The following is a 228,943-nucleotide window of genomic DNA, read 5'->3' on the forward strand; positions in this document are numbered from 1 at the left end:
TCGTCTTCGACCGGACCGTCGCGTTCATCCCGGCGAGCAAGGACCGCAGCATCGCCCTGGAGGTGCGCCACCCGGCCCTCGTGGAGTACTTCACCACCACCTTCCGGCGGCTGTGGCGGCTGGCCACGCCCATGTGGCCGCAGGCCGCCCCGCAGGTCTCCGAGGGCGGCGTGACACCTCGTCAGCGGGCCATCGCGGGCCTGCTCGTCGAAGGCCTCACCGACGCCGAGATCGCCGACCGCCTCGGCATGAACATCCGTACGGCCCGCGTCCACATCGCCAAGCTCGCCGCCACCCTCGGCAGCGGCAGCCGCGCCCAGCTCGGCTACCTCATCGGCCGCTCGGGGCTCCTGGAGCGGGACCAGTAGCGTCCGCCACCGCCAGCCACTCGCGCAGCAGCGCCTCCCGCGCGGCCGCCCGCGGCGAGCCCCCCTCGTGCCGGCGGCCCCACTCGGCCATCGCCGACAGCGTCGTCAGGAGGGTGGCCGCGCCCTGGGTGAGGCGGCCGAGCAGCGCGCGGGAGAGGTCGTACTCCGTCGCGGAGTAGCCCACCGCCGCGGCGGTGTACGCGGTCAGTTCCGTCTCCCCCGTGGCGCCGCCGATCCGCACCGTCATCGTCGGGGCCTCGTCCTGGCCGCCGAGGCCGACCGTCAGCACGAGGTCGACGGCCACGCCCACATGCCGTCTGAACGACTTCACCGGTACGTCGTCGATGCTCAGCGTGTGGACGTCCGCCCAGGGCCAGAACGCCGACTGCCGGTCCCCGAGGGCCGCCACACCCTCCGGCGTCAGCCGCACCCCGGGAGCGAGCCCGGACGGCTTCGCGCCCACGTACACATCGCCCTCGGCGATCCAGAACAGCCCCACCATGGCCATGGCCGGCTCAACTCCCCGTTCGACAGCGGAAAACCAACAGCGGAAAACAGCGAACGGGGGCCGGGAGGTTGCCACCTCCCGGCCCCCGCGTCAGCCTACTCAGGCCCTGCGAACCGCCGCCGGTCCCCTATGCCCTCGGTTATGCCTCGGTGCCCCTACTGCTCGTGCGTCCTCTTGGGCCGCCACACCACGAGCGCGCTCGTCTGCTGCACGTCCTGGTACGGGACGAGGTCACGGCGGTAGGAGGCGTGCACCGCCGCCTCGCGCTGCTGCATGGCCGCGGCGGCGCCCTCCACGGCCGCGGACAGCTCCGCGACGCGCGACTGGAGCGCCGCGACCTGGTTCTCCAGCTCGATGATGCGCTTGATGCCGGCGAGGTTGATGCCCTCCTCCTGCGACAACTGCTGCACCGTGCGCAGCAGTTCGATGTCACGGGCGGAGTAGCGCCGGCCGCGGCCCGCGGTGCGGTCCGGGGAGACCAGGCCCAGGCGGTCGTACTGGCGCAGGGTCTGCGGGTGCAGGCCGCTGAGCTGGGCGGCCACCGAGATGACGTACACCGGCGTCTCGTCGGTGAGTTGGTACGCCCTACTGAATCCGGACTGTCGACGGCGGCCGTCCATCTCATGCTCCCTTCGCGGCCTGGAACAGTTCTGCCCGCGGGTCGTCCCCCGCGGTCGCCTCGCGGTAGGACTCCAGGGCCTCCTTGGCGGCGTCCGACAGAGATGTCGGGACCGACACCTCCACCGTCACCAGGAGATCGCCCCGGGTGCCGTCCTTGCGGACCGCGCCCTTGCCGCGGGCCCGCATCGTACGGCCGTTGGGCGTGCCCGGGGGCAGCTTCAGCGTGACGGCGGGTCCGCCCAGGGTCGGGACCTTGACCTCGCCGCCCAGCGTCGCCTCGGGGTAGGTCACCGGCACGGTGACCGTGAGGTTGTCGCCCTTGCGGCCGAACACGGGGTGGGCGTCGACGTGCACGACCACGTACAGGTCGCCGGCCGGGCCGCCCCGCTCGCCGGGCGCGCCCTTGCCGCGGAGCCTGATCCGCTGGCCGTCGCTCACCCCGGCCGGGACGCGCACCTGCATGGTGCGGGAGGACTTCGCGCGCCCCGAGCCGTGGCAGGCCTCGCAGGGGTCCTGGGCGATCAGGCCCCGGCCCTTGCAGTCCACGCACGGGTCGGTCAGCGAGAAGCCGCCGCCACCGCCCCGCGAGACCTGGCCCGTGCCGACGCAGGTCGGGCACACGCGCGGCGTGCCGTTCTTGTCGCCGGTGCCGGAACAGGCCTTGCAGGCGGCCTGGGAGGACATGCGCAGCGGCACCGTGGCGCCGTCCACCGCCTCCGTGAAACTCAGCGTGACCTCGGACTCGATGTCCTGGCCGCGCCTGGGCTGCGTACGCGTGCCGGTACCGGCACCCGCGCCGCCGCGGTTGAACAGGCCCCCGAAGACGTCACCGAGACCGCCCCCGAAGCCGCCGCCGGCCGCCCCACCGCCACCCGGGGCGCCGCCTCCGAAGAGGTCGCCCAGGTCGAAGTTGAACGTGCCGCCGGCGCCTGCGGGGCCCTGACGGAATCCGCCGTTGCCGAAGAGGGCACGCGCCTCGTCGTACTCCTTGCGCTTCTTGGGGTCACCGAGGACGTCGTTCGCCTCGGAGATCTCCTTGAAGCGCTCCTCCGCCTTGACGTTGCCCTTGTTGGCGTCCGGGTGGTTCTCGCGGGCGAGCTTCCGGTACGCCTTCTTGATCTCGGCCTCGGTGGCGTCCTTGGGGACGCCGAGGACCTTGTAGTAGTCCTTCTCGATGAAGTCCTTGGTGCTCATCCCCGACGTCCCTCCTCACTCATGTCGTCGCCGTCAGCCCTCGTCCGGGCCACCGGTCTCCTTCTCGTCCGATCCCTCGGCGGCCGCGGACCCCTCGGGGGCCTTCTCGGCGGCCTCCTCGCCCTTGGCCGGCTGCGCGCCGGGCTGGGGCTCGGCGACGGCCACCCGCGCGGGGCGGATGGTGCGCTCGCCGATGCGATACCCCGGCTGCAGGATCGCGACGCACGTCGTCTCGGTGACGTCGGGTGCGTAGCTGTGCATCAGGGCCTCGTGGATCGTCGGGTCGAAGGGCTCGCCCTCCTTGCCGAACTGCTGCAGGCCCATCTTGGCGACGACGGTCTCCAGCGCCTCGGCGACCGACTTGAAGCCACCGACCAGCTCCCCGTGCTCACGGGCGCGGCCGATGTCGTCGAGGGTCGGCAGGAGCTCGGAGAGGAGGTTCGCCGAGGCGATCTCCTTCACCGTCACCTTGTCCCGCTCCACGCGGCGGCGGTAATTCTGGTACTCGGCCTGCAGCCGCTGGAGGTCCGCCGTGCGCTCGCTGAGCGCGGTGCGCACCTGGTCCAGCTGGGCGGTCAGGCCCACGTCCTGGGCGGACGTCTTGCTGTCCTTGTCCCCGGCCGGGGCCGCCGGGCCCTCCTCGGTGGAGGGCTCGGCGGCCTTGGGCGCCGCGTCGTCAGGGGTGGCGCCGGAGGGGACGTCAGGCTTGTCGGCGCTCTCGCCGAAACCCGGGGTCTCCTCGGTCATCAGGCGGCGCCGCCCTTCTGGTCCTTCTCGTCGTCGACGATCTCGGCGTCGACGACTCCGTCGTCCTCCTTGGCCTGCTCGCCGCCGGGGGCCGCGCCCTCGGCGCCGCCCGCGGCCTGCGCGCCCTGGGCGTCGGCGTACATGGCCTGGCCCAGCTTCTGCGAGACGGCGGCGACCTTCTCGGTGGCGGTGCGGATCTCGGCGGTGTCCTCGCCCTTGAGCTTCTCCTTCAGCTCACCGACGGCTTCCTCGACCTCGGTCTTGACCTCGGCCGGGACCTTGTCCTCGTTGTCCTTGAGGAACTTCTCCGTCTGGTAGACGAGCTGCTCGCCCTGGTTGCGGGACTCGGCGGCCTCGCGGCGCTTGTGGTCCTCGTCCGCGTACTGCTCGGCCTCCTGGCGCATGCGGTCGACCTCGTCCTTCGGCAGCGAGGAGCCGCCGGTGACGGTCATCTTCTGCTCCTTGCCCGTGCCGAGGTCCTTCGCGGTCACGTGCATGATGCCGTTGGCGTCGATGTCGAAGGAGACCTCGATCTGCGGGACGCCGCGCGGGGCCGGCGGCAGGCCCGTCAGCTCGAACATGCCGAGCTTCTTGTTGTACGCCGCGATCTCGCGCTCGCCCTGGTAGACCTGGATCTGGACCGACGGCTGGTTGTCCTCGGCCGTCGTGAAGATCTCGGAGCGCTTCGTCGGAATCGTGGTGTTCCGCTCGATGAGCTTGGTCATGATGCCGCCCTTGGTCTCGATGCCGAGGGACAGCGGGGTGACGTCGAGGAGCAGGACGTCCTTGACCTCGCCCTTGAGGACACCGGCCTGGAGCGAGGCGCCGATGGCGACGACCTCGTCCGGGTTGACGCCCTTGTTGGCGTCCTTGCCGCCGGTCAGCTCCTTGACGAGCTCGGCGACGGCCGGCATGCGGGTCGAGCCGCCGACGAGGACGACGTGGTCGATCTCGCTGAGCTGGATGCCCGCGTCCTTGATGACGTTGTGGAACGGCGTCTTGCAGCGCTCCAGGAGGTCGGACGTGAGCTGCTGGAACTGGGCGCGCGTGAGCTTCTCGTCCAGGTGCAGCGGGCCCTCGGCGGAGGCCGTGATGTACGGGAGGTTGATCGTGGTCTCCGTGGAGGAGGACAGCTCGATCTTGGCCTTCTCGGCCGCCTCGCGCAGGCGCTGGAGCGCCATCTTGTCCTTGGAGAGGTCCACGCCGTGGCCGTTGTTGAACTGCTTGACCAGGTAGTCGACGACGCGCTGGTCCCAGTCGTCACCACCGAGGTGGTTGTCGCCGTTCGTGGCCTTCACCTCGACGACGCCGTCACCGATCTCGAGGAGCGAGACGTCGAAGGTGCCGCCACCGAGGTCGAAGACCAGAATGGTCTGGTCGTCCTTGTCCAGGCCGTAGGCCAGGGCGGCGGCGGTGGGCTCGTTGACGATGCGCAGGACGTTCAGACCCGCGATCTCACCGGCCTCCTTGGTGGCCTGGCGCTCCGAGTCGTTGAAGTACGCCGGGACGGTGATGACCGCGTCCGCGACCTTCTCGCCCAGGTACGCCTCGGCGTCGCGCTTCAGCTTCTGGAGGATGAACGCGGAGATCTGCTGGGGGTTGAACCCCTTGTCGTCGATGTCCACCTTCCAGTCGGTGCCCATGTGGCGCTTGACCGACCGGATGGTCCTGTCGACGTTGGTGACCGCCTGGCGCTTGGCCACCTCGCCGACCAGCACCTCGCCGTTCTTCGCGAAGGCGACGACGGACGGCGTGGTCCTGGCGCCCTCGGCGTTGGTGATGACGGTGGGCTCGCCGCCTTCCAGAACGCTGACGACGGAGTTAGTCGTGCCCAGGTCGATGCCGACCGCACGTGCCATTTCGATTCCTCCAGAGGTACTTCTTGAGTGGATCTGGCTCAAGGATGCATGAGCGCTGCGCTTGCGTCAACAGATGTGAGTCGAGGGGGCTCAACTCTTATCCCGTGCTTACGCGCAAGTCGGTTGCCTCCCGGGGGTCCGGAGCCCCGGCTGCGGGTCATATGCGGCTGGGCGCGCAGTTCCCCGCGCCCCTTCGGGGCGCACCCCCCGGTACCGCGGCGCGCCGGGGAAGGGTTGCCTGAGCGACGCAGATCACCGCCTTGCTGGCTACAGTGCGACCGGGTAAGTGGGTAGTCTCAGACGGACTGCATAAGTTACCGCTTAGTAATCAGCCCTAGTCCGCTACGACGAGTCCCGCCTCGCAGGCCCGAGGAGCCCCCCAATGCAACTCGCCGCGATCATCGTGTCGCTGGTCCTAATCGCGGTCGGCGTCGCGCTGTTCGGCCGTGCCATCGTGCAGATCTACCGGTTCATGCGGCTCGGCCAGCCCGTCCCCGCCGGCACCCGGACCGACGACCCCGTCCAGCGCACGCTCACCGTGGTCAAGGAGTTCCTCGGCCACACGCGCATGAACCGGTGGGGCATCGTCGGCGTCGCGCACTGGTTCGTGGCGGTGGGCTTCTTCTCGCTGCTGCTGACGATCGTCAACGCCATCGGCCAGCTCTTCCAGGCCGACTGGATGCTGCCGGTCATCGGCGACTGGGCGCCGTACAACGTCTTCGTCGAGTTCCTCGGCACGATGACCGTGCTCGGCATCGCCACGCTGATCGTCATCCGGCAGCTGAACCGGCCGGACAAGCCGGGCCGCAAGTCCCGCTTCGCCGGCTCGAACACCGGCCAGGCGTACTTCGTCGAGACCGTCATCCTCATCGTCGGCATCTGCATCTTCACGCTGCACGCCCTGGAGGGCGCCCAGCACCACGTGGACGGCTACGAGGCCTCGTTCTTCATCTCGTACCCCCTGGTCTCCGCGTTCGAGGGCCTGGACGTCTCCACGCTGCAGAACCTCACGTACTTCTTCGCCGGCGTGAAGATCGCGACCTCGTTCATCTGGATGATCACGGTCGCCCTGAAGACCGACATGGGCGTCGCCTGGCACCGCTTCCTGGCCTTCCCGAACATCTGGTTCAAGCGGGACGCGGACGGCTCCACCACCCTCGGCGAGCTCCAGCCCATGACCAGCGGCGGCAAGCCCATCGACTGGGAGGACCCGGGCGAGGACGACACCTTCGGCGTCTCCCAGGTCGAGCAGTTCTCCTGGAAGGGCCTGCTGGACTTCTCCACCTGCACCGAGTGCGGCCGCTGCCAGTCGCAGTGCCCCGCCTGGAACACCGGCAAGCCGCTCTCCCCGAAGCTGCTCATCATGTCGCTGCGCGACCACGCGCACGCCAAGGCGCCCTACCTGCTCGCGGGCGGCGGCAAGACCATGGAGGGCGAGGAGAAGGCGTCGGCCGAGCAGCTCGCCGACGTCCCCGCCGCCGCCCTCGCGGAGGCCGAGCGTCCGCTCGTCGGCACCCTCGAGGAGAACGGCGTCATCGACCCGGACGTCCTGTGGTCCTGCACCACCTGCGGCGCCTGCGTCGAGCAGTGCCCGGTGGACATCGAGCACATCGACCACATCGTCGACATGCGCCGCTACCAGGTGATGATCGAGAGCGCGTTCCCGTCCGAGGCGGGCACGATGCTCAAGAACCTGGAGAAGAAGGGCAACCCCTGGGGGCTCGCCAAGAAGCAGCGCGTGGAGTGGACCAAGGAGGTCGACTTCGAGGTCCCGATCGTCGGCAAGGACGTGGAGGACCTCACCGAGGTCGACTACCTCTACTGGGTCGGCTGCGCGGGCGCCCTGGAGGACCGCGCCAAGAAGACCACCAAGGCCTTCGCGGAGCTGCTGCACATCGCGGGCGTCAAGTTCGCGATCATGGGCGGCGACGAGAAGTGCACCGGTGACTCCGCCCGCCGCCTGGGCAACGAGCCGCTGTTCCAGCAGCTCGGCCAGGAGAACGTCGCGATGCTGAACATGGCGTACGGCGAGGACGACGAGGACGAGTCGACCAAGAAGCCGAAGTCGGCCAAGAAGATCGTCGCGACCTGCCCGCACTGCTTCAACACCATCGCGAACGAGTACCCGCAGCTCGGCGGCGACTTCGAGGTCATCCACCACACCCAGCTGCTCCAGCACCTCATCGACGAGGGCAAGCTGATCCCGGTGACCCCGGTCGAGGGCCTGATCACCTACCACGACCCCTGCTACCTGGGCCGGCACAACAAGGTCTACACGCCCCCGCGCGAGATCATGTCCGCCGTCCCGGGCCTGCGCCAGCAGGAGATGCACCGCCACAAGGAGCGCGGCTTCTGCTGCGGCGCCGGCGGCGCGCGCATGTGGATGGAAGAGCGCATCGGCAAGCGCATCAACACGGAGCGGGTCGACGAGGCACTCAGCCTCAACCCCGACATCGTCTCCACCGCCTGCCCGTTCTGCCTGGTCATGCTCACCGACTCGGTCAACGGCAAGAAGAACGACGGGAAGGCGAAGGATTCCCTCCAGGTCGTCGACGTCGCGCAGTTGCTGCTCGACTCCGTGAAGACGCCGGCCGACCCGGCGGACGACGAGGAGTCCACGGACGCGCCGGAGCCCGAGCCGGTCAAGTAGCGCCTACGGATACGACGGTCCGCGTCCCGGAACGACGCCCAGGCCGGTTCCGCCCTTCGGGGCGGGGCCGGCCTGACGCGTTCGTGCCGCGAACGGCACCGTGGCGCCCCGTTCACCCGGCGCTCACTCCGCCGCCCCCGGCGCACAACCCTTCGTACGCCTCACGAGTCACACCCCACGGAAACGATCTTTCCCAGCGGCTCACGTCGAGCCCGCAGACGCCCTGCCCCGTACTTCTGGCTTCGGCGTCCATGTCATCACCCGGTTGGAGACTTCCTCAGTGACTCAGCACGTGCGCACGATCGCGCGCAGGACCGCGCGCAACAAGTTCCTCGCCGCGGGCGCGGTCTGCGCCGCCACGGCCCTCGGCCTCACCGGCCTGACCGCGGGCAGCGCGTCCGCCACCCCCGCCCCCTCCAAGCTGCGCGCCGACTACAACGGCGACGGCTACGTGGACCTGGCCGTCGGCGTGCCGGGCGCCACCGTCGCGGGCAAGGCCAAGGCCGGTTACGTCAACGTCGTCTGGGGCGGCGCGTCCGGCCTCGGCAAGCACGGCTCGACGACGGTCAGCCAGTCCACCGCGGGTGTGCCCGGCACCGTCGAGGCGGGCGACAGGTTCGGCAAGGCCGTCGACTCCAACGACATGAACGGCGACGGCTACAGCGACCTGGTCGTCGGCACCCCCGGCGAGGACATGGGCACCACCCTGGACGCGGGCAGCGTCACCGTCGTCTGGGGCTCCGCGAGCGGCTTCAAGGGCGGCTTCACCGCCACCACCGGAGAGGGCGAGTCCCGCGATTACGGAGCGCTGCTCACCACGGGCGACTTCGACAAGGACGGCGACAAGGACATCGCCCTCAACACCCACTTCGACGAATCCAGCGCCCTGCGCATGCGGCCGGGCCCCTTCACCGCGGGCTCTTCCGCCACGCTCTCCACCATCCGGAGCTGGCACTTCGCCGGCCCGAGCGTCGTCACCAGCGGCGACTTCGACGGCGACGGCGGCGACGACATCGCCCTGGCCTACTCCGGCACGGAGATCAGCGGCACCGAGGTGGTCAGCCGGAAGTCGGGCGAGTGGAAGGGCCTGTGGTCCACCGGTGACTCCACCAACACCGCCCTGGCCGCCGGCGACTTCGACGGCGACGGCACGACGGACCTCGCCGTCGGCAACGTCCGGCCCAACCCCGAGGCCGACGACACCGCCTGCGCGGACCGCTTCGGCGGCGCCGTCCTGACCGTCTACAACAAGAAGGGCGGCAAGCTCGGCGACGGAGGCGACTCCTGCACCACGCAGAACAGCCCGTCGGTCGCCGACGACGCGGAGGCCGAGGACAACTTCGGCGCGCACCTGGCGGTCGCCAACGTCGACAAGGACGGCATCGACGAGCTGATCGTCGGCGCCGACACGGAGGCGGTCGGCACCGCGAAGAGCGCCGGCGCCTACTGGGTCCTCGCCTCGCTCGGCACCGGTGAGGCCCTCGCGGGCCCCTCCTTCAACCAGGACTCCCCGGACGTCGCGGGCACCGCGGAGGCCGGCGACCGCCTCGGCGCGGCCGTCGCCACCGGTGACTACAACGGCGACACCTACCCGGACGTCGCCGTCGGCGCGCCCGGCGAGGACGGCAAGGGCGGCGTCTGGTACGACCCGACCCAGAAGGACGGCCCGAACCTGCCGGTCACCTCGGTGACGCCGGGCAAGCTGGGGCTGACCGGAGCGGTGGAGTACGGGGCGATCCTGGGGCGGTGAGCCACCGGCTCCACCGCGTCCGTCCGCAAACGCCGGACGGGCTTGTCGAGTTCCCCGGCCGGGCCGGCTGAGTTCCCCCCAGGGGCTTGTCGCGTTCCGCCGGCCGGGTCCGCCATCAGCGGGCCCGGCCGGCGTTCCCCCCGGGGCCCCGCCAAACGTGCCGAAACCCGTCAAGCCGCCCCAACTCCCCTGTCCCGTACAACCCTTGGGCCTCACCGGTGGTCTCCTCTTCGCCGACCACGGCGTGACGCCAGGGCCAATGCCCGGTGAACGCGTCTGCTCCGCACCCCATCGAAGGCGGATGCCCGCAGGCATCCCCGCATGCCGCAGGAGAACCGCATGGCCCAGCACAAGCGCACCACCGCCGGCAGACCCGGCCGCATCCGCCTCGCCGCGGCGACGGCCGTCGCTGCCGCGCTCTCCGGTGGGCTGCTCACCGCCACCGCGGTCACCGCGTCGGCCGCGCCGTCCCCCGCCACGCAGCCCGACGCCGACTTCGACGGCGACGGCGCCGCGGACCTCGCCACCTCCGCCTCCGGCGCCAACGTCGCCGGCAAGGACGGCGCCGGCCAGGTCACCGTGACGTACGGCGGCGGCGACCGGCACCACACCACGTACAGCCAGAACAGCGCCGGCGTGCCCGGCGCCGCCGAGAAGAATGACCGCTTCGGCAGCGACACCGCCTACGGCGACTTCAACCGCGACGGCTACGACGACCTCGCGGTGGCCGCGATCGGCGAGGACGTCGGCACGGACGTCGACGGCGGCACCGTACAGATCCTGTGGGGCTCCAAGAACGGCCTGTCCGGCGGCACCACGCTGGAGGACCCGCGCCCCACCAAGCACGACTTCTTCGGCGGCCCCATCCAGGCCGGCGACTTCGACGGCGACGGCAAGGACGACCTCGCCATCGGCTCCAGCTCGGGCGCGGCCACCCTCGACGTCTACGAGGGCGGCTTCACCCGTGCCGGCGGCACCGGCCGCCACTACACCGTCACCCCGCCCATCCTCAGCGGCGACAGCGCGGGCCCGTTCAACCTGCACTCCGGTGACGTCAACGGCGACGGCAAGGACGACCTGATCGTCGACGGCTTCTCCTCCGGCGACCACTACAACGCCAACCTGTGGCTGCCCGGCAGCTCGAACGGCATCACGACGACCGGCGTGCAGCGCCTGCCCGGCGGCTACATCACGGACGTCGGCGACACGGACAGCGACGGCTACGGCGACATCATCATCGGCCTCACCTGGGACGACGGCATCGCCGGCGCCCACAAGGGCGGCAGCGTGTACGTCGTGAAGGGCAAGTCCACCGGCCCCTACGGCGACAGCCAGGTCATCACCCAGGACACCGCGGGCGTACCCGGCAGCGCCGAGAAGGGCGACGAGTTCGGCTCCGAGCTCGACCTCGGCGACATCAACGGCGACGGCCACCTCGACCTGGTCGTGGGCACCGTCGGCGAGGACCTGGACGGGGTCACCGACGCCGGTTCCGTCACCGTCATCTACGGCGCCGCGGACGGCTCCGGCCTCACCACGGCGGGCTCCGTCCTGCTCACCCAGAACACGCCGGGCGTGCCCAACACCAACGAGAAGAACGACTTCTTCGGCTCGGACGTCCACGTCGACGACCTGAACGACGACGGCCGCGGCGACGTCGTGATCGGCGCGGCCGGCGAGAACGCCTCCAACGGCGCCTTCTACATCCTGGACTCCAAGGCGGACGGCACGCTTTCGGGCACCTCCGGTGTCTACACCTCCACCGTGGGCATCTCGGGCGCGGGCACGCCACGCCTCGGCAACAACTTCGCGGACTGACCCGCCTTCGCCCCTCCCCCGGCCGGCCTGACCGCCGGGCCCGCACCACACGTGCGGGCCCGGCCCCCTTCCCCGTACGAGCGGCGCGGCCGGCCGGTCCCGCCGCCGCTGTCCCCGGAACCGACGTACCGACCCCGCAGAGTTGGAGCCCCTATGCGCCCCCGCGTACCCACCCGCCCGAGCCCCCGCGCCCTGGCCCTGGCCGCCGCCACCGCCCTCGCCGCCACCGGCCTCGCCCTGCCCCTCGCGGCCCCGGCCACCGCGTCCGAACGCGCGCCGCTCACCAGCGACTTCAACGGTGACGGCTACGCGGACCTCGCCGTGGGCGTGCCCTCGGGCACCGTCGACGGCAAGGCCAGGGCCGGTTACGTGAGCGTCGTCTTCGGCGGCGCGGACGGCCCCGGCACGAACGGCGTGCGCCGCATCACGCAGGCCACCGTCGAGGTGCCCGGCACCCCCGAGGCCGGCGACCGCTTCGGCGCCGCCGTCACCACCGCGCACGTGGACGACGACAAGTACGCCGACCTCGTCATCGGCGCCCCCGGCGAGGACATCGCCGGCAAGGCCGACGCCGGTTCCGTCACCGTCCTGTACGGCACCGGCGACGGCTTCGCACTCGCCAACACCGCCGCCCGGGGCGAGAAGGCGTCCGACGCGTACGGGATGTCCCTGACCGCCGCCGACTTCACCGGCGACACGGACGTCGACCTGGCGATCGGCGCCAAGGACAAGGTCGTCGCCAACCTCAACCCGTACGCCGCCCGGACCGAGCCCGTCATGGCCCGCCCCATGGGCGGCCGCGCCCCCGTCATGGCGACCGGCGACTTCGACTCCGACGGCCGCCCCGAGCTGACCGTCGCCTACTACACGCAGAACCAGCCCCACACCCAGTCCCACATCCAGCTCTACCGCTACCTCAAGGACGAGACCCGCTTCGACATGACCTGGAGCAGCGACAACAGCGCCGCCAACGCGCTGGCCGTCGGCGACTTCAACGGCGACGGCCTGGACGACCTGGCCCTCGGCAACTGCCGCGAGATCGCCGACGAGAACATCGACGACCCGTGCGGCCCCGAGGAGCGCGCCAAGGGCGGCGGCATCCACATCCACTACGGGGGCGGCGAGCAGCCGATCTGGGAGGGCCAGACCCTCAACCAGGACACCCCGGGCGTTCCCGGCGTCGCCGAGACGGGGGACGACTTCGGCAACGCCCTCGCCGTCGCGGACATCGACGGCGACGGCAAGGACGACCTGATCGCGGGCGCCCCCGGCGAGGCGATCGGCGACGTGGCGGGCGCGGGCGCCGTCACCGTCCTGAAGGGCGGCCCGAAGGGCATCCTCGACGCGTCGGGGGCGGCGCGCGCGGTGGCGTACCAGCAGAACTCCCCCGGCATCCCGGGCGGCGCCGAGAAGGGCGACGCCTTCGGTGCGGCGCTCCTCACCGCCGACCACGACGGCGACGGCCGCCTCGACCTGTCCGTCGCCGCGCCGGGCGAGAACGCCTCGGCGGGCGGCGTCTGGGAGCTGCCCGCCGTCCAGCCGTCCGGCGTGCGGGTCATCACCCCCAAGTCCATCGGCCTGCCCGCCTCTTCACACCCGTACGCGTACGGGGCGGTGCTGGGCCGCTGATCGGGCGGCCACCGGGGTCACAGGGGGCACGGGGGGCGTAGGAGGCGCGGAGGGTGCGGGGGGTGTCGGCCCCCTCAGGGTTCCCTTAGGGGTTGTCACAGGTCGGCCGCAAAGCGGCTCTCCTCCCAAGGAGGGACGACCCCGCCCCGTAAGACCAGGTACGTTCGATTCGTGGCTGGATTCAGGAACGGACGCGGCCGGGACAACCGCGCCCCGCAATCGCGACCGCAACAACAACCGCGGCAGCAGCCGTACGGACAGCAGGCCCCCCAGGGTCAGCAGCAGCCGTACGGCTACCCACCCGTGTCGCCGAACCCGCGCCAACAGCAGTACGGCGGGGCCGGCCCTCAGGGTGGCGGCCCCCAGTACGGCGGGGGCGGCCCTCACGGTGGCGGCCCGCAGTACGGCGGGGGTGCCCCGTACGGGGGCGGGCGCCCGCAGCCCGGCAGCGGCGGCCCGCAGTGGCCGCAGGCCGACGGCGGTCACGGCGAGCCGGAGTACTTCGGCGGGCCGGGCGACCACGGCCACGGCCCCCAGGCCGGCCCCGACCCGTACGCGGCCAACAACCCGGGGCACACCCAGGCCTTCTCCATCGGGGACGACCACTACACCCAGGGCGACACCTACTGCGCGGGCCAGGCGGCCGCGGCGCCGATCGGTCCGCGCCTGCACTGGAAGGACCTGCTGCGCGGCATCGTGCTGCGCCCGGGCCCGACCTTCCTGCAGATGCGGGACTACGCGATGTGGGCCCCGGCCGTCGTCGTCACGTTCGTCTACGGCCTGCTCGCGATCTTCGGCTTCGACGGCGCCCGCTCGGACGCGCTCAAGGCGCCGCTGTCGTCCGTGGTGCCCTACGTCCTGACCACCGGCGTCGCGATCACCATCAGCGCCTTCGTCCTCGGCGTGGTCACGCACACCCTCGCCCGCCAGCTCGGCGGCGACGGCGCCTGGCAGCCGACGGTCGGCCTGTCCATGCTGATCATGTCGATGACGGACGCGCCGCGTGTCGTCGTGGCGATGTTCCTGGGCGGCGGCCAGAGCTTCGTACAGCTCCTCGGCTGGGCGACCTGGATCGCGGCGGGCGCGCTGCTGACGACGATGGTGGCCAAGTCGCACGACCTGCCGTGGCCGAAGGCGCTGGGAGCGGCGTCGATCCAGCTCCTGGCGATCCTGTCGATCATCAAACTGGGCACGTTCTAGCGCTCGCCCAGCGCCCGCCCGCGCACGAGGAAGGGCCCGCCCGACGAAGCGTCGGACGGGCCCTTCCCCCACTTCGGGGGACGTGGCTCATCGGGGGACGTGGCTCAGGCGTCGAGAACCTGCCCCGCGCGCTTGACGACGGGCGGCTCGACGCTCCACGGGAAGTTGATCCACTCGTCGGTGCGCTTCCACACGTACTCGCACTTCACGAGCGAGTGGGACTTCTCGTAGATGACGGCGGAGCGCACCTCGGCGACGTGGTCGAGGCAGAAGTCGTGCACGAGCTTCAGCGTCTTGCCGGTGTCGGCCACGTCATCGGCGATGAGCACCTTCTTGTCGGTGAAGTCGATGGCGTTGGGGACGGGCGCGAGCATGACCGGCATGTCGAGCGTGGTCCCCACCCCCGTGTAGAACTCGACGTTCACCAGGTGGATGTTCTTGCAGTCGAGGGCGTAGGCGAGCCCGCCGGCCACGAAGACGCCACCGCGGGCGATGGAGATGATGATGTCGGGCCGGTACCCGTCGTCGGCGACGGCCTGCGCCAGCTCGCGCACGGCGCCGCCGAACTTCTCGTACGTAAGGTTCTCGCGCACGTCACTCATACCGCTGCTCACACCTGTGTCCGATGGAAATTGAGGAAGGACCGGGAGGCGGTCGGCCCCCGCTGCCCCTGATAACGCGACCCGTACCGCTCCGAGCCGTAGGGCTCCTCGGCGGGCGAGGTCAGCCGGAACAGGCACAGCTGCCCGATCTTCATGCCCGGCCAGAGTTTGATCGGCAGGGTCGCGAGGTTCGACAGCTCCAGGGTCACGTGCCCGCTGAACCCCGGGTCGATGAACCCGGCGGTGGAGTGCGTGACGAGCCCGAGCCGCCCGAGACTGGACTTGCCCTCAAGCCGGCTGGCGAGGTCGTCGGGCAGGCTGACGACCTCGTACGTCGAGGCGAGGACGAACTCCCCGGGATGCAGGATGAAGGGCTCGTCGCCCTCCGGCTCCACGAGCCGCGTCAGATCGGCCTGCTCCACGGAGGGGTCGATGTGGGGGTAGCGGTGATTCTCGAACACCCGGAAGTAGCGGTCCAGCCGCACATCGATGCTCGAGGGCTGCACCATGGATTCGTCGTACGGTTCGATCCGCACTCGTCCGGAGTCGATCTCGGCCCGGATGTCCTTGTCTGAGAGAAGCACGCACCGAGGATACGCAGAGCGCGCGGGCCCGCCCCAATCGGACGGACCCGCGCGCTGCGCCACCCCTCACCGCTTCTGCAGGACCACCGGCACGGCGTGCCGGAGCCGGGCGCAGCGCGGACAGCGGATGAGCCGCCCGGGGCCGAGCCGGCCGGCCTGCTGCATCGGGAACGAAGCGGTACTGAACACGTGCCCCTCGGCACATCGGACGACGGTGCGCTCCATCAAGTCCTCGAGTCCCTTCCCCAAAGCCGTGTGTGAACTCGTCCTGCCGGCCGGGCCCGCGAGGCTGCTGTCCCGCCCCTGAAGCCGACGACGAAGGCACACATTACGGCACGAAAGGGACGCCGCTCCAGGCGGCACGACCCCACTCGGCGACCCATCGGCGGTGCGCCCACGGTACGCCCCAACTCCCTCCCCCCGCACGGCCGGACCCCACCCCGAACGCCACACGGGCCCCGCGGCGACAGCGCCGGGGGCCCGCGATGAGGTACAGTGTGCGACGTTACGACACCGCTTCTGGCGGCGCGTTACGCGGGTGTAGTTTAGTGGTAGAACATCAGCTTCCCAAGCTGAGAGTGCGAGTTCGATTCTCGTCACCCGCTCCACAGTTGAGGCCCAGGTCGGAGACCTGGGCCTTTTTGCTGTGCGGGGCCGGGGCGGTGTGCGTGCCAGCACTCACGCGGGGGTGCTCGGCGGTGAGCAGTTCGATGTCTTCCACGTCCGAAGTCAGGATCGTCACCCGGCCGGGATGTTGCAGGGCGGTCGCGCACAGTATGGCGTCGATGGCGGACTTGCGGCCGTGCAGTCCCGCTGCGCGCAGCAAGGCGGCAGCGGCCTGCGCGACGGCCTGGGTCACCGGCTCGACGGTCAAGCGGGAGAGGGTCCACTTCAGTGCGGCGTCGTCGATCTTCGGGTGGATCACCTCGACCAGCACGGCGGCCGAGGTGATCACCGGCAGGTCCGCGTCGCGAGCCGCCGTCAGCCACTCGTGGATCTCCCGGTCACGCTGTACGGCCTTTGCCAGGCCCTCGCTGTCCAGGACCAGGGCACCGCTCACGCGGCCGTCCCAGCGTCCGAGGCGCCTCCGGCCAGCCGGGCGCGCTTGGCCGCCACGGCCTCGGGGCCGGCCGGGCCGTGCACCTTGTCGAAGTCCGCGATCAGCTCGTCCAGGTTCTCCCGCTCGATCTGTCGCTGGGCGGCCTTCTCCAGGCAGGCCGAGACACCTCGCTTGCCGACCCGCTCACGGATCGCATGCAGAGTTCCGGCGGTCAGGGTGACAGAGATGCCACTGGTGGGGCCCTCACCGGGTGGGAAGTCCCCTTCGTCGTCAGTCACACATCGACTATGCCATTGGGTATGGCATAGCACGTGGTGGATGCACAGGGTGCGGTGCGGACGCCTCCGGCGCCCTCGCGGCGGCCAGCCGCGGCGCGGAATATCTCATCGGCGAGCGCACAGAAATCTGTCGTCATGGGAGTAGACATTGGGTCGTCTCCTCGTTATGGTTTCTCTTGTAGTCGAGATCGAGCAAGGGCCCGGCAGACACGAACTGCCGGGCAGAAGTACCCGCATGACGGTGCGGTGGTGGAGTCTCGGAGCCAGGGTTGTCGCATGACGGTGACGAGGCTGACCGCCGGACCGGGTGGCCCGCAGTGATCAGGGGCCGCCGCCAGCAGTAGGTAGTACACAGCAGTACGAGCAGTACCCCGCAGAAGGGCAGGGACAGGACGTCCTGCCTGGCAGTACGTAGTTTCGTCAGAGGGAAGAACGGAGGAAGCGCGCGCCATCAGGATCGCCCGGGTCGACGTCTGATCCCGGGTACCGCAACCGCAGGACATCGATAGGCAGGTGGTCTCCGGTCACGCATATCCGATCCCCGCACCCCCGTCAGCGTTTCGGGCGGCCGTGCGGACACAGAGGGCCGACGCAGTTCTAGGTCGGCAGATGGTGTTGTAGTTCCTTCGGGGCCCTGGTGCTTACCGCACCAGGGCCCCTCAACATTCCTCGCCGCTTTCCCGCGCGCCTCCCTCGCGCCGAGAAGCGCTGCTCAATGCGCCAGCTGCGCCGCCACCAACGCGTGGAACCGGTGCACCGCGTCGTCCACGCTGCGGATGAAGCCCGTCTCCGCGTTGCCGCGGCCGCTTCCCATCCCCTTGAAGAGGGACAAGCGGAAGCCGGTGATCCGAGCGCCGTTCTTCGGCAGCATGTCCGCCGGCTCGGGGCGGAGCCGTTCGAGTGTTCCTCGTGGGCCTCCCGCCTCGCCCTCCACCAGAGTCTCGATGTGGAGGTCGGCGGGTGCGTCGGACAGGCGGCGGACGAGCCGTTTGACCCAGGTCAGCGGGGATCCCTGAGCGGGCGCCGGGATGTCGATCGACGTGCGCAGCTTGCCGGTGCGCAGATCCGCCGTGATCGCCAGCACGCCCGGCGTGTCCTCGATCCGCATCTCCGCGTGCAGTCTCCCTTCGAGGCAGAGCTGGTCCGCCAGCCGCGAGCGGCGCTCCGCGGGGCCCGACCCCCGCCTGGCCCGCTGCACGGGCAGGACCTTCTGCCCGAGTTCACCGCCCAGCCCGAGACAGACCTGGCGGATGAGCCGCTCCCAGCTCTCCACCACCTCAAGCGTGCGCGAGTCTCCCTGGCACAGCGTCTCGTCGTCGATGCCCTTGCGTACGGGGACCCAGGCCGCGCCCATGTTCTGGAAGCCGTGGCAGCCGGAGTTCTCGTGCTGGAGGTAGTGCAGCAGCTCCTGGAGCAGCCAGGCGTGCGCCGCGTTGCCCACGCCCTCATGGCGGATCAGCATCTGCGCCTGGTGGGCCACCTCGGCCCAGGACAGGTGCCACAGGGCCACCTTGTGCTTGCGCCGCCCGTCGACCTTGACGTCGACCAGGGGGCTGCCCTCCAGGGCGACGTCGTTGGACAGCGTGATCACGGCCTCGTAGCCGCGGCGGGCGGCGATGTCCATGTACGCCTGCACCTGATCGGCCTTCAGCGCGTTGCCGTTGGTCTTCGTCTCGACCAAGGCCGTCCACAGCTTGCCGGCCCGCTCGACGCGGATCACGCCGTCCGGGCGCCGGGGGGTCTCGCCGTGCGGCAGCTGGACCTCCGCGAACGTCTCCATGCGGCCCGCCGGCGCCCCGAACGCGGCGGTGAGCCGGCGGCCGAACTCGGGGATCTGCGCCATCACCGACAACAGCACCGAGGTGGCCCGCGTCTCACGGTCCCGGTCGCTCTTGAGCACGGAGACGGGGAAGAGCCTGGCCCCCTTCCACGAGTCGTTCTCCGCCAAGGACTTCTTGGCCACCTTCGGCAGAGTGACCTTCTTCTTGGCCGTACGAGGCCGGGGGGCCGCCTTCTTCGGCCCTCCATCGGCGTCCGGCCGACGGGGCGTCGGAATGGCCTGCGGCGACACCGTTGGCCGCCCGTCGGCAACCAGGGCCTCGGCGTCCGGTGCGGCCGCCGCCTGCCCCGTCGCCGCACGGACCGGCAGTTCCGCCGTCACCGTGTCGGACGGCAACTCTTCCGACGGCCCGCCCTCGGGCACCTCTTCCGTCGCGGCGTCGTCGTCGATGTCGACGCCGAAGTCCGTCGCCAGGCCCGCCAGCCCGGTGGCGTACCCCTGTCCGACGGCCCGCAGCTTCCACTCCGGGCCCCGGCGGTAGATCTCCCCGAAGATGAACGCGCTGACCGATCCGGTGTCGCCGATGGTGAAACGGACCAGCTCCTCGCCGGAACCGTCCGCCAGCGTGAGCCGCAGATCGTCCAGCTCCCCGAAGTGGGCGCCGCCGTATCGGCTCGCCGCCACGACGATGCGGTCGATGTCCGGCGGAACGGCGGTCAGATCGAAGCTGATCCGGTCCTTGTCGCCGCCGCCGGTCGGCGTCTTGCCGAGGAGTTGCACGCTGCCGTCGGCGGCCACCGGGTTGTTGTAGAAGTAGAAGTCGCCGTCGTCGCGGACCTTGCCGTCCGCCGTGAGCAGCAGCACGGAGACGTCCGCGTCGCCCTCGCCCGACGGGCTCGTCCAGTCCAGGGCGACGATCACCGCGTCGGTGCTCTCGCTCAGGGCCGCCAGGCCCACGTTGGCGCCCTTGGTCAACTCGTACATGTTCCGCCCCCATAGCGCCCGTCAGGCGCGCGCCGGCCGCCCCTGGTCGCGCGCCGCCCCTTGTGTGGTGCGTCACACACTGATCGCACAGCGGCACCCTAGCCGCCCGTACGGGCCGTCCGTGGCCTCTCCCGCAATCACGTGAGAACTCCGTTGTACGGGCCCGCGAAGCGCGGCAGCGGGACGTGAGCCGGGTGGCAGCGAGGCGTGAGCGGGGGGCGGCAGACTCGGGGGTGTCAGCAGGTCAGGCGGGGTTTCCCGGTCGGGTCGGCTCGCTCCTACGGTCGTCATCCTTAGCTCTCGGGGGAATCCCATGCCCACGTTCCACAGCCGCACCCGCACCGGTGCCCGTGCCCGTTCCGCCGTCGTCGTCGCCGCCGGGGCGGCCGCGCTCGCGCTGTCCCTCAGTGCGTGTGGCGGGGGCGGCACCGGGGTGAAGTCCTCGGGGGCGGGCGAGGCCGGCGAGACCGTTTCCGTCTCGGTGTCCAAGGCCGGGAAGTCGGGGGCGACCCCCAGCGCTTCCGGCACCTCCGGTGCTTCCGGTGCTTCCGGTGCTTCCGGTGCTTCCGGTGCTTCCGGCGCTTCCGGCGCTTCCGGGGCCCGTGCGAAGGCCGGCGGGGCCCCCTCCTCCTCCTCGCGCGCCACCGCCCCCGTCTGCACCACCAACGACGTCTCCCTCAGCGCCGCCCGCCACGGCGGCCCGCCCTACACCCACCTCGTGCTGACCGCCAAGAACACCTCCGGGCACGCCTGCGAGCTGACCGGGCACCCGGAGATCCAGTTCCTGGAGAGCCACCGCGAGATCGTGCCGCCGGTCGCCAAGAGCAAGCCCGCCGCGCCCGTCGTGCTCAAGGCGGGAGCCCCGGCGTACGCCCTGGTCAGGCTGTCGGACGGCGGGCGGGACGAGAGCACCGAGGTCGTCACCGACTTCTCCGTGACGTTGCAGGGCGGCGGCGGCATGAGCGCCGTCAGGGCGCCCGGCGCGGGCGGGGTCGCCGTGGACCCGGCGAAGTGGGCCACCGGCTACTGGACGTACGAGCTGCGCAACGGCGCCGACGACTTCTGAGCGGTCGGCGGGGCCGGCGCCTCCCGGGCGTCGAGCGTCGCGGCGAGGCGGGCGAGTGCGGCCGCCTCCCGGCTCCCCTCCGCCGCGCCGAACACGTGGACCACCAGGCCCGTCTCCCCGGGCGCCGCCGGTACGTGCAGGGACTCGAAGTCCAGGGTGAGGGCGCCGGTCACGGGGTGGCGCAGCCGCTTGCGGCCGGCCGCGCACATCACCACCTCGCCGCTGTCCCAGATACGGCGGAACTCCGCGCTGTGAGCGGTCAGTTCGGCGATGAGCGCCGACAGTCGGGCGTCGTGCGGGTGGCGTCCGGCGGCCACCCGCAGCTGGCCCACGGCTTCCGCCGCGCGGTCGGTCCACTCCGGGTGTACGTCCCTCGCGGCGGGGTCCAGGAAGAGGAACCGGGCGTTGTTGCGGTCGCGCCGGGCGGGGTCGGCCAGGCCGCCGAGCAGCTCGGCGCCGAGCGCGTTCCAGGCGACGACGTCCAGGCGGTGGTCGGTCGCGAAGGCCGGGAACCCGGTGCCGACGGCGTCCAGGACGCGGCGCAGCAGCGGGCTGACGCGGGGGCGTGGCGCGGGTCGGCCGCGCTCGGCCGCGGGGAGGGCGGTGCGGGCGGCGAGGGTGGTGAGGTGCGTGCGCTCCGCCGTGTCCAGGGCGAGCGCCTGGGCGAGGGCGTCGAGCACTTCGGGGGAGGGCTGGGTGGCGCGGCCCTGTTCGAGACGTACGTAGTAGTCGGCGCTGATGCCGGCCAGCAGGGCCAACTCCTCGCGCCGCAGCCCGCGCACCCGGCGGCGGGGCCCCGCGGGCAGCCCGACGTGCTCGGGCGCGACCCGGGCACGGCGGGCCCGCAGGAAATCCCCGAGGGCCCGGTCACCGGGGGTGGCGCCGGTAGCGCCGGTGCCGGCACTCGTTCCGGAGTCAACCGTGACGCCGGTCCCGGCACTCGTACCGGAGCCAACCGTGACGCCGGTGGCGGTCCGGCCGGGGCCCGCACCCCGGTCGTCATCGTCGTCGCTCATGTCCCCAAGTATGGGCAGCCCGGCGGGAGACGGGACCCGAGCGGGGCGATGGGGGGTCCGGCAGTACCAGGAACGGGGTTCCCGCCACGGACAGAGGGCTGGTTGGCCGGGCGCGTGCGGGAGAGCGTGGCGGCATGAACGCCAAGAAGGTTCTCGTCGTCAGCGCCCACCCCGACCCCCGCTCCCTCACCTCCGCCCTGGCCGCCTTCGCGGTCGGGCATCTGCGGGCCGCCGGGCACGAGGTGCGGGTGTCCGATCTGTACGCGATGAAGTGGAAGGCCACGGTCGACGCCGACGACTTCCCGGACGGCGGCCCCGCAGAGGACGCCGACGGCGCGCGGCTGCGGGTGATGGCCGCCTCGCAGGAGGCGACCCTGGCGGGGCGGCTGACGCCCGACGTCGTGGCCGAGCAGGAGAAGGTGCGCTGGGCGGACGCGGTGGTGTTGCAGCTCCCGCTGTGGTGGTTCGGCGCGCCCGCGATCCTGAAGGGCTGGATCGACCGGGTGTTCACGGCCGGCTTCGCCTACGGTCCCACCCTGCCGCCGCCCTACGGCGAAGGAGTGCTCGGGGGGCGGCGGGCGCTGGTCTCGGTGACGGCGGGGGCCCGGGAGACGGCGTTCTCGGACCGGGGCATCCACGGGGAACTGGCGGACGTGCTCTTCCCGCTCCAGCACGGGCTGTTCTGGTTCACCGGCATGGCCCCGCTCCCGCCGTTCGCGCTCTACGACGCCAACGTCCTGTCCGAGGAGCGGTTCGCGGCGGCGCGGCGGGCGTACGCGGAGCGCCTCGACGCCCTCTTCACGGACGCCCCGGTCCCCTTCCGCTCGCTGACCGGCGGCGACTACGACCACGCCATGCGGCTGCTGCCGGGGGTGGAGGCGCCGGGTGCGGCCGGTGGCCTCGCCCTCCACCGCCGGGAGGACGGCCGCAACGACGAAACGGGTGACCGCGTCAGCGCCGGTGACGGCGCCGGTGACGGTGACGGTGACGGTATGCGTGTCGGCGGCGCGTCCACGGGGTCGTAGGGCTCGGGCGATCAACTCACCGGAGCCGGCTACTCCCCGGAGTGGTAACTGCCGCCCCGGTGGCTCCTCTTCCGGGCCGTGGCGGCCAGTTCCGCCGCCACGGTCGTGGCCCGGGCCACCCCGTGGACCCAGCGCGGGCCGCCCCGCGCCGCCCACACGACGGCGCCGAGCCCCGCAGCCGCGATCAGCACCCCCGCGCCGAGCAGCAACATCATCATCGCCATCCCACCCACCTGGCCGGGACCTTCGCAGGCCCGTTCGTACGGGCCCTGATCATCGCAGACCCACCGCCAAGCCGTGGGCAGAGCTTCACCGAGGCGTTCGAACGGGGGTACGGGACTTCCGCCGGGCCGCGGCCGGGCCCCGGTTAGGGTTTGGGCAAGGAAGACCCACCGGCTGGTGGGTCCACACAGTGGGGGGCCACACATGGCACTTTTCGGCAACGCGCACACCGTCGATCCGTCCAAGGCGCAGGGCGAGTACGCGCGGCTGCTCGGTCACGGTGAGCAGGTGCATGCCGCGTACCTGCTGATCCGCGACACGATGCTGTTCACCGACCGTCGGCTGATCATGGTCGACAAGCAGGGGATAACGGGCAAGAAGGTCGAGTACCACTCGGTGCCGTACCGCAGCATCACGCACTTCTCCGTGGAGACGGCCGGGCACTTCGACCTCGACGCGGAGCTGAAGATCTGGATCTCCGGCAGCCCGACGGCGCTCCAGAAGACGTTCACCAAGGGCGTCGACATCTACGAGGTCCAGGCGATCCTGACGCAGTTCGTGGCGCGCTAGTACGGCCCTTCCGCGACGGTCCCGCGACGCATGGACCGTCGCGGGCAGCCCTTCGGCGACGGGGGATAAACCTTCGGCCGTAGGGCGGCGTGGGGGCGGGCCGCCAGGCTGGTGGCCCGACACCACGGGAGGCACAGTGCGGAACGAAGCGATCAGCAGGGCCCGGTTCATGACGGCGGCGGGGGCGGTGGCGGCCGGCGGCGCGCTGGCCGCCACGGTCACCACCCGCCCGGCCCGCGCGGCCACCGGAACGGCCCCACCGGCATCACCCGCTACCCCGGCGACACCCGCCGCCCCCGCCACGAAGCCGCGCGGTCTCACCTACCGGGGCGTCTGCTACGAGGTCGGCGACGGCGAGTCCCGCGCCACCCGCTGGACGGCCCCCCGCATGCGCGCCGACCTGCGGGCGATCCGCGAGGACCTGCACGCCAACACCGTCTCCGTCTTCGGCAACGGCGTCGAGCGCCTCGCCGCCACCGCCACCGAGGCCGCCGAACGCGGTCTGCACGTCTGGCTCCAGCCGCGCCTCGGCGACGTACCGGAGCGGGACATCCTCGACCACCTCGCGGAGACCGGCCGCCACGCGGAACGCCTGCGCCGGCAGGGCGCGCGCGTGTACCTCAGCGTGGGCTGCGAGTTCCTGCTGTACGTGCCCGGGATCGTGCCCGGCGCCAACGCCCTGGAGCGCGTCGACAACATCCTGAAGGGCAACTACGACCCCGCGCACATGGTCCGCAAGCTGCGTGAGTTCATCGCGCGGGCCGCCCGGGCCGGCCGCTCCGTCTTCCACGGGCCGCTCACCTACGGCGCCGCGCAGGACGACGACGTCGACTGGTCCCTCTTCGACATCGTCAGCGTCAACTACTACGCCTACCACCGCGACCGCGCCGCCTACGTCAAGGAACTCACCCCGTACGGGCGTTGGGGCAAGCCCGTGGCGATCACCGAGTGCGGCACGTGCACGTACGAGGGCGCGCCCGAGCGCGGCGGCATGGGCTGGCACGACGTCGTGGACTACACCAAGGAGCCCCCGGAGATCATCGGGGACCTGAAGCGCAGCGAGGGCACGCAGGCCGCGTATCTCCTGGACGTCTTCGGCGCCTTCGAGTCCATGGCGCTGCACGCCGCCCTCGTCTACACCTTCGTCGCCCCCGACTCCCCGCACCACCCCGACCGGCTCCACGACCTCGACATGGCGGGCTACAGCATCACCAAATCCGTACGGGATCACCCCGACGACCCCGCCTCGCGCTGGCACTGGGAGCCGAAGGAGTCCTTCCACGCGCTGGCACGCCACTTCGCGCGCGCCGAACGCGCCGAACGCGCCCAGCGGACGGAACCGGCCGCGCGCAGCTGACCGTACTTGGCGGGCCGACGCCTTCCACCGGCGTCACCCGTGTGCTTGCCTGGGGGCCGTTTCGGCTGTCTGGGGCGGGAGTCGCGGGTGCGAAGGCTGTGGGGCACGGGTGTGGGCGCGGGGGTGCTGGCGGGCGCGCTGCTGCTGGCCGGGTGCGGGGATCCCGGGTCCGGCGGCGAGACGCGGGCCGCCGCGCCCCTCCCCGGGAACCCCGGGCACTCCGGGCGCTCCGCCCATGCCGGGCCCTCCGACGCCGGTGACCCGGCCCCCGCTCCCCGTCGGGGCGCCGCCGCGAAACCCCGGCGCGAGGCCCCGAAGGTGCTCTACCTCGGCGACTCCCTCGCCATGGAGAACCAGGACGTCCTCGGCGCCCTGCTCAAGGACCGCCTCGGCGCCCGCTACCGCAGCGCCCCCTACTCGGGCACCACCCTCTGCGACTACCTCGAAGGCACCGGCAAGGACTCCCTCGTCCCCGACCGGGACAAGGCCGCCGTCCTGGTCCGCGCCGAGCGGCCCGACTACGTGGTGCTCCAGTTCTGGGGCAACGCGTGGGGCTACACGCCGTGCATGGACGGCATCACGTACGCCGAGGCCCGCGAGAAGTACTTCGACCGGTACGCGGCGGACGCGCGTGCGCTGGCCGCGCAGATCGCCTCCGCCGGCGGTGGGAGCGGGCGCCCGCGCGTCGTGTGGGTCCTCCAGGGCCCCGACCCGATCACGCCCGACCGCGTGCGCCGCGTCAACGGCCTCTACGAGGCGCAGGTCCACGCGGGCGGCGGGCTCCTCGCCGACGCGGGCAAGGCGGTCGCCCCGGCGTCCTCGCGGTACACGTGGGCCGAGACGCTGCCGTGCACCTCGTACGAGGTGAAGCACCCCGCGTACTGCACGGACCCCGCGCGTGGCCGCACCGCGCTCCACCGGGGCGACGACTACCTGCACTTCTGTCTGGCGCCGACCACGCCCAAGTCCCGGCCCTGCCCGACGCGGTCGCCGGGCGTCCGCCGCATGGCCTCCGCGATTACCTCGCGGGTCGCGGCAGATCTCCGTTAGCGGCGGCGCCCACGAATCGCGTGAACGCGGGGGTCGCGATGGTGAGGGCGGGGCCCCCGGGGTTCTTGCTGTCCCGTATGGCAACGGTGCCGTTGCACTGGGCGGCAGCGAATTCGAGGCAGTCGCCGCCTGTGTTGCCGCTATATGTCGACTTACGCCAGGCCTCGTTGCCGAAGGGGGCACATTCGACGCACTCACCGCCGCTGCTGCCGCTGTACGAGGACTTGCGCCAGGTGACTCCGTCGAGGGGGGCGCACTCAATGCAGTCGCCACCTCCGGAGCCGCTGTAGGTCGACTTACGCCACTCCACCTGCGAGTGCTCCCGGGTGATCTCCATAGCGCTCCTCCATTACGCGGGCGATCAGCGCCGCTGAGTCCTCTACGGAGAGCGCAGCGGCCTGCAGGCGAGCGTAACTGACCGAACGCTCCCTGATCACTTGCGGATTGGCGGTCATGTGCGCCACGTCGTAACTCTCGGCGTAGAACAGGTCCGGGTCGTCGTCGAAACGCAGGAGGTTGAACGAACCGCGCGTGGCGCAATGTTGGCCTGTGGAGAAGGGCAGCACCTGGACCTGCGCCCACTGGTGCTCACGGAAACTCAACAGGTGGGCGAGCTGTGCCCGCATGATGTCCCGGCTGCCCACTTCCCGGTACAGCGCCCCCTCGTCCAGGATTACCCAGACCGCAGGCGGATGCTCCCGCGTCAGGATGCGCTGGCGATCAAGTCGCGCCGCTACGAGGTCATTGAGGTTCTCCGGGCGGTCGGTACCGAGGACCGCCCGCGCGTAGGCCTCCGTCTGCAAGAGGCCGTACACCACCTGGGCCTGATACGTGGAGATGAACGCGGCCCGCGCCTCCATCTCCGCATAGGCCTGGAACCAGTGCGGCAACTGGCTCCTCAGCACAAGGCCCACGAGCCTGGAAAAGTGGCCGTCCGTGTCCAGCACGGCGTCTGCCCGTTCTGAGAAGTCCCTGGTGGGGACCCTCCTCGCCGTCTCGATCTGGCCGACCAGCGAGCCCGTGCAGAAGAGGCACCCGCCCAGCTCCGCCTGTGTGAGGTCTGCGGACTGGCGCAGGCGGCGCAGTTCCGCGCCGTAGTAGTCCAGCGGCGACGCGCTGGGGTCGAGTTCGGTGTTGTGGACCATGGGACGGACTCCCCCAGGCTCGGACGCACGGACACGGCGTACTGACGCTGTCGCCCAGCGTAACCACGCCGCTCCGGCCCGGTGGCGGGAATCCGCAAACCCCCGGGTCACTCGTTCGGAGTACGTCCGGTCGCCGCGCCCGGGGGCCCGGCACACGCTGTGGGTTCCGAGAGCGAAAGGTGGGGTGGCCATGAGCAGCGTGACCGACCACGGGAAGCCGGACCATCGCGGCGGCGGCCAGAAAGCGGTGTGGACGACCGGCGGCACGGTGTTCGCCGGTGTGCTGATGCTGGTGAACGGCCTGCTCGGCGTGTTCGCCGGGATCGCGGGCATCGCCAAGGACGACGTGTACGAACGCATCGGCGACTACGTGTACAAGTTCAACCTGTCCACGTGGGGCTGGATCCACCTGGTCCTCGGCATCATCATCGCCGTCGTCGGATGGGGCATCCTGACCGGCGCGAGCTGGGCGAAGGCGGCGGGCGTGGCGCTGGCGGCGCTCGGCATCGTCGCGCAGTTCCTCTGGCTGCCGTACACCCCGCTGTGGGCGCTGATCTCGATCGCGCTCGGCGTCTTCGTGATCTGGGCGCTGTGCACGGACCGCCCTGACAGCGCCGGCCCCTAGAACCGCGCGGGCCCTCCGTTCCCGGCGACGACATCCGCGACGGTCCGGACGAACGCGTCCACGCGGGCACTCGTCGTGCCGGTCCGGTGGATCAGGGCCACCTCCGCCGGCGGGACATCCCGTAGGGGCACGAAGGTGATGTCGGGGCGGGCGTAGTAGCGCTCCACCGAGGCGACCACCGGCGAGATGCCCTGCCCGGTGGCGACCAGCGTCATCAGTTCCTGGAACGAGGCGACCGCCTGCCCCCGGCGGATCTCCCGGCCGCTCGGCGTGCGCGGCGGCACGTGGAAGTCCCACCAGTACGCGGGCGCGCCGTTGACGACGCCGAAGAACGTCTCGCCCGCCATCTCCTCCAGGGAGACCGACGTCCGCCCGGCCAGCGGATGGCCCAGCGGCATGGCGAGGAGCCGGGGTTCCTCGATGACGACGGGGCCGACCGCGAGGTCCGGTTCCCGCACGGGCAGGCAGGTGAAGAGCAGGTCGACGTCGACGCCGCGCAGCGCGCCCAGCGGGTCCTTGAACTGCGTCTCCCGCATGGTCACCGCGCACCCCGGGCAGCGCGCGCGGAACGCCGCGAGGATCGGCGCGGTCAGCGAACCCGCGCCCGAGCCGAGGAACCCGACGTTCAGCTCGCCCTCGACGCCCCGCGCGGCGTCCTTCGCGCGCGCCAGGGCCGCCTCCAGCTGGGCGTGCAGCGGCGCCACATCCTCGTACAACTGCCGTCCCAGCGGTGACATCCGCACGACTCGACTGGTGCGTTCGAAGAGGGGGGCGCCGATCTTGCGCTCCAGTTTCTTCAGCGTCTGGCTGACACGGGCCTGGGAAAGCAGCAGGCGTTCGGCGGTGCGGCCGAAGTGCAGCTCCTCGGCCAGCGTCAGGAAAGTCTCCAGCTCCTGCCGTTCCATCATGTCGCCCCTGCCCCCATGTGCGCGGTACCCCCTGTGACCTGCGTCGATAAGCGCAGGCGCGTTGATCGTTCCATGGATCGCCCTTGATGGGCGATCACGGTCGGCGGATCTTTGGGGTGTCGGTCCGGCGCGGTGCCGGACCGGGTCCCCTCCTCCCAACACCCCGGAGATCGCCATGATTTCGCGTGCCCGTATGACCGCCGTCGCCACCACCGCCGCCCTCGCGCTGACCGCCGGGGCCGTCCTGACCGGCGCCCACGCCACCACCCACACCACCGCCTACGCCACCGCGCCCGCCACGAGCGGCCAGGCCGCCGGGTGGAGCGCCGCCTGGGCGGCCTCCCCGCAGCGGCCCAGCGCCGGGTTCAAGGGCAACTGGTCGGAGGCCGGATTCGACGGCCAGACCGTGCGCCAGGTCGTCCGCGTCACCGAGGGCGGTACCAGGGCCCGCATCCGGCTCTCCAACGCCTACGGCGCCTCGCCGCTGCGCATAGCGAGCGCCACCGTCGCCCGTACGACGAAGGGAGCGGCCGTCGACAAGGGCTCGGTCCGACGGCTCACCTTCGACGGGAAACGCTCGGCATCCGTGCCCGCCGGGGGCCAACTGGCCAGTGACGCGGCTGGGTTGCGGCTCGACCCCTTCGAGTCCGTCACCGTCACCCTCCACCTCGCGGGCACGACCGGGCCCGCCACCTTCCACGCGCAGTCCTTCGCCACCAGCTACCGCGCGGACGGCGACCACGCCGCCGACGCGGGCGGCGAGGCCTTCGGCGAGTCGACCGAGTCCTGGTACTACCTCGCCGGCGTGGACGTCAGCGGTCCCGGGCCCGCCCGGCGCGACGGCGTCGTCCTCTTCGGCGACTCCATCACCGACGGCTTCGCCTCCACCACCGACCGGAACCGCCGCTGGTCCGACGCCCTCGCCGAACGCCTCACCGAGGCGGGCGACCAGCGGCCCGTCCTCAACTCCGGCATCGGCGGCAACATGGTCCTCAACGACTCCGCCTGGTACGGCGACAAGGGCCTCGGCCGGTTCCAGCGGGACGCCCTCGACCTGCCCGGCGTCGGCACCGTCCTCGTCCTCGAAGGCGTCAACGACATCGGCTTCAGCGAGACCGACGAGCCCACCTACAAGCCCGCCCCGACCGTCTCCGCCCGGCAGCTCATCGACGGCCACCGCGAGCTGATCCGCGCCGCCCACGCCAAGGGCGTGAAGGCCGTCGGCGCGACCCTGCTGCCGCTCGGCGGCTCCGACCACTACGGGCCGCACGCCGCCGCCGTGAGCGACGCGTTCAACACGTGGGTGCGTACGTCCGGCGAGTACGACGCGTACGTCGACCTCGACAAGGCGCTCGCCGACCCGGGCGACCCCGAGCGGATCGCCCCGAAGTACGACAGCGGCGACCACCTGCACCCGAACGACGCCGGTTACCGGGCCATGGCGCGTGCGGTCGAGCTGGGGGAGCTGTGAGCGCCGGTACGGGTGCCGGTGCCGGTGTCGGTGAGGGGGTGCTGTCCGGGGGCGGGGGCGGAGGCGGACGGGGGGACGGGGGCATGACCCGGCGGCAGCGGCTCGTGCTCGTCCTGCTGCTCGGCTCGCAGTTCATGGTCGCCGTGGACTTCTCCATCCTGAACGTCGCCCTCCCCGCCGTCGGGGCGGGGCTCGGCTTCTCCCTCACCCACCTCCAGTGGATCGCCACCTCCTTCGCCCTCGCGGCGGCCGGCTTCACCCTGCTGTTCGGGCGGGTGGCCGACCTCTTCGGGCGCAAGCGGCTCTTCATCGGCGGCATGGCGCTCCTCGGCCTCTCCTCGGCGCTCGGCGGCCTCGCCGGCACCCCCGAAGTCCTGCTCGCCGCCCGGGTGTTGCAGGGCCTCGCCACGGCGGCCGTCACCCCCGCCGGACTCGCGCTGCTCACCACGGCGTTCCGGGAGGGGCCCCAGCGGGACCGGGCGCTCGGGCTCAACGGCGCGCTGATGTCCGCCGGTTTCACCACCGGCGCGCTCCTCGGGGGGCTCCTGACCGACCTGCTCTCCTGGCGCTGGGCGTTCCTCGTCAACGTGCCGGTGGCGGCGGCCGTCGTCGCCCTCGCGCCCGCCCTCCTCACCGACTCGCGCATCGTGTGCCGGCACCGGCTCGACGTGCCCGGCGCGGTGACCGTCACCGGCGGACTGCTCGCCCTCGTGTACGGGCTGACGAGGGCCGGCGAGAGCGGCTGGGGCGACCCCGTGGCCCTCGCCGCGCTGGGCGCGGGGGCGGTGCTGCTCGTCGCCTTCTGGCGCGTGGAGCGGCGCTCGGCGGCGCCCCTGGTGCCCGTACGCATCATGCGGCGCCCCACGGTCGTCTGGGGCAACGCGGCGGGCCTCGTCGCCTTCGCCACGGAGACCTCGCTGGTGTTCCTCCTGACGCTCTACCTCCAGCGGGTCCTCGGCCACTCCGCCCTCGCCACCGGACTCGCCTTCGGCGTGCTCGGCCTCGGCACGGTGGCCGGCGGGCTGCTCGGCGGGCGGGTGGTGAGCCGGTTCGGGGGCCGGGCCACGATCCTCGGCGGCGGCGCGGTCCAGGCCGCCGCCACCGTCTCCCTCGTCGCGCTCGGCACCTCCGGCGGCTGGATCTGGCTGCTGCTGGCGGCGACCTTCGTCGGCGGTGTCGGCAACATGCTGCTGATCGTCGCCTTCATGGTCACCGCCACGTCCGGGCTGCCGGACTCCCAGCAGGGGCTCGCGACCGGGCTCGCCACGATGACCCAGCAGGTCGGCATCACCCTCGGCATCCCGGTGATGAGCGCGATCGTCGCCACCCGGACGGGGAGCGGCTCCGGTGCGGGTGCCTCGCCGGGGGCGGTGCTCTCCGGGGTGGGCGCGGCGGTCGCGGTCAACGCGGCGCTGGTCCTCGCGGCGGCGCTGGTGGCCGCGTACCGGTTGGGGCGGGCGGAGCGGTCGGGCGGCGCCGGTCACTCGGTCGTGTAGTAGCGGTAGAACGTCACCGCGAAGACCCCTCCGGCGATCAGCAGCGCCAGCACCGTGCACCGCAGCACGCCCACTCCGCCCAGGCTGCACAGGAAGCCGAACGTGACCCCCGCGAACACCGCCCAGGACAGGGAGCGCAGTTCGCGGGGCAGCGCGTGTGCCATCCGGTGCACGGCGAACATCAGCGCGGCGAAGACAAGGCCCGTGACCACGCCGAGCAGGACGTTCCCCGTCGTGATCGGTCCTCCGTCGCGGTCGATCGCACAGGCCCACAGGCCGTAGACGACGCCCATGAGCAGGGCGAGGCCCGCCCAGCGGGCGGTGGGGGTCGTGGCCGCCCTGGAGCGGCCCGAACGGCCCGAGTGGCCCGGTCGGCGCGTCGGGCGGAGGGGAGCGGCGTGTGCCATGACGGTTCCCTTCTACGTGCTGGGTGTCTGCGGGGCTGCGTGTGCGTACGTACGTGCGTACGGGCGCGTCAGTGGTCGCGGTTCACGCACGGGTCGTGGTGGCAGTCCCGGTCGCGCCACTGCGGGCACGGGTCCTCGGGGGCGGAGCAGCTCGGTACGTGGCGGCCACCGGTGTCGACGTACGCCGCGCTCACCCAGCCACGGGCGCCGGTCAGCCAGTACCAGTCGGGGTTCCCGTGCACGACCGTGCCGTGCGTGGCGCACTCGACGCGGTCCTGACTGCCGGGCGGCAGCTTCTCCACGATCCGGCCGCCGGTGTTCGGCTCGTCGCGGACCTTCAGGTCGGGTCCGGAGACGACGGTGCCCCAGATGACTCCGCCGTGGTGGTGCGCGGGGCTCGTGGCGGGTGCCGTCGTGACGGTGACGGGTGCTCCCGGGGTGGCGGCGGTCGCGGTGGTGGTGGCGGTCGCGGCGGTTCCGGCGGTCAGTACGGCTGCCGCGCAGGCCGCCCCCAGGGTCAGAGCGATTCGCATGATCGGCCTCCTCGTCCCCTCATCCAGGAAACACCCGTTCGGCCGAGTGCTCCACCGGAACGGTCGGCCCCGGGGGCTGACGCCGTTGCCCCATATGCAGTCGCACCGCTCGCGCCCCTCAGGGGTGGGGCCTTGCCTGGAAGGCGTGCCCCGCAGCGTCCGCAGTCCCCTGTCCGCCGTCCTCCTCGTCCTCGCCTGCCTCCTCGTCCCCCTCGGCGCGCTCTCCACCTGGACGCGGTACGAGATCGGGGACGAGGACAACTACGTCGCCACCATGGCGCCGCTCGCCTCCGACCCCGCGGTGCGGGCCGCGGTCGCGGACGCGGTCACCGGCGCGGTCATGGCGGAGGTCGACGTGGGGCCGCTCCAGGGCACGGTCACGACGTTCGTACGGGACGCGGCGGGGTCCTTCACCGGGACCGCGGCCTACCGGACCGCCTGGGAGGCGGCGAACCGGGCCGCGTACGACGCCGTGCGGCGGGCCCGGGGCGACGCCGACGGGGCCGTCACCATCGACCTCGCGCCCATCACGCAGCGGATCAAGCGGCAGCTCTCGGACGACGGGGTGCCGTTCGCCTCGCGGATTCCCGTGCGGCACGCCGAGGTCACGGTGCTGCGGTCCTCCGACGACCTCGGGTGGCTGCGGCAGGTCTTCACGGTGCTGCGGGGGGCGGGGCCGTGGGTGCCGGCCGGCGCGGTCGTCCTCGCGGTCGCCGGTGTCCTGCTCGCCCGGTCGCGGCGGCGGGCGGTCGTCGCCGTGGCGGGGGGTGTGGCGCTTGCGGCGGGGCTGTTGCTGGGGGGTGTGGGGGTGGGGCGGGGGTTGATGCTGGGTGATCTTCCGTCGGATGTCTCGCGGGGGGCGGCGGGGGCGGTGTACGACGCGCTGACGGCGTCCCTGCGGAGGTCTTCCTGGGCGGTGGTGGGAGTGGGGGTGCTGGTGGGGGTCGGGGGGTGGCTGTCCCCCCGGTTCCCCCGCCTTCCGTCAGCGACGCGCAGGCGGGTGAGTGTCGCGCAGGCCCCCTGACAGGGCCCCGCCCCGCCTTCTACCTGCGGCACCACTGTGGTCGTTCGCGCAGTTCCCCGCGCCCCTGGAGGGTGGCCCGACCCGTCTCTTGCCTGCGGCATCGCTGTGGTTCTCGCGCAGTTCCCCGCGCCCCTGGAGGGTGGCCCGACCCGTCTCTTGCCTGCGGCTGCGCTGTGGTTCTCGCGCAGTTCCCCGCGCCCCTGGAGGGTGGCCCGACCCGTCTATTACCTGCGGCTCCGCTGTGGTTCTCGCGCAGTTCCCCGCGCCCCTGGAGGGTGGCCCGACCCGTCTCTTGCCTGCGGCATCGCTGTGGTTCTCGCGCAGTTCCCCGCGCCCCTGGAGGGTGGCCCGACCCGTCTTTCACCTGCGGCATCGCTGTGGTTCTCGCGCAGTTCCCCGCGCCCCTGGTGGGGGCTCGGCCCGTCCCTTGTCTGCGGCTTCGATGGGGTGGAGGTGTCGTTCCCCGCGTTACTGGTGGGGCGTCACCCCCGTAGGGGGCGCGGGGAACTGCGCGAGCAACCAGGAACGAGCCGCACACGACAGACAGCCTTTTAAGGGGCGCGGGGAACTGCGCGAACAGCCACCGACGAGCCGCACACGACAGACGGCCCTTTAAGGGGCGCGGGGAACTGCGCGAACGGCCACCCATGAACCCGCGCGCGGCAGACGGAGCCTCCAGGGGCGCGGGGAACTGTGCGGGCGGTCACCCACGCATCCGCACGCGCGTGATCGGCTCCAGCGCTCATGAGGGAAGATGCCCAGGGTGAACCGCCGGGGGTGAGGAGAGGGTGAGCTTGCGCAGCGTGGTCGTCAGTCGTGACGCCGATCCGGACGCGGGGGAAGCAGACGCCCCCCGGCGAGGAAGAGGCGCCGCATGGCTCGGCGGCGCGCTGCTGCTCGGCGTGACCGCCATCCTCGGCTTCCGCGTCGCCGACTCCGACGGCCTCACCCCCGTACCCCAGATCCTCGCCTTCCTGCCCTGGCTGCTCGCCCCCGCCGCCGCCGGCCTCCTCCTCGCCGCCCTCGCCCGCTGGCGCACCGGCATGGTGTGGGGCGTCGCCGTACTCGCCCTGCTCGCCTGGTACATGGAGCCCTACGGCACCTCCGACCCCCCGGAGGGGAAGGCCGTCGCCGAGCTGCGCGTCATGGCCGCCAACATCGAGTACGGCCGCGAGACGGCGGGGCTCCTCCGCGCCGTCCGCGCGGAGCAGCCCGACCTGCTCTTCGTCGAGGAGTGCGACCACGCCTGCTCCGCGACCCTCCGCGAGAAGCTGCCCCGCGCCGACTACCCCTACCGCGAGTCGGTCGACGCGTACGGCCCGGAGGGTTCCGTACTCCTCGCCAAGGTCCCCCTGAAGCCCGCGCCCGGCATCGACGCCACCCTCGGCATGCCCGGCGCCGTGGCCGACGTACAGGGCCACCCCGTACGCGTACAGCTCGCGCACCCCATGCCCCCGATGCCCCGCCACGTGGACCTGTGGCGCAAGGAGCTGAAGGCCATCGAGAAGTACGCCGCCGCCGGCAAGGGCCGCTCCACCATCGTCGCCGGCGACTTCAACGCCACCCAGGACCACGCCGCCTTCCGCTCGCTCCTGCACGGCGGCGGCCTGCGCGACGCCGCCCGGCTCGACGGCGCCTCACGCACCCCCAGCTGGCCCACCACCCTGCCCGCACCGCTCGGCGCGCAGATCGACCACGTCCTGGTCACCCCGGACTTCGCCGCCCGCGACACCCGCTTCCTGGAGCTCGGCGCCACCGACCACCGCGCGCTCGTCGTCACTCTCACGCTCCACCGATAATGGGCTCATGCCTCGTGAGACCCCCAGCGCACGTCCGGTTCCACGCGGCCCCCGGCCCCCGCGCCCGCTGACCCCGCCCGACTGGCTGGTCCGCTCCCTCAGACCGCAGTCCGCGCCCATCCCCTGGGCGGCCGTCGCCCGCGCCTGTGTCGCCATGGCACTGCCCCTCGCCGCCGGCATCCTCGCCGGGCGGCCGGCGTACGGCGCGCTCGCGTCGATGGGCGCGCTCTCCGGCGTCATCGGCGACACCGCCGACGCCTACCGCATGCGCGTCCTCAACATCGCCGTGCCGCAGCTCTTCGGCGCCCTCGGCGTCACCCTCGGCTCGCTCGTCTTCGGCCACGGCTGGGTGGCGGTCGGCGCGGTCACGTTCGTGGCGCTCGTCTCCGGGATGATGTCGACGATCGGGGCCGTCGCCTCCGTCGGCGGGCTGCTCCTGCTGCTGAACTGCGTCGTCGGCGCCGGGCTGCCCATGCCCGGCCCGTGGTGGCTGGCCCCGGCCCTGATGACCGGCGGCGGCCTGCTGGTCCTCGCGCTCGGCCTGCTCGCCTGGCCGCTACGCTCCGGCATCCCCGAACGCGCCGCCGTCGCCGCCTCCTACCGCGCGGTGGCCGCCCTCCTCGACGCGGCGGGCACCGACGCCTACGACGACGCCCGCGCCACCGTCACGGCCTCGCTCAACCAGAGCTACGACCTCGTCCTCGCCCGGCGCGCCCGCGACCACGGCCGCAACCCCGACCTCGTCCGGCTCGTCGCCCAGCTGAACGCCCTCACCCCGATCATCGAGGCCGCCCCCGCCACCCACCTCGGCGCCCGCCACACCTGCGGACGCCTCCCCTGCGCCGTCCCCGGCGCGGTGCGCGCCCTGGCGGAGGCGGTGGAGCACGGCGGCCACGCCGAACCGCCCGCCCCGGCCCCGGAGGTGATCCGGCTGCCCGAGCCCGGCGACCACGCCGCCCGCGCCCTCGACCACGCCGTGCGGCACGCGGCGGAGACCCTGAGCGACCCCGACCCGCTCGCCGTCATCGACAGCGACGACCGGCTCGGCAAGCCCGCCGCCCTGCGCGTACGCGCCCGGCGCGCCGCCCGCAACGTCGTCCTGTCCGGCGCCTCCTGGCGCTACGGCCTGCGCCTGGCCCTGTGCATCGGCATCGCGCAGGCCCTGGTCTCCCTGATCGACGTCCCCCGGTCGTACTGGGTGGCCCTCACCGTCACCTTCGTCCTCAAGCCCGACTTCGGCTCGGTCTTCTCGCGCGCCGTCCTGCGCGCCCTCGGCACGGCCGCGGGCCTGGTCGTCGCCGCGGCCGTCCTCACGCAGGTGCCGCACGGCTGGTGGGACGTGCCCGTGATGATGCTCCTCGCCCCGCTCATCCCGGCCCTGACCACCCGGGGCTACGGCTACCAGACGGCGGCCATCACCCCGGTCATCCTGCTGCTCTCCGACATCCTCAACCACCAGGGCCTCGGGCTGGTCGTGCCCCGCCTGGTCGACAGCCTGCTCGGGTGCGCCATCGCCCTCGTCGCCGGCTATCTGCTCTGGCCGGAGAGCTGGGGCACGCGCATCGGGGACCGGCTCGCCGACGCCGTCGCGGACAGCGCCGGGTACGTGGAGTGCGCCTTCGGCGACACCGCGGGCGCCGCCGAACGGGCCCGCCAGCGCCGGCGCCTGTACCGCGACCTGTCGGTCATCCGCTCCGAGTTCCAGCGGGCGCTGACCGAGCCCCCGCCGACCGGCACCCGGGCCGCCGCCTGGTGGCCGCTGGTCGTCGCCGTCGAACGGATCCTGGACGCCACGACCGCGGCCCGCGTGCGCATCCGGCACGGCGCCCCGCCGGCGGCCGCCGACGAGATCACCGAGATCGCCCGTGAGCTGCGGGAGTTGGCGGCGGGCCTGCGCGCCTCGGACGTACTGGAGGAAGTGCGCCCCGACTTCACCGTGGGGCCCAAGGACAGCGTCCTGGAGCCCCTGCGCCAGGAGGTGGCGGCGGCCAGGGCCATCGCCACCCCCAAGGCGTAGCAGCCCTGTTGGGGGCGCGGGGGCTCTTTCGGGCTGTGGCAGGATCGCGGGATGCTACGACTGACGGACTTCATCATCGACTGCCCGGACACGATGGAGCTGGCGGCCTTCTACTCCGAGATGGTGGGGCGCCCGGTCAAGGAGGGCAGCGACGGGAACTGGGCCGGCATCACGTTCGGCGAGATCGAGCTGGCCTTCTGGCCGGTGGCCGACTACCGCGCCCCGCAGTGGCCCGACAGCGACCACCCCAAGCAGTTCCACCTCGACTTCGAGGTGGACGACATCGAGGCCGAGCAGCGCCGCGTCCTGGCCCTCGGCGCGACCCTGATGCGGGACTGCGTCGGGCCCAACGGCTACGGCTTTCGCGTCTACGCCGACCCCGTCGGCCACCCCTTCTGCCTCTGCCGCAACAAGGGGGTCATCTGGACCGATCAGGGCCTCGTCTGGCCCACGAGCGGCCAGCAGGCCCCGTAGGGCCGCCGCGGACCGCGGGCCGAGCCGCCGCTCAGCCCGCTCCGTGGCCCCGCGCTAGCGGACCTTCTGCAGCGCCTTCGCCAGGCCGTTGGCCCACAGCCGCTCGACCTTCGCGCGCTCCGTGGCGTCCGGCCGCGCGTTCGTGCAGGACGGGCCGGGGCCGCCGCCGGACATCAGCTGGCTGCACGGACCCGAGTACGTGTCCGGCAGGCCCAGCACGTGCCCCGTCTCATGGGCGGTCACGCGCGTCGAGTTGTACTGCTGGTTCTGCGCGTAGTCCAGGAAGATGTACCCCCGGCCGTGCCCGTCGGTGCTCGCGTACGAGCCGCGCGAGTCATTGCCCTCGCGGTAGCTGAAGCTCGCGCCCGAGCTGCCCTGCTGGAGCTTGACGTTGGACACCGACGAGTTCCAGATGGACGTCGAACTGGCTATCTGACGGGCGAAGCTGGGGGCCCTGGAGGCGTCGTAGACGACCGTCACGGACGTCGCGCCCGGGTTCGCCGCGCGCTTCTCGGCGACCGCCTTCACGACGGCCTCGAAGAACGCCTTGTTGGCCTTGGCCTCCTGCGCCGACCCCGCGTACCGGTCGTACGACGGAGCGGCGGAGTGCCCGGCGGGCGCCACCGGGGCGGCCGACGCGGTGACGGAGGTGGCGCCGAGTCCGGCGACGGTGAGACCGAGGACAGCCGCGACGGACAGGTAACGCTTGCTCATGGGTGGGGGGCTCCCTACTCGTTCGACCGACCGTGGGGGTCGATGAAGGGTGAACTTTTCGGTGGCAGTGAGTCTCGGGGAGCCCGGGGCGCCTGGGAATGATGGCAACTCGCGATAGCACGGAGCTATCACCCACTCCCGGCCTGCCCAGAACGGCTGGTTCTCATGGGGTTTGGGTGTCTGGTGCGCCGGCCGTAGCGGCTCTACGCTCAACGACCATGGAGCTCGAGGTCAGGCACCTCCGCGCGCTGTGCGCCATCGCCGACACCGGCAGCCTGCACAAGGCGGCGCGCCAGCTCGGCATGAGCCAGCCCTCGCTCACCACCCAGCTGCGCCGCATCGAGAACGCCCTCGGCGGCCAGCTCTTCGCCCGCGAGCGCACCGGCTGCCGCCCCACCCCGCTCGGCCGGATCGTCCTGAGCCGGGCCCGGCCCCTCGTCACGGAGATGCGGTCCCTGGTCAGCGAGACCAGGGCGGCCGCCGCCCGCACCGCCGACGGCCCCCGGCTGCGCATCGGCTCCACCGCGAGCCGGGCCATACCGGGCTGGCTGCGCCGGCTGCGGATACGCCTGCCGGGCACCGAGATCTCGCTCCAGATGGACGTCTCCGCCAACGCGCTGCTGCGCATGGTCGACGCGGCGCAGCTCGACGTGGCGTTCGTGCACGAGGTGGAGGGCAGCCCGCTGCGGATGCCCGAGAACCTGCGAAGACGGGTGCTCCTCGACCGCGAGCCGCAGTTCGTCTCCCTCGCCGCGGACCATCCGGCGGCCGGACGGCCCGTCGTACGGCTCGGCGACCTCGCGGATGACCGCTGGATGGTCGACCCCACGGTCGACGGCGAGTGGGACGGCCTGCGCCGCGTCCTGACGGCGGCCGGCCTGAACCCGCCCGTCCTGCACGGCGACTACCTCACCGCCGCGTCCCTCGTCGCCACCGGCGAGGTCGTCGCCCTCTGCCAGCCCACCTCGCGGGGCCGTGCCGAGATGGCCGTACGGCCCCTCCACGGCGATCCCCTCGGCGTACGCCTGCTCGTGGCGGCCCGCGCCGAGGAGGAGCTGGACGCGGTCTACGGCGAGCTGGAGGCCGCCTACTGGGAGGCGGCCCGGCAGTCCCCCGCCTACGCGCAGTGGCTGCTGCGTGCCGGTGACCCGCGAGGGGCGGGCGGCGGGACGCTGGTCCCGGCCGGCCGGTGACCCCCCACCTCTCTCCCGTCTCCCGGACCGCCGCCCCCCTTGGACGTCACACGCCGATGTCGCGGCCGTCCTCGCGCCACACCGACACGACCGACGGGCGGACGATCTTGCCCGGGCCGTCGGGCCAGGTGCTCGCCGGCTTCTCGACGGACGCCCCGTCGACCTCGCCCGGGTGCTGGACGGAGACCAGGACCCGCCGGTCCTGCACGAGCGGCCCACAGGTCTCGGCGCCGGTCGGCATGGTCAGGAACTGCTTCAGCTCACCGCGCCGGTCGCCGCGCGTGGCGACCCCGAACAGGCCGTCGTGCGAGCCCAGTTGGTTGCCGTCCGTGGAGATCCACAGGTTGCCGTGCGGGTCGAAGGCGACGTTGTCCGGGCAGGAGATCGGCGAGACCCGCTCCTTGGGGAAGCCCGCGAAGTACGTCGCCGGGTCGTTCGGGTCGCCGGCGACCAGGAACAGCGACCAGCCGAAGGTCGTGGCGTCGGCGCGGTCGCGGTGCTCGGTCAGCTCCAGGATCTGGCCGTGCTTGTTCAGGTTGCGCGGGTTGGCCTCGTCCGCGCCCGCCTTGCCCGGCTTGCCCCGCTCGGAGTTGTTGGTCAGCGCCACGTACACCTTGCCGGTGTGCGGGGACGGCTCGATGTCCTCGGGCCGGTCCATCTTGGTGGCGCCGACCTTGTCGCCCGCGAGGCGCGTGAAGACGTACACCTCCTCGGCCGTCATGCCCTCGACGTGGCTGACCGCCTTCCCGCCGGGTCCGGCGGTGGCCAGCGGGATCCACCGGCCGCCGCCGTCGAACTCGCCGTCCCGCGGCAGCGTGCCCTTGCCGTCGATCTCCTCGGCCGGTGAGTCACCGGTCAGCTTGGACACGTACAGGGTGCCCTCGTCCAGCAGCGTGAGGTTGTGCTCGTGCGCGGCGCGGGAGCCGCCCTTGGCCATGCGCTTGCTGCTGACGAACTTGTAGAAGTAGTCGAACTTCTCGTCGTCGCCCATGTAGACCACCGGACGCCCGTCGCGCGTCAGGCGCGGCTGCGCGGCCTCGTGCTTGAAGCGGCCGAGCGCGGTGCGCTTGCGGGGAGTCGAGTGCGGGTCGTACGGGTCCAGCTCCACCACCCAGCCGAAGCGGTTCGCCTCGTTGGGCTCCTTGGCCAGGTCGAAACGGTCGTCGAACCGCTCCCACTTGCGCTCCGAGGCCTCGCCCGTGACGCCGTACCGCTTCAGGCGGGCGGCGGCCGTCGCGTCCGTCACCTTCGCGGCGTTGGCGAAGTACTGGTTGAAGTTCTCCTCGCCGTGCAGCGTGGTGCCCCACGGCGTGGTGCCGCCCGAGCAGTTGTTGAGCGTGCCGAGGACGGTCGTGCCCCGCGGGTCGGCCTTCGTACGGAGCAGCTCGCTGCCGGCGGCGGGCCCGGACAGCCGGAAGCGGCTGGTCGCGGTGAGCCGGCGGTTGAGGTGGTGGCGGCCGACGGCACGCAGCTTGCCGCTCCTGCGCTCGCCCTCCACCACGACGACGGACAGGCCGTGCGCCGCCCACGCGATCTCCACCTGCTCGCGGGTGGGGTTCTGGGGGTCGTACCCCTTGAACATCAGGATCTCGTCCGTGTACTCGTGGTTGGCGACCAGGACCTGGCGGCCGTGCTCGGACCGGAGCGGCAGCAGCGACAGGAAGTCGTTGTTGTACCCGAACTGGCCGGCCTGCGCCGCGGCGCTCTGCCGGTCCGCGTCGAAGGCGGGGGCGCCGCGCAGGATGGGCTCGCCCCAGCGGATGACGACGTTCTGCTCGTAGCCGGCGGGGACGGTGACGGCGTCCGTGGTGTTCGGGGCGACGGGCGCGAACCTCAGTCCGCGCGCTCCCTTTTCCTTGGCGCCCTTCCCGGTGCCGGGGGCGGCGGGGGCGGCCGCGGCGGCCTCGCTCGCGCCGGGGCCCGCCATGACCGCGCCGCCCGCGGCGGTGGCGACCGTCACGACGGCGGCGGCGCGCATCAGCGAACGGCGGCTGAGCGCACCGGCGATGACGTCACCCACGTACTCGTTCGCGCTGGTGTTGGGCACCTCGCCGAAGCAGGCGTCGCCGCAGCGGAAGCGGCAGGTCAGGGCGGAACGGCCGCCGCTCCCCTGATGCGAGGTGATGATCGGCAGCAGCTTGGGCACGGATCCTCCGTCGTCGTGGCGTGGCTTGTTTCCGCCGTGAGGCTAGGCGGGGGTTCCGGCACGGCGGCGGCCTGCGGGTGAACGGCCGGTGAATCCGCGACGCCCGGGAGGAAGTTGACGTGCGGGCCGCCGCGCGGTGGCGCGGGCGGGTGACGAGTGGCGACCCTGCCCAAGATCGTCCGTGGCGGCGGCTAACCTTACGTGTCCGCCCTGGCCAGGGATTTCGGGAATCAACTCACGCGAAGGGTTGCGCACATGGGCATTCTGGATCGCCTGCGGAACGCGTTCGGACGGTCACGCAAGGGGAACGTTCCTGAGGCGCGTGAGTCTGCGGCAGCGCTTGAACCGGGGGCGGAGGGATCGGATTCCTCACAGGGTGTCTCGCTTCCCGGCCCGTCACCGGAGCCGACGCCGCCCACCCGGGCGACGATCCCGTCCCCGAGTCCGGAACCGTCGGCCTCGACGGTGAGTGACCTGGTCGCGGCGGCGTTCGACAAGGTCAAGCGCCGCGCTCCGGACCCCGAACCGGACCCCGCGCCCCCCGCCGAGGCCCCCACGACCGAGCCGAAGCCCGAGGCCACCCCGGAGCGCGCGCCCGAGGCGGAGACCGCCCCGGAGCACGCGGTCGAGGCGGAGGCCGAGCCGAAGACCACGGCCGACGCGCGGCCTGCGGCTGAAACTGGCCCCAAGGCGAAGTCGGACGCCGCTACGAAGCCTGCGGCTGACGGTTCGCCGAAGACTGCCGCCGCCGAGGCGCCTGCGACCGAGCCGAGGCCCGGGGATGCCCCGGAGCGGGCGGCCGAGGCAAAGGCCGACGCCGAGCCCAAGGCAGAGTCGGAGGCCGACGCGCAGCCGACGGCTGAGACCGAGCCCAAGACCGAGCCCAAGGGCGAGCCCACGGCCGAGGCCAAGGTGGAGGCGCAGCCAGAGGTCCAGCCCGAGGCCACGACCGAGGGCAAGCCCGAAGCGAAGGCCGAGCCCGCCTCGAAGGCGGCCACTGCCCAGGACACTGCGGCTGCCCCGAAGGCCGAGGACGGCCCGGAGCGCGCGGCCAAGGCGAAGGCCGACGCCGAGCCGAAGACCACGGCCGACGCGCAGCCTGCGGGTGAAACTGCCCCCAAGGCGGAGGCGAAGCCCGAAGCCAAGGCCGAGCCCGCCCCGAAGGCAGCCACCGCCCAGGACACTGCGGCCGAGGACGGCCCGGAGCGCGCAGCCAAGGCGAAGGCCGACGCGCAGCCTGCGGCTGAGACCGAGCCCAAGGGCAAGGCGGAGGCGGACCCAGAGGCCCAGCCCGAGGGCAAGCCCGAAGCCAAGGCCGGGACCGAGACGAAGGCCAAGGACAAGCCTGAGGACAAGACGGAGGGCAAGGCCGACACCGAGGCCAAGGCCGAAGTCGAACCCGAGGCGAAGCCCAAGGCCGAGGCGAAGCGCGAGGCCAAGGTGCAGGCGACGCCTGAGGACAAGGCGAAGGCCGAGGCCAAGCCCAAGACCAAGGCGAAGCCGGCAGCCGAGCCCAAGGACAAGGCGAAGCCCGAAGCGAAGCCCGCAGCCAAGGCGGAGGCCACGTCCGAAGCGAAGCCCGAAGCCAAGGCCGAAGCCAAGGGGCAGGCCGAACCCGAAGCCACGGCCAAGGCCAAGCCCAAGAGCGAGGCCAAGCCCGCAGCCGAGCCCGAGGCCAAGGGGCAGGCCAAGCCCGAAGCCAGCGCGGAGACGAAGCCCGCAACCGCGCCCGGCGCCAAGGCAAAGCCCGAAGCGAAGTCTGAGGCCAAGGCGGAAGCCACGTCCGAAGCGAAGCCCGCAGCCGAAGCCGAGACCGAAGCCAAGGGGCAGGCCGAACCCGAAGCCGACGCGGAGACGAAGCCCGCAACCGCGTCCGGCGCCAAGGCCGACAAGGCCGACAAGGCCGACAAGGCGAAGCCCGAGGCCAAGGGGCAGGACGAGGCGAAGGCCGGAGCCGAGAAGGCCGGGGGCGAGAAGGCCGGGGGCGGTGTTGTCGGCAAGGGGGTGGCCGGGGTTCGGGCGGTGGCTCCTGGGTTGGTGGCCGCTTACAAGGCCGCCGGGGGCGTGTTGAAGAAGCGGGGGCTGGACGAGGTGCGCGCGGCCGTGTACCTCGTGCTGGACCGCTCCGGATCCATGCGCCCGTACTACAAGGACGGCTCCGCGCAGAGCCTCGCCGAGCAGGTCCTCGCGCTGGCCGCCCACACGGACCCCGAGGCCACCGTCCACGTCGTCTTCTTCTCCACCGACATCGACGGCACCGGCACCCTCACGCTCCCCGAGCACGAGGGCCGCATCGACGAGCTGCACGCCGCCGCCGGCCACATGGGCCGCACCAGTTACCACCGCGCGATCGAAGAGGTCGTCGCGCACTACGAGTCGCACCACGAGAAGTCGGACCGCGCCGGCGAACCCGCCCTGGTGATCTTCCAGACGGACGGCGCCCCCGACGCGAAGGGCCCGGCGACCCAGGCCCTGGCGGAGGCCGCCGCGCACCCCCTCTTCTTCCAGTTCGTCGCCTTCGGCGAGCACGACGCGAAGGCCTTCGACTACCTCCGCAGGATGAAGGCGGACAACGCCGCGTTCTTCCACGCGGGCCCCACCCCCCGCGAGCTCACGGACAAGGAGCTGTACGAGGGCCTGCTGGCGTCCTGGCGCCCTGGTCCGGCCGGTGAAACCGAGGTGAGTGGATCTTCACGGGGCCGTTAGGATTTCGACCATGGCGGCCACTGGATCCGAGAAGCAGGGAGCGGACGAGAACGCGAAGGCGTTCTACGTCTCGACCCCCATCTACTACGTAAACGACGCTCCTCACCTGGGCCACGCCTACACGACCGTTGCAGGGGACGTGCTCACGCGCTGGCACCGTCAGCGCGGCGAGAAGGTGTGGTACCTCACCGGCACGGACGAGCACGGTCAGAAGATCATGCGCACGGCCGAGGCGAACGACGTCACCCCCCAGGAGTGGTGCGACAAGCTCGTCACCGAGGCCTGGAAGCCCCTCTGGGAGCACCTGAACATCGCCAACGACGACTTCATCCGCACCACGGAGAAGCGTCACACGGACCGGGTCCAGGAGTTCGTCCAGGATCTCTACGACAAGGGCGAGATCTACAAGGGCGGCTACGAGGGCCCGTACTGCGTGGGCTGCGAGGAGTACAAGCTCCCCGGCGACCTGATCGACGGCGAAGCGGGCGGCGAGTTCGCGGGGCAGAAGCTCTGTCCCATCCACAAGAAGCCGGTGGAGCTGGTCAAGGAGGAGAACTACTTCTTCAAGCTCAGCGAGTACGGCGACAAGCTCCTCGCCCTCTACGAGGCGAACCCCGGCTTCATCCAGCCGGAGTCCGCGCGCAACGAGGTCGTGAACTTCGTCCGGCAGGGCCTGCAGGACCTGTCCATCTCGCGCTCGACGTTCGACTGGGGCGTCAAGGTCCCGTGGGACGACAAGCACGTCATCTACGTGTGGGTCGACGCGCTCCTGAACTACGCCACGGCCGTCGGCTACGGCGCCAACCAGGAGAAGTTCGACGCCACCTTCCCGGCCGACGTCCACCTGGTCGGCAAGGACATCCTGCGCTTCCACGCGGTGATCTGGCCCGCCATGCTGATGGCGCAGGGCCTGCCGGTGCCGGGCAGGATCGCCGCCAACGGCTGGCTGATGGTCGGCGGCGAGAAGATGTCGAAGTCGAACCTGACGGGCATCAAGCCACAGGACCTGACCTCGCACTTCGGCGTGGACGCTTACCGCTGGTACTTCCTGCGCGCCATCGCCTTCGGCAGCGACGGCTCCTTCTCCTGGGAGGACTTCTCCGCCCGCTACACCAGCGAGCTGGCGAACGACTACGGCAACCTCGCCTCCCGCCTCGCGGCCATGGTCGGCAAGTACTTCGGCGGCGAGCTGCCCGAGGCCACGGCGGCGGGCGACGCCGAGAAGGCGGTCGAGGACGGCCTGGCGAAGGCCGTCGCCGACGCCGACCGCGCGATCGGTGAGGAGCTGGACTTCCAGGCCGGCATCCTCGCCATCTTCGCCTTCGTCAAGCAGGTCAACGGCTACATCACGGAGCAGGAGCCGTGGAAGGTGGCCAAGGACGAGTCGGCGGAGGGCCGCGCCCGCCTGGCGACCATCCTCTACACGGCCGCCGAGGCGCTGCGCGCCGTCGCGGTCCTGCTGAACCCCGTCATGCCGGAGACGTCCCAGAAGCTGTGGGAGTCCCTCGGCGCGGAGGCCTCGCTGGGCGCGCTGGCCGAGCAGCGGGTCCAGGACGCGGGCACGTGGGGCCGGCTGCCCGCGGGCTCGACGGTGACGAAGGGCGCGGTGCTGTTCCCCCGCCTGGAGGAGCCGAAGAAGGCCTGACGTACCTACGCCCGAGGGCCGGGACCGCGCTGTGCGGTCCCGGCCCTTTCGCGTGCGCCCTCAGGCGTACGTCCGCAGCAGCCGGGCCAGTTGCCGGCCCGCCGCCCGCAGGGGCTCCTCGCTGCGCGTGACCTGGGCGGTCACCTCCGCCCCCTCCAGCGTGCTGATGACGGTCGTGGCGACCTCGGCCGCGTCCTCGGCGGTGAAGCCGGACGCGAGCAGCTTCCCGGCGACGACGCGCTCCCAGTTGCGCAGGGCCTGCGCGCACACCCGCTGGATCTGCGAGTCGGTGCCGAGGGTCTCCAGGGCGGCGGCCGTGACGGGGCAGCCGTCGGTCCAGCCCGATTCCCGCAGCGCGACCGCCAGGTCGGCGGCGCACGCCTCGACGGCCGGGGCCGGATCGTCCTCGCGGGGGCCCGCTGGGTGACGGAGCGGGGCGGGACACACCTGACCGGCGGCGTCCTGTGCCCGCCGCCCCTGATCGGCACCCCGGACGCGTCGACGTTCTACAGCGGCCCGCGCCAGGCGTACGAGGCACACCGCGAGGCCCTCGAAGTGATCACCGGCAGGACGGACCACCGGGGCGAGGACCCGGGCCTGGCCGCGCTCATGTACCAACTGAACATGGCCATCTTCTGGCCGTCGATGATCGCCTACTGGCAGGCCGTGGCCGTGGCCGCCGCCCACGGCCTCACGGCCACGGACATCGCGCCCTACGCCGCGAAGAACTTCGCCGGCATGGGCCACTTCATCGACTTCTACGCCCCCCGCATCGACGCGGGCAACCACGCCGGCGACGTGGACCGCACCGCGATGGGCCTGGCCAGCATCGACCACGTCGTCCACACGGCCCGCGACGCGGGCGTGGACACGGCCTTCCCGGAGGCGGTCCAGGACCTGTTCCGCCGCGTCGTGGCCGCGGGCCACGGCTCGGACAGCTTCAGCTCGGCGGTGGAACTCCTGAAGTCCCCGAAAGAGTGATCACCAACCGTTCATCGGATTTCCCCACCCCGAATCCGCTTGGCTCTGTCCCATGGTCACCTCCCGCCACGAGGCCTCCCACCGGATCTTCCAGGAACGCCCGGAGATCCTCGGCCCCGTCTTCGGACTGCTCGGCGTCCCTCCACCGTCCAAAGCCGTCGTAGAAGTCCTCACCCCTGACGCCACGGAGATCCGCCCCATCGAACGCCGCGTCGACAGCGTGCTCCGCGTCGAGCCGTCCGACGGCTGTGACAGCTTCCTCCTCGCCATCGAAGCCCAGGGGCGACGCGACGCGGACAAGGAGACGAGCTGGGCCTACTACATCGCGTATTTGCAGGCGAAGTACCGGTTGCCGGTACTGCTGCTCGTGGTCTGCCAGGACAAGGCGACCGCGAGCTGGGCGGTGGGGCCGTTCGCGTGCGGCGCACTGGGGTGGACGGCACTCAGCACACATCCGCTCGTCCTGGGCCCCGAGAACGTACCCGTCGTCACCGACCCGTCCGTGGCGGCGCAAGACCTCGCGATGGCGGCGTTCTCGGCCCTGACACATGGCCGGAGCAAGGACATCGGCGCCATACTGGACGCCCTGGCTCGTGCCCTGCGAGTGACCGACAAAAAGTCCGCCGACTACTACAGCGACCTTTTGGACGTCGGCCTGGGTAACACCCCGGCCGGAGCGGAATGGAGAGAACTCATGACGTTCGTCAGCTACTTCCCGGGCCGGGGCACACTTCGCGAGCAGGCCTACCTGGAAGGGAAAGCGGAAGGGAAAGCGGAAGGGAAAGCCGAGGGTGCGGCCGAGGCTGTGGCCATGGCCGCCCATGCCGTGGTCCGCCTTCTCGAACAGCGTCTCGCACCCCTCCCCGACGACGCCCGCGAACGCGTCGCGTCCTGCACCGACCTCGACACCCTCGGCCGCTGGCTGGACCTGGCCTTCACCGTCGGGAGCGTCGAGGAGCTCTTCGCCGAGGACACGGGGCCCGAGCACACGCCGCACGGGTGACGGCGCGCTGTGCTCAGCTCACGGTGAGCTAAGTCATGCGGGGTGATGGCTTAATCTGACGGCGCCTTCACACGCGACTACGTAAGCTTCACGACATGGCCACGACTCACTCCCCCGACCGGCGCCGTACCGCCGACGAGGTCAACGAGGAGATCCGTGCGCTGTGGCTGGGCGCCGGCGGCCGGTTGCGGCCCGACGAGCGACGGGTGTACGAGCAGCTCGTCACCGAATGGGCCGAGGCCGAGGCCAACTCCTCGTCCACGCACGCCGCCTGACAGCACACACGGACTCCACGACCCGACGACGAAGAAGAAACAGAAGAAACAGAAGAAGTAGAAGAAGTAGAAGAACAGGTACAGGAAAAGGCCCCCGGAACCGATGGTTCCGGGGGCCTTTTCGGGCCGCTACTGCGCCGCCGGCTTGCGCAGCGAGATGTTCAGCTCCCGCAGCCGCGACTCGTCCAGCTCGGTGGGCGCGCCCATCATCAGGTCCTGCGCGTTGCCGTTGAGCGGGAAGGCGATCGTCTCGCGGATGTTCGGCTCGTCCGCGAGGAGCATGACGATGCGGTCGACGCCGGGCGCGATGCCGCCGTGCGGCGGGGCGCCGAGGCGGAAGGCGCGCAGCATGCCCGCGAACTCCTGCTCGACGGTCTCCGCGTCGTAGCCCGCGATCTCGAAGGCCTTCAGCATGACCTCGGGCTCGTGGTTGCGGATGGCGCCGGAGGACAGCTCGATGCCGTTGCAGACGATGTCGTACTGCCAGGCGAGGATGTCCAGCGGGTCCTTCTCCTCCAGGTCCTTCATGCCGCCCTGGGGCATGGAGAACGGGTTGTGGGAGAAGTCGATCTTGCCGGTCTCCTCGTCCTTCTCGTACATCGGGAAGTCGACGATCCAGCAGAAGCGGAAGACGCCCTCCTCGAAGTGCCCGGCCCGCTTGGCGGCCTCGACCCGCACCGCCGACATGATCTTGGAGACCTCGTCGAACTCGCCCGCGCCGAAGAAGACGGCGTGCCCGGCGGCGAGGCCGAGCCGCTTGGTCAGCTCCTCCACGTTCGCCTCGGTCAGGAACTTGGCGATCGGGCCGCTCAGCGAGCCGTCCTCGGCGACGCGCACCCAGGCGAGGCCCTTGGCGCCCTGCTCGACGGCGTAGTCACCGAGGCCGTCGAAGAACTTGCGGGACTGCCCGGCGGTGTCCGGCACCGGCAGCGCGCGCACGTGCTTGCCCGCGAAGGCCTTGAAGTCGGAGCCCGCGAAGATGTCCGTGATGTCGTGCAGTTCGAGCTTGGCGCGCAGGTCCGGCTTGTCGTTGCCGTACTTCAGCATCGACTCGCGGAAGGGGATGCGCGGGAAGGGCGAGGTGACCTCGCGGCCGCCGCCGAACTCCGTGAACAGCTCCGTCATCAGCTTCTCGATGGGCTGGAAGACGTCCTCCTGCTCCACGAAGCTCATCTCGACGTCGAGCTGGTAGAACTCGCCCGGCGAGCGGTCCGCGCGCGCGTCCTCGTCGCGGAAGCAGGGCGCGATCTGGAAGTAGCGGTCGAAGCCCGAGATCATCAGCAGCTGCTTGAACTGCTGCGGGGCCTGCGGCAGGGCGTAGAACTTGCCGGGGTTCAGGCGGGAGGGGACGACGAAGTCGCGGGCGCCCTCGGGGGAGGTCGCGGTGAGGATCGGCGTCGCCATCTCGTTGAAGCCGAGGGCCACCATCTTCGAGCGGATCGCGGCGATCACGGCGCTGCGCAACATGATGTTGCGGTGCATGCGCTCGCGACGCAGGTCCAGGAAGCGGTACTCCAAACGCCGCTCCTCGTTCACGCCGTCCTCGGCGTTGATCGTGAAGGGCAGCGGGCCGGCGGCGCCGAGCACCTCGACCTCGGTGGCCTCGATCTCGATCTCGCCGGTGGGCAGCTCGGGGTTGACGTTGTCGGCGCCGCGCGAGACGACCTTGCCGTCGACGCGGACCACCGTCTCCTTGGACAGCTTGTCCAGGACCTCGGCCGCCGCGGTGCCCGGACGGGCCACCAGCTGCGTGATGCCGTAGTGGTCGCGGACATCGATGAACAGAATGCCGCCCAGGTCTCGGCGATTGTGCAGCCAGCCGCTGAGCCGGACGTCGGTGCCGACGTCAGAGGCGCGGAGCTCGCCGCAGGTGTGGGACCTGTACCGATGCATCGTCGTTCATCCAGTCTTCGCGAATAGGGGAGAGAGCAGACGCTCCCCAGGCTACCGTCCGGGCGAAGATCGGTTTCCGGATATCCGCCGGTGGCCGCCCCTCCGTGCTCCCCCCGGACCTCTTGCGGGCCGGGAAAGGGCCCGTTCCGGGAACCGGGCTCGGTGGCGGCTTTCCCCTCCATCTTCATAAAGTGGGTCAATGCGCACCGACGATCCCCTCTCGCAGGCGGGGAGCGACTCCCTGCCTCCCATACGGGACGTCCTTGCCGCCATCGCGACCGGCCTGTGGCGCTGGGACAACGCGTCCGGGACCGTCACGCTCGACGCCGAGGCCGCCCGGCTGCTCGGCCTGCCCGCCCGCCCGCAGACCCTGACGGAGGCGGCGGTTCGCTCCCGCTTCCACCCGGTCGACTGGAACGAGATCTACGGAACGGTCCAGCTCGCCGTCGCCGAGGGCACCCTCGCCGAGGCCCGGTTGCGGATCATGGACGACACGGGACGGCGCGTCCTGCGCACCGTACGCAGCCGCTCCAAGCCCGTCCTGCACGACGCGACCGAGGCGTACGAGCTGATCGGCACCCTCCAGGAGGTCAGCGAGCCCGCGCCCGGCACCGCCGCCCGCACACCCGTCACCGGCGACTGGCGCCGCTCCCGGGAGGCGTTCCTGCTCGACGCGGGTCGCGCGCTGGCCGAGGCGCGCTCCACGGAGGAGGTGCTGCGGGTCGCGGCGGGCCTGTCCATGCCGGGGTTCTCGCCCGACGGGCTCGCGGTCTTCGGGGTGGCGGGCGACCGGCTCTCGATCATCGGGCACCACGGCCACCAGCCCGGCGACGACGGGCCCTTCTCGGCGATGCCGCTGGACACCGACTACCCGGCCGCCGAGGTGGTGCGCACCGGCCGTGCCGTCTACCTCTCCTCGCCCGAGGACTACCGCCGCCGCTATCCGGCGGCCTGGCCGCTGGCCCGGCGCTTCGAGCGGCAGTCGTGGGCGTTCTTGCCGCTGACGGTGGCGGGCCGCACGATGGGCGCGTGGATGGCGGCCTTCGCGTATCCGGTGTCGTTCACGCCCGACGAGCGTTCCGTCCTGACGACGGTCGCCCGGATGCTGGCGCAGGCGCTGTCGCGGGCCGGGGTCGCCGAGTCCGAGCGGGAGCTGACGGAGGGCCTGCAGCGCTCCATGCTGCCGATGCTCGGGCCGCGGATCCCGGGGATGAGCGTGGCGGCCCGCTATGTGCCGACCGGCGGCGGGCTCCAGGTCGGCGGCGACTGGTACGACATGATCCAGCTGCCCAGCGGCCGGATCGCCTTCGTCATCGGCGACGTACAGGGGCACGACGTGCGCGCGGCGGGCCTGATGGGGCAGCTGCGGATCGCCCTGCGCGCCTACGCCTCCGAGGGGCACCGCCCGGACGCGGTGCTGTCGCGGGCCACCCGGTTCCTGTCGGGGATCACCGAGTCGATCACGTACGGTTCCAGCGGCCACGGCGCCGACGAGTCCACGGTGTACGACCCGCGCTTCGCGACCTGCCTGTACGTGGAGGCCGACCCGGCGACCGGCGTCCTGGAGATCGCCCGCGCCGGCCATCCCGAACCCGCGATACGCATGAGTGACGGAACGGTTCTGCTGAGGCCCACGGCGGGCGGTCTGCCGCTGGGCATCGACCCGGACGCGGACTATCCGACGACACGCCTGGTCCTGGAACCCGGCGAGACCATGCTGATCTGCACGGACGGTCTCATCGAGACCGGCGGCCACGACCTGGACAGCGGCTGGTCCCGGATCCGGTCGATCCTGGAGGGGTACCTGGGCGAGGACGAGCAGGACGGCCTGGAACTCCTCGCCGACCGCCTCGTACAGGCCGTGCACGGGCCCGCCTCGCACTACACCACGGGACCGCTCGCCGACCGCCGCGAGGACGACGTGGCCGTCCTGCTGCTGAGCCGCACCGGGCGCCCCGAGCAGCGCACGGACGCCCGCCGCACCGTCCTCACCGTCGCGCAGGCCGAACCGGAGCGCGTCGCGGGCGCCCGCAGGCATCTGCGGGACCTGCTGCACGACTGGGCGGACGACGAGCAGGTCGACTCGGCGGTCCTGATGGTCTCGGAGATGCTGACGAACGTCCTGGTGCACACGGACGGCGACGCCCTGCTGGTCGCCGAGGTCACCGGCGAGCCCGGCGCGCGCCGGCTGCGGGCCGAGGTCGCGGACGGCAGCGACGACCTGCCGCACAAGCGCCGGCCGGGCGAGATGGCGTCGTCGGGGCGCGGCCTGGTCCTGATGGAGCTGCTCGCCGGGGCGTGGGGCGTGGACCCGCGCGGCGACGGCAAGAGCATCTGGTTCGAGCTGTACGAGGACGCGAATGCCGCCGGCGGTGAGGCGGGGGAGTGAGTGGCGGGGCAGCGGCGGGGGCCGATACGCGCGGGTCGTCGTGGGCTGGGCGCGCGATTCCCCGCGCCCCTTTGGGGCGCTACGCCGTACCGGAGTAGCGGGAGCGCAGTTCCGACAGGACGCCGAAGGCCGCCGCCGTCAGGGGTACGGCGAGGAGCATCCCGAGGATTCCGGCGACGGACGCGCCCGCCGTGATCGCCAGCATGACCACCGCCGGGTGCATCTGCACGGTACGGCTCTGGATCATCGGCTGGAGGAGGTGCCCCTCCAGGACCTGTACGGCCAGGACCACGCCGAGCGCCCAGAGCGCGATGGCGAAGCCCCGGTCGGCGAGGGCGACGAGGATCGCCACCGCGCCGGACAGGAACGCGCCGAGGTAGGGGATGTAGGCGCCGACGAAGACGAGCGCGCCGAGCCCGAGGGCGCCCGGGACGCGCAGGACCAGCAGGCCTACGGTGATGCACAGGGCGTCGATGAACGCGATGATCGTCGTGCCGCGCATGAAGCCCTCGATGGCCTCGAAGGCGCGCCGCGCCATGACCTCGGCGGTGTCGGCGCTGTCGCCGGGGGCGAGCGAGCGCAGCGCGTTCAGCGCGCGCCCGGAGTCGCGCAGGAAGAAGAAGACGAGCAGCAGCGCGAGGACGGCCATCGCCATCATCTCGCCGACGGTGCTGAGCCCGCTGATCACCCCGGACGCCGCCGTGCCGCCGAACTTGCCGAACAGCTCCTTGGCGTTGGACGCCATGTCGTCGAGCGAGGTGCCGGCCGCCCCGAAGTACTTCGACAGGTCGCTCGCGGCCTGCTTGAGGGAGGCGATGATCTGGTCGCCGCTGTCGATGAGCGCCTTGACCACGATGTACGTCGCCCCGCCCACGACGGCGACGACGGCCGCGCAGGTCAGCCCGGCGGCCAGGGAACGCTGCACCCGCATCTTGAGCAGACGCCGGTACAGCGGGCCCAGCAGCGCGGTGCCGAGCAGGGCGAGCAGGACCGGGGTGACGGCCGTCTTGAAGGTGACGCAGAGCCAGACCCCCACGGCGGCCACGCCGGTGACCAGGAGGACGACGACGCACCAGGCGGCGGCGCGGCGGGCGGGCTCGGGCAGGAGGGTCTCCACCTCTCCTACCCGAGCACGGGGCCGGGCGCCGCGCACGTCATGTACGGCTACATGCCGGGCTGCTCATGTACGGCTACATGCCGGGCAGGTCATGTGCCCCTACCTGCCAGGCCGGTCAAGTACGGCTACATGCCGTGCACGGCCGGGACCTTGCCGAGGAGGCCCCTCTGGAAGTCCTCGAAGGCCTGCTGGAGTTCGGCCCGGCTGTTCATCACGAACGGCCCGTAGTGCGCCATGGGCTCGCGGATCGGCTGCCCGCCGAGCAGGACGACCTCCAGGTCGGGTGCGTGCGCGTCCTGCCGCTCGTCGGCACGGACGGTCAGCGCGGAACCGGCGCCGAGGACGGCGGTCTGCCCCACGTGCACGGGGCGCCGCTCGGCCCCGACCGTGCCGCGGCCCGCGAGGACGTACGCGAGTCCGTTGAAGTCCGCGCGCCAGGGCAGCGTCACCTCGGCGCCGGGCCGCACGGTCGCGTGGATCATCGTGATCGGCGTGTGCGTGATGCCGGGGCCCTCGTGCCCGTCCAGCTCACCGGTGATGACGCGGAGCAGCGCGCCGCCGTCGGGGGAGGTGAGCAGCTGGACCTGGCCGCCGCGGATGTCCTGGTAGCGGGGGTCCATCATCTTGTCCCTGGCAGGCAGGTTCACCCACAGCTGGAGGCCGTGGAAGAGGCCGCCGGACAGGACGAGCTCCTCCGGCGGCGCCTCGATGTGCAGCAGGCCGCTGCCGGCCGTCATCCACTGGGTGTCGCCGCCGCGGATGGTGCCGCCGCCCCCGTTGGAGTCCTGGTGGACGAAGGTGCCGTCGATCAGGTAGGTGACCGTCTCGAAGCCGCGGTGCGGGTGCCAGGGGGTGCCCTTGGGCTCGCCGGCGGCGTACTCCACCTCACCCATCTGGTCCATCATGATGAACGGGTCGAGGTACTTGTAGTCGATCCCCGCGAAGGCCCGGCGCACCGGGAAGCCCTCGCCCTCGAAGCCGCTGGGCGCGGTGGTCACGGCGAGCACGGGGCGGGCCACGGCGTCGGCCGGTGCCACCACTCGGGGCAGGGTCAGCGGGTTCTCGACGGTCACTGCAGGCATGGTCGGACCTCCTTGTGCGCTCACTTTAGTTGAACATAGAACTTTCTGCCATCTGAACGAACGGGACCCGGAGGGCATTCCCTCCGGGTCCCACGGGTGGCTTGATCTGTTCCGGTTAGGGGCGCACGGTTTACGGGCGCACGGGCTACGGACGCACGGGCTCCAGCTGGAGGTAGTCCAGGTTCCAGTTCTGGAACGCGCCCGCGTCCAGGGACAGCAGGACGTGGTGGTGGCCGGCGGCCAGCTCCCGGGGATCGCGGCTGTCCTGGAGGTCGAAGGCGTGATGGGCGGTCGTGTTGGCGACCGGCACCGGCCTGCCCGGGCCGGCGCGGTCGAAGGCGAGCCGGTAGGTGCCGGCGGGGGAGTACGGGGACGAGACGCGGGCCTTGAGGGTGTAGCGGCCGGCCTTCGGCACGTCGAATCCGTAGGTCAGCCACTCCGAGCCGCGCATCCAGCACACGACCACGGCGCCGTCGTGGTCGCACACGTCGACGTTCTCGCCGCGCCGCCCCGGTCCGTCGCCCCGGTTCCCGGGGTCGATGTCGTGGTAGGCCCTGCCCTCGCCGCCGGGGGCGTAGTTCTCCGCCTGGACGCGGACCGCCCCGGCCGGCACGGGGTCGGGGGCGCCGGTGGTCAGGTAGGACTTCAGCGTCCGGACGTTGTCGGTCTGGAGGATCGTCGCCTTGTGGCGGGCGATGAGCGCGCCCCAGCCGCGCGCGGGGTCGATCAGCGAGGCCTCGTCGGTGAACCGGGCCGCGTAGCCGTTGCGCATGGTGTTGAACCACACGCGGCCGGTCGCCCGCAGTCCCTCGGCGAAGGCGGGGGCGGCCACCTTGTCGCGGACGTCGTCGAAGACGACCTCGAACGCGGGCGGCCGGTTCTGGCCGAAATCCCCCACCGAAGCGGCGTTGGCGTCGTCCACCAGGTGCATGTAGAGGGCGCCCCGATGCCGGTCGAGGAACGCCCGTACCTCCGCGGCCGGTGCCCTGGACTTGAAGAGGCCGTTGCGCACGGTGCCGGTCTGCTCCAGCACCCGCCAGACTGCCTCGCGGTCCTTCCAGGCCTGGTCGAGATTGACGAGGCCGAGGGTGCGGGCGGCGCCCATGACCTCCGCGAGCGTCGGCACCCGCTCACCGGTGACCGCCGCCTGGCGACCGCCCAGTCCCGCGCGCAGCCGCAGGCCGCGCAGCTGGGCGAGGGTGAGGTCGGCGACGCGACCGGTGCCGTCGGTCGTGCGGTCCACCCTCTCGTCGTGCATCAGGACGGGCACCCCGTCCTTGGTCAGCCGGACATCGACCTCGACGATCTCCGCACCGTCGGCGAAACCCGCCCGGACGGCGGCGAGGCTGTTTTCGGGGGCCCTGCGCCACTGCCCCCGGTGGGCGGCGATCATGACCCCGGCCCTGGGCCCGTGATCGAGGAAGGCGCGGAGGGCACGATCGGCGGGGGTCTCGCCGGGGCCGGCGGAGTCGGTACGGGGGGCGGGGGCGGCGGCGTCCGTCCGGGGCGGAGGGGCGGCGGGGGGCGGTGGCTTGGCGGGGGCTGCGGGGTCCGCCGGAGGGGGCGGCGGGTTGGCGGGGGGTGCGGGGTCCGCCGGAGGGGGCGGAGCGGCTGGAGGGGGTGGGGCTGCTGGAGGGGGCGGGTTCGCGGGGGGTGCGGGGGCCGCTGGGGGCGGGGGGCCGGGGGCGGAGACGGGGCCCCTCATGGCCGCCTCCGGCGCCCCGGCGGGCGCCGCCGCCCTGGTGCCCGGGGACGCGGCCGCTCTCGTACCCGGGGACGCGGCGCCGAGCAGCGCCGCGCACACGGCGAAGGTCACGAGGACGGCGAGCCGCCCCCTGCCCGGGTCGGCGAGGGCGCGACGCACACTCCCTGGCGAGGAGGAGCGCGGGGACGAGGGCGCGGGCGAGGGCTCGGGCGAGGCGGAGTGCGGGGACGAGCGCGGGGGCGAGGGCTCGGGCGAGGCGGAGTACGGGGCCGAGGAAGAGGGCGACGGCGAAGGCGACGACCAAGGCGAGGAGGGTGACGGCGAGGGCGAGGAGGGTGACGGCGAGGGCGACGGCGAGGAGGGTGACGAGGAGGGCATGGACGTGAGCATCCGTGCCCCCGCTCCGCGCGGTCCCCGACCCGGCCGCGCCCCGCCCGCCGTTCACCTGAAGCGACGATCTGAGCGCTACCCGTCCGGCGGCCCCCGGACGCCGGCCGACACCGGGGTCACGGCCCGGCGGCCGGAGCACGGCTCGACAGCCAGGTCACGGTCCAGCGCCCGGCCACGACCCGGCGGCCGGCATCGTGACCCGACACCGGGGTCACGGCCGACAGCCCGGGCCACAGAGCAGCGCCCGAGGCCTACGGCCCGACGCCCGGGTCACGACCCGACGAGCGGGGTCACGGTCCGGCACCCGGGGCACGACCCGAGGCCCGGGGTACGGGCGGGCCGGGAGGGTGGGTCAGCCGTACATGCGTCGCATGGCGAAGTCGACCATCTGTTCCACGGCCTTCGCGTCGAAGACCATGCGGTGCTCGCCCTCCATGTCGAGGACGAAGCCGTACCCGGTGGGGAGGAGGTCGATGACCTCGGCGCCGGTGATCACGAAGTACTTGGAGTCCTTGCCGGCGTACCGGCGCAGTTCCTTGAGGGAGGTGAACATCGGGATGACGGGCTGCTGGGTGTTGTGCAGCGCGAGGAAGCCGGGGTTGTCGCCGCGCGGGCAGTAGACCTTCGAGGTCGCGAAGATCTGCTGGAAGTCCTCGGCGGACAGCGTGCCCGTGGTGAAGGCGCGCACCGCGTCCGCGAGGGACGGCGGCGAGGGCTCGGGATAGAGCGGCGGCTGCTGGCCGTACCCACCGCCGGGCATGCCCTGCATCTGCTGCGGCGGCGGCTGCGCGCCCGGCGGGGCGTACTGCTGCTGGGCGCCAGGGTTCTGGTCGTAGCCGTACATGGGTGGAAGCCTACTGAGTCACAGATGGCCGGTTAGGGGTTGCGTCTTATTACCGACGGGTAGCATCATCGTAGCTACTTACTGGTATTCCATCCCTTTCTGCTTACGGAGCCTTCGCCATGGGCCACTACAAGTCGAATCTCCGCGACATCGAGTTCAACCTCTTCGAGGTGCTCGGCCGCGACAAGCTGTACGGCACCGGCCCGTTCGCGGAGATGGACGTCGACACCGCCAAGAGCATCCTCGAAGAGCTGCGCCGCCTCGCCGAGAACGAGCTGGCCGAGTCCTTCGCGGACGCCGACCGCAACCCCCCGGTCTTCGACCCGAAGACCAACACCGCGCCCGTCCCGGCGTCCTTCAAGAAGAGCTACCAGGCCTTCATGGACTCCGAGTACTGGCGCCTCGGCCTGCCCGAGGAGATCGGCGGCACCACCGCGCCCCGCTCCCTGATCTGGGGCTACGCGGAGCTGCTGCTCGGCTCGAACCCGGCCGTGTGGATGTACTCCTCCGGCCCGGCGTTCGCCGGCATCCTCTTCGAGGAGGGCAACGAGGCGCAGAAGAAGATCGCCTCCATCGCCGTCGAGAAGCAGTGGGGCTCCACGATGGTCCTCACCGAGCCCGACGCGGGCTCGGACGTCGGCGCCGGCCGCACCAAGGCCGTGCAGCAGGCGGACGGCTCCTGGCACATCGAGGGCGTGAAGCGCTTCATCACCTCCGGTGAGCACGACATGTCGGAGAACATCCTCCACTACGTCCTCGCCCGCCCCGAGGGCCACGGCCCCGGCACCAAGGGCCTGTCCCTCTTCCTCGTACCGAAGTACGAGTTCGACTGGGAGACCGGCGAGCTGGGCGAGCGCAACGGCGTCTACGCCACCAACGTCGAGCACAAGATGGGCCTGAAGGCCTCCAACACGTGCGAGATGACCTTCGGCGACCAGCACCCCGCCAAGGGCTGGCTGATCGGCGACAAGCACGACGGCATCCGCCAGATGTTCCGCATCATCGAGTTCGCGCGGATGATGGTCGGCACGAAGGCCATCGCGACGCTGTCCACGGGCTACCTGAACGCCCTGGAGTACGCCAAGGAGCGCGTCCAGGGTCCCGACCTCGCCCAGTTCATGGACAAGACCGCGCCCAAGGTGACGATCACCCACCACCCGGACGTGCGCCGCGCGCTGATGACGCAGAAGGCCTACGCGGAGGGCATGCGCGCGCTCGTGCTGCACACCGCGGCCGTCCAGGACGAGATCCAGGTCAAGGAGGCGGCGGGCGAGGACGCGTCGGCGCTCAACGCCCTGAACGACCTGCTCCTGCCCATCGTCAAGGGCTACGGCTCGGAGAAGTCGTACGAGCTGCTGGCGCAGTCGCTCCAGACGTTCGGCGGCTCGGGGTACCTCCAGGAGTACCCGCTGGAGCAGTACATCCGCGACGCCAAGATCGACACCCTCTACGAGGGCACGACGGCCATCCAGGGGCAGGACTACTTCTTCCGGAAGATCGTCCGCAACCAGGGCGCCGCGCTGAACGGCCTCGCCGAGGAGATCAAGAAGTTCCTCGCCGTCGGCACGGGCGGCGAGACGCTGGCCGCCGCCCGCGAGGAGCTGGCCAAGGCCGCGGTCGAGCTGGAGGCCATCGTCGGCGTCATGCTGACGGACCTCGCGGCGACCGAGCAGGACGTCAAGTCCATCTACAAGGTGGGCCTCAACACCACGCGCCTGCTGATGGTGTCCGGCGACGTCGTCGTCGGCTACCTGCTGCTGCGGGGTGCGGCGGTCGCCGCCGAGAAGCTGGAGACGGCCTCCGCCAAGGACAAGGCCTTCTACGAGGGCAAGATCGCGGCGGCGAAGTTCTTCGCGACGACGGTTCTGCCGGGGGTCGCCGCCGAGCGGAAGCTCGCCGAAGGCGTTGACCTGGGGCTGATGGAGCTGGACGAGGCGGCGTTCTAGCCCCACGCCTCTCCTGCCTCTCCCCGGCCCCCGCGCCGGGCACCACGGCCTGTCCCCGTCCCGGGGGCGGGCCGTGCGGCGTGGGCCCGGGGGCGGGCCGTGCGGCGTGGGGCCCCGGCCCAGGCCGTGCGGCGTGAGGCTCCGGCCCGCCCCGGGCCGTGCGGCGTGGGGTCCCGCCCCGCCCCGGGCCGTGCGGCGGGAGGGCGGTCCTGGCCCGCCGCTTCGCGGCGGATGGTTTCCCACCCACCCACCCGATTGCCCCGCATCGCCCCGGAACCGAACAAGCTCCCGCCGCGAAGCGGCGGGCCAGGGGATGACGCCGGGTAAACGGGCGGGTGGGTGGGAAACATCCGCCGCGGAGCGGCGGGGCAGGAGATGCCCCCCACCCCCCCCCGGCCCCCGGCCAGACCCCGTCAAACCCACCCCACCCCCGCAGGGGGGCACCACCCCCGCCCCGGGGACCCACACCACCCCACCCCCGCTCTGGCTAGGCTGGCAGCCATGCGCACATCCACCGGCCCCTTCGACCGCGGCCACACCGAAGACCTCATGTCCTTCCTGGCGGCCGGCCCCACGCCGTACCACGCCGTGGCGAGCGCCGGCGAGCGGCTGGAGAAGGCCGGTTTCCGCCGGGTCGAGGAGACCGACGCCTGGGACGGCACGACCGGCGGCAAGTACGTGCTGCGCGGCGGCGCGATCGTCGCCTGGTACGTCCCGGAGGGCGCCGACCCGCACACCCCCTTCCGCATCGTCGGCGCCCACACCGACTCCCCGAACCTGCGCGTGAAGCCGCAGCCCGACGCGGGCGCCCACGGCTGGCGCCAGATCGCGGTGGAGATCTACGGCGGCCCGCTGCTCAACTCCTGGCTGGACCGCGACCTCGGCCTCGCGGGCCGGCTCTCGCTGCGCGACGGCACGACGCGGCTCGTGAACATCGACCGGCCGCTGCTGCGCGTGCCCCAACTGGCCATCCACATGGACCGTTCGGTGCACTCCGAGGGCCTGAAGCTCGACAAGCAGAAGCACATGCAGCCCATCTGGGGGCTCGGCGACGACGTGCACGAGGGCGACCTGATCCGGTTCCTGGAGGCGGAGGCCGGTCTGGGCGAGGGCGACGTCACGGGCTGGGACCTCATGACGTACTCCGTGGAGCCCCCCGCCTTCCTGGGCCGTGACCGCGAGCTGGTCGCGGGCCCCCGGATGGACAACCTCCTGTCCGTGCACGCGGCGACGGCCGCCCTCGCCGCCGTGTCGGGCCGCGCCGACCTGTCGTACATCCCTGTCCTCGCCGCCTTCGACCACGAGGAGAACGGCTCGCAGTCCGACACCGGCGCCGACGGCCCGCTGCTCGGCAGCGTCCTGGAGCGGTCCGTGTTCGCGCGCGGCGGCTCCTACGAGGACCGGGCCCGCGCCTTCGCCGGGACCGTGTGCCTCTCCTCCGACACCGGCCACGCCGTGCACCCCAACTACGCGGAGCGGCACGACCCGACGCACCACCCCCGCGCCAACGGCGGCCCCATCCTGAAGGTCAACGTCAACAACCGCTACGCCACGGACGGCACCGGGCGGGCGGTGTTCGCCGCCGCGTGCGAGAAGGCGGGGGTGCCGTTCCAGTCGTTCGTCTCCAACAACGCGATGCCGTGCGGCACCACCATCGGCCCCATCACCGCGGCCCGGCACGGCATCAAGACGGTCGACATCGGCGTGGCGATCCTGTCGATGCACAGCGCCCGCGAGCTGTGCGGCGCGGACGACCCGCACATGCTGGCCAACGCCCTCGTGGCGTTCCTGGCGGGCTGAGGCGTCAAGTCCCGTGTGGTCGTGGCCCATCCGGGTACACGGTGCATCGCAGCCACGACCACAGGGAGGCGGTCCATATGGGCCTGGGCGGATGCATCATTCTCATCGCCGTGGGCGCCATTCTCACGTTCGCGACCGACTGGAAGATGGAAGGCCTCAACCTCACCGTCGCCGGTCTGGTCATGATGGCGGTCGGCCTCATCGGCGTCGCCGCGTTCACCAGCATCGCGCGCCGCAGGCGGGCGGTGGTGCCACCGGTCGCGCCGAACACGGTCGTCGACCCCGAGCAGGAGCGCAGGGGCTACTGACCCGCCGACGCACCACATCATCGATGCCGGATGTCCGATGTCCGATGTGCGACGGTTCGGGGTAGTCATGGGTCATGAGACTTCTCGTACGGGACCGCCTGCTCGGCATCGGTGACGACTACTGGATCGAGGACGACCAGGGCCGCAAGGTCTTCCTCGTCGACGGCAAGGCGATGCGCCTGCGCGACACCTTCGAGCTGAAGGACGCGCAGGGCAGGGTCCTCATCGACATCCACGCCAAGATGCTCGCCCTGCGCGACACGATGGTGATCGAGCGGGAGGGACACCCGCTCGCCACCGTCCGGCGCAAGCGCCTGTCGCTGCTGCGCAACCACTACCGCGTCTCGCTCGTCGACGGCACGGAGCTGGACGTCAGCGGCAAGATCCTCGACCGGGAGTTCGCCGTCGAGTACGACGGTGAGCTGCTGGCGGACATCTCGCGCCGCTGGCTCAGCGTGCGCGAGACGTACGGCCTGCACGTCGTGCGCGAGGACGCCGATCCCGCCCTGCTGGTCGCCGTCACGGTCTGCGTCATCCACCTGGCGGAGAAGGAGCGCTCGGACGACTGACGGCGTCCGGTTCCGGCGTCGTGGGCGGGGCGCGTCAGCGTCCGGGCGGCGGGTCCATCCCCAGCAGCCGGTCCTTCAGCGCCGGGAACTGCTCGCGTGTCGCCGCCACCTTCGCGGGGTCGAGATCGACGGTGAGGACCTCCTCACCGTCGCCCGCCTCGGCGAGCACCTCGCCCCACGGGTCGACGACGACACTGTGCCCGGCCTGCGGTACGCCCGCGTGCGTGCCGCCGGTGCCGCAGGCCAGGACGTACACCTGGTCCTCGACCGCCCGCGCCCTGGCCAGCAGCAGCCAGTGCTCGCGCCGCCGCTCGGGCCAGCCGGCGGACACCACGAACATCTCGGCGCCCGCGTCGACAAGACCCCGGAACATCTCGGGGAAGCGCAGGTCGTAGCAGGTGGCGAGGCCGAGGGTGGTGTCCGGCGTGCGGACCGTCACGAGCCGCGAGCCGGCGTCCATCAGCACAGCCTCGCCCTGGTCGAAGCCGAAGCGGTGGATCTTCCGGTAGGAGGCGGCGAGTTCACCGTCCGGGGAGAAGACGAGCGAGGTGTTGTAGAGGACGCTGTCCCCCGCGCCGGAGCCACCGTCCCCCGCTCCGGAGCCGTCGTCGGACTCGGACGCGGCGCGCTCGGGGATGGAACCGGCGTGCAGCCAGACGCCCGCGTCCCGCGCGGCCTCGGACATCGCGTCGTACGTGGGACCCGTCAGCGGCTCGGCCTCGCTCGCGAAGGCCTCGTAGGCGAAGGCGCCCGTCGTCCACAGCTCGGGCAGCACCACGAGATCCGGCCGCTCCCGTGCCGCCGTCTCCCGCACCAGCGAAGAGACGCGCTCCCTACGGGAATTGACCGGCTCGTCCTCGTCCACGGCGATCTGGATGAGAGAGGCGCGCACACTACCACCGTCCTGGCATTCGATCCGTCATCACCGTCAAGCACAGCCTACGATCGTCACACGAAAGCACTGCCGGGGTGCCTGCGGGCAGCGTACTGTGATTTTCCGGGGGAGCCCCCCGGACCCCCACGACGCCCCACCGACACCCACCGCCCGCGTACGACCGCCGAGGGGTCCCGTGAGTCTCCATCCCAGCCTGCAAACCTACGCCGATGCCTGGTCCCACTCCGTGGAAGCGATATCCGAGCTGGTGACACCGCTCGTCGAGGGCGAGTGGAACCGGGCCACCCCGTGCCCCGGCTGGTCGGTGCGTGACATCGTCTCCCATGTCATCGGCCTCGACTGCGAGATGCTGGGCGACCCGCGACCCATCCACTCCCTGCCCCGCGACCTGTACCACGTGCGGACCGAGGGCCAGCGGTACATGGAGATGCAGGTCGACGTGCGGCGCCACCACACGGCACCGGAGATGACCTCCGAGCTGGAGTACACGATCATCCGCCGCTCCCGGCAGCTGCGGAACGAGTCGCGCGACCCGAGCACCAAGGTCCGCGGCCCCCTCGGCTCGGAGCGGACCCTCGAACAGTCCATGCGCCTGCGGGCGTTCGACGTATGGGTGCACGAGCAGGACCTGCGCACGGCGCTGCGCAAGCCCGGCAACCTCGACTCCCCCGGGGCGTACGTGGCGCGCGACCTGCTCCTGCAAGGGCTGGCGAAGGTCGTCGCCAAGGAGGCGGGCGCGCCCGCGAACAGCGCGGTCGTCTTCGACGTCAGCGGCCCCGTGGAGTTCCTGCGCACGGTACGCGTGGACGCCGAGGGCAAGGGCACCGTGGACAACACCCCCTCGCTCGGCCCGCTGGCCACCATCGCCCTGGACTGGGAGACGTACTTCCGGCTCGCCTGCGGACGCGTGTCGTACGGGGCCGTCGCCGACCGCGTCAAGACCGAGGGCGACCACGACCTCGCGGAGGCCATCCTGCGCAACTTCGCCGTGACACCGTGACACCGTGACGTCATGACTCCGTGACGTCATGACTCCGTGACGTCGTGACTCCATGACGTCGTGACGCCGTGAAGCAGAGCCGCCCGTCCGGCGTCCCAGACGCCCCCGAAGCGGTTCACACCGGGACGTGCACGGCCTCGACCCGGGAGGCGACAAGCTGCTCCCGCTCCCGGCGAACCGCCCGCTTCCGCAGCCGCAGGATCTGGCAGAGCCCCACCGCCTCCAGGACGAACACCGCCGAGAACGCCACGCGGTAGTTCTCACCGGTCGCGTCCAGCAGCAGGCCGATCGCCAGCAGCGTCGTCATGGAGGCGACGAAGCCGCCCATGTTGGTGATGCCGGAGGCCGTGCCCTGGCGCTCGGGCGGGTTGGCGGGCCGCGCGAAGTCGAAGCCGATCATGGAGGCGGGCCCGCAGGCGCCGAGCACGGCGCACAGCACGATCAGCAGCCACAACGGCGCGTGCTCCCCCGGACAGGCGAGCGTCGCCGCCCACGCCGTGGCCGTCGCCCCGACCGTGCCGAGCGCCAGCGGGAGCCGCGCCGCGTGGTGCCGGGCGACGATCTGCCCGTAGACCAGGCCGATCACCATGTTGGACAGCACGACGAGGGTGAGCAGTTCGCCCGCCGCCGCCCGGGACAGGCCCTGCGCCTCGACGAGGAACGGCAGCCCCCACAGCAGCAGGAACACCATCGCGGGGAACTGCGTGGTGAAGTGCACCCACAGCCCGAGCCGGGTGCCGGGCTCGCGCCAGGACAGGGTGATCTGCTCGCGCACGAAGGCCGCCCCGGTGCGCTCGGCCGGCTTCGGCTCGTGGCCCTCGGGGTGGTCCTCGAGGAACAGCGTCAGCAGGACCAGGACGACGACACCGCACAGCGCGCTGCCCGCGAAGGCCGCGGTCCAGCCGACGGAGTGCAGCAGCCGCGCCAGGACGAGCGTGGAGACGAGGTTGCCCGCCATGCCGACGAGCCCCGCGAGCTGGGCGACCAGCGGGCCGCGCCGGGCCGGGAACCAGCGCGTGCCGAGCCGCAGCACGCTGATGAAGGTGAGCGCGTCGCCGCAGCCCAGCAGGGCCCGGGAGGCGAGCGCCATCGCGTACGAGGGGGAGAACGCGAAGCCGAGCTGCCCGACCGTGAACAGCACGACGCCGATGGTCAGCACCTTCTTGGTGCCGAGCCGGTCGACCAGCAGGCCGACGGGTATCTGCATCCCCGCGTACACGAGCAGCTGGAGGATCGAGAACGTCGACAGGGCCGAGGCGTTGACGTGGAACCGGTCGGCGGCGTCGAGTCCGGCGACGCCGAGGGAGGTGCGGAAGATGACGGCGACGAAGTAGACGGCGACCCCGATCGACCAGACGACCACGGCCTTCCCGCCGCCCGGCGGATCACCGGGCAGGACGGCGGGGGCGGACGGGGAACTCACCGCACCTCACCCCGGGCCAGGTGCTGGAACCACCCCACGTGCCGGGTGACGACGGCGACCGCCGCCTCCGCGTCGCCCTCGCGCAGCGCCGCGAGGATCTCCTCGTGCTCCGCCAGCGTCTTCGCGATCCGGTCCGGATGCGAGTGCATCACGGCGACCCCCATCCGCAACTGCCGGTCCCGCAGCTGGTCGTAGAGGCGCGAGAGGATCTCGTTGCCCCCGCTGCGCACGATCTCGGCGTGGAAGCAGCGGTCGGTGACGGCGGCCGCGGCGAAGTCCCCGGCGGCGGCCTGCTCGCGCTGGCGGGCCAGCAGCGCCGCGAGGCGCTCCACGAGCCCCGCCGGCGCCGGTACGGCCTTGCGCACGGCGTGCGTCTCGACGAGCAGCCGCGTCTCGACGACGTCCGCGATCTCCTGCGCGGAGACGGGCAGGACGAGCGCGCCCTTCTTGGGGTAGAGCCGCAGCAGCCCTTCGACCTCCAGCTTCAGCAGCGCCTCGCGCACCGGCGTGCGGGAGACGCCCACGGCCTCGGCCAGCTCGCCCTCGGTGAGCAGCGTGCCGCCCTCGTAGCGGCGCTCCAGGACGGCTCGCTTGACGTGCGCGTAGACGCGGTCGGCGGCGGGCGGCCGCTTGCCGGCGGGCGCGGTGGCGGTGGGGGTGGCGGAGGAGGTGGTGGGGGCCGGAGTGGTGGGGGTGGTGGGCGTGGTCGCGGCGGTGGGGGCTGGCATGCGCACAGCATAGATACAACACGTATACGCGAGAATCCCCCGTCCACATGACGGACCCCCGCGCGCTCCATGAGCCCTCACGGGTCCCCGCGAGATTTCTCGGGTCCGGGGCAGATTTCTCGGCCCGTCGGCACATCCATTGCCCCCTCTCGCTCGTCTTACGAAAGAGGCGGCCCCTCCATGTGGCCGCAATCCAGGGGCATTTGGAGCAGAGATCTTGAAAACCGGCATCAAGGACGTACGCCGCGTATCGGTCGTCACCCTCACCGCGAGCGCGATACTGGCCGGCGGCGTCCTCACCACCCCGGCCCACGCGGCCGCACCGCCCAAGCCGTCCATCGCGGCCAAGGGCGGCTATGTGATGAACAACGGCACGGGCAAGAGCCTCTTCACCAAGTCCGCCGACACCCGCCGGTCCACCGGCTCCACGACGAAGATCATGACGGCGCGCGTGGTGCTCGGCCAGCGGAACCTCAACCTCGACTCCAAGGTCACGGTCCAGAAGGCGTACAGCGACTACATCGTCGCCAACAACTACGCCTCCTCGGCCCGCCTGATCGTCGGCGACAAGGTCACCGTCCGCCAGCTGCTGTACGGGCTGATGCTGCCCTCCGGCTGCGACGCCGCGTACGCGCTCGCCGACAAGTTCGGCAAGGGCACCACCCGCGCGGCCCGCGTGAAGAACTTCATCGGCCAGATGAACACCACGGCCAGGTCGCTCGGCCTGACCAACACCCACTTCGACTCGTTCGACGGCATCGGCCACGGCCAGAACTACTCGACGCCGCGCGACCTGACGAAGCTCGCGAGCAACGCGATGAAGTACTCCACGTTCCGCACGGTCGTGAAGACCAAGGCGACCACCCAGAAGGTCACCACGAAGTCCGGTGGCTACCGCAACATGGCGTGGGAGAACACGAACAAGCTCCTCGGCTCCTACAGCGGCGCCCTCGGCGTGAAGACGGGCTCCGGCCCCGAGGCGAAGTACTGCCTCGTCTTCGCCGCGACGCGCAACGGCAAGACGGTCATCGGCACCGTCCTGACCTCGTCCTCGGCGGCGAACCGCCTCTCGGACGCCAAGAAGCTGATGGACTACGGCTTCAAGGTCGCCTGACACCAGGCGCGCCGGCAGTACGAGAAGGGGGCCCGCCGCTCACCGCGCGGCGGGCCCCCTTCTCTTGCGTGCTACGCCCAGGTCAGCAACCGCTTGGGCCGCTCCAGGATCGCCGCCACATCGGCGAGCACCTTGGAGCCCAGCTCCCCGTCCACCAGGCGGTGGTCGAAGGAGAGCGCCAGCGTGGTCACCTGACGCGGCTTCACCTTGCCCTTGTGGACCCACGGTTGGAGCTTGATCGAGCCGACCGCGAGGATCGCGGACTCGCCGGGGTTCAGGATCGGCGTGCCCGTGTCGACGCCGAAGACGCCGACGTTCGTGATCGTGACCGTGCCGTTCTGCATGGCACCGGGCGACGTCTTGCCCGAGCGCGCCGTCGCCACCAACTCGCCGAGCGCCTCGGCCAGTTCGGGCAGGGTCTTGGTGTGCGCGTCCTTGATGTTCGGCACGATCAGACCGCGCGGGGTGGCCGCGGCGATGCCGAGGTTCACGTAGTGCTTCTGTACGATCTCCTGGTTGGCCTCGTCCCAGGCGGCGTTGACCTCGGGATGGCGCCTGATCGCCACCAGCAGGGCCTTGGAGATGAGCAGCAGCGGATTGACCCGCAGCCCCTCGAACGCCTTGTCCTGCTTCAGCTCCTCCACCAGCCGCATCGTGCGCGTCACGTCGACCGTCACGAACTCCGTGACGTGCGGGGCGCTGAACGCCGAACCGACCATCGCCTGCGCGGTCGCCTTGCGGACGCCCTTGACGGGGATACGGGTCTCGCGGGCGTCGGCGCCCGCCACGGGGGCCGGTGCCTGCCCCTGGGGCTGCGCGGGGGCGGCCTGCTGCGCCGGTGCCTGTGCCTGTACCGGTGTCGGCTGCGGTGCGGCGGCCTCGGCGGGGGCCGTCACCACCGCCGCCGCGTGCACGTCCTCGCGCGTGATGATCCCGTCGGGTCCGGACGGGGTGACCGTCGCGAGGTCCACGCCGAGGTCCTTGGCGAGCTTGCGGACGGGCGGCTTGGCCAGCGGGCGGGCGCCGTGGCCGTTCACGCTGCCGTTCTGCGGAGCCACCGGGGCCGGCACCGGCGCCGGCTCCTGCTCCGTGACGGCGGCCTGCTCCACGACGGTGCCCTTGCGGGCCCGCCGCTTCGTCGAGGCCTCGGCCACGCCGTACCCCACGAGCACGGGAGTCCTGCCCTCCGCGACCGGGGCCCCGGAGACCACGGCCTCGGCGGGCACGGCCTCCGGCGCCGCGGCCGTGGCGGGCGCCGCGGCCGGGGCGGGCGCCGCCGGGGCGCCCGCTCCGCCGGACACGTCCACGGTGATGATCACCTGGCCGACGTCGACCGTCGTGCCCTCGGGGAAGCGCAGCTCGGCCACGACGCCGTTGAACGGAATGGGGAGTTCGACCGCGGCCTTGGCCGTCTCGACCTCGCACACGACCTGGCCGTCGGTGACGGTGTCACCCGGCGCCACGTACCACTTGAGGATCTCGGCCTCGGTGAGTCCCTCGCCCACGTCGGGCATCTTGAACTCGGCCAGAGCGGTGTCTGTCATCGTCGTCACGACCCTCTCCCTCAGTACGCCAGCGAGCGGTCGACGGCGTCGAGCACCCGGTCGAGACCCGGCAGGTACTCCTCCTCGAGGCGGGCCGGCGGGTACGGGGCGTGATAGCCGCCGACCCGCAGCACCGGGGCCTCCAGGTGGTAGAAGCACCGCTCGGTGACGCGCGCCGCGATCTCCGCGCCCGTGCCCAGGAAGACCGGGGCCTCATGGACGACGACGAGCCGCCGCGTCTTCTCCACCGAGGCCTGCACGGCGTCGAAGTCGATCGGCGACATGGAGCGCAGGTCCAGGACCTCCAGGGACTTGCCCTCCTCCGCGGCGGCCGCGGCCGCCTCCAGACAGACCTTCACCATCGGCCCGTACGCCACGAGGGTCAGGTCGCTGCCCTCGCGGGCGACGACGGCCTTGTGCAGCGGCCCGGGGAAGGCCTCCTTGTCGACCTCGCCCTTGTCCCAGTACCGCCGCTTGGGCTCGAAGAAGATCACCGGGTCGTCGCTCTGGATGGCCTGCTGCATCATCCAGTAGGCGTCCGCGGAATTCGACGGGGAGACCACCTTCAGGCCCGCCACGTGCGCGAACAGCGCCTCGGGGGACTCGCTGTGGTGCTCGACGGCGCCGATGCCGCCGCCGTACGGAATGCGGATGACGACCGGCATCTTGATCTTGCCGAGCGCGCGGGCGTGCATCTTCGCGAGCTGCGTGACGATCTGGTCGTACGCCGGGAAGACGAAGCCGTCGAACTGGATCTCCACCACGGGGCGGTATCCGCGCAGGGCCAGCCCGATGGCGGTGCCGACGATGCCCGACTCGGCGAGCGGGGTGTCGATGACCCGCTCCTCGCCGAAGTCCTTCTGCAGCCCGTCCGTCACCCGGAAGACACCGCCGAGCTTGCCGACGTCCTCGCCCATGACGAGGACCTTGGGGTCGTTCTCCAGCGCCGTGCGCAGCGATTCGTTGATCGCCTTGGCGATGGGCAGTTTCTGGACAGCCATGGTTACTTGACCTCCCCGGCCGCGGGGCCGTCCGCGAACGACGCCTGGTAGGCGGCGAACTGGGCGCGCTCCTCGTCCACGAGCGCGTGCCCGTCCGCGTACGCGTTCTCGAAGATCGCCATCAGATCGGGATCCGGCATCGCCCGCACCACCTCTCGCACTCGCTTGCCCAACGCTTCGCTCTCGTCGTCGAGTTCCGCGAAAAATCCCTCATCCGCGTGGCCTTCGGACTCCAGGTAGGCCCGTAGCCGCAGGATCGGGTCCTTGGCCTCCCAGGCCACCCGCTCCTGGTCGTCGCGGTACTTGCTCGGGTCGTCGGAGGTGGTGTGCGCGCCCATGCGGTACGTGAACGCCTCGATCAGCGCCGGGCCCTCGCCCGCGCGGGCCCGCTCCAGCGCCCACTTGGTGACGGCGAGCACGGCGAGCACGTCGTTGCCGTCGACCCGCACACCGGGGAAGCCGTAGCCCTGCGCGCGCTGGTAGAGCGGCACGCGCGTCTGGCGCTCGGTGGGCTCGGAGATCGCCCACTGGTTGTTCTGGCAGAAGAACACGACCGGGGCGTTGTAGACCGCGGAGAAGGTGAACGACTCGGCCACGTCGCCCTGGCTGGAGGCGCCGTCACCGAAGTACGCGATCACGGCCGAGTCGGCACCGTCCTTGGCCACGCCCATGGCGTAGCCGGTGGCGTGCAGCGTCTGCGAGCCGATGACGATCGTGTACAGGTGGAAGTTGTTGCTGTTGGGGTCCCAACCGCCGTTGTTCACGCCGCGGAACATGCCGAGCAGGTTCGTCGGGTCGACCCCCCGACACCAGGCGACGCCGTGCTCGCGGTACGTGGGGAACACGTAGTCGTCGTCACGGGTGGCCCGGCCCGAGCCGATCTGGGCGGCCTCCTGGCCGAGCAGCGAGGCCCACAGGCCCAGCTCGCCCTGGCGCTGCAGATTGGTGGCCTCGGCGTCGAAGCGACGGGTGAGGACCATGTCGCGGTACAGGCCGCGCAGCTCCTCGCCGGTGATGTCGGCGACGTACGCGTCGTACACGGCGTTCTCGGCGCTCCTGACGCGCTTGCCCTCGGGCGTCAGCAGCTGTACGAGCTCGGGCTCCGTGCTTTTCTGCGGCGCGGCCTTCTTGGCGCTCGCGCGCTTGGCGGCGCCGGTACTGCTGCGGCGCGGTTTGCGCGCGGCGGTGCTCTCCACGGTCACGTGTGCTCCTCCGTCGGTCCGGCTCCCGGGATTACCGGGTGAGCCAGTACGGCTCGCCTGGTCCGCCCGCGCACGGGGTGGGTGCGGCTCGGCCGGGAACAGGCGTGACAGGTGCCCCGGCGAGCGCCCTGCACAATGCACGTTACCCAGTGCTTCCCAATTCTGTGAAACCCCATCTGACCTGCGAATTTGCTTGGATTTCCAAGTAAACGACCATGCGTCGACTGCTGGGAAATCCGAGTAGTTCGAGAAAAGCGGGAACACATCCTGGTCACAGCACTGATCACAGCCTGGCAGGGGGCCGGAACACGGGCACGTTATCCCGGCCACCCCGGGCTCGGGAAGGGCCGCACGAGAAGGGTTCCTCCCGGGCGGCAAAAGTGATCGTGTGTGAGACTGGCTCCGTGCGCGAAGACGGAAAAATTACGGTTTTCCTCCTCGACGACCATGAGGTGGTCCGGCGTGGAGTCCATGAGCTGCTCTCCGTGGAGTCCGACATCGAGGTGGTCGGCGAGGCCGGCACCGCGGCGGACGCCCTGGTCAGGATCCCCGCGACCCGGCCCGACGTGGCCGTGCTCGACGTACGCCTGCCCGACGGCAGCGGGGTCGAGGTGTGCCGCGAGATCCGCTCGCAGAACGAGGACATCAAGTGCCTGATGCTCACCTCCTTCGCCGATGACGAGGCCCTCTTCGACGCGATCATGGCCGGTGCGTCCGGTTACGTCCTCAAGGCCATCCGCGGCAACGAACTGCTCACCGCCGTGCGCGACGTCGCCGCCGGCCGGTCCCTGCTCGACCCGGTCGCCACGGCCCGGGTCCTCGAGCGGCTGCGCGACGGCAACAACGCCAAGGGTGACGACCGGCTCGCCGGCCTCACCGACCAGGAGCGCAAGATCCTCGACCTGATCGGCGAGGGCCTGACCAACCGCGTCATCGGCGAGCGGCTCCACCTGGCCGAGAAGACGATCAAGAACTACGTCTCCAGCCTGCTCTCCAAGCTGGGCATGGAGCGCCGCTCGCAGGCCGCCGCGTATGTGGCGCGCATGCAGGCGGAGAAGCAGCACTGACGGGACTGGAGCAGCACCGACGGGACTTACGTCCCGTTTCAAGGGGGCGGGGGCCTCTTTTATGAGCCCTGGCCCCTGGACGAAGGTGAGGCCATGTCCTCCGACGTCCCCGCTGCCACTGATGCCGCCGACTCCGCCGACGACCGGCTCGCGTTCGAGCTGCTCCGCCGTACGGACCACGGCCGGGTGGCGACCAGCATGCGCGCGCTGCCCTTCCTCGCGGTGGCCCGGCACATCGTCGTCGGCGGCGGCATCCTGCTGCGCATGCACCAGGGATACGGCTACCACCAGGCCTGCGCCGGCAGCGTCGTCGCCTACGGCGCGGACAACGCCGACACGGCGGGCGCCCACGAGGACCGGTGGAGCGTGCAGTGCGTCGGCGTCTGCGAGGCGGTCGAGCCGACCAACGCCGAGCTGGAGCTGTTCGGGCCGGCCCCGCACTTCGCGGACGGCGAGCTGTTCGACCCGGTCTACCTGCGGATACAGCCGCAGGTGACCCAGGTCCACACCCTCAGCACGGGCCGGGTCCGCGGCACGGGCCGCGCCCCCGGCCCGCAGCGCGTCCGCTGAGCCGCCGGATCAGACGCGGGGAGCCCCCGGATCAGACGCCCGGGTCCTCGCCGGTGCCGCCCTGGTCACCCTCGCCCTCGGTCGGGTCCGTGGTGACCGGCGGATCGTCGGTCGGGTCCGTCGTGGGGTCGGTCGTCGGGTCCGTCGTCGGATCCGTCGTGGGGTCGGTCGTCGGGTCCGTGGTGGGCCGCGTCGGGTTGCCGGTCGGCCGGGTGGGGCCGGTCGGCTGGTTCGTCTGCGGGGGGTAGTCCGTCTGGCCCCCGGTGCCCCCGCCGGGCTCCGTCGCCCCGCTCGTCTCGTCCTTGTCCGGGCTCTTGCTGGGCTTCTTCTCCTGCGACTGCTTCGTCGTCGGAGTCGTCGGGGGCTTTTCCTTGTGCTTCGTGTCGCCGTTGAAGTTCAGCGCGACGGCGACGCCCACCGCGATCGCGATGACCGCGAGGACGGCGACGATCCACATCCTGCCCCGGCCGCCCTTGCCGCCGCGCTGCCCGCCCTCGAAGCCGCCGTCGTCGCCGCCCGGCGGACGCAGCATCGGGCCCGGGATCTGCGCGGTCCCGGAGTCGGGGTGCCCCATGGCGCCCGAACCGGCGACGCCCATCGCCGGGGTGCCGCCGCCCTCGTGCGTCTCGACGGGCCCGGTGTTCCACGTGCCCGTGTGGCTGCCCTGCTCGTGCAGCATCTGGAGCCCGTACTGGACCAGGCCGCGCATCTCCTCGGCGGTCTGGAACCGGTCGTCCGGGTCCTTGGCGAGGGAGCGCATGACGAGCCCGTCCAGCTCCGGCGGCGCGTCCGAGACCTGGGAGGGCGGCACGGCCGTGTCCTGGACGTGCTGGTAGACCACCGACAGCGGTGTCTCGCCGGTGAACGGGGGCCGCAGCGCGAGGAGTTCGTAGAGCAGACAGCCGGTCGCGTACAGGTCGGAGCGGTGGTCGACGGCCTTGCCGAGCGCCTGCTCGGGCGACAGGTACTGGGGTGTGCCCATGACCATGCCGGTCTGCGTCATCGTCGACTGCGCGCCGTGCAGGGCGCGCGCGATGCCGAAGTCCATCACCTTCACCGCGCCGGTGTTGGTGATGATCACGTTCGCGGGCTTGATGTCACGGTGCACGATGCCGTGCTGGTGCGAGTACGCGAGCGCTTCCAGCACCCCGGAGACGATGATGAGCGCCTGCTCGGGACCCGGCGCCTCCGCGTTGAGCAGCAGATCGCGGATCGTGTGGCCCTCGACGATCTCCATGACGATGTACGGGACGACGCTCGGCCCGACGACGTCTTCACCGGAGTCGTACACGGCCACCACGGCGTGGTGGTTGAGGCCCGCCACCGACTGGGCCTCACGCGTGAAGCGGGCCTTGGAGACGGGGTCCTCGGCGAGGTCGGAGCGGAGCAGCTTGACCGCCACCGTGCGGCCCAGACGTACGTCCTCGGCGGCGAACACCTCGGCCATGCCGCCCCGGCCGAGCCGATGCGTGAGCCGATAGCGGCCGTCTCCGACGAGCCCGCCATTGCCCCACAACTCAGGCGCGTCTGACATTCCGCCGCCAGTCGCGTCGGGGTCGGACGGGCCCTGAGCGCGCTGCGTCTGTGCCATCAGTCCTCGCCGTCGTTTCTGGTCGTGGTACTTGGTGCTGAGCACGCCGTCGCACGGGTACTCCGACGGGCCACGCTACAGCCTTCACGCCACCTGCCGGTTCGACGTGGACCGGACATAAAAGCGTTCACGGGTCCTCACGCGCAAACTTGTAACGCTTCCGAGACGCTTCTTGCGCGTACGGTCACGGAACGGGCACCGAGCTTGACGCGTCATCGTCCTCGGGCAGACTTGGCCAGGAATAGCGGGTAATCGATCACCAGCCGCGGAGCCGTCCGGCCACCGCGCCGATGGGGGACGCACGAGATGAGCAGCCAGGACGGCGCACAGGGGCGGTACGCGGGGCGTTCGCTGGCCGGTGGCCGCTACCAACTGCGCGATCTGCTCGGCGAAGGCGGCATGGCGTCGGTCCACCTCGCGTACGACGCCGTTCTCGATCGCCAAGTCGCGATCAAGACGCTCCACACCGAGCTGGGGCGCGAGCAGTCCTTCCGCGAGCGCTTCCGCCGCGAGGCCCAGTCGGTGGCGAAGCTCACGCACACCAACATCGTGTCGGTCTTCGACACCGGCGAGGACGAGCTCGACGGCACGACGATGCCGTACATCGTCATGGAGTACGTCGAGGGCAAGCCGCTCGGTTCCGTGCTCGACGCGTCCGTCACGCAGTACGGCGCGATGCCGACCGGTCAGGCGCTGAAGATCACCGCCGATGTGCTCGCGGCGCTGGAGATCAGCCACGAGATGGGCCTGGTGCACCGCGACATCAAGCCGGGCAACGTCATGATGACCAAGCGCGACGTCGTCAAGGTCATGGACTTCGGCATCGCCCGCGCCATGCAGTCCGGCGTCACCTCGATGACCCAGACCGGCATGGTCGTCGGCACCCCGCAGTACCTCTCGCCCGAGCAGGCCCTCGGCCGCGGCGTCGACGCGCGCTCCGACCTGTACTCGGTCGGCATCATGCTCTTCCAACTGGTCACCGGGCGCCTGCCGTTCGAGGCGGACTCGCCGCTGGCGATCGCGTACGCGCACGTCCAGGAGGAGCCCGTCGCTCCGTCCTCGATCAACCGTTCGCTGCCGCCGGCGGTCGACGCGATCGTCGCCCGCGCGCTGAAGAAGAACCCGAACGAGCGCTTCCCGACCGCCGACGCGATGCGCGACGAGTGCCTGCGTGTGGCCCAGTCCCTCCAGGCGGCGGCCCCCAGCATCGTGCCGGGCGCGCCGACGGCGAGCGGCGCGGGCGTCAGCTCGGCGGTCTTCCCGCCGGTCGACTCCTCGCTCCCGCAGCAGAGCAGCGGCGTGCAGACGCCGTACCAGCCGGGCCCCTACGCCCCCTCGACCCCCGCGCCGACCCCGGGCTACGGCTACCCGCCGCAGCAGCAGGGCTACGGCTACCCCCAGCAGCAGGGCGCGCACACCCCGCCCCCCTACAACCTCTCCCCGCAGCCGGTCACGGCGGCCACCGGGGGCCCCGGCGGCGGCAAGCGGCGGAACATCCCGCTGATCGTCGGCTCGATCGTCGTGGCGCTCCTCGCGATCGGCGGCCTGATCACCGCACTCACCCTGGGCGGCGACGGCGACAAGGAAGCGTCGGACGACAAGTCGAAGCAGCCGGTGGCGGGGCACAAGGGGCCCGAGCGCAGCAACACCATCGAGGTCGAGAAGTGCAAGGAGCCGGAGACCTCGTACAACGACGAGAACAAGATCAAGGTCCCTGACTTCACCTTCAAGGACTGGAAGTCGGTGCTGTCCTGTCTGCAGGCGGCCGGGTGGAGCTACGACAAGCGCTCGATCGACGAGAACGCCTACGGCGAGGACACCGTGATGCGGCAGACCCCGAAGGAGGGCTCGGACGTGGACCCGAAGAACGTGGACATCCAGTTCGACGTCTCCACGGGCAACCCGGCCTGAGCCGATCCTCTGAGCCGATCCTCTGAGCCGATCCTCTGGTTCGACACGACGAGGGCCCGGTACGCGTGTCGCGTACCGGGCCCTCGTCACGTACTGGCCGCGATCCTAGAGGCCCCTAGAGATACGGGCCCCCCGTGCGGCCCGCGATGCCGCCCTCTTCCTCGTCGTCGCCGCCCATGCCCGGCGGCAGCGCCCGGCGCATGGATTCCAGCTGGGCCCGCGCCGCCATCTGCTGCGCGAACAGCGTCGTCTGGATCCCGTGGAAGAGGCCTTCGAGCCAGCCGACCAGCTGGGCCTGGGCGATGCGCAGTTCGGCGTCGCTCGGCGTCGCCTCCTCCGTGAAGGGCAGGGAGAGCCGCTCCAACTCCTCGACCAGCTCGGGCGCCAGACCGTCCTCCAGCTCCTTGACCGAGCTGGCGTGGATCTCCTTCAGCCGCACTCGGCTCGCCTCGTCGAGAGGAGCCGCCCGCACCTCCTCAAGCAGCTGCTTGATCATGCTGCCGATGCGCATGACCTTGGCCGGCTGTTCGACCATCTCCGTCACCGGAACCTCGCGGGATTCGTCGTCTCCGCCACCACCGAGAGCCATTCCGTCCTGGCCAACGACCAGGACCTGGGGGCTTTCCGGCGACCGTTCGTTCCTCGGCATCTCCATGCCGCCATTGTCTCGCACCCGTACATCACACGTCGGTGGTGCCCCCATACGGCGGTGATCCACCCTCGCGAACACCTCGGGCACCACCCCTCGGCCACCATCCCTTCGGCCACCCCCTCCGCCGCCGCTCAGTCACGCCGCAGCCGCAGGCCGAGGAAACCAAGGCCGAGGCCGATCAGGACCAGGCCGCCGCCGAGCGGCAGCACCCGGGGCCCGGGCAGCACGGACTCCGTGGAGGTCGGCTCCTTCGGGTCGCTCATGCCGTCCCGGAGGGTCACCGACACCCGTTCGGGTCGCGGCGGGGATACGTCCGGCGGCGGCGAGGGCGGTGCCGGCGGATCGGGGATGGGCGCATCGGCGCGCCCCGGCCGCGCGCGGCCCTCACCCGGACGGCTGCCGGCCCGGGGCGTCTCGTCGACGCTGGTGACGGGGCCCCGGGGCCCGGCTTCGGCCACGTACGACACGAGCCCGGACGGAACCGACCCGAGGGACGCGACCGTCCCGAGGACGGTGAGCAGCGTCGTCACGAGGACCCCACGCAGAGCCAGCCACGAAACAGTCACCGCGCCGGTCGCCTCCCGCAGTCGGGACACCCAAGGTCAAGAGGAACATCACGCCAGGCACAACACTCACATGGCATGACCATCCCGGCACCTCGATCGCGCCCAAGAGGGTGTGACGGCTACCGCGTGAGCAGCACCTTCCCGATGTGCCCGCTCTCCTCCAGCACCCGATGCGCCTCGGCCGCGTCACTCATCGGCACCGTCCGGTCGACGATCGGCCGCACATGCCCCGCGCCGATGAGCGGCCAGACGTGCTCCCGCACCGCCGCGACGATCGACGCCTTCTCGGCCGCGGGCCGCCCCCGCAGCGAGGTGGCGGTGACGGCGGCGCGCTTGTTGAGCAGCGTGGCGATGTTCAGCTCGCCCTTGACGCCGCCCTGCATGCCGATGATCGCGAGCCGCCCGTTCACCGCGAGGGCGCGCACGTTCCGGTCCAGGTACTTCGCGCCCATGTTGTCGAGGATGACGTCGGCACCGGCCCCGTCCGTGGCGCGTGCCAGCTCCTCCACGAAGTCCTGCTCGCGGTAGTTGATGAGGATGTCGGCGCCCAGCTCCTGGCAGTACGCCAGCTTCTCCTTGCTGCCCGCCGTGACGGCGACCTTCGCGCCGACCGCCTTGCCCAGCTGGATCGCCATGGTGCCGATGCCGCTGGAACCGCCGTGCGCGAGCAGCGTCTCACCGGGCCGCAGGTGGGAAATCATGAACACGTTGGACCAGACGGTCGCGGTCACCTCGGGCAGCGCGGCCGCCGTCACGAGGTCGACGCCCTCGGGCACGGGGAGCAGCTGCCCGGCCGGGACGACGACCTGCTCGGCGTAGCCGCCGCCGGAGAGCAGGGCGCACACCTCGTCGCCGACCGCCCAGCCGGAGACGCCGGGTCCAAGGGCGGTGATCCGGCCCGCGCACTCCAGACCGGGGTAGGGGGACGCGCCGGGCGGCGGGTTGTAGAAGCCCTGGCGCTGGAGCAGGTCGGCGCGGTTGACGGCGCTCGCCACCACCTCGACCAGCACCTCGCCCTCGCCGGGCACGGGATCGGGCACCTCGGCCCACACGAGCGCTTCGGGGCCGCCGGGTTCGGGGATCGTGATCGCATACATGCGGCCGAGGCTACTCCCGCCGCCCCCCACACCAAGGAAACCCCACGGGCGTGCACCTCTCGACGGACAGCCACGGGCGCCCCACCAGGGGCGCGGGGAACTGCGCGACAAGCCACAACACACCGCCACGAGAACAGCGACCTCACCCCCCCCGGCGGCACCCCGACCCCCGGCACACGGCCCGGAGCCGGCCCCGCCCCCGCCCCGGGGGCGAACCCCCAAGGCCCCCGGGCCAGATCAATCCGCCGGCAACGGCCTCGCGTCGGGCGCGACCACCGACGCGGGCGACGCCCGGACAATCGTGATCAGCCGGTCCGTCAACTCCAGCTTCCCGACGGCCGGATCGTCGTACCCCAGCACCCGATGCCCGCGTACGACACTCACCACGAGGTCATCCGTCTCCCGCACCCCCCGCCCCACCTCGGCCTTTATCACCGGCCGCTCGACGAGATCGAGCCCCGTGCCCTGCTGGATCAGGTCCTCCATGACCATGCCCGCGCTAGGGCTCAGCACGGAGAGGCCGAGCAGCCGTCCCGCCGCGCTCGCACTGGTGATCACCGCATCGGCACCGGACTGCCGCAGCAGCGGCGCGTTCTCCTCCTCGCGCACCGCCGCCACGATCTTCGCCCCGCGGTTCAACTGCCGCGCGGTGAGCGCGACCAGCACCGCCGTGTCGTCGCGCTGCGTCGCGATGATGATCTGCCGGGCCCGCTGGACCTCCGCCCGCAACAGCACATCACTGCGCGTCGCGTCACCGATGACACCCGCGTACCCCTCGGCCGTCGCCGCCTCGATGGCCTTCGCGCTGGGATCGACCACCACGATCTGCTCCGGTTTCAGACCGGTGGCGCAGACGGTCTGGATCGCCGAACGGCCCTTGGTGCCGAAGCCGACGACGACAGTGTGTTCACGCAAGTTGGACCTCCAGCGGGACAGACGCCATTCCTCGCGCGTACGTTCCGTGAGCACTTCGAGGGTCGTACCGACCAGGATGATCAGAAAGAGCACGCGCAACGGCGTGATCAGGAGGATGTTGGTGAGCCGCGCGCTGTCGCTGTACGGGACGATGTCGCCGTACCCGGTGGTGGAGAGCGTCACGGTGGCGTAGTACGCGGCGTCGAGGAAGTCGACGCGCTCATCCGAGTTGTCGTGGTAGCCGCTCCGGTCGATCCACACCAGGAACGTCGTCAGGGCAAGCACCAGCAACGCCATCGCCAGCCGCCGGGTGACCTGGCGCAACGGCCGTTCGACCACCCGCTGGGGCAGCTTGATCCGGTGGGTCACATGGTGTTCGTCGGGTTGGCGGGCGATCACGTCGTGGCCGGGAAGTTTCACGTGAAACACACCCCGCCGTCGGTCGAACGCCAGGGCAGGTCCAGGATCTCCAACACCTGGCCCCCGCGTGCCCCGCCGGGCGGCACCACCGCGAGCCCGTCGGCCCCCGCGATGCCCCGCAGCATCGCCGGGCCGTTGAACCGCAGCGGCACGGCGTGCTCGGCGCGCAGGGTGACGGGGACGAGGCGGGTGTCGTGCGGGTGCCCTTGCACGTCCTCGCGTACGGGCGCGGTGTACGCGGCGGGCGAGGCGGCGGGCGAGGCGTGTGGGGCGTACGTGGTGGCGGCCCCGGACCCGCGTCCGGTGAGCGTACGCAGCAGGGGTTCGGCCAGCGTGAGCAGGCCGGAGATGGCGGCGAGCGGATTGCCCGGCAGCCCGACGAGATGCCGGCCGGGCCGGATCCGGGCCAGCAGCATCGGGTGCCCGGGCCGCACGGCGACACCGTCCACGAGCAGTTCGGCGCCGATGCGGCGCAGCGTGGGGTGGACGTGGTCGACGGGGCCCGCCGCCGTGCCGCCGGTGGTGACGATCAGGTCGGCGGCGGAGTCGGTGAGCGCGGCGTGCAGCGCGTCGGCGTCGTCGCCCAGCCGCCGCACGCCGGTGACCTCGGCGCCGAGCGCGCGCAGCCAGGACGGCAGCATCGGGCCGAGCGCGTCCCGGATGAGGCCCTCGCGGGGCAGGCCCTCGGTCAACAGCTCATCACCGAGTACGAGGATGTCGACCCGGGGCCGACGCAGCGCGGCGAGTGTGTCGTACCCCGCCGCCGCGGCCAGACCGAGCACGGCGGGCGTGACCAGGGAGCCGGCCGGCAGCAGCTGGTCGCCGGAACGGCACTCCTGGCCGCGCGGCCGGATGTCCTGGCCCTGCACCACCTCGCGCAGGGCGTGCAGCCTGCCCCTGGCGTCCAGTCGGCCGTGTTCCGAGCGCAGCACGGCGGTGGCCTCCCGCGGGATGCGGGCACCCGTCGCGATCCGGACCGCCTCACCGTCCCCGAGGGTCTCGGGCCCCTCGTGCCCGGCGAGGACCTTGTCCTCCCGTACGCCCCAGGGGCCCGGCCCCGCGACGGCCCAGCCGTCCATGGCGGAGGTGTCGAAGGACGGCAGGTCGGTGAGGGCGGTGAGCGGGGCGGCCAGGGTCAGTCCGAGCGCCTGGTCCAGGGGGACGGCCACGGGCTCGCCTCCCGCCCGGGGCACGGCCTGCGCGGCACGTGCGCGGGCGGCGGGCCATGAGGTGACGCCGACGTGCGCGGCCCCGCCCTCTGGGGCCTGCTCCCACGTGCCGGGCCGCGTGTGGGACGGGGCGGACGGAGGCGTCGGCGGGGAGACGGGGGAGGCCGAGGACGGCGTAGAGGCCGGGGCCGCCGGGGACGCCGGGGACGCCGAGTGGGGCACGGCTCTGCGGCCGTCCCGGCACTCGTTCACCAGGGCAAGCGCCTCGTCGAGTTCGGCGTCCGGAGCGGGTTGCCCGGTCATCCGGCATCGGACGCGGCGTCGGGGGCGGGCGTGCCGTCGTCCTTCGTGTCCTGGCGAGCCTCCTGCGCCCAGCGTGCCGCGAGCGCCGCGGCCTTGCGCGCCGCCTCGGCCACCGCCTCGGCGCCGCCACCCGTCCCGCCCGACGCGGCGGCCTGAGCCGCCGCGTAGCCGACGAGGAACGTGGTCAGCGGTGCCGCGGGCCTGGCCACGCCGTGCGCGGCGTCGCGGGCGAGGTCGAGGAGGGTGCCGGTATCGACGTCGAGTTCGATGCCGAGCTCGTCCTTGACTGCGGAAATCCATTCATCCAACACGTGCCCATGCTCCCTGATCCGCGCCCGTGCGGCGGCGATGTCGTCCCAGGTGTCGCAGTCGAAGGCGGCGACGGGGTCCGCGACCCGGGTCAGATCGAGCCGCGCGGTGAGCAGGCGCAGCGGAAGCCCGTCGAGCCCGCCACCCTCGCCCGTGTCCGCGCCGGTACCCGCGCGCGTCTGCGCGACCTCCGCGAGCCTCCGCCGCAGCGACGCGCTGCGATAGGCCGCCACGAGCGGCTGGTCACGCCCCCCGGGATCGGTGAGGAGCGCCCCGTCCGCACCACTGTCCCGCAGCGCGTCGAGCAACCGGCGCACCGTCCGCCCGTCCAGGAACGGCAGGTCGGCGGAGAGCACCAGCACCCGCTCCGCCGTCGTGCGCCGCAGCCCGGCGGCGAGCGCGGCCAGCGGCCCGCCGCCCGGCGGGTCCTCGCGCGCCCACACCACGGGCCGGGCCGTCGGTCTCGGCGCGGCCACGACGACGGTGGTCCCGGCGCCGGAACAGGCGGCCAGGACCCGGTCGATCAGCGTCCGGCCGCCCACGCGCACCCCGGGTTTGTCGGCGCCGCCGAGCCGCGCGGCACCGCCGCCGGCGAGCACCACGGCGTCGTGGACGCCACCTTCGTTCGCGGTCACCCCCCGAGTATGTCCCTACGCGGGATCATCGCCACCCCGCGAACAACCCCGGGCGCAAGGGACTTCCGCTACTTGGACGCCGCCCCCGGCATGCCATCCGGCGCGCCCGCCCGGCTCCCCCCGGCAGGTTCACACCGAGCGCAGCAGCACCGCCGGCTGTTCGACGCAGTCCGCCACGTACCGCAGGAAGCCGCCCGCCGTGCCGCCGTCGCACACCCGGTGGTCGAAGGTGAGCGACAGCTGGACCACGTGCCGCACCGCCAGCTCCCCCTCGTGCACCCACGGCTTCGGCACGATCCGGCCGACGCCGAGCATGGCCGCCTCGGGGTGGTTGATGATCGGCGTGGAACCGTCCACCCCGAACACCCCGTAGTTGTTCAGCGTGAACGTCCCCCCGGTCAGCTCCCCGGGGGTCAGCCTCCCGGCCCGCCCCGCCTGCGTGAGCCGCACCAGCTCGGCGTTGATCGACTCGGTGGTGCGCGCCTGCGCGTGCCGTACGACGGGCACGACCAGGCCACGCTCCGTCTGCGCGGCGAATCCGAGGTGGATGTCGGCGAACTGCCGCACCTCCCGCGCCTCCATGTCCACGCTGGAGTTCAGCATCGGGAAGCGCGTGAGCGCGGCCACCGTGATGCGGGCGAACAGCGCGAGCAGCGACACCTTGTGGCCGTCGCCCTCCGTCGTCGCGGCGTTCATGGCGGTGCGGGCGGCGAGCAGTTCCGTCGCGTCGGCGTCGACCCAGCAGGTGGCCTCGGGTATCTCGCGCCTGCTGCGGGCCATCTTGTCCGCGACGAGGCCCCGGATGCCGGTCAGCGCGTGCCGGGACTCCCGTCCCGCGTCCGTGGGCTCCTGCCCCGCCTCGACCTGGCGCCGCGCCTGCGCGGACCCGGCGCGGACCAGCTCGTCGTCCGCGCGGACCGCCGCCGTGGCCTCCGCGCCCCGACGCGCCTCTTGCGCCCCGACGGCGGCGTGCTCGGTCGTGGTGGCGGCACGCTCCGTCGTAGCGGAGGCGCGCCCGGCCGTCCCGCCCCCGCCGATGGCCGCCTCGACGTCACCCCGTGTGATCAACCCCTCCGGGCCCGAGCCCGCGAGCGCCCGCAGGTCCACCCCGTGCTCCCGCGCCAGCCTGCGCACGAGGGGGGAGATCACCGGAACCGGACCGGCCACGCGCGTGCGTCCCTGTTCCGGGCGCGGCTCCTCGGACGGCGCCGCCACGGCGTGCCGGGTGGGCCGCACCCTTCTGCGGCGGGCCGGGGCGGCCGCAGTGCCGTAACCGACCAGGACGTTTCCCGAAGCCTCTTCCGCGGCGGTCTGCAGGGCCCGCTCGGCGGGCTCCTCGGGTGCGGAAGCCCCGGGTGCGGAGGCCTCGGGTACGGGGACCCCGGGTGCGGAGGCCTCGGGTACGGGGACCCCGGGTGCGGAGGCCTCGGCCGGCGCTCCCACCGCGACCGTCAGCAGCGGTGCCCCGACGGGCAGTTCCGCGCCCTCCGCGCCGAAGCGGGCGGTGACCACGCCTCCGTAGGGGCACGGCACCTCGACCATCGCCTTGGCCGTCTCGACCTCGACGACCGGCTGGTCCACGGCGACGACGTCCCCGACCTCGACCAGCCAGCGGACGATCTCGGCCTCTGTCAGCCCCTCGCCCAGGTCCGGCAGCTTGAACTCCAGCACCTGCGCCATCAGCTCTGCGCCTCCCACTGCAACCGCGCGACCGCGTCCAGGATCCGGTCGACGCCCGGCAGATGGTGCTTCTCCAGCATGGGCGGCGGATAGGGGACGTCGAACCCCGCGACCCGCAGCACCGGCGCCTCCAGATGGTGGAAGCACCGCTCGGTGACCCGCGCGGCGATCTCCGCGCCGGGGCCCGCGAAACCGGTCGACTCGTGCACGACGACCGCCCGGCCCGTGCGCCGCACGGACGCGGCGACCGTCTCGTCGTCGAAGGGCACCAACGACCGCAGGTCGAGCACTTCGAGGTCCCAGCCCTCGGCGCGCGCCGCCTCGGCCGCCTCCAGGCAGACGGGCACCGACGGGCCGTACGTGATGAGCGTGGCGCTGCGGCCGGGGCGCCGCACCACCGCGCGTCCTATCGGTTCAACGGTCTGCGGCGCGTCCGGGTTCCAGTCGGCCTTGGACCAGTACAGCCGCTTCGGCTCCAGGAAGACGACCGGGTCGTCGGAGGCGATGGCGGCCCGCAGCAGGCCGTAGGCGTCGGCGACCGTGGCGGGGGTGACGACATGGAGCCCCGGGGTCGCCATGTAGTACGCCTCGGAGGAGTCGCTGTGGTGCTCGACGCCGCCGATCCCGCCGCCGTAGGGCACGCGCACGGTGAGGGGCAGCGGCATCGCGCCCCTGGTGCGGTTGCGCATCTTCGCCACATGCGACAGGAGCTGTTCGAACGCGGGGTAGGCGAAGGCGTCGAACTGCATCTCGACGACGGGCCGCAGTCCGTACATCGCCATGCCGACGGCCGTCCCGAGGATGCCCGCCTCGGCCAGCGGCGTGTCCGTACAGCGGTCCTCGCCGAACTCCTTCGTGAGCCCGTCCGTGACCCGGAAGACGCCGCCGAGCGCCCCCACGTCCTCTCCGAGGACGTGCACGGAGGAGTCCTCGGCCATGGAGTCGCGCAGCGCCCGCCCGAGCGCCTGCGCCATGGTGGCCGGTTTGGTGGCCGGCCTCGCCGCGACCGTGGTCATCGCGTCCCACCCTCCGATGCGTGCGCCTCTTCCGAGGCGGCGTCCAGCTCGGCCCGCAACTGCGCCGCCTGCTCCCGCAGTTGCGAGGTCTGCTCGGCGTACACGTGCGTGAAGAGGTCCATGGGGTCGAGCAGGGAGTCCTGGTTCATGCGCTCGCGCAGGTCGGCGGCCATGGCCTCGGCCTCCTCGCCCGTCCGCCGCTTGAAGTCGTCGTCGAGAAGGCCCCGCCCTGCCAGCTCCCGCTCCAGGAGCAGGATCGGGTCGTGGCCGCGCCAGGCCTCGACCTCGGCGTCCCCGCGGTAGCGCGTGGCGTCGTCGGCGTTCGTGTGGGCCTCCATCCGGTAGGTGACCGCCTCCACGAGCGTCGGGCCGCCGCCCTCACGCGCGCGGGTGACCGCTTCACCGAGGACCTCGGTCATCGCGACCGCGTCGTTGCCGTCCACCAGGCGCCCCGGCATCCCGTACCCGACGGCCTTGTGGGCCAGGGAGGGGGCGGCGGTCTGCTTGGCGAGCGGCACGGAGATCGCGAAGCCGTTGTTCTGCACGAGGAAGACCACGGGCGCCCGCCACACGGCGGCGAAGTTCAGCGCCTCGTGGAAGTCGCCCTCGCTGGTGCCGCCGTCGCCGACCATGGCGAGCGCGACGACGTCGTCCCCCTTCAGGCGGGCGGCGTGCGCGAGGCCCACGGCGTGGGGGAGCTGGGTGGCCAGGGGGGTGCACAGGGGCGCCGTGCGGTGCTCGCGCGGGTCGTATCCGGTGTGCCAGTCGCCGCGCAGCAGCGTCAGGGCGCTCACCGGGTCGAGGCCCCGGGCGACCACGGCGAGCGTGTCCCGGTAGCTCGGGAAGAGCCAGTCCCGCTCCGCCAGGGCCAGCGCGGCGGCCACCTCGCACGCTTCCTGGCCGGTGCTCGAGGGGTAGACCGCGAGCCTGCCCTGCTTCGTCAGCGCCGTCGCCTGCGTGTTGTAGCGGCGCCCGCGCACCAGCTCCGCGTAGAGGCGGCGCAGCAGCCCCGGATCGGCCTTCGCGGCGGCCTCGGTGCCGAGCACCCGGTACGGCTCCGCGTCCGGCAGCAGCGGCGCGGGGTCGGTCCTGGGCTGCCAAGCGGGGGGCGGGGTCGGCCGGTAGGCGCCCCGCTGCTCCATGACCGTCATGACGGCACCTCCTGGGGGAAGCGGTCTCCTCGTGAGGAGCGGCAAAAGAGGCGCGGTGATGTGAGGCGCCTCACCTACCGATTGTTCGGTCGTCGGCACATTTTGGCTACAGGCACCTCCAGGCTGTGGACAAACGGTTCTGCACAGCCTGGGATGGACGCAGTACGTCCATGGTAGGGAGGCGGGGGGACATGGCATCTGAACGAATGGCCGACCAGCATGCCGAGGACCGTCCGGAGCCCCGATCCCTGGACGCCATCGACCGCGACATCCTCCAGATCCTGCACACGGACGGTCGCGCGTCGATACGGTCCGTCGCCGAGCGGGTCCATGTCTCGCGGGCCAACGCCTACGCGCGCATCAACCGCCTCATCGACGACGGCGTCATCCGGGGGTTCGGGGCGCGGATCAATCACGAGCGCGCCGGGCAGGGCGCGTCGGCGTACATCACGCTGAAGATCGTGCAGAACACCTGGCGCACGGTGCGCGAGCATCTGCGCGCGCTCCCCGGCGCCTCCCACATCGCACTGGTCAGCGGCGACTTCGACGTACTGCTCCTGGTGCACACGCCCGACAACCGCGCGCTGCGGGAGCTGGTGCTCACCCGGCTGCAGTCCATCCCCGAGGTCCTCAGCACGCGGACGCTGCTGGTCTTCGAGGAGGACGACCTGCAGAGCGCCGAGCCGAGCACCCACCCCTGACGTCGAGCCGGAACGCCGGCCGGCGCACCGGGCGGGAGCTCACCGGGCCGGAGCACCGGGCCGGAGCTCACCGGGCCGGAAAAGGAGGCCCGGGACGCCGGCGTCCGTGAGTCAGCGGTCGGTGCGCAGCCCGCCGAAGGCCAGCTGCACGACGGCGTCGGCGATCTGGCCGCCGTTGGCCGCTCCCCGGCTCTCCGGCCGGTACCACTCCACGATGGAATTGATCATTCCGAAGAGCAGCCGGGTCGCCAGGCGCAGCTCGACGTCGGAGCGCAGGTCGCCGTCCGCGACCGCCTCCTTGAGCAGCGCGGCCACCTGCTGGTCGAACTCCCTGCGCCGCTCCAGGGCCCACCGCTCGGTGTCGGTGTTGCCGCGCACCCGCAGCAGCAGCGTCACGTAGGGCAGCTCGGCGACGAGGACCTCGACCGTGCGCCGCGTGACGTACTCCAGGCGCTCGACGGCGCTGCCCACGCGCGCGTGCTCCTCGGCGAGGATCCCGAAGAGGCCGTCGATCGCCCGGCTGACCGCGCGGCGCAGCAGTTCCTCCTTTCCCGCCACGTGGTGGTAGATCGAGGACTTGGAGATACCGGCCGCCTTGGAGAGGTGCTCCATGGACGTGCCGTCGTAGCCGCGTTCGTTGAAGACCCGTACGGCGACGCTCAGCAGCGTCTCCGGGGTGTACGTGTCACGCCGGGCGGTGGTCATGAGTACTCCTCTCGCACGGCCTGGCGCCGCAGGGCCTGGGAGGGCGCGTAACGCCCGGTGGGGTACTCGTCGTTCATCAGGTCCAGCGCCTCGGCCACGCGGTACGCGGTGAGCCGCCGACCCCATTCGATCGGTCCGAGCGGGTAGTTGACGCCGAGCCGCATGGCGGTGTCGACGTCCTGTGCGTCCGCCACCTCGCGGCCGACGGCGTCCAGGGCGAAGTCGACGAGCATCCACACCGTGCGGGCGACGATCATCCCCGGGGCGGGGCCGATGACGCTGACCTTCTTGCCGAGCGCCTGGAAGAGGCCGACCGCCTCCTTCAGCGCCCGCTCGTCCACCCGGCCGGAGGGGGCCAGGGCGATACGGGTCGCGGTGCGGTAGTCCAGGGCGAGGTCGAAGTGGATCGTGGGTTCCGCCGCGGCGTCGGGGGACGTCCCGTCGGCCGGTTCGAGCCGCGCGCCGCCGGGCAGCTCGATGGAGCCGGGACAGCTCGGGGCGTCCTTCCCGTGCCCGACCCGGATGCCGGCTTCCCGCATGAGGTCGAGCAGGGCGTCCGCCGCGAAGAGGTCACCGTGGACGGTGACGGACTCCGGAGCCCGCTCGTGCCCCGCAGTGTGCGGCTCCGCGCGCGGGGTGTCGTCGTACGCGTACCAGCCCTGCCCCGACTTGCGGCCGAGGCGGCGGGACTCGACGAGCCGGCGCTGGGCGAGCGAGGGCGTGAACTTGGGGTCCTGGAAGAACGACTCCCACACGGAGCGCGTGACGGCTTCGTTGACGTCCTGGCCGATGAGGTCGGTCAGCTCGAAGGGGCCCATCTTGAAGCCGCCGCACTCGCGCAGGACCGCGTCGATCGTCGCCGGGTCGGCGACCCGCTCCTCGTACAGGCGCAGCGCCTCGGCGTAGAAGGGCCTGGCGACGCGGTTGACGATGAACCCGGGGGTGTCGGCGCAGCGCACCGGAGTCTTGCCCCAGGCCCGCGCGGTCTCGTACGCGCGCGTGGCCGCCGCCTCGTCGGTCGCGAAGCCGCTGACGACCTCCACGAGGGGGAGCAGCGGCGCCGGGTTGAAGAAGTGCAGGCCGAGGAAGCGGCCCGGCTTCTTCAGGGCGCCCGCGATGGCCGTCACGGAGAGCGAGGAGGTGTTGGTGGCCAGCAGACAGTCCTCGGCGACGACGTCCTCCAGGTCCTGGAACAGCCGCTGCTTGACCTCCAGTTGCTCCAGCACCGCCTCGATGACGAGGGCGCAGCCGGCCAGTTCCGCGAGGCTCTCGGCGGGCGCGAGCCGGGCGGCCGCGGTGGCGCGGTCGCCGGCCGAGAGCCTGCCCTTCTCCACGAGCCGATCCAGGCGGACGCCGATCGCGTCGGCCGCCGCCTTCGCCCGGCCGGGGGCGGCGTCGTACAGCCGCACGGGGTGGCCGGCCACCAGGGCGACCTGTGCGATGCCCTGCCCCATGGTTCCGGTGCCGACCACGGCAACGGCGCTGCTGAGCTCGAGTGCTGTCATGCTCGCGATCCTCCCGCACGGTGGGCCGGCCGGAGGTTTCGGGGTGGCCGCGAAGAAGTTGTCCACAGGTTTGGCGGACCCTCTTGTCCCGACCGATCGTTCGGTTACTCTAGCTCTGTCAGCCAGTCCCTGCCCACTGTTCCCGCCCATCTCGCCAGCTCGACGGAGAGCTGACCGACGAGGAGTTGGTCCTGTCATGGCCGCCGAACTCACCGCGCACCAGCTGATCGCCAAGCACCGGCCCACCCTCGATCAGGCGCTGGAGACCATCCGCACGCGTGCGTACTGGTCGCCGCACCCCGAGCACCCCAAGGCGTACGGGGAGGACGGCAGCCTGAGCCTGTCCGAGGGCAAAGCCGCTTTCGACGCCCTCCAGGGCACCCGCTTCGACCTCGACCAGCCCGGCACGGACGACTGGGTCGGCGCCGAGGTCTCTCCCTACGGCCCGGAGCTGGGGATCACCTACCCCCACCCGGACGTCGACGTCCTGCTCCCCGCGATGCGGGCCGGCATGCGCGCCTGGCGCGACGCGGGCGCGGAAGCACGCGCGATAATCGGCCTGGAGATCCTGGCGCGCATCGGCGCCCGCACCCACGAGCTCGCGCACGCCGTCATGCACACCAGCGGCCAGGCCTTCATGATGGCCTTCCAGGCGGGCGGCCCGCACGCCCAGGACCGCGCCCTGGAAGCGATCGCGTACGCGTACGTGGAGCAGGCCCGCACCCCCGACACCGCCGACTGGCACAAGCCCCAGGGGAAGCGCGACCCCCTCGCGCTGAGCAAGCGGTTCACGCCCGTGGCGCGCGGCATCTCGCTCCTGATCGGCTGCAACACCTTCCCGACGTGGAACGGCTACCCGGGCCTCTTCGCCTCGCTCGTGACCGGCAATCCGGTCCTGGTCAAGCCCCACCCGCGCGCGGTGCTCCCGCTCGCCCTCACGGTGCGGATCGCCCGCGAGGTCCTCGCCGAGGCCGGCTTCGACCCGAACCTGGTCTGCCTGGCCGTCGAGCGGGACGGCGAGGGCATCGCCAAGACCCTCGCCGTCCGCCCCGAGATCAAGATCATCGACTACACGGGGTCGACGTCCTTCGGCGACTGGCTGGAGGCCAACGCCCGCCAGGCGCAGGTCTACACCGAAAAGGCCGGGGTCAACACCGTCGTCATCGACTCGACGGACAACTACAAGGGAATGCTGGCCAACCTCGCCTTCTCCCTGTCCCTCTACAGCGGCCAGATGTGCACGACCCCGCAGAACCTCCTCATCCCCCGCGACGGCATCCACACGGACGCCGGGGCCAAGTCGTACGACGAGGTGGTGGCCGACCTGGCGGCCTCGGTGAGCGGCCTCCTGGGTGACGACGCCCGGGCCAACGGCATCCTGGGCGCGCTGGTCAACCCGGACGTGAGGACCCGCCTGGAAGCGGCCGCCGGCCTCGGTGAAGTCGCCCTGCCCTCCCGGCAGGTGGCCAACCCCGACTTCCCGGACGCCGTGGTGCGCACCCCGGTCATCGTCAAGCTGGACGGCACGAAGCCGGACGCCGAGGCGGCCTACCTGAGCGAGTGCTTCGGCCCGGTCTCCTTCGCGGTCGCCGTCGACTCGACGGCGGACGCCGTGGAGCTGCTGCGCCGCACGGTGCGGGACAAGGGAGCGATGACCGTCGGGGCGTACACCACCTCGCACGAGGTCTCCACGGCCGTCGAGGAGACCTGCCTGGAGGAGTGCGCCCAGCTGTCCCTGAACCTCACGGGAGGGGTCTATGTGAACCAGACGGCGGCGTTCTCGGACTTCCACGGCTCGGGCGGCAACCCCGCGGCGAACGCCGCGCTGTGCGACGGCGCGTTCGTCGCCAACCGCTTCCGCGTGGTGGAGATCCGCAAGGACGCGTGACCGGCGCGCGGGACGGACTGCGGCGGGTTCAGGCCTCCACGCCCGAAGGCCTGCCCGCCGACCAGTGGAAGAGCGCCATGGCGACGCTCGTCGCCAGGTTGTAGCTGGACACCTGCGGCCGCATCGGCAGGGACACCAGCTGGTCGGCCCGTGCCCGCAGGGCCGCCGAGAGACCGCTGCGCTCGGAACCGAACGCGAGCACGGCGTCGTCCGGGATCTTCAGCCCCCGGATGTCCACACCCTCCGCGTCGAGCGCGAACACCGGCCCGGCCGGCAGCTCGGCGACCTCCACGCGCTCCACGGCGGTCGCGAAGTGCAGCCCCGCGCCGCCGCGTACGACAGTGGGGTGCCAGGGGTCCAGCGTCCCGGTCGTGACGACACCGGTCGCCCCGAACCCGGCGGCGAGCCGGATCACCGCCCCGGCATTGCCCAGGTTGCGGGGGTCGTCGAGCACGACGACCGGCGCCGTCCTCGGCGTACGCCCCAGGGCCTCCAGGTTGGCGGCGCGCGAGGGGCGTACCGCCAGGGCGGCCATCGCGGTGGGGTGCAGTCTCGGCACGAGCGCGCGCAGCCGCTCCTCGGACACCTCCACCAGGAGCGCATCCAGCGCGTCCCGCACATCGGGGGCCAGCTCGTCGGCGAGCGCCAGCGCGCCCGCGCGGTCAGCGGTCAGCGCGACCGGCACCCGCGCGTCGAAGCGCAGCGCGTGCTTGATCGCGTGGAAGCCGTCGAGCAGCACGGAGGCGTCGGCGAGCCCGAGCCAGGCGCGTACGGCGCCGTCGGCGTCCGTCGCGTGCGTCCCGTCCGTCGGCTCCGTCCCGTTCATGAGGCGAAGCCTACGCGCGCGCGTGCCGCCCACTTGCCGAGGCGCCGCAGGACCGATGTGGGCAGGAAGACCGCGTCGGCGGTGATCATCGCGAGTGAGAAGAACGGCAGCCCCAGGACGACGGCGATCACGGCGTGCTCGAAGATCATCGCTGCCAGAAGGACGTTCTTCACCCGCCGGTTGAAAAGGGTGAAGGGGAAGGCCACCTGCACGACGACCGTCCCGTACGTCACCAGCATCAGCATCAGCCCGTGGGACGACAGCAGTCCGGAGAGAGCCGGCCACGGGGAGAAGTAGTCGAGGTTCAGCGGGTAGTACACGGCCGTCCCGTCCTGCCAGCGGCTCCCCTGGATCTTGTACCAGCCGGCGGTGGCGTAGATCAGACAGGCCTCCACCATGATCACAAGCAGGCCCGCGTTGTGGACGAGGTTGGCGACGACGTCGAGGAGCTTGCGCAGCTCACCGTCCGGGGCGCGCCGCCCCGCCAGCCACCACAGGCCGTGGGCGAGCCACACCCCCCAGAAGATCAAGGGCCACCAGCCATCGAGTTCCCCCATCAAGGTGACGACGGACAGCCCCAGCCCGAGCGCCCACCACAGCACGGGCCCCACCCTGTCGACGCCCGGCTCACCCCGCACCGCCCCTACACGCGCGCGTGCCGCCCGCCGCGCGTCCAGCGACCAGACCTGGCCGCACCGGAGGAAGACCAGATAGGTCGCCATGAGGTGGATGACGTTGTCGCCGCCGTCGCCGATGAAGACGCTGCGGTTCTGCAACGACAGCACGCCGATCATGAAGAGCACGGACATCGTGCGCGTGCGCCAGCCGAGCAGCAGCAGGGCGCTGCTCACGACGGCCACCGCGTAGACGATCTCGAACCAGATCCGCGCGTCGGACCACATCAGGGCGGTGAAGGCGCCGTTGCCGGAGATGAGCCGGCGCGCCATCTCCCAGTCCCAGGGGCCGTCGGGGCCGTACATCTCATGGCGGTGGGGGAATTCGCGCAGCAGGAAGAACAGCCAGGTGCCGGCGAATCCGATGCGGATCACCGCGCTCTGATACGGGCCGAGGGCGTGGCCGGTGACCTTGTCGAGCCCCCGCGCCAAGGGGTGCGCGACGGCCAGGAGACGTTGCCCGGCCCAAGACCCCTGCCTCGCGGCGGGCTGTTCGGTACGGGTCACCGGGCCGCCCCCTCCGCGTCGGCGAGCGGCAGGTCGTCGGGCGTCACCGACCACCACGGGACCAGGCGGTACACCGGCTTGGTGGCGACCTTCTCCTCGCTCCACTTCGGCGGCCGTACGCTCGTGGTCCTGGAGCGCACCTGCACGCGCGCGATCTCGTCGCCCGCGCCGCCGGGCCCCTCCCGTTCGAGCCGCAGGTACGCGATGCGGCGGACGTAGCGCTCGGAGAGCCGGCCCCGCAGACCGACGGGACGATTCTGCGCGTCGTGCGAGCCGACGTAGAAGTCCCAGGCGCGGCGCAGTTCGTTCTGCCGGGTGTGGCTGGGCAGCAGGCTGCCGTCGATGGTGGCGCCGTCCTGCGCGGAGAGGTCGTACCAGTCGGTGGTCCGCACCCCTCCGCCGGCCGTACGCAGCTCCGCCCGGGCCTGAACGGCGACGTTCTGCTGGAGCGGGTTGGGCGCGAAGAGCTTCCAGTTCTGTTCGAACTCGGGGTAGATCCATTCGTCCACCACGTCGCCGTGCCGCTTGGTCAGCGTGTTCGAGGGAGCGACGTGGAAGAAGAGCATCCCGATGTGCACGCCCGCGACCACGGCGATGAGCGCGAGAGCGCAGGCGGCGACGATCTGGTGACCGAGCTTGAGCCCGGCGATGCCGGGGCGGGGGGACCCGGAGGGCGGCTCGCTCGGCTCGGGTGGCGGTTCGCTCGGCCCGGAAGGCGGCTCGCTCGGCCCGGAGGGCGGCTCGCTCGGCCCGGATAGCGGCTTGCTCGGCCCGGAGGGCGGTTCGCTCGGGCCGGATGGCGGTTCGCTCGGTCCGGACGGCCCAGCGGACGCACGTGGCCCGGTGGGTCCGGAAGGCGCGGCAGACCCGCGTGACGGGGCGGGCTCGACAGGCCCGGTAGCCCCAGGCTGCCCGGCGGCCCCAGGCGGCCCGCCAGACCCCGACGGCCCGGCGGACCCGCCCCCGGAACCCTCGTCGTACCCGTCCATTCCGCCCCGTTCCCCCGCCCCGCTCCGAACCCTGCCGCCGGAACGGTACTCAGGCCTGTCTGCCGCGCGCAGCGGCGGCGAAGTTATCCACAGGGTTGACACCTTATGGCGGCGCGCCGCACCATTGAATTCCAACGAACCGAACGATCGGTCGGTCGGTTCGCTCCCAGGTCGAGGGGGACCGAGATGGCGACAGCAGCCGCACCCAAGGCGGCGGGGACGGAGCCGGAAGAGGCCGCGTCCTCGGCCGCGCGCACGGCCGAGCAGCAGGCCGCCTTCGACGCGGCGGTCGCCGCCGACGAGCGCATCGAGCCACGCGACTGGATGCCGGACGCCTATCGCGCCACCCTCGTGCGCCAGATCGCCCAGCACGCGCACTCCGAGATCATCGGCATGCAGCCGGAGGCCAACTGGATCACCCGCGCCCCTTCCCTGCGGCGCAAGGCGATCCTGATGGCGAAGGTGCAGGACGAGGCCGGGCACGGCCTTTATCTCTACAGCGCCGCCGAGACCCTCGGCACCAGCCGCGAGGAGCTGCTCGACAAGCTGCACTCGGGCCGCCAGAAGTACTCCTCGATCTTCAATTACCCCACGCTGACCTGGGCGGACGTCGGCGCGATCGGCTGGCTCGTGGACGGCGCCGCGATCACCAACCAAGTCCCCCTGTGCCGCTGTTCGTACGGCCCCTATGCCCGCGCGATGATCCGCGTCTGCAAGGAGGAGTCCTTCCACCAGCGCCAGGGGTACGAGTCGCTGCTCGCCCTCAGCCGTGGCACCGAGGCCCAGCACGAAATGGCGCAGGACGCGGTGAACCGCTGGTGGTGGCCCTCGCTGATGATGTTCGGCCCGCCCGACGACGAGTCGTCGCACTCCGAGCAGTCGATGACATGGAAGATCAAGCGCCACTCGAACGACGAGCTGCGCCAGCGTTTCGTCGACATCTGCGTCCCCCAGGCCGCCTCGCTGGGCCTGACCCTCCCCGACCCCGACCTGGTGTGGAACGAGGCGCGAGGGCACTACGACTTCGGCCCGATCGACTGGACCGAGTTCTGGGACGTCCTCAAGGGCAACGGCCCGTGCAACGACCAGCGCATCACCCAGCGCCGGCGTGCCCACGAGGAAGGCGCCTGGGTCCGCGAGGCCGCCGCCGCCTACGCCACGAAACAGGCGGCCGCCAAACAACCGGCCAAGACGCAGGCAGACGGGGCACAGGCGGAAAGCCCACAGATGAGCGGCACCGACGGCAGCACCGCACAGCACGGAGAGGCGACAGCATGAGCAGCTCGACCGACTGGCCGCTGTGGGAGGTCTTCGTCCGCTCCCGTCGCGGGCTCTCCCACACCCACGCGGGCAGCCTGCACGCGCCGGACGCGGAGATGGCCCTGCGCAACGCCCGCGACCTCTACACCCGCAGGAGCGAGGGCGTCTCCCTCTGGGTCGTGCCGTCCACCGCGATCACCGCCTCCTCGCCCGACGAGAAGGACTCCTTCTTCGAACCGGCCGGCGACAAGCCCTACCGCCACCCGACGTTCTACGACATCCCGGAGGGGGTGAAGCACCTGTGACCATCACCCCGACCGCAGCCACCACCCGCGCCCCGGCCGTCCCGGCCGAGGCCCTGCCCGCCCTCGCCCTGGGTGACGACGCCCTGGTGCTCTCGCACCGTCTGGGGGAGTGGGCCGGCCACGCCCCCGTCCTGGAGGAAGAGGTCGCCCTCGCGAACATCGCCCTCGACCTCCTCGGCCAAGCCCGCGTCCTGCTCTCTCTCGCCGGCGACGAGGACGAGCTGGCCTACCTCCGCGAGGAGCGCGCCTTCCGCAACCTCCAGCTGGTCGAGCAGCCGAACGGCGACTTCGCCCACACCATCGCCCGCCAGCTCTACTTCTCCACCTACCAGACCCTCCTGTACGGCCGACTGGCCGCCGGGGACGGCGAGTTCGCGCCCCTGGCGGCGAAGGCCGTCAAGGAAGTCGCCTATCACCAGGACCACGCCGAGCAGTGGACCCTGCGGCTCGGCGACGGCACGGCCGAGAGCCACGAGCGGATGCAGCGCGGGCTCGACGCGCTCTGGCGCTTCACCGGCGAGATGTTCCAGCCGGTGGACGGCATCGACGTCGACGGCGAGTCCCTGCGGGAGAGCTGGACGGCCTCGGTGACGGCCGTCGTCGAGCGGGCCACCCTCACAGTGCCCGGCGGACCGCAGACCGGCGCGTGGACGGCGGGCGCCGGACGCCAGGGCCTGCACACCGAGCCGTTCGGGCGGATGCTCGCCGAGATGCAGCACCTGCACCGCAGCCACCCGGGGGCGTCATGGTGACGACCGCGCCCACGGCACTCGAGGCGGAGCTGCTCGCCCTCGCGGGCTCGGTGCCCGACCCGGAGCTGCCCGTGCTGACCCTGGCCGACCTCGGCGTGGTGCGCGGCGTGCGGGTCCTCGCCCCCGGCAAGGTCGACGTCGAGCTGACCCCCACGTACACCGGCTGCCCGGCGATCGAGGCCATGTCCTGCGACATACAGCAGGTGCTGCGTGACCACGGCGTGACCGAGGTGTCCGTGCGCACCGTGCTCTCCCCCGCCTGGTCCACGGACGACATCAGCGCCGAAGGCCGCCGCAAGCTCGCCGAGTTCGGCATAGCGCCCCCGCGCTCCCACCCGGCGGACGGACCCGTGCCCCTGAGCCTGTCCATCCGCTGCCCGCACTGCGGATCGACGGATACGGAGCTGCTCAGCCGCTTCTCCTCCACGGCGTGCAAGGCGCTGCGCCGCTGCGCCTCCTGCCGCGAGCCCTTCGACCACTTCAAGGAGTTGTGATGGCACGCTTCCACCCGCTCCGGGTAGCGGCGGTCGACCGGCTCACCGACGACTCCGTGACGCTGACCTTCGACGTGCCGCCCGCGCTGCGCGAGGAGTACCGCTTCACCCCGGGCCAGCACCTCGCGCTGCGCCGCTTCACCGACGGCACCGAGATCCGGCGTACGTACTCGATCTGCTCGCCCGCCCCACCCGCCGACGCCCCCGGCGAGCCCAGGACACTGCGCGTCGGAGTGCGCCTCGTGGAGGACGGCGCCTTCTCGACGTACGCCTTCAAGGAGCTGTGTGTCGGTGACGAGCTGGAGGTGATGACCCCGGCCGGGCGTTTCACGCTGGACCCCGCTCCCGGCCGCTATGCGGCGGTGGTCGGCGGCAGCGGAATCACGCCGGTGCTCTCCATCGTCACCACCCTCCTGGAGCGCGCACCGCAAGCCGAGTTCTGCCTCATACGCAGCGACCGCACGGCGGCCTCGACGATGTTCCTGGAAGAGGTCGCCGACCTGAAGGACCGTTGGCCGGACCGCTTCCAGCTGGTGACCGTCCTCTCCCGGGAGGAGCAGCAGGCCGGCCTCGACTCGGGACGGCTCGACGAGGAGCGGCTCACCCGTCTGCTGCCGGCGTTGCTGCCCGTGGCGGACGTCGAGGGCTGGTTCCTGTGCGGGCCGTTCGGTCTGGTGCAGGGAGCCGAGCGCACCCTGCGCGGCCTCGGTGTGGACCGTCGGCGCGTTCACGAGGAGATATTCCACGTGGACGGCGGCGTCTCCACCGCTCCCCCGGCCTCGCCCGCCACCCCCGCGCACAGCACGGTGACCGTGACCCTCGACGGCCGCTCGGGCACCTGGCCCGTCCTGGACGGCGAGACGCTGCTGGAGACGGTGCTGCGCAACCGCGCGGACGCGCCCTACGCCTGCAAGGGCGGGGTCTGCGGTACATGCCGCGCCTTCCGGGTCTCGGGAGAGGTCCGGATGGAGCGGAACTTCGCGCTGGAGCCGGAGGAGACGGAGGCCGGATATGTGCTGGCCTGCCAGTCCCATCCGGCCACGGAGACCGTGGAGTTGGACTTCGACTGCTGAGACGCCGGGCCCAAGTACCGGCGGCCGTGGACGCCGTGGCTGTTCCCTTCCCCTAGAACCTGTTCTATCTTGACGCCCCGTCAGTCAGGACAGGCCGGTGCGTGGGAGGACAGGCAGTGGACTTCACCTTCACCGAGGAACAGCAGGCCGTGGTCGAGGCCGCCAGGGCGCTCTTCGCCGGCGTCGTACCGGACGGGGTGCCGAGCCCGGCCCGCACGCCCGGTGCCGTCGCGGAGGACTTCGACCGCGCCGTGTGGGCCCGGCTCGCGGACGCCGACCTGCTCGGGCTGCTCATCGGCACCGAGCACGGCGGCGTGGACCTGGACGCCATCGCCCTGTGCCTGGTGCTCCGCGAGTCCGCGAAGGTCCTCGCACGGGTTCCGCTCCTGGAGCACGCCGCCGCCGCCGCGCTCGTACAGGCCCACGGCAGCGCCGAGTTGCGGCGGCGCGTCCTGCCCCGGGCCGCTCTCGGGCAGCTCGTCCTCACCGCCGCCGCCCACGGCCGGACCGGCCACGACCGGGCGGACCTCGCCGTCACCGCCCGACCCGACGGTGACGGATGGCTCCTCGACGGGCTGCAGACCGCCGTGCCCTGGGCGCAGAACGCCGACCTCGTCCTCGTGCCCGCCCGTGCCGACGACGGCCACACCATTCTCGCCCTCGTGCCCCGCGTCCACGAGGGCCTGACCATCGCCGAGCAGTGCTCCACCAGCGGCGAACGGCTCGGCGAGCTGCGCCTGGAGGACGTGCGCGTCGACGCCCGCGACGTCATCGAGGCAGCCGGCGCCTGGGACCGGCTGCGTGACCTGCTCGCCACCGGCACCTGCGCCCTGGCCCTGGGCCTCGGCGAGGCGGTGCTCCGCATGACCGGCGAATACACCGGCAAGCGCGAGCAGTTCGGGCACCCCATCGCGACGTTCCAGGCCGTGGCGGTGCAGGCCGCCGACCGGTACATCGACCTGCGCGCCATGGAGGTGACCCTCTGGCAGGCCGCCTGGCGGATCAGCACCGGCGCCGACAGCGCACTGCCCGTCACCGGGGACGTGGCCGTCGCCAAGATCTGGGCGTCCGAGGGCGTACGGAGGGTCGTGCAGACGGCGCAGCACCTGCACGGCGGCTTCGGCGCCGACACCGACTACCCCCTGCACCGCTACCACGCCTGGGCCAAGCAACTGGAGCTCTCCCTCGGCCCGGCGGCGGCGTACGAGGAGACGCTGGGCGACCTGCTGGCCGCCCATCCGCTCGGCTGACGCGAGGCGGTCGAGAGAAACGGTTCAGAGAGGCGGTCCAGAGGGGCGGTCAAGAGGGGCGAGGGGCCTCAGACCACGGTGCCCGGCCGGCCCTGGTCGTCCACGACCGGTCGGCCCGAGGCCTGCCAGGCCTCCATGCCCCCGGCGACGTTCACCGCGTCGACGCCCTGCTGCCCCAGGTACATGGCGACCTGGGCGGAGCGCCCGCCGGAGCGGCAGATGACGTTGACCTTGCCGTCCTGCGGGGCGGCCTCGGTCAACTCGCCGTACCGGGCGACGAACTCGCTCATCGGAATGTGCAGCGCGCCCTCGGCGTGACCCGCCTGCCATTCGTCGTCCTCGCGGACGTCCAGCAGAAAGTCGCCGCTCGTGAGGGCGTCGACGCCGACGGTGGGCACATGAGATCCGAAAGCCATGCCCCCGACGCTACCCGACCGGGACTACGCCGTCAGCCGTGCCAGCTCCGCCTCGCGCTCGGCGACCTGCGCGAGCAGCTGCTCGGCGATCTCGTCGAGCAGCGTGTCCGGGTCGTCGGGCGCGAGCCGCAGCATCCCGCCGATCGCGCTCTCCTCCAGCTCCTTGGCGAGGACCGAGAGGAGTTCCTTGCGCTGGGCGAGCCATTCCAGCCTGGCGTACAGCTCCTCGCTGCGGGTGAGCCGCTGCTCCTGCGGCACGGGCCCCGCGGCCCACTCCTCGGACAGTTCCCGCAGCAGCGCCTCGTCCCCGCGGGCATAGGCGGCGTTGACGCGCGTGATGAACTCCTCGCGCCGCTGTCGCTCGCCTTCCTCCTGCGCCAGGTCCGGATGCGCCTTGCGGACCAGCTCGCGGTAGAGCTTGCGTGCCTCCTCGCCGGGACGCACGCGCTGCGGCGGCCGCACCGACTGCTCGGTGAGCATCGACGCGGCCTCGGGAGAGAGGCCCTCGTCGTCCATCCAGCCGTGGAACAGCTCCTCCACGCCCGGCATCGGCATCACCCGTGCCCGCGCCTCCTCCGCCTTGCGCAGGTCCTCGGGATCACCCGTGCGGGCCGCGGTGGCCTCCGCGATCCGGGCGTCCAGCTCGTCGAGGCGCGCGTACATCGGGCCGAGCTTCTGGTGGTGCAGGCGCGAGAAGTTCTCCACCTCCACCCGGAAGGTCTCCAACGCGATCTCGTACTCGATCAGCGCCTGCTCGGCGGCGCGCACGGCCCTTTCGAGCCGCTCCTCGGGCCGCTGCGGCTCCTCTGGCAGCGCCTCTGCCGCGGACTGCCCCGCCGCCTGCTCGCGCCGCTCCTCGGAGCGCGCCCGCAGCCGCTCCTTGAGCTGGTCCTTGAGCCGCCCTTCCGGAGCCGGGCGCCCCGCCTCCCCGCCGGAGGTCTCGGGCGTCTCGGGCTGCGTCGGCTCGGCTTCCGGCATCGTCACTCGACCAGCGTAGGGCACCAGGCGCCCCGCCCCGGAAGCCCGCCGTCCACCACACCGGATGCTGCCGCCGATAACGCACCGTCCCCGCACCGGATGCTGCCCCCAGATACGCACCCTCCACCGCACCGGATGCCGCACCCGGAAACGCACCCTCCACCGCACCGAGTGCCGCACCCGGAAGCGCACCGGCCACCGCACCGGCAGCACTCGGCCCGGTCCGCCTCACACCCCCGTCTCCGCGGCCACCCGCCCCTCCTTGACGGCCCGCGCCAGCGACGCGTGGTCCGCCTCCGTGCGGTCCGCGTACGCCGTCGCGAAGCGCGCTATCGCCACGTCCAGCTTGTCGCTCTTGCCGCAGTACCCGGCTATCAGGCGCGGATCGGCGCCGTGCGCGTGCGCGCGGGCCAGCAGGGCGCCGGTCATGCGGGCGTAGTCGTCCAGCTGGTCGGCGGTCAGCGCCGCCGGGTCCACGCTGCCCTTGCGGTTCCTGAACTGACGCACCTGGAACGGCAGTCCGTCCACCGTCGTCCACCCGAGCAGGAAGTCGCTGACGACCTGCATCCGCTTCTGGCCGCCCACCACCCGCTGCCCTTCGTGCGCGCTCTGGGGCTCCTTGAAGCCCGCCGCGGGCAGATGCGGCAGCAAGGCGGAGGAACGCGCCTCCTTGACCTGGAGCACCAGGGGCTCGCCCCGGTGGTCGAGCAACAGCACCACGTACGACCGCAGGCCGACGCTGCCCGTGCCCACGACGCGGAAGGCCACGTCCTGGACCGCATACCGCCCGAGCAGCGGCAGCCGGTCCTCGGAGACCGTCTCCAGGTACTCCTCGAGGGACGCGGCCACCGAGGCGGCCTCCGCGTCCTTCACACGCCGCAGCACGGGCGGCGCGTCCACGAAACGCCGCCCCACGGAGCCGTCGTTGTCCTCGACCCGCTCCGTCGACTTGGCGGCGAACCGGGCGCTCGTGTTCTGCCGGGCCTTGTCCGAGACCCGCTGGAGCGTGCCGAGGAGGTCGCGGGCATCCGCGTGCGAGACCAGTTCCTCGTCCGCGATGGCGTTCCACGCGTCCAGGGCCGGGAGCTTCGCCAGGAGCCGCATGGTGCGGCGGTAGGACCCCGCCGCGTCCAGGGCGGCGTCCGCGCAGACCGCCTCACTCGCGCCCGCCTCGCGGCCGGCGAGCACCAGGGAGGTGGCCAGGCGCTTCAGGTCCCACTCCCAGGGGCCGTGCACCGTCTCGTCGAAGTCGTTGAGGTCGATGACGAGGCCGCCCCGCGCGTCCCCGTACAGCCCGAAGTTCGCCGCGTGGGCGTCCCCGCATATCTGCGTACCGATCCCGGTCAGCGGGGCCCGCGCGAGGTCGTACGCCATGAGTCCCGCGGCCCCCCGCAGGAAAGCGAAGGGGGAGGCGGTCATCCTGCCGACCCGGATCGGCACCAGCTCCGGGAGCCGGGTGCGATTCGACTCCTCCACGGCCGCCACGGGGTCGGGGCGCCCCGACCCCGCCTCGAACCCCGCGTGCATCGAGCGGGGGACGCGCCCCCGCAACGCCTTGCCCTCGCGCTTGGGCGACCCCTGCCCGGGCCACGGCGCGAACCCCGGCACCTGCGGAATCCTCTTCCCCCGCCGCTGTCCCTGCCCTGGCCCTCGGCGCACCAGCGCCTTCCCGAGTTCCGCCATGCCCATCGCCCCCGCCGTCCGCTCGCCGAACCTGGCCTCGAAAGTACCGCCGCGCGCCGACTCCCGTCAGAGCCTGTGGATAACTTCGGTGACATAGATCACCGCGAGCCGCAGAGGCGGACCCGAGCATGCACACGGGCACAAAAAGAAGCGGTCCTCCTCCGGACTTTCGTCCGGAGGAGGACCGCTTCCTCATGGTGCGCGAGGGGGGAGTTGAACCCCCACGCCCTTTCGGGCACTGGAACCTGAATCCAGCGCGTCTGCCTATTCCGCCACCCGCGCATGGGTGTTGTCTTTGGGTCTCTCACTGTGTGGTGCGAGCGCCTGCCGACATCCAGAAGATTAGCACGGTGCGGACGGTGGATTCACATCCGTATTCGGCGGGCACCTGCCAAGGGATCCGCTCTCGGACCGTGCCGGGGCCCAGGCCACGCCCGGGGCCGCGCCCGGGCCGGCACCGGACCTGTCCCCCTGGACCGTGCTCCCGCCCGCCCGGCCCGGCCCGCCCTCGCCCATCCCCGGGACCGGAGCACGCGAAGGTCCACAGCCAGGTGCGGGACACTGGCTCGGGGCCACCTCTACGATCCCTGCAAGAGGAGACTCAGCATGCGTCGCGAGCAACTGCCCGGAAGGGTTTGCGGATCCGGAAATCAGGGCCTCGTCAGGGGCCCTGGGGGGATCCCTGACGCCTGGTGCGGGCATGCCTTGTGAGAGGCGACACTCACCGACCGGGCAGACAGGGGGAACCAGCCGATTTCCCGGCGCGTGGATACGATCAGTAAGCAGTACCAGGATGACTACGACGGAGGAGGTGCCCCATGGGAGTCCTGAAGAAGTTCGAACAGCGACTTGAAGGTCTGGTCAACGGCACCTTCGCCAAGGTGTTCAAGTCCGAGGTCCAGCCCGTCGAGATCGCCGGCGCCCTCCAGCGGGAGTGCGACAACAACGCGACGATCTGGAACCGCGAGCGGACGGTCGTCCCCAATGACTTCATCGTGGAGCTCAGCGCCCCCGACTTCGAGCGCCTGAGCCCCTACTCCGGCCAGCTCGGCGACGAGCTCTCCGGCATGGTGCGCGACTACGCCAAGCAGCAGCGCTACAGCTTCATGGGGCCCATCAAGGTCCATCTGGAGAAGGCCGAGGACCTCGACACCGGCCTGTACCGCGTCCGCAGCCGCACGCTCGCCTCCAGCACCTCCCAGTCTCCCGAGCAGGCCACCGCGGGCCCCGGCCCCGGCGGCGCGGGCCCCGGCCCCGGCGGCGCGGGTCCCGGCACCGTGGCCCCGGGCCGTGGCGCGGGCGGCGGCTATGGCTATCCGCAGTCCTCTTCCGGCGCCCCCGGCGGGGCGCCTCCCATGCCGGCGGCACCACCGCCCGGCGCGGGTCGCCCCGGCGCCCCGTCCCCGGCGGCGGCCAGACCCCCGGTCCCCGGCGCCGGACCGCTCCCGGGCGCCCAGGTGCGGCGCTGGATCGAGATCAACGGCAATCGCCATCAGATCTCCCGCCCGACGCTGGTGCTGGGACGCAGCACCGACGCCGATGTGCGGATCGACGACCCCGGCGTATCGCGCCGGCACTGTGAGATCCGGACCGGAACGCCCTCGACGATCCAGGATCTCGGGTCTACCAACGGCATCGTGGTAGACGGGCAGCACACCACCCGCGCTACGCTCCGCGACGGCTCGCGGATCGTCGTGGGCCAAACCACCATCGTTTACCGGCAAGCCGAAGGGTGAAGCGGGGGCAATGTCAGAGCTGACCCTGACGGTCATGCGGCTAGGTTTCCTAGCCGTTCTGTGGCTGTTCGTGATCGTGGCCGTCCAGGTCATCCGCAGCGACCTGTTCGGAACGCGCGTCACACAGCGCGGTTCGCGCCGAGAGCGGCCCCAGCAGGCCGCCCGGGCGCAACAGGCCGCGCCTCCGCAACAGCGCCAGCAGCAGAGCGGCGGCGGCCGCCAGCGCCGCGGCGCCCCGAGCAAGCTCGTCGTCTCCGAGGGCATCCTCGCCGGAACGACGGTCGCGCTGCAGGGCCAGACCATCACGCTGGGCCGTGCACACGATTCGACGATCGTGCTGGACGACGACTACGCCTCCAGCAGGCATGCCAGGATCTACCCGGACCGGGACGGCCAGTGGATCGTCGAGGATCTCGGGTCCACCAACGGCACGTATCTCGACCGGACCCGACTCACCACCCCGACGCCCATTCCGCTGGGCACGGCGATCCGCATCGGCAAGACCGTCATCGAGCTGCGGAAGTAGTGCTACGTCATGAAAGAGCGCGAGCGGAGCGAGCGAGCCGAAGCGGCTGTCCAGGCACTGGACGCCGGCGCGCTCCCGACCGGAGGGTGGGCACCGTGCGGATGTACCCGGAGCCGACGGGCGAGGTGCGCATGAGTCTGTCTTTGCGCTTCGCCGCCGGATCGCACAAAGGCATGATCCGGGAGGGGAACGAGGACTCCGGTTACGCCGGCCCCCGTCTCCTCGCCATCGCCGACGGCATGGGGGGCCAGGCCGCGGGTGAGGTGGCCAGCTCCGAGGTCATCACGACGCTCGTCACGCTCGATGACGACGTGCCCGGTTCGGACATCCTGACGTCGCTCGGCACGGCCGTGCAGCGGGCCAACGACCAGCTGCGGCTGATGGTCGAGGAGGACCCCCAGCTGGAGGGCATGGGGACGACCCTGACCGCCCTCCTGTGGACGGGTCAGCGCCTCGGCCTCGTCCATGTCGGCGACTCCCGCGCGTACCTCCTGCGCGACGGCGTGCTCACGCAGATCACCCAGGACCACACCTGGGTGCAGCGCCTCGTGGACGAGGGCCGCATCACCGAGGAAGAGGCCACCACCCACCCGCAGCGCTCCCTGCTGATGCGCGCGCTGGGCAGCGGCGACCACGTGGAGCCGGACCTGTCCATCCGCGAGGTCCGCGCCGGCGACCGGTACCTGATCTGCTCCGACGGCCTCTCCGGTGTCGTCTCGCACCAGACCATGGAGGACACCCTCGCCTCCTACCAGGGCCCGCAGGAGACCGTGCAGGAGCTGATCCAGCTCGCGCTGCGCGGCGGCGGCCCCGACAACATCACCGTGATCGTCGCCGACGTCCTGGACATCGACAGCGGCGACACCCTCGCCGGCCAGCTGTCCGACACCCCCGTGGTGGTCGGCGCGGTCGCCGAGAACCAGCTCCAGGCGCAGGACGACGGCGCCATGCAGACGCCCGCCGGCCGCGCCTCCGGGCTCGGCCGCCCGGTGCCGCCCCAGTCCTCGGGCGGCGGCTTCGGCCCGCCCGGCAGCGGTGACTCCACGGGGTACGTCCCCGAGGGCGGCTTCGGGGCGTACGACGACGAGGACTTCGTCAAGCCCCGCGGCGGCCGCAAGTGGATCAAGAGATCGCTCTACACCGTGCTCGCCCTCGCCATCATCGGCGGCGGGCTCTACGGCGGGTACCGCTGGACGCAGACCCAGTACTTCGTGGGCACGAAGGACGAGCACATCGCGCTCTACCGGGGCATCGACCAGGATCTCGCCTGGGTCAGCCTGTCGAAGGTGGAGAAGGACCACCCCGAGATCGAACTCAAGTACCTGCCGCCGTACCAGCGCAAGCAGGTCGAGGCCACCATCGCCGAGGGCAACTTCGACGAGGCCACGAGCAAGATCGAGGAGCTGGGTCTGCAGGCCTCCGCGTGCCGGAAGGACGCCGAGCGCCGCAAGGTGGAGCGCGAGAACAGCGCCAGGGCCGGCGAGGGCGAGGCGGGCGGCACGACCGGCCTGACCAAGGCCCCGGGCGACGACCCCACCACCGACCCGTCCGGCCCGGCCGGCAAGAACGACAAGAACAGCACGACCGACAAGAACAAGTCCAAGACCGCACCGACTCCCACACCCGGCCCCAGCCTCTCCGAGGATGAGCAGAAGCTGGTCCCGCTGTGCGGTAAGCAGTAAGCAGCCGTTGGGGGCCTCTGCACGCCATGAGCAGTACTACACACACGTCGACGATCGGCGCGATCGGGGCGCCGAGCCGGCGCAACACCGAGCTCGCGCTGCTCGCTTTCGCGGTCGTCATCCCGTTGTTCGCCTACATCAACGTCGGCCTCGCGCTCGACGGTGAACTGCCGTCCGGCATGCTCGGCTACGGCCTGGGCATCGGGCTCCTCGCCGCGGTGGGCCACATCGTGGTGCGCCGGTTCGCGGCGTACGCCGACCCGCTCCTGCTGCCGCTCGCCACGCTGCTCAACGGCCTCGGGCTGGTGGTCATCTGGCGCCTGGACCAGTCGGAGAAGCTGCAACAGCTCGCCAAGGCCGCCACGGGCTCGTTCAGCCCGTCGGCGCCCAAGCAGCTGATGTACTCGGCCATCGGCATCGCGCTCTTCGTGGCCGTGCTCATGCTGCTCAAGGACCACCGCGTCCTCCAGCGGTACACGTACATCTCCATGGTCGGCGCCCTGGTCCTGCTGCTGCTGCCCCTCGTGCCGGGCCTCGGCATGAACATCTTCGGCGCCAAGATCTGGATCAGCGTCGGCGGCTTCTCCATCCAGCCCGGTGAGTTCGCGAAGATCGTCATCGCGATCTTCTTCGCCGGCTATCTCATGGTGAAGCGGGACGCTCTCGCGCTGGCCAGCCGCCGCTTCATGGGGCTGTACCTGCCGCGCGGGCGCGACCTCGGTCCGATCGTCGTCGTGTGGGCGATGTCGATCCTCATCCTGGTCTTCGAGACCGACCTCGGTACGTCGCTGCTGTTCTTCGGCATGTTCGTCGTGATGCTGTACGTCGCCACGGAGCGCACCAGCTGGATCGTGTTCGGTCTGCTGATGTCCGCCGTCGGCGCCGTCGGCGTGGCCACCTTCGAGCCGCACGTGCAACAGCGCGTGGACGCCTGGCTGAACCCGTTCGCGCCCGAGACGCTGGCGCAGACCGACCAGATCGCCCAGTCCCTGATGGCCTTCGGCTCCGGCGGTGTCCTTGGCACCGGCCTCGGTCAGGGCCACTCCGACCTCATCGGCTTCGCCGCCAACTCCGACTTCATCCTCGCCACCTTCGGCGAGGAGATGGGGCTGGCCGGCGTCATGGCGATCCTGCTGATCTACGGCCTGATCGTGGAGCGCGGCGTCCGCACGGCGCTCGCCGCCCGCGACCCGTTCGGCAAGCTCCTCGCGATCGGCCTCTCCGGAGCCTTCGCCATCCAGGTGTTCGTCGTGTCCGGCGGTGTCATGGGCCTCATCCCGCTCACCGGTATGACTATGCCGTTCCTCGCGAACGGCGGTTCCTCCGTCATCGCCAACTGGGCCCTGGTCGGCATCCTGATCCGGATCAGCGACACCGCGCGCCGTCCCGCCCCGTCCCCCGCCCCGAACCCCGACGCCGAAATGACCCAGGTGGTCCGACCGTGAACAAGCCCCTGCGCCGGATCGCGATCTTCTGTGGGCTGCTCGTCCTCGCCCTGCTGGCCCGGGACAACTGGCTCCAGTACGTGCAGGCCGACTCCCTGGCCAAGCACGAGAAGAACCGCCGCGTCACCATCGAGCGCTACTCCCAGCCGCGCGGCGACATCATCGTGGACGGCAAGCCGATCACCGGCTCCAAGGCCACCCCGGGCAGCGACCTGAAGTACAAGCGCACCTGGAAGAACGGGCCCATGTGGGCCCCCATCACGGGTTACTCCTCGCAGCGCATCGGCGCCAGCCAGCTGGAGAACATCGACGACGGCATCCTGACCGGCAACGACGACCGGCTCTTCTTCCGTCGCACGCTCGACATGCTGACCGGCGAGAAGAAGGAGGGCGGCAACGTCGTCACCACCCTCGACGGAGCGGCGCAGAAGGCCGCCTACGAGGGCCTGAAGGGCCGCGGCAAGGGCGCGGTGGCCGCCATCGACCCCTCCACGGGCGCGATCCTCGCGCTGGCCTCCACCCCTTCGTACGACCCCGGTGACTTCGCGGGCAACACCAACGCCGAGGCCGAGAAGTTCCTGGAGCTCGACAAGGACAAGGACAAGCCGCTGGTCAACCGCGCGCTGCGCGAGACCTACCCGCCCGGCTCCACCTTCAAGGTCGTCACGGCGGCGGCCGCCCTGGAGCACGGCCTGTACGACAGCATCGACGGCAAGACGCGCTCGCCGCTGCCGTGGACCATGCCGAACACCACGACCCAGCTGAAGAACGAGGGCGACCTGCCCTGCAAGAACGCCTCGCTGCGTGAGGCGCTGCGGGTCTCCTGCAACACCGTCTTCGGCAAGATCGGCGCCGATCTCGGCAAGGACAAGATGCTGGAGACGGCGAAGAAGTTCGGGTTCAACTCCGAGCAGTTCGTCCCGGTCCGCTCCAACGCCTCGAACTTCCCCGAGGACATGGACAAGCCGCAGACCGCGCTGTCCTCCATCGGCCAGTTCGAGACCGCCGCCACGCCCCTGCAGATGGCCATGGTCGCCTCCGCGATCGCCAACGACGGCACGCTCATGGAGCCGTACATGGTCAGCGAGCTGCAGGCCCGCAACCTCGACGTCATCGAGAAGCACTCGCCCAAGGAGATGAGCGAGCCGCTCTCGAAGGAGAACGCCCAAAAGCTCCAGGAAATGATGGAGACGGTCGTCAAGTCGGGCACGGGAACCAGGGCGCAGATCCCCGGCGTCACCGTCGGTGGCAAGACGGGTACGGCCCAGCACGGCGTGGCGAACAGCAAGAACCCCTACGCCTGGTTCATCTCGTACGCCAAGACGGACTCGGGCTCGCCGGTCGCCGTCGCCGTGGTGGTCGAGGACAGTGCCGCGGACCGGGGTGACATCTCCGGTGGCGGGCTCGCCGCCCCCATCGCCAGGGACGTGATGGAAGCGGTCATCAAGAGCAAGAAGTGACGCCCGTCACGGCCACTCGACATCGGTGCACGTTGCGGTACCGGTCCGGTATCGGCTGACGGTCACGTCCGGGTCACGTAAGTCGAGCCGGGTACCGTATGCCCGGACAGCACACCGCCGGACCACACAAAGGTGCGGTCGGGGACCGACGGAGAGGGCTGGATTAGCTATGGAAGAGCCGCGTCGCCTCGGCGGCCGGTACGAGCTGGGCCAGGTGCTAGGCCGTGGTGGGATGGCGGAGGTCTACCTCGCGCACGACACCCGCCTCGGACGCACCGTGGCGGTGAAGACGCTGCGGGTCGACCTGGCCCGCGATCCGTCGTTCCAGGCCCGGTTCCGCCGTGAGGCCCAGTCGGCCGCCTCGCTCAACCACCCGGCGATCGTCGCGGTCTACGACACCGGCGAGGACTACGTCGACGGGGTCTCCATCCCGTACATCGTGATGGAGTACGTCGACGGCTCCACGCTGCGCGAGCTCCTTCACTCCGGCCGCAAGCTGCTGCCGGAGCGGGCCATGGAGATGACGATCGGCATCCTCCAGGCCCTGGAGTACTCCCACCGCAACGGCATCGTCCACCGCGACATCAAGCCCGCGAACGTCATGCTGACGCGCAACGGCCAGGTCAAGGTCATGGACTTCGGCATCGCCCGCGCCATGGGCGACTCCGGCATGACGATGACGCAGACCGCCGCGGTGATCGGCACGGCCCAGTACCTGTCCCCGGAGCAGGCCAAGGGCGAGCAGGTGGACGCCCGTTCCGACCTCTACTCCACCGGCTGTCTGCTCTACGAGCTGCTCACCGTCCGGCCGCCGTTCGTCGGCGACTCCCCGGTCGCCGTCGCCTACCAGCACGTACGTGAGGAGCCGCAGGCCCCGAGCGTCTTCGACGGAGAGATCACTCCGGAGATGGACGCCATCGTCCTGAAGGCCCTCACCAAGGACCCCGACTACCGCTACCAGTCGGCCGACGAGATGCGCGCCGACATCGAGGCGTGTCTGGACGGCCAGCCCGTCGCGGCCACCGCCGCCATGGGCGCGGTCGGCTACGGCCACCCGGACGACCAGCAGACCGCGATGCTGCACCCGCACACCGGTGGCGGCCACACGTCCATGATGCCGCCGGTCGGCCCCGACGACGGCGGCTACGACGAGACCGGCCACGGCCGCCGGCAGAAGAAGAACAACACGTCGACGTGGCTGCTGATCATCGCGGGCGTCCTCGTCCTGGTGGGGGCGATCCTCATCGGGAAGGTGGCGTTCAGCGGGGACGGCGCCGACAGCGCGACGAAGGCGCCGAACCTCGTCGGCGAGAAGCTCGGTGAGGCCAAGGAGTCGGTCGCCAACGTCGGGCTCAAACTGGAGGTCGGCAAGCACGAGCCGTGCGCCAAGTACCCGAAGGGCGAGATCTGCGAGCAGGACCCCGGGGCGGACACCGAGGTCGAGAAGGGCGACACCATCACGGTGACGGTGTCGACCGGTGCGCCCAAGGTCGCGGTGCCGAACGTCATCAGCACGGACGTCGAGGACGCCACGGAGAAGCTGCGGGGCGACAAGTACCAGTTCAAGGTGGAGACCGAGTCCCGGGAGTCCACCGAGGAGCCGGGCACGGTGCTCGAACAGGACCCGACGTTCGGGACCGAGGTCCAAAAGGGCAGCAAGATCACCCTCACCGTCGCCAAGAAGAAGGCGCAGTCCGTCGTGCCCAGCGTGGTCGGCAAGACCTGGGCCGAGGCGAAGAAGCAGATCGAGGACAACAACCTCGTTCCCCAGCGTCAGGACGTGGCCAGCGACGAGGTCGCGGAGGGCAAGGTCATCCAGACCACACCCACCGCGGGCACCTCGGCCGACCCCGGCTCCACGGTGACCGTCCAGGTCGCCAAGAAGCCGGAGGAGACCACCGTCCCGCCGCTGACCGGCCAGAAGCTGAAGGACGCCCGTAAGGCCATCGAGGACGCCGGCCTCTCGGTCGGCACCATCACCGGCCCGCAGGACGACGACGCCCTCGTGGTCCTCTCCACGCCCAACGCGGGCGAGAAGGTCGATCCCGGCTCGGCGGTCAACCTGACCACCGCGGGCGGCGGCGGAAACGGCGGGAACGGCGGGAACGACGACGGCGGAATCGGCGGCGGGGACGACGGCGGCGGCTTCCTCGGCGGCCTGTCGCAGCGCGACTCCCACCGGGACTCCCACTGGGGCTCGAACCGCGACGAGGACTGACCCCGGCCCACCGGCCGCGTGAACGAAGCCCCGGTCACCGCTCAGCGGCGACCGGGGCTTCGTCGTACCCGCCCTGGGGCAGCGTCACTGCAGCTCCGGTGGAGGCGTCCGCTTGCTGTCGACGTCATCGATCCGCTCCAGCTCGCCCCACACGACGTAGCGGTAGGTGGAGGTGTAGACGGGCGTGCAGGTCGTCAGCGTGATGTAGCGCCCGGAGTGCTTGACGCCCGATTCCCTGGGGATGGGGTCCAGGACCTTCACGTTGTACTTCGAGGTCTCGGGCAGCGTCTCGTAGACCTTGTAGACGTACCACTTGTCCCGCGACTCGAAGACGATCGCGTCGCCCTTCTTGATCTTGTCGATCTTGTGGAACTTCGCGCCGTGCCCGTCGCGGTGCGCGGCCAGCGTGAAGTTGCCCTTCTTGTCCTGGGGCAGGGCGGACTTGATCGGCTTCTTGTAGTAGCCGGCGACGCCGTCGTTGAGGCGCTTGCTGTCGGTGCCCGGTTTGACCAGGATCTCGCCGTTGCCCATCGCGGGTACGTGCAGGAAGCCGATGCCGCCCTTGGTGTCGACGCTGCCCGGACCGCCCGCCCACCGGTCGCGCACCTTCTCGCCCTGCTGGTGCGCCTCGCGGTCGGCGACGACGTTGGTCCACCACAGGGAGTAGACGACGAAGAGGCCGAGGACCAGGCCCGCGGTGATGAGGAGTTCCCCGAAGACGCTGACCGCCGTGGCGAGGGGACCGCGGCCCCGGCGGCGCGGTGGGGGCGCCGGGGCCGCCTCGGCCTGCTTCTCGTCGTCTTCGGTCGTGGCTGCCACTGGTTCCGCCCCGTTCTCACACTTCTAGTTGACGAGCACGCTCGGCTTGCCCTTGCCGCGCGGCCGTTCCTCGGCCATCTTGCCCCAGACGATCATCCGGTACTTGCTGGTGAACTCCGGGGTGCAGGTGGTCAGTGTGATGTAGCGGCCGGGTTTCGTGAAGCCGGAGCCCGGCGGCACGGGGCTGATCACACTGATGTTTCCGGGGTTCGTCTGCGGCAGGATGCTTGCCATCTTGTAGACGTAGTACGTGTCCCGCGTCTCGACGACGATGGGGTCGCCCGGCTCCAGGCGGTTGATGTAGCGGAACGGCTCGCCGTGGGTGTTGCGGTGGCCGGCCAGCGCGAAGTTGCCCTTCTCCGCGTCCGGCATCGCGGTCTTGGTGGCGCCCTTGTCGTAGTGGCCGACCATGCCGCGGTCGAGGACCTTCTGCTTGTCGATGCCCTCGGCGACCGGCACGACGACGTCCAGCTTCGGGATGTGCAGGAGCGCGAAGCCCTGGCCCGGCTCGAAAGCACCCGGCCTGCCCTCCCCCTTCGCCCACTCCCGCTGCAGCGCGTGGGCGGCGCCGTCCGCCTGCTGCTGGGCCCTTATGTTCGTCCACCACAGCTGGTAGGCGACGAACAGCAACAGCAACACGCCTACGGTGATGAAGACTTCGCCGAGCCCACGGCTGATCACCGCGCCGGGCGAGGGCCTGCGGGCGCGCTCCGCGCGTCGGGCCTCCACCCGCGAGAGCGGGGCCCCGCCGGGCCGGGGCGGTGCGGGGCGCGCGCCGCCCTTCCTCGCGGCCTTGCGGCGGGCGGCCCTGCCCTCGGCGGGGTGCGGGAGCCCGGGGCTGCCCCCGGTGGAGCCGGCGGGCTCGGGCCCGCCCCCGGTCTGCGGCGCGCGGCGCGTGTCGGCGGTCCGCAGGCCCACCGTCTCGTCATCGGCTATCGGCTCGGGGGCGTAACCGCCGTACAGCTGCTCGTACGTGGGTTCAGGCGCGCGCTGGGGCACCACCCTGGGGGCGGGGGCCGCCGTGGGCCCGGGCGCGCGTGGCGGCTCCGCCAGGGGCTCGGGAGCGGGCACGCGCTGCGGCTCGGCAATCGCGCTGCGGAACCACGGAGAGGGGTGGTCCCCGGGCCGGGGGCCGGGCAGCGGATCGGTCAGCGGGTCGGCCAGGTGATCGACCGCTTCCTCCAGTGTCTCCGCGTCCCCGTGCGCGCGAGCGCCCCCGTCCCCGGGCGCGCCACTCGCGCCGTACGGGGCCTCGGAGGGGCCCGGCTCGGGGCGCGGGGCCGTCACGCCGTGGCCCTGCCCACCACCGGGGCGAGCCCGCTCGATCGCGCGACGGCGCCGGTGTCGCCGCACTCCACCAGCCAGTTGGCGAGCATGAGGTGGCCGTGCTCGGTCAGCACGGACTCCGGGTGGAACTGCACGCCTTCGACCGCCAGCTCCCGATGGCGCAGGCCCATGATGATGCCGTCCTCCGTACGCGCGGTGACCTCCAGCTCGGCCGGGACGGTGGCGGGCTCCGCCGCCAGGGAGTGGTAGCGGGTCGCGGTGAAGGGCGACGGCAGGCCGGCGAAGACGCCCTTGCCCTCATGGCGTACGAGCGAGGTCTTGCCGTGCAGGAGCTCCGGGGCCCGGTCCACCACGCCGCCGTACGCCACCGCCATGGACTGCATGCCGAGGCAGACCCCGAAGACGGGCACGCCGGTCGCGGCGCAGTGGCGCACCATCTCGACGCAGACGCCCGCCTGCTCCGGGGTGCCGGGTCCGGGCGAGAGCAGGACGCCGTCGAAGCCGTCCTGCGCGTGCCGCAGCTCGACCTCGTCGTTGCGCAGCACCTCGCACTCGGCCCCCAGCTGGTACAGGTACTGGACGAGGTTGAAGACGAAGCTGTCGTAGTTGTCCACGACCAGGACGCGTGTGCGGCGGGCGCCGCCGGGGGCGCTCACTGGCCGTCCACCGTGACGTCGTTGAAGGGGAGCAGCGGTTCGGCCCAGGGGAAGACGTACTGGAACAGCACATAGACCACCGCGAGGACGAGCACCAGAGCGATCAGCGCCCTCAACCATGTGTTTCCCGGCAGATGCCGCCAGATCCAGCCGTACATGCCGTCCCTTCCGGTCGCGTACGGCAACAGGCCTCTCTCGCCGTACGGCAACAGACTAACGGCGCAGTGCCTCCGGTTTCCCGGCCTCCACGGGCCGGGTGCCCTCCAGTCGGGCCCAGACGACCAGCCGGTGGCTGTGTCCCCACTCCGGTTCGCAGGTCGTCAGGGTGAGGTAGCGGTCGGGGCCCGTGAAGCCGGACGCGCGCGGGACGGGCGCGATGACGCCGATGTCGCCGGGGAGGGTCCTGTGGGGCCTCCTCTCGACGCGGTACGTGAACCAGGTCGCGCCGTCGGTCAGGACGACGGCGTCACCGCGCCGCAGCCGCGGGAAGTCCTTGAAGGGGTCGCCGTAGGTGCGCCGGTGGCCGGCGACCGCGAAGTTGCCCTTCTGTCCCAGCCGGGCGGTGGCGGCGTAGTGCCCGAGCCCCTTCTTCAGCACGTCCGTACCGGTGCCCTGGAGCACGGGCTTGTTCCACGTGAAACCGAACCGCGGGATGTACATGACGGCGAACGGTTTGCCGTCCTTGTAGGGGGCGGGCTGCAGCGGGGATGCCTCGCCGCCGCCACCCTCGGCTCCGTCCGTCCCCGTGGCCGCCGAGCCCCGCGCCCACCGGCTGTGGAGATCGTCGATCTGGCGCTCCATGGCCTCGTCGGCCCGCACGCCGGTCCAGAACAGGACATACACCACGAAGAGCACGATCAGCGTGCCGACGGTCACGCACAGCTCGCTGAACGTCCTGACGATCACGCGCACGGACACAGGCTCCCCCTAGGGGCGGCTACTCCTCGGCTGCCCACCGGCCGCTCCACGGCTCCGCCGGTCGTCGCGCGGGACCGCTCCGCCGGTCATCGCACGGGCTTCGCGTAGTGGAGATCCACTGTGCCCGAGTAGCCGGGAACAGTCACCGTCCCGTCCTCGTCCACTTTCCAGCCGAGGCCGTAGGCGTTCACGTAGAGCATGTAGTTCTGGATCTCGGGGGACGCGGCGAGGGCGGTCCTGAGCTTGTCGGGGTTCCCCACGGCGGTCACCTTGTAGGGCGGGGAGTAGACGCGGCCCTGGAGGATCAGGGTGTTGCCGACGCAGCGCACGGCGCTCGTGGAGATCAGCCGCTGGTCCATGACCTTGATGCCCTTGGCGCCGCCCTGCCACAGGGCGTTGACCACCGCCTGGAGGTCCTGCTGGTGGATGACCAGGTCGTTGGGTTGCGGGTCGGGGTAGCCCGGGAGTTTGGGCGTCGCGTCGGGCGGGGCGTCGGCGAGGGTGACCGTGACGGCCTCACCGTGCAGCTCCTTGGTGCCGGCGTTCTCCTCCAGGGCCTTGAGCCGGGCGTCGTCGGCCTTGGTGCCCCCGTCGTCGCGCTGGGCGAGCGCCTCGACGTCGTCGCGCAGGGAGCCGTTGGACTCATCCAGGGCGCCGTTCTTGTGGCTGCGCTCCTGGATCAGGTCGGACAGTTTCAGCAGGGAGGCGTCGGTGCGGATGTTGGTGCCCTTGGCCGTGTTGAAACTGGTGAAGAAAATCAGGCCGGCGAGCGCGAAAACGGCACCCGTAAGCACCCGAACCGGACGCCACCGAGGGCGACGACCGGCACCTTCGTGGGGGTCGGCAGAATTGCTCAACGTACCCTTATCTCCTTCAGCGCCGCGGAAGCACTACGCTAACGGACGCCCGGGGGAGGCCTCTGCTCCCCGAGGAGTCCCGCCCGGCCCCGTCCCAGTTACCTGCGCGGCCACGCAGCGCATCGACAGGAGAGACCCTCGTGCCGAAGTCACGTATCCGCAAGAAGGCAGACGACTACACGCCGCCCCCCGCCAAGAAGGCGACGAACATCAAGCTGACCAACCGCAGCTGGGTGGCTCCGGTGATGCTGGCGATGTTCCTCATCGGGCTCGCCTGGATCGTGGTCTTCTACGTCACGAACGGCACGCTGCCGATCGACTCGCTCGGCAACTGGAACATCGTCGTCGGTTTCGGCTTCATCGCGGCGGGCTTCGGCGTCTCCACGCAGTGGAAGTAGCTCTCCGCACGGACGGGAACCAGCTCCCGGCACGGAGGGGAAGTAGCTCACCCCACCCCCGCCGCGCAAGCCCTGCCCTGAGTTATCCACAGCGCTATCCACACGAGTGGAAAAGGTCTGAAGATCTGTGGATAACTCTCCGCCGGTTGACACCGGTGTGACTGACCCACCGGTTCCCTCGCCACCGCCCACCCCTTGTCCTTCCTGGGAAAACCCGGGCCGGCGACGAGGGGCACGGGTGTTCCCCACAGCGTGCACAGGATCGAGCACACGCTGTGGACAACACCGTTTCCTCACACGAGCTGCCCGGTCCTGACGAGCACGATCACGACGGTCGCGACCAGGACCAGCGCACAGCTGCCGTACTGGATGAGGCTCCGCCGCTCGCGGGGCGCGTACACCATGGCGTAGCCCACGACGAGCCCGCCGACGAGGCCACCGATGTGGGCCTGCCACGCGATGTTGGGCCAGAACTTCGTGATGAGCAGGTTGACCGCCAGCAGCACGAGGACCGGCCGCATGTCGTACTTCAGGCGCCGCATCAGGACGGCGGTCGCGCCGAACAGGCCGAAGACGGCGCCGGACGCCCCGAGCGAGGGCTGATTCGGCTCCGCGAGGAGATAGGTCAGCGCGCTGCCCGCGATCCCCGAGGCCAGGTACAGGGCGATGTACCGGGCCCGGCCGAGGGCCGCTTCGAGCGGCCCGCCGATCCACCACAGGCTCAGCATGTTGAAGGCGATGTGCATGACGCTGCCGTGCAGGAACATCGCCGTGACCAGGCGGTACCACTGTCCCTCGGCGACGCCTTCGACCGATCCGAGTTCCGGCACGAAGGCGCGTCCGAGCATGTCGTACTGGTCGGTGAAGCGGTCCCCGATCGCCATCTGCACCAGGAACAGGGCGATGTTCAGCCCCAGCAGGACCTTGGTGACCAGCCGGGGGTCGGCGCTGATCGTGCCGCCGGCGACCGTGCGCGGCTGGGTGGCCGTCGGGGCGTGGCCCGTCCCCGAACCACCGCGGACGCACTCCGGGCACTGGAAGCCGACCGAGGCGCTGATCATGCACTCGGGGCAGACGGGACGTTCACACCGGGTGCAGGTGATGCCGGTCTCACGGTCCGGGTGGCGGTAGCAGCGGGGCAGGCCCGACTCCCCCCGCGACTCCTGCGGGCTGCCTGGCACCTGGTCCATGAGGTCCCCTCAAATCTCCGTGCGACGGCACTGGTACGACGGCACTGCGGCGCTGTGGCGTGCTGGCACGCTCGGCAACGCACCGCCCCGCCCTTCCTTACGGATGGGCGGGGCGGTTCGGTTCCCTCGCGGATACGCGCGGGTACGCGTCGATCAGGCGTCGCGGGTCTCGATGACCACGGACTCGATGACCACGTCCTGCACCGGGCGGTCGGTGCGCGGGTTGGTCTGCGTGCCCGCGATGGCGTCCACGACCTTGCGGCTGGCGTCGTCGGCGACCTCGCCGAAGATCGTGTGCTTGCCGGTCAGCCACGCGGTCGGCGACACGGTCACGAAGAACTGCGAGCCGTTCGTGCCCGGTCCCGCGTTGGCCATCGCCAGCAGGTACGGCTTGTTGAAAGCGAGGTCCGGGTGGAACTCGTCCTTGAACTCATAGCCCGGGCCACCGGTGCCGTTGCCCAGCGGGTCGCCGCCCTGGATCATGAATCCGCTGATAACGCGGTGGAAGACGGTGCCGTCGTACAGACGGTCCGTGGTCTTCTTGCCGGTCGCGGGGTGGACCCACTCGCGCTCGCCCTGAGCGAGCTCAACAAAGTTCTTGACCGTCGTGGGCGCGTGGTCCGGCAGGAGCCGGATCACGATGTCGCCCTGGTTGGTCTTCAGGGTGGCGTAAAGCTGCTCAGCCACGATCTGCCTTCCGTTGTCTTCTGTGACAGTCTTCTGTGACACCCCGATCCTCGCACGGACCGGATGGGGACGAGTAGCCGCCGAGTGGCGCGCGCCGCGGCGATCCGCGGGCGGCGATCCATGGCATCGTCGGCAAAGAACTCTTCTCGTCCCGTTCAACCGGATTCCCCGGGCCGGAAACGGATACCCGTTCCTTGCCGCCCGCGAGTGATTCATACCTGGGAGCGATCCAGAAGGCATGATCCTTGAAAGGGTGGAAAGGTGACATACGTATACGCCACCGAGGAGGAGGATCACGTGACCCGCATCGACAGCGTGCGTGCCGCGACTGGCTCGGCCAAGGACAGCGTGCGGCACGCCGCGGACGCGGTGGCGCCATACGCCGACACGGCCAAGGGCCGGGCCGCGCAGTACGCCCAGGAGGCGCGTGCGCGGCTGGCGCCCAAGGTGTCGCAGGCGGCCGAACAGGCCCGTGTCCAGTACGGCGCCCACGTCGCCCCCCGCGTCGAGCAGGCGCGTACGCACGTGCCGCCGAAGGTCGACCACGCCGCCCACGAAGCAGCCGTACGCACCCGCAAGGCCGCCCGGCAGGCCGCCGAGTACTCCAAGCCCCGCATCGAGAACGCGGTGGCGGCCGCCCAGCCCGTCCGTGAGGAGGCGGCGGCCCGCAGCACGGCCGCGCTCGCTGCTCTGCGCGGCCAGGTCTCGGCCAAGGAGATCCAGCGGCTGGTCCGCAAGCACGAGCGCCGGGCCAGGAACGGCCGCATCGCCAAGAAGCTGGCCCTTGTCAGCATCCTCGCGGGGGGTGCCTTCGCCGCCTGGAAGTGGTGGGACAAGCAGGCCAACCCGGACTGGCTGGTGGAGCCGCCCGCGGCCACCGAGGTCCCCGACAGCACGCCGCTGACCTCGGTCGACGGCAGCGACCAAGCCGCCCTCGACCCGGAGGTCCAGGCCAAGCAGGCCGAGGCGGAGGCGACGGACCGGGACAAGCAGAGCTGACGCAGGCGGGACGCGCGCCGCGTCCCCTGCGGCAGTGACACCGCAGCACCACGCGTCGTGGGGCGGAGGACCGACTGGTCCTCCGCCCCACGATGTTTCACGTGAAACAGCGCCTCGAGCGTCCCGCCCGCCGCCTGACCGCGTTCTCGCACACGCTGACCGCGTTCTCGCACACGCCGCTCACCAGTCGATCCCGGCCGCCACCGGCCGATGGTCGCTGCCGGTGGCCGGCAGCACCCACGCGCTCTTCGGCTCGACGCCCCGGACCAGGATCTGGTCGATCCGCGCCACGGGGAAGGTCGCCGGCCAGCTGAAGCCGAAACCGTCCCCGGCCTCCTCCTGGGCGGAGTGCAGCCGCGCGGCGAGACCGGCGAGCGCGCGGTCGTCCAGGGTGCCGTTGAGGTCACCGAGGAGCACCACCCGTTCGTTGTGTTCGGCGGCGACGGCCTCGGCAAGCGCCTGTGCGCCGCGATCCCGGTCGCCCGTCCAGAACCCGTCCCCGGGACGGACCCGTACGGACCCCAGGTGGGCCACGTACACCGCCAGCGGCCCGTTCTCCGTGGCCACCGTGGTGCGCAGCGCCCGACTGTCGGCCGCTCTGACCTCGGCCGGCTTGGTGGCCGCCAGCGGTCCGACGTCCTGCGCGGTGTCGACCGGTCCGGTGTCCGACAGCGGCAGCTTGCTCCACAGACCGACGGTGCCCAGCACCGTGTGGTGCGGGTAGGCCTTCGCCAGTGCCCGCTCGTACAGCGGCTTCGCCTGCGGGTCGATCTCCTCCAGGGCCAGTACGTCGGCACCGGAGCGGACCAGGTCGCGGGCGGTGCCGGCCGGGTCGGCGTTGTCGGCGTCGACGTTGTGGGAGACCACGGTGAGGTCGGCGCCCGGCCGGGACTTGTCGGCGAGCAGCCCACCGTAGAGGTACAGCCACGCCACGGCGGGCAGCAGCAGCGCGAGGGCCGCCGAGGCGGAGCGGCGCCACAGCGCCCCGGCGAGCAACACCGGGACGAACAGCGCGGACCACGGCAGGAAGCTCTCCACCAGGCTGCCGATGCCCTTGCGGTCCGGGAGCCGGGCGTGCAGCAGGAGGAGCAGGCCCAGCAGCAGCGCCAGCACCGCGAACACCGGGCCCCGCTTCCACGGCTCCGCTCGGGGCCGGGCCGGGGCGTCCGGACGCCCCTCCTGGTGTCGGCCCTGGCGCCGCTCCTGATCTCGCTCCTGGTCTCGCTCCTGGTCTGGGGAGCTGGGGCCTCGGAGGACGCGGAGGAGTTGCCGCGGCCGGCGCTCGCGTATGCCTGCCGACACTGGAGTGGGAGTCATACCGCCAGTCAAGGCAGCCGGGTGTTGTCGCCACGTATGCGGTTTTCGATACACCGGCGATATGTGCCGGCTCGTAGCCTCGCTCCATGCGTGTGCTGATTGTCGAGGACGAGCCCTATCTGGCGGAGGCCATCCGCGACGGCCTCCGCCTGGAGGCGATCGCGGGCGACATCGCGGGTGACGGCACCACCGCGCTGGAGCTGCTGGCCGTCAACACGTACGACATCGCCGTCCTCGACCGCGACATCCCCGGCCCGTCCGGTGACGAGATCGCCAGGCACATCCTCGCCTCCGGCAGCGGCACACCGATCCTCATGCTCACGGCGGCCGACCGCCTCGACGACAAGGCCTCGGGGTTCGAGCTCGGAGCCGACGACTACCTCACCAAGCCGTTCGAGCTCCGGGAACTCGCGCTCAGGCTCAGAGCACTCGACCGCAGACGTGCCCACCACAGGCCTCCCGTACGGGAGATCGCGGGACTGCGCCTCGACCCGTTCCGCAGAGAGGTCCACCGGGACGGCCGCTACGTGGCACTGACCAGGAAGCAGTTCGCCGTGCTCGAAGTCCTCGTCGCCGCGGAGGGCGGTGTCGTCAGCGCCGAGGAACTCCTGGAGCGCGCGTGGGACGAGAACGCCGACCCGTTCACCAATGCCGTCCGCATCACCGTCTCGGCCCTGCGCAAACGGCTCGGCGAACCCTGGATCATCGCCACCGCCCCGGGTGCCGGCTACCGCATCGACACGGCGCCACGGGCCACACCCGAGGGGGAAGGCCGTGGATAGGCGGCCCGGCCTGAGCGTTCGCCTCAAGCTCACGCTCAGCTACGCCGGTTTCGTCATGCTCGCCGGTGCCCTGCTGCTCGCCGCCGTGTGGGTGTTCCTCCTGCAGTACGTCCCCGACGACTGGGACCGCAGGATGCTGCACGAGAACCCCAATCGCCAGCTCCTCATCGGCACCTTCACTCCGGCGGCAGCCGCGGTCCTGATGTTCCTGCTTGTCTTCGGCCTCCTCGGCGGCTGGTTCCTCGCGGGCCGCATGCTCGCCCCCCTGACCCGCATCACCGACGCCACCCGCATGGCGACGGACGGATCACTCTCGCACCGCATCCGCCTGGAGGGCCGCAGGGACGAGTTCCGCGACCTGGCCGACGACTTCGACGCGATGCTCGAACGACTCGAGGCGCACGTCGCGGAACAGCGGAGGTTCGCGGCCAACGCCTCGCACGAGCTGCGCACCCCGCTGGCGATCTCGAAGGCGCTGCTCGACGTCGCCCGCAGCGACCCCGACCACGACACCGGCGAACTCGTCGAGCGTCTCCACACCGTCAACAGCCGGGCGATCGACCTCACGGAGGCGCTGCTGCTGCTCGGCCGCGCCGAGCGGCGGACCTTCGCCCGAGAACGCGTCGACCTGTCCCTCATGGCGGAAGAAGCCACCGAAACACTTCTCCCCCTCGCCGAGAGGCACCGCGTCTCCCTCGCCACCAGCGGTGACATCGCACCCACGACCGGCTCGCCGGCGCTCCTGCTCCAACTGGTCACGAACCTCGTGCACAACGCGATCGTCCACAACCTGTCCGAACGGGGCACCGTGTGGATCACCACCGCTGCCCGGCCCGAAACCGTGCTGCTCTCCGTCGAGAACACCGGCGAGAAGCTCGCCCCGCAGCTGACCCCGACCCTCACCGAACCGTTCCGGCGCGGCACGGAACGCGTCCACACCGACCATGTGGGCGCGGGCCTCGGCCTGGCCATCGTCGAGACGATCACCCGTGCCCACGACGGCACCCTCACCCTCACCCCGCGCCCCGCCGGCGGCCTGAGCGTCACCGTCGAGCTGCCCGCGGCGCCCCCGCGTACCGCCTCCTGACCAAGGTCGGCGGAGCCACGGGCCCGGGAACGGCGCGGGGCATGTCACGGACATGCACGCAGGGACCAGAGCGCATGCACGGCAGGGCAACGGCGTGCCAGAAAGCGCACGCATGCTGAAGCGAACCGCGAGGGGATCGCAAACCCCGCCCACACCCGACCGACTGATGAGGGAACGCCGTGCTCAAGAGGACTGGCTTCGCGCTGGTGTCGATCACCGCCGCGACCGCACTGCTCACCCCGCCGGCCACCATGGCCTCGGCGACGACCGGCCCCGCCCACAGGACGACGGCGGTCAGCCGGCACCTCCAGCCGGCGGCGCCGACGGCGGTCAGCCGGGACCTCCAGCCGGCATCGCCGACGGCGGTCAGCCGAGACCTCAGGCCGACGGCCAGGAGCAGCGCGGCCACCCAGGAGAACTGGCCGGTCATCGACTGGGACATCACGGACATCACGGCCGGCCGGGGCGAGCACGCGAATCGCTACTGGAACCTGATCGACGCGATCCACCGCAACAGCTACGGCGACGCGACCGACACCGGCAGCGGCCTGGTCCAGCAGACCACCCGGAACACGAACCGGCTGATCCAGGTGCGGGTGCGGAACGAGGGGCGCGACCTCGTCTCCGTCTACCTGTGGGCCGACAACCTCTACGTCGCGGGCTTCTACTCGCCCGGCGCCGGCGTCCACTGGGCCTTCCAGGACGGCCGCCAGCAGCAGTTCCAGCAGGATCTGGGCGTGCAGGTGCGTTTCATGCCGCGCAACGGGAGCTACCTCAGCCTCAACGGCGGCAGCACGCGCGAGAACCTCTACCTCGGCTCCACCAACATCTTCAACGCGCTGTACGACCTGCACAACGTCCCCACGTGGAACGAGACGCGCGTCGACCGGGGCATGCTGATGGCCATCACCATCTTCTCCGAAGCCGCCCGCTTCGGCCCGATCTTCAACCGCGTCTACGGCAACATCAACGGCTTCACCAACTACCAGCTGAGCCATGACTACGCCGAAATGGAGAACCAGTGGGGAGCCCTCTCCCGGGCCGCCCACAGCTGGCGTGAGGGCCGCCCGGCCTCGGTGCGCCTGATCGGCAACAACGTCACCAGCTTCGACCGGCTGCGCCAGGTGGTCGGCTTCGTCGAGCTGCACGGCTCGGAGGCGCTGCTCTAGAGCGTTGCCCGCGGCACCCCGGGGCGGCCGCGGGCCTGTGGACACGGAAAAGCCCCTCCGACCCGCGTTCGCGCAGTTCGGAGGGGCTCTCGGGCTGTGGAGCCTAGGGGAGTCGAACCCCTGACATCTGCCATGCAAAGACAGCGCTCTACCAACTGAGCTAAGGCCCCGAGAACGATGCGCCGGGCCGCGAGGACCGCCTTCCGGCGTGCACCGCAGACCAGAGTACCGGGTCACCCCCCGGATCTCGCAAAAGGATTGGGGGTCCCGGTCGACGACCACGCTCCGTAAGATGCACGACGTGGTTCGCGGCAGCGAACCGCGGTCTTAGGGGAAGCGATGGGGAGACGCAATGGACGCCGCACAGCAGGACACCACCGCGAGAGCACGGGAGCTCCAGCGGAACTGGTACGGGGAGCCGCTGGGGGCGCTCTTCCGTCGACTCATCGATGATCTGGGCCTCAACCAGGCGCGTCTCGCCGGGGTCCTCGGCCTGTCCGCGCCCATGCTGTCCCAGCTGATGAGCGGTCAGCGCGCCAAGATCGGCAACCCCGCGGTCGTCCAGCGTGTGCAGCTCCTCCAGGAGCTGGCGAGCCAGGTCGCGGACGGCAGCGTGAGCGCCGCCGAGGCGACCGACCGCATGGACGAGATCAGGAAGTCCCAGGGCGGCTCCGTGCTCACCAACACCTCGCAGACGGCGACCGGTTCGGGCGCGCCCACGGTCAAGCGCGTGGTGCGCGAGATCCAGTCGCTGCTGCGCTCCGTCGCCGCCGCCGGCGACATCATCGACGCCGCCGACTCCCTCGCCCCGACCCATCCGGAGCTGGCAGAGTTCCTCCGGGTGTACGGCGCCGGACGCACCGCGGACGCGGTGGCCCACTACGAGGCGCACCAGAGCTGAGCCGTCGACCGGGCCGCCGCACGGCCCGGAAGGGGAGCGGAGCGCGACCATGGGTGAGGTCTTCGCCGGCCGGTACGAACTGGTCGACCCGATCGGACACGGGGGAGTCGGAGCGGTCTGGCGCGCCTGGGACCACCGGCGGCGCCGCTACGTGGCCGCCAAAGTGCTGCAACAGAGCGACGCCCACACCCTGTTGAGGTTCGTGCGGGAGCAGGCCGTCAGGATCGACCACCCGCACGTGCTCGCGCCCGCCAGCTGGGCCGCCGACGACGACAAGGTCCTGTTCACCATGGACCTGGTCGGCGGCGGCTCGCTGGCGCACCTCATCGGGGACTACGGACCGCTGCCGCACCGTTTCGCCTGCACGCTCCTCGACCAGCTCCTCTCCGGTCTCGCGGCCGTCCACGCCGAAGGTGTCGTCCACCGCGACATCAAGCCGGCCAACGTCCTGCTCGAAGCCACCGGCTCCGGACGCCCGCACCTGCGTCTGTCGGACTTCGGCATATCCATGCGCAAGGGCGAGCCACGACTGACCGCGACCGACCATGTCATGGGCACGCCCGGCTACTTCGCTCCCGAGCAGCTGCTGGGCGCCGAACCGGACTTCACCGCCGACCTCTTCGCCGTCGGCCTGGTGGCCTTGTACGTCCTGGAGGGCGCGAAACCGGACGCCACGGCACTGATCGCACACTTCGCCGCGCACGGCACGCCCTGCGCGCCACGGGGTGTGCCGGAACCGCTCTGGCAGGTCATCGCCACCCTGCTCCAGCCCGACCCCAGGGCGCGGTTCCGCACCGCCGCCGGGGCGCGCAAGGCGCTGGCGTCCGCCGCCGAGCTGCTGCCGGAGCCGGACGCCGAGCCCGTCCAGATCTTCGACCATCTTCCGCCGCTGCCCACGGGGTACGCCCCTACTGGGCCCACTGGTCACACCGACCTCGCGCGTCCCACCAGCCCCGCCGGACACAGCGGCTCTGCCCGTCCCCCGGCCACCCTCAGTAACGGCTCCCCACCACCGAGCCCCGCACCGGCGACGCACCGCGCCCCCGCCTTCGGGACCCACAGCTACGTATCGCCACCGCCCTCCACGCCCCCCACGGCCAACCCACCACCCCACCCGCCCGCGAAGATCGCCGTCCCGATGCTGCTCATCGCGCTGCTGTGCCTCACCGTCGGCGTGTGGGCCCTGACCCGGCTCTGACGGCGAAGAGCGTCGCCCGCCGCCGCGCGACCAGCGTCCACACGCCGAGGACGCCCAGCAGACCCGCCCCGGTCCCGATCCCACCGACCGCGAGCACCACCATCGCCGTGTCGTCGTCGTCGTCCCCCTCCGTGACGCCGAACTCCCCCGCGGGTATGGGCGATCCCGCGTACGCCGGCCCCGGACGCGCGGCCCCTTCGACGGATATTCGGAGTGTCAGGTCGAGGGGCCCCTCGCCGGACACCTCCGCGACCCGCGGGCTGAGGTGGACCGACAGGTAGTACCAGCCGGCGAACCGCACCGCGGCCACCCTGTCGGCCGGCGCGAAGCGGTTCTCGTACGCAACCGGAGGCAGCGGGTCCAGCCGCACCGACTTCTGCTTGCCGTCGTACGCCGTGTCCTCGTCCTCGACCTCCGCGCGCACCGGGTTGGACAGCGCCACGACCAACGCGGACGAGACGTACCCCTTACCGCGCCCAGAGCCGCGTACCGCGCCGTTCCGCTCGCCCCGCCCGCTCGAACTGCCCAGCTCCGCGCCGACGGAGAGGCGCTGCCCCCAGTCGACCGGCACCCGGTAGAAGAGCGTTCGGCCGGGTGCGATCCGGTCGCCCCAGACCCCCGTACCCAGCGCGCGGGCCCCGGAGAAGCCCGGCCCGCCCGCGCGGCTCTTCCGCTCACCGGTCCGGGGCGCGGGGGTGGCGGAGTTCCAGGAGCGGGGCGCTCGCGTCGCTCCCGCCGACCGCAGCGCGGGTTCCGTCGCGACCCGAAGCTCCAGCCCCCAGTCACGCCGGGAGGACTCGGGGTCGCTCATCCGCTCGACGAGCACGTAGTACGTGCCGGCCCCCGCGCAGCTCCTCTCGTCGGGCCCGACCCGGCGCGCCGCCGTGGCGGTGACGGGGCGCGGGCTCTCCGAGGCCCCGAACCTCGCCTTCCGCGCCTCCCGGGGACTGCAGTTGGCGCCGTCGGCGTCCTGCACGGAGACCTTGAGGCCATCGGCGTAGGAGACCTTCTCGGCCACCCCCGGCACCGCGGTGACCGCCACGTAGGCGCTCTCCTCTGCCGTCAACTCCAGGCGGTAGAAACGCTGCCCCGCGCGCGGGAGGGAGCTCAGGTACGACTTCCCCGGGCTGAGCCGGTGCCCCGCCGCGTTGCTCGTCGCGCCGTCGATCGTTTCGGCGTCCTCGGCGAAACCGTACGGAGAGGACGCGCCCGCCGCCACCGTCTGAGCCGGGGGCAGCACTCCGGTCACACACAGCGCCGCCCCCACCGCCAGCGCCGCGCCCCTGCCCCCGCCAAGCCGCCGCCCCATCCCGCGCCACCCCTCGTCGCGAAGTCGGCCGTCCCGCCCGGACCGCCCGGGCCCATCCGCCCCGAGCGTCCTGCCCGCCGGGCGTCCCGGGGACACCACCACGACTCCGCCGTCACCGCAACCGCGCCACCACCAACCCCCACATTCGCTCCCGCAAGCAAATCCTTTACGGGAGCGAACTCACCGCACAGCACAAAGCCCCGGCCGCATCAGCGACCGGGGCCTGTGAAGTGACTGGTGTCGATGACTCACGAACCCGTGGGCACGGAGTCAGTCGCCTCCGTCCACAGATCCTGCTCGGCGCGATCCGCCTGGATCTGGCGGTACACGAGGAGCCCGCCGATGGCGGCCAGTGCGACCAGGAGAAGCTTCTTCACCGCGCGACCTCGTCTTTCCTTGACGTAGGGGACTTCTGGCGCCCGACTATACACACCGACCGATATCGATCGGTGACCTGGATCCGACCCCCAACTTCCGCCCCCGACACAGCAGTCCAAACGGACTTCGGCGCTCCGCCGGCCTCGCCCCACTGTGGCGTTCGCCGCTCCGCGCCCTTTCTCGGGGCCCTTGGGGCCATCCGGGTGGTGTTCATCTGAACATCGGCGCCGCGCGGGCGTCGGTCCGTCGTTATCGACCCCACATACACATCATGAGGAAAGTACGCAAATCGCCCAACCCGAATTGAGGGGTCATGACCGGCAACAAGGCCATGAAGCTGTGGACCACGATCGTCACCGCCTTCCTCGCGCTCTTCGCGGCGCTCGGACTCACCACGACGGCCACCGCGGCCACGGCGGTACAGGAGACCACGAACGCTCGCAACGCCACGGAGTGCGCGCCCACGCCGGCTCTGGCCGCCCTCTGGACAGCCGCGTACGAACGTTCGTTGCCCCCGACGATGAAGCAGCGCATCCGCGCCGAGGCCCACGGGTCATCCCCCAGCTGCCGGCACCTGCCCCCCGCGGACACGGAAACCGAGGCCGGGACGGCCACCGCCCATGAGCCAGGGCTCGCCTCGGAGCCGTAACCCGGACCGGGCACCCCCCATAGACGTCCGAAGGCCCCCCAGCCACACAGGCTGGGGGGCCTTCGCGCGAACGGACCGGCCGGCCGAGGGCGCGCGGTGCAGTCAGCTCGCCTGGCGCCGCTGACCGAGGACGCAGAACTCGTTGCCCTCGGGGTCCTCCAGGACCACCCACGACTGCTCGCCCTGGCCGATGTCGACGCGCTTCGCGCCGTGCGCCTCCAGGCGGGCCACCTCGGCGGCCTGGTCGTCGGGCCGGAAGTCGAGATGCAGCCGGCTCTTGGCCTTCTTGCTCTCCTCGACCCGGACGAAATCCAACCCCGGCAGGCGATCCGGCGCCGGGCGGATCTCGAACTCATCGTCATCGGAGTGGACGACGACCCAGCCAAGAGCGTCGGCCCACCACTGCCCCAGGGCCGCCGGATCCACCGAATGAACGATTACCTGTTCCCATTCCAAGGTCATCCGCAGAGCGTAGTGCGACCGAGGTTTCGACGACAGTGAGTTGTTCAGGGCGACCCGACACGGCAAAAACCCCCGACCGTATTCGGCCGGGGGTTTTCGTACTGGTGGGGCTAACAGGATTTGAACCTGTGGCCTCATCCTTATCAGGGATGCGCTCTAACCAACTGAGCTATAGCCCCGCCGCGCTTCGGAGTATGTCCCGCGCGCTGACCCCTGAAGATTAGCGCACCTGGGGGCCAGTCCCAAAATCGGTGCTCCGGCCCCGACGCGACCCCGTTACTCGTCTTCCGCCAGCGTCAGCTCGACGCCGCCCACGAAGCCCGCGGAGAGGTTGTAGATGAACGCCGCGAGCGTCGCCAGCGCCGTGGCCAGGATGACGTCGATGACCGCGATGATCGAGGTGAACGTCAGGACGCGCGGCAGCGACAGGAAGGACTGCAGGTCGAAGCCGTTCGACTCGTTCGAGCCCGTCGCCTCCGAGATCGTGCCGCCCACCGTCGAGAAGACGCCCATCGCGTCCATGACCATCCACAGCACGGCGGCCGCGACGATCGTGCAGATGCCGAGCGCGATGGAGAGCAGGAAGCTGACCTTCATGACCGACCACGGGTCGGCCCTGGCCACCCGCAGCCGCGCCTTGCGCGTGCGCGGCACCGTGCGCGTGCCCGGCCGCGGCTTGCGCGCCGCGCCCCCCTTGGCGCCCTGCTGGTACGCCTGCGGCGGGTGGTACGGCTGAGACGCCTGCGTCTCGGGCCTGCGCTCCCCGGGCAGCGCCCCGCCCGACGTGTCGGCGTCTCGGGTGTCCGTCACAGTTCCCCCCTGGGATCCATGAGACTCGTCGGAGTCGTGGGCATCTGTGGCGGAGCCACGGGCACCGTCCCTACCGGTAGTGCCGGCCCGCTGGGCCTCGGCGCCCGTGGCTTTACTCACGATCACTCACTCCTCGCGCTACTCGGCCGAGGAGTCCGTGCCCTCGTCCGTACCGACGGCCGGCTCGATGCCGTCCGGGTCGTCGACGACGATGTCCCCGTCGACTTCCTCGGCCTCGCGGCCGGCCTCGGCGTTACGAGCGATGCCGACCACGGCATCGCGCTTGCCCAGGTTGATCAGTTGGACGCCCATGGTGTCACGGCCCGTCTCCCTGACCTCGTTGACTCGCGTACGAATCACACCACCGCCCAGCGTGATGGCGAGGATCTCGTCCGTCTCCTCGACCACCAGGGCGCCCACGAGTTCGCCGCGGTCCTCCACGATCTTGGCGGCCTTGATGCCCAGGCCACCGCGACCCTGCACGCGGTACTCGTCGACATTGGTCCGCTTCGCGTACCCACCGTCGGTGGCGGTGAAGACGAACGTACCGGGCCGGACGACATTCATCGAGAGCAGTTCGTCGCCGTCGCGGAAACTCATGCCCTTCACACCCGACGTGGCGCGGCCCATCGGGCGCAGCGCGTCGTCCGTTGCGGTGAACCTGATCGACTGGGCCTTCTTGCTGATGAGCAGCAGGTCGTCCTCGGCCGACACCAGCTCGGCGCCGATCAGCTCGTCGTCCGAACCGTCGTCCGTCTCGCGGAGGTTGATGGCGATGACACCGCCCGAGCGGGGCGAGTCGTAGTCCTTCAGCGGGGTCTTCTTCACGAGGCCGCCCTTGGTGGCGAGCACCAGGTAGGGCACCGCTTCGTAGTCGCGGATCGCGAGGATCTCGGCGATCTGCTCGTCCGGCTGGAAGGCGAGGAGGTTCGCCACGTGCTGGCCGCGGGCGTCGCGGCCGGCGTCGGGCAGCTCGTACGCCTTGGCGCGGTAGACGCGGCCCTTGTTCGTGAAGAACAGCAGCCAGTGGTGCGTCGTCGACACGAAGAAGTGGTCGACGATGTCGTCCTGCTTCAGCTTCGTGCCGCGCACGCCCTTGCCGCCGCGCTTCTGCGAGCGGTAGTCCTCGGTCTTGGTGCGCTTGATGTAGCCGCCGCGGGTGATCGTGACGACGATGTCCTCTTCGGCGATCAGGTCCTCCATGGACATGTCGCCGTCGAAGGGCACGAGCGCGGAGCGACGGTCCTCGCCGAACTTGTCGACGATCGCCGCGAGCTCGTCGCTGATGATCTGGCGCTGCTTCTGGGGCGAGGCCAGGATCGAGTTGTACTCGTTGATCTTGGCCTGGAGCTCGTCGTGCTCGGCGACGATCTTCTGGCGCTCCAGGGCGGCGAGCCGGCGCAGCTGCATCTCGAGGATGGCGTTGGCCTGGATCTCGTCGATCGAGAGCAGGCCCATGAGGCCCTCGCGCGCGACGTCGACGGTCTGGCTGCCGCGGATGAGCGCGATGACCTCGTCGATGGCGTCCAGGGCCTTGAGCAGGCCGCGCAGGATGTGCGCCCGCTCCTCGGCCTTGCGCAGCCGGAACTTCGTGCGCCGGACGATGACCTCGACCTGGTGCGTCACCCAGTGGCGGATGAACGCGTCCAGCGAGAGCGTGCGTGGCACCCCGTCGACCAGGGCCAGCATGTTGGCGCTGAAGTTCGACTGGAGGTCGGTGTGCTTGTAGAGGTTGTTCAGCACGACCTTGGCGACCGCGTCCCTCTTCAGGACGATGACCAGGCGCTGGCCGGTGCGCGAGGACGACTCGTCGCGCACGTCGGCGATGCCGCCGACCTTGCCGTCCTTGACCAGGTCGGCGATCTTCTGCGCGAGGTTGTCGGGGTTGGTCTGGTAGGGCAGCTCGGTGACCACCAGGCACTGGCGGTTCTGGATCTCCTCGACCGCGACGACCGCGCGCATCGTGATGGAGCCGCGGCCCGTGCGGTAGGCCTCCTCGATGCCCTTGCGGCCCACCACGAGGGCGCCGGTCGGGAAGTCGGGGCCCTTGATGCGCTCGATGAGGGCGTCCAGCAGCTCCTCGTGCGAGGCGTCGGGGTGCTCCAGGGCCCACTGCGCGCCCGCCGCGACCTCGCGGAGGTTGTGCGGCGGGATGTTGGTGGCCATGCCGACCGCGATGCCCGCCGAACCGTTGATCAGCAGGTTCGGGAAGCGCGCCGGCAGGACCGTCGGCTCCTGGTTGCGGCCGTCGTAGTTGTCCGTGAAGTCGACGGTGTCCTCGTCGATGTCGCGGACCATCTCCATGGCCAGCGGCGCCATCTTGCACTCGGTGTACCGCATGGCGGCCGCCGGGTCGTTGCCCGGGGAGCCGAAGTTGCCGTTGGAGTCCACCAGCGGCATCCGCATCGACCACGGCTGGGCGAGGCGCACCAGGGCGTCGTAGATCGAGGAGTCGCCGTGCGGGTGGTACGTGCCCATGACGTCGCCGACGACGCGGGCGCACTTGTAGAAGCCCTTCTCGGGGCGGTAGCCGCCGTCGTACATCGCGTACAGGACGCGGCGGTGGACGGGCTTCAGGCCGTCGCGTACGTCGGGCAGCGCGCGGGACACGATGACGGACATCGCGTAGTCGAGGTAGGAGCGCTGCATCTCCGTCTCGAGCCCGACGGGCTCGACACGCATGCCCACACCGGGAACGACAGGTTCCTCTTCGGGCGTCACAGGGGTGTTCTCGTCGGCCATTGCTGGTCAAAGTCCTTTCGAGGTGCGGCTTGTACGGGCCGACTCAGATGTCGAGGAAGCGAACGTCCTTGGCATTGCGCTGGATGAACGAGCGCCGTGCCTCGACGTCCTCTCCCATCAGCACCGAGAAGAGGTCGTCGGCCTGTGCCGCGTCGTCCAAGGTGACCTGGCCGAGCACGCGGTGCTCCTGGTCCATCGTGGTGATGCGCAGCTCCTCGGCGTTCATCTCGCCGAGGCCCTTGAAGCGCTGGACCGAGTCGTCCCTGATGCGCTTGCCGGCCTGGCGGCCGATCTCCACCAGGGCGTCGCGCTCGCGGTCGGAGTACGCGTACTGGAAGTCGTCCCGCGACCACTTGATCTTGTACAACGGCGGGCGCGAGAGGTAGATGTGACCGTTCTCGACCAGCGGCCGCATGAAGCGGAACAGGAACGTCAGGAGCAGCGTGTTGATGTGCTGGCCGTCGACGTCGGCGTCCGCCATCAGGATGATCTTGTGATAGCGGAGCTTCTCGATGTCGAAGTCCTCGTGCACACCGGTGCCGAAGGCCGAGATGAGGGCCTGGACCTCCTGGTTGTGCAGGATCTTGTCGATGCGCGCCTTCTCGACGTTCAGGATCTTGCCTCGGATGGGCAGGATCGCCTGGTACATCGGGTCGCGGCCGGACTTCGCCGAACCACCGGCGGAGTCACCCTCGACGATGAAGATCTCGCACTTCGTCGGGTCGTTCGACTGGCAGTCGGAGAGCTTGCCCGGCAGGGACGCCGTCTCCAACAGGCCCTTGCGACGGGTCAGGTCGCGCGCCTTGCGGGCGGCGACGCGGGCCGTGGCGGCCTGGATGCCCTTGCGGATGATGTCGACGGCCTCGTTGGGGTTGCGGTCGAACCAGTCCGTGAGGTGCTCGTGGACGACCTTCTGCACGAAGGTCTTGGCCTCCGTGTTGCCCAGCTTGGTCTTCGTCTGGCCCTCGAACTGGGGCTCGCCCAGCTTCACCGAGATGATCGCCGTCAGACCCTCGCGGATGTCCTCGCCCGTGAGGTTGTCGTCCTTCTCGCGCAGCAGCTTCTTCTCGCGCGCGTAGCGGTTCACCAGGCCCGTCAGCGCGGCCCTGAAGCCCTCTTCGTGCGTGCCGCCCTCGTGCGTGTGGATCGTGTTCGCGAAGGAGTACACGCCCTCCGTGTACTGCGAGTTCCACTGCATCGCGATCTCGACCGAGAGCAGGCGCCCCTTGTCCTCGGCCTCGATGTCGATGACGGTCGGGTGGATGACCTCGCCCTTGCGGGAGTTGAGGTACTTCACGAAGTCGACGATGCCGCCTTCGTAGTGGTACGTGACCGTGCGGGCCTCGGCGGCCTCGTCGTCGGTCGCCTCGGCCGAGTCCGCACCCGCCGTGGCCTTCGCCGACTCGCGCTCATCAGTGAGTTTGATCGTCAAACCCTTGTTGAGGAACGCCATCTCCTGGAAGCGCCGCGCCAGCGTCTCGAAGGAGTACTCGGTGGTCTCGAAGATGTCGCCGTCGGCCCAGAAGGTGACCGAGGTGCCGGTCTCGTCGGTCGCCTCGTGCCGCTCCAGGGGGGCGGTCGGGGCACCCGTCTTGTAGTCCTGCGTCCAGCGGTAGCCGTCCGTCTTGATCTCGACGGAGAGCTTGGTGGACAGGGCGTTCACGACGGAGACGCCGACGCCGTGCAGACCACCGGAGACGGCGTAGCCGCCGCCGCCGAACTTGCCGCCCGCGTGCAGCACGGTCAGCACGACCTCGACGGCCGGCTTCTTCTCGACCGGGTGGATGCCCACCGGGATGCCACGGCCGTTGTCGATCACGCGCACGCCGCCGTCGGCGAGGATCGTGACGTCGATCGCGTCCGCGTGGCCGGCGAGGGCCTCGTCCACGGAGTTGTCCACGACCTCCTGCACCAGGTGGTGCAGACCGCGCTCACCGGTGGAACCGATGTACATGCCGGGTCGCTTGCGGACCGCGTCCAGACCCTCGAGGACGGTGATCGCGCTGGCGTCGTACGAGGGCGGGGCCTCGACGGTCTCGCCGGCGGCGGTGGACGGGATGTTCTCGTTGGGGTTGCCGGAATCGGCCACGAAGCGCCCTTTCTGGCACAGCACAAGCCAAGCTCCCGGCGGTGGCCGGAGCGGCTGCGTCGTTCAGCGATAGTCAGCGTTGCTCGGTGCGTCCCACAAGTGGGGCGGGATTAGCTTCCAGTCTACCGGTAGCACTGACATTGATGGGGGCTTGCCGGTACCTGAGTCCTCATGTGCCGCCCTGAACCGGACTCGGCCGACTCCCCATATACGGAACGGGGCTCCAGAGGGCTCACAGCGGCACTCAGCGCTTCGGGCCGTCAACCCCCAGCAACCGCCGCCGGCAGGCTCAGCCGTAGGTGTCGCCGGGGCCCGTGCTGCCCGGTGCGCGCAAGGGTCCGAAGCGGTGCGCGGGGCCCCCGGGGCCGAGGACCTTGAGGAGGCGCACGGTGCCGTGGCCCAGGTCCTCGTTGAGCCGGGCGACCAGCTGGGGGGCCATGAGGCGCAGCTGCGTGGCCCAGGCCGTGGAGTCGCACTGAACGGTCAGGACGCGCTCGTCCTCGTCGTACTTCTGCGGGACGCAGTGCTTGGCCAGGTCGTCGCCGACGATCTGCGGCCAGCGGCCCATCACACCGCCGACCGCGGCCGGCGTCTCCCAGCCGCGCTCGGTGATCAGCCGGTTGATGGCGGAGCCGAGCGGCAGCGGATCGCGGCCGTCGGCGCGGGCCCCGGAGCGCAGTCCGCCGCGGCGGGCCTGCTTCTTCTGCTGCGCGGCGTCCCCACGCGCGCGTGCCTGTTCTTTCGCGGCGCGCAGGGCGACGCGGGCGAGGTCGACGCCGGAGGGCTCGGGCGTCTTCCGCGGCCCCTCGGGCTCGCCCTTGGCGGGCTTCTCCTGGCTCATACGCGGTCCACCGCCCCGTCCGCCACCGCGAACCGCGTGCCTGCCAGCACGCCCGGGACGTCGTCGTCCACCGCGGCCGTGACCAGCACCTGCTCCCCGGGGGCCACCAGTTCCGCGAGCCGCTCCCGGCGGCGGGCGTCCAGCTCCGCGAAGACGTCGTCGAGGACGAGCACCGGCTCATTGCCCTCGGCCCTGAGCAGGTCGTACGAGGCCAGGCGCAGCGCCAGGGCGTACGACCAGGACTCACCGTGGCTCGCGTACCCCTTGGCGGGGAGCCGGCCCAGCTTGAGCAGCAGGTCGTCGCGGTGCGGGCCGATCAAGGTCACGCCCCGCTCGATCTCCTGCTTGCGCGCCTCCTCGAGGGCGGCGATCAGCTGTCCGTAGAGCGCCTCGCGGGTGTGGCCCTCACCAGGTGCGGAGGGCTTGTACTCCAGGGCGACGGGTCCGCCGCCGGGGGCCAGCTGTTCGTACGCCTTGTCGGCCAGCGGCTGGAGCGCCGAGATCAGATCGAGCCGCTGGGCCAGCAGCTCGGCGCCCGCGCGCGCGAGGTGCTGGTCCCAGACGTCGAGCGTGGACAGGTCCATGGAGCGTCCGCCGTGGCGCCGGGCGAGCGCGGCCGACTTCAGGAGGGTGTTGCGCTGCTTGAGGACCCGGTCGTAGTCCGAGCGGACGCCCGCCATGCGCGGGGAGCGGGCGGTGATCAGCTCGTCGAGGAAGCGCCGCCGCTCACCGGGGTCACCCTTGATCAACGCCAGGTCCTCGGGCGCGAAGAGCACCGTGCGCACGATGCCCAGCACGTCCCGCGGCCTGACCTGGGAGGACCGGTTGACGCGGGCGCGGTTCGCCTTGCCGGGGTTCAGTTCGAGTTCGATCAGCTGCTGCCGCTCGCCCTGGCGGACGTTGGCCCTGATGACGGCCCGCTCGGCGCCCATGCGCACCAGGGGGGCGTCCGAGGAGACGCGGTGGCTGCCGAGCGTGGCGAGGTAGCCGACGGCCTCCACGAGGTTCGTCTTGCCCTGGCCGTTGGGGCCCACGAACGCGGTGACGCCCGGATCGAGGGGGACCTCGACCCGGGCGTACGACCGGAAGTCGGCCAGCGACAGATGCGTGACGTGCATGGTGTGCGCCGACCTCCCCCGGCAAGCCCGTGCTCGACGCACAGGCTGTGGATTACTTCTTCTCGACCGCGTGGCCGCCGAACTGGTTGCGCAGCGCGGCGATCATCTTCATCTGCGGGGAGTCGTCCTGGCGGGACGCGAAGCGGGCGAAGAGGGACGCGGTGATCGCCGGGAGCGGGACCGCGTTGTCGATGGCCGCCTCGACGGTCCACCGGCCCTCCCCGGAGTCCTGCGCGAAGCCGCGCAGCTTCTCCAGGTGCTCGTCGTCGTCCAGCGCGTTGACCGCGAGGTCCAGCAGCCAGGAACGGATGACCGTGCCCTCCTGCCAGGAACGGAAGACCTCGCGCACGTCGGTGACCGAGTCGACCTTCTCCAGCAGCTCCCAGCCCTCGGCGTAGGCCTGCATCATGGCGTACTCGATGCCGTTGTGGACCATCTTCGCGAAGTGGCCCGCGCCGACCTTGCCCGCGTGCACCGAGCCGAAGTCGCCCTCGGGCTTGAGCGCGTCGAAGACCGGCTGCACCTTGGCGACGTCTTCCTTGTCGCCGCCGTACATCAGGGCGTAGCCGTTCTCCAGGCCCCAGACGCCGCCGGAGACACCGCAGTCCACGAAGCCGATGCCCTTGGCCTTCAGCTCCTCGGCGTGCTTCTCGTCGTCCGTCCAGCGGCTGTTCCCGCCGTCCACGACGACGTCGCCGGGCTGGAGGAGCTCGGACAGCTCGTCGATGGTCGACTGGGTCGCGGCACCGGCCGGGACCATCACCCACACGACCCGCGGGCCCTTGAGCTTGCCCACAAGCTCTTCGAGGCTGTGGACATCGGCGAGGTCCGGGTTGCGGTCGTATCCGATGACGGTGTGACCTGCGCGGCGGATGCGCTCGCGCATGTTGCCGCCCATCTTGCCGAGGCCGACGAGACCGAGCTCCATCAGTGGTTCCTTCACTAGCGACGTGGCGTTACGGCACTTTCGTACCTGCGTCCGAGCCTACGCCCGGACGCACGCACACACCTGTGGGCTCAGCCGCTCAGACGTACCGGCATGATCAGGTACTTGTAGGCGTCGTCCGCCTCGGCGTCCAGGGCCGGCCTGCCGCTCAGCAGCGCCGGCTTCGTGGAGGTCGTGAAGGACAGCTGGGCGACCGGGGAGTCGATCGCGCTCAGCCCGTCGAGCAGGAACGTCGGGTTGAAGGCGATCGAGATGTCGTCGCCCTCGAGCTGGGCGTCGACCCTTTCCACAGCCTGTGCGTCGTCGCTGGAGCCGGCCTCCAGGATCAGCACCCCCTGCTCGAAGCTGAGCCGCACCGGGGTGTTCCGCTCGGCCACCAGGGCCACACGCTTGACGGCCTCCACGAAGGGGGCGGTCTCGATCACGGCCACCGAGTTGAACTCGGTCGGGAACAGCGTGCGGTACTTCGGCAGGTCGCCTTCGAGGAGACGCGTGGTCGTACGCCGGCCCGCTCCCTCGAAACCGATCAGGCCCTCGCCCGCGCCCGAGCCGGACAGCGCCAGGGTGACCGTGTCGCCGCTCGTGAGCGCCTTGGCGGTGTCCAGGAGCGTCTTGGCCGGGACCAGGGCGACGGCGGACGCCTCGGGGTCCTCCGGCTTCCACAGGAACTCGCGGACCGCGAAGCGGTAGCGGTCGGTGGAGGCCAGGGTGACCGTGTCGCCCTCGATCTCGATGCGTACGCCGGTCAGCACCGGCAGCGTGTCGTCGCGGCCCGCGGCGATGGCCACCTGGGCGGCGGCGGAGGCGAAGACCTCACCGGGGACGGTGCCCGTGGCGGTCGGCATCTGCGGCAGCGCGGGGTACTCCTCCACGGGAAGCGTGTGGAGTGTGAAGCGCGAGGAGCCGCAGACCACCGTCGCCCGTACACCGTCTGTGGAGATCTCCACCGGGCGGTTGGGGAGCGCGCGGCAGATGTCCGCGAGCAGCCGGCCGGAGACGAGGACCGTGCCTTCCTCGTCCACCTCGGCGTCCACCGAGACGCGTGCCGAGACCTCGTAGTCGAAGCTCGACAGGCTCAGTGCGCCTTCCTCGGCCTTCAGCAGCAGACCTGCGAGGACGGGCGCAGGCGGCCGGGCCGGGAGGCTGCGCGCCGCCCAGGCCACCGCCTCCGCGAGTACGTCGCGTTCAACCCGGATCTTCACCGTAAGCCGCCCTCCTGCTGTTGCTGGCTGCTCTCGCCCGCTGGGCCTGTGGCCCTCGTCGTCTGACTCGGTGTCTCTCAGCCATGCCGTGGGAAGGACACCGGGGTCCAGTCTGACGCACCGCACTGACAGTCGGTGCCCGTCGGGGTCAAGTCGTGGCGAGCGGCCTCGGAGCTCCGCGGGGCGAGTTGTGCACAGGCCCCACTTCCAAACGATTTCCCCGGACTCTCTAGTTGGGAGTAGTAGTAGGGCCTGTGGAAACCGTGGATAACCGTGTATGCGCTGGTCAGCACCGGTTTTTTATCCACCGTGCCTGTGGGCGGAGCCCGTGGACAACCGGGCGTTTCTGTGGACGGGCGAAAGTTCTGCACACCCGATGCACAGGCAAGGGCCACTTCTCCCCAGCGCTGTCCCCAGCTTTACCCCGCTTCCCCACAGGCCAACCCGGCACCTTGGTGTGACGCCTTTCACTCGACCCGGTGAGGGGGCGCGTCGCGTTGCCGAACAGTGGACAGCCGTGTGGAGAAGCTGGGAAAAGCTGGGGACAACAGCCTCCTGCCTGTGGGCCGCCGGTGGACAACGTCGCGCACACCCTGTGGACGGAATTTTCATCCACAGCCTGTGGACAGTCTTCGTCCACGAATCCACAACCACCTGACCTGGCCTGATGATCTCTCAGTCGCGCCGCCTGTGGACAGTGTCTGGACAACTTTCCAGTCCCCAGGGTGTGGACGCGAAAAAGTCCCGACATCTGTGGAGAACCCCCGTCTGAGCTGGGGAAATCGAACAAAGAGGGCCGGCCGTACGAGGGTCTTGTGCGGGTGGAACGGGCTTCCCACGCCGCGAAACGGGCTCCACGCACGCGTGGGCGACGAAAAAGGCGCCCCGGGAGGTGTCCCGGGGCGCCCTCGGCGACGCGTCGCGGCGGCCGTCAGCCGTTCTTGATGCGGTTGGTGAGTTCGGTGACCTGGTTGTAGATGGAGCGCCGCTCGGCCATCAGAGCGCGGATCTTGCGGTCCGCGTGCATGACGGTCGTATGGTCGCGGCCGCCGAACTGCGCCCCGATCTTCGGCAGCGAGAGGTCGGTCAGCTCCCGGCACAGGTACATGGCGATCTGGCGGGCCGTCACCAGCACGCGGCTGCGCGAGGATCCGCACAAATCATCCACTGTCAGACCGAAGTAGTCCGCGGTCGCCGCCATGATGGCCGTCGCCGTGATCTCCGGAGCCGCGTTCTCGCCGCCCGGGATCAGGTCCTTGAGGACGATCTCGGTGAGCCCCAGGTCCACGGGCTGGCGGTTCAGCGACGCGAACGCCGTGACCCGGATCAGCGCGCCCTCCAGCTCGCGGATGTTCCGCGAGATCCGCGACGCGATGAACTCGAGGACCTCCGGCGGGGCGTTGAGCTGCTCCTGCACCGCCTTCTTGCGGAGGATCGCGATACGCGTCTCCAGCTCGGGCGGCTGGACGTCGGTGATCAGCCCCCACTCGAAGCGGTTGCGCAGCCGGTCCTCCAGCGTGACCAGCTGCTTGGGCGGCCGGTCGCTGGACAGGACGATCTGCTTGTTCGCGTTGTGGAGCGTGTTGAAGGTGTGGAAGAACTCCTCCTGGGTCGACTCCTTGTCCGCGAGGAACTGGATGTCGTCGACCAGCAGGATGTCCATCTCGCGGTAGCGCTTGCGAAAGCTGTCGCCCTTGCCGTCGCGGATGGAGTTGATGAACTCGTTGGTGAACTCCTCGGAGCTCACGTACCGCACGCGCGTTCCGGGGTACAGGCTGCGGGCGTAGTGCCCGATCGCGTGCAGCAGGTGCGTCTTGCCGAGTCCCGACTCCCCGTAGATGAAGAGGGGGTTGTACGCCTTCGCGGGCGCCTCCGCGACGGCCACCGCGGCCGCGTGCGCGAAGCGGTTGGACGCGCCGATGACGAAGGTGTCGAAGAGGTACTTGGGGTTGAGCCGGGCCGTCGGCTCGCCGGGCCCCGTCGCGGGCGCCGGCTGCGCGGCCAGCGGGCCGGGGGCGCCGCTGGACGAGTTGCGGCCGACCGGGCCGCCCCGGTGCACTCCGTGGCCGCCGTGCCCCTCGTTGCCCCGGTGATCGCGCGGATCGCGGTGGTCACGGGGATCGCGGTGGTCGCGGGGGTCTCCGGAGGAGTCGGACATGTCATGGCGCTCGCGGCGGTCCTGCGACTCCGAGCGCTGCTGCTCGTACGGTGAGCGGTCCTGTGGCTGCGAGCGGTAGTCGCGCTGCGGCTGCTGGACCGGGTTCGCGTACGGGTCGCGGTCGGGGAAGCCGAGCCGGGGCTGTTGCCAGCCGTAGTCGTCCTGCTGCTGCGGCTGCGGCCAGGCGCCGGGACCCGGACGCCGGTAGTCCGGGTAGGCGGGGCGGGCGGTCGGCAGCTGATCGCGGGAGCCTTGGTGCTCGTCCGAGGGGCGGCGCCCATAACTCTCGTAGCCGTCCCGCCCCTGGCCCGAGCCGGAGGGCAGCTCGGGCTCCTCGTAGCGCTGCTGGTGCGACTGCTGCTGACCCTGCTGGTGCTGGATCGGCGGGCCGGCCGGTTCGCCGACGGAGTCGTCGACCGTGATGGCGATGCGGATCGGGCGGCCGCACTCACGGCTCAGCGTCTCGCTGACCACGGGGGCCAGCCGGCCCTCCAGGACGCCCTTGGCGAACTCGTTCGGCACGGCGAGCAGCGCGGTGTCGGCGACCAGCGCCAGGGGCTGGCAGCTCCGGAGCCACCGCTCGTCCTTGGCCTCGACACCCTGGCCCCGCCCCTCACCCAGCAGATGTTCCAGAACTCGTGGCCACACTGCGGCAAGATCGGCAGGTACATCAGCCACAGGGCACGCTCTCTCACGGGGTCCCACGAAGGTGTGGTTCTTGGGACGGAAATCGGGATGGGGAGGGGGAAGGGAACGAATCGGAGTTCAGCCAAGGTAGTCAGGGCGACGGCTGCGGTTCAAGTTGTTGTCCACAGGCTGTGCACAGTGTCTCCCTCCAGCGGTCGGTTTGACCGGATGGCGTAGCCCCGCGTACCGTGACCAGGTCGAGTTGTCGATGGCTGCTGCCGCCTGCCTCCGATGGGCAAAGATCACGATCTGTGATTGTGAAGCGGTGCACTCGGTGCGTATTCGCGAGCTTCTCGTGGGCGCACGGTGACAGCCAGGCGATGTCCCGCCACCCACGATCATTTCTGGAGCCCCCGAGTGAGCAAGCGCACCTTCCAGCCGAACAACCGCCGCCGCGCCAAGACCCACGGCTTCCGCCTGCGGATGCGCACCCGCGCCGGCCGCGCGATCCTCGCCAACCGTCGTGGCAAGGGTCGCTCCAGCCTGTCCGCCTGATCTCAGTCAGGTCATGACGTCGTGCTGCCTACCGAGCATCGGCTGAGGCGGCGCGAAGACTTCGCGACCGCGGTACGCCGAGGACGCCGGGCCGGACGCCCGCTCCTCGTCGTCCATCTACGCAGCGGTGCAACGGACCCGCACGTGCCTGGGGAGAGCCTTCCCCCGACACGTGCGGGTTTCGTCGTCAGCAAGGCCGTGGGTGGAGCAGTCGTACGCAACAGCGTGAAGCGCAGGCTTCGCCACCTCATGCGCGACCGGCTCGCGGCCGTGCCCCCCGGTAGCCTGGTAGTCGTACGAGCGCTGCCCGGAGCGGGCGACGCCGACCATGCACAGCTGGCCCGAGACCTGGACGCCGCCTTGCAGCGGCTGCTGGGAGGGGGCGCGCGATGAAGTACCCGCTGCTGGCCCTGATCAAGCTGTACCAGTGGACGATCAGTCCGCTTCTGGGTCCGGTCTGCAAGTACTACCCGTCGTGTTCCCGCTACGGCTACCTGGCCATCGACCGGCACGGTGCGCTCAAGGGCACGGCGCTCACCGCCTGGCGCGTCCTGCGGTGCAATCCGTGGTCGCTCGGTGGTGTCGACCATGTTCCGCCGCGCAAGCGTCCGCGGTGGCACGAGATGCTGCGCGCCGCCTGGCGCGAACGCAAGGGCGGGCCCTCCGCCGCAGGCGCGCCGACCGGGCCTCCTCCCCCGAGCACGGCCGCCGAGACCGAGACCCCGTCCCATGCTCAAGGAGCCTGATTAGTGGACACGATTGCCAGTCTCTTCAGCTTTATCACGACACCAGTTTCGTGGGTCATCGTCCAGTTCCACTCGGTGTACGGGAAGCTCTTCGGCCCAGACACGGGCTGGGCCTGGGGCCTGTCCATCGTGTCCCTGGTGATCCTGATCCGAATCTGCCTGATCCCGCTCTTCGTGAAGCAGATCAAGGCCACTCGGGCCATGCAGACGCTGCAGCCCGAGATGAAGAAGATCCAGGAGCGCTACAAGAGCGACAAGCAGCGCCAGTCCGAAGAGATGATGAAGCTGTACAAGGAGTCGGGCACCAACCCGCTCTCCTCGTGCCTTCCCATCCTGGCGCAGTCGCCCTTCTTCTTCGCCCTCTACCACGTGCTGAACGGCATCGCGACGGGCAAGACGATCGGCGTCATCGACCAGGGTCTTCTGGAGAGCGCGCGCAAGGCCCACATCTTCGGTGCTCCGCTGGCCGCGAAGTTCACGGACAGCGCCGACAAGGTCGCCTCGCTCAGCGCCTCGATGACGGACGTCCGCGTCGTCACCGCGATCATGATCATCATGATGTCCGCCTCGCAGTTCTTCACCCAGCGCCAGCTGATGACGAAGAACGTGGACACCACGGTCAAGACGCCGTTCATGCAGCAGCAGAAGATGCTGATGTACGTCTTCCCGATCATGTTCGCCGTCTTCGGCATCAACTTCCCCGTCGGTGTCCTCGTCTACTGGCTGACCACCAACGTGTGGACCATGGGCCAGCAGATGTTCGTGATCCGCCGGAACCCGACGCCGGGCTCCAAGGCCCAGGCGGCCTTCCTGGAGCGTCTGCAGAAGCAGATCACCCACACCAAGAAGGTGCGGGGACGGGGCAACATGAACGTCATCAAGGCGATCGTCGCCAAGGGCCGTGACCGCAACGAGTTCGAGCGCAAGTTCATCAACGGTCTGACCAAGGCGGGCCTCGCGGCCCAGGCCGACGGCACCGTGGTGGAGAGCGAGACCGCGGTCGCCACGCTGACCGAGGACGGTGCCACCGCCGCCGGTGGCCCCAAGCGCCAGCAGCCCAAGCGCCAGAGCAAGGCCAAGCGCCAGACCGCCATCGCGCAGGGCGCCACCAGGACGGACGCCGAAGAGGCGCCCAAGACGTCACTGGAGAAGGCTCAGGTCCAGCCCGAGGACGCCGCCCCCGAGGCCAAGCCGACGGGCGGCGACACGACGGGCACCAAGCCCGGCTCCGGTACCCGCAGCAAAGCCAAGTCGGGACAGCAGCGCAAGGGCCAGCCGCGGCCCAAGCACCCGTCCTCCAAGAAGTAGAAGGAGCCCATCCCGTGACGGAAGGCACCACCTCCTCCGCCGCTGCCGAGGCCGGCGACACTCTCACGCGCCTCGAGCAGGAGGGCGAGATCGCGGCGGACTACCTCGAGGGTCTGCTGGACATCGCCGACCTCGACGGTGACATCGACATGGACGTCGAGGCCGACCGGGCCGCTGTCTCGATCATCAGCGACACCGCCGGCCGTGACCTGCAGAAGCTGGTCGGGCGCGACGGCGAGGTCCTGGAGGCCCTCCAGGAGCTCACGCGTCTCGCCGTGCACCGCGAGACCGGTGATCGCAGCCGCCTGATGCTGGACATCGCGGGCTACCGCGCCAAGAAGCGTGAGGAGCTGTCGGAGCTGGGCGCCACGGCCGCGGCCGAGGTCAAGAGCTCCGGCGAGCCGGCCAGGCTCAAGCCGATGACGCCGTTCGAGCGCAAGGTCGTGCATGATGCGGTCAAGGCCGCCGGTCTGCGCAGCGAGTCCGAGGGCGAGGAGCCGCAGCGCTTCGTCGTCGTGCTCCCCGCCTGAGCGACACCGCTCTTCCCGGCCCCGTCTGTCCGCAGGCGGGGCCGGTCTTTGTCAGCCCGATAGTCACCACCCCAGTGCGGTACGGAAGGACGGTCCCCGTGACGGAGGCAGCGGAGCTTCCCCCGGCGCCTGAAGAGGCGCGGACGGTATTCGGCGATCGCTTCACGGACGCGGTCCGGTACGCGGAGCTGCTCGCCGATGCGGGAGTGCAGCGAGGCCTGATCGGCCCCCGGGAAGTACCCCGGCTCTGGGAGCGGCACCTGCTGAACTGCGCGGTGCTCTCCGAGGTCGTGCCCGAGGGCGTCACGGTCTGCGACGTCGGCTCAGGCGCCGGGCTTCCCGGCATCCCGCTGGCACTGGTCCGCCCGGATCTGAAGATCACCCTCCTTGAGCCGCTGCTGCGGCGCACGAACTTCCTCACCGAGGTCGTCGAGCTGCTCGGGCTTGACCATGTGACGGTCGTACGCGGTCGCGCCGAGGAAGTCCTCGGCAAGCTGCCTCCGGTCCATGTGGTGACCGCGCGGGCCGTCGCGCCGCTGGACCGGCTGGCGGCCTGGGGCGTTCCTCTGCTGCGCCCGTACGGGGAGATGCTTCTCCTGAAGGGCGACACCGCCGAGGAAGAGGTCAAGGCCGCGGGGTCCGCCCTGAGCAAGCTCGGTGCGGTGGGCACCTCGGTCCTGCACGTCGGGGAGGGCGTGGTGGACCCCCTGTCCACGGTCGTACGGGTCGAGGTCGGGGAGAGCCCGGGCGGAGTGCGCTTCGCGGCCAAGCGGGCCAAGGCGGCGCGCACGGGCCGCACGCGCCGCCGTCGGCACGGCTGACACAGGGCCGTAGAAGCGGTCCATACGTACGCATACCGGGGTGTCGCAGCAGCGGCACCCCGGTTGCCGTGCATCGTGTTTCACGTGAAACGTCGCTCACTGCTGCATGGCATCATCAATCGCGGCCGCGCTGCGGAACCTCGCGACCGCCGCCCCCTCGGTTCCCTCGACAGGGGAACGGAGTTGTCCACAGAGGTGGATTCGTCCACAGATAACCGGGCCTCGCTGGTTCATGAACCTCAAAGCATGGGAGGCTCTGTTCATTGTGAGCCTGATGTCGAGGAGAGTGAATCCTTGCGGTCCGACGCCAACATCGCGGGACCGATGACCGATCCGGTCCCCGGCCCCCGTACCGAATCGGCGGGGGAGGATGTTTCACGTGAAACACCGACCCCGATGGACGACACACCCATCGGCCGTGCTGCCCAACTGGCGGTGGAAGCGCTTGGTCGCGCAGGAGAAGGCCTGCCACGCCCCGAGCAGACCCGCGTCATGGTCGTCGCGAACCAGAAGGGCGGGGTGGGCAAGACGACGACGACCGTCAATCTCGCCGCCTCGCTCGCCTTGCACGGCGCCCGCGTCCTGGTGATCGACCTCGACCCGCAGGGCAACGCCTCCACCGCTCTCGGTATCGACCACCACGCCGAGGTGCCGTCCATCTACGACGTCCTGGTCGAGAGCAAGCCACTCTCCGACGTCGTGCAGCCGGTGCCGGATGTCGAAGGCCTCTTCTGCGCCCCGGCCACGATCGACCTGGCCGGTGCGGAGATCGAGCTGGTGTCGCTGGTGGCGCGGGAGAGCCGGCTGCAACGGGCGATCCAGGCCTACGAGCAGCCGCTGGACTACATCCTCATCGACTGCCCGCCGTCCCTGGGACTGCTGACGGTCAACGCCATGGTGGCGGGCGCCGAGGTGCTGATCCCCATCCAGTGCGAGTACTACGCGCTGGAAGGACTCGGCCAGCTCCTGCGCAACGTCGACCTCGTGCGGGGGCACCTCAACCCGCACCTGCACGTCTCGACGATCCTGCTCACCATGTACGACGGCAGGACCCGGCTCGCCTCCCAGGTGGCGGACGAGGTGCGCAGCCACTTCGGAAAGGAAGTGCTGCGGACCAGCATCCCGCGGTCGGTCCGCATCTCGGAGGCGCCGAGCTACGGCCAGACGGTGCTCACCTACGATCCGGGATCGAGTGGCGCGCTTTCCTACTTCGAAGCGGCACGCGAGATCGCGCTGCGCGGGGTCGGAGTGCACTACGACGTACAACACGCCCATCCGGGCGCTCAGAACGACCAGCACAGCACGACGGAGGGGATGCAGTGAGCGAGCGACGGAGGGGACTGGGGCGGGGCCTCGGTGCCTTGATCCCTGCGGCCCCGACAGAGAAGCAGGTACCGCAGAGCGCTGCGGGAGCCTCGACCTCTCCGACGGCTGTGCCGGTACTCACCGCCGAGCGAGGAGTGGCCGCCGCGAAAGTGACGGCGCTCCCGCAGTCCACCGTTTCACGTGAAACGGTGGAGCCGCCCCGACAGGCGGCAGCGCCCCAGGAGAATACGCCGACGGCCGGTGCTTACTTCGCAGAGCTGCCGTTGGACTCCATCACCCCCAACCCCCGGCAGCCGCGTGAGGTGTTCGATGAGGACGCCCTCGCGGAGTTGGTCACCTCCATCAAGGAGGTAGGTCTGCTTCAGCCGGTCGTCGTACGGCAGTTGGGCCCCACGCGCTACGAACTCATCATGGGTGAGCGGCGCTGGCGCGCCTGCCGGGAGGCGGGTCTGGAGCGCATCCCGGCGATCGTGCGGGCCACGGACGACGAGAAGCTTCTGCTGGACGCGCTGCTGGAGAACTTGCACCGTGCCCAGCTGAACCCCCTGGAAGAGGCCGCCGCCTACGACCAGCTCCTCAAGGACTTCAACTGCACGCACGACCAGCTGGCGGACCGCATCGGCCGGTCCCGTCCGCAGGTCTCCAACACCCTGCGCCTGCTGAAGCTCTCCCCTGCCGTGCAGCGCAGGGTGGCCGCCGGGGTCCTCTCCGCCGGGCACGCCCGGGCGCTGCTCTCCGTGGAGGACTCGGAGGAGCAGGACCGGCTCGCGCACCGGATCGTGGCCGAAGGCCTCTCGGTGCGTGCCGTCGAGGAGATCGTGACCCTCATGGGGTCCCGCCCCCAGAGCACGCCGAAGGCCAAGGGACCGCGTGCCGGTGCCCGGCTCTCGCCGGCGCTGAGCAGCCTGGCCACTCGTCTCTCGGACCGGTTCGAGACCCGGGTACGGGTGGACCTCGGGCAGAAGAAGGGCAAGATCGTCGTCGATTTCGCCTCGCTGGAGGACCTGGAGCGCATCCTCAGCACGCTGGCTCCGGGTGAGGGCCCCGTCCTGCAGAACGGCCAGGTCGAGGACGCCCCGGAGGACACCTCCGAGGACCGCAAGGCCTAGCCACGCCAGTCGGCAGCGCGAGAGCGGGCCGTGTCCGGTCTGTACCGGAACACGGCCCGCTCTTTGCTTTCCTACGGTATCGGTGGAATCACTTCGTGGATACGATGCGTTCGGGTATGGCGCATCCACCTGACGGCACCTCATTGGGGAGGCGGGGGCCATGCGGACGATGAGCCGCACCGGACTGATGACCGCGGGCCTGGGGCTTGGGGCGGTCGGCGGGTTCGTCGGCAGTCTGCTCCGGGAACGAAGCGCTCTGACAGCCGCCCGCAGTGTGGCGGGCGAGGAAAGTGAGGGACCGCCTTCATGGGGCGTCGGCTCGTACCGCTCACGCTGGACAACCTCCCGGACCTTCCCGAACGCTGCCGATCGTGCGTCTTCTGGGAACTGGACCCGGTCAGCGGCGAGGCCGCGGTAAAGGCCGGAACGGCAGAGGCGGAGAAGGAGGCGTGGATCTCCGCGGTCCTGCTGGAATGGGGCTCCTGCGGCCGGGTCGTGTACGTCGACGATGTTCCGGTGGGCTTCGTGCTCTACGCTCCTCCCGCCTATGTTCCGCGCTCCACCGCGTTCCCGACGAGCCCTGTGTCGCCGGACGCGGTTCAGCTCATGACGGCATGGATCATGCCCGGGTATCAGGGCCAGGGGCTCGGCCGGGTGATCGTCCAGACGGTCGCGAAGGATCTGCTGCGTCGGGGGTTCAAGGCGATCGAGGCCTTCGGCGACGCGCGGTGGGAGAAGCCGGCCTGTCTGCTGCCCGCCGACCACCTGCTGGCGGTGGGCTTCAAGACGGTCCGCCCGCACCCCGCCTATCCACGGCTGAGGCTGGAGCTGCGGACGACGATCTCCTGGAAGGAAGACGTCGAGATGGCGCTCGACCGGCTGCTGGGGGCGGTACAGAAGGAACCGGCGCTACGACCGCTCTGAGTGAGTGGGCCGAGCGCGCCGCATGGAGCAAACACAATGGGCCGGTCCCAGAGGACCGGCCCATTCGTGTTTCACGTGAAACACCATGCGACGCGTGAAACGGCGTCGATGATCACTCGGCGATGAAGTCCGCCAGGTCACGCTCGAGCGCGGCCTTCGGCTTGGCACCGACGATGGTCTTGGCGACCTCGCCACCCTGGTACACGTTCAGGGTCGGGATGGACATGACGCCGTACCGGGCGGCCGTGCCCGGGTTCTCGTCGATGTTGAGCTTGACGATCTCGATCTTGTCGCCGTGCTCGGCCGCGATCGCCTCCAGGGAGGGGGCGATCTGGCGGCACGGACCGCACCAGGCAGCCCAGAAGTCCACCAGTACGGGCTTGTCGTTCTTGAGGACGTCCTCCTCGAAGGAGGCGTCGGTCACGTTCTTGAGGGTGCCGGCCACGGCAGTCTCCTTAACTTGGTGCGGTGGGGGAAGAGGGGGTCAGACGGTGGCAGCCGTCGCGGTCTCGCTGTCGGCGAGGGCCGCGAGGAAGCGCTCGGCGTCGAGGGCGGCGGAGCAGCCGGTGCCGGCCGCCGTGATCGCCTGGCGGTAGGTGTGGTCGACGACGTCACCGGCACCGAAGACACCGGTGAGGTTCGTCCGGGTCGACGGCGCCGCCACCTTCAGGTAACCCTCGTCGTCCAGCTCCAGCTGGCCCTTGAAGAGCTCCGTGCGCGGGTCGTGGCCGATGGCGATGAACAGGCCGGTCACCGGCAGCTCGGAGGTCTCGCCCGTCTTGAGGTTGCGCAGCGTCAGCCCGGAGAGCTTCTGCTCGCCCTTGATCTCGGCGACTTCGCTGTCCCAGATGAACTTGATCTTCGGGTCGGCGAAGGCGCGCTCCTGCATCGCCTTGGAGGCGCGCAGGCTGTCGCGGCGGTGCACGATCGTCACGGACTTGGCGAAGCGCGACAGGAAGGTTGCTTCCTCCATGGCGGTGTCGCCGCCACCGATGACGGCGATGTCCTGGTCCTTGAAGAAGAAGCCGTCGCAGGTGGCACACCAGGAGACGCCGCGTCCGGAGAGCGCGTCCTCGTTCGGCAGGCCGAGCTTGCGGTGCTGCGAGCCGGTCGTGACGATGACGGCCTTCGCGCGGTGCACGGTGCCCGCGGTGTCCGTCACGGTCTTGATCTCACCGGTGAGGTCGACGGCGACCACGTCGTCGGGCACGAGCTCGGCGCCGAAGCGCTCGGCCTGCGCACGCATGTTGTCCATGAGCTCGGGGCCCATGACGCCGTCCTGGAAGCCGGGGAAGTTCTCCACCTCGGTGGTGTTCATCAGCGCACCGCCGGCGGTGACGGCGCCCTCGAACACCAGCGGCTTCAGCGACGCGCGCGCGGTGTAGAGCGCCGCCGTGTAGCCGGCGGGCCCGGAGCCGATGATGATCACGTTACGGACGTCGGTCACGGCTTGATTCCTCGTCTCTGGGGACTGCTGCGTACTGCTGGTGGGTGCCTGTCTCAGGACTACTCACCCCACCCAACGGATCCTACGGGGCATGCATTCCCCGCCGTGCCCGCGCGTACGGAGGCGTGTCAGCCCTGAGGGTAGGAATGCGTCAGCAGAACCTTGCCCGCGCTCGGTGAGGACTTGCCCACACAGGCGGCGTCGACGATGTAGGCGGAGACCTGGCCGGCGTCGGAATCGTGGGGCACCACGACGAGATACGCGCGCTTTCCCTCGTACGAGCCCTCTTCGGCGGCGAGCGGGGTCCTGGAGCCGATGCCGCGCCGGATGCACTCGGGGACCCGGACCGTCTCCTCGCGCAGTGGGGAGTCGGCCGTCGGGGACTCCGGGCTGGAGCGGGTGTCGAAGGACGGCTTGGACCCGTCCGACTTGCGGTCCCGCGACTCCTTGACCGGGCTCTTGGCCAGCAGGTCGGCGACCTGTCCCTTGAGCGTGCCTTCGGAGAAGGAGTCCGCGGTCTTCTGCCGGTCCGCGGAGGTGTTCGGGGAGTCATCGCCCAGGGTCTGCATCAGCAGGGACCCCAGACCGATGGCAGCGGCGGTGAACACGGCCCCGAGCACGGCTGTACGGCGGCGGGTACGGCGTGGAGGCGCACCGCGCCCCGGGCCGGTGGCCCCGTGCGGTCGCCCGGCAGGTCGGCCGGCGGAAGCGCGGGGCATGGCGGTGGGGGTGGCAGCGGGCTCTGTTTCACGTGAAACACGCGGCGCGGCAGCGGACGCCGAAGGGGTGGATGCCGAGGTGGCCGCCGCGGGCTCCGCCACGTCCGTCGAGGGGCCGTCGGGAGCGGTGGCGTCCAGCAGCGCTTCGGCGGCCAGCGCCGCGTCGATCCGGCCCGCGACATCGGCCGGCATAGGGGGCGGGCCGGGGAGGGTGCCGAGCAGGCCGCGGATCTCTTCCAGGGAGGCATGGACGTCGGCGCAGAGGTCACAGCTGTCGAGATGCCGCCGTACATCGCCCGTGCGCGACGGGGAGAGCAGGCCTTCGGTCAGATCGGAGATCTCGGTGACCTCCGGGTGCCCGTCCGAGTCGGTCGTGGCTGTCACGCCTGCCCACCTCCGCCCTTCACCGCAGCTGAATCGCTTGGTCCCGCATCCCGTGGCCCTGCTGCCGGTGGGACGGATGTCCCCTGCGTCCGGTTCCTTCCCGAGCCGGGCCCCTTGTCTTTGCCGTCCTTGCTGCCCTCGTAGCTGTCGCCGTCGCGCGCACGTGTCTCCGAGCGCAGATGGGTGAGCAGCGGCAGCAGTCTGGCTCTGCCACGGGCGCAGCGGCTCTTGACCGTGCCGGTGGGGACGTCGAGGACCCGGGCGGCCTCGGCGACCGGGTAGCCCTGCATGTCGACCAGGACGAGGGCGGCACGCTGGTCGTAGGGGAGCGTACGCAGCGCCTCCTGGAGTTCTCGGTGCAGGTCGTTCCGCTCGGCCGGGGCGGACGCCGACTCCTCAGGCTCCAGCAGTTGTTCGAGGCGCTCGGTGTCGTCGAGCGGGGAGGTCTTGCGGGAAGCGGCCTTGCGGGCCCGGTCGAGGCAGGCGTTGACGGTGATCCGGTGCAGCCAGGTCGTGACGGCGGACTGGCCGCGGAAGGTGTGCGCGGCACGGTAGGCGGAGACGAGAGCGTCCTGTACCGCGTCGGCGGCTTCCTCGCGGTCTCCCAGGGTGCGCAGCGCCACGGCCCACAGCCGGTCCCGGTGGCGGCGGACCAGCTCACCGAAGGCGTCCTTGTCGTGCCCGGAGACATGGCGGGCGAGGAGCTCCTGATCGCTCAGGTCACCGTGCGCGGTGTCGTCCACCGTCGATCCCCTCCCCCCGTGCCACGCCGACCCCTCAGCCCTTGAACTTCACGTCCGCGATGGCCTGCTTGAATCCTGCTTCCTTGAAGCCGTCGGGGCCGGACCGCGGAAGGGACGTCATCCACAGAAGCACGTACTGAGATTTCACGGGTTTCTTGGCCAGGATCTTCGCGGTGTCGCCGGATGTCGTGGTGGTACCGATCTTCTTCATCGAGTCGATCGGGGTCGTGGGTTTCAGCGAGTCCGCGGCCAACAACGTGACCGTGGTCTCGGGACCGCTGTACAGAAGGGCTATGGACGCCTCGGAGACGTTCTGCTTCGAGCCGAGGTCGTACACGATCCCGACGCCGGGCTTGAACGGGGCGATCTTCGGTCCGTCGTCGAAGGTCTTGGTGCGCCAGAGCGTCGAACGGTCCTTGTCGTAGGTCTTCGCGACGGCACTCGGATCCTGGGCCACGCCCTCCAGGACGTACTCCTGGCCGTTCTCGATGCTGATCGGCTTCTTGGGCCTGAGGCGGTCCTTGTCGTCGCCGTCCTTGGTCGTCTGCGTGGTGTTGGTGTCCGCGGAGTTCTCGCGGTCCATGAGGGCGTCCGCGAGCTGCCAGCTGCCGAGGCCGAGCGCGGCGATCAGCAGTGCTGACACGGCCCACTTGAGGGCCCTGCCGGTGCGGCTCTGCAGCGGGGCCGGCGGCGCGAGCACGGGCGGGGTGGCGCCGGGGTGGAGCGCGGGGCGACCGTAGGTGCCCTGCTGGTACGTGGTGCGCTGGTACTCGGGCGGCGCGGTGAACGCCGGCTCCGGCGGGCGGATGCGGGGCATCTCGCCGATGGCCTTGACCAGCTCCTCCGGCGTCGTGCACGGCTGGTCCTGGCGGGAGGCGGTCGCCCCGTCGTTGACGAGCGCCCGCATGGCGAGTTCGGAGAGGCCGCGGTGGACCCCTGCCCGCACCTGGTCGGGGGCGATGAGGCCGACGTCCTTGGGCAGCCCGGAGAGGCCGTAGGCGTCGTCCGCGTACGGCCAGCGCTGCGTCAGCGAGGCGTACAGCAGCGCGCCGATCGCCTCCGTGTCCGTGCGCTGCGGGGTCTCGGAGCTGATCCCGCGCAGCGCGGCGTTCACGGCGAGGCCGCGGATGCGGTACTGACCGGTGGAGGTGCGCAGCACGGCGCTCGGGGTCAGCCGCAGATGGGCCAGCCCTTCGCGGTGTGCGGCGGCCATGGCCTGGGCGACCTGGCTGACGAGCTGGTACGCGTCGTGCGCCTCCAGGGGGCCGGCCGCGAGGACCGCGGTGAGTTCCGTGGCGTCCGGAAGCCATTCGTGGACGACGTAGACGAGATCGTTCTCCTCGACCGCGTCCAAGACCTGCACGAACCGCGGGTCTCCGAGGAGAGCCGAGGAACGGGCCGCCGCCAGCACGGAGCGTGCCCGTGCGTGGTTCGCGGGCAGCAGGTGTACCCCGACGGCACGGCGGAGTTTCTCGTCCACCGCGCGCCAGCTGCTGAACCCGTCCAGTCGAGTGACGCACTCTTCGAGTCGGTAGCGTCTGGCGAGCTTGTGGCCGCTGTGCAGTTCCGGGGGTGAGGAGGCCCCACGGCTCTTGGGTTTCCCGGTTTCCGCCGCGTCTTCGTCTGCTGCCGTGTCCCGCTCCCGGGTTAGGGCCACCCCGTCGGCCGTGGGCTGCTCCGCCTTGGCGGTCAGCGGCTCATCACCGCTGTTGTCTGCCACGTCGACGGCAGCCGTGCTCCGTTCCGCCACCGTCGTTCCTGCCTCCCCATCCATCGCGCTTCGTCAGACGCCGAAGCCAATTGTGCCCACAGTCCTGTGCTCTGCACGACACGCGGTCCCCGGCGATGGTTGTGCGGTACTCCTCATCTCAGCGCCCGAGACGGCCGCGGACCATGCCGACCATGGAGTTGATCTCCTCGATCCGCATGCGCTTGGCCGCGACGAAGAAGACGCCGATCAGTACGAAGCCGCCCGCGACCAGTGCCGCCAGGGACCCGAGGACACCCTGTCCGAGCGCTCTGGTGACGGCGTACGCGGCGCCGCCGCCGAGCACGGCCGCGGGCAGCGCCGCGATGCCGAGCCGCGCGTACGTACGCAGGACACGGGAGCCGTCCAGGTCGCCGCCGAGCCGCTTGCGCAGCCGCTGCCAGGCGACGCCCACGCCGATGGCGTAGGCGAGGCCGTAGACGGCCGCCATGCCGGTGACCGCCCAGCGGGTGGGCAGCAGCAGGTAGCAGGCCCCGGAGGCGGCGGCGTTCACGGCCGCCACGATGACCGTGTTGTAGAAGGGGGTGCGCGTGTCCTCGTAGGCGTAGAAGGCGCGCAGCACGACGTACTGCACGGAGTACGGGATCAGGCCGAGGCCGAAGGCCATCAGCATGTAGCCCATGTTCGTGGCCTGGGCGGTGCCCGAGGAGCCGAAGATCAGCGTGCAGGCGGGGATGCCGAGGGCGACGAAGCCGAGGGCGATGGGCACGATCGCGACGGCCGTCGTGCGCAGGCCCTGGGAGATGTCGTCCCGGACGGAACCGGCGTCCCCGTCCTGGGCCGAGCGGGCCAGCCGGGGCAGCAGGGCCGCCATCAGCGAAACCGTGATGATGGCCTGCGGGAGCCCCCAGATGAGCTGGGCGTTCGCGTAGGCGGAGAAGCCGATGCCGCTCGTCGAGGGCAGGTCGGTGGTGGCGGCGGTGGCCAGCTGGGTGACGACGAGGGCGCCCGCCTGGTTGGCCAGCACGAACAGGACCGTCCACTTGGCGAGCTTGGCGGCCTTGCCGAGACCGTGGCCCTTCCAGTCGAAGCGGGGATGCAGCCGGAACCCGGTCTCGCGCAGGTACGGGATCATCGCCAGGGCCTGGACGACCAGACCGAGCAGGACACCGAAGCCGAGGAGCCGCTCGGCCTCCGGCGGGATGCTGTCGACGGACATGCGGGACGTCGCCGCGGTGCCGTACACCCACAGGAACATGCCGAGTGTGGCGATGATGACGATGTTGTTGAGGACCGGGGTCCACATCATCGCGCCGAACTTTCCGCGCGCGTTGAGGATCTGGCCCATCACCACGTGGATGCCCATGAAGAAGATCGAGGGCAGGAAGTAGCGCAGCAGCGTCGTGCCGACCTCGGTCGCCGCGGGGTCGTCGGCGACCGGAACGGACATCACCCGCACCAACTGGGGGGCCAGGACCATGCCGAGGACGGTGAGGACGCCGAGCGCCACCATGACGAGGGTCAGCAGGCGGTTGGCGTAGGCCTCGCCGCCGTCCTCGTCCTCCTTCATGGAACGGACCAGTTGTGGGACGAACACCGAGTTGAGGCCGCCGCCGACGGTGAGGATGTAGATCATCGTCGGGATCTGGTAGACGACCTGGAAGGTGTCGCCGAGCAGGCCGACGCCCAGAGCCGAGACGATCAGCGCGGAGCGGATGAAACCGGTGAGGCGGGAGACGAGCGTGCCCGCCGCCATGACGGCGCTGGACTTCAGCAGGCCTGAGGCCCGGCCCCCCGACTTCGGGGCGGGCGCGGCGGCCGGCGTCGCGACGGGCGGGGGCACCGGGGCCGCGGAGGCGGGCACGATCGACTGGTCGGCGGGGGGATAGCCGCTGTCGAGGGGCTGCTGGTAGCCGCCCTGGGGGTAGCCGTTGTCGTTCTGGGGATAGGCGTTGCCGTGCGGATAGCCGTTGCCCTGCTGGTATCCGCCCTGCGGGTAGCCGTTCTCCTGCGGGTAGCCGCTCTGGGGGTGGCCGTTGTTGTCCTGCGGGTAGCCGTTGCCGTGCGGCTGGCCGTTGTCCTGCGGGTGGCCGTCCTGCTGGTAGCCGACCTGCTGGCCGCCGTAGCCGCCGGACTGCTGGTCGCGGAAGAGGTGGGCGAAGGCGTCGGGCTCGTGCCGCTCCTCGCCGGCCTGGGTGACCAGGTCGTCGACGCCCACGAACTGCGTCGTACGGGCGTCGTCGCCGTACGGCAGATGCCGGGTCGGGCCCTGCGGCTCCGGGGCCGGGGGCTGGGCCCAGACGCGGGGGTCGGGGGCGTGCTCGGGCGTGGGCGGCCGGCCGTAGAGCGGCTGCTGCGGGTAGGTGCCCGGCGGCGGCGGAGGGTGGGCCGCGCGGTCGTAGAGCGCCTCGGTCACCGGATCCTGGGCGGAGAGGTCCCGCGCCCGGTAGGGATCCTGGTCGTAGGCGTCCTGAAAGTACGTGTCGGGCGCGGGCTGCGGCGGAACCTGCCCGTGGTCGGCAGAGTCCGCGGGCGGGCCCTCGGGCGAGGCGGAGCCGCCCGAGCCCTGGCCGCGGTCACCGTCGTACGGCGCGTTCATGGTTTACCCCACCTCATCGTCCCCGGGCCCACCGGCCACGACATCGCTCAACGGTCCACTCTCTCACCCGTCTCCGACGGGTCGGTGCTTTCGGGACCGGTGTCCGGTGTCGGGTCACTCGGCTGCTCGGGGTCGTCCTCCCCGGACGCCGTACCGGCTTCGCCGTCGGGGCCGTCCTCCTGGCCGTCCTGCTCGGCCAGCCGGCGGGCCGCCCGCTTGCGCTGCGTGTACATCCGGAAACCGGCCAGCACGAGCAGCAGGAGGCCGCCGGCGATGACGAGCATGACCGTGGGAGTGACCTCGGTGGCGTTGACCTCGAAGTGCACGGCATCTCCGTAGAGCTGCCCGTCCTCCGTGTAGAGCTGGGCGTAGACCGGGACCGGGCCGTTGGCGTTGGCCGTAGTGGTGAACTTCACGGACTGGGAGTGCCCGCCCGCGATCTTCACCGGGTGCTCCTCGAACTGCCCGTCGCCGATCTTGAGCCGGGTGGGGTTCTGCGAGTACAGCCGCAGGGTCAGGTTCTCGACGCCCTGCACCAGATTGTTCTGCACGGACACCGGGATGGTCGCGCTGCGCCCGGAGAGCTTCGCGTCGGACCTGTTGATCAGGGCGACCTGCTCGGTCAGCTCGCGCAGGTAGCTCTCGACGCTGCCCCGGTAGGTGGACGCCTCCGCCGGGCGGCCGCGCCAGGACGTGGACATCTCACGGTCTATGGCCCGCCCGAACGGGGTGACCACCCGGTCCTCGTCCGTCAGGATCACCTGGAAGCGCTCCAGCATGCCCTGGGTGTCGCGGATCGACTCGAAGGCCGACTGCGGCAGCTCCTGCCTGCGCAGCGAGGTCGGGTACGCCCCGGCCGAGGGCACCCGGGTCGTAGCCCGCGGGTCCGGCTTCTCCTTCGCCGCCGCGGTGAGGTCCTCGGGCTGCGACCACTGACCGCCCTGGAGCGCGGTCAGGGCCTTCGCCATGGTCTGGGCCTGGCTGGCCGACGGCATGCGCTGCGGGGCGACCACGACGCTGCGCTGCCTGCCGGGGTCCTGGAGGTTGAGCATCAGGCTCTGGGCGACGAACTCCTGGACGGCGAGCGTGGAGTTCTCGGCCTCCGACATGTCGCCCTGGAAGGCGGTGGACAGACGGGCGTCGGCGACCACGGCGGTCGTTCCCCCGCCGATGGGCCGGGCCGCGTTGGGTGAGTACGGCAGGCCGCTGGTCTCGCGCAGGCTGTCGCTGCGGGCGATCACCGTGTGGGCGCCCGCGGAGGTGGACACGTCGACGATGGACGGGTCGATCGCCCCTTCGGCGGGCCAGGCGAAGTCCGTGCTCGGCTTGACGTGCAGGATCGTGTCCACCGCCCGGACCCCGGCTTCGGTGGCGTCCTTGAGGTGGCTGAGGGATCCGCTGACCGCCCTGCCGTTGTGCGCGAGGGAGGCGAGGTCGGGGTCGGCGAAGGGCAGCGCGACGATCTTCTTGCCCTTGACGGCCGCCTCCAGGTCGTTGAGCCACTCCGTGGCCACTGCCTGGTGCTTGCCGGTCCTCGTGGTCTTCCCGTCGTCGTTCTGGATCTGGTAGCCCTTGGTCATCGCCTCGACGGTGGCCAGCAGGTCCGGGTCGATGACCCACGTGACGTCCAGGTCACTGCCGAGGGCCAGCAGCTGCTGCAGGCGTCCGCCCGGGGCCAGCTCCTCGGCCAGATCGTCGTTCTTGAAGACGGGCGTCTGCTGCTCGTCGGACTCCGTCTTCGCCGTGAGGTGGGTGTCGGAGATGAGCGGCCACAGGTAGGCCGTCTTCGTCTTCGTCTCGGCCGCCCCGGGCTGCCACGGCAGGAAGGTGCGCTCGATGCCGAGCACCTGCGGATAGCCCTGTGCCGGGGTCTGCCCGGTGAGGGTCACACCCAGCTGGTAGACACCGTCGGACCCGAGGTCCAGGGCCTTCACGGGCACCTTGATGCTGAAGTCCTGCCGGACGCCGGGAACGAGCTTGTCGAACTTGTCGACGTACTTGCCGCCGACCTCGCTGCCGTCCGATCCCGGCTGGAAGCCCCGGCGCTCCGCCGCCCGGTCGATCTCGCTGCGGCCACTGAACGAGGGGCCGACCCGCAGCCCGACCTGGGCCCCGGTCACCGGCTGCCTGCTGTTGTTGGTGACGGTGCCGGAGACGGTGAGCGTGTCGTCCTCGCCCGGGAGCGTGGGAGTGAGCGCGTCCAGGGAGACGTCGACGGTGGTGGAGCCGGTGGCCTCGGCCGCCGCGCTCGGCACGGTGGCGTGCGCGGGGCCCGCCGGGGCCTGGAGGAGGCCGGCCAGCAAAGGGGTACCCACCAGGAGTGCCGCGGTGCGCCGCAGCCACCGGCGGGCAGGTGAGGGGCTCGTCCCCGGGAAGTCTGCCGCCTCGGCCACGCGTTCGCCCGTCCCTCGTCGTCAGTGGTCGTCGGTTGTGCGTCCACGCATGGTAACGATGCGCGCTGGGGCGAAGTGCCGCGGACTGCTCCACGGGATCGAAGGACCCCCTCGGGGGGGTGCCGAGACGCGGTCCGCGTCGGTGCGGGCCGCGGGCGGCCGACGGCGATCGGGTCGGCTCCGGGCGCCCGGGGCACGTACCCTTTTCTGTTGTGCCGAACGCCAATGAAGACAATCCCAGCGCACTGAGCCAGGTGCAGCGCCGCGCGGTCGCCGAACTGCTGCGCGTGTCCCCTGTCGCGGACGACCTCGCCCGCCGTTTCCAGGAGGCCGGCTTCTCTCTCGCCCTGGTCGGCGGCTCGGTCAGGGACGCCCTGCTGGGCCGGCTCGGCAACGACCTGGACTTCACCACCGATGCCCGCCCCGAGGACGTCCTGCGGATCGTACGGCCGTGGGCCGACGCGGTGTGGGAGGTCGGGATCGCCTTCGGGACGGTCGGCTGCCAGAAGGAGGGCCGCGCCGGCGACACCGAGCAGAGCTTCCAGATCGAGATCACGACGTACCGCTCGGAGGCGTACGACAGGACCTCGCGCAAGCCCGAGGTGTCCTACGGCGACTCCATCGAGGAAGACCTCGTCCGCCGTGACTTCACCGTGAACGCGATGGCTGTGGCGCTCCCCGAGAAGGAGTTCATCGACCCGCACGGCGGGCTCGAGGACCTGTCCGGGCGTGTCCTGCGGACCCCTGGCACGCCCGAGGAGTCCTTCTCGGACGACCCGCTGCGGATGATGCGGGCCGCGCGGTTCGCCGCGCAGCTGGACTTCGAGGTGGCGCCCGAGGTGGTCGCCGCGATGAAGGCGATGGCCGAGCGCATCGACATCGTCTCGGCGGAGCGCGTGCGGGACGAGCTGAACAAGCTGATCCTCTCCACCCACCCGCGCAAGGGCCTCGCCCTTCTCGTCGACACGGGCCTCGCGGCGAGGGTCCTGCCCGAGCTTCCGGCGCTGCGCCTGGAGCGGGACGAGCACCACCGGCACAAGGACGTCTACGACCACTCGCTGATCGTTCTCGAGCAGGCGATGGCGCTGGAGACGGACGGCCCCGACCTGACGCTCCGGCTCGCGGCACTGCTGCACGACATCGGCAAGCCGAAGACGCGGCGCTTCGAGAGCGACGGCCGGGTCTCCTTCCACCACCATGAGGTGGTCGGAGCCAAGATGGTCAAGAAGCGCATGACGGCGCTCAAGTACTCCAACGAGCTGGTGAAGGACGTCTCGCGCCTCGTGGAGCTCCACCTCCGCTTCCACGGCTACGGCACGGGCGAATGGACGGATTCGGCCGTGCGCCGCTACGTACGGGACGCGGGGCCGCTCCTGGAGCGCCTGCACAAGCTGACCCGCTCGGACTGCACCACGCGCAACAAGCGCAAGGCGAACGCGCTGTCGCGTGCGTACGACGGTCTGGAGGAGCGCATCGCCCGCCTCCAGGAGCAGGAGGAGCTGGACTCGATCCGCCCTGACCTGGACGGCAACGACATCATGGAGGTCCTGGGCGTGGGCCCCGGGCCGGCCATCGGCAAGGCCTACAAGTTCCTGCTGGAGCTGCGGCTGGAGAACGGCCCCATGGAGCGGGACGCGGCGGTGACGGCACTCAAGGAGTGGTGGGCCTCGCAGGACTGAGGCGAGAGGGGTGTTTCACGTGAAACACCCCTCAGCGCCCAAGAACGATCAAGACGGACCAAGGCGCGCCAAGACGGACCAAGGGGCGGTGTTTCACGTGAAACCGTGAAACACCGCCCCTTGGAATCTTCTGGACCTTCCTGGTCCCGCTACTTCGTCTTCTTCAGGCAGAGCACCACGTCGTGGCCCTTGCCCTGCTGGTAGTAGGCGATCTGGGAAGTCTTGACCGCCCGGCACTTCTCGGCATCGCTGGTGCCGTCGAACTTCTCGACCACCTTGAACTCGGAGTCGCTGGACGAGCAGTCGACTTCCTTCAGATCCGGCTTGAAGTCCGTGCCCTCGTTGTGCATGCAGCTGCCGACCGCGGTCGTCTCGGCATCGCTCTTGCCCAGGTACCACTTGCCGACGGCTATGAGGATGGCGACGAGGATGAAGCCGCCGATGCGCAGGAGGAGCTTCTTGCCGCGGCCTTGGCGCGGAGTGGCCGGCGGGGGAACCGGGGCGCCCTGGTTGAAGGCCGGGTACGGCGGCTGCGGGGCCGTCGGCTGACCCTGCTGCGGGGCACCGCCCTGGGGCTGGCCGTAGGGGTTCTGAGGCTGGCCGTAAGGGGCCTGTCCCTGGGGCGGGTACGGAGCTTGGCCCTGGGGCGGCGGAGTGGTCACTTTGGGGGTCCCCCTCGAACGAGAGCGCGATGGCGCGGATAAGACGCCCGTAAGTTATCCGGACGCAGTGACATCTCTGAAGCCCAGAGAGGCTCTGTGGCATTGATGTGACACTTACTGCACGTCAAACCGGGCCATAGCCGAAGCAATCGCTGCGTACAGCAGTGCCACGGTGGCGACAAGTGGAACCGATCGGCCGTCAGGCGGCAGCATCAGCGCGGCCACTGCGGCCGCGCCCACGAAGGCGACGTTGAAGAGCACGTCGTAGAGGGAGAAGATCCGGCCACGGAAACGGTCGTCCACCGAGGACTGCACCACCGTGTCCGTGGCGATCTTCGCGCCTTGGGTGGTCAGTCCGAGGACGAAGGCGGCGACGAGGAGCGGGGCGGCTTCGAACGAGAGGGCCAGGGCCGGTTCGAGGAGCGCCGCCGCTCCCGCGCACACGGCGACCCACCGGCCGGGTCCGAGCCGTTCCACCGCGGCCGGTGTCACCACGGCCGCCACGAAGAACCCCGCCCCGGAGACGCCGACGGCGAGGCCGAGCAGCGCCAGCCCCTCGGACTCCGTCGACGTCCAGGCGTACCGGCACAGCATCAGGACCATGACGGTCAGCGCGCCGTAACAGAATCGCAGCACCGTGATGGCGGCCAGTGCGCGGGCCGCCGCGGGGCGCCGCGCCAGGTGTCTCACGCCCGCCCGCAGGCCGCGTGCCGTGCCGGCCAGGGTCTGGCCGAGGCGGGGCCGCACCCGTTCGGGGTCGGGGCCGAGCAGCCCGCGGGACATCCTCAGCGAGGCGAGCGCCGCGCAGAGGTACAGGGCCGCTCCGAGCAGCACCACCGCCGCGTCCGAGTCGGGGCCCGCCAGACGGACGACGAAGGCGAGGCCGCCACCGGCCGTAGCGGCCAGCGTCCCCGCGGTCGGCGAAAGGGAGTTGGCGATGACCAGCCGGTCGGCGTCGACCACCCGCGGCAGCGCGGCCGAGAGCCCGGCGAGGACGAAGCGGTTGACGGCGGTGACGCACAGGGCGGAGACGTAGAAGAGCCCGTCGGGGACGCCGCCGAGCATCAGCAGGGCGGTCAGCGCCGCCAGCACCGCGCGCAGGAGATTGCCGTGGAGGAAGACCTGCCGCCGTGGCCAGCGGTCCAGGAGGACACCCGCGAAGGGGCCGATCAGCGAATACGGGAGGAGCAGCACCGCCATGGCGGAAGCGATCGCCGCGGGCGAGGTCTGTTTCTCCGGGGAGAAGACGACGTACGTGGCGAGGGCGACCTGGTAGACGCCGTCCGCGCTCTGGGAGATCAGTCGTACGGCGAGCAGGCGCCGGAAGTCCCGCAGACGCAGCAGTACACGCAGGTCACCGACGACGGCCATGGCCCCCACTTTCCCGAGGGTCCCCACCCTCACTCACGAGGAGGGCCCCCGGGCGCGATGCCCGGGGACCCTCTCAAGCGGCAGGAAGAGAGCTGGTCAGCGCTCGACCTCGCCCTTGATGAACTTCTCGACGTTCTCGTAGGCCTCGTCGTCGAAGTACTGCACCGGCGGGGACTTCATGAAGTACGAGGACGCGGAGAGGATCGGGCCGCCGATGCCCCGGTCCTTGGCGATCTTCGCGGCGCGCAGGGCGTCGATGATGACACCGGCGGAGTTCGGGGAGTCCCAGACCTCCAGCTTGTACTCGAGGTTCAGCGGGACGTCACCGAAGGCGCGGCCCTCGAGGCGGACGTACGCCCACTTGCGGTCGTCGAGCCACGCGACGTAGTCCGACGGGCCGATGTGGACGTTCTTCGCGCCCATGTCGCGGTCGGGGATCTGCGAGGTGACGGCCTGCGTCTTCGAGATCTTCTTCGACTCGAGGCGCTCGCGCTCCAGCATGTTCTTGAAGTCCATGTTGCCGCCGACGTTGAGCTGCATGGTGCGCTCGAGCCGGACACCGCGGTCCTCGAACAGCTTCGCCATCACGCGGTGCGTGATGGTGGCGCCGACCTGCGACTTGATGTCGTCACCGACGATCGGCACGCCGGCCTCGGTGAACTTGTCCGCCCACTCCTTGGTGCCCGCGATGAAGACCGGCAGGGCGTTGACGAACGCGACCTTCGCGTCGATGGCGCACTGCGCGTAGAACTTCGCGGCGTCCTCGGACCCGACGGGCAGGTAGCAGACGAGGACGTCGACCTCGCGGTCCTTGAGGACCTGGACGACGTCGACCGGGGCCTCGGTGGACTCCTCGATGGTCTGGCGGTAGTACAGGCCCAGGCCGTCGAGGGTGTGGCCACGCTGGACCTGCACGCCGGTGTTCGGCACGTCGCAGATCTTGATGGTGTTGTTCTCGCTGGCGCCGATCGCGTCCGCGAGGTCGAGGCCGACCTTCTTCGCGTCGACGTCGAAGGCGGCGACGAACTCGACGTCACCGACGTGGTACTCGCCGAACTGGACGTGCATCAGGCCCGGGACCTTGGCGTCCGGGTCGGCGTCCTTGTAGTACTCGACGCCCTGGACCAGCGAGGCGGCGCAGTTGCCCACGCCGACGATGGCTACGCGAACCGAACCCATTCCGGTTGCTCCCTGTTTGTTCTCGGTATTCCGGTTGAAACCCCGCGGAACGCTGGGTCTCACTTGGCGGGGCGGTCGGACGGATCCGGCGGCGGGTCGTTGTCCCGCCGCCGGGGCAGGCCCGTCGACTCCCCAGATGTGCTGTTCTGCTGAGCGGAGCTTTCGGGGGAGGGCCGTTGCTGGTCCCGTCCCGCTCGCTCGCTCTCGATGAGCTCGTTCAGCCAGCGCACTTCGCGCTCCACGGACTCCATGCCGTGCCGCTGCAGCTCGAGCGTGTAGTCGTCGAGGCGCTCCCGGGTACGGGCCAGGGAGGCGCGCATCTTCTCCAGACGCTCTTCGAGGCGGCTGCGGCGGCCTTCGAGCACCCGCATCCGCACGTCCCGCGAGGTCTGCCCGAAGAAGGCGAAGCGGGCCGCGAAGTGCTCGTCCTCGTACGCGTCCGGGCCGGTCTGCGAGAGCAGGTCCTCGAAGTGCTCCTTACCTTCCGCCGTCAACCGGTAGACGATCTTGGCGCGTCGCCCGGTGAGCGGAGCCGCGAGGGCGTCCTCGGAGGTGCTGCCCTCCTCTTCGATCAACCAGCCGTTGGCGACCAGCGTCTTGAGGCAGGGGTAGAGCGTCCCGTAGCTGAAGGCGCGGAACACCCCCAGCGACGTATTGAGGCGTTTGCGCAGCTCATAGCCGTGCATCGGGGACTCTCTGAGGAGGCCGAGGACGGCGAATTCCAGGATGCCGGAGCGCCTGCTCATCTTCGCCTCCCGTCTGCCGTGGTCCCTCGGAGCGGCCCTTGTGCCGACCCTTATGCCGAGCTGATGTATCGACTCGATACATCGAGACGATAGAACGGTGATCCACGTGAGACAAGAGGGGGCACGGTGAACGGCGTCACATCACCGATTCGTAGGAAGTAACTTGCCTGATTTGGGGTGAACTTCGGTCCTACGAGGGTTTTGACCGTGCGTAGTCTGTGCGCCATGCATGCCACCGGGAACCAAGTGACCCCAGGGAGCGTCGTCGTCCCCGGTGTAGTGCGGGTGGGCGCCGGGACGGGCGCACCCGTACGTCGGGGGGACCGGAAACCAGCCGCCGTTTCCAGGCGCGGGCAACTGCGCCTGCCCGAGGAGTAATCGTTCGATGAGCGAGCACCGTCGCAAACCGCCGCAGCAGCAGGGCGGCGGACGAGCCGCGGCCAGGCGTGGCGCCCCAGCAGCGCCGTCGGGCCGCCGTGCGGCACCGCGAGATACCACTGGACCGTCCTCTTCCTCCTACGGAGACAGCTCCTACGGAGAAGCGGCCTATGGAGACCCCTCGTATGGGGAGGCGTCCTACGGGACGCGTGCGTCCGGTGCCCCGGACGAGGGGGAGCGTCCCTACGGCGGGCGGGCCCAGGCCCGTCGCGCCGCGCAACGCAGCGGTTCGGTCGGCGCGAGCGGTGGTCGCCGCCGGGCGGCCGAGGCCGGCGGTGGCGGACGCGGCGGTGACGGGGGGCGTCGCGGCGGTGGGTCCGGTGGCTCGGGCGGTGGCGCCGGGCGCGGCCGGGGCCGGGGTCCCGGGCCGTCCGGGAAGAAGCGGTTCATCGACTACCCGCGCGCGGGCCGCCACGGCATGCGCCGCTGGATTCCGTCGTGGCGCCTGGTCAGCGGCCTGTTCCTCGGCTTCCTCGGCAGCCTGATGGTGGTCGCGGGCATCTCGTACGCGTTGGTGGAGGTGCCGGAGGTCGACAAGGCGGCCAAGGCCCAGAACAACGTCTACTACTGGGCCGACGGCAAGCAGATGGTCGCGACCGGTGGTGAGCGCAACCGCCAGATCATCGGCTACGACGACATCCCCAAGGAGATGCGCTTCGCCGTCATGTCGGCCGAGAACAAGACGTTCGAGGACGACAAGGGCGTCGACCCGATGGGCATCGCGCGTGCCCTGGTCAACATGGCCAAGGGCGGGCAGACGCAGGGCGGCTCCACGATCACCCAGCAGTACGTGAAGAACGCGCGGCTGGGTGACCAGTCGCAGACGTTCAGCCGCAAGTTCAAAGAGCTGTTCATCTCCATAAAGGTCGGCCGGACCGAGTCCAAGGAAAAGATCATGGCCGGCTACCTCAACACGGCCTACTACGGCCGTGGGGCCTACGGCATCCAGGCGGCCGCGCGGGCGTACTTCGACAAGGAGGCCAAGGAGCTCGACCCGAGCGAGTGCGCTCTCCTCGCGACGGTCCTCAAGGGCGCCACGTACTACGACCCGGCCGGCTACCCCGAGATCGACCCCGCGGCCAGTCGGCAGGACAACACCGAGCGCGCCAAGAAGCGGTGGAAGTGGATCCTCGACGAGGAGGTCAAGGACGGCCGCCTCACCTCCGCGGAGCGGGACAAGTACCAAGACTTCCCGAAGCTGAAGAACCCGCGGTCGAACACCCAGCTGGGCGGCCAGACGGGTTACCTGGTGGACCTGGCCAAGGCCTACGTCATCCGGACCACCGACATCACCGCCGAGCAGCTCCAGCGGGGTGGCTACGAGATCCACACGACCTTCGACAGGACGAAGGTCAAGGAGCTCGAAAAGGCGGTCAACAAGGTCCGCAAGGAAAAGATCAAGCCGAAGCTGCGTCCGGAGAAGGACACGCACGTCCAGTTCGGCGGGGCGTCCGTGGACCCCGAGGACGGTGCGATCAAGGCGATCTACGGCGGCGTCGACGCGACGAAGCACTTCACCAACAACGCCGACCAGACCGGCGCCCAGGTGGGTTCGACGTACAAGCCCTTCGTGCTGGCCGCCGCCTTCAAGTACGGCGTGCGCGATCCGAAGGGCCCGGAGATCCAGAGCGAGGCCGAGCGCACGGTCGTCAATCCGAAGAGCCTGTACAGCGGAAAGAACGAACTGAAGATCCAGAATTACAACGGCACCGTCTGGACCGACCGCGACGGCAAGCAGTGGAACCAGAAGAACGACGGAAACCAGTCGTACAACCCGCCCACCTACCAGATCGACCTGCGTGAGGCGATGCGCGAGTCGGTCAACTCGGCCTATGTGCAGCTCGGCATGGACGTCGGACTGAGCAAGGTGAAGGAGGCGGCGATGGACGCCGGCCTCCAGGACGACCGGTCCATGGCCAGCTCCAACTACCCGTCGTTCTCGCTCGGCACCTCCTCGCCGAGCGCGATCCGGATGGCCGGGGCGTACTCCACCTTCGCGGCCAGCGGCAAGCAGAACGACCCGTACTCGGTCACCAAGGTCGTGCACGAGGGCGACGAGGTCTACAAGCACGAGAAGCACACCAAGCGAGTCTTCGAGCCGGAGGTGGCGGACAACGTCACCGATGTGCTGAGGACCGTCGTGGAGAAGGGCACCGGCACCTCGGCCCAGCTGGGCAACCGCCCGGTCGCGGGCAAGACCGGTACGACCGACGGCAACAAGTCGGCCTGGTTCGTCGGGTACACCCCGCAGCTCTCGACGGCGGTCAGCATGTACCGCCTGGACGACGACGAGGCCAACAAGAAGCGCGAGTTCCTGGAGATGTTCGGCACGGGCGGTGAGGAGAAGATCCACGGCGCCTCGTTCCCCGCGAAGATCTGGCAGGACTACATGTCGAACGCGCTCAAGGGGGAGCTCGTCGAGAACTTCCCCGTGCCGCAGCCCATCGGAAAGGTCGTCGGCGAGACGCCCCCTCCGCCGCCGAGCCCGACGGCGACCGAGGAGCCGACGAAGGAGGAGGACGAACCCTCGCCTCCGGCACCGACCGAGACGGAGACGACGAAGCCCCCCACGAAGTCGCCCGACCCCGAGGAGTCCTGCAGCCAGTGGGACTGGGAGTGCGGCCACGAGAACGGGGGAGTCGACGGCGGTGCCGAGGATGGTGGCGCCAACGGCGACCCGGGCGGGGAAACCCCGACTCCCACGACTGATCCGCCCGGCCAGGGGGACGGAGGGCTCTTCGGCGGCCCGCGAGGCCGACAGGGCTGAGCGGGGCCTCCGCCGGGCTGAGCGGGGCCGTCAGCCGGGCTGAGCCGCCCAGCGGATGTTTCACGTGAAACGAGGGCCGCCACACCGAGGGGTGTGGCGGCCCTCGCCGTGTTCTCCATCGAGTACGGGCCGCTTTCTCCGTCTCGTAAGGACCGTGTCCTCAGCCGCGTACGGGCCGTGTTCCCAGCCAGGTACGGCAGGATGGCGGGCATGCCCAGTGCAGACCCCAGCGCCGATCCGGGCGCAGAGACGCCGAGCACGAGCGTGTACGAGGCCGTGAACCCGCGGGAACCCGAGCCGGTACAGCCGACCATGGAGGACGAGGTCGCCCGGGCCGGCAGCGAGCTGCTCGGCGGTCCCCTTGGCCGAAGAGCGTTGACCTGCGCGACCTGGTGGACGCCGGTACGCGTCATCGCGCTCGTGGCGCTCGGGATGTTCGCGCTCGGGATGGTCCAGAAGATGCCGTGCTACAACGGCGCGTGGTTCTTCGGGACCAGCTCGCAGTACACGCACGCGTGCTACTCCGACATCCCCCACCTCTACGAGGGACGCGGCTTCGCCGACGGCCTCGTGCCGTACGTCGACAAGCTGCCCGGCGACATGGAGTACCTGGAGTACCCGGTCCTGACCGGCCTGTTCATGGAGTTGGCCTCCTGGGTGACGCCCGGCAGCGGATCGATCCACCACCAGGAGAAGATCTACTGGATGGTCAACGCGGGGATACTGATGGCCTGCGCCGCCGTCGTCGCCGTCTGCGTCACCCGCACGCATCGCCGCCGCCCCTGGGACGCCCTGCTCGTGGCCCTCTCGCCCGCCCTGGCGCTGACGGCCACCATCAACTGGGACCTGCTCGCCGTCGCCCTCACGGCCGCCGCGATGCTGATGTGGTCCCGGGGGCGCGCCCTCGCTTTCGGCGTTCTCCTGGGGCTCGCCACGGCCGCCAAGCTCTATCCCGTGCTGCTGCTCGGACCGCTGCTGATCCTGTGCCTGCGCGCGGGCCGGTGGCGGGAGTTCGGGGCCGCCCTGGCGGGCGCGGCGGGCACCTGGCTCGTCGTGAATCTGCCGGTGATACTGCTCGCCGGTGAGGGCTGGTCGAAGTTCTACACGTTCAGCCGGGAACGCGGCGTCGACTTCGGATCCTTCTGGCTGATCCTCGACCAGCGCATGGACTCTCCCCTGGCCACGGACACCGTGAACCTCCTGGCGATGGTCCTGATGCTTCTCGTCTGCCTCGGCATAGGAGTGCTCGGTCTGACCGCCCCGCGCCGGCCGCGCTTCGCGCAGCTGGCCTTCCTGGTGGTCGCCGCCTTCGTCCTGACCAACAAGGTCTACTCGCCGCAGTACGTCCTGTGGCTGATCCCCCTGGCGGCGCTCGCGAGGCCGCGCTGGCGCGACTTCCTGATCTGGCAGGCGTGCGAGGTCGTGTACTTCCTCGGGATCTGGATGTACCTGGCGTACACGACCAGCGGAGACGCCCACAAGGGTCTGCCCACCGAGGGCTACCAGGTCGTCATCGCCATCCACCTGCTGGGGACGCTGTACCTGTGCGCCGTGGTCGTACGGGACGTACTGATGCCGGAGCGGGACGTGGTGCGGCGGGGCGGGGACGACGACCCTTCGGGCGGTGTCCTGGACGGGGCGGAGGACGTCCTGGTCCTGGGGGCCGGGGCCCACTCCGGGCGGCGTGTGGCGCACTCCGGTGCGGGAGCGCTCGTGAAGTGGGGGTCGGTCACCGACAGGGTTTCGCCCTGAGCGAACAAGGGCCCTCGCATGGCCGAAGGGGCCGGACACGAGCAGGTCGTGTCCGGCCCCTTCGGTGTGGTGCGCGGCGTTCCGGAGCGGTGTGATGCGTGGTGCCCGGAGATGACTCAGCGATCCACCATCCGGTCGAACTGCGTGGTGGTGTGCCGCAGATGGGCCACCAGCTCGTCGCCGACCTTCGGCTCCGGGGCGTCGGAGGGCACGAAGAGGATGGACACCTGCATGTGCGGCGGCTCGGCGAACCAGCGCTGCTTGCCGCCCCACACGAACGGCGAGAGGTTGCGGTTGACGGTCGCGAGGCCGGCGCGGGCCACCCCCTTGGCGCGGGGCATCATGCCGTGCAGCGCCTTAGGGGCCTCCAGGCCCACACCGTGCGAGGTGCCGCCGGCGACCACGACGAGCCAGCCGTCGGACGCGACCTTCTGCTGGCGGTAGCCGAAACGGTCGCCCTTGGCGACGGCGGTGACGTCCAGGACGGCGCCGCGGTACTGGGTGGCCTCGTGGTCGCCCAGCCAGAGGTTCGTGCCGATGCGCGCCCGGAAGCGGGTCTGCGGGAACTGCTGCTGAAGGCGCGCGAGTTCATTGGCCTTGAGGTGGCTGACGAACATCGTGTGCAGCGGGAGGCGGGCCGCGCGCAGGCGGTCCATCCAGCCGATGACCTCCTCGACGGCGTCCGAGCCGTCGGTGCGGTCCAGCGGCAGATGGATCGCGAAGCCTTCGAGGCGCACGTCCTCGATGGCGGCGTGCAGCAGCGGAAGCTCCTGCTCGCTGACGCCGTGGCGCTTCATCGAGGACATGACCTCGATGACGACGCGGGCGCCCACCAGGCCGTGCACGCCGTCGAGCGACGACACGGAGCGCACGACGCGGTCGGGCAGCGGAACCGGCTCCTCGCCCCGCCGGAACGGGGTCAGGACGAGCAGGTCGCCGCTGAACCAGTCCTTGATCCGGGCCGCTTCGTAGGTGGTGCCCACGGCGAGGATGTCGGAGCCGAAGCGCGTGGCCTCCTCGGCCAGGCGCTCATGACCGAAGCCGTAGCCGTTGCCCTTGCAGACCGGGACGATGCCCGGGAACTGCTCCAGCACGTTCTTGTGATGTGCCCGCCAGCGCGCGGTGTCGACATAGAGCGTGAGCGCCATGGCTGGATCCCGGAACCTTTCTCGTGTCTGCGGTGTAGCTGAGTGGTGGTACGAAATTGTGCGGGATCAGCGGCGCGACATGTACATGTCGAGTGCCTTGTGTAGCAGCTTGTTGAGCGGGAAGTCCCACTCGCCGATGTACTCGGCGGCCTCGCCGCCGGTGCCCACCTTGAACTGGATCAGACCGAAGAGGTGGTCCGTCTCGTCCAGGGAGTCGGAGATGCCGCGCAGGTCGTAGACCGTGGCCCCCATGGCGTACGCGTCGCGGAGCATCCGCCACTGCATCGCGTTCGAGGGCCTGACCTCGCGCCCGATGTTGTCCGAGGCGCCGTAGGAGTACCAGACGTGACCGCCGACCACGAGCATCGTGGCCGCCGAGAGGTTCACGCCGTTGTGGCGCGCGAAGTACAGCCGCATGCGGTTGGGGTCCTCGGAGTTGAGGGCCTGCCACATCTGCTGGAAGTAGCCGAGCGGCCGCGGGCGGAACTTGTCGCGCACGGCCGTGATCTCGTAGAGGCGCTGCCACTCCGCGAGGTCCTGGTAACCGCCCTGGACGACCTCGACGCCGGCCTTCTCGGCCTTCTTGATGTTGCGCCGCCACAGCTGGTTGAAGCCCTTTTGGACCTCGTCCAGGGAGCGGTTGGCCAGCGGCACCTGGAAGACGAAGCGGGGCTGCACGTCACCGAAGCCGGCGCCGCCGTCCTCACCCTGCTGCCAGCCCATCCGGCGCAGCCGGTCGGAGACCTCGAAGGCGCGCGGCTCGATGAACGTGGCCTCGGTGTCCCGCAGGCGCTTCACGTCCGGGTTCTGGATGCCGGCCTTGATCGCCGGAGCGTCCCAGCGGCGGATCACGACGGGCGGGCCCATCTTCACGGAGAAGGCGCCCTGCTGCTTGAGGTGCGCGAGCATCGGCTGGAGCCACTCGTCGAGGTTCGGGGCGTACCAGTTGATGACCGGGCCCTCGGGGAGGTACGCGAGATAGCGCTTCAGCTTGGGCAGCTGGCGGTAGAGCACCAGGCCGACGCCGACCAGGTACCCGGTCCTGTCGTCGAACCAGCCCAGGTTCTCCGAGCGCCATTCGCTCTTCACGTCAGCCCATGCCGGGACCTGGCAATGACTCGCCGACGGCAGTGTCTGGATATATGCCAGATGCTGCTCGCGACTGATGGTCCTCAGGGTCAGACTCATTCGGGGCGCTCCTCGGCTGGTGTGTCCCCATGGGTTCAGGGGCTCCGGCTCTCGCGCCGAAGCCTACTGCGCCCCGGGAGCGCCCCGACTGGCCGTAGGCGACCTCAGCACCCCGGCCCGCCCGGGGCCGGGGTGCCGCGAGGGCGTCAGCCGACGACTCCGCCGAAGAGTCCGCCGTGTGCCATGCCCAGGAAGAACCCGATCGCCGAGGCCCCGAGGCCGATGATCAGGCCGAAGCGCTCGCGGGTCGTCGCCGAGATGAACTGGCCGTACGCACCCGTGGCGATCCCGACCAGGCCCGCCCAGGAGCTGAGCAGATGGAGGTGGTGGAACATCGCCGTCACGAAGGCGATCACCCCCAGCACCAGCGTCACGCCGACCAGCGTGTCCTGGAGCGGATGGGGTCTGCCGTCCGAGGCGAGGAGAGAGGTGGTGTTGTTGTGTCGCATTGTCTGTGCCATGGCAGGCACCTCCTGCGGAAAGCGGCGCATCGTAGCGCCATGCACACCCGATGTGTACAGATTCTGCCCGTCCGCCGCCGGATTTCAACCGGAAGCCTCGGTGCGGGTAGTCTGTACCGTCTGCACCCGTGTCTGTCCGGCCACGGCAGGAGCTCCCGTTCGCGGAAGCCGATTGTCAGTGGCGGCCGATACGGTTGCGTACGCATCACGACCCTCCTGCCACGGAACGACCGTGGCCGCTGAGTCCAAAGGAGGTGGGTTCCACATGCGTCACTACGAAGTGATGGTCATCCTCGACCCCGATCTGGAGGAGCGCGCCGTCGCCCCCCTGATCGAGAACTTCCTCTCCGTCGTCCGTGAGGGCAACGGAAAGGTCGAGAAGGTCGACACCTGGGGCCGTCGTCGTCTGTCCTACGAGATCAAGAAGAAGCCCGAGGGCATCTACTCGGTCATCGACCTCCAGGCCGAGCCTGCGGTCGTCAAGGAGCTCGACCGACAGATGAACCTGAACGAGTCGGTCCTCCGGACCAAGGTCCTCCGTCCCGAGATGCACTGAGCTCTCTAGCTCAGCGGCACCCGGGAATCGAGTAGCAGCAACAAGCAGCCAGCAGCAAACCCGCCGAGAGGTTCCCCCATGGCAGGCGAGACCGTCATCACGGTCGTCGGCAATCTTGTCGACGACCCCGAGCTGCGCTTCACCCCCTCCGGTGCGGCGGTCGCGAAGTTCCGTGTCGCGTCCACCCCCCGCATCTTTGACAAGCAGACCAATGAGTGGAAGGACGGCGAAGGCCTGTTCCTGACCTGCTCGGTCTGGCGTCAGGCGGCGGAGAACGTCGCGGAGTCGCTCCAGCGAGGCATGCGCGTCATCGTGCAGGGCCGGCTGAAGCAGCGGTCCTACGAGGACCGTGAGGGCATCAAGCGCACGGTCTACGAGTTGGACGTCGAGGAAGTCGGCGCCAGCCTGAAGAACGCCACGGCCAAGGTCACCAAGACCACCGGTCGAGGCGGCCAGGGCGGTTACGGCGGCGGCGGTGGCGGCGGCCAGCAGGGCGGCAGCTGGGGCGGTGGCTCCGGCGGCGGTCAGCAGCAGGGCGGCGGCGGTGCTCCCGCCGACGACCCCTGGGCGACCGGTGCGCCTGCCGGTGGCGGTCAGCAGCAGGGCGGCGGCGGTGGCGGCTGGGGCGGAAGCTCCGGCGGCTCCGGTGGCGGCTACTCGGACGAGCCCCCCTTCTAAGCCCCAGGGCTTTGGGCCTTCGGGCCGAGGGTGGGCCGTACCCACACTTCTTGATCACACAGGAGAAACACCATGGCGAAGCCGCCTGTGCGCAAGCCTAAGAAGAAGGTCTGCGCTTTCTGCAAGGACAAGGTCACGTACGTGGACTACAAGGACACGAACATGCTGCGGAAGTTCATTTCCGACCGCGGCAAGATCCGTGCCCGCCGCGTGACCGGCAACTGCACGCAGCACCAGCGTGACGTCGCCACGGCCGTCAAGAACAGCCGTGAGATGGCGCTGCTGCCCTACACGTCCACCGCGCGATAAGGGAAGGGTGACCGACTAATGAAGATCATCCTCACCCACGAGGTCTCCGGCCTCGGTGCCGCCGGCGAGGTCGTAGACGTCAAGGACGGCTACGCCCGCAACTACCTGATCCCGCGGAACTTCGCGATCCGCTGGACCAAGGGTGGCGAGAAGGACGTCGAGCAGATCCGTCGTGCTCGCAAGATCCACGAGATCGCGACGATCGAGCAGGCCAACGAGATCAAGGCCCAGCTCGAGGCCGTCAAGGTCCGCCTGGCCGTCCGCTCCGGTGACGCCGGTCGTCTCTTCGGTTCCGTCACCCCGGCCGACGTCGCTTCGGCGATCGAGGCTGCCGGTGGCCCGAAGATCGACAAGCGTCGTGTCGAGCTGGGCTCGCCGATCAAGACCCTGGGCGCCCACGCGACGTCCGTGCGTCTGCACCCCGAGGTGGCCGCGAAGGTCAACGTCGAGGTCGTCTCCGCCTAAGCGTTCCGCTTGGCAAGACTGAGTGAAGGGGCCGCACCCGATGGGTGCGGCCCCTTTGCCGTCCGCTGTTCCACGTGAAACGCCTTCCGTCGTCCCAAGTGGATCACCGTTGGCTGTTTCACGTGAAACGCCATCCGCTGTCTCACGTGACGCCCTCCGCTGTTTCACGTGGAACAACGGGGCGTTCAGCGGGTGGCGCCCGTGACGATCCAGCGGCCGGAGCGGGAGCGCAGCCACAGGGTCAGCATCCGCACCAGCATCATCAGCGTCATGGCTCCCCACACCGCGGTCAGCCCGCCGCCGAGGACCGGTACCAGCAGGGCGACCGGGGTGAAGGCGGCCAGCGTGAGCAGCATCGCCCAGGCGAGGTAGGGCCCGTCGCCGGCCCCCATCAGCACTCCGTCGAGGACGAAGACGATGCCGCAGATCGGCTGGGCGAGTGCCACGACCATGAGTGCGGGCAGTGCGGCGTCCCGGACCGCGGCGTCGCCCGTGAAGAGCGGGATGAACACGGGCCGCGCGAGCACGACCAGCAGTCCCAGGCCCACTCCCGCGGCGATACCCCACTGCACCATGCGCCGGCAGACCGCGCGGGCGCCCTCGGCGTCACCGGCGCCGAGATGGCGGGCGATGATCGCCTGTCCCGCGATGGCGATGGCATCCAGCGCGAAGGCCAGAAAATTCCACAGGGAGAGAGCGATCTGGTGAGCGGCGACCTCCGCGTCACCCAGACGCGCCGCTACGGCGGTGGCGAGCATCAGGATGGCCCGCAGGGAGAGCGTGCGGACCAGGAGCGGCGCCCCTGCCTGGGCGCAGGCCCGGATCCCGGCGGCATCGGGACGGAGCGACGCGCCATGCCGCCGGGCTCCGCGTACGACGACGAAGAGGTACACCGCGACCATGCCGCACTGCGCGATGACGGTCCCCCAGGCCGAACCGGCGATGCCCAGGCCGGCGCCGTAGACCAGGCCCACGTTGAGGGCGGCGTTGGCGACGAAGCCGCCGACCGCGACGTAGAGGGGCGTCTTCGTGTCCTGGAGGCCTCGCAGCACGCCGGTGGCGGCGAGGACGACGAGCATGGCGGGGATGCCCAGGGATGAGATCCGCAGATAGGTGATCGCGTATCCGGCGGCGGCGTCCGAGGTGCCGAAGGCGTCCACGACCACCGGTGCGGTGGGCATGGCGACGGCGATGACGGCGGCGCCCAGCAGGAGCGCGAGCCAGATGCCGTCCATGCCCTGGCGGATGGCGGCGGGGAGATCGCCGGCGCCCACCCTGCGGGCGACCGCGGCGGTGGTGGCGTAGGCGAGGAAGACGAAGACGCTCACCGCGGTGGTGAGGAGACCCGAGGCGATGCCGAGGCCGGCCAGTTGCGCGGTGCCGAGGTGGCCGACGATGGCGCTGTCGGCGAGCACGAAGAGGGGCTCGGCGACCAGTGCGCCGAAGGCGGGGACGGCGAGCGCGATGATCTCCCGGTCGTGTCGTCGCCGGTCGGCCTTGGGCGCGAGGGGGGCCTGTGTCATGGACACCAATCTAATCTTCCACAGGTAAGAGATGCAATCCCTTAGAGACCCTTACTTAGACGCGCGGTGGAGGCTCGGTGACGCGCCGTTTGTCGTGATCTTGGCCCGCTGGGAAAAGTTTTTCTTCTGCACAGCCGGTGGATGGGAAAACCGCAGGTCAGAGACGCTGGCACGCAGGGTCTGAGGGCTTGTTCACAGGGCTGTCCACCGGGCCGTGCACAGGTTTCGCGGAGTTCTCCACAGCATCGGGCCCGTCATCCACACCACCTGTGGATAACCAGATTGGCTGACGGTGCCCGCGGGCCTACCGTGGTCCGGCGCCCGCCTCGTCGTACGACCTCGGAAACCCGGTAAAACCGACGCGTCAGAACCGGAGTTGGGCCCCCTTGTTTGTCAGTGTCGTGCCGTAAGTAAGAGGGGCACGGCGAGGTCCGCGCGGCGGACGGGAGGAGGTGGCCCGGTGAGTATTTCCGAGCCTTTGGACGACCCCTGGGCCGACAGCGGTCCCAGTGACCGTCTGCCCGTCTCCCGTCAGCGCCGTGACAGCGGCAGGGGCCGCGACGAGCAGCACGAGCGCGGCCGGGAGGGCGGCTGGGACGGGGGAGGTTCGTCCTTCGAGCGTGTCCCCCCGCAGGACCTCGACGCGGAGCAGTCGGTACTGGGCGGAATGCTGCTCTCCAAGGACGCCATCGCCGACGTCGTGGAGGTGCTCAAGGGGCACGACTTCTACCGGCCCGCACACGAGACGATCTACGCCTCGATCCTCGACCTGTACGCGAAGGGCGAGCCGGCCGACCCGATCACCGTCGCGGCCGATCTGACCAAGCGCGGCGAGATCACCAAGGTCGGCGGCGCGTCGTATCTGCACACGCTGGTCCAGACGGTCCCGACCGCGGCGAACGCCGAGTACTACGCGGAGATCGTCCACGAGCGCGCGGTACTGCGGCGACTCGTCGAGGCCGGCACTCGCATCACCCAGATGGGTTACGCGGCCGACGGTGACGTCGACGAGATCGTCAACAGCGCCCAGGCGGAGATCTACGCCGTCACCGAGCAGCGCACCACCGAGGACTACCTCCCGCTCGGCGACATCATGGAGGGCGCCCTCGACGAGATCGAGGCGATCGGTTCACGGTCGGGGGAGATGACCGGTGTACCGACCGGCTTCACCGACCTCGACCAGCTCACCAACGGGCTGCACCCCGGACAGATGATCATCATCGCGGCGCGGCCCGCGATGGGTAAGTCCACGCTCGCGCTGGACTTCGCGCGGGCCTGTTCGATCAAGCACAACATGCCGAGCGTGATCTTCTCGCTCGAAATGGGGCGCAACGAGATCGCGATGCGTCTGCTGTCCGCCGAGGCGCGCGTGGCCCTGCACCACATGCGGTCGGGCACGATGACCGACGAGGACTGGACCCGGCTCGCCCGCCGCATGCCGGACGTCTCGGCCGCCCCGCTCTACATCGACGACTCCCCCAACCTGTCGATGATGGAGATCCGCGCCAAGTGCCGGCGCCTCAAGCAGCGCAACGACCTGAAGCTCGTCGTCATCGACTATCTGCAGCTGATGCAGTCCGGCGGCTCCAAGCGGGCCGAGAGCCGGCAGCAGGAGGTCTCGGACATGTCGCGAAACCTGAAGCTCCTGGCCAAGGAGCTGGAGCTGCCGGTGATCGCGCTCTCCCAGCTGAACCGTGGTCCCGAGCAGCGCACCGACAAGAAGCCCATGGTCTCCGACCTGCGTGAGTCCGGCTCGATCGAGCAGGACGCGGACATGGTGATCCTGCTGCACCGCGAGGACGCGTACGAGAAGGAGTCGCCCCGCGCGGGCGAGGCGGACATCATCGTGGGCAAGCACCGTAACGGCCCGACGGCCACCATCACGGTCGCCTTCCAGGGCCATTACTCGCGCTTCGTGGACATGGCGCAGACCTGATCAGAGCCGACCCGCCCCCCGGGGGGCCCGCACCGGGCAGCGTGCATGCCGACTCGCCGGGGTGGCCTGGGCTCAGTGTGTGGGCAGGGTGTGGGCGAGGAGGGGGAGCAGGCGGTCCCAGTGGCGTTGCATGCCGCTCGGGCTGAAGGCCGATGTGTCGGACATGGTGAAACCGTGGGCGGTGCCGGGGTAGATCTCGGAGGTGTGGTTGACGCCCGCGGTGTCCAGGGCCTCGTTGAGCTTGGCCAGGGCCTCGGGCGTGAGGTCGGTCTCGGCGTGGCCGAAGTGGGCCTGGGCGGTGAGCTTGGAGAACACATCGGTGCCGTCGGCGCTCACGGGGGCGTGGAACGCGGCGAGGGCGGCCACCTGGTCGGGGTGGGCCACAGCGGTGCGCGTGGCCAAGAGGCCGCCGAAGCAGTAGCCGGTCACCGCGACGGGGCCGGGGGCGACCTCTGGCTGGGCGGCGAGGAAGCTGAGGTAGGCGTCGGCGTCCATCAGGGCGCGTTCGGCGGTGTGCGCATTGACCAACGGCATCACCTCGGCCAGGACCTTGGGGCGGACCTCTTCGCCGATGTACTCGGGAAGTTCGGTCAGGGGCGCTGTGCCGTGCCGGTAGAAGAGGTTGGGGACGAGTACGTAGTAGCCGTGCCCGGCCAGTTCACCGGCCAGCTCCCGCAGGACGGGCCGGATGCCCAAGGCGTCGGCGTACATGAGCACTCCGGGATGCCGCGTGCCGTCGTCGGGGAAGGCGGCGAACGCGTCGGCCTGGCCGTCCGGGGTGGGGATCCGCAGGTTCTTGATGGGCAAGAGCTTCCTTCCGTCGGTTTCACTCGATCTGCGTGGGATGCGCTCGATTTCCATCAACGGTCGCTCGCTCTACGCTGAGGGCCCGCGACGGACGTCTGTGCCACTGACGTTCTCGCTCGAACGTACATCGTTAGTCGAACTAACGTAAAGATTGAGATGGGCGCCATGACCAGTGCCGAGGCTGCGGACCAGTCCCATGACGGCACACCGAGGACGCCCGACAGGCTGCGGCGGCGGGCCAGCCGGCTCCTGTCGCAGCTGACCGCGCGGTCGGACCGGCTGATCAACGAAGGGCTGGCCCGGGCGGACGCCCGCAAGTGGCATTACGCCGTACTCGCCGCACTGGAGGAGGGCGGCCCGGGCAGCCAGGCGGCGTTGAGCGGCCGCACCGGCATCTACTGCAGCGACATGGTCGGCGTGCTCAACGAACTGGTCGAACGGGGCCTGGTCGAGCGCGCCCCGGATCCCGCCGACCGGCGCCGCAACGTCATCACGATCTCCGCCTCGGGGCGCCGTCATCTGCTCCGCCTCGACCAGGTCCTGGACGACCTGCACGACGTACTGCTCGCGCCGCTGAGCCCGGAGGAACGCGATCAGTTCGTGGGGTTGCTCATCCGCCTCCTGGACCATGCCGGGCCTCTGCCCGCCTAGCGGAGGCAAGCTGCTCGGGCGAGACCGGTCAGCTCACAGGAGAGGTCCCACAGCTTGGCCGCCGCGTCGGTGTCCCGGACCCAGGGCTTAACTCCCCCGATGAGCATGTCCTCGGTGGTGGCCGGTTCGGCGATGTCACAGTCCTGGCAGTACGCGCCGTCTCCGGGCAGGCCATGACGCCCGCGCCGTTGATGAGGAGGTGGAGGGGGCGGCCGGTCTCCAGGAACCGCTCCGCGAAGACGCGGACGCTGCCCAGGTCGGCCAGGTCGAGGGCGTGTACCTCGGTACGGGGAACGCCCCGCAGATCGGCCTCCGCGGTGTCGGGCCGGCGGGCCGGGACGACGACGTGGGCACCGGCCCGGACGAGGGCCCTGGTGGTCGCCAGACCCAGACCGGAGTAGCCGCCGGTGACCAGGGCGGTGGCACCCGCCAGGTCGCGGCCCGCCAGCACGTCGTCGGCGGTGCTGTGAGCGCCGAGCGGGGAGCCGGGTTTTCGCTGTCCCGTGATCATGCGGGGGAGGCTAGGACCTGGAGTGCGGTCCAGATCAAGCGCTGACGTCAGCGCGGTCGCCCCTGGGCGAAGTGCGAGGGGCGAGGGAAGGCGCGGCACTTGGGCGACGGAACGGCGAGTGGGCCGGTGGACCCTGTTTCCGGCCCCGCCTGTGACCTGACCCGGCCCCTGGTACCTACGCCGACACCGACGGCGACGCGCTGACCTCCCCATGAATCCGCTCGACGTATCGGCATCCCCCCGATGAACTGGTCCCATGACAACGCCTCATGAAGAACTGCTCCCCGCCACCCGCCGAGCCCTGCTGCACCGCATCGCCACCGCCCAGGCAGAGGGCCGGGCCCCCTCGCTGATGGCCTCGGTCGCCCGGGACGGCGAGTTGGTGTGGAGCGGCGGACGCAGCATGGTCGACGGGCACGCGCCGGATGAGAACGTCCAGTACCGCATCGGGTCGATCACCAAGACCTTCACCGCCGTACTGGTGATGCGGCTGCGGGACGAGGGGGTGTTGGACCTGGGCGACACATTGGAGAAGCACCTGCCGGGGACCGGCGTGGGCGAGGTCACGATCGCCGAACTCCTCGCGCACACCGGTGGTCTGGCGGCCGAGACACCGGGTGAGTGGTGGGAGCGCACGCCTGGATCGACGCGCCCCAACCTCACCGATGTGCTGGGCGAGCAGCCCTTCAAGCACCCCGTCGGACGTCGTTTTCACTACTCCAACCCCGGCTACACCCTGCTCGGTTCGCTAGTGGAGGCGCTGCGGGGGGCCTCCTGGGAGGAGGTGCTGCGCCGCGAGATCCTGGAGCCTCTGGGCCTCGACCGTACGAGCGCGCGGCCCGAGGCACCCCATGCGGGCGGCTGGGCCGTGCATCCATGGGCGGACGTGATGATGCCGGAGCCCGACGAGGACCTGAGACTGATGGCGCCGGCGGGCCAGCTGTGGTCCACGACGGCGGACCTGGCGCGCTTCGCCTGTTTTCTCGTCAAGGGCGACGAGCGGGTGCTCGGTGCGGAGTCACTGCGGGAGATGCGGACCCCGTCGGCGCCCTCCCAGGCGGACAATTGGGAGCGGACGTATGGCCTGGGGATGGATCTGCTGCGTTGGGAGGGGCTCAGCCTGGCCGGGCACACGGGGTCGCTCCCGGGCTTCCTGGCCGGACTGTGGGTCAGCGAGCGGGAGGGGCTGGCGGCGGTGGTTCTCGCCAACTGCACCTCGGGGCCCCTGGTGGCGGCTGTGGCCGCCGACCTGGTGAAGATCGTCGCCGAGGCCGAGCCGCGCATCCCGGAGCCGTGGCGCCCCCTCCCGGAAGTCGACGAGAAGGTTCTGGAGCTGACTGGCCCTTGGTACTGGGGCACTCAGGTGCTCGCACTGCGGCTGGTGAACGACGGCGGGGTCGAGATCGGCCCGCTGACGGGCGCGGGACGCCGAGCGCGTTTCCGGCCGCATGGTGACGGCACGTGGCTGGGGCTGGACGGCTATTACGCGGGGGAGCTGCTCCGGGCGGTGCGACGGGGAGACGGCTCGGTGAGCCATCTCGATCTCGGGTCGTTCGTCTTCACCCGGGAGCCCTACGACGAGGGAGCACCGGTGCCCGGCGGGGTGGACCCGCAGGGGTGGCGCGGTTTCTAGAGACGGCATGTTTCACGTGAAACGACGTCTCAACGGACTTTCAGAGCTGGAGCTTGAACCCGACGTGTGACGCCGTGAACCCGAGTCGCTCGTAGAAGCGGTGGGCGTCGATGCGCGTGACGTCGGAGGTCAGCTGCACCAACTGGCAACCCTGTCGCCGGGATTCGTCGACGGCCCACTCGATGAACCGGGTGCCGAGCCCGCTGCCGCGTTCGTCGGCGTGGACGCGCACTCCCTCGATGATCGACCGGGTCGCCCCCTTCCGGGAGAGACCCGGGACGATCGTGAGCTGGAGGGTGCCGACCACGCGTCCCTCGCGTTCGGCGACGACCAGGTGCTGATTCGGGTCGTCGGCCAGGCGCTGGAACGCGGTGGTGTACGGAGTCAGGTCGTCCGGTGACTCACGCGTGGCTCCCAGCGGGTCGTCCGCGAGCATTTCCACGATGGCGGGCAGGTCATCGGCGACGGCCGGGCGTATCTCAAGGTCTCCCATGGCGGCAGCCTATGCGGGCTGCCGTCACCGGGGAGGGGCTTTCGTCGCGGGTCGCGTCCGTCACCGCGCCTAGGCGGGCACGCGGAGCGTTTCGACGGCCCTGACCAGGGGGGCGAGTTGCGGGTTCCGCGCGGCCTCGTCGAGCGCCTCGCGCAGGGCGGCGTCGTTGGTCGGGCGGGCCTCGTCGAGCAGCGCGAGGCCGGCTTCGCTCACGTCGGTGTAGATGCCCCGGCGGTCGGTGGGGCACAGATAGCGGGCGAGCAGCCCGCGATCCTCGAGCCGGGTGACCAGGCGGGTGGTGGCGCTCTGGCTGAGCACCACGGCGTCCGCGACCTGCTTCATCTGCAGGTGGCCGCCCTCGCCGTCGTGCTGGCGGCTGAGGACGTCGAGCAGGGAGTACTCCCGCGCGCTCAGCCCGTGCTCGGCCTGGAGGGCGCGCTCGATGTGGGTCTCGATCTGTCCGTGGAGCAGGGAGAGCGCGCACCAGCCCTGCGCGAGGGCGGTGAGTGCGGGGTCCGTCGCTGTCATGGCTCTAGTCTCCTCCGTCCCCGAGTGGCTACGGCTCAGGGTAGTCCACAAGTGCAATATCCGGCGTTTGCGATTAACCCGCGCCTGCAACTATTGTGGACGCACGTTAAGCGCACCTGCAATCGTTGGAAGGTAGATCCATGCCTCTCGCGCTCCTGGCCCTCGCGATCGGGGCCTTCGGGATCGGCACCACCGAGTTCGTGATCATGGGGCTGCTCCCCGAGGTCGCCGGTGACTTCGGCGTCTCCATCCCCACGGCCGGCTTCCTCGTCACCGGCTATGCCCTGGGCGTCGTCCTCGGAGCACCACTGATGACCGTTCTCGGCACCAAGATCTCGCGCAAGCGGATGCTGATGCTGCTGATGGGCCTGTTCATCGCGGGCAATCTGCTCTCCGCCGTCGCCCCCGTCTTCGGGGTGATGCTCGCCGGCCGTGTCGTCGCCTCCCTCGCCCATGGCGCCTTCTTCGGCATCGGCTCGGTCGTCGCGGCCGAACTGGTCGCCCCCGAGAAGAAGGCTGGTGCGATCGCTCTGATGTTCACCGGCCTGACCGTGGCCAACGTGGTGGGCGTGCCGCTCGGCACCTTCGTCGGGCAGACGCTCGGCTGGCGGATGACCTTCACGATCGTCGCGGCGCTCGGTGTCGTCGGCCTCGCGGGCGTCGCCAAGCTGGTCCCCGACCTGCCCAAGCCCGAAGGCGTGCGCCTCCGCCACGAACTGGCGGCCTTCCGCAACGTCCAGGTGCTGCTGGCCATGGCCATGACCGTCCTCGGCTTCGGCGGAGTGTTCGCCGCCGTCACCTACCTGGCGCCGATGATGACCGACGTGGCCGGTTACGCGGACTCCTCCGTGACGTGGCTGCTCGTCCTCTTCGGCCTCGGCATGGTGGCCGGCAACCTCATCGGCGGGAAGTTCGCCGACCGGGCCCTGATGCCGCTCCTCTACATCTCACTGGGCTCCCTGGCCGTCGTGCTGGCGCTCTTCACCCTCACCGCCCACAACAAGGTCGCGGCCGCCGTGACCGTCGCGCTGATCGGCGCCCTCGGATTCGCGACCGTTCCGCCGCTGCAGAAGCGCGTCCTCGACCAGGCCTCCGGCGCCCCCACCCTGGCCTCGGCCGTCAACATCGGCGCGTTCAACCTCGGCAACGCGCTCTCGGCCTGGCTCGGCGGCATCGTCATCGCCGCGGGCCTCGGATACACCGCCCCGAACTGGGTCGGAGCCGCCCTCGCCGGATCCGCTCTCGTCCTGGCCGTCGTCTCGGCGGCACTGGAGCGCCGTACCGCCGTGACGCACCCGAGCCTCGTCGCGGCCGGCAAGGCCCCTGTCGAGGCCACACCCGTCCACCACTGACCTTCATCCCTCGCACGCCTCACCTCCCCCGCACCACCCCGCAAGGAGACCTCCCCTCATGAGCACCACCGCCACCCACGCCGTCAGCCCGCTGACCATCGAGGACGCCGAAGCGCTCGTCACCGCCGCACGCCGCGCCGCCGAGGCGGCCGATGTCACCGTCAGCGTCACCGTCCTCGACGCGGGCGGCCACCTCCTGGCCTTCCGGCGCGACGACCGGGCCGTGCTGATCTCCGGCGAGACCAGCACCCGCAAGGCCTACACCGCCCTCCAGCTGAACGCCCCGACCGCCGACCTCGTCGACGCGGTCCAGCCCGGCGGCCCCTTCCACACCCTGCCCACCGCGCTCGACCGCCCCCTCCTCTTCATCGCGGGCGGCGTGCCGGTGCACCGCGACGGCCGTCTGATCGGCGCGATCGGCGTGGGCGGCGGTGCGCCCGAGCAGGACCACGGCTTCGCGACGACGGCGGTGGAGGCCCTCGCGTAACGCATATACGTGCGTAGGCCCGTCCCGGGCGCCGAAAGACTGTTGGCGCGGAGGGACGGGCCTACGCGTGTTCCGCGTGCCGTGGGTCGTTCCGTGTCAGCCGGCCGCCACCGTCAAAGGAGCGAAGCGTCGGGTCCAGTCGCCGGGCAGCTCCGGCATGCCGTAGGCCATCACGGCGTTGAAGGCGACCGGTTCGAGACCGCTCTCCTTCACCCAGGCCAGCAGCTCCACATGCCGGACGTCGATGTCGGTGCGTAGCGGCCGGTCGGTGTGCGCGCCGAGCGAGGCGATGAGTGCTTTCGCGGTCTGTGTGTCGCGGGCGATGAGAGGGCCGACGACATGCGTCTCCATGTTCGGCCAGGCGCCTGCGTAACCGATGATCTCGCCGTCGGCCTCTGCGACACGAAGCTGGTCGGTGAAGGCGGGAAGACGGGTGATCACATGGGTTCGGTCGTGGCCGAAGACGTCGGTGTCGAGCCGGAGGATGGCGGTCAGGTCCTCCGCGGTGGCCGGCCGGGTGGCGATGCCGGGAAGCGGACCCGGGGGCACGAGGCGGCCGCAGACCATCTCCGCACGGCCGATCACCTTGAAGCCGAGCTGCTCGTAGAGGGGCCGGCCATGAGGTGTCGCGTGGAGGGTCAACGGGACCGGGGCCTCCTGTTCGACGGCGTACTGCATCAAACGGCGACCGATGCCCCGGCGGGCGTACCGCTCGGCGACGAGGACCATGCCGATCGCTGCGAGGTCGGGGCGCTCCTGCGGGCCGTACCGGGTCACCACGAAGACGCCGATGAGGCCTTCGCCGTCGGGGTCGTCGATGCCGTAACCCGTCCCGGCCCTCAGCAGGAGACCCCACTTGTGTTCCTCGCGGGGCCAGCCCCGGTCCTCGGACAGATCGGCGCAGGAGTTGAGGTCGCGTGGGGTGAGCCGGCGGATGGGCAGCGCGGAGAGGGAAGGTGTCGACACTCGGGTCAGGCTGTCTGACGTTCGTCCTCGGCGTCCACCCGTTTGTGGGCAGAAGCACGTCGCTTCTGATCATGCTGTCCCTGACCGCGTGGCCCGACGGACGGGGCGGCTTGGTTTCACGTGAAACACGGTGCCAACCGCGCTGGTCCGGGGTGTCTGGCAGCGGGGGTAACCGCGGGTACTAGCCTCGGCGTACATGGCGCTCCTCCACCTCTTCGACCCCGGGCCTCGGCTCCTGCTCCCATCTCGGGCGGGACCTGCGCAAGGTGGACGAATTGATCCGGCGCATCGGGTGATTGCGGCCACGGCAAGGCGTCGGCGTTGAATTGCCGAGGCAGGGCAGGGGGACTTGTATGTCGCGCGGCTGCCGGTATGGTCGACTCCGGTTCGCGCCGGGTGGGCTACCTCACACCTGCGGGCCGCGCGCGCAGGTCGATGAAGCCTAATGCGGCAGGAAGATCCCGACCCGGTTCTTCCTGTTATGCAGCGACGCGGCGGCGGTGGATGGGATGCTGCGGTGAGCAGGCTGCGGCCAATGTCACATTCTTTCCCTACTTGTCCGTAGGGTCCGGGTGTCCGGGGTTCAATGTGGCCGGATCAGCCATCGAGGCAGAGCGAGGAAAGCGCACGGCTTCCGACAGGAAGTGCACAGACCGACCGAGAGATGTTCGAGGCGAGGCACAGTATGGACGCTCCGACCACCCCGTCGGCGGACGACGGCACTTCCGGCGGCGGGAGCGGCTGGTTCACGCCGCGCAGGCCGCCGAAGCGGACGGAGGACGGGCCCCAGCAGCGGCCCGGCGCCGAGGGGCCTGAAGCCGCGGAGGTGCGCCGACCGGCGTCGATACGTCCCTTGGGCAGGGCCGAGGAGGCGAGCCTCGGCGCGTCCTACTCCGGGGCCCCCACCGGATCTCACACCGCGGCTCCGGTGGACGAGCGAATATCCGCCGCGTCGGGCTCCCGGACGGCCCAGGCACTGGCGACCGCTCCTGCGGATCAGGAGCAGGCCCCGGCCGTGGAGACCGCGCCGCAGATGCCCGCCCAGGCCACCCGACGGCAGCCCGCCCCGCCCGCGGCCCAGCCGCATCCCGCTCCACAAGCGGCCCAGCCGCACCCTGCCCCGCAAGCCGCTCAACCCCGATTCGCCCCGGCAGCGGGCGTTCCGCAGCACACGGCGACGACCGGCACGCAGCACGCTGCGGAAGCCGCTGACCCGCAGCACGCCCCGGCAGCGGCGGACGACCCGCGGCACGCTCCCGAAGCCCCTGGCCCGCGGCACGCTCCCCAAGCCCCTGGCACGCAGCACGCTGCGGAAGCCGCTGACCCGCAGAGCGCCCCGCCGGCCCCTGCGGAGCCCGAGGCCGAGGCGCTCGCCCAGTCGTCCAAGCTGGCCAAGCCGTCCGTACCGGTCTCCCCCGACGCGGCCCTGGTCCAGCGCACGATGGCCGAGATCGGCCCCGTCGCCGATCAGGTCACCTCGTACTTCTACGCACTGCTCTTCACCCGCCACCCGGATCTGCGCCCCCTGTTCCCCGCGGCGATGGACACGCAGCGGGACCGTCTTCTCAAGGCGCTGCTGACGGCGGCCGAGAACATCGACCGCACCGATGTGCTCGTCTCGTATCTGAAGAACCTCGGCCGCGGTCACCGCAAGTACGGCACCCGGCCCGAGCACTACCCGGCCGTCGGCGAATGCCTGATCGGTTCCCTGAGCCGGTACGCGAGCGCGGTCTGGGACGAGGAGACCGAGGCCGCCTGGGTCCGGACGTACACAACGATCTCCCAGGTGATGATCGACGCAGCCGCGGAAGACGAACTGCGCGCCCCCGCCTGGTGGTTCGCCGAGGTCGTCGCCCATGACCTCAGGACCCCCGACATAGCCGTGGTCACGGTCCGCCCGGACCAGCCCTACCCCTTCCTCGCGGGGCAGTACACCAGCCTGGAGACCCCGTGGTGGCCGCGGATATGGCGGCACTACTCCTTCGCGTCGGCGCCTCGTTCCGACGGGCTGCTGTCCTTCCACGTCAAGGCGGTCCCGGCCGGCTGGGTCTCCAACGCCCTGGTGCACCACGCCCGCCCCGGCGACGTACTGCGGCTGGGTCCGCCCGCCGGGTCGATGACCGTCGACCACACCACCGACAGCGGCCTTCTGTGCCTGGGCGGCGGCACGGGCATCGCGCCCATCAAGGCCCTGGTCGAGGATGTCGCCGAGCACGGCAGACGCCGACCGGTGGACGTCTTCTACGGCGCCCGCACCGATCACGATCTGTACGACATCGACACCATGCTGCGGTTGCAGCAGGCCCACCCCTGGCTCGCCGTGCGCCCCATCGTGGACCAGCGGTCCCATCTGCCGGACGCCGTGCGCGAGTACGGCCCCTGGGACGAGTACGACGCCTACCTCTCGGGACCGCCCGGCATGATCCGCAGTGGCCGGGACGCCCTGCGGGACGCGGGCATCCCCGAGGGGCGGATCCGCCACGACTCGGTCGAGGAATTGGTGGCGGCGGCCCGGGACTAACCCAGGTCGGGGGCGTGCATCGCGCGTACGCCCTCGATATTGCCGTCCAGGTAGTGCCGCAGCGACAGCGGTACGAGATGGACCGAGGCGATGCCGACGCGGGTGAAGGGCACCCGCACGATCTCGTACTCCCCGCACGGCTCCTCGACCTCGGGGCCGTGCCGCAGGCCGGTGTCCATGGACTCCAGGCGGCAGACGAAGAAGTGCTGCACCTTCACACCGGTCGCGCCACCGTCCTCGCCGATGTGCTCCACGGTGTCGACGAAGCACGGGACGACGTCGATGACCTTCGCACCGAGTTCCTCGTGCACCTCACGGTGGAGCGCGTCGATGACGGTGGCGTCCTCCGGCTCCACGCCGCCGCCGGGGGTGACCCAGTACGGATCGACACCAGGCTTGGTCCGCTTGATCAGGATCAGGTCGTCGCCGTCCAGTAGGACGGCGCGTGCGGTGCGCTTGACCACGGGTCGGACGGTCATGGGAGGAATGTGGCCCGGACTGTTCCACGTGAAACATCGCGAACCGCTGGACGCGGCCATCAAGCCCAGTGAACGGCGGCCCGCAGCAGCCATTCGTGCGCCCGCGCCATGTGCGGCATGGCGAGCGTGCCCGTGCGCACCACGAGGAAGTAGGTGCGCAGCGGCGGCACGGCGGGCTCCAGGAGGGCCACGACATCGCCGTGCGCCAACGCGTCGGCGCACAGATAGCGGGGCAGCACGGCGAGACCGGCGCCCGAGGCCGCGCACGCGAGGACCGCGCGCAGGTCCGGCACGATGACGGCGCCGGATGCGGCGGGACGGGTGTCGAAGACGGCGGCCCAGTAGCGAGAGACGAACGGCAGTGTCTCGTGCACCTCGACCACCGGCAGGTTCTCCAGTGGCAGCGCGCCCTTTCGGCGTAGCTTGCCGGGGCCGATGCGGGCGGCCCAGTTCTTCCCGGCGACCAGCACGTGCTCCTCGTCGCAGAGCGGAGTCGCGGCGAGCAGCCCGCCCCGGGGCCGGGCCGTGGTGAGGGCCAGATCGTGGTGTCCGGCCGCGAGTCCCTCAAGGACTTCGTCGGCGGTGCCGAACGAGGCGCGCAGCGCGGAACGGTGACCGTCCTGGCCGGTGAGGGTGGTGAGCGCGGGCAGGGCCCGTTCCGCGGTGAACTCAGGGGGACCCGCGAGATGGAGCGTGCGCACCGACGAGTCCTCGTCGAGTCCGGTCTCCGCGATCTCCACGAGGGCGTCCAGATGCGGGGCGGCCTTGTGGGCGAGTTCGTCGCCGATGGTCGTGGGGGTGACGCCGCGGGCCTGGCGCAGGAAAAGGGGGCGGCCCAGTTGCCGCTCCAGGGTGCGGATCTGGGAGGTGACGGCCGGCTGGGAGAGCCCGAGCAGCGCGGCGGCACGGGTGAAGGAGCCGGCCCGGTGCACCGTCACAAAGGTGCGCAGCAGGGCCAGGTCCATGGCGACGCCCCTCTCCTTCGTGACCCTCGGGGCGCTCAACTATAAATATGTCGATAGGTCTCTGTCTCTACAGTGATTGGACACTGACACAGAGTCAACTAGCCTGGTTCGCGCGGTTCTTCGCAAGCGGAACCGGAACGGTCCGAGCCACGAGGGGGGAGGCTCGGACCGTTCGCTGCCCGCGGCCGCCGCAGCGTTCACCCGGCGGATTCGTCCAGCGCGTGGAGTACGTCGGCCACCAGGTCAGCGGTGTCCTCGGCACCTGCGGAGAAGCGGATGAAGCCCTCCGGGACGTTGTCGCCGCCCCAGCGCCGGCGCCGCTCGGCCGTTGACCGCACACCGCCGAAACTCGTCGCGTCGTCGACGAGCCGCAGCGCCTCCAGGAAGCGCTCGGCACGCTCGCGGGTGGGCAGCGTGAAGGACACCACGCACCCGAAGCGCCGCATCTGCCGCGAGGCGATCGGGTAAGAGGGGTCGTCGGGCAGGCCGGGATAGCGCAGCCCCGTGACCTCGGGGCGGCTCCGCAGGGCCTCGGCGAGGGCCAGCGCGTTCGCGTTCTGCCGGTCGGCACGCAGGTGGAGCGTGGCGAGGGAGCGATGCGCGAGCCAGGCCTCCATCGGCCCCGGGATCGCACCGACGATCTTGCGCCAGCGCCGTACGGAAGCGGTCAGTTCCGCGTCACGGCAGGCGACGTACCCCAGAAGGATGTCGCCGTGACCGGTGAGCATCTTGGTGCCGCTCGCCACGGCGAAGTCGGCGCCCAGCTCAAGAGGCCGCTGGCCGAGCGGCGTGGCCAGGGTGTTGTCGACCGCGACAAGGGCGCCACGCGCGCGTGCCGCTGCCGCGAGGCGGCGCACGTCGCAGACGTCGAGCCCCGGGTTGGACGGCGTCTCGATCCACAGCAGCTTGGCGCCGTCCAGAACGTCGAGCTGCGCGTCGCCCCCGGTCGGGGCGGTCCGCACCTCGATGCCGTACGCCGTGAGCTGCTCGCGGACCAGCGGCAGCACCTGGTAGCCGTCGTCCGGCAGGACCACCGCGTCCCCGGCGCGCAGCTGCGAGAACAGCACCGCCGAGATCGCGGCCATCCCGGAGGCGAAGACGAGCGTCTCGACGTCCTCACCGGCTCCCGGTGCCTCCAGCTCGCCGATGGCGCGCTCCAGGTGCGTCCAGGTGGGGTTCTCGTCGCGGGCGTAGGCGTAGCCGCCCGTGGGGTCGCCGGGCAGGTGGAAGTGCGCGGCGAAGACGGGACCCGGAAGCGTGGGTTCGTGCTTCACCGGCTCGGGCAGCCCGGCCCGGACGGCCCGCGTGCCGTCACCTATGCGCTCGGGGTGGTCGGGTGTGCCGTGGGGGGCGCCGGCGGTGCCGCCCGAGGGGCCACCGCCGCTGCCGCCCACGGGTGCGGAGTCCGTCATGCCGCTCAGTCCTCGTCCGGGAGGAGCATGTTCATGGCCCAGGAGACGATCGAGATGATCAGGCCGCCCAGGACGGCCGTCCAGAAGCCCTCCACGTGGAAGCTGACGTCGAACTTGTCGGCCAGCCACGAGGTGAGCAGCAGCATCAGGGCGTTGACCACGAGGGTGATCAGGCCGAGCGTCAGGATGAACAGGGGGAAGGTGAGCACCTTCACCACCGGCTTGACCAGGAAGTTCACCAGCCCGAAAAGCAGAGCGACGACGATCAGCGTACCGACCTTCTTGCCGGTGCTGTCGCCGGTCAGAGTGATCTTGTCTAGCAGCCACACGGCGACGGCCAGGGCCGCGGCGTTGGCGATCGTCTTGACTACGAAATTCTTCATGTGTCTGATCGTGGCAGACCCGGACCGGGAACGGCCGGGTCACGAGCACCGGCGGAACACCGCGGGGTGAGCACCAGCGAGGGGCGTACAAGGGCGATGAAGGCATTCCGACTGGATGAGCTGGAGGCGGAGCGCGCGGCGAACGACGGCGCGTATCTGCAGTTTCTGCGCGAGCGGAACATGTCGGTCGGGCTCTACGCGCTCGACGCCGGCGCGACCGATCCGCAGCAGCCGCATGCACAGGACGAGGTGTACATGGTCGTCAGCGGCCGTGCCTCGATCACGGTCGGCATGGAGACGACGGCGGTCGCGCGCGGCAGCGTCGTCTACGTCCCGGCGGGCGTCGCCCACAAGTTCCACCACATCAGCGAGGACCTGCGGGTCCTGGTCGTCTTCTCCCCGCCCGAGGCCTGACCTCGAGAGGCCCGACGCCGAGGGACCCGGCGCCGAGGGACCCGGAGCCGACGGGCCCGACGCCGAGAGGACTGGTCCCGAGAGGTCTGATCCCTCTCTGAAGCCGGCCCTCTTCAGGGTCGCGACCTCGGGGTTCCCTCAGGGTCGGATCAGGGGAGGACAAGGGCTGCGCGGTCCCCGCAGAGCTCTTCGGCGCCCTAGCATCGAATGCAAGAAGTCGGGAGTCCACGGACATTCGGGAACCCGCGCCGATGCGATGTGCGCCGAGAGAGGTAAGGACGATGGCAGTGAAGGAGATTTTCGCGGGAATGCCGTGGTGGGTGAAGTGGGTGGCCGTGCCCGTCATCGCCCTGGTCGTGTTCGGCGGCGTGATAGCGACCGTTGTCGGGTTCGTCGTCGGCCTGCTCTTCAAGGCGCTGCTCTTCGTTGCCCTGGTCGGCGGACTCATCTATGTCGTACGGAAGTTCATATCCGGCTCCTCGTCCCGCACCGATTGGTGAGCCGCGCACGCTGAGCTGACTCCCACCGGGGTCGGCTGAACGCCGAGTGGTCGCCGCCAAGACGATTACCGCTGAGGGGCGACTTTTCGAAACGGTTCCCTCGGCCGGGGGAAGTTTCCCGGCAGACGGCCGTGGAGCGGTGGCCAAGGGTTAGAGTCCGAAAACCGACGCGGGGGCCGCTCCCTCGCGTACGGGCGCACTGCCCACCCGTGTTTCTCCGGGCACGGACGGCTCCCCCCACGCGCTTCGGGAGTGAACCTTGGCCGCAGTCGACACCTCCACTTCGCCGGGCGGCATCTCCACCGCACCGAACGCCACCGTCGGCACACCCACCCTCATCGGCTCGGTGCAGCGGGCGATGCGGTTGCTGGAAGCCGCCGCGTCCCATCAGTACGGGGCACCCGCCAAGCAGTTGGCCCGGGAGGCGGGCCTGGCCCTCCCCACGGCCTACCACTTGCTGCGCACGTTGACCCATGAGGGTTATCTGCGCCGGGAGAAAGGAGTGTTCGTGCTCGGCGAGGCGGTCGAGCGGCTCAGCGGCGGTGCGGCGCAGCAGAATCGTCGCGGCATGATCGGTGAGGCCCTCGCGCACTGCCGTGATGCCATCGGAGTGCCGGTGTACTTCGCCGTGTACCGGGAGGGCGAGATCGAGGTCGTCGCGGTCTCCGACACCCCGGGTAATCCGGCCGTCGAGGAGTGGGCCGACTTCCGCGAGACGGGCCATGCCCACGCCATCGGCCAGTGCCTCCTGTCCCAACTGGACGCAGAGGCGCGGCAGGACCACCTCCACCGCTATCCGGTGCGGTCGATCACGCGGTACTCGGTCCGGGACGACCGCACGTTCCTGCGTCGGCTCGATGCCATGGAGCGCATGCGTCCGGTCGTGGAGCGCCAGGAGTACGCGCTCGGGACGGTCTGTGCCGCCGTTCCGATCCTGGCGGGGAACACGGCGGCGACCCTGGCCATCTCCGTGCCCGCCACCCAGGCGGCCCGTCTGATGCCCGCCGCGGAGAGATTGCAGCGGGAGATCGGGAAGCTGCTAGGGACACTCGCCTTCTCTATCAGCATCTGAAAACTCACTCCTTGTGATCAGGTGTGTACGTTCAGCAAGATGCCAGGAGCGTCAGGAAGTGGGTTCCTGGCCACTCGAGGGCTATGTGACGGGGTAGAGCGCAATGGACGAGTCGGTTCAGGCAGAAGTCATGATGAGCTTCCTTGTTTCCGAGGAGCTGTCGTTTCGTATCCCCGTGGAGTTGCGCTATGAGACCGAAGATCCTTATGCCGTGCGGCTGACCTTCCACCTGCCCGGCGACGCCCCGGTGACCTGGGCCTTCGGGCGGGAGCTGCTGATCGACGGGGTGGTCAAGCCGTGCGGGGTGGGGGACGTGCGCATCGAACCCACCGATCCCGAGACGCTGGACGAGGCCCTGATCAGGCTTCAGGTCGGCGAGGACCAGGCGCTGTTCCGGGTGGGGATCCCACCGCTGCTCGCCTTCCTGGACCGCACGGACAAGCTGGTGCCGATCGGGCAGGAGCGAGCCCTCGCCGACTTCGAGGCGCACCTCGACGAGGCGCTCGACCGGATCCTGGCGGAGGAGCAGAACGCGGGCTGACCGCCGGCGGCCAACGGGCTAACAAGCCAACGGGTCGATACGCATGGCAGATTGGTGCATTTGCCGGCGTCAGGCCTTGCGGCGGCGTCCCTTTCCGCCTCGGGAGGAGCGTGGGGCCGGCGTACCGGTGGCCGGGGCCGGGATGAGGGGGCCGGACGAGCGGTCGGCGGAGACGACCAGGGCGGCCAGCGCGGTCGTCACCGGCACCGAGGCGACCAGGCCGATGGAGCCGATCAGGGTGCGCACGATCTCCTCGGCGACCAACTCGCTGTTGGCGACCGTGCCCACGCTGGACTGCGCGATCGAGAAGAGCAGCAGCAGGGGAAGCGCGGCACCCGCGTAGGCGAGGACGAGGGTGTTGACGACGGACGCGATGTGGTCGCGGCCGATACGGATGCCCGCGCGGTAGAGGCCGCGCCAGCCCATGGCCGGGTTGGCCTGGTGCAGTTCCCAGACCGCCGAGGTCTGGGTGACCGTCACGTCGTCGAGGACGCCGAGGGAGCCGATGATGACGCCCGCGAGCAGCAGGCCGCTCATGTCGATGGACGGGTAGAGGCCGTGGATGAGACCGGTGTTGTCGTCCGTGTTGCCGGTCAGCGCGGCCCAGCCGATGAACAGGGAGCCCAACAGGCCGATCAGGAGGAGCGAGATGAGCGTACCGAGCACCGCGACGGACGTACGGGCCGTGAGCCCGTGGCAGAGATAGAGCGCGACCAGCATGATGGCGCTCGCCCCGATCACGGCCACGACCAGCGGGTTCGAGCCCTGGAGGATGGCCGGCAGGATGAAGAAGGTGAGGACCAGGAAGCTGACGGCGAGTGCGACCAGGGCCATCGCGCCGCGCAACCGGCCGACCACGACGACCGCCAGCGCGAAGATGCCGGCGAGCAGCGCCATGGGCATCTTGCGGTTCACATCGGTGACCGAGTACTGGAGCCCCTCGGGCGCCTTGGGCTCGTAGGCGACCACCACCTCTTGGCCCTGGTGCAGTTGGCGGGCCGAGTCCGGCTGGATGATCTCGGTGAACGTGCGGCCCTTGTCCTTGCCGGCGGAGACCTCGATCAGCGCCTTCTTGCAGGTGCCGCTCGCACGGGACTGGGCGGACTGGCCCTCGGCGGTGGAGGTGTCGCCGTTGGGCGGGGTCTGCGAGGGGTTGAGGTCCTTGCAGGGCAGCTCCCGCACCTTGGTGACCTTCGCCGACTGCGTCTGCCGGTCGAAGCCGACTCCCGTCCGCTCGTGCGAGGGCGTACCACCCGGCCAGAGCACGACGAGCCCGACGACGACCGCGGCGGCGAAGGGAATCAGCACCGCGGCGATGACCTTGCGCAGATGCTGGGAGACGGGCGCGGCCGGGCCGTGGCTGTGCGAGTGCCCGCCGTGCCCGTGCCCGCCGCCGTGCCCATGCCCTCCGTGCCCGCCGCCGTGCCCGTGCCCGCCGTCGTGCCCGCCGTGCCCCTTGCCCGGCTCGCCGCCCTGCACGTGCCCGGGTGTGGGCGCGGGTCCGGGCACCGGTTCGCGCCCAAGGGCGTGCCCGGGCCCGTGTGCCGACCCGTGACCTTGGCCGCGTGCGTGCCCGGGGCCGGGGCCGGGGTCCGGCGGGCCCGAGTGGGGCGGTCGGGAGTGGGGAGGCGGCGGCGGGGGTGTGGTGGTCACGGCCCGATCATCGCAAGAACGGAGGGGGCCCTCTGTTCAGCGCGGCCGACATGACGCTAGCGTGGAGCCACCTTTGCAATCGCGGGAGCTCGGAGCACCGGGCTGAGAGGGCGCTGACCTCCGTACGAAGCGGCACGAGATGTGCACGAGCCGTACGGGATCCGCTGCGTCGACCGCCGAACCTGTTACCGGGTAATGCCGGCGTAGGGAGTAGGTCTCATGACCACATCGGACGCACGCACGCCTGCCTCGACGCGGGACCAGAGTCAGGACCAGGCCCAGGACAAGGGCCAGGACCAGGTCTGGAACCAGCGCGACGAGGCCGGGAAGTCCATCGGCTGGCACAAGGCGTACGTCGAGGGCTCGCGCCCCGACCTGCGGGTGCCGGTCCGCCAGGTGCACCTCACCAACGGCAAGGCCGTCACGTTGTACGACACGTCGGGGCCGTACACCGACCCGTCGGCCGAGACCGACGTCCGTCGCGGGCTGCCCCCGCTGCGGGAGAACTGGATCATCGCCCGCGGCGACACCGAGGAGTACGTGGGCCGTCCGCTCCGCCCCGAGGACGACGGCATCAAGCACACCTCGCCCCGCGGCGGGCTGCGGAACCTCGACGCGGTCTTCCCCGGCCGCCCCCGCCAGCCGCGTCGCGGCCGCCCGGGTCAGGCGGTGACGCAGCTCGCGTACGCCCGGCGCGGGGAGATCACGCCCGAGATGGAGTTCATCGGGATCCGCGAGAACATGGACCCCGAGATCGTGCGGGAGGAGGTCGCGGCGGGCCGTGCCGTGATCCCGGCCAACGTCAACCACCCGGAGATCGAGCCGATGATCATCGGCAAGAAGTTCCTGGTGAAGGTGAACGCCAACATCGGCAACTCCGCGGTCACCTCCTCCATCGAGGAGGAGGTGGACAAGATGACCTGGGCGACCCAGTGGGGCGCCGACACGGTCATGGACCTCTCCACCGGCCGCAACATCCACACCACCCGCGAGTGGGTGCTGCGCAACTCCCCCGTGCCCATCGGCACCGTGCCGCTCTACCAGGCCCTGGAGAAGGTCGACGGCAAGGCCGAGGAGCTGACCTGGGAGATCTACAAGGACACGGTCATCGAACAGGCCGAGCAGGGCGTGGACTACATGACGGTGCACGCGGGCGTGCGCCTGCCGTATGTGCCGCTGACCGCGCGCCGCAAGACCGGCATCGTCTCGCGCGGCGGTTCGATCATGGCCGCCTGGTGCCTCGCGCACCACAAGGAGAGCTTCCTCTACGAGCACTTCGAGGAGCTGTGCGAGATCCTCGCCGCGTACGACGTGACGTACTCGCTCGGCGACGGTCTGCGGCCCGGTTCCATCGCGGACGCCAATGACGAGGCGCAGTTCGCGGAGCTGCGCACGCTCGGCGAACTCAACACGATCGCCAAGCGGCACAACGTGCAGACGATGATCGAGGGCCCCGGGCACGTCCCGATGCACAAGATCAAGGAGAACATCGACCTCCAGCAGGAGATCTGCGAGGAGGCGCCGTTCTACACGCTCGGCCCGCTGACCACCGACATCGCGCCCGCCTACGACCACATCACCTCCGGCATCGGGGCCGCGATGATCGGCTGGTGGGGCACGGCCATGCTCTGCTACGTCACGCCCAAGGAGCACCTGGGACTGCCCAACCGCGACGACGTGAAGACCGGCGTCATCACGTACAAGATCGCGGCGCACGCGGCGGACCTCGCCAAGGGGCACCCGGGCGCGCAGGCCTGGGACGACGCGCTCTCGGACGCGCGCTTCGAGTTCCGCTGGGAGGATCAGTTCAATCTCGCCCTGGACCCGGTCACGGCGCGGGAGTTCCACGACGAGACGCTGCCGGCCGAGCCCGCGAAGACGGCGCACTTCTGCTCGATGTGCGGGCCGAAGTTCTGCTCGATGAAGATCTCCCAGGACATCCGCCGCCGGCACGGCGGTGACCTGGAGCAGGACGACATCGAGGCGGGCATGGAGCAGAAGTCCAAGGAGTTCGCCGCGGCGGGCAACCGGGTCTATCTGCCGATCGCCGACTGAGCGCGCCCCACGGACGGGGTGTCCGCAGAGCGCCGGATCGGCTCTGCGGACTCCCCGGCCTACTCCGGCTTGTGATCGGGCCCGCCGAAGTCCGGGCTGGAGAAGTCCGGGCTGGAGTAGCTCGGTCGTGACCCCGGCGCCCCGCCGCCGTCCGGGCTGCTGAAGCCCGGGCGGTGGTAGCCGAGTTGGGGCATGCGGCCGCCGGACCGGTCGCCGGGGACCTGTGAGGGCGTGCGGGCGGCGGGCGCCGCCCCGGGATCCGCCAGGGCCGCCCGCAGGAACGGCACGAGGCCCTGTTCCAGGAGCGCCACGCTCCAGGCCTGTCTGGCCCGGGCCACCTCCTCGTGCAGCTCGCCGTGCGGGCCCGCCTGCAGGGAGGTGGAGCCGTTGCGCAGGGCTGTCAGGAGGAGACCGACCGCGGCGATCAGGATGCCCACGGCCGTCAGCGCGCCGAACACCCATCCCGCGGTGAGCATGGTGTCCGCGAAGGCGGGCTCGGGGTTGAGCATCTTCAGGATGTAGCCGACGAGCAGGAAGATCGCGGCGGCCGCCCCCGCGAGGACGGGCGCGAGGACCGCGACGACGGCGGTCGCGCCGGCTCCCGCCGTGGCCGCCGGTTCGGTGATCTCGCCCATCGTGGTGGCGAGGCCCATGCCGCCGGAGCCGGACTCCGCGGCGCTGTGTCCGCTCCCTTCGCGGATCGAGGTGGAGGACGGTCGAGGTGCGCGCGCCTCCTCGCGAACCTTCACGTAATGCGCGTACTCGGCCGCGGCGGCGGCCGTGATCAGCGCTGTCGCGTTCAGGGCCATGGTGCGCAGTTGTTCGGTGTTGAGCCGCCGGCCCACTGCGGCGAGTTCAGGACGGTCAGGTGCGGTGCGCAGCGCCTCGTCGAGGATCCGCTCGTACTCGGGGCGGTCCTCATTGAGCAGGTGTGGAGCGCTGTTCATGTGCATCCCCCGATGCTCCGTAGGGCTAAGGCTCGCATGGCTACGAGCCGTCGGGCAGAAACGGAGGGGAGCCTGCTACGGATAAGCCGATGGTAGAGCCGTGACGGCACGCGTTGACAGGGGGTTTCCAGAATTCTCCCCCCTGGGCGACGCGGTCCGGTAAAGGGACGCCTGCCCGGGGAACGCTCAGATTCCCAGGGGGAGTTGGCAGACCAGTAGTTTTCCGGCCATGGTCACTCCGCCGTCCATGGCGATGGCCAGGCCGTCGGCGTAGACGTGCGGGCCCTCGATGACCGGGCCGCCGCCGTCCGACTCGTCCTCGGAGCCGACGTCCCCGAGGAGGTAGGGGATGGGGCTGTGACCATGGACGATGCGGGTGCCGCCGTACATGTCCAGGAGCTCGCGCACGGCCGCCGGGCCGGACTCGTCGCGGAAGGCGAAGCGCTTGGTGAACTTGCGGAAGAGGTCCCAGCACTCGTCGGCGTCGTTGCGCGTGAGGGTCTCGCGGATGGTGTCGTTCACCGCCTCGATCGAGTCGCCGTAATCCAGATAGGCGGTCGTGTCGGAGTGCACCAGGAGGTGACCGTCGGCCTCCTCCATCGCGTCCAGCCGGGCCATCCACTGCAGGTGGTGGTCCTCCAGGCGCTCCATGTCGGTCTTCTGGCCGCCGTTGAGCAGCCAGGCGGCCTGGAAGGTGGCGGTGCCCGCGCCGGAGTTGACGGGGGTGTCGCCGAAGCGCTTGGCGCCGAGCAGGAGCAGCTCGTGGTTGCCCATGAGGGCCTTGCAGTAGCCGCCGGCGGCGGCCGCCTCGGCGGACAGGCGCATCACGAGGTCGATGACGCCGATGCCGTCGGGCCCGCGGTCGGTGAAGTCGCCGAGGAACCACAGGCGCGCGTTGCCCGCCGCCCAGTTGCCCTCGGCGTCGATGAGGCCCTGTTCCTGGAGGGCCGCGAGGAGCTCGTCCAGATAGCCGTGCACGTCGCCCACGACGAACAGCGGGCCGTGCTGGTCGCCGGGCCTCGGCTGCGGGGGATCCGGCATGACCTGCACCTGGACCGTGTCACCGCGGCGGCCGATGACCGGCAGGTCGCGCTGGGTCGGGGTGTAACCGTCGTCCGGCACCTCCCCCGGAGCCGGGGCCGGTGCCGGCCCGGGGCCCGGGGGCGCGGGGCTCACCTCGGCGGGACCGGTCGTCTCATGGACGTACGCCGGTACGCGGAAGTCGCGCAGCGTCGCCGTCCGCACATCGGGTCCCTGACCGGCCCCCTGAGTCATCGACCCCTCCACCACCATTGCGCCGCATCTGCACCGAGAACGGACTGCCTGGTCGCAGCGGCCCGCGGTGTCGTCCGCCCATCATAGGAATGCGGCTCCCGCTGTGTGGTGCACCAGGGGTGGTGAATCGGTCCCTGACACCGGTTCACCGATGATTTCTCCCGAATTGGGCAGAGGTTTCCCCGCTCGTCGCGCGTGGGTGGCACTCCTCTGCCCGGCTTCGTGGCGGTCAGCCGGAGCCCGAGGAGCGGGGCGGGCTGACCGTGGTGCGCGGTGGACGCCGCTCGGACGAGGTGCGGACGATCAGTTCGGTCGGTATCACCTGCTCGACCGGCCGGCCCGAGTCGATGCCCTCGATGGCGTCGATCAGGAGCTGTACGACGGCCGTGCCGATGCGCCGGGGCTTGAGCGAGAGCGTGGTGATGGGCGGTTCCGTGGTGGCGTAGACCGTGGACTCGCTGCAGCAGACGAGCAGCAGGTCGTCGGGGACGCGCAGGCCGTAGCGCCGGGCGGCGGCGAGCAGGTCGGTGCCGTTGGGGTCGAAGAGGCCGTAGACGGCGTCGGGGCGGTCGGGCCGGGCGAGCAGCCGGTCGGCGGCGACGGCGCCCGCACACGGGTCGTGCGCGGGGTAGGACTCGTAGACCGGGTCCTGTCCGACGCGCTCGCACCAGCGCAGATACGCGGTCGTGGACAGGTGGGTGTAGGTGTCCGTCGTGGTGCCGGTGAGCAGGCCGATGCGGCGGGCGCCCGCGGCCGCGAGGTGGTCGAGGATCTCCAGGACGGCGGCCTCGTGGTCGTTGTCGACCCAGGCGGTGACGGGCAGCGAGCCCGCGGGACGGCCGTCGGAGACCACGGGGAGGCCCTGTCTGACCAGCTCGCTGACCACCGGATCGTGGTCGGAGGGGTCGATGACGACGGTCCCGTCGAGCGCGACGTTGGACCACACGTCGACCGGGCTGCGGCGCGAGGTCGCCGGGAGGATCACCAGGGCATAACCCCGGGCGAGCGCGGCGGAGGTGGCGGCTCTGGCCATCTCCGCGAAGTAGGCGAACTCGGTGAAGGTGAAAGGTTCATCCCCGTACGTCGTCACGGTCAGGCCGATGAGGCCGGACTTGCCGGTACGGAGGGTTCGGGCCGCCGCGGAAGGGCGGTAGCCCAGGCGCTCGGCGACTTCTCGGACGTGGCGTCGGGTGGCGTCGGGCAGCCGCCCCTTGCCGTTGAGGGCGTCGGAGACCGTCGTGATGGAGACACCGGCTGCGGCGGCCACGTCTCTGATGCCCGCTCGGTTGTGCCGGTTGCCCCGGCGCGCGGTCTCCGCTCGGCTCACCTGGTGCTTCCCTGCTGCTGTCATGGCGAGCCGATAGTAGGGCTCATCGGGGCGGGTAGCGCGGGTGCATATGCACTCGTTGACAGGCACGTTTCTGCATGGCTTTGACCGGTCAATGACCATGGAAAACAAGGGCGTTGAGGTCCCAGGCAGTGGCTGCCGCTGATCGTCGCGCGAGGGCCCGGCGGATGCGGTAGGTCTCGAAGAGGTCTCAACTCACCTTCACGGGTGACGCGCGCCACGGAGCGAGCCACCGGCGCACGGGGGAGCACGGGGCGCCCCCTGCTCGCCACGCGTCTTCGCCGCGCCCGGCCGACCTACCGGTCGCGGATGGATCTCCGGAGGCCATTCGCACCGGCGCCGAATCCTCATAAGGTGAGCAGTATTCGAACCTTCGAGATACGAACTTTCGAACCTTCGAACTGTTCCGGTACTGGTACGAGGAGGACTGCGGTGAGCGAGACGAGCCCGAGGCTGCGCGCCGAGCTGGAGGGGATCCCCACCTACAAGCCGGGCAAGCCCGCCGCGGCCGGCGGCCCGGCGGCCTACAAGCTGTCCTCCAACGAGAACCCCTACCCGCCGCTCCCCGGCGTCCTGGAGAGCGCGCTCGCGGCGGCCGGTTCCTTCAACCGCTACCCCGACATGGCGTGCACGGGCCTGATGAGTGAGCTGGCCGACCGCTTCGGGGTGCCCGCCGCGCACATCGCCACCGGCACCGGCTCGGTGGGCGTGGCCCAGCAGCTGCTCCAGGCCACGTCCGGCCCGGGCGACGAGGTCATCTACGCGTGGCGGTCCTTCGAGGCGTATCCGATCATCACGCAGGTCAGCGGCGCGACGTCGGTGCGGGTGCCGCTCACCGAGGGCGAGGTGCACGACCTGGACGCGATGGCCGACGCCATCACCGAGCGCACCCGCCTCATCTTCGTCTGCAACCCCAACAACCCCACCGGCACCGTGGTCCGCAGGGCGGAGCTGGAGCGGTTCCTGGACCGGGTGCCCAGTGATGTGCTGGTCGTGCTGGACGAGGCGTACCGCGAGTTCATCCGCGACCCCGAGGTGCCGGACGGCATCGAGATCTACCGTGACCGCCCCAACGTCTGCGTCCTGCGGACGTTCTCCAAGGCGTACGGCCTCGCGGGCCTGCGGGTCGGCTTCGCGGTCGCCCATGAGCCGGTGGCCGCCGCCCTGCGCAAGACGGCGGTGCCCTTCGGCGTGAGCCAGCTGGCGCAGGACGCGGCGGTGGCGTCGCTGCGCGCCGAGGACGAGCTGATGGGCCGGGTCGGCGCGCTGGTCGCCGAGCGCACGCGCGTGGTCGAGACGCTGCGCGGCCAGGGCTGGACGGTGCCCGAGACGCAGGCGAACTTCGTGTGGCTGCGGCTCGGGGACCGTACGGCCGACTTCGCGGCGGCGTGCGAGCGGGCCGGCGTCGTGGTGCGGCCGTTCGTGGGCGAGGGCATGCGGGCCACGATCGGCGAGACCGAGGCCAACGACGTCTTCCTCGCGGCGGCGGAGGCGTTCCGCAAGGAGCTCTAGCGGAGGCGCTCCGCGAGGAGCTCTAGTGGAGGCGCTCCGCGAGGGGCCGCCCTCAGGCGGTGAGGAGTTCGACGCGGATCGGGTCGCCGTCGCGCACGGTCGCCAGGAGGCGCGGGTCCTGCTCGATCCGGCCGAGGACGTTGCACGGGCTCGCGAGGCGGCACTCGTCGCCTCGCGAGATCGGCGTGGGGCCGTAGGGGAGCGCGAGGGCGTCGCCGTCGGGCCAGAAGGCCACCGTGCCCGGTTCGACGACCTGACGGGCGTCGGCCTCGCACGGGACGCTCACGCCCGTGTCGAAGTAGACCTCCTCGCCCCAGGTGTGGGCCGTGGCGGTGAGCGGCAGGGCCTTCTCCAGGGCGCGGGCGGTCGGGGTGTCGCCGACCGTCGCGGTCAGGTGGCCGGCGGGCCAGGAGATCCGTATCCGTAGCTGGTGCTGCTCTGTCTGCATGTCGCGGATTCAACAATATGTTGAAGCCGATGGGAAGGGTCCGCGTCCCCGGCGCCCCGTCTCCGGCGCTGGTTCCGGCGGCAAAGGGGACCCCCCATTTGGGTGACGACAGCCAGTGCGACATAATGCTTGTGAATGTGAACGCGTTCACAAGCGTGCCCCGGTTCCTCCGGAGATCAGTGGGGCAAGCAGGGGCAAATGCCGCGATGACCACGGCGAGTAAGGAGAGACGCAGTGGACCTGGCTCTGGCGCCCGAGACATTGGCGCGATGGCAGTTCGGCATCACCACCGTCTACCACTTCCTGTTCGTCCCTCTGACGATCTCGTTGGCCGCCCTCACGGCGATCCTGGAGACGGCGTGGGTCCGGACGGGCAAGGAGCACTACCTCCGGGCGACGAAGTTCTGGGGGAAGCTGTTCCTGATCAACATCGCGATGGGCGTCGTCACCGGCATCGTCCAGGAGTTCCAGTTCGGCATGAACTGGTCCGACTACTCGCGCTTCGTCGGTGACGTCTTCGGGGCGCCGCTGGCCTTCGAGGCGCTGATCGCCTTCTTCTTCGAGTCGACCTTCATCGGCCTGTGGATCTTCGGCTGGGACAAGCTGCCGAAGAAGCTGCACTGCGCGACCATCTGGATCGTCTCCATCGGCACGATCCTGTCGGCGTACTTCATCATCGCCGCGAACGCCTTCATGCAGCACCCGGTCGGCTACAAGATCGTGGAGCGGGACGGCACCAAGCGCGCCGAGCTGACGGACTTCTCGAAGGTGCTCTTCCAGGAGACGACGCTGGTCAACTTCTTCCACGTCATCTCGGCGGCCATCTTGGTCGGCGGCGCCTTCATGACCGGCATCGCCATCGTCCACCTGCGCAAGAAGCGGCACATCCGCACCATGCGCATGTCGATGCGGCTCGGCCTGGTCACGGCGTTCGTCGGCACCCTGCTCACCGTGGTCAGCGCGGACACGCTCGGCAAGGTCATGTACGAGCAGCAGCCGATGAAGATGTCGGCCGCCGAGGCGCTGTGGGAGTCGGAGAAGCCGGCGCCCTTCTCGATCTTCGCGTACGGCGACGTCGCCGAGGGCCACAACAAGGTCGCCATCGAGGTCCCCGGCGTCCTGTCCTTCCTCGCCAAGAACAACTTCAGCGCCGAGATCCCCGGCATCAACGACCTCAACAAGGAGGCGCGGGAGAAGTTCGGCCCCGGTGACTACCGGCCCAACATCCCGACCGCTTACTGGTCCTACCGCTGGATGATCGGCTTCGGCGGGGTCTCGATGGCCCTGTGCACGGCGGGTCTGTGGCTGACGCGGAAGAAGTTCTGGCTCGCTCCGGAGCACCGCACCGGCGCGGACGAGATCCCCAAGCTCATGCTCACCAAGAACAAGGAGCTGGCCCCCAAGCTCGGCTGCTGGTGGTGGGTGCTCTCCCAGTGGACGCTGATCTTCCCCCTCATCGGCACCGCCTGGGGCTGGATCTTCACCGAGACGGGCCGGCAGCCCTGGGTCGTCTACGGAGTGCTCCGCACCCGGGACGCGGTCTCACCCGGCGTCTCCCAGGGCGAGGTGCTCACCTCGCTGATCGGGTTCACGCTCATCTACGCGATCCTCGCCGTGATCGAGGTGAAGCTGCTGCTCAAGTACGTCAGGCAGGGGCCGCCCGAGCTGACCGAGGCGGACCTCAACCCGCCCACCAAGATCGGCGGGCCGGGCGGCGGTTCCGGTGCGGGACCGGACGCCGACGCCGACCGGCCCATGGCCTTCTCGTACTGAAGGAAGGAGCGCTCAGGACATGGAACTCCACGACATCTGGTTCGTACTGATCGCCGTTCTGTGGATCGGCTACTTCTTCCTGGAGGGCTTCGACTTCGGGATCGGGGTCCTGACCAAGCTGCTCGCCCGCGACCGGGTCGAGAAGCGGGTCCTCATCAACACCATCGGCCCCGTCTGGGACGGCAACGAGGTGTGGCTGCTCACGGCGGGCGGCGCGACCTTCGCCGCCTTCCCCGAGTGGTACGCGACGCTCTTCTCCGGGTTCTACCTGCCGCTGCTCGTCATCCTGATCTGCCTGATCGTGCGCGGCGTCGCCTTCGAGTACCGCGCCAAGCGGCCCGAGGAGCGGTGGCAGAGCAACTGGGAGCACGCGATCTTCTGGACGTCGCTGATCCCGGCGGTGATGTGGGGCGTGGCCTTCGCGAACATCACGCGCGGTGTCGCGATCGACGCCCACAAGGAGTACGTGGGCTCCTTCTGGGACCTGCTCAACCCGTACGCGCTCCTGGGCGGCCTGGTCACGCTGACCCTGTTCACCTTCCACGGCGCGGTGTTCGCCTCGCTCAAGACGGTGGGCGACATCCGGGTGCGGGCGCGGAAGCTGGCGCTCGGCCTCGGGCTCGTCACGGCCGTGCTGGCGCTGGGCTTCCTGACGTGGACCCAGCTGGCCCACGGCGACGGCAAGAGCCTGGTCGCGATGGCCGTGGCGGTGCTCGCGCTGGTGGGCGCCATCGGGGCGATCAAGGCCGGGCGCGAGGGATGGTCGTTCGCGCTGTCGGGCGTCACGATCGCGGCGGCCGTCGCGATGCTCTTCCTGACGCTCTTCCCGAACGTCATGCCGTCCTCCCTGAACGGCGAGTGGAGCCTCACGGTCACCAACGCCTCGTCCAGCCCGTACACCCTGAAGATCATGACCTGGTGCGCGGTCATCGCGACGCCCGTCGTACTGCTCTACCAGGGATGGACGTACTGGGTGTTCCGCAAGCGCATCGGCACGCAGCACATTGCCGACGCCGCCCACTAGGTTCCGACGTTCCTGTGGCTCTCAGGAAGGCGTGTTTCACGTGAAACCAATCGATCCGCGTCTGCTCTGTTACGCCCGTGCCACCCGCTTCTTCCTCGTCGCGGTGGTGGTCCTGGGGCTCGCGGGGGCGGGGCTGGTCATCGGCCAGGCGATGCTCATCGCCGAAATCGTGGTGGGCGCCTTCCAGAAGGGCCTGCCGGCCGCCGACCTGGGGCTGCCGCTGTCGCTGCTCGCCCTGGTCGCGGTGGGCCGGGGGCTGGTCTCCTGGCTGACCGAGCTGGCCGCGCACCGGGCGAGCGCGGCGGTCAAGTCGGAACTGCGGGGGCGGCTCCTGGCGCGGGCCGGTGAGCTGGGGCCCGGCTGGTCGAGCGGGCAGCGGACCGGCTCGCTGGTGTCGCTGGCGACGCGCGGCGTGGACGCGCTGGACGACTACTTCTCGCGCTATCTGCCGCAGCTGGGGCTCGCGGTGGTGGTCCCCGTGGCGGTGCTCGCCCGCATCGTCACCGAGGACTGGGTGTCGGCGGCGATCATCGTGGTGACGCTGCCGCTGATCCCGATCTTCATGATCCTGATCGGCTGGGCGACGCAGAACCGGATGGACCGGCAGTGGAAGCTGCTGTCCCGGCTCTCGGGGCACTTCCTCGACGTCGTGGCGGGGCTGCCCACCCTGAAGGTGTTCGGCCGTGCCAAGGCGCAGGCCGAGTCGATCCGGAAGATCACCGGCGAGTACCGGCAGGCGACGATGCGGACGCTGCGCATCGCCTTCCTGTCGTCCTTCGCGCTGGAACTGCTCGCCACGATCTCCGTCGCGCTGGTCGCGGTGACCATCGGCATGCGGCTCGTCCACGGCGAGATGGACCTGTACGTCGGTCTCGTCATCCTCGTCCTGGCGCCCGAGGCCTATCTGCCGCTGCGCCAGGTCGGCGCGCAGTACCACGCGGCGGCGGAGGGTCTTGCCGCCGCCGAGGAGATCTTCGAGGTCCTCGAGACCCCGGTGCCGGCGACCGGCACCCGGGCGGCGCCGTCGGGCGTGCTGAGCGTGGAGGGTGTGACGGTCCGGTATCCGGGGCGGGCGTCGGACGCGGTCTCCGGGGCGTCGTTCGAGGTGGCGCCCGGGGAGACCGTGGCGCTCGTCGGGCCCAGCGGGGCGGGCAAGTCGACCCTCCTGAACGTGGTGCTCGGGTTCGTGCGGCCCACCGAGGGGCGGGTGCGCGTCGGGGGTGTCGACCTCGCGGAGGTCTGTCCCGAGCGGTGGCGCGAGCGGATCGCGTGGGTGCCGCAGCGCCCGCACCTCTTCGCCGGGACCATCGCGGAGAACGTACGGCTCGCGCGGCCCGAGGCGTCGGACGCGCTGCTGCGGGAGGCCCTGTGCGACGCGGGGGCGCTGGAATTCGTGGACGCGCTGCCGGCCGGGGCGAACACCCCGCTGGGGGAGGACGGGGCCGGGCTCTCCGCCGGGCAGCGGCAACGGCTCGCACTGGCCCGGGCGTTCCTGGCCGATCGGCCCGTGGTGCTGCTCGACGAACCGACGGCGGCGCTCGACGGGGGGACCGAGGCGGGGGTCGTGGAGGCCGTGCGGCGGCTGGCCGTCGGGCGGACGGTGCTGCTGGTCGTGCATCGGCCCGCGCTGCTGGCCGTGGCGGATCGTGTGGTGCGGCTCGCCGCGGTGCGCGAAGGGGCGGCGCGGGCGTCGGGGGTTGCTGGGTCAACCTTTGGCGCGTCGGGCTTGGATGCGGCGGTTCTTGGTGCTCCGGGTTCGGACGTGCCGGTTCTTGATGCGCCGGCCTTTGGCGCGTCGGCCTTGGACGTGCCGGTTCTTGACGCGCCCGTCTTTGGTGCGTCGGGCTCGGACGCGGCGGCTCTTGGTGCGTCGGCCCTGGACCCGGCGGCTCTCGATACGTCGGCCTTGGACGTGCCGGTTCTTGGTGCGCCCGCCTTTGGCGCGGCGGGCTCGGACGCGGTGGCTCTCGATGCGCCGGCCCTTGCCGCGTCGGCCTCGGACGCGTCCTCCCACGGTGCGCAGGCCGCCGGGGAGCGGGAGGTCTCGCCCGTCGCGACGGCGGGTGGTCGGGCGGGGGGCGCCGAGAAGGGGCGTGGCGTGGCGGCCCGCGTACGGGCGGCCGCGGGGGCGCGGCGAGGGCAGCTGGCGCTCGCGCTGTTGCTCGGGAGTCTCGCGCTGGGCAGTGCCGTCGGGCTCATGGCCACGTCCGGATGGCTGATATCCCGGGCCGCCGAACAGCCCCCGGTGATGTACCTGATGATCGCCGTGACGGCGACCCGCGCCTTCGGCATCGGCCGCGCCGTCTTCCGCTACGCCGAGCGGCTCGTCTCGCACGACGCCGTGCTGCGAATGCTCGCCGACACCCGCGTCGCGGTCTACCGCCGCCTGGAACGGCTCGCCCCGGCGGGCCTGCGCACCACCCGCCGCGGTGACCTCCTCTCCCGCCTGGTCGCCGACGTCGACGCCCTTCAGGACTACTGGCTGCGCTGGCTGCTGCCCGTCTCCGCCGCGGCCGCGGTGAGCCTCGGAGCCGTCGGTTTCACCGCCTGGCTGCTGCCCGAGGCGGGCGCGGTGCTCGCCGTGGGGCTGCTCGCCGCGGGCGTCGGGGTGCCGCTGCTGAGCGGTGCCGTGGCGCGCCGCGCGGAGCGGAAGCTGGCCCCCGCGCGCGGGGTGCTCGCCACGCGCGTGGCCGATCTGCTCACGGGGACGGCCGAGTTGACCGTCGCCGGCGCGCTGAAGCGGCGTACGGCCAAGGCCGGGGAGGCCGACGCCGAGCTGACGCGGATCGCCTCCCGGGGCGCCACCGCCACCGCGCTCGGCGACGGTCTCGGCGCGCTCGTCACGGGCCTCACGGTGACCGCGGCCGCGCTCGTGGGGGTGCGGGCGGTGCAGGACGGGCGGCTCAGCGGTGTCGTCCTGGCCGTGGTCGTGCTCACGCCGCTCGCCGCGTTCGAGGCGGTGCTGGGGCTGCCGCTCGCCGTGCGGTACCGCCAGCGGGTCATGAAGAGCGCCGAGCGCGTCCACGAGGTCCTCGACGCCCCCGAGCCGCTGCCGGAGCCCGCGGCGCCCGCGCCCGCCCCGCGCTCGCCCTTCCCGCTGCGGGTCGAGGGGCTGCGCGCACGCCACGAGGGGCAACGGGACGACGCGCTCGCCGGTGTCGACCTGACGCTGGAGCGGGGGCGGCGCATCGCCGTGGTCGGCCCCTCCGGTTCGGGCAAGACGACGCTCGCGCAGGTGCTGCTGCGCTTCCTGGGCGCGTACGAAGGGACGTACACGCTCGGGGGCACGGACGCGGCCGCGCTGGACGGCGACACCGTGCGCGGCATGGTCGGGCTCTGTGCCCAGGACGCGCACATCTTCGACAGCTCGGTACGCGAGAACCTGCTGCTCGCCAAGAAGGACGCCACGGACGCGGAGCTGCGCGGCGCGCTGGAGCGGGCTCGCCTGGACGAGTGGGTCGCCTCGCTGCCCGACGGCCTCGACACGCTCGTCGGCGAGCACGGGGCGCGGCTCTCCGGAGGTCAGCGGCAGCGCCTCGCGCTGGCCCGCGCGCTGCTCGCGGACTTCCCCGTCCTGGTGCTCGACGAGCCGGCCGAGCACCTCGACCTGCCGACCGCGGACGCCCTCACCGCCGACTTGCTGGCGGCCACGAGGGGCCGCACGACACTGCTCATCACGCACCGCCTCGCCGGGCTCGACGCGGTGGACGAGGTGCTCGTCCTGGAGGGCGGGCGCGTGGCGCAGCGCGGCACGTACGGGGAGCTGGCGGCGGTGGAGGGTCCGCTGCGGCGCATGGTGGAGGTGGAGCGTGCGGCCGATCTGCTCGGCGTGGCCTGAGGGCCGGGGCAGGCCGGGACGCCCTCCGTGGGCACGCGGCCCCCGAGGGACGACCGCCCATGCTCGACAGGCTTCGACTTTCCCCAGTAACTCGGCAGGCTTCGACTTTCCCCGGTAAATAGGACTTACTAGGCTCAAAGTCATGTCAGTACCTTCGGCCTCCGCCGATTCCCCGCTCCCCGACGGCACACCGGATCCGGCGGGGACAGCGGCGCGGGCGGCCCGCGGCCTCCAGGGGCTCTCCCCCGAGCTGACCTCCCGGGTGCCGCAGCTGCTCGAAGCGATGCGGTCGGTCGGCACCGGGCTCGAACTCCACACCACCCTGGACCGCATCTGCGAGACCGCCGCCGAACTGGCGGGCGCCCGCTACGCCGCCATCGGCGTCGTCGCCGACGACGGCAAGGGGCTCTCCGAGTTCGTCTACCACGGCATCGACGAGCGGACCGCCGAGCGGATCGGGCGGCTGCCGGACGGCCACAAGGGGCTGCTCGGCGCCCTCATCCACCAGCCGAGGACGCTGCGCCTCGCCGATCTCTCCGCCGACCCGCGCTCCTGCGGATTCCCGGCCCACCACCCGCCGATGCGGACCTTCCTCGGCGTCCCCATCCGGGTCCAGGGGGAGATCTTCGGCAACCTCTATCTGACGGAGAAGCGGGACGGGGCCGAGTTCAACGACTACGACGTGCACATGGTGCGCGTCCTCGCCACGGAAGCCGGCATCGCCATCGGCAACGCCCGCCTCTACGAAGCCGCCAAGCAGCGCGAACGCTGGATCGACGGCTCGGTGGCGGTCACCACGGCCCTGCTCTCCGGCAGCGACGCCGAGGACGCCCTCGCCGTCGTCGCCGAACAGGCCAGGCGCCTCGCGGACTCGGCGGCCGGGATCGTGCTGCTGCCCGACGAGGAGGGCGGCATGGAGGTCGTCGCCGTCTCCTCGGACGAGCCCACCGGGGCGCTCGGCCTGATCGTGCCTCCGGAGAGCCGCCTCGTCGCGCAACTGCTCGAAGGGGAGGCCGTCTTCATCGACGACGCGGCCACCGACCCCCGGACGATGACCGACCTCGCGCGCCGCTACGGCCCGGTCATGATGCTGCCGCTGCACAGCGACGGCCGGGTCCTCGGGACGCTCGTGACGCCCCGCGCGCGCGGGGCGCGCCGGTTCAGCGAGGCCGAGCGGACGCTCGCCGCGCAGTTCGCCTCACAGGCCGCGCTCGCCCTGATGATGGCCGACGCGCAGCGGGACCGGGAGCGGCTCGCCGTGTACGAGGACCGCGACCGGATCGCCAGGGACCTGCACGACCTCGTCATCCAGCGCCTCTTCGCCACCGGGATGATGCTGGAGAGCGCCCAGCGCCGGTCCGTCGTGCCGGAGGTGCAGGTCGGCGTCGGGCGGGCCGTGGACGAACTGGACGTGACGATCCAGGAGATCCGCACCGCGATCTTCGCGCTCCAGCAGGGTCCGGCCGAGGCGCCGTCGGGGCTGCGCACGCGCGTGCTGCGCGAGATCAACATGGCCGCCGTGCCGCTCGGCTGCAAGCCCACCCACCACTTCGTCGGCCCCGTGGACACCGTGGTCGGCGAGCTGACCGGGAAGAACCTCATCGCGGCCCTGCGGGAGGCCCTCTCCAACGCCTTCCGGCACGCGCACGCCGCCCGCATCGACGTCGTCGTCGACTCGACGGTGCGGCTGCCCGACGGGCAGCAGGGCGTACGTCTGACGGTCGCCGACGACGGCGTGGGCATCGCCGAGGGCGGCCGGCGCAGCGGCCTGAAGAACCTCAAGCGGCGGGCCGAGTCACTGGGCGGCGACAGCTGGTACGGGGAGGGGATCGGCGAGGACGGCGGCGGGACGACGGTGGTGTGGCAGGCGCCGCACTGACGGCCGGGCCTGTGGCCATATCGACGTAGGGGAAGCCCTGTGCGGAGGCGCTGTGCGGCCGTTCGGGGTCATGCCGCTGGGCCGCACGGGGCAATCGCGCCCCCCGAGTACACGAGTGGCGTAGGAGGCGCCGGGCCCGACGGGGAAGCGATCGGTGACATGCGCCTGAGCCACCGTCGTCCGCGCCAGCGCCCTCCGCGCCGGCTCCTGAGTGTGTCGGTGCTGCTGTGCGCGCTGCTCGGCCTCGTGGTTCCGGCCGCGTCGCCTCCCGCCGCGGCCGCCGCCGTGACCACCGAGGGGTCGAGCGCCGGCGCCACCGTGGCGCGGCTCTACGAAGAGGCCGCCCGTGCGAGCGCCCACTACGAAGAGGGGCGTCGGGCGGCGCGCCTCCAGAAGAGGAAAGTTCGGAAACTGGACCGTCTCCTTGCCGCGCAACGGCGCCGTGTCGCCCTGCTGTCCGAGGACCTCGGCCTGCTGGCCAGTGCCCAGTACCGCACGGGGGGCGGCCTCCCCCACGCGGCTCGGCTGCTCCTGGCCGACAGCCCCGACGCACTGATGCGCGGCCGGCAGGTCCTGTCGCAGGCCGACCTGGCCGTCAACAGCACGGTCGCCGAGACGCGGCGGGCCGCCACCCGGCTCGTGGCCGCCAAGCGCAGGGCTGACCTGGCCAAGCGCGCGCTCATCCGGCGCAACGCCCGGCTGGCGAGGCTGAGGCGGGGCATCGAACGGAAGCTTGAGTCGGCTCGGTGGACCCTGCAGGGCCAGGCGGATCGGGCGGTCGCCGCGGGCAGGTGCCGGGGCGCCGTGCGCCAGCGCCTGCGTCAGCCGAAATCAGCCGCCACTCGCGCGTGGGTGACGCCCGTGCGGGAGTACGAACTCTCCGCGGGCTTCGACAGCACCGGCCGGCGCTGGGCCCACCGGCACACCGGGCAGGACTTCGCGGTCGGCATCGGGGCGCCCGTGCGGTCGGTCGGCGCGGGCCGGGTGCACAGGGTGGCGTGCGGGGGCGCCTTCGGCATCGAGGTCGTGGTGCGGCACCGCGGCGGGTACTTCACGCAGTACGCGCATCTGGCGACCGTCACGGTGGACAAGGGGGACAAGGTGCGCGCCGGCCAGTGGGTCGGACAGGCCGGCACCACCGGGAACTCCACCGGCCCGCACCTGCATTTCGAGACCCGGCTCACGCCGCGATTCGGCTCGGGGATCGACCCGCGGAAGTGGCTGGCGCGGCGCGGGGTCCGGATCTAGGACCGGTCCCGCCGCTCCAGATCTAGGACCGGTCCCGCTGCTCCAGGCGCTCCGCCAGGATCCGTTCGATCACGACCGCGACGCCGTCGTCGTTGTTGGCGACCGTGCGCCCCGAGGCGGCGGCGATGACGTCCGGGTGGGCGTTGCCCATCGCGTACGACGTGCCCGCCCAGGTCAGCATCTCGATGTCGTTCGGCATGTCCCCGAAGGCGACGACCTCGGCGGGCGTGATGCCGCGCTCGGCACAGCACAGCTCCAGCGTGCTGGCCTTGGAGACGGTGGGGCCGCTGATCTCCAGGAGGGCGCTGGGGCTGGAGCGGGTGACCGTCGCCCGCTCGCCGATGGCCGCGCGGGCGGTCACCAGGAAGTCGTCGGGCTGGAGTTCGGGATGGAAGGCGAGGATCTTCAGGATCGGCTGTTCGGCGACGGCGGGGTCGCCGGGGTCCTCGGCCAGGAGCTTCTCCGCGGGTGCGACGCTCTCGCCGGGCTCCATGTGCAGCGGCGGATACGCCTCCTCGTGGTGCAGTCCACCGGTCCGCTCGATCGCGAAGGCCGTACCCGGCGACGCGGCGCGCAGCCTGCGGACGACGTCGAGGGCGCACGCCCGCTCCAGTGCGCGGACCTTGACGAATCGGTGGGCGCCGGGGCCGCCGTGCAGGTCGACCACCGCGGCGCCGTTGCCGCAGATGGCGAGGCCGTGGCCGTGGACATGGGCGCTGACCACGTCCATCCAGCGGGCCGGGCGGCCGGTCACGAAGAAGACCTCGATGCCGGCCTCCTCGGTGGCGGCGAGCGCGGCGATCGTGCGGTCGGAGACCGACTTGTCGTCGCGCAGCAGCGTGCCGTCCAGGTCCGTCGCGATCAGCCGGGGCCGTGGCCGCGGCCCCGACGGCGCGGAGACGGCCGGGGTGCCCGGGGTGCCCGGGATGGCCGGGGTGCCCGGGGCTTCCGGGGTGGGGACGGCCGGAGGCTGGGGCCCTGGGGTAGCTGAGGTCACACCGCCGATTGTCCCGCATATGCCCGCACGGGCGTGCGCGGGGGCGCACATCTGAGTGGACCGTGGCCGGACGCCGCCGCTGGTCGAGCCGCACGGGGGACGGGGGCCGAGGCATGTCCGCACGGGCTCGGTGTCCGGGCGGGACGGCGGGAAGGGGACCATTCGGGGGCCCTCGGCGTCGCCGTAAGCTCTGAGGCATGAGCCTGCGCCTGAGCACCGTGATCCTGCCCGTACGCCGCTGGCACGAAGGCGGCCGCGACCAGTGGCTGCGCGCCGAGGAGCTGGGCTTCCACACCGCGTACACGTACGACCACCTCGCCTGGCGCTCCTTCCGCGACGGCCCGTGGTTCGGCGCGGTGCCCACCTTGACCGCCGCCGCGGCCGCCACCGAGCGGCTGCGCCTGGGCACGCTCGTGACGTCACCCAACTTCCGCCACCCGGTGACCCTCGCCAAGGAACTCATCTCGCTCGACGACATCTCCGGCGGGCGGATCACGCTCGGCATCGGCGCCGGCGGCAACGGCTTCGACGCCACGACCCTCCTCGCCGAGGGGCAGCAGCCCTGGACCCCGCGCGAGCGCGCCGACAGGTTCGGCGAGTTCGTGCCGCTGCTCGACCGGCTGCTGACCGAGGACTCGGTGACGTACGAGGGGACCTTCTACTCGGCGACCGAGGCGCGCGACATCCCGGGCTGCGTGCAGCGGCCGCGACTGCCCTTCGCGGTGGCGGCGACCGGCCCGCGCGGTCTGCGGCTCGCCGCCCGGCACGGCCAGGCGTGGGTGACCACGGGCGACCCGAAGCTCTTCGAGAACGGCACGCCCGAGGAGTCCCGCGAGGCGATCCGGGGCCAGATCGAGAGGCTCGGCAAGGCGTGCGCGGACCTCGGCCGGGACGTCGCCGAGCTGGACAAGATCCTCCTCACCGGCTTCACGCCGGACCGCAACCGCCCCCTGGAGTCCGTCGACGCCTTCGTGGACTTCGCCGGCCGGCACAGGGACCTCGGCTTCACGGAGATCGTCGTCCACGCCCCGATCCCGGACTCGGACTTCGCCACCGACCAGGTCGTCTTCGAGAAGATCGCGACCGAAGCGCTCTCCCAGCTGCGCTGAGCCACCGCCGCGGTGATCCTGGCCACGGGCACCCGCGGCAAGCCCGCGCTGATCCACGTGGCGTGCTCCCTCAGCGCACCCGGGAGCTGAGCCACGGCGTGAGCGTGACGAGGGGGACGAACTCCTTGTACGTCTCGTCGCCGGGCAGCGGCACGACCAGTCGGTAGCCGGGCGGGAACCGCCTGCCCTTGACGTGGGCGAGACCCCCGAGCACCGACCGCACGAACGCGGGCACGGAGTCACGCGGCACGTCGGGAAACTCGACGCCCTCCACCGTGATCAGGGCGTCGGCCCCGCCACCGTCGCCTTGGGCGTCGCCGTCGTCGGGATAGAGCCGCACCGAGATCCTCGGCGAGCCGCCGAGCTCGACGAACGCCTCGTGCGGCAGCGAACCGTCCGGATTTGCCGTCACGCCGATCCCGGCGGCGGTGCGCCGCGAGGTCTGATCGGCGCCGATGGCGTGGGAGACCTCGATCTCCCGGTCATGCTCGCGGGCCACCGCGCGCAGGGCGACGAGGGCGGCTTCGGTGCTGGGCAGGTGCTCCATGCCACCGATCATGCCTCGCCGGACGCGGGCACGCGTTTTCCCCGCACTCGATTGATGGCCACCGAGTTCTCATCAACGGATTTGGGCCCCCAGGTTTGATCCACAACCAAGTCCGGTTATCCACAGGAAAGTTGACAGTTCTGTGGACAACCATGTGGTACTTTAGAATAGTTGGGCAACTTACGTCCGGTTTGGGTCAGTTATCATTAATGCGTCCAATGTCCGTGCCGCCACTTCTCGTTCAGCGGCCGCCGCGATGAACGCCGCGGCGTTGTCGTCGCCAACCAGCGCGCGTACAGCCCGCATTGTGGCGGCGGGCAGCGGCACCGGCTGCGGCTCCTCCACGTCGGCCACCGGACACTCCGGGTCAAGATGCCGGCGCAAGTGCCGCGTGGCGAACAGGCGCATAGCGCGGGCGAGTTCGGCGTCGACGGACTGCTGGGCCAGCGGGCGCAGGCGGCGCACCAGGGAGGCGGCCTCGGCGGCGTCCGCCTCCGTCGGCGGATGCGGACCGAGATAGCGGGCGAAGACGTGCTCCGTGGTGAACTCCAGGAAACGGGAGGCTATGTACTCGACCTGCCCCCTCAACTCCCGCAAATGGCCCGCTATCGCCGAGAGCGGAACGCCCGCCGCGTGCAACTCCACCGCCACGGCCAGCTCTTGCGGGCTCGGCACCAGGAACTCGTCCTCGCTGCCCGGCACCGGTTCGAGGATCCCGAGGGCGACCGCGTCGGCCACCGCCGCCTCGTCCTGGACGCCTCCGAACGCCGCCTCCAGCTCCGCGCGGGTGATCCGGTCGGCCTTCTCGTCCGTCCAGGGCCCGTCGACCTCCGCGGCCAGACCGAGCACCCCGCCCAGGCCCCGCCCGGTGTCCCAGGCCTCCAGCAGTTCCTTTATGGACGCCAGGGTGTACCCACGGTCGAGCAGGTCAGCTATCTGCCGCAGCCGGGCCAGATGCGCTTCCCCGTACACATTGGCCCGGCCGCGCCGCTCCGGGCGGGGCAGCAGCCCGCGGTCCTGATAGGCGCGGATCGTGCGCACCGTCGCGCCGCTGTGGTGCGCCAGATCCTCGATGCGGTACTCCACGCTGACCGTCCTTCGTACTGCGTCGTGCCGGGCGGTGCGGCCGCCCTGTCGTGCTCCGCCAGGGAGTACCGCGAGCGGCCGCTCACAGGGGCGGCTCCAGTCGGGCCATCGCGCGCAGGGCCCTCGGGGTGAAGCGCGACATGAGGTGGGCGCCGCGGGCCTCGGGGGTGACCGGGACGACCGCCTGGTTCTTGACGACGGCGCGCAGGATCGCGTCGGCGACCTTCTCCGGCGGGTAGTTGCGCAGGCCGTAGAGCCGGGCGGTGCGCTTTTGGCGGCGCTTCTCCTCGCCGGCGTCCACCCCGACGAAGCGGGCTGTCGACGTGATGTTCGTGTTGACGAAGCCCGGGCATATCGCGGAGACCCCGATGTCCTTGCCCGCCAGCTCCGCGCGCAGGCATTCGCTGAGCATCAGGACCGCCGCCTTGGACGTGCTGTAGGCGGGCAGCGCCTTCGACGGCTGGTAGGCCGCCGCGGAGGCGGTGTTGACGATGTGGCCGCCCTGGCCGCGCTCGGCCATCTGCTTGCCGAAGAGACGGCAGCCGTGGATGACGCCCCACAGATTGACGTCGAGGACCTTCTTCCAGTCCTCGGCGCTGGTGTCGAGGAAGGAGCCGGAGAGGCCGATGCCCGCGTTGTTCACCAGGACGTCGACGACGCCGTACTCCCGGGCGACCTTCTCGGCGAGCTTCTCCATGGCCTGCTCGTCACAGACGTCGACCGTCTCGCCCCAGGCCTCGGGGGCGCCGATCAGACGGGACAGCTCCGCGGTGCGGGCGGCGCTCTCCTCGTCCCGGTCGACGGCCACCACGCGGGCGCCCGCCTCGGCGAAGGCGAAGGCGGTGGCCCGCCCGATGCCGCTTCCCGCGCCCGTGACCAGGACCAGCCGGCCGCTGAACCGGTCGGCGTACTTGCCCGTGGCGGTGCTGTCCTTTCCGGGCAGCCCGTCCTCGTTGGCCGTCGCGAAGTCCGCGATCCACGCCGCCAGTTGGTCAGAGCGCGTGCGCGGCACCCAGTGCTTGGCCGGCAGGGTGCGGCGGACCAGCCGCGGGGCCCACCGCTCCAGGTCGTCGTAGAGCCGCTCGGACAGGAAGGCGTCCCCGGAGGGCGTGATGAGCTGCACCGGCGCGTGCGCGTACGCGTCGGCGCGGGGCCTGCGCAGCCGCGCGCGGACGTTGTCGCGGTAGAGCCAGGCCCCGTGTGCGGCGTCCTGGGGGAGCGACGGCGTCGGGTAGTCACCGGCCGGGACCTTCTCCACGCGCTGGAGGATCTTCGGCCAGCGCTTTCCCAGCGGTCCGCGCCAGGCCAGCTCGGGGAGGACGGGGGTGTGCAGCAGGTACACGTACCAGGACTTGGCGCCCTGGCCGAGCAGCTGGGCGACCCTGCGCGGGGTCGGCCGTGCCACCCGCTTCTTGATCCAGTGCCCGAAGTGGTCGAGCGAGGGCCCGGACATCGAGGTGAAGGACGCGATCCGCCCCTCGGTCCGCTTGACCGTCACGAACTCCCAGGCCTGCACCGAGCCCCAGTCGTGCCCGACCACATGCACCGGGCGGTCCGGGCTGACCGCGTCGACGACCGCGAGGAAATCGTCGGTCAGCTTCTCCAGGGTGAAGCCGCCGCGCAACGGCCGCGGGGCCGTCGACCTGCCGTGGCCGCGCACGTCGTACAGCACGACGTGGAAGCGCCCGGCGAGGCGCTCGGCGACCTCGGTCCACACCTCCTTGGAATCCGGATAGCCGTGCACGAGCAGGACCGTGGGCCGCTCGGGGTCGCCCAGCTCGGCGACGCACAGCTCGATCCCGCCCGTACGCACCCGGCGCTCGCGCGCGTCCTTCATCGTGTCGGTGCCTTTCCCGCTGCCCGCTCCGGTCGTCATACGGCGGCCCTCTCCTCGGCCCAGCGCCGCACATGCGGCAGATCGTCGTCCAGCCAGAAGGCGCTCTGTTCGGGATCCCTGGAGTCGGTGACGACGAGGATCTCCTCGAACTTGGCGCCCGTACCCCTGAACCCGAGGTGCGGTTCGACCGCCCAGAGCCCCGCCCGGGGCGGGTGGTCGGAGAACTTGTGGGGCGACCACAGCGGTGACCAGCCCTCGCGGTGGCCGTGGAGCAGGTCGCTCGCCAGGCCCTTGAGCGACTGGGTGCCGAACCCGAAGAGGTGCGGGGACAGGCGGCGCTCCTTGACCCGGTCGACCTTGTGCGCGATGACCCCGAAGGGATAGGCGCGATGGCGGTTGGCATAGCCCTGGCGGACCATGAGCCGGTCCACGTCCTCGTAGATCTCGCGCAGCGGGCGGCGCTCGCGGACCTCCCGCAGGATCAGCTCGCGGTGTGCCTCCAGGTCGGCCAGCAGCTTGTCGTGGACGGGATTGAGGCCCAGGCAGCCGGAGTACCCGACGTCGGCCGTGAAGCCCTTGTACACCGGGGCCATGTCGAGGATGAACGGCATCCCCGGCTCCAGCTCGCGGTGGGTGGGGAAGAACTGCAGCGGTATCCGGAAGTCCGTGAACGCCGTGCGGTCGCCGAACCAGGCGAAGGGCAGATGGAACCAGTCCCGCACGCCCCGCTCCCGCAGCCACTCGCGCTGCATCCGGGCGGCCTCGCGCTCCGTCACCCCCGGCCGGAGCTGGGCCGCGACCGCCTCGGCGCATTCATACGCCAGGGCCTGCACTTCCCTGAACCCCCGCAGTTCCGCCGGGAGTCCGCCTGCACCTGCTGAGGTCATGCCACCGTCCGTCCCGAGTCCGGTCCACCCGTGTCCGGCAGCTCGCCGTACGCGGTCGTAACTTGACACTGATGAATGTGACAATGAGCGGCGGCTGCGTCAATAGTTCCGCCCGACCCCGCGGGACAGGTCCGGGAGATCCCCCAGGGGTCCACCGTCGGACGACCCCTACGGGCCCGTAATACTCCAGGCTGAGTGCGGGCCAGGCCCGTGGTCTGACGACGCGTGTGGCCCGCGCCACTACCTTCGAAGCGTGACTGTGATCGCGACCGAAAGCCTGAGCAAGCGGTTCCCGAGGGTGACCGCGCTTGACCGGCTCTCCATGGACATCGGGCCCGGTGTGACCGGACTCGTCGGGGCCAACGGAGCAGGCAAGTCCACACTGATCAAGATCCTGCTGGGGCTGTCCCCCGCCACGGAGGGCCGCGCCGCCGTGCTCGGTCTCGACGTCGCCACCAGCGGCGGCCAGATCCGCGAGCGCGTCGGGTACATGCCGGAGCACGACTGCCTGCCGCCCGACGTCTCGGCCACCGAGTTCGTCGTCCACATGGCGCGCATGTCCGGCCTGCCGCCCACCGCGGCCCGCGAGCGCACCGCGGACACCCTGCGCCACGTCGGGCTCTACGAGGAGCGCTACCGTCCCATCGGCGGCTATTCGACGGGCATGAAACAGCGGGTCAAGCTCGCCCAGGCCCTCGTCCACGACCCGCGCCTGGTCTTCCTGGACGAGCCCACCAACGGCCTCGACCCGGTCGGGCGCGACGAGATGCTCGGCCTGATCCGCCGCGTCCACACCGACTTCGGCATCTCGGTCCTCGTCACCTCGCACCTCCTCGGCGAGCTGGAACGCACCTGCGACCACGTCGTCGTCATCGACGGCGGCAAGCTGCTGCGCTCCAGCTCCACCACCGACTTCACCCAGATCACCACGACCCTGGCCGTCGAGGTCACCGACACCGACGAACACCCCGACGGCACCCGGGCGCTGCGCGACGCGCTGCGCGGGCGCGGCATCGGCACGGAGGCCGGCGGCGAACTGCCCGGCGCGGGGCACACGCTCCTGCTCACCGCCGAGGGCGAGGAGACGTACGACCTCGTACGGGACCTCGTCGCCGACCTCGGCCTCGGTCTGGTCCGCATGGAGCAGCGCAGGCACCACATCGCGGAGGTCTTCCACGACGAGCCGCGCCAGAAGCCCGCCCCCGCGCGCGCGGGCGCCGCCACCGACCAAGAAGCCCGGCCCACGGCCGCCGCCCAGGAACCCCGGCCCACGGCCGCCCCCGGCACAGCACACAGGAGGCGGACGCGATGAGCACCGAGTCCACCCAGATCCACAACATCGGATACCGGAACTACGACGGCCCGCGCCTGGGCCGCGGCTACGCCCGGCGCTCGCTCTTCTCCCAGAGCCTGCGCGGCGCGTACGGCCTCGGGCGCTCCGCGAAGTCCAAGGTCCTGCCGATGATCCTCTTCACGGTGATGTGCGTACCCGCCGCGATCATGGTGGCGGTCGCCGTGGCCACCAAGGCCAAGGACCTTCCCGTCGACTACACGCGCTACGCGATCTTCCTGCAGGCCGTCATCAGCCTCTTCCTGGCCGCCCAGGCCCCGCAGACCGTCTCCCGCGACCTGCGCTTCAAGACGGTGCCGCTCTACTTCTCGCGGCCCATCGAGCGCGGTGACTACGTCCTCGCGAAGTTCGCCGCGATGACCTCGGCCCTCTTCGTCCTCACGGCCGCGCCGCTGCTGGTGCTCTACGTAGGAGCCCTGCTCGCCAAGCTCGACTTCGCGGACCAGACGAAGGGCTTCGGCCAGGGCCTGGTCTCCGTGGCGCTGCTGTCCCTGCTCTTCTCCGGCATCGCGCTGGTCATCTCCGCGGTCACCCCGCGGCGCGGCTTCGGCATCGCCGCCGTCATCGCCGTCATGACCATCAGCTACGGAGCGGTCTCCACGGTCCAGGCCATCGCCTACGAACAGGGCAGCACCGGAGCCATCACCTGGCTGGGGCTGTTCTCGCCGATCACGCTCATCGACGGCGTGCAGAGCGCGTTCCTCGGCGCGACGTCCGCCTTCCCCGGCGGACAGGCCCCCTCCTCGGGCGTGGGCGCCGTCTACGTAGTCGTCGTCCTCGGCCTCATCGCGGGCTGCTACGGCGCCATGATGCGCCGCTACCGAAAGGCCGGCCTCTGATGAGCACGATCACCCTCGACCACACGTCCCGCTGGTTCGGCAACGTGGTGGCCGTCAACGACATCACCATGACCGTCGGCCCCGGGGTCACCGGGCTCCTCGGGCCCAACGGCGCGGGCAAGTCGACGCTCATCAACATGATGGGTGGTTTCCTCGCCCCTTCCACGGGCAGCGTCACACTCGACGGCAAGCCGATCTGGCGCAACGAACAGATCTACCGGGACATCGGCATCGTCCCCGAGCGCGAGGCGATGTACGACTTCCTCACCGGCCGCGAATTCGTCGTCGCCAACGCCGAGTTGCACGGCCTGGACGAGCGGGCCGCCCAGAAGGCGCTCGCGACGGTCGAGATGGAGTACGCGCAGGACCGCAAGATCTCCACGTACAGCAAGGGCATGCGCCAGCGCGTGAAGATGGCGTCCGCCCTGGTCCACGACCCGTCCGTGCTGCTGCTCGACGAGCCGTTCAACGGCATGGACCCGCGTCAGCGCATGCAGCTGATGGGGCTGCTGCGCGCCATGGGCGAGCAGGGCCGCACGGTCCTGTTCTCCTCGCACATCCTCGAAGAGGTCGAGCAACTGGCGTCGCACATCGAGGTGGTCGTCGCCGGCCGGCACGCGGCGAGCGGTGACTTCCGCAAGATCCGCCGCCTGATGACCGACCGGCCCCACCGCTATCTGATCCGTTCCAGCGACGACCGCGCCCTGGCCGCCGCCCTGATCGCCGATCCGTCGACGGCGGGCATCGAAGTGGACCTCAAGGAGGGCGCGTTGCGCGTCCAGGCGGTCGACTTCGGCCGGTTCACGGCGCTGCTGCCGCGTGTCGCCCGTGACCACGGCATCCGGCTCCTGACGGTCTCGCCCTCGGACGAGTCCCTCGAATCGGTCTTCTCCTACCTCGTCGCGGCCTGAAAGGGAGCATCGTGTACGACCCCACTGTGGCCCGGCTCACCTACCGTGCCCTGCTCGGCCGGCGCCGGGCGCTCATCCTCTCCGCCCTGCCCGTCCTGCTGGTCGTCATCGCCGTCGCGGTGCGCGCGCTCAACGGCGCCGACGACCAGGTGGCCGTCGACCTCCTCGGCGGTTTCGCGCTCGCCACGATGGTGCCGATCATCGGTGTCATCGCCGGCACGGGGGCCATCGGACCCGAGATCGACGACGGCTCGGTGGTCTATCTCCTGTCCAAGCCGGTCAAGCGGCCCACGATCATCTTCACCAAGTTGATCATCGCCATCGCCGTGACCATGGCCTTCTCCGCGATCCCCACCTTCATCGCGGGGATGATCCTCAACGGCAACGGTCAGCAGATCGCCGTGGCGTACACGATCGCGGCACTGGTCGCCTCCATCGCGTACGCCGCCCTCTTCCTGCTCCTCGGCACGGTCACCCGGCATGCCGTGATCCTCGGGCTCGTCTACGCCCTGGTGTGGGAGGCGCTCTTCGGCACGCTGGTGGCGGGGGCGCGCACGCTCAGCGTCCAGCAGTGGTCGCTGGCCGTGGCCCAGAAGGTCGGCGAGGGGGACCTGATCACCGCCGACATCGGCCTGCCGGCGGCGACGGCCCTGCTGCTCGCCGTCACGGTCACCGCGACCTGGTACGCGGGCCGGCGCCTGCGGTCGCTGACCCTGGCCGGGGAGGAGTAGCCGTCTGGACCCCCGCTCGCGCCGGGCGGGGGTGCCGAGCCCCGCGCACGGGCCCGGCGTGTCAGCCCAGGAGGCGTTCCAGGACCATCGCGATGCCGTCCGCCTCGTTCGAGGTCGTCACCTCGTCCGCCACCGCCTTCAGCTCCTCGTGGGCGTTGGCCATGGCCACGCCGTGGGCCGCCCAGCCGAACATGGGGATGTCGTTCGGCATGTCGCCGAAGGCGATCGTGTCGGCGGCCTTGGCGCCCAGGCGGCGGGCCGCCAGGGACAGGCCCGTGGCCTTGGAGAGGCCGAGCGGGAGCAGCTCGACGACGCCTTCGCCCGCCATGGTCACGCCGACCAGATCGCCCGCCACCTGACGCGCCGCCTCTGTCAGGGCGTCGTCGTCGAGGCCGGGGTGCTGGATGTAGACCTTGTTCAGCGGGGCGGCCCACAGGTCGGCGACGTCCGTGAAGGGCAGGCTCGGCAGGAGCCCGCCCTGGACCGCGTACCCCGGGCCGACCAGGACCTCGCCGGCGAGGCCGTCGCGGCTCGCGGCCAGGGCGAGCGGGCCGATCTCCGCCTCGATCTTCGCCAGGGCCAGGCCCGCCAGCTGCCGGTCGAGCGTCACCGAGGTGAGCAGCCGGTGCTCCCCCGCGTGATAGACCTGCGCGCCCTGTCCGCACACCGCTATGCCGTCGTACCCGAGGTCGTCGAGGATGTGCCGGGTCCACGGCACGGCCCGACCGGTGACGACGATGTGCGCGGCGCCCGCCGCGGTGGCCGCGGTGAGCGCCTCGCGCGTGCGGTCCGAGACCGTGCCGTCGGGGCGCAGCAGCGTCCCGTCGAGGTCGGTGGCGACCAGCTTGTACGGGAAGGACGGGGTGACCGGAGCTGGCTGGCTCACTTGGCGATGGGCTCCAGGATCTCTCGGCCCCCGAGGTACGGGCGCAGCACCTCGGGCACGAGCACGGAGCCGTCGGCCTGCTGGTGGTTCTCCAGGAGGGCCACGATCGTGCGCGGGACGGCGCACAGCGTGCCGTTCAGGGTCGCGAGCGGCTGGACCTTCTTGCCGTCGCGCATGCGCACGGACAGGCGGCGGGCCTGGAAGCCGTCGCAGTTCGAGGCGGAGGTCAGCTCGCGGTACTTGCCCTGGGTGGGGATCCACGCCTCGCAGTCGAACTTGCGCGAGGCCGAGGCGCCGAGGTCACCGGTCGCCACGTCGATCACCTGGAAGGGCAGCCCGAGGCCGGTCAGCCACTGCTTCTCCCACTCCAGGAGGCGCTGGTGCTCGTTCTCCGCGTCGGCCGGGTCGACGTACGAGAACATCTCGACCTTGTCGAACTGGTGGACGCGGAAGATGCCGCGGGTGTCCTTGCCGTACGTGCCGGCCTCGCGGCGGTAGCAGGGCGAGAAGCCCGCGTACCGCAGGGGCAGTTTGTCGGCGTCCAGGATCTCGTCCATGTGGTACGCGGCGAGGGGGACCTCGGAGGTGCCGACCAGGTAGTAGTCGTCCTTCTCCAGGTGGTACACGTTCTCCGCGGCCTGGCCGAGGAAGCCCGTGCCCTCCATCGCGCGCGGGCGCACCAGCGACGGGGTCAGCATGGGGATGAATCCGGCCTCGGTCGCCTGCGCGATCGCAGCGTTGACGAGGGCCAGCTCCAGGAGGGCGCCGACGCCGGTGAGGTAGTAGAAGCGCGATCCGGAGACCTTGGCGCCGCGCTCGACGTCGATCGCGCCGAGCAGCTCGCCGAGCTCCAGGTGGTCCTTGGGCTCGAAGCCCTCGGCGGCGAAGTCGCGCGGGGTGCCGAAGCGGTCGAGGACGACGAAGTCCTCCTCGCCGCCGACCGGGACGTCCGGGTGGACGATGTTCCCGAGCTGGCGCAGCAGCCGCTTGGTCTCCTCGTCCGCCTCGTCCTGGGCGGCGTCGGCCGCCTTGACCGCGGCGGACAGCTCGCCCGCCTTCTTCAGGAGTTCCTGCTTCTCCTCGGGCGAAGCCTTGGGGATCAGCTTGCCGAGCGCCTTCTGCTCGGAGCGCAGCTCGTCGAAGCGGACGCCCGACGACCGGCGCCGCTCGTCGGCGGAGAGCAGGGCGTCGACGAGCGCGACGTCCTCTCCACGGGCGCGCTGGGAGGCGCGAACACGGTCGGGGTCCTCACGGAGCAGGCGAAGGTCAATCACCCCTCCAGGCTACCGTTGTGCGGTTCCGGCCTACGACTCGATATGCTTTTGCGGGCTTTTGCCTGTTTTGCCGGACTGAATTCGCGGGGGGTGCCGAGGGCGGGGGCAGCGGCAATGCCGGCGAAAGATCACTGGAGGCGTCGCGGCCCGAGCGGCCGAAAAAGCCTCTCCTGTACGCACGTCGGCGGCCGGTCAATAAAACGGGCACCCTTCCCCGAAACGGGGCAGAGCGCGCTCGGTGCCTTGACCCGAACTCCTTGGGAGGAGCGGGACTTGGGCCCTGTGTCCGCTTCGGTTGTCCACAGGAATGGTTACTCCCGAAGAGTTATCCACAGGGTGTGCGAAAGATCTGTGGATGCCGGAAGAAGTCGTTCCGAAAGCCGCCGACGTGCCGAATGGATCTCTTCCCCCACCGACTCTCCACCCACTTTCGAGTGGAAATGGTTCGCTCCAAAGAGTTGATCAATGGAAAAGAGTGGACGAGGGGTGACGTGCGGGAGTGGGGACGGGGTCGGGCGCTCTGCGCCGATTTGTCGACCATGTCGCGCTTCGTTGTCGACTTGTCCCCAGGTCGAGATGCGAGCCTGTGGATAACTTCTGTGGACAACGAAAATCTGCAGGTAGGAATGGCGCGCGGAGCCGGTACCGGGGCGGCGAAGGGCCACTTTCGGCGTGCCGAAGACCTTCGGTGGCTAGAAACGACCGTCCTGGCAGCGCGCCAGCCAGTCCCAGGCCGCCAGGAACTCCTCGTCCGACGTCCCGGGACGCAGGGTCGGCCCGTCCGCCGAGGTCATCCCGGCCCGCGGATAGGAGCCGAGGAAGCGCACCTGCGGGCAGATCCGCTTGAGGCCCATCAGCGCCTCCCCGACCCGGCGGTCCGTGATGTGCCCCTCGGCGTCAACGGAGAAGCAGTAGTTGCCGATGCCCTGGCCCGTGGGGCGCGATTCGATCCGCATGAGGTTGACGCCGCGCACGGCGAACTCCTGGAGCAGTTCGAGCAGCGCGCCGGGGTGGTCGTCCCCCAGCCAGATGACGACGGAGGTCTTGTCGGCGCCGGTCGGCGCGGCCGGGCGGGCCGGACGGCCGACCAGGACGAAACGGGTCTCGGCGTTCGCCGCGTCGTGGATCTCGCTGACGAGCGGTTCGAGGCCGTAGGTGGCCGCCGCGAACTCGCCCGCGAAGGCGGCGTCGAAGCGGCCCTCCTGGACCAGGCGCGCCCCGTCGGCGTTCGAGGCCGCCGACTCCCACCGGGCGTCGGGGAGGTGGGCGGCCAGCCAGTTGCGCACCTGGGGCTGGGCCACGGGGTGGCCGGTCACCGTCTTGATGTCCGTCAGCTCCGTGCCGGGCCGCACGAGCAGCGCGAAGGTGATCGGCAGGACCACCTCGCGGTAGATCATCAGGGGCTCGCCCTTGGCGAGTTCGTCGACGGTGGTGGTGACACCGCCCTCGACGGAGTTCTCGATCGGCACGAGCGCCGCCGCGGCCTGGCCGCCCCGGACCGCGTCCAGCGCGGCCGGCACGGACACCATCGGGACGAGTTCCCGGGCGGCCGCTTCGGGCAGCGTACGGAGGGCGGCCTCGGTGAAGGTGCCCTCGGGGCCGAGGTAGGTGTAGCGCGTCGCCGACATACCGTCACCCTAATGGGCCGGACGTGGCACGGCTGCCGTGTCTCACCAAGCGGCGCGGCCGTCACCTGAGCCCCAGGGGCCCCATGGCAGCCACCCCTCCGGCCGCCGTTCTCCCCGCCCCGCAGCGGCCCCGTCGCCCTTCGCTACCCCTCCAGCAGCCGCTGCCCCACGTACTCGCCCTTCGCCGCCCCGCCCGGCACCGCGAACAGTCCGCTGGCCTCGTGGCGGATGAAGTCCGAGAGGGCGTCCCCCCGGTCGAGCTTGCGCTGCACCGGCACGAAACCGCGCAGCGGGTCGGCCTGCCAGCAGACGAAGAGCAGCCCCGCGTCCGGCTCGCCGTGCGCGTCGAAACCGTCGTGGTACGAGAACGGCCTGCGCAGCATGGCGGCACCGCCGTTCTGGTCGGGCCGGGAGATGCGGGCGTGCGCGTTGAGCGGAATGACGACCTTGCCGTCGGGGCCCGTCTTCTCCAGGTCCGGCTCGGTCGTCTCGGTGCCGCCGGTCAGGGGTGAGCCGTCCGACTTGCGCCGCCCGATCACCGCCTCCTGCGCCCGGTGGCCGAGCTTCTCCCAGTCGTCGAGGAGCATCCGGATACGGCGTACGACGGCGTAGGAACCGTCCGCCATCCAGGCCGGGTCACCGTCGGAGGGCACGAAGATCCGCTCGGCGAAGTCCTTCTCCGAGGGCTTCGGGTTGTTCGTGCCGTCGACCTGGCCCATGAGGTTGCGGGCCGTCATCGGCCGCGCCGTGGCGCCCGGCGAGCGGTTGAAGCCGTTCATCTGCCAGCGCACGCGCGCCGCCCCGGCCGCCTCCTTCTGGATCGCCCGCAGGGCGTGGAAGGCGACGAGCGGATCGTTCGCGCCGATCTGCACCCACAGGTCGCCGTTGCTGCGCGCCTTGTCGAGGTGGTCCGAGGAGAAGTCGGGCAGCGGGTCGAGCGCGGCCGGTCGCTCCTTCTTCAGGCCCGTGCGGGTGAAGAAGGAGGCGCCGAAGCCGAAGGTGACGGAGAGCCCGGAGGGGCCCGCGTCCCGGGCGACGGCGGTGTCCTCGTCGCCGAGCGGTTCGCCCGCCATCAGCCGCTCGGCCGACGCCGACCAGCGGCGCAGCAGGGCGGCCGCCTCCTTGCGGCCCGCGCCCGCCGTCAGATCGAAGGCGACGAGATGGCCGCGGGACTGCAGGGGCGTGGTGATGCCGGGCTGATGTTTCCCGTGAAACATCACCTCGTCCGCGCCCAGCGAGGCGAGGGCCGCCCGCGCTCCGCCAGGTGTCCCCGCCGCGTCGGAGGAGGGCGCCGCGGCGTACCCGACCGCGCCGCCCGCGGCGCCGAGCGCGAGGCCGGTCGCGCCGGCGGTGCCGAGGAGCCGTCGTCTGGAAATGCCGTTGTCCGTCATGCCGCCGAGATTCCGTTGTCCGTCATGTCGTTTCAGCCGATCTGCGCGTTCTTCTTCACGGTGACCTGGTCGATGTCGGAGGTCCGCACCGTCACCGCGATCTTCCAGTCGCCCGCCATGGGGACCTGCACCCCGCTCGCACTCCAGTGTCCGGTGGCGAGGTGGTCCGGGGTGACGGGCAGCGGGCCCACGTCCTTCGCCTCCAGGGTGAAGGAGACCTTCACCTCGGGGACGTCGAAGGCGCTGCCGTTGGGCCGCTTCACATAGAGGTGCAGGTCGTTGCCGCCGGTGCGGCCCGGGTCCAGTTCCAGGCGGACGGTACCCCTGCCGTCCTGGCCGCCGGTGTCGAAGGGCACGTCGAGCGTGAGCGGGCCCGAGCGCTGTGCGGCCGCCGCGGCGGTGGCCCGGGCGGCCTCCTCCTCGGTGCGGCCGGGTTCGGTGGTCGTCAGGACCGTCGTGACGGCCAGCAGGACGACGGCGACGCCCGCCTCCATGAGCACCGAGCGGCGCAGTCCGGAGCGGTGCGGGTCGGCGTCGCGGGCGCGCTTCTCGCGCGCGGCGGCCATGGCGGCCCGCTGGCGCGCGAGCTGGGCGGAGCGCTCGGAGTCGTCCGGGCCGCCGGCCCCGGAGGACGCCGGCACGGTGACCGGCGTCTTGCGGGGCCTGCCCGCCGGCTTCTTCTGCGCGCGCTGCTCGCCATCCGGGACGGCCGCGGCCTGCGACGCGCCGCCACTCGCCCCGGAGGCGACACCACCCGCCCCGGAGGCGACACCACCCGCCCCGGAGGCGACACCACCCGTCTCGGAGGTGATGCGGCCGGTCCAGCGCCGCGAGACGGCGGCGAGACCCACCAGGACGACGACCAGGCCGACCTTGACGAGGAGCAGCTGCCCGTACGCCGTACCGGTCAGCGCCGACCACGAACCGATCTGGCGCCACGACTGGTAGAGCCCGGTCGCGGCCAGGACGACGACGCTCGCGAACGCCACGCGCGAGAAGCGCCGCACGGCCGCGGCCTCCACCGAAGGCGTGCGGTACAGCGCGACGACGAGCGTGGCGAGCCCGCCGAGCCAGGCGGCGACGGCCAGCAGGTGCAGCACGTCGACGGGCATCGCGACGCCCGCCTGGATGCCGGTCGAGGCGTGCTCGGCCATCGCCCAGGTCGCCGCGATGCCGAGGGCGACGACGGTGCCGCCGATGGCGAGCCCGAAGGCGAGGTCCTTCTTCTCCTTCGGGTCCTCGCGCTTGTCGTACGCCCCGAAGAGCACCGCGATGAACAGCGCGGCGGCGGCGAGCAGCAGCAGCCGCGAGACCAGGGCCGCGCCGGTCTTGGTGTTGAGCACGTCGCCGAGCGCGCCCATGTCGAAGGCGTCGGCGAGCTTGCCCGAGCCGGTGTAGGGGGCGCGCAGCAGG

Annotated in this window: 200 protein-coding genes, 4 tRNA genes, 3 pseudogenes and 1 riboswitch (2 of these 208 only partly in view); of the genes and pseudogenes, 95 read left to right on the top strand and 112 right to left on the bottom strand. The window is 71.0% G+C overall.

Annotated features, from left to right (window positions below; genetic code table 11):
• Window positions 1-368, top strand: the final stretch of a protein-coding gene (locus ABZ385_RS04020) for a helix-turn-helix transcriptional regulator (protein ID WP_358583597.1). 415 nt of this gene lie to the left of the window's left edge; the window shows 368 of its 783 coding nt (coding positions 416-783); its start codon lies beyond the left edge, outside the window; the stop codon is at window positions 366-368.
• On the opposite strand, the gene ABZ385_RS04025 is transcribed toward ABZ385_RS04020, so the two are convergent.
• The 5 genes from ABZ385_RS04025 to dnaK all read right to left on the bottom strand — a co-directional run bounded on the left by ABZ385_RS04025 (window position 331) and on the right by dnaK (window position 5,297).
• Window positions 331-876 carry a hypothetical protein gene (locus ABZ385_RS04025; RefSeq protein WP_358583595.1) on the bottom strand — a complete coding sequence of 182 codons (546 nt, stop codon included), beginning with the start codon at window positions 874-876 and terminating at the stop codon, window positions 331-333. The two genes, ABZ385_RS04020 and ABZ385_RS04025, sit on opposite strands and share 38 nt — an antisense overlap.
• Before the next feature lie 155 nt (window positions 877-1,031).
• A complete protein-coding gene (locus tag ABZ385_RS04030; RefSeq protein WP_358583593.1) occupies window positions 1,032-1,496 on the bottom strand; it encodes a helix-turn-helix domain-containing protein in 465 nt (154 codons plus the stop codon).
• A 1-nt stretch (window position 1,497) separates the two neighbouring features.
• Entirely contained in the window at window positions 1,498-2,691 is a 1,194-nt protein-coding gene (gene dnaJ, locus ABZ385_RS04035) for a molecular chaperone DnaJ (protein WP_358583591.1), read from the bottom strand.
• 33 nt (window positions 2,692-2,724) lie between these two features.
• The gene (grpE, locus tag ABZ385_RS04040; protein WP_358583589.1) at window positions 2,725-3,438 is read right to left on the bottom strand and encodes a nucleotide exchange factor GrpE; all 714 of its coding nucleotides are present in this window, start codon (window positions 3,436-3,438) and stop codon (window positions 2,725-2,727) included.
• The gene (gene dnaK / locus ABZ385_RS04045) at window positions 3,438-5,297 is read right to left on the bottom strand and encodes a molecular chaperone DnaK (RefSeq protein ID WP_358909576.1); all 1,860 of its coding nucleotides are present in this window, start codon (window positions 5,295-5,297) and stop codon (window positions 3,438-3,440) included. The genes grpE and dnaK overlap by 1 nt, the downstream gene beginning before the upstream one ends.
• A 382-nt stretch (window positions 5,298-5,679) precedes the next feature.
• Between dnaK and ABZ385_RS04050 the strand changes: the two genes are divergently transcribed.
• The 5 genes from ABZ385_RS04050 to ABZ385_RS04070 all read left to right on the top strand — a co-directional run bounded on the left by ABZ385_RS04050 (window position 5,680) and on the right by ABZ385_RS04070 (window position 14,344).
• Window positions 5,680-7,947, top strand: a complete 2,268-nt coding sequence (locus ABZ385_RS04050) for a (Fe-S)-binding protein (protein ID WP_358909578.1) — start codon at window positions 5,680-5,682, stop codon at window positions 7,945-7,947.
• A gap of 280 nt (window positions 7,948-8,227) precedes the next feature.
• The gene (locus ABZ385_RS04055; RefSeq protein WP_358909580.1) at window positions 8,228-9,697 is read left to right on the top strand and encodes an FG-GAP repeat protein; all 1,470 of its coding nucleotides are present in this window, start codon (window positions 8,228-8,230) and stop codon (window positions 9,695-9,697) included.
• Window positions 9,698-10,036: 339 nt separating this feature from the next.
• Complete coding sequence (locus tag ABZ385_RS04060; RefSeq protein ID WP_358909581.1) at window positions 10,037-11,515, top strand: FG-GAP repeat protein; 1,479 nt, start codon at window positions 10,037-10,039, stop codon at window positions 11,513-11,515.
• Between the two features lie 153 nt (window positions 11,516-11,668).
• Entirely contained in the window at window positions 11,669-13,144 is a 1,476-nt protein-coding gene (locus tag ABZ385_RS04065; protein ID WP_358909583.1) for an FG-GAP-like repeat-containing protein, read from the top strand.
• 171 nt (window positions 13,145-13,315) lie between these two features.
• The gene (locus ABZ385_RS04070) at window positions 13,316-14,344 is read left to right on the top strand and encodes a Yip1 family protein (protein ID WP_358909585.1); all 1,029 of its coding nucleotides are present in this window, start codon (window positions 13,316-13,318) and stop codon (window positions 14,342-14,344) included.
• Between the two features lie 104 nt (window positions 14,345-14,448).
• Here the strand turns inward: ABZ385_RS04070 and ABZ385_RS04075 are convergent, their stop codons facing one another.
• The 3 genes from ABZ385_RS04075 to ABZ385_RS04085 all read right to left on the bottom strand — a co-directional run bounded on the left by ABZ385_RS04075 (window position 14,449) and on the right by ABZ385_RS04085 (window position 15,719).
• Complete coding sequence (locus ABZ385_RS04075) at window positions 14,449-14,946, bottom strand: phosphoribosyltransferase (RefSeq protein ID WP_358583002.1); 498 nt, start codon at window positions 14,944-14,946, stop codon at window positions 14,449-14,451.
• 8 nt (window positions 14,947-14,954) lie between these two features.
• Window positions 14,955-15,530 carry a dCTP deaminase gene (gene dcd, locus ABZ385_RS04080; protein WP_358583004.1) on the bottom strand — a complete coding sequence of 192 codons (576 nt, stop codon included), beginning with the start codon at window positions 15,528-15,530 and terminating at the stop codon, window positions 14,955-14,957.
• Between the two features lie 66 nt (window positions 15,531-15,596).
• A complete protein-coding gene (locus tag ABZ385_RS04085) occupies window positions 15,597-15,719 on the bottom strand; it encodes a hypothetical protein (RefSeq protein ID WP_358698031.1) in 123 nt (40 codons plus the stop codon).
• 345 nt (window positions 15,720-16,064) lie between these two features.
• Between ABZ385_RS04085 and ABZ385_RS04090 the strand changes: the two genes are divergently transcribed.
• Window positions 16,065-16,138: transfer RNA gene (locus tag ABZ385_RS04090), tRNA-Gly, on the top strand.
• A 65-nt stretch (window positions 16,139-16,203) separates the two neighbouring features.
• Here the strand turns inward: ABZ385_RS04090 and ABZ385_RS04095 are convergent.
• The 3 genes and pseudogenes from ABZ385_RS04095 to ABZ385_RS04105 all read right to left on the bottom strand — a co-directional run.
• Window positions 16,204-16,590 (bottom strand): annotated as a pseudogene (locus ABZ385_RS04095) (PIN domain-containing protein); the annotation flags it as partial.
• The gene (locus tag ABZ385_RS04100; RefSeq protein WP_358909587.1) at window positions 16,587-16,868 is read right to left on the bottom strand and encodes a hypothetical protein; all 282 of its coding nucleotides are present in this window, start codon (window positions 16,866-16,868) and stop codon (window positions 16,587-16,589) included. The gene ABZ385_RS04100 and the pseudogene ABZ385_RS04095, both read right to left, overlap by 4 nt.
• A 712-nt stretch (window positions 16,869-17,580) precedes the next feature.
• Window positions 17,581-19,632, bottom strand: a complete 2,052-nt coding sequence (locus tag ABZ385_RS04105; RefSeq protein WP_358909589.1) for a TerD family protein — start codon at window positions 19,630-19,632, stop codon at window positions 17,581-17,583.
• Window positions 19,633-19,945: 313 nt separating this feature from the next.
• On the opposite strand from ABZ385_RS04105, the gene ABZ385_RS04110 reads away from it, so the two are divergent.
• A complete protein-coding gene (locus tag ABZ385_RS04110) occupies window positions 19,946-20,698 on the top strand; it encodes a DUF4232 domain-containing protein (protein WP_358909591.1) in 753 nt (250 codons plus the stop codon).
• On the opposite strand, the gene ABZ385_RS04115 is transcribed toward ABZ385_RS04110, so the two are convergent.
• Window positions 20,656-21,714: a helix-turn-helix domain-containing protein gene (locus ABZ385_RS04115; RefSeq protein ID WP_358909593.1), complete on the bottom strand. Its 1,059-nt coding sequence runs from the start codon at window positions 21,712-21,714 to the stop codon at window positions 20,656-20,658. The two genes, ABZ385_RS04110 and ABZ385_RS04115, sit on opposite strands and share 43 nt — an antisense overlap.
• Before the next feature lie 134 nt (window positions 21,715-21,848).
• Here ABZ385_RS04115 and ABZ385_RS04120 point away from each other — a divergent pair, with 134 nt between their 5' ends.
• Complete coding sequence (locus tag ABZ385_RS04120) at window positions 21,849-22,739, top strand: NAD(P)H-dependent oxidoreductase (RefSeq protein WP_358909595.1); 891 nt, start codon at window positions 21,849-21,851, stop codon at window positions 22,737-22,739.
• A 29-nt stretch (window positions 22,740-22,768) separates the two neighbouring features.
• Here ABZ385_RS04120 and ABZ385_RS04125 read toward each other — a convergent pair whose 3' ends face one another.
• Window positions 22,769-22,963: a hypothetical protein gene (locus ABZ385_RS04125; RefSeq protein ID WP_358583015.1), complete on the bottom strand. Its 195-nt coding sequence runs from the start codon at window positions 22,961-22,963 to the stop codon at window positions 22,769-22,771.
• A gap of 202 nt (window positions 22,964-23,165) precedes the next feature.
• Here ABZ385_RS04125 and ABZ385_RS04130 point away from each other — a divergent pair, with 202 nt between their 5' ends.
• From ABZ385_RS04130 to ABZ385_RS04140, 3 genes are all read left to right on the top strand, one after another.
• Entirely contained in the window at window positions 23,166-23,531 is a 366-nt protein-coding gene (locus ABZ385_RS04130; protein ID WP_358583017.1) for a PH domain-containing protein, read from the top strand.
• Between the two features lie 136 nt (window positions 23,532-23,667).
• Complete coding sequence (locus ABZ385_RS04135; protein WP_358909596.1) at window positions 23,668-24,888, top strand: abortive phage infection protein; 1,221 nt, start codon at window positions 23,668-23,670, stop codon at window positions 24,886-24,888.
• An 87-nt stretch (window positions 24,889-24,975) separates the two neighbouring features.
• Complete coding sequence (locus tag ABZ385_RS04140; RefSeq protein WP_358909597.1) at window positions 24,976-25,938, top strand: SGNH/GDSL hydrolase family protein; 963 nt, start codon at window positions 24,976-24,978, stop codon at window positions 25,936-25,938.
• Here the strand turns inward: ABZ385_RS04140 and ABZ385_RS04145 are convergent.
• Both ABZ385_RS04145 and ABZ385_RS04150 read right to left on the bottom strand, forming a co-directional pair.
• Window positions 25,907-26,275, bottom strand: a complete 369-nt coding sequence (locus tag ABZ385_RS04145; RefSeq protein ID WP_358583023.1) for a DUF397 domain-containing protein — start codon at window positions 26,273-26,275, stop codon at window positions 25,907-25,909. The two genes, ABZ385_RS04140 and ABZ385_RS04145, sit on opposite strands and share 32 nt — an antisense overlap.
• Window positions 26,235-27,083 carry a helix-turn-helix transcriptional regulator gene (locus tag ABZ385_RS04150; RefSeq protein WP_358583025.1) on the bottom strand — a complete coding sequence of 283 codons (849 nt, stop codon included), beginning with the start codon at window positions 27,081-27,083 and terminating at the stop codon, window positions 26,235-26,237. The genes ABZ385_RS04145 and ABZ385_RS04150 overlap by 41 nt, the downstream gene beginning before the upstream one ends.
• Before the next feature lie 190 nt (window positions 27,084-27,273).
• On the opposite strand from ABZ385_RS04150, the gene ABZ385_RS04155 reads away from it, so the two are divergent.
• Window positions 27,274-27,708: a hypothetical protein gene (locus ABZ385_RS04155; protein ID WP_358909599.1), complete on the top strand. Its 435-nt coding sequence runs from the start codon at window positions 27,274-27,276 to the stop codon at window positions 27,706-27,708.
• On the opposite strand, the gene ABZ385_RS04160 is transcribed toward ABZ385_RS04155, so the two are convergent.
• A complete protein-coding gene (locus ABZ385_RS04160) occupies window positions 27,705-28,616 on the bottom strand; it encodes a LysR family transcriptional regulator (protein ID WP_358583029.1) in 912 nt (303 codons plus the stop codon). The two genes, ABZ385_RS04155 and ABZ385_RS04160, sit on opposite strands and share 4 nt — an antisense overlap.
• A 193-nt stretch (window positions 28,617-28,809) precedes the next feature.
• Here ABZ385_RS04160 and ABZ385_RS04165 point away from each other — a divergent pair, with 193 nt between their 5' ends.
• Window positions 28,810-30,087: an SGNH/GDSL hydrolase family protein gene (locus ABZ385_RS04165; protein ID WP_358909601.1), complete on the top strand. Its 1,278-nt coding sequence runs from the start codon at window positions 28,810-28,812 to the stop codon at window positions 30,085-30,087.
• A gap of 83 nt (window positions 30,088-30,170) precedes the next feature.
• Window positions 30,171-31,583, top strand: coding sequence for an MFS transporter (locus ABZ385_RS04170; RefSeq protein ID WP_358909602.1), 1,413 nt, complete (start codon window positions 30,171-30,173; stop codon window positions 31,581-31,583).
• On the opposite strand, the gene ABZ385_RS04175 is transcribed toward ABZ385_RS04170, so the two are convergent.
• Both ABZ385_RS04175 and ABZ385_RS04180 read right to left on the bottom strand, forming a co-directional pair.
• Window positions 31,568-31,990, bottom strand: coding sequence for a hypothetical protein (locus ABZ385_RS04175; RefSeq protein WP_358583035.1), 423 nt, complete (start codon window positions 31,988-31,990; stop codon window positions 31,568-31,570). The two genes, ABZ385_RS04170 and ABZ385_RS04175, sit on opposite strands and share 16 nt — an antisense overlap.
• Before the next feature lie 68 nt (window positions 31,991-32,058).
• Window positions 32,059-32,523 (bottom strand): SH3 domain-containing protein, encoded by a 465-nt coding sequence (locus ABZ385_RS04180; protein WP_358583037.1) that lies wholly within the window; start codon window positions 32,521-32,523, stop codon window positions 32,059-32,061.
• A 145-nt stretch (window positions 32,524-32,668) separates the two neighbouring features.
• On the opposite strand from ABZ385_RS04180, the gene ABZ385_RS04185 reads away from it, so the two are divergent.
• The 4 genes from ABZ385_RS04185 to ABZ385_RS04200 all read left to right on the top strand — a co-directional run bounded on the left by ABZ385_RS04185 (window position 32,669) and on the right by ABZ385_RS04200 (window position 37,837).
• Complete coding sequence (locus ABZ385_RS04185; protein ID WP_358583039.1) at window positions 32,669-33,547, top strand: hypothetical protein; 879 nt, start codon at window positions 32,669-32,671, stop codon at window positions 33,545-33,547.
• Window positions 33,548-34,335: 788 nt separating this feature from the next.
• On the top strand, window positions 34,336-35,346 hold the full coding sequence (locus ABZ385_RS04190; RefSeq protein WP_358909604.1) for an endonuclease/exonuclease/phosphatase family protein: 1,011 nt from the start codon (window positions 34,336-34,338) through the stop codon (window positions 35,344-35,346).
• Between the two features lie 7 nt (window positions 35,347-35,353).
• Complete coding sequence (locus tag ABZ385_RS04195; RefSeq protein ID WP_358909606.1) at window positions 35,354-37,363, top strand: FUSC family protein; 2,010 nt, start codon at window positions 35,354-35,356, stop codon at window positions 37,361-37,363.
• Window positions 37,364-37,414: 51 nt separating this feature from the next.
• Window positions 37,415-37,837 carry a VOC family protein gene (locus tag ABZ385_RS04200; protein WP_358583044.1) on the top strand — a complete coding sequence of 141 codons (423 nt, stop codon included), beginning with the start codon at window positions 37,415-37,417 and terminating at the stop codon, window positions 37,835-37,837.
• A 54-nt stretch (window positions 37,838-37,891) separates the two neighbouring features.
• Here ABZ385_RS04200 and snpA read toward each other — a convergent pair whose 3' ends face one another.
• Window positions 37,892-38,551, bottom strand: a complete 660-nt coding sequence (gene snpA / locus ABZ385_RS04205) for a snapalysin (RefSeq protein WP_358699536.1) — start codon at window positions 38,549-38,551, stop codon at window positions 37,892-37,894.
• 218 nt (window positions 38,552-38,769) lie between these two features.
• On the opposite strand from snpA, the gene ABZ385_RS04210 reads away from it, so the two are divergent.
• Window positions 38,770-39,744 carry a LysR family transcriptional regulator gene (locus tag ABZ385_RS04210; RefSeq protein WP_358583048.1) on the top strand — a complete coding sequence of 325 codons (975 nt, stop codon included), beginning with the start codon at window positions 38,770-38,772 and terminating at the stop codon, window positions 39,742-39,744.
• A gap of 46 nt (window positions 39,745-39,790) precedes the next feature.
• On the opposite strand, the gene ABZ385_RS04215 is transcribed toward ABZ385_RS04210, so the two are convergent.
• Window positions 39,791-41,890, bottom strand: a complete 2,100-nt coding sequence (locus ABZ385_RS04215) for a PhoX family protein (RefSeq protein ID WP_358909608.1) — start codon at window positions 41,888-41,890, stop codon at window positions 39,791-39,793.
• Window positions 41,891-42,355: 465 nt separating this feature from the next.
• Here ABZ385_RS04215 and ABZ385_RS04220 point away from each other — a divergent pair, with 465 nt between their 5' ends.
• Complete coding sequence (locus ABZ385_RS04220) at window positions 42,356-44,596, top strand: VWA domain-containing protein (protein ID WP_358909609.1); 2,241 nt, start codon at window positions 42,356-42,358, stop codon at window positions 44,594-44,596.
• Between the two features lie 10 nt (window positions 44,597-44,606).
• On the top strand, window positions 44,607-46,241 hold the full coding sequence (metG, locus tag ABZ385_RS04225; RefSeq protein WP_358909611.1) for a methionine--tRNA ligase: 1,635 nt from the start codon (window positions 44,607-44,609) through the stop codon (window positions 46,239-46,241).
• A gap of 60 nt (window positions 46,242-46,301) precedes the next feature.
• Here the strand turns inward: metG and ABZ385_RS04230 are convergent.
• Window positions 46,302-46,649, bottom strand: a pseudogene (locus ABZ385_RS04230) (TetR/AcrR family transcriptional regulator); the annotation flags it as partial.
• A 15-nt stretch (window positions 46,650-46,664) separates the two neighbouring features.
• Between ABZ385_RS04230 and ABZ385_RS04235 the strand changes: the two are divergent.
• From ABZ385_RS04235 to ABZ385_RS04245, 3 genes are all read left to right on the top strand, one after another.
• The gene (locus ABZ385_RS04235) at window positions 46,665-47,222 is read left to right on the top strand and encodes a hypothetical protein (RefSeq protein WP_358909613.1); all 558 of its coding nucleotides are present in this window, start codon (window positions 46,665-46,667) and stop codon (window positions 47,220-47,222) included.
• A gap of 52 nt (window positions 47,223-47,274) precedes the next feature.
• Window positions 47,275-48,225, top strand: coding sequence for a hypothetical protein (locus ABZ385_RS04240; protein ID WP_358583059.1), 951 nt, complete (start codon window positions 47,275-47,277; stop codon window positions 48,223-48,225).
• A gap of 95 nt (window positions 48,226-48,320) precedes the next feature.
• Window positions 48,321-48,500 (top strand): hypothetical protein, encoded by a 180-nt coding sequence (locus tag ABZ385_RS04245; RefSeq protein WP_358583060.1) that lies wholly within the window; start codon window positions 48,321-48,323, stop codon window positions 48,498-48,500.
• Between the two features lie 129 nt (window positions 48,501-48,629).
• Here the strand turns inward: ABZ385_RS04245 and aspS are convergent, their stop codons facing one another.
• Window positions 48,630-50,393: an aspartate--tRNA ligase gene (gene aspS, locus ABZ385_RS04250; RefSeq protein ID WP_358583062.1), complete on the bottom strand. Its 1,764-nt coding sequence runs from the start codon at window positions 50,391-50,393 to the stop codon at window positions 48,630-48,632.
• 199 nt (window positions 50,394-50,592) lie between these two features.
• On the opposite strand from aspS, the gene ABZ385_RS04255 reads away from it, so the two are divergent.
• Entirely contained in the window at window positions 50,593-52,782 is a 2,190-nt protein-coding gene (locus ABZ385_RS04255) for a SpoIIE family protein phosphatase (protein ID WP_358909615.1), read from the top strand.
• Between the two features lie 79 nt (window positions 52,783-52,861).
• Here ABZ385_RS04255 and ABZ385_RS04260 read toward each other — a convergent pair whose 3' ends face one another.
• The 4 genes from ABZ385_RS04260 to ABZ385_RS04275 all read right to left on the bottom strand — a co-directional run bounded on the left by ABZ385_RS04260 (window position 52,862) and on the right by ABZ385_RS04275 (window position 57,920).
• Entirely contained in the window at window positions 52,862-53,899 is a 1,038-nt protein-coding gene (locus ABZ385_RS04260) for an AI-2E family transporter (protein WP_358583066.1), read from the bottom strand.
• A 125-nt stretch (window positions 53,900-54,024) separates the two neighbouring features.
• Entirely contained in the window at window positions 54,025-54,981 is a 957-nt protein-coding gene (locus ABZ385_RS04265) for a pirin family protein (RefSeq protein WP_358909617.1), read from the bottom strand.
• A gap of 145 nt (window positions 54,982-55,126) precedes the next feature.
• Window positions 55,127-56,374: a glycerophosphodiester phosphodiesterase family protein gene (locus ABZ385_RS04270; RefSeq protein WP_358909619.1), complete on the bottom strand. Its 1,248-nt coding sequence runs from the start codon at window positions 56,372-56,374 to the stop codon at window positions 55,127-55,129.
• Window positions 56,375-57,428: 1,054 nt separating this feature from the next.
• Window positions 57,429-57,920 (bottom strand): SseB family protein, encoded by a 492-nt coding sequence (locus ABZ385_RS04275; protein ID WP_358590619.1) that lies wholly within the window; start codon window positions 57,918-57,920, stop codon window positions 57,429-57,431.
• A gap of 119 nt (window positions 57,921-58,039) precedes the next feature.
• Here ABZ385_RS04275 and ABZ385_RS04280 point away from each other — a divergent pair, with 119 nt between their 5' ends.
• The 4 genes from ABZ385_RS04280 to ABZ385_RS04295 all read left to right on the top strand — a co-directional run bounded on the left by ABZ385_RS04280 (window position 58,040) and on the right by ABZ385_RS04295 (window position 62,543).
• Entirely contained in the window at window positions 58,040-59,866 is a 1,827-nt protein-coding gene (locus ABZ385_RS04280; protein ID WP_358590616.1) for an acyl-CoA dehydrogenase, read from the top strand.
• A 501-nt stretch (window positions 59,867-60,367) separates the two neighbouring features.
• On the top strand, window positions 60,368-61,666 hold the full coding sequence (locus ABZ385_RS04285) for a M18 family aminopeptidase (RefSeq protein WP_358698904.1): 1,299 nt from the start codon (window positions 60,368-60,370) through the stop codon (window positions 61,664-61,666).
• A gap of 77 nt (window positions 61,667-61,743) precedes the next feature.
• Window positions 61,744-61,974, top strand: a complete 231-nt coding sequence (locus ABZ385_RS04290) for a DUF6458 family protein (RefSeq protein WP_358586703.1) — start codon at window positions 61,744-61,746, stop codon at window positions 61,972-61,974.
• A 74-nt stretch (window positions 61,975-62,048) separates the two neighbouring features.
• Window positions 62,049-62,543 carry an LURP-one-related family protein gene (locus ABZ385_RS04295; protein WP_358586705.1) on the top strand — a complete coding sequence of 165 codons (495 nt, stop codon included), beginning with the start codon at window positions 62,049-62,051 and terminating at the stop codon, window positions 62,541-62,543.
• Window positions 62,544-62,577: 34 nt separating this feature from the next.
• Here ABZ385_RS04295 and ABZ385_RS04300 read toward each other — a convergent pair whose 3' ends face one another.
• On the bottom strand, window positions 62,578-63,435 hold the full coding sequence (locus ABZ385_RS04300) for a carbon-nitrogen family hydrolase (protein WP_358909621.1): 858 nt from the start codon (window positions 63,433-63,435) through the stop codon (window positions 62,578-62,580).
• Window positions 63,436-63,613: 178 nt separating this feature from the next.
• Here ABZ385_RS04300 and ABZ385_RS04305 point away from each other — a divergent pair, with 178 nt between their 5' ends.
• Entirely contained in the window at window positions 63,614-64,438 is an 825-nt protein-coding gene (locus ABZ385_RS04305) for a maleylpyruvate isomerase family mycothiol-dependent enzyme (protein WP_358909623.1), read from the top strand.
• 115 nt (window positions 64,439-64,553) lie between these two features.
• Here ABZ385_RS04305 and ABZ385_RS04310 read toward each other — a convergent pair whose 3' ends face one another.
• Both ABZ385_RS04310 and ABZ385_RS04315 read right to left on the bottom strand, forming a co-directional pair.
• Entirely contained in the window at window positions 64,554-65,861 is a 1,308-nt protein-coding gene (locus ABZ385_RS04310; protein WP_358698902.1) for an MFS transporter, read from the bottom strand.
• Window positions 65,858-66,589 (bottom strand): GntR family transcriptional regulator, encoded by a 732-nt coding sequence (locus ABZ385_RS04315; RefSeq protein ID WP_358586713.1) that lies wholly within the window; start codon window positions 66,587-66,589, stop codon window positions 65,858-65,860. The genes ABZ385_RS04310 and ABZ385_RS04315 overlap by 4 nt, the downstream gene beginning before the upstream one ends.
• A 217-nt stretch (window positions 66,590-66,806) precedes the next feature.
• Here ABZ385_RS04315 and ABZ385_RS04320 point away from each other — a divergent pair, with 217 nt between their 5' ends.
• Window positions 66,807-67,703, top strand: a complete 897-nt coding sequence (locus ABZ385_RS04320; protein WP_358586715.1) for a D-alanyl-D-alanine carboxypeptidase — start codon at window positions 66,807-66,809, stop codon at window positions 67,701-67,703.
• Between the two features lie 71 nt (window positions 67,704-67,774).
• Here the strand turns inward: ABZ385_RS04320 and ABZ385_RS04325 are convergent, their stop codons facing one another.
• The 3 genes from ABZ385_RS04325 to pdhA (ABZ385_RS04335) are packed head-to-tail and all read right to left on the bottom strand — an operon-like array spanning window position 67,775 to window position 71,450.
• Complete coding sequence (locus ABZ385_RS04325) at window positions 67,775-69,256, bottom strand: dihydrolipoamide acetyltransferase family protein (protein WP_358909625.1); 1,482 nt, start codon at window positions 69,254-69,256, stop codon at window positions 67,775-67,777.
• An 11-nt stretch (window positions 69,257-69,267) separates the two neighbouring features.
• A complete protein-coding gene (locus ABZ385_RS04330) occupies window positions 69,268-70,248 on the bottom strand; it encodes an alpha-ketoacid dehydrogenase subunit beta (protein WP_358586718.1) in 981 nt (326 codons plus the stop codon).
• A gap of 2 nt (window positions 70,249-70,250) precedes the next feature.
• The gene (gene pdhA, locus ABZ385_RS04335; protein WP_358586720.1) at window positions 70,251-71,450 is read right to left on the bottom strand and encodes a pyruvate dehydrogenase (acetyl-transferring) E1 component subunit alpha; all 1,200 of its coding nucleotides are present in this window, start codon (window positions 71,448-71,450) and stop codon (window positions 70,251-70,253) included.
• A 404-nt stretch (window positions 71,451-71,854) separates the two neighbouring features.
• Between pdhA (ABZ385_RS04335) and ABZ385_RS04340 the strand changes: the two genes are divergently transcribed.
• Both ABZ385_RS04340 and ABZ385_RS04345 read left to right on the top strand, forming a co-directional pair.
• Window positions 71,855-72,517: a response regulator transcription factor gene (locus tag ABZ385_RS04340; RefSeq protein WP_358586722.1), complete on the top strand. Its 663-nt coding sequence runs from the start codon at window positions 71,855-71,857 to the stop codon at window positions 72,515-72,517.
• 93 nt (window positions 72,518-72,610) lie between these two features.
• On the top strand, window positions 72,611-73,087 hold the full coding sequence (locus ABZ385_RS04345; RefSeq protein ID WP_358586724.1) for a pyridoxamine 5'-phosphate oxidase family protein: 477 nt from the start codon (window positions 72,611-72,613) through the stop codon (window positions 73,085-73,087).
• Between the two features lie 31 nt (window positions 73,088-73,118).
• Here ABZ385_RS04345 and ABZ385_RS04350 read toward each other — a convergent pair whose 3' ends face one another.
• Window positions 73,119-74,678 carry a protein kinase gene (locus ABZ385_RS04350; RefSeq protein ID WP_358586726.1) on the bottom strand — a complete coding sequence of 520 codons (1,560 nt, stop codon included), beginning with the start codon at window positions 74,676-74,678 and terminating at the stop codon, window positions 73,119-73,121.
• 306 nt (window positions 74,679-74,984) lie between these two features.
• On the opposite strand from ABZ385_RS04350, the gene ABZ385_RS04355 reads away from it, so the two are divergent.
• Entirely contained in the window at window positions 74,985-76,589 is a 1,605-nt protein-coding gene (locus ABZ385_RS04355; protein ID WP_358698552.1) for a protein kinase, read from the top strand.
• Window positions 76,590-76,704: 115 nt separating this feature from the next.
• Here the strand turns inward: ABZ385_RS04355 and ABZ385_RS04360 are convergent, their stop codons facing one another.
• The 9 genes from ABZ385_RS04360 to pdhA (ABZ385_RS04400) form a co-directional block, all read right to left on the bottom strand.
• A complete protein-coding gene (locus tag ABZ385_RS04360) occupies window positions 76,705-77,244 on the bottom strand; it encodes a bacterial proteasome activator family protein (RefSeq protein ID WP_358586730.1) in 540 nt (179 codons plus the stop codon).
• A gap of 128 nt (window positions 77,245-77,372) precedes the next feature.
• Window positions 77,373-77,771, bottom strand: coding sequence for a hypothetical protein (locus ABZ385_RS04365; RefSeq protein ID WP_358909627.1), 399 nt, complete (start codon window positions 77,769-77,771; stop codon window positions 77,373-77,375).
• A gap of 155 nt (window positions 77,772-77,926) precedes the next feature.
• Window positions 77,927-78,904: an NAD(P)H-quinone oxidoreductase gene (locus ABZ385_RS04370; RefSeq protein WP_358698556.1), complete on the bottom strand. Its 978-nt coding sequence runs from the start codon at window positions 78,902-78,904 to the stop codon at window positions 77,927-77,929.
• A 237-nt stretch (window positions 78,905-79,141) separates the two neighbouring features.
• Window positions 79,142-80,248 (bottom strand): potassium channel family protein, encoded by a 1,107-nt coding sequence (locus ABZ385_RS04375; RefSeq protein ID WP_358586736.1) that lies wholly within the window; start codon window positions 80,246-80,248, stop codon window positions 79,142-79,144.
• Window positions 80,236-81,711, bottom strand: a complete 1,476-nt coding sequence (locus ABZ385_RS04380; RefSeq protein ID WP_358909629.1) for a molybdopterin molybdotransferase MoeA — start codon at window positions 81,709-81,711, stop codon at window positions 80,236-80,238. Before ABZ385_RS04380 ends, ABZ385_RS04375 begins: the two co-directional genes overlap by 13 nt.
• Complete coding sequence (locus ABZ385_RS04385; RefSeq protein ID WP_358909631.1) at window positions 81,708-82,655, bottom strand: NTP transferase domain-containing protein; 948 nt, start codon at window positions 82,653-82,655, stop codon at window positions 81,708-81,710. Before ABZ385_RS04385 ends, ABZ385_RS04380 begins: the two co-directional genes overlap by 4 nt.
• 129 nt (window positions 82,656-82,784) lie before the next feature.
• Window positions 82,785-84,335, bottom strand: a complete 1,551-nt coding sequence (locus tag ABZ385_RS04390; protein ID WP_358909633.1) for a dihydrolipoamide acetyltransferase family protein — start codon at window positions 84,333-84,335, stop codon at window positions 82,785-82,787.
• The gene (locus tag ABZ385_RS04395; protein ID WP_358577978.1) at window positions 84,335-85,351 is read right to left on the bottom strand and encodes an alpha-ketoacid dehydrogenase subunit beta; all 1,017 of its coding nucleotides are present in this window, start codon (window positions 85,349-85,351) and stop codon (window positions 84,335-84,337) included. Before ABZ385_RS04395 ends, ABZ385_RS04390 begins: the two co-directional genes overlap by 1 nt.
• Window positions 85,348-86,502: a pyruvate dehydrogenase (acetyl-transferring) E1 component subunit alpha gene (gene pdhA, locus ABZ385_RS04400; protein ID WP_358909635.1), complete on the bottom strand. Its 1,155-nt coding sequence runs from the start codon at window positions 86,500-86,502 to the stop codon at window positions 85,348-85,350. The genes ABZ385_RS04395 and pdhA (ABZ385_RS04400) overlap by 4 nt, the downstream gene beginning before the upstream one ends.
• A gap of 191 nt (window positions 86,503-86,693) precedes the next feature.
• Between pdhA (ABZ385_RS04400) and ABZ385_RS04405 the strand changes: the two genes are divergently transcribed.
• On the top strand, window positions 86,694-87,203 hold the full coding sequence (locus ABZ385_RS04405; protein ID WP_358577983.1) for an Lrp/AsnC family transcriptional regulator: 510 nt from the start codon (window positions 86,694-86,696) through the stop codon (window positions 87,201-87,203).
• Between the two features lie 111 nt (window positions 87,204-87,314).
• Here ABZ385_RS04405 and ABZ385_RS04410 read toward each other — a convergent pair whose 3' ends face one another.
• Both ABZ385_RS04410 and ABZ385_RS04415 read right to left on the bottom strand, forming a co-directional pair.
• Window positions 87,315-87,908, bottom strand: coding sequence for a TetR/AcrR family transcriptional regulator (locus ABZ385_RS04410; RefSeq protein ID WP_358577985.1), 594 nt, complete (start codon window positions 87,906-87,908; stop codon window positions 87,315-87,317).
• Complete coding sequence (locus ABZ385_RS04415) at window positions 87,905-89,413, bottom strand: 3-hydroxyacyl-CoA dehydrogenase (protein ID WP_358909637.1); 1,509 nt, start codon at window positions 89,411-89,413, stop codon at window positions 87,905-87,907. The genes ABZ385_RS04410 and ABZ385_RS04415 overlap by 4 nt, the downstream gene beginning before the upstream one ends.
• A gap of 196 nt (window positions 89,414-89,609) precedes the next feature.
• On the opposite strand from ABZ385_RS04415, the gene paaN reads away from it, so the two are divergent.
• Window positions 89,610-91,301, top strand: a complete 1,692-nt coding sequence (gene paaN, locus ABZ385_RS04420; protein ID WP_358909639.1) for a phenylacetic acid degradation protein PaaN — start codon at window positions 89,610-89,612, stop codon at window positions 91,299-91,301.
• 28 nt (window positions 91,302-91,329) lie between these two features.
• On the opposite strand, the gene ABZ385_RS04425 is transcribed toward paaN, so the two are convergent.
• Genes ABZ385_RS04425 through ABZ385_RS04435 form a run of 3 tightly spaced genes read right to left on the bottom strand, consistent with a single transcriptional unit; the run spans window position 91,330 to window position 94,297 of the window.
• Complete coding sequence (locus tag ABZ385_RS04425) at window positions 91,330-92,127, bottom strand: TrmH family RNA methyltransferase (RefSeq protein ID WP_358697001.1); 798 nt, start codon at window positions 92,125-92,127, stop codon at window positions 91,330-91,332.
• Window positions 92,124-93,251, bottom strand: coding sequence for an HTTM domain-containing protein (locus tag ABZ385_RS04430; RefSeq protein WP_358909762.1), 1,128 nt, complete (start codon window positions 93,249-93,251; stop codon window positions 92,124-92,126). Before ABZ385_RS04430 ends, ABZ385_RS04425 begins: the two co-directional genes overlap by 4 nt.
• 53 nt (window positions 93,252-93,304) lie before the next feature.
• Window positions 93,305-94,297, bottom strand: coding sequence for a DUF5819 family protein (locus ABZ385_RS04435; RefSeq protein WP_358909641.1), 993 nt, complete (start codon window positions 94,295-94,297; stop codon window positions 93,305-93,307).
• 186 nt (window positions 94,298-94,483) lie between these two features.
• On the opposite strand from ABZ385_RS04435, the gene paaA reads away from it, so the two are divergent.
• The 6 genes from paaA (at window position 94,484) to ABZ385_RS04465 (ending at window position 99,431) form a co-directional block, all read left to right on the top strand.
• Entirely contained in the window at window positions 94,484-95,575 is a 1,092-nt protein-coding gene (gene paaA / locus ABZ385_RS04440; protein WP_358909643.1) for a 1,2-phenylacetyl-CoA epoxidase subunit PaaA, read from the top strand.
• The gene (gene paaB / locus ABZ385_RS04445; RefSeq protein WP_030790406.1) at window positions 95,572-95,862 is read left to right on the top strand and encodes a 1,2-phenylacetyl-CoA epoxidase subunit PaaB; all 291 of its coding nucleotides are present in this window, start codon (window positions 95,572-95,574) and stop codon (window positions 95,860-95,862) included. Before paaA ends, paaB begins: the two co-directional genes overlap by 4 nt.
• Window positions 95,863-95,864: 2 nt before the next feature.
• Window positions 95,865-96,614: a 1,2-phenylacetyl-CoA epoxidase subunit PaaC gene (gene paaC / locus ABZ385_RS04450; RefSeq protein ID WP_358909764.1), complete on the top strand. Its 750-nt coding sequence runs from the start codon at window positions 95,865-95,867 to the stop codon at window positions 96,612-96,614.
• A complete protein-coding gene (gene paaD / locus ABZ385_RS04455) occupies window positions 96,608-97,108 on the top strand; it encodes a 1,2-phenylacetyl-CoA epoxidase subunit PaaD (protein WP_358909645.1) in 501 nt (166 codons plus the stop codon). Before paaC ends, paaD begins: the two co-directional genes overlap by 7 nt.
• Window positions 97,108-98,181, top strand: coding sequence for a 2Fe-2S iron-sulfur cluster-binding protein (locus ABZ385_RS04460; RefSeq protein ID WP_358909647.1), 1,074 nt, complete (start codon window positions 97,108-97,110; stop codon window positions 98,179-98,181). Before paaD ends, ABZ385_RS04460 begins: the two co-directional genes overlap by 1 nt.
• 116 nt (window positions 98,182-98,297) lie before the next feature.
• A complete protein-coding gene (locus tag ABZ385_RS04465; protein ID WP_358909766.1) occupies window positions 98,298-99,431 on the top strand; it encodes an acyl-CoA dehydrogenase family protein in 1,134 nt (377 codons plus the stop codon).
• 68 nt (window positions 99,432-99,499) lie between these two features.
• Here ABZ385_RS04465 and ABZ385_RS04470 read toward each other — a convergent pair whose 3' ends face one another.
• The 4 genes from ABZ385_RS04470 to ABZ385_RS04485 all read right to left on the bottom strand — a co-directional run bounded on the left by ABZ385_RS04470 (window position 99,500) and on the right by ABZ385_RS04485 (window position 102,790).
• Complete coding sequence (locus ABZ385_RS04470; protein WP_358578004.1) at window positions 99,500-99,847, bottom strand: rhodanese-like domain-containing protein; 348 nt, start codon at window positions 99,845-99,847, stop codon at window positions 99,500-99,502.
• A gap of 24 nt (window positions 99,848-99,871) precedes the next feature.
• Window positions 99,872-100,825 carry a hypothetical protein gene (locus tag ABZ385_RS04475; protein ID WP_358697020.1) on the bottom strand — a complete coding sequence of 318 codons (954 nt, stop codon included), beginning with the start codon at window positions 100,823-100,825 and terminating at the stop codon, window positions 99,872-99,874.
• A gap of 228 nt (window positions 100,826-101,053) precedes the next feature.
• Window positions 101,054-102,508, bottom strand: coding sequence for a DUF2252 domain-containing protein (locus ABZ385_RS04480; protein ID WP_358909649.1), 1,455 nt, complete (start codon window positions 102,506-102,508; stop codon window positions 101,054-101,056).
• A 195-nt stretch (window positions 102,509-102,703) separates the two neighbouring features.
• Window positions 102,704-102,790, bottom strand: a tRNA-Leu gene (locus tag ABZ385_RS04485).
• A gap of 536 nt (window positions 102,791-103,326) precedes the next feature.
• Here ABZ385_RS04485 and ABZ385_RS04490 point away from each other — a divergent pair.
• The 6 genes from ABZ385_RS04490 to pknB all read left to right on the top strand — a co-directional run bounded on the left by ABZ385_RS04490 (window position 103,327) and on the right by pknB (window position 111,575).
• Window positions 103,327-104,244 (top strand): DUF3662 and FHA domain-containing protein, encoded by a 918-nt coding sequence (locus ABZ385_RS04490; RefSeq protein ID WP_358909651.1) that lies wholly within the window; start codon window positions 103,327-103,329, stop codon window positions 104,242-104,244.
• Between the two features lie 10 nt (window positions 104,245-104,254).
• Window positions 104,255-104,770, top strand: a complete 516-nt coding sequence (locus tag ABZ385_RS04495; RefSeq protein WP_358578011.1) for an FHA domain-containing protein — start codon at window positions 104,255-104,257, stop codon at window positions 104,768-104,770.
• A gap of 131 nt (window positions 104,771-104,901) precedes the next feature.
• Window positions 104,902-106,452 (top strand): Stp1/IreP family PP2C-type Ser/Thr phosphatase, encoded by a 1,551-nt coding sequence (locus ABZ385_RS04500; RefSeq protein ID WP_358909653.1) that lies wholly within the window; start codon window positions 104,902-104,904, stop codon window positions 106,450-106,452.
• Between the two features lie 26 nt (window positions 106,453-106,478).
• Complete coding sequence (locus tag ABZ385_RS04505; protein ID WP_358578015.1) at window positions 106,479-107,897, top strand: FtsW/RodA/SpoVE family cell cycle protein; 1,419 nt, start codon at window positions 106,479-106,481, stop codon at window positions 107,895-107,897.
• Window positions 107,894-109,357 (top strand): penicillin-binding protein 2, encoded by a 1,464-nt coding sequence (locus tag ABZ385_RS04510; RefSeq protein WP_358578016.1) that lies wholly within the window; start codon window positions 107,894-107,896, stop codon window positions 109,355-109,357. The genes ABZ385_RS04505 and ABZ385_RS04510 overlap by 4 nt, the downstream gene beginning before the upstream one ends.
• 169 nt (window positions 109,358-109,526) lie before the next feature.
• Entirely contained in the window at window positions 109,527-111,575 is a 2,049-nt protein-coding gene (pknB, locus tag ABZ385_RS04515) for a Stk1 family PASTA domain-containing Ser/Thr kinase (RefSeq protein ID WP_358909655.1), read from the top strand.
• An 84-nt stretch (window positions 111,576-111,659) separates the two neighbouring features.
• Here the strand turns inward: pknB and ABZ385_RS04520 are convergent, their stop codons facing one another.
• The 6 genes from ABZ385_RS04520 to ABZ385_RS04545 form a co-directional block, all read right to left on the bottom strand.
• Window positions 111,660-112,394, bottom strand: a complete 735-nt coding sequence (locus ABZ385_RS04520) for a class E sortase (RefSeq protein ID WP_358578021.1) — start codon at window positions 112,392-112,394, stop codon at window positions 111,660-111,662.
• A 24-nt stretch (window positions 112,395-112,418) separates the two neighbouring features.
• The gene (locus ABZ385_RS04525; RefSeq protein ID WP_358909656.1) at window positions 112,419-113,681 is read right to left on the bottom strand and encodes a class E sortase; all 1,263 of its coding nucleotides are present in this window, start codon (window positions 113,679-113,681) and stop codon (window positions 112,419-112,421) included.
• Complete coding sequence (locus ABZ385_RS04530) at window positions 113,678-114,337, bottom strand: aminodeoxychorismate/anthranilate synthase component II (RefSeq protein ID WP_358578026.1); 660 nt, start codon at window positions 114,335-114,337, stop codon at window positions 113,678-113,680. Before ABZ385_RS04530 ends, ABZ385_RS04525 begins: the two co-directional genes overlap by 4 nt.
• On the bottom strand, window positions 114,334-114,522 hold the full coding sequence (locus ABZ385_RS04535) for a hypothetical protein (RefSeq protein ID WP_358578229.1): 189 nt from the start codon (window positions 114,520-114,522) through the stop codon (window positions 114,334-114,336). Before ABZ385_RS04535 ends, ABZ385_RS04530 begins: the two co-directional genes overlap by 4 nt.
• A gap of 28 nt (window positions 114,523-114,550) precedes the next feature.
• Window positions 114,551-115,255, bottom strand: coding sequence for a class E sortase (locus tag ABZ385_RS04540; protein WP_358578029.1), 705 nt, complete (start codon window positions 115,253-115,255; stop codon window positions 114,551-114,553).
• A gap of 86 nt (window positions 115,256-115,341) precedes the next feature.
• Window positions 115,342-116,112 carry a DUF881 domain-containing protein gene (locus tag ABZ385_RS04545; protein WP_358909658.1) on the bottom strand — a complete coding sequence of 257 codons (771 nt, stop codon included), beginning with the start codon at window positions 116,110-116,112 and terminating at the stop codon, window positions 115,342-115,344.
• 140 nt (window positions 116,113-116,252) lie between these two features.
• Between ABZ385_RS04545 and crgA the strand changes: the two genes are divergently transcribed.
• A complete protein-coding gene (crgA, locus tag ABZ385_RS04550; protein ID WP_358578035.1) occupies window positions 116,253-116,510 on the top strand; it encodes a cell division protein CrgA in 258 nt (85 codons plus the stop codon).
• A gap of 293 nt (window positions 116,511-116,803) precedes the next feature.
• On the opposite strand, the gene ABZ385_RS04555 is transcribed toward crgA, so the two are convergent.
• On the bottom strand, window positions 116,804-117,700 hold the full coding sequence (locus ABZ385_RS04555) for a rhomboid family intramembrane serine protease (RefSeq protein WP_358578037.1): 897 nt from the start codon (window positions 117,698-117,700) through the stop codon (window positions 116,804-116,806).
• Between the two features lie 153 nt (window positions 117,701-117,853).
• Window positions 117,854-118,387, bottom strand: a complete 534-nt coding sequence (locus ABZ385_RS04560; RefSeq protein WP_358578040.1) for a peptidylprolyl isomerase — start codon at window positions 118,385-118,387, stop codon at window positions 117,854-117,856.
• 297 nt (window positions 118,388-118,684) lie between these two features.
• Between ABZ385_RS04560 and ABZ385_RS04565 the strand changes: the two genes are divergently transcribed.
• Window positions 118,685-119,386: a DUF5324 family protein gene (locus ABZ385_RS04565; protein ID WP_358909768.1), complete on the top strand. Its 702-nt coding sequence runs from the start codon at window positions 118,685-118,687 to the stop codon at window positions 119,384-119,386.
• A gap of 180 nt (window positions 119,387-119,566) precedes the next feature.
• Here ABZ385_RS04565 and ABZ385_RS04570 read toward each other — a convergent pair whose 3' ends face one another.
• Window positions 119,567-120,508 carry an endonuclease/exonuclease/phosphatase family protein gene (locus ABZ385_RS04570; RefSeq protein ID WP_358909660.1) on the bottom strand — a complete coding sequence of 314 codons (942 nt, stop codon included), beginning with the start codon at window positions 120,506-120,508 and terminating at the stop codon, window positions 119,567-119,569.
• A gap of 281 nt (window positions 120,509-120,789) precedes the next feature.
• Between ABZ385_RS04570 and ABZ385_RS04575 the strand changes: the two genes are divergently transcribed.
• The 3 genes from ABZ385_RS04575 (at window position 120,790) to ABZ385_RS04585 (ending at window position 123,741) form a co-directional block, all read left to right on the top strand.
• On the top strand, window positions 120,790-121,485 hold the full coding sequence (locus ABZ385_RS04575) for a response regulator transcription factor (protein ID WP_358909661.1): 696 nt from the start codon (window positions 120,790-120,792) through the stop codon (window positions 121,483-121,485).
• Window positions 121,478-122,572 (top strand): HAMP domain-containing sensor histidine kinase, encoded by a 1,095-nt coding sequence (locus ABZ385_RS04580; RefSeq protein ID WP_358909663.1) that lies wholly within the window; start codon window positions 121,478-121,480, stop codon window positions 122,570-122,572. Before ABZ385_RS04575 ends, ABZ385_RS04580 begins: the two co-directional genes overlap by 8 nt.
• Window positions 122,573-122,751: 179 nt before the next feature.
• Entirely contained in the window at window positions 122,752-123,741 is a 990-nt protein-coding gene (locus tag ABZ385_RS04585; protein WP_358697153.1) for a ribosome-inactivating family protein, read from the top strand.
• A gap of 97 nt (window positions 123,742-123,838) precedes the next feature.
• Here ABZ385_RS04585 and ABZ385_RS04590 read toward each other — a convergent pair.
• Window positions 123,839-123,911: transfer RNA gene (locus tag ABZ385_RS04590), tRNA-Ala, on the bottom strand.
• 182 nt (window positions 123,912-124,093) lie between these two features.
• On the opposite strand from ABZ385_RS04590, the gene ABZ385_RS04595 reads away from it, so the two are divergent.
• Together ABZ385_RS04595 and ABZ385_RS04600 are read left to right on the top strand one after the other, a co-directional pair.
• On the top strand, window positions 124,094-124,642 hold the full coding sequence (locus tag ABZ385_RS04595) for a DNA-binding protein (protein WP_358578055.1): 549 nt from the start codon (window positions 124,094-124,096) through the stop codon (window positions 124,640-124,642).
• A 49-nt stretch (window positions 124,643-124,691) separates the two neighbouring features.
• Window positions 124,692-125,840 (top strand): serine/threonine-protein kinase, encoded by a 1,149-nt coding sequence (locus ABZ385_RS04600; protein WP_358909664.1) that lies wholly within the window; start codon window positions 124,692-124,694, stop codon window positions 125,838-125,840.
• On the opposite strand, the gene ABZ385_RS04605 is transcribed toward ABZ385_RS04600, so the two are convergent.
• Together ABZ385_RS04605 and ABZ385_RS04610 are read right to left on the bottom strand one after the other, a co-directional pair.
• Window positions 125,806-127,149, bottom strand: coding sequence for a hypothetical protein (locus tag ABZ385_RS04605; protein ID WP_358909666.1), 1,344 nt, complete (start codon window positions 127,147-127,149; stop codon window positions 125,806-125,808). The two genes, ABZ385_RS04600 and ABZ385_RS04605, sit on opposite strands and share 35 nt — an antisense overlap.
• A gap of 248 nt (window positions 127,150-127,397) precedes the next feature.
• Window positions 127,398-127,526 (bottom strand): DLW-39 family protein, encoded by a 129-nt coding sequence (locus ABZ385_RS04610; protein WP_003999697.1) that lies wholly within the window; start codon window positions 127,524-127,526, stop codon window positions 127,398-127,400.
• 314 nt (window positions 127,527-127,840) lie between these two features.
• On the opposite strand from ABZ385_RS04610, the gene ABZ385_RS04615 reads away from it, so the two are divergent.
• The gene (locus ABZ385_RS04615) at window positions 127,841-128,176 is read left to right on the top strand and encodes a DUF6344 domain-containing protein (RefSeq protein WP_358909667.1); all 336 of its coding nucleotides are present in this window, start codon (window positions 127,841-127,843) and stop codon (window positions 128,174-128,176) included.
• 102 nt (window positions 128,177-128,278) lie between these two features.
• Here the strand turns inward: ABZ385_RS04615 and ABZ385_RS04620 are convergent, their stop codons facing one another.
• The 10 genes from ABZ385_RS04620 to dnaA form a co-directional block, all read right to left on the bottom strand.
• Entirely contained in the window at window positions 128,279-128,638 is a 360-nt protein-coding gene (locus tag ABZ385_RS04620; RefSeq protein WP_358909668.1) for a VOC family protein, read from the bottom strand.
• A 102-nt stretch (window positions 128,639-128,740) separates the two neighbouring features.
• Window positions 128,741-128,817, bottom strand: a tRNA-Ile gene (locus ABZ385_RS04625).
• A gap of 97 nt (window positions 128,818-128,914) precedes the next feature.
• Window positions 128,915-129,568 carry a DUF3566 domain-containing protein gene (locus ABZ385_RS04630; protein WP_358578068.1) on the bottom strand — a complete coding sequence of 218 codons (654 nt, stop codon included), beginning with the start codon at window positions 129,566-129,568 and terminating at the stop codon, window positions 128,915-128,917.
• Between the two features lie 18 nt (window positions 129,569-129,586).
• Window positions 129,587-132,190 carry a DNA gyrase subunit A gene (gene gyrA / locus ABZ385_RS04635; RefSeq protein WP_358578071.1) on the bottom strand — a complete coding sequence of 868 codons (2,604 nt, stop codon included), beginning with the start codon at window positions 132,188-132,190 and terminating at the stop codon, window positions 129,587-129,589.
• A gap of 43 nt (window positions 132,191-132,233) precedes the next feature.
• On the bottom strand, window positions 132,234-134,303 hold the full coding sequence (gene gyrB, locus ABZ385_RS04640; RefSeq protein ID WP_358578074.1) for a DNA topoisomerase (ATP-hydrolyzing) subunit B: 2,070 nt from the start codon (window positions 134,301-134,303) through the stop codon (window positions 132,234-132,236).
• 265 nt (window positions 134,304-134,568) lie between these two features.
• A complete protein-coding gene (locus ABZ385_RS04645; RefSeq protein WP_358909670.1) occupies window positions 134,569-135,120 on the bottom strand; it encodes a DciA family protein in 552 nt (183 codons plus the stop codon).
• The gene (gene recF, locus ABZ385_RS04650; protein WP_358578079.1) at window positions 135,117-136,238 is read right to left on the bottom strand and encodes a DNA replication/repair protein RecF; all 1,122 of its coding nucleotides are present in this window, start codon (window positions 136,236-136,238) and stop codon (window positions 135,117-135,119) included. The genes ABZ385_RS04645 and recF overlap by 4 nt, the downstream gene beginning before the upstream one ends.
• A 52-nt stretch (window positions 136,239-136,290) precedes the next feature.
• The gene (gene gnd / locus ABZ385_RS04655) at window positions 136,291-137,166 is read right to left on the bottom strand and encodes a phosphogluconate dehydrogenase (NAD(+)-dependent, decarboxylating) (RefSeq protein WP_358578081.1); all 876 of its coding nucleotides are present in this window, start codon (window positions 137,164-137,166) and stop codon (window positions 136,291-136,293) included.
• Window positions 137,167-137,255: 89 nt separating this feature from the next.
• The gene (gene dnaN, locus ABZ385_RS04660; RefSeq protein ID WP_358696335.1) at window positions 137,256-138,386 is read right to left on the bottom strand and encodes a DNA polymerase III subunit beta; all 1,131 of its coding nucleotides are present in this window, start codon (window positions 138,384-138,386) and stop codon (window positions 137,256-137,258) included.
• A 931-nt stretch (window positions 138,387-139,317) separates the two neighbouring features.
• Window positions 139,318-141,222 carry a chromosomal replication initiator protein DnaA gene (dnaA, locus tag ABZ385_RS04665; protein ID WP_358578085.1) on the bottom strand — a complete coding sequence of 635 codons (1,905 nt, stop codon included), beginning with the start codon at window positions 141,220-141,222 and terminating at the stop codon, window positions 139,318-139,320.
• Between the two features lie 366 nt (window positions 141,223-141,588).
• Here dnaA and rpmH point away from each other — a divergent pair, with 366 nt between their 5' ends.
• The 9 genes from rpmH to ABZ385_RS04710 all read left to right on the top strand — a co-directional run bounded on the left by rpmH (window position 141,589) and on the right by ABZ385_RS04710 (window position 148,490).
• Window positions 141,589-141,726: a 50S ribosomal protein L34 gene (gene rpmH, locus ABZ385_RS04670; protein ID WP_003967884.1), complete on the top strand. Its 138-nt coding sequence runs from the start codon at window positions 141,589-141,591 to the stop codon at window positions 141,724-141,726.
• A 21-nt stretch (window positions 141,727-141,747) separates the two neighbouring features.
• The gene (gene rnpA / locus ABZ385_RS04675; RefSeq protein ID WP_358578088.1) at window positions 141,748-142,119 is read left to right on the top strand and encodes a ribonuclease P protein component; all 372 of its coding nucleotides are present in this window, start codon (window positions 141,748-141,750) and stop codon (window positions 142,117-142,119) included.
• On the top strand, window positions 142,116-142,472 hold the full coding sequence (yidD, locus tag ABZ385_RS04680) for a membrane protein insertion efficiency factor YidD (protein WP_358578091.1): 357 nt from the start codon (window positions 142,116-142,118) through the stop codon (window positions 142,470-142,472). Before rnpA ends, yidD begins: the two co-directional genes overlap by 4 nt.
• Window positions 142,473-142,475: 3 nt before the next feature.
• Window positions 142,476-143,780: a membrane protein insertase YidC gene (yidC, locus tag ABZ385_RS04685; protein ID WP_358578093.1), complete on the top strand. Its 1,305-nt coding sequence runs from the start codon at window positions 142,476-142,478 to the stop codon at window positions 143,778-143,780.
• A gap of 14 nt (window positions 143,781-143,794) precedes the next feature.
• Window positions 143,795-144,310: a R3H domain-containing nucleic acid-binding protein gene (locus tag ABZ385_RS04690; RefSeq protein ID WP_358578095.1), complete on the top strand. Its 516-nt coding sequence runs from the start codon at window positions 143,795-143,797 to the stop codon at window positions 144,308-144,310.
• Between the two features lie 98 nt (window positions 144,311-144,408).
• Window positions 144,409-145,131 (top strand): 16S rRNA (guanine(527)-N(7))-methyltransferase RsmG, encoded by a 723-nt coding sequence (gene rsmG, locus ABZ385_RS04695; RefSeq protein ID WP_358578098.1) that lies wholly within the window; start codon window positions 144,409-144,411, stop codon window positions 145,129-145,131.
• 246 nt (window positions 145,132-145,377) lie between these two features.
• The gene (locus ABZ385_RS04700; protein WP_358578216.1) at window positions 145,378-146,454 is read left to right on the top strand and encodes a ParA family protein; all 1,077 of its coding nucleotides are present in this window, start codon (window positions 145,378-145,380) and stop codon (window positions 146,452-146,454) included.
• On the top strand, window positions 146,451-147,566 hold the full coding sequence (locus tag ABZ385_RS04705; RefSeq protein WP_358578100.1) for a ParB/RepB/Spo0J family partition protein: 1,116 nt from the start codon (window positions 146,451-146,453) through the stop codon (window positions 147,564-147,566). Before ABZ385_RS04700 ends, ABZ385_RS04705 begins: the two co-directional genes overlap by 4 nt.
• A gap of 306 nt (window positions 147,567-147,872) precedes the next feature.
• Window positions 147,873-148,490, top strand: coding sequence for a GNAT family N-acetyltransferase (locus ABZ385_RS04710; RefSeq protein ID WP_358578102.1), 618 nt, complete (start codon window positions 147,873-147,875; stop codon window positions 148,488-148,490).
• A 112-nt stretch (window positions 148,491-148,602) separates the two neighbouring features.
• On the opposite strand, the gene trxA is transcribed toward ABZ385_RS04710, so the two are convergent.
• The 7 genes from trxA to ABZ385_RS04745 all read right to left on the bottom strand — a co-directional run bounded on the left by trxA (window position 148,603) and on the right by ABZ385_RS04745 (window position 158,483).
• Complete coding sequence (gene trxA / locus ABZ385_RS04715; RefSeq protein ID WP_358578104.1) at window positions 148,603-148,935, bottom strand: thioredoxin; 333 nt, start codon at window positions 148,933-148,935, stop codon at window positions 148,603-148,605.
• Between the two features lie 39 nt (window positions 148,936-148,974).
• Window positions 148,975-149,937 carry a thioredoxin-disulfide reductase gene (gene trxB, locus ABZ385_RS04720; RefSeq protein WP_358578107.1) on the bottom strand — a complete coding sequence of 321 codons (963 nt, stop codon included), beginning with the start codon at window positions 149,935-149,937 and terminating at the stop codon, window positions 148,975-148,977.
• 128 nt (window positions 149,938-150,065) lie between these two features.
• Window positions 150,066-151,040: a hypothetical protein gene (locus tag ABZ385_RS04725; protein ID WP_358909672.1), complete on the bottom strand. Its 975-nt coding sequence runs from the start codon at window positions 151,038-151,040 to the stop codon at window positions 150,066-150,068.
• Window positions 151,037-151,783, bottom strand: a complete 747-nt coding sequence (gene sigM, locus ABZ385_RS04730; RefSeq protein ID WP_358909674.1) for an RNA polymerase sigma factor SigM — start codon at window positions 151,781-151,783, stop codon at window positions 151,037-151,039. The genes ABZ385_RS04725 and sigM overlap by 4 nt, the downstream gene beginning before the upstream one ends.
• Before the next feature lie 34 nt (window positions 151,784-151,817).
• Window positions 151,818-153,533 (bottom strand): protein kinase family protein, encoded by a 1,716-nt coding sequence (locus ABZ385_RS04735; RefSeq protein WP_358909676.1) that lies wholly within the window; start codon window positions 153,531-153,533, stop codon window positions 151,818-151,820.
• Between the two features lie 118 nt (window positions 153,534-153,651).
• The gene (murJ, locus tag ABZ385_RS04740) at window positions 153,652-156,090 is read right to left on the bottom strand and encodes a murein biosynthesis integral membrane protein MurJ (RefSeq protein ID WP_358909677.1); all 2,439 of its coding nucleotides are present in this window, start codon (window positions 156,088-156,090) and stop codon (window positions 153,652-153,654) included.
• A gap of 47 nt (window positions 156,091-156,137) precedes the next feature.
• Entirely contained in the window at window positions 156,138-158,483 is a 2,346-nt protein-coding gene (locus ABZ385_RS04745; RefSeq protein WP_358909679.1) for a DUF6049 family protein, read from the bottom strand.
• A gap of 212 nt (window positions 158,484-158,695) precedes the next feature.
• On the opposite strand from ABZ385_RS04745, the gene ABZ385_RS04750 reads away from it, so the two are divergent.
• Window positions 158,696-160,162, top strand: a complete 1,467-nt coding sequence (locus ABZ385_RS04750) for a CCA tRNA nucleotidyltransferase (protein ID WP_358578124.1) — start codon at window positions 158,696-158,698, stop codon at window positions 160,160-160,162.
• A gap of 149 nt (window positions 160,163-160,311) precedes the next feature.
• Here the strand turns inward: ABZ385_RS04750 and ABZ385_RS04755 are convergent, their stop codons facing one another.
• The 4 genes from ABZ385_RS04755 to ABZ385_RS04770 form a co-directional block, all read right to left on the bottom strand.
• On the bottom strand, window positions 160,312-160,824 hold the full coding sequence (locus tag ABZ385_RS04755; protein WP_358578126.1) for a hypothetical protein: 513 nt from the start codon (window positions 160,822-160,824) through the stop codon (window positions 160,312-160,314).
• A gap of 114 nt (window positions 160,825-160,938) precedes the next feature.
• Window positions 160,939-162,195 carry an MFS transporter gene (locus ABZ385_RS04760; protein ID WP_358909681.1) on the bottom strand — a complete coding sequence of 419 codons (1,257 nt, stop codon included), beginning with the start codon at window positions 162,193-162,195 and terminating at the stop codon, window positions 160,939-160,941.
• A 96-nt stretch (window positions 162,196-162,291) separates the two neighbouring features.
• Window positions 162,292-163,374 (bottom strand): inositol-3-phosphate synthase, encoded by a 1,083-nt coding sequence (locus ABZ385_RS04765; protein WP_358697931.1) that lies wholly within the window; start codon window positions 163,372-163,374, stop codon window positions 162,292-162,294.
• 59 nt (window positions 163,375-163,433) lie between these two features.
• A complete protein-coding gene (locus ABZ385_RS04770) occupies window positions 163,434-164,120 on the bottom strand; it encodes a helix-turn-helix transcriptional regulator (RefSeq protein WP_358697929.1) in 687 nt (228 codons plus the stop codon).
• A gap of 385 nt (window positions 164,121-164,505) precedes the next feature.
• On the opposite strand from ABZ385_RS04770, the gene ABZ385_RS04775 reads away from it, so the two are divergent.
• Both ABZ385_RS04775 and ABZ385_RS04780 read left to right on the top strand, forming a co-directional pair.
• On the top strand, window positions 164,506-167,325 hold the full coding sequence (locus ABZ385_RS04775; protein WP_358909682.1) for a transglycosylase domain-containing protein: 2,820 nt from the start codon (window positions 164,506-164,508) through the stop codon (window positions 167,323-167,325).
• A gap of 312 nt (window positions 167,326-167,637) precedes the next feature.
• Entirely contained in the window at window positions 167,638-169,077 is a 1,440-nt protein-coding gene (locus ABZ385_RS04780) for a glycosyltransferase 87 family protein (RefSeq protein ID WP_358696511.1), read from the top strand.
• 116 nt (window positions 169,078-169,193) lie between these two features.
• Here ABZ385_RS04780 and ABZ385_RS04785 read toward each other — a convergent pair whose 3' ends face one another.
• The 3 genes from ABZ385_RS04785 to ABZ385_RS04795 all read right to left on the bottom strand — a co-directional run bounded on the left by ABZ385_RS04785 (window position 169,194) and on the right by ABZ385_RS04795 (window position 171,874).
• Window positions 169,194-170,225: an alanine racemase gene (locus tag ABZ385_RS04785; protein ID WP_358909684.1), complete on the bottom strand. Its 1,032-nt coding sequence runs from the start codon at window positions 170,223-170,225 to the stop codon at window positions 169,194-169,196.
• Between the two features lie 66 nt (window positions 170,226-170,291).
• Entirely contained in the window at window positions 170,292-171,413 is a 1,122-nt protein-coding gene (locus ABZ385_RS04790) for a peptidoglycan bridge formation glycyltransferase FemA/FemB family protein (protein WP_358578140.1), read from the bottom strand.
• Window positions 171,414-171,559: 146 nt separating this feature from the next.
• Window positions 171,560-171,874, bottom strand: coding sequence for a hypothetical protein (locus tag ABZ385_RS04795; protein WP_358909686.1), 315 nt, complete (start codon window positions 171,872-171,874; stop codon window positions 171,560-171,562).
• Between the two features lie 265 nt (window positions 171,875-172,139).
• Between ABZ385_RS04795 and rpsF the strand changes: the two genes are divergently transcribed.
• From rpsF to rplI, 4 genes are all read left to right on the top strand, one after another.
• Window positions 172,140-172,430, top strand: coding sequence for a 30S ribosomal protein S6 (gene rpsF / locus ABZ385_RS04800; RefSeq protein ID WP_086797674.1), 291 nt, complete (start codon window positions 172,140-172,142; stop codon window positions 172,428-172,430).
• 78 nt (window positions 172,431-172,508) lie between these two features.
• The gene (locus ABZ385_RS04805) at window positions 172,509-173,108 is read left to right on the top strand and encodes a single-stranded DNA-binding protein (protein ID WP_358696506.1); all 600 of its coding nucleotides are present in this window, start codon (window positions 172,509-172,511) and stop codon (window positions 173,106-173,108) included.
• 72 nt (window positions 173,109-173,180) lie between these two features.
• Window positions 173,181-173,417 carry a 30S ribosomal protein S18 gene (gene rpsR, locus ABZ385_RS04810; protein WP_003949403.1) on the top strand — a complete coding sequence of 79 codons (237 nt, stop codon included), beginning with the start codon at window positions 173,181-173,183 and terminating at the stop codon, window positions 173,415-173,417.
• Window positions 173,418-173,435: 18 nt separating this feature from the next.
• Window positions 173,436-173,882, top strand: a complete 447-nt coding sequence (gene rplI, locus ABZ385_RS04815) for a 50S ribosomal protein L9 (protein ID WP_358578150.1) — start codon at window positions 173,436-173,438, stop codon at window positions 173,880-173,882.
• Window positions 173,883-174,067: 185 nt separating this feature from the next.
• Here rplI and ABZ385_RS04820 read toward each other — a convergent pair whose 3' ends face one another.
• Window positions 174,068-175,405: an MATE family efflux transporter gene (locus ABZ385_RS04820; RefSeq protein WP_358909687.1), complete on the bottom strand. Its 1,338-nt coding sequence runs from the start codon at window positions 175,403-175,405 to the stop codon at window positions 174,068-174,070.
• 460 nt (window positions 175,406-175,865) lie between these two features.
• Here ABZ385_RS04820 and dnaB point away from each other — a divergent pair, with 460 nt between their 5' ends.
• A complete protein-coding gene (gene dnaB / locus ABZ385_RS04825) occupies window positions 175,866-177,341 on the top strand; it encodes a replicative DNA helicase (RefSeq protein ID WP_358578155.1) in 1,476 nt (491 codons plus the stop codon).
• Between the two features lie 72 nt (window positions 177,342-177,413).
• On the opposite strand, the gene ABZ385_RS04830 is transcribed toward dnaB, so the two are convergent.
• Window positions 177,414-178,148 carry a dienelactone hydrolase family protein gene (locus tag ABZ385_RS04830; RefSeq protein ID WP_358909689.1) on the bottom strand — a complete coding sequence of 245 codons (735 nt, stop codon included), beginning with the start codon at window positions 178,146-178,148 and terminating at the stop codon, window positions 177,414-177,416.
• Between the two features lie 165 nt (window positions 178,149-178,313).
• On the opposite strand from ABZ385_RS04830, the gene ABZ385_RS04835 reads away from it, so the two are divergent.
• Complete coding sequence (locus tag ABZ385_RS04835; protein WP_358578160.1) at window positions 178,314-178,799, top strand: MarR family winged helix-turn-helix transcriptional regulator; 486 nt, start codon at window positions 178,314-178,316, stop codon at window positions 178,797-178,799.
• 141 nt (window positions 178,800-178,940) lie between these two features.
• On the opposite strand, the pseudogene ABZ385_RS04840 reads toward ABZ385_RS04835, so the two are convergent.
• Window positions 178,941-179,310 (bottom strand): annotated as a pseudogene (locus ABZ385_RS04840) (SDR family NAD(P)-dependent oxidoreductase); the annotation flags it as partial.
• Between the two features lie 256 nt (window positions 179,311-179,566).
• Between ABZ385_RS04840 and ABZ385_RS04845 the strand changes: the two are divergent.
• Window positions 179,567-180,943, top strand: coding sequence for a serine hydrolase domain-containing protein (locus ABZ385_RS04845; protein WP_358909690.1), 1,377 nt, complete (start codon window positions 179,567-179,569; stop codon window positions 180,941-180,943).
• Between the two features lie 40 nt (window positions 180,944-180,983).
• On the opposite strand, the gene ABZ385_RS04850 is transcribed toward ABZ385_RS04845, so the two are convergent.
• The gene (locus tag ABZ385_RS04850; protein ID WP_358909692.1) at window positions 180,984-181,436 is read right to left on the bottom strand and encodes a GNAT family N-acetyltransferase; all 453 of its coding nucleotides are present in this window, start codon (window positions 181,434-181,436) and stop codon (window positions 180,984-180,986) included.
• 69 nt (window positions 181,437-181,505) lie between these two features.
• Window positions 181,506-181,964, bottom strand: a complete 459-nt coding sequence (locus tag ABZ385_RS04855; RefSeq protein ID WP_358696500.1) for a MarR family transcriptional regulator — start codon at window positions 181,962-181,964, stop codon at window positions 181,506-181,508.
• Between the two features lie 140 nt (window positions 181,965-182,104).
• On the opposite strand from ABZ385_RS04855, the gene ABZ385_RS04860 reads away from it, so the two are divergent.
• On the top strand, window positions 182,105-183,316 hold the full coding sequence (locus ABZ385_RS04860; RefSeq protein ID WP_358909694.1) for an MFS transporter: 1,212 nt from the start codon (window positions 182,105-182,107) through the stop codon (window positions 183,314-183,316).
• A 58-nt stretch (window positions 183,317-183,374) separates the two neighbouring features.
• A complete protein-coding gene (locus tag ABZ385_RS04865; protein ID WP_358578173.1) occupies window positions 183,375-183,803 on the top strand; it encodes a heme-binding protein in 429 nt (142 codons plus the stop codon).
• Between the two features lie 96 nt (window positions 183,804-183,899).
• Here the strand turns inward: ABZ385_RS04865 and ABZ385_RS04870 are convergent, their stop codons facing one another.
• Window positions 183,900-184,769, bottom strand: coding sequence for a GNAT family N-acetyltransferase (locus ABZ385_RS04870; protein ID WP_358909696.1), 870 nt, complete (start codon window positions 184,767-184,769; stop codon window positions 183,900-183,902).
• Between the two features lie 685 nt (window positions 184,770-185,454).
• Between ABZ385_RS04870 and ABZ385_RS04875 the strand changes: the two genes are divergently transcribed.
• The gene (locus tag ABZ385_RS04875; RefSeq protein ID WP_358909698.1) at window positions 185,455-187,290 is read left to right on the top strand and encodes a globin domain-containing protein; all 1,836 of its coding nucleotides are present in this window, start codon (window positions 185,455-185,457) and stop codon (window positions 187,288-187,290) included.
• Here the strand turns inward: ABZ385_RS04875 and ABZ385_RS04880 are convergent.
• From ABZ385_RS04880 to ABZ385_RS04895, 4 genes are all read right to left on the bottom strand, one after another.
• Window positions 187,287-187,769 carry an NUDIX hydrolase gene (locus ABZ385_RS04880; protein ID WP_358578182.1) on the bottom strand — a complete coding sequence of 161 codons (483 nt, stop codon included), beginning with the start codon at window positions 187,767-187,769 and terminating at the stop codon, window positions 187,287-187,289. The two genes, ABZ385_RS04875 and ABZ385_RS04880, sit on opposite strands and share 4 nt — an antisense overlap.
• Window positions 187,770-187,828: 59 nt before the next feature.
• Entirely contained in the window at window positions 187,829-188,734 is a 906-nt protein-coding gene (locus ABZ385_RS04885; protein ID WP_358909699.1) for a LysR family transcriptional regulator, read from the bottom strand.
• A gap of 197 nt (window positions 188,735-188,931) precedes the next feature.
• Entirely contained in the window at window positions 188,932-190,146 is a 1,215-nt protein-coding gene (locus ABZ385_RS04890) for a cystathionine gamma-lyase (RefSeq protein WP_358909700.1), read from the bottom strand.
• A 5-nt stretch (window positions 190,147-190,151) separates the two neighbouring features.
• A complete protein-coding gene (locus ABZ385_RS04895) occupies window positions 190,152-190,529 on the bottom strand; it encodes a phage holin family protein (protein WP_358578190.1) in 378 nt (125 codons plus the stop codon).
• Between the two features lie 96 nt (window positions 190,530-190,625).
• On the opposite strand from ABZ385_RS04895, the gene ABZ385_RS04900 reads away from it, so the two are divergent.
• The 4 genes from ABZ385_RS04900 to ABZ385_RS04915 all read left to right on the top strand — a co-directional run bounded on the left by ABZ385_RS04900 (window position 190,626) and on the right by ABZ385_RS04915 (window position 193,056).
• Window positions 190,626-190,943: a cupin domain-containing protein gene (locus tag ABZ385_RS04900; protein WP_358578193.1), complete on the top strand. Its 318-nt coding sequence runs from the start codon at window positions 190,626-190,628 to the stop codon at window positions 190,941-190,943.
• Between the two features lie 287 nt (window positions 190,944-191,230).
• On the top strand, window positions 191,231-191,443 hold the full coding sequence (locus ABZ385_RS04905; RefSeq protein WP_358578221.1) for a DUF5326 family protein: 213 nt from the start codon (window positions 191,231-191,233) through the stop codon (window positions 191,441-191,443).
• 346 nt (window positions 191,444-191,789) lie between these two features.
• Window positions 191,790-192,515: an IclR family transcriptional regulator C-terminal domain-containing protein gene (locus tag ABZ385_RS04910; protein WP_358909770.1), complete on the top strand. Its 726-nt coding sequence runs from the start codon at window positions 191,790-191,792 to the stop codon at window positions 192,513-192,515.
• A 103-nt stretch (window positions 192,516-192,618) separates the two neighbouring features.
• Entirely contained in the window at window positions 192,619-193,056 is a 438-nt protein-coding gene (locus ABZ385_RS04915) for an SsgA family sporulation/cell division regulator (RefSeq protein ID WP_358697418.1), read from the top strand.
• A 69-nt stretch (window positions 193,057-193,125) separates the two neighbouring features.
• Here ABZ385_RS04915 and ABZ385_RS04920 read toward each other — a convergent pair whose 3' ends face one another.
• Window positions 193,126-194,535: a YibE/F family protein gene (locus ABZ385_RS04920; RefSeq protein ID WP_358909701.1), complete on the bottom strand. Its 1,410-nt coding sequence runs from the start codon at window positions 194,533-194,535 to the stop codon at window positions 193,126-193,128.
• Window positions 194,536-194,780: 245 nt separating this feature from the next.
• Window positions 194,781-194,936, top strand: a riboswitch (TPP riboswitch).
• Here ABZ385_RS04920 and thiC point away from each other — a divergent pair.
• Window positions 194,929-196,764: a phosphomethylpyrimidine synthase ThiC gene (gene thiC, locus ABZ385_RS04925; protein ID WP_358697414.1), complete on the top strand. Its 1,836-nt coding sequence runs from the start codon at window positions 194,929-194,931 to the stop codon at window positions 196,762-196,764. (Overlaps the previous riboswitch by 8 nt.)
• Before the next feature lie 59 nt (window positions 196,765-196,823).
• Here thiC and ABZ385_RS04930 read toward each other — a convergent pair whose 3' ends face one another.
• The 3 genes from ABZ385_RS04930 to ABZ385_RS04940 form a co-directional block, all read right to left on the bottom strand.
• Entirely contained in the window at window positions 196,824-197,717 is an 894-nt protein-coding gene (locus ABZ385_RS04930) for a hypothetical protein (protein WP_358584064.1), read from the bottom strand.
• 180 nt (window positions 197,718-197,897) lie between these two features.
• Complete coding sequence (locus ABZ385_RS04935; RefSeq protein ID WP_358584066.1) at window positions 197,898-198,986, bottom strand: metallophosphoesterase; 1,089 nt, start codon at window positions 198,984-198,986, stop codon at window positions 197,898-197,900.
• A 229-nt stretch (window positions 198,987-199,215) separates the two neighbouring features.
• On the bottom strand, window positions 199,216-200,337 hold the full coding sequence (locus tag ABZ385_RS04940) for a LacI family DNA-binding transcriptional regulator (protein ID WP_358697868.1): 1,122 nt from the start codon (window positions 200,335-200,337) through the stop codon (window positions 199,216-199,218).
• Window positions 200,338-200,766: 429 nt separating this feature from the next.
• On the opposite strand from ABZ385_RS04940, the gene hisC reads away from it, so the two are divergent.
• Window positions 200,767-201,846: a histidinol-phosphate transaminase gene (gene hisC / locus ABZ385_RS04945; protein ID WP_358584070.1), complete on the top strand. Its 1,080-nt coding sequence runs from the start codon at window positions 200,767-200,769 to the stop codon at window positions 201,844-201,846.
• A gap of 52 nt (window positions 201,847-201,898) precedes the next feature.
• Here the strand turns inward: hisC and ABZ385_RS04950 are convergent, their stop codons facing one another.
• Window positions 201,899-202,294 (bottom strand): cyclophilin-like fold protein, encoded by a 396-nt coding sequence (locus ABZ385_RS04950; protein WP_358584072.1) that lies wholly within the window; start codon window positions 202,292-202,294, stop codon window positions 201,899-201,901.
• 234 nt (window positions 202,295-202,528) lie between these two features.
• On the opposite strand from ABZ385_RS04950, the gene ABZ385_RS04955 reads away from it, so the two are divergent.
• The 5 genes from ABZ385_RS04955 (at window position 202,529) to ABZ385_RS04975 (ending at window position 212,056) form a co-directional block, all read left to right on the top strand.
• Window positions 202,529-204,067: a cytochrome ubiquinol oxidase subunit I gene (locus ABZ385_RS04955; RefSeq protein WP_358584074.1), complete on the top strand. Its 1,539-nt coding sequence runs from the start codon at window positions 202,529-202,531 to the stop codon at window positions 204,065-204,067.
• Between the two features lie 19 nt (window positions 204,068-204,086).
• A complete protein-coding gene (gene cydB / locus ABZ385_RS04960) occupies window positions 204,087-205,091 on the top strand; it encodes a cytochrome d ubiquinol oxidase subunit II (RefSeq protein ID WP_358584076.1) in 1,005 nt (334 codons plus the stop codon).
• A 40-nt stretch (window positions 205,092-205,131) separates the two neighbouring features.
• Window positions 205,132-208,929 (top strand): thiol reductant ABC exporter subunit CydD, encoded by a 3,798-nt coding sequence (cydD, locus tag ABZ385_RS04965; protein ID WP_358909703.1) that lies wholly within the window; start codon window positions 205,132-205,134, stop codon window positions 208,927-208,929.
• 142 nt (window positions 208,930-209,071) lie between these two features.
• Window positions 209,072-210,808, top strand: a complete 1,737-nt coding sequence (locus ABZ385_RS04970) for a GAF domain-containing protein (RefSeq protein ID WP_358909705.1) — start codon at window positions 209,072-209,074, stop codon at window positions 210,806-210,808.
• Window positions 210,809-211,021: 213 nt separating this feature from the next.
• The gene (locus ABZ385_RS04975) at window positions 211,022-212,056 is read left to right on the top strand and encodes a M23 family metallopeptidase (protein WP_358909707.1); all 1,035 of its coding nucleotides are present in this window, start codon (window positions 211,022-211,024) and stop codon (window positions 212,054-212,056) included.
• A gap of 22 nt (window positions 212,057-212,078) precedes the next feature.
• Here the strand turns inward: ABZ385_RS04975 and ABZ385_RS04980 are convergent, their stop codons facing one another.
• Complete coding sequence (locus tag ABZ385_RS04980; RefSeq protein WP_358696757.1) at window positions 212,079-212,984, bottom strand: Cof-type HAD-IIB family hydrolase; 906 nt, start codon at window positions 212,982-212,984, stop codon at window positions 212,079-212,081.
• A gap of 266 nt (window positions 212,985-213,250) precedes the next feature.
• Here ABZ385_RS04980 and ABZ385_RS04985 point away from each other — a divergent pair, with 266 nt between their 5' ends.
• Complete coding sequence (locus ABZ385_RS04985; RefSeq protein ID WP_358909709.1) at window positions 213,251-214,162, top strand: LLM class flavin-dependent oxidoreductase; 912 nt, start codon at window positions 213,251-213,253, stop codon at window positions 214,160-214,162.
• A gap of 70 nt (window positions 214,163-214,232) precedes the next feature.
• Here the strand turns inward: ABZ385_RS04985 and ABZ385_RS04990 are convergent, their stop codons facing one another.
• The 4 genes from ABZ385_RS04990 to ABZ385_RS05005 form a co-directional block, all read right to left on the bottom strand.
• A complete protein-coding gene (locus ABZ385_RS04990; protein ID WP_358909711.1) occupies window positions 214,233-214,721 on the bottom strand; it encodes a hypothetical protein in 489 nt (162 codons plus the stop codon).
• 168 nt (window positions 214,722-214,889) lie between these two features.
• Window positions 214,890-215,795 carry a MerR family transcriptional regulator gene (locus ABZ385_RS04995; RefSeq protein ID WP_358909712.1) on the bottom strand — a complete coding sequence of 302 codons (906 nt, stop codon included), beginning with the start codon at window positions 215,793-215,795 and terminating at the stop codon, window positions 214,890-214,892.
• 82 nt (window positions 215,796-215,877) lie between these two features.
• A complete protein-coding gene (locus ABZ385_RS05000) occupies window positions 215,878-217,671 on the bottom strand; it encodes an SDR family oxidoreductase (protein ID WP_358584090.1) in 1,794 nt (597 codons plus the stop codon).
• A complete protein-coding gene (locus tag ABZ385_RS05005) occupies window positions 217,668-218,519 on the bottom strand; it encodes a M24 family metallopeptidase (RefSeq protein ID WP_358584091.1) in 852 nt (283 codons plus the stop codon). Before ABZ385_RS05005 ends, ABZ385_RS05000 begins: the two co-directional genes overlap by 4 nt.
• Window positions 218,520-218,778: 259 nt before the next feature.
• On the opposite strand from ABZ385_RS05005, the gene ABZ385_RS05010 reads away from it, so the two are divergent.
• Genes ABZ385_RS05010 through ABZ385_RS05025 form a run of 4 tightly spaced genes read left to right on the top strand, consistent with a single transcriptional unit; the run spans window position 218,779 to window position 222,351 of the window.
• Window positions 218,779-219,831 carry an ABC transporter ATP-binding protein gene (locus ABZ385_RS05010; protein WP_358584116.1) on the top strand — a complete coding sequence of 351 codons (1,053 nt, stop codon included), beginning with the start codon at window positions 218,779-218,781 and terminating at the stop codon, window positions 219,829-219,831.
• Window positions 219,828-220,709 carry an ABC transporter permease subunit gene (locus ABZ385_RS05015; protein WP_358584093.1) on the top strand — a complete coding sequence of 294 codons (882 nt, stop codon included), beginning with the start codon at window positions 219,828-219,830 and terminating at the stop codon, window positions 220,707-220,709. The genes ABZ385_RS05010 and ABZ385_RS05015 overlap by 4 nt, the downstream gene beginning before the upstream one ends.
• Entirely contained in the window at window positions 220,709-221,620 is a 912-nt protein-coding gene (locus ABZ385_RS05020; RefSeq protein WP_358584095.1) for an ABC transporter ATP-binding protein, read from the top strand. The genes ABZ385_RS05015 and ABZ385_RS05020 overlap by 1 nt, the downstream gene beginning before the upstream one ends.
• Window positions 221,621-221,631: 11 nt before the next feature.
• The gene (locus ABZ385_RS05025) at window positions 221,632-222,351 is read left to right on the top strand and encodes an ABC transporter permease (protein WP_358584097.1); all 720 of its coding nucleotides are present in this window, start codon (window positions 221,632-221,634) and stop codon (window positions 222,349-222,351) included.
• 61 nt (window positions 222,352-222,412) lie between these two features.
• Here ABZ385_RS05025 and ABZ385_RS05030 read toward each other — a convergent pair whose 3' ends face one another.
• The 5 genes from ABZ385_RS05030 to ABZ385_RS05050 form a co-directional block, all read right to left on the bottom strand.
• A complete protein-coding gene (locus ABZ385_RS05030; protein ID WP_358909714.1) occupies window positions 222,413-223,237 on the bottom strand; it encodes an HAD family hydrolase in 825 nt (274 codons plus the stop codon).
• Complete coding sequence (gene serS, locus ABZ385_RS05035; RefSeq protein ID WP_358584101.1) at window positions 223,234-224,511, bottom strand: serine--tRNA ligase; 1,278 nt, start codon at window positions 224,509-224,511, stop codon at window positions 223,234-223,236. The genes ABZ385_RS05030 and serS overlap by 4 nt, the downstream gene beginning before the upstream one ends.
• Window positions 224,512-225,203: 692 nt before the next feature.
• Window positions 225,204-226,139, bottom strand: a complete 936-nt coding sequence (pheA, locus tag ABZ385_RS05040) for a prephenate dehydratase (RefSeq protein WP_358584103.1) — start codon at window positions 226,137-226,139, stop codon at window positions 225,204-225,206.
• Window positions 226,140-226,282: 143 nt separating this feature from the next.
• Window positions 226,283-227,530: an iron uptake transporter deferrochelatase/peroxidase subunit gene (gene efeB / locus ABZ385_RS05045; RefSeq protein ID WP_358584104.1), complete on the bottom strand. Its 1,248-nt coding sequence runs from the start codon at window positions 227,528-227,530 to the stop codon at window positions 226,283-226,285.
• A 32-nt stretch (window positions 227,531-227,562) separates the two neighbouring features.
• Window positions 227,563-228,943 carry the 3' portion of a copper resistance protein CopC gene (locus tag ABZ385_RS05050; protein WP_358909716.1) on the bottom strand. It continues 608 nt past the right edge of the window, so only the last 1,381 of its 1,989 coding nucleotides appear in the window; its start codon lies off the right edge, out of view; it ends in the stop codon at window positions 227,563-227,565.

The sequence above is a fragment of the Streptomyces sp. NPDC005898 genome (genome assembly GCF_040629635.1).
In the GTDB taxonomy this organism is placed as follows: domain Bacteria; phylum Actinomycetota; class Actinomycetes; order Streptomycetales; family Streptomycetaceae; genus Streptomyces.

Bases quoted from the DNA above. Each gene is read 5' to 3' on its own strand.
- ABZ385_RS04620 (WP_358909668.1), bottom strand. From the start codon at position 128,638: ATGACCTTGGAATGGGAACAGGTAATCGTTCATTCGGTGGATCCGGCG.
- ABZ385_RS04285 (WP_358698904.1), top strand. From the start codon at position 60,368: ATGCGCACATCCACCGGCCCCTTCGACCGCGGCCACACCGAAGACCTC.
- ABZ385_RS04280 (WP_358590616.1), top strand. From the start codon at position 58,040: ATGGGCCACTACAAGTCGAATCTCCGCGACATCGAGTTCAACCTCTTC.
- recF (WP_358578079.1), bottom strand. From the start codon at position 136,238: ATGCACGTCACGCATCTGTCGCTGGCCGACTTCCGGTCGTACGCCCGG.
- ABZ385_RS04410 (WP_358577985.1), bottom strand. From the start codon at position 87,908: ATGACCACCGCCCGGCGTGACACGTACACCCCGGAGACGCTGCTGAGC.
- ABZ385_RS04155 (WP_358909599.1), top strand. From the start codon at position 27,274: ATGAGCAGCGTGACCGACCACGGGAAGCCGGACCATCGCGGCGGCGGC.
- ABZ385_RS04850 (WP_358909692.1), bottom strand. From the start codon at position 181,436: ATGGGAGACCTTGAGATACGCCCGGCCGTCGCCGATGACCTGCCCGCC.
- ABZ385_RS05015 (WP_358584093.1), top strand. From the start codon at position 219,828: ATGAGCACCGAGTCCACCCAGATCCACAACATCGGATACCGGAACTAC.
- ABZ385_RS04475 (WP_358697020.1), bottom strand. From the start codon at position 100,825: ATGCCGGAAGCCGAGCCGACGCAGCCCGAGACGCCCGAGACCTCCGGC.
- ABZ385_RS05000 (WP_358584090.1), bottom strand. From the start codon at position 217,671: ATGACGACCGGAGCGGGCAGCGGGAAAGGCACCGACACGATGAAGGAC.
- ABZ385_RS04490 (WP_358909651.1), top strand. From the start codon at position 103,327: ATGGGAGTCCTGAAGAAGTTCGAACAGCGACTTGAAGGTCTGGTCAAC.
- ABZ385_RS04145 (WP_358583023.1), bottom strand. From the start codon at position 26,275: ATGGAGATCACCCGGGAGCACTCGCAGGTGGAGTGGCGTAAGTCGACC.
- ABZ385_RS04370 (WP_358698556.1), bottom strand. From the start codon at position 78,904: ATGTATGCGATCACGATCCCCGAACCCGGCGGCCCCGAAGCGCTCGTG.
- ABZ385_RS04500 (WP_358909653.1), top strand. From the start codon at position 104,902: ATGAGTCTGTCTTTGCGCTTCGCCGCCGGATCGCACAAAGGCATGATC.
- metG (WP_358909611.1), top strand. From the start codon at position 44,607: ATGGCGGCCACTGGATCCGAGAAGCAGGGAGCGGACGAGAACGCGAAG.
- ABZ385_RS04160 (WP_358583029.1), bottom strand. From the start codon at position 28,616: ATGATGGAACGGCAGGAGCTGGAGACTTTCCTGACGCTGGCCGAGGAG.
- ABZ385_RS04835 (WP_358578160.1), top strand. From the start codon at position 178,314: ATGACCAGTGCCGAGGCTGCGGACCAGTCCCATGACGGCACACCGAGG.
- ABZ385_RS04845 (WP_358909690.1), top strand. From the start codon at position 179,567: ATGACAACGCCTCATGAAGAACTGCTCCCCGCCACCCGCCGAGCCCTG.
- ABZ385_RS04575 (WP_358909661.1), top strand. From the start codon at position 120,790: ATGCGTGTGCTGATTGTCGAGGACGAGCCCTATCTGGCGGAGGCCATC.
- ABZ385_RS04880 (WP_358578182.1), bottom strand. From the start codon at position 187,769: ATGACCGTCCGACCCGTGGTCAAGCGCACCGCACGCGCCGTCCTACTG.
- ABZ385_RS05020 (WP_358584095.1), top strand. From the start codon at position 220,709: ATGAGCACGATCACCCTCGACCACACGTCCCGCTGGTTCGGCAACGTG.
- rpsR (WP_003949403.1), top strand. From the start codon at position 173,181: ATGGCGAAGCCGCCTGTGCGCAAGCCTAAGAAGAAGGTCTGCGCTTTC.
- ABZ385_RS04050 (WP_358909578.1), top strand. From the start codon at position 5,680: ATGCAACTCGCCGCGATCATCGTGTCGCTGGTCCTAATCGCGGTCGGC.
- grpE (WP_358583589.1), bottom strand. From the start codon at position 3,438: ATGACCGAGGAGACCCCGGGTTTCGGCGAGAGCGCCGACAAGCCTGAC.
- ABZ385_RS04785 (WP_358909684.1), bottom strand. From the start codon at position 170,225: ATGGCGCTCACGCTCTATGTCGACACCGCGCGCTGGCGGGCACATCAC.
- ABZ385_RS04600 (WP_358909664.1), top strand. From the start codon at position 124,692: ATGGGTGAGGTCTTCGCCGGCCGGTACGAACTGGTCGACCCGATCGGA.
- ABZ385_RS04900 (WP_358578193.1), top strand. From the start codon at position 190,626: ATGAAGGCATTCCGACTGGATGAGCTGGAGGCGGAGCGCGCGGCGAAC.
- paaD (WP_358909645.1), top strand. From the start codon at position 96,608: ATGGTGACGACCGCGCCCACGGCACTCGAGGCGGAGCTGCTCGCCCTC.
- ABZ385_RS04505 (WP_358578015.1), top strand. From the start codon at position 106,479: ATGAGCAGTACTACACACACGTCGACGATCGGCGCGATCGGGGCGCCG.
- ABZ385_RS04970 (WP_358909705.1), top strand. From the start codon at position 209,072: ATGTCAGTACCTTCGGCCTCCGCCGATTCCCCGCTCCCCGACGGCACA.
- efeB (WP_358584104.1), bottom strand. From the start codon at position 227,530: ATGACGGACAACGGCATTTCCAGACGACGGCTCCTCGGCACCGCCGGC.
- ABZ385_RS04065 (WP_358909583.1), top strand. From the start codon at position 11,669: ATGCGCCCCCGCGTACCCACCCGCCCGAGCCCCCGCGCCCTGGCCCTG.
- ABZ385_RS04760 (WP_358909681.1), bottom strand. From the start codon at position 162,195: ATGGCCGTCGTCGGTGACCTGCGTGTACTGCTGCGTCTGCGGGACTTC.
- ABZ385_RS04890 (WP_358909700.1), bottom strand. From the start codon at position 190,146: ATGACGGACTCCGCACCCGTGGGCGGCAGCGGCGGTGGCCCCTCGGGC.
- paaN (WP_358909639.1), top strand. From the start codon at position 89,610: ATGGCCGCCGAACTCACCGCGCACCAGCTGATCGCCAAGCACCGGCCC.
- rpsF (WP_086797674.1), top strand. From the start codon at position 172,140: ATGCGTCACTACGAAGTGATGGTCATCCTCGACCCCGATCTGGAGGAG.
- ABZ385_RS04415 (WP_358909637.1), bottom strand. From the start codon at position 89,413: ATGACAGCACTCGAGCTCAGCAGCGCCGTTGCCGTGGTCGGCACCGGA.
- ABZ385_RS04795 (WP_358909686.1), bottom strand. From the start codon at position 171,874: ATGGCACAGACAATGCGACACAACAACACCACCTCTCTCCTCGCCTCG.
- ABZ385_RS04180 (WP_358583037.1), bottom strand. From the start codon at position 32,523: ATGCGAATCGCTCTGACCCTGGGGGCGGCCTGCGCGGCAGCCGTACTG.
- paaB (WP_030790406.1), top strand. From the start codon at position 95,572: ATGAGCAGCTCGACCGACTGGCCGCTGTGGGAGGTCTTCGTCCGCTCC.
- ABZ385_RS04780 (WP_358696511.1), top strand. From the start codon at position 167,638: ATGGAGGACGAGGTCGCCCGGGCCGGCAGCGAGCTGCTCGGCGGTCCC.
- ABZ385_RS04210 (WP_358583048.1), top strand. From the start codon at position 38,770: ATGGAGCTCGAGGTCAGGCACCTCCGCGCGCTGTGCGCCATCGCCGAC.
- ABZ385_RS04330 (WP_358586718.1), bottom strand. From the start codon at position 70,248: ATGGCTGTCCAGAAACTGCCCATCGCCAAGGCGATCAACGAATCGCTG.
- ABZ385_RS04860 (WP_358909694.1), top strand. From the start codon at position 182,105: ATGCCTCTCGCGCTCCTGGCCCTCGCGATCGGGGCCTTCGGGATCGGC.
- ABZ385_RS04895 (WP_358578190.1), bottom strand. From the start codon at position 190,529: ATGAAGAATTTCGTAGTCAAGACGATCGCCAACGCCGCGGCCCTGGCC.
- dnaJ (WP_358583591.1), bottom strand. From the start codon at position 2,691: ATGAGCACCAAGGACTTCATCGAGAAGGACTACTACAAGGTCCTCGGC.
- cydB (WP_358584076.1), top strand. From the start codon at position 204,087: ATGGAACTCCACGACATCTGGTTCGTACTGATCGCCGTTCTGTGGATC.
- yidD (WP_358578091.1), top strand. From the start codon at position 142,116: ATGAAGTACCCGCTGCTGGCCCTGATCAAGCTGTACCAGTGGACGATC.
- ABZ385_RS04105 (WP_358909589.1), bottom strand. From the start codon at position 19,632: ATGTACGAGTTGACCAAGGGCGCCAACGTGGGCCTGGCGGCCCTGAGC.
- ABZ385_RS04240 (WP_358583059.1), top strand. From the start codon at position 47,275: ATGGTCACCTCCCGCCACGAGGCCTCCCACCGGATCTTCCAGGAACGC.
- ABZ385_RS04200 (WP_358583044.1), top strand. From the start codon at position 37,415: ATGCTACGACTGACGGACTTCATCATCGACTGCCCGGACACGATGGAG.
- ABZ385_RS04355 (WP_358698552.1), top strand. From the start codon at position 74,985: ATGAGCAGCCAGGACGGCGCACAGGGGCGGTACGCGGGGCGTTCGCTG.
- ABZ385_RS04275 (WP_358590619.1), bottom strand. From the start codon at position 57,920: ATGTACGGCTACGACCAGAACCCTGGCGCCCAGCAGCAGTACGCCCCG.
- ABZ385_RS04290 (WP_358586703.1), top strand. From the start codon at position 61,744: ATGGGCCTGGGCGGATGCATCATTCTCATCGCCGTGGGCGCCATTCTC.
- paaA (WP_358909643.1), top strand. From the start codon at position 94,484: ATGGCGACAGCAGCCGCACCCAAGGCGGCGGGGACGGAGCCGGAAGAG.
- murJ (WP_358909677.1), bottom strand. From the start codon at position 156,090: ATGAACGCGCCGTACGACGGTGACCGCGGCCAGGGCTCGGGCGGCTCC.
- ABZ385_RS04025 (WP_358583595.1), bottom strand. From the start codon at position 876: ATGGCCATGGTGGGGCTGTTCTGGATCGCCGAGGGCGATGTGTACGTG.
- ABZ385_RS04765 (WP_358697931.1), bottom strand. From the start codon at position 163,374: ATGGGTTCGGTTCGCGTAGCCATCGTCGGCGTGGGCAACTGCGCCGCC.
- ABZ385_RS04710 (WP_358578102.1), top strand. From the start codon at position 147,873: ATGGGGCGTCGGCTCGTACCGCTCACGCTGGACAACCTCCCGGACCTT.
- ABZ385_RS04615 (WP_358909667.1), top strand. From the start codon at position 127,841: ATGACCGGCAACAAGGCCATGAAGCTGTGGACCACGATCGTCACCGCC.
- ABZ385_RS05005 (WP_358584091.1), bottom strand. From the start codon at position 218,519: ATGACCTCAGCAGGTGCAGGCGGACTCCCGGCGGAACTGCGGGGGTTC.
- ABZ385_RS04350 (WP_358586726.1), bottom strand. From the start codon at position 74,678: ATGGCACAGACGCAGCGCGCTCAGGGCCCGTCCGACCCCGACGCGACT.
- ABZ385_RS04270 (WP_358909619.1), bottom strand. From the start codon at position 56,374: ATGATCGCCGCCCACCGGGGGCAGTGGCGCAGGGCCCCCGAAAACAGC.
- ABZ385_RS04435 (WP_358909641.1), bottom strand. From the start codon at position 94,297: ATGGACGGGTACGACGAGGGTTCCGGGGGCGGGTCCGCCGGGCCGTCG.
- ABZ385_RS04195 (WP_358909606.1), top strand. From the start codon at position 35,354: ATGCCTCGTGAGACCCCCAGCGCACGTCCGGTTCCACGCGGCCCCCGG.
- ABZ385_RS04425 (WP_358697001.1), bottom strand. From the start codon at position 92,127: ATGAACGGGACGGAGCCGACGGACGGGACGCACGCGACGGACGCCGAC.
- ABZ385_RS04295 (WP_358586705.1), top strand. From the start codon at position 62,049: ATGAGACTTCTCGTACGGGACCGCCTGCTCGGCATCGGTGACGACTAC.
- pdhA (WP_358909635.1), bottom strand. From the start codon at position 86,502: ATGACGGTCATGGAGCAGCGGGGCGCCTACCGGCCGACCCCGCCCCCC.
- dnaK (WP_358909576.1), bottom strand. From the start codon at position 5,297: ATGGCACGTGCGGTCGGCATCGACCTGGGCACGACTAACTCCGTCGTC.
- ABZ385_RS04770 (WP_358697929.1), bottom strand. From the start codon at position 164,120: ATGAGCAGGCGCTCCGGCATCCTGGAATTCGCCGTCCTCGGCCTCCTC.
- pheA (WP_358584103.1), bottom strand. From the start codon at position 226,139: ATGTCGGCGACGCGCTACACCTACCTCGGCCCCGAGGGCACCTTCACC.
- ABZ385_RS04700 (WP_358578216.1), top strand. From the start codon at position 145,378: ATGGGAGGCTCTGTTCATTGTGAGCCTGATGTCGAGGAGAGTGAATCC.
- ABZ385_RS04075 (WP_358583002.1), bottom strand. From the start codon at position 14,946: ATGAGTGACGTGCGCGAGAACCTTACGTACGAGAAGTTCGGCGGCGCC.
- ABZ385_RS04645 (WP_358909670.1), bottom strand. From the start codon at position 135,120: ATGAGCCAGGAGAAGCCCGCCAAGGGCGAGCCCGAGGGGCCGCGGAAG.
- ABZ385_RS04165 (WP_358909601.1), top strand. From the start codon at position 28,810: ATGACCGCCGTCGCCACCACCGCCGCCCTCGCGCTGACCGCCGGGGCC.
- ABZ385_RS04605 (WP_358909666.1), bottom strand. From the start codon at position 127,149: ATGGGGCGGCGGCTTGGCGGGGGCAGGGGCGCGGCGCTGGCGGTGGGG.
- ABZ385_RS04175 (WP_358583035.1), bottom strand. From the start codon at position 31,990: ATGGCACACGCCGCTCCCCTCCGCCCGACGCGCCGACCGGGCCACTCG.
- ABZ385_RS04470 (WP_358578004.1), bottom strand. From the start codon at position 99,847: ATGGCTTTCGGATCTCATGTGCCCACCGTCGGCGTCGACGCCCTCACG.
- ABZ385_RS04950 (WP_358584072.1), bottom strand. From the start codon at position 202,294: ATGCAGACAGAGCAGCACCAGCTACGGATACGGATCTCCTGGCCCGCC.
- ABZ385_RS04855 (WP_358696500.1), bottom strand. From the start codon at position 181,964: ATGACAGCGACGGACCCCGCACTCACCGCCCTCGCGCAGGGCTGGTGC.
- ABZ385_RS04405 (WP_358577983.1), top strand. From the start codon at position 86,694: ATGGCATCTGAACGAATGGCCGACCAGCATGCCGAGGACCGTCCGGAG.
- ABZ385_RS04875 (WP_358909698.1), top strand. From the start codon at position 185,455: ATGGACGCTCCGACCACCCCGTCGGCGGACGACGGCACTTCCGGCGGC.
- ABZ385_RS04595 (WP_358578055.1), top strand. From the start codon at position 124,094: ATGGACGCCGCACAGCAGGACACCACCGCGAGAGCACGGGAGCTCCAG.
- ABZ385_RS04115 (WP_358909593.1), bottom strand. From the start codon at position 21,714: ATGAGCGACGACGATGACGACCGGGGTGCGGGCCCCGGCCGGACCGCC.
- rplI (WP_358578150.1), top strand. From the start codon at position 173,436: ATGAAGATCATCCTCACCCACGAGGTCTCCGGCCTCGGTGCCGCCGGC.
- ABZ385_RS04345 (WP_358586724.1), top strand. From the start codon at position 72,611: ATGTCCTCCGACGTCCCCGCTGCCACTGATGCCGCCGACTCCGCCGAC.
- pknB (WP_358909655.1), top strand. From the start codon at position 109,527: ATGGAAGAGCCGCGTCGCCTCGGCGGCCGGTACGAGCTGGGCCAGGTG.
- ABZ385_RS04935 (WP_358584066.1), bottom strand. From the start codon at position 198,986: ATGACTCAGGGGGCCGGTCAGGGACCCGATGTGCGGACGGCGACGCTG.
- ABZ385_RS04245 (WP_358583060.1), top strand. From the start codon at position 48,321: ATGGCCACGACTCACTCCCCCGACCGGCGCCGTACCGCCGACGAGGTC.
- ABZ385_RS04130 (WP_358583017.1), top strand. From the start codon at position 23,166: ATGGCACTTTTCGGCAACGCGCACACCGTCGATCCGTCCAAGGCGCAG.
- ABZ385_RS04930 (WP_358584064.1), bottom strand. From the start codon at position 197,717: ATGCACATGAACAGCGCTCCACACCTGCTCAATGAGGACCGCCCCGAG.
- ABZ385_RS04865 (WP_358578173.1), top strand. From the start codon at position 183,375: ATGAGCACCACCGCCACCCACGCCGTCAGCCCGCTGACCATCGAGGAC.
- ABZ385_RS04255 (WP_358909615.1), top strand. From the start codon at position 50,593: ATGCGCACCGACGATCCCCTCTCGCAGGCGGGGAGCGACTCCCTGCCT.
- ABZ385_RS04030 (WP_358583593.1), bottom strand. From the start codon at position 1,496: ATGGACGGCCGCCGTCGACAGTCCGGATTCAGTAGGGCGTACCAACTC.
- ABZ385_RS04555 (WP_358578037.1), bottom strand. From the start codon at position 117,700: ATGGACCAGGTGCCAGGCAGCCCGCAGGAGTCGCGGGGGGAGTCGGGC.
- ABZ385_RS04775 (WP_358909682.1), top strand. From the start codon at position 164,506: ATGAGCGAGCACCGTCGCAAACCGCCGCAGCAGCAGGGCGGCGGACGA.
- ABZ385_RS04060 (WP_358909581.1), top strand. From the start codon at position 10,037: ATGGCCCAGCACAAGCGCACCACCGCCGGCAGACCCGGCCGCATCCGC.
- ABZ385_RS04265 (WP_358909617.1), bottom strand. From the start codon at position 54,981: ATGCCTGCAGTGACCGTCGAGAACCCGCTGACCCTGCCCCGAGTGGTG.
- ABZ385_RS04790 (WP_358578140.1), bottom strand. From the start codon at position 171,413: ATGAGTCTGACCCTGAGGACCATCAGTCGCGAGCAGCATCTGGCATAT.
- ABZ385_RS04110 (WP_358909591.1), top strand. From the start codon at position 19,946: ATGCCCACGTTCCACAGCCGCACCCGCACCGGTGCCCGTGCCCGTTCC.
- ABZ385_RS04460 (WP_358909647.1), top strand. From the start codon at position 97,108: ATGGCACGCTTCCACCCGCTCCGGGTAGCGGCGGTCGACCGGCTCACC.
- ABZ385_RS04480 (WP_358909649.1), bottom strand. From the start codon at position 102,508: ATGGCGGAACTCGGGAAGGCGCTGGTGCGCCGAGGGCCAGGGCAGGGA.
- ABZ385_RS04820 (WP_358909687.1), bottom strand. From the start codon at position 175,405: ATGACACAGGCCCCCCTCGCGCCCAAGGCCGACCGGCGACGACACGAC.
- gnd (WP_358578081.1), bottom strand. From the start codon at position 137,166: ATGGAGCTCGGTCTCGTCGGCCTCGGCAAGATGGGCGGCAACATGCGC.
- ABZ385_RS04380 (WP_358909629.1), bottom strand. From the start codon at position 81,711: ATGACCGGGCAACCCGCTCCGGACGCCGAACTCGACGAGGCGCTTGCC.
- thiC (WP_358697414.1), top strand. From the start codon at position 194,929: ATGACCACATCGGACGCACGCACGCCTGCCTCGACGCGGGACCAGAGT.
- ABZ385_RS04985 (WP_358909709.1), top strand. From the start codon at position 213,251: ATGAGCCTGCGCCTGAGCACCGTGATCCTGCCCGTACGCCGCTGGCAC.
- ABZ385_RS04885 (WP_358909699.1), bottom strand. From the start codon at position 188,734: ATGGACCTGGCCCTGCTGCGCACCTTTGTGACGGTGCACCGGGCCGGC.
- ABZ385_RS04390 (WP_358909633.1), bottom strand. From the start codon at position 84,335: ATGGCGCAGGTGCTGGAGTTCAAGCTGCCGGACCTGGGCGAGGGGCTG.
- ABZ385_RS04120 (WP_358909595.1), top strand. From the start codon at position 21,849: ATGAACGCCAAGAAGGTTCTCGTCGTCAGCGCCCACCCCGACCCCCGC.
- aspS (WP_358583062.1), bottom strand. From the start codon at position 50,393: ATGCATCGGTACAGGTCCCACACCTGCGGCGAGCTCCGCGCCTCTGAC.
- ABZ385_RS04990 (WP_358909711.1), bottom strand. From the start codon at position 214,721: ATGATCGGTGGCATGGAGCACCTGCCCAGCACCGAAGCCGCCCTCGTC.
- ABZ385_RS04360 (WP_358586730.1), bottom strand. From the start codon at position 77,244: ATGGAGATGCCGAGGAACGAACGGTCGCCGGAAAGCCCCCAGGTCCTG.
- ABZ385_RS04395 (WP_358577978.1), bottom strand. From the start codon at position 85,351: ATGACCACGGTCGCGGCGAGGCCGGCCACCAAACCGGCCACCATGGCG.
- gyrA (WP_358578071.1), bottom strand. From the start codon at position 132,190: ATGGCCGACGAGAACACCCCTGTGACGCCCGAAGAGGAACCTGTCGTT.
- ABZ385_RS04150 (WP_358583025.1), bottom strand. From the start codon at position 27,083: ATGGTCCACAACACCGAACTCGACCCCAGCGCGTCGCCGCTGGACTAC.
- ABZ385_RS04940 (WP_358697868.1), bottom strand. From the start codon at position 200,337: ATGACAGCAGCAGGGAAGCACCAGGTGAGCCGAGCGGAGACCGCGCGC.
- ABZ385_RS04315 (WP_358586713.1), bottom strand. From the start codon at position 66,589: ATGCCAGCCCCCACCGCCGCGACCACGCCCACCACCCCCACCACTCCG.
- ABZ385_RS04495 (WP_358578011.1), top strand. From the start codon at position 104,255: ATGTCAGAGCTGACCCTGACGGTCATGCGGCTAGGTTTCCTAGCCGTT.
- snpA (WP_358699536.1), bottom strand. From the start codon at position 38,551: ATGAGCAAGCGTTACCTGTCCGTCGCGGCTGTCCTCGGTCTCACCGTC.
- ABZ385_RS04125 (WP_358583015.1), bottom strand. From the start codon at position 22,963: ATGGCGATGATGATGTTGCTGCTCGGCGCGGGGGTGCTGATCGCGGCT.
- ABZ385_RS04170 (WP_358909602.1), top strand. From the start codon at position 30,171: ATGACCCGGCGGCAGCGGCTCGTGCTCGTCCTGCTGCTCGGCTCGCAG.
- ABZ385_RS04805 (WP_358696506.1), top strand. From the start codon at position 172,509: ATGGCAGGCGAGACCGTCATCACGGTCGTCGGCAATCTTGTCGACGAC.
- ABZ385_RS04915 (WP_358697418.1), top strand. From the start codon at position 192,619: ATGGACGAGTCGGTTCAGGCAGAAGTCATGATGAGCTTCCTTGTTTCC.